Source organism: Rhodococcus sp. IEGM 1330 (genome assembly GCF_033142445.1).
Classification (GTDB): Bacteria; Actinomycetota; Actinomycetes; order Mycobacteriales; family Mycobacteriaceae; genus Rhodococcoides.
In genome coordinates this window covers 115,344-307,350 of the sequence record NZ_JAWLSB010000007.1, presented here as the reverse complement: position 1 = coordinate 307,350, position 192,007 = coordinate 115,344, and the positions used below count along the sequence as shown (strand labels likewise).

General features: G+C 62.6%; 187 protein-coding genes and 2 pseudogenes (1 of these 189 running past the window's edge). 93 read left to right on the top strand and 96 right to left on the bottom strand.

Annotation, left to right across the window (positions count from 1 at the left end; genetic code table 11):
• Positions 1 to 103: 103 nt before the first annotated feature.
• Positions 104 to 1,075 (bottom strand): bile acid:sodium symporter family protein, encoded by a 972-nt coding sequence (locus R4P57_RS18335; protein ID WP_317804237.1) that lies wholly within the window; start codon positions 1,073 to 1,075, stop codon positions 104 to 106.
• A gap of 218 nt (positions 1,076 to 1,293) precedes the next feature.
• Between R4P57_RS18335 and R4P57_RS18330 the strand changes: the two genes are divergently transcribed.
• The 3 genes from R4P57_RS18330 (at position 1,294) to R4P57_RS18320 (ending at position 2,978) form a co-directional block, all read left to right on the top strand.
• Positions 1,294 to 1,683 (top strand): hypothetical protein, encoded by a 390-nt coding sequence (locus tag R4P57_RS18330; RefSeq protein ID WP_317804236.1) that lies wholly within the window; start codon positions 1,294 to 1,296, stop codon positions 1,681 to 1,683.
• A gap of 60 nt (positions 1,684 to 1,743) precedes the next feature.
• Complete coding sequence (locus R4P57_RS18325) at positions 1,744 to 1,992, top strand: hypothetical protein (RefSeq protein WP_317804235.1); 249 nt, start codon at positions 1,744 to 1,746, stop codon at positions 1,990 to 1,992.
• A 449-nt stretch (positions 1,993 to 2,441) separates the two neighbouring features.
• Positions 2,442 to 2,978 carry a hypothetical protein gene (locus R4P57_RS18320; protein WP_317804234.1) on the top strand — a complete coding sequence of 179 codons (537 nt, stop codon included), beginning with the start codon at positions 2,442 to 2,444 and terminating at the stop codon, positions 2,976 to 2,978.
• A gap of 330 nt (positions 2,979 to 3,308) precedes the next feature.
• On the opposite strand, the gene R4P57_RS18315 is transcribed toward R4P57_RS18320, so the two are convergent.
• Positions 3,309 to 4,100 (bottom strand): hypothetical protein, encoded by a 792-nt coding sequence (locus R4P57_RS18315; protein WP_317804233.1) that lies wholly within the window; start codon positions 4,098 to 4,100, stop codon positions 3,309 to 3,311.
• Between the two features lie 315 nt (positions 4,101 to 4,415).
• On the opposite strand from R4P57_RS18315, the gene R4P57_RS18310 reads away from it, so the two are divergent.
• Together R4P57_RS18310 and R4P57_RS18305 are read left to right on the top strand one after the other, a co-directional pair.
• Positions 4,416 to 5,375, top strand: coding sequence for a cellulase family glycosylhydrolase (locus R4P57_RS18310; RefSeq protein WP_317804232.1), 960 nt, complete (start codon positions 4,416 to 4,418; stop codon positions 5,373 to 5,375).
• Between the two features lie 178 nt (positions 5,376 to 5,553).
• On the top strand, positions 5,554 to 6,804 hold the full coding sequence (locus tag R4P57_RS18305; protein ID WP_317804231.1) for a hypothetical protein: 1,251 nt from the start codon (positions 5,554 to 5,556) through the stop codon (positions 6,802 to 6,804).
• Here R4P57_RS18305 and R4P57_RS18300 read toward each other — a convergent pair.
• Genes R4P57_RS18300 through R4P57_RS18275 form a run of 6 tightly spaced genes read right to left on the bottom strand, consistent with a single transcriptional unit; the run spans position 6,801 to position 12,796 of the window.
• Positions 6,801 to 8,117, bottom strand: a complete 1,317-nt coding sequence (locus R4P57_RS18300) for a Wzz/FepE/Etk N-terminal domain-containing protein (protein WP_317804230.1) — start codon at positions 8,115 to 8,117, stop codon at positions 6,801 to 6,803. The genes R4P57_RS18305 and R4P57_RS18300 overlap by 4 nt on opposite strands.
• 58 nt (positions 8,118 to 8,175) lie before the next feature.
• The gene (locus R4P57_RS18295; protein ID WP_317804229.1) at positions 8,176 to 9,501 is read right to left on the bottom strand and encodes a Wzz/FepE/Etk N-terminal domain-containing protein; all 1,326 of its coding nucleotides are present in this window, start codon (positions 9,499 to 9,501) and stop codon (positions 8,176 to 8,178) included.
• Positions 9,502 to 9,544: 43 nt separating this feature from the next.
• Positions 9,545 to 10,414 carry an SGNH/GDSL hydrolase family protein gene (locus R4P57_RS18290; RefSeq protein WP_317804228.1) on the bottom strand — a complete coding sequence of 290 codons (870 nt, stop codon included), beginning with the start codon at positions 10,412 to 10,414 and terminating at the stop codon, positions 9,545 to 9,547.
• Positions 10,407 to 11,117 carry an SGNH/GDSL hydrolase family protein gene (locus tag R4P57_RS18285; RefSeq protein WP_317804227.1) on the bottom strand — a complete coding sequence of 237 codons (711 nt, stop codon included), beginning with the start codon at positions 11,115 to 11,117 and terminating at the stop codon, positions 10,407 to 10,409. Before R4P57_RS18285 ends, R4P57_RS18290 begins: the two co-directional genes overlap by 8 nt.
• Complete coding sequence (locus R4P57_RS18280) at positions 11,110 to 12,234, bottom strand: glycosyltransferase (protein ID WP_317804226.1); 1,125 nt, start codon at positions 12,232 to 12,234, stop codon at positions 11,110 to 11,112. The genes R4P57_RS18285 and R4P57_RS18280 overlap by 8 nt, the downstream gene beginning before the upstream one ends.
• Position 12,235: 1 nt before the next feature.
• The gene (locus R4P57_RS18275) at positions 12,236 to 12,796 is read right to left on the bottom strand and encodes a colanic acid biosynthesis acetyltransferase (RefSeq protein WP_317804225.1); all 561 of its coding nucleotides are present in this window, start codon (positions 12,794 to 12,796) and stop codon (positions 12,236 to 12,238) included.
• A gap of 262 nt (positions 12,797 to 13,058) precedes the next feature.
• Here R4P57_RS18275 and R4P57_RS18270 point away from each other — a divergent pair, with 262 nt between their 5' ends.
• From R4P57_RS18270 to R4P57_RS18250, 5 genes are all read left to right on the top strand, one after another.
• Positions 13,059 to 13,817, top strand: coding sequence for a hypothetical protein (locus R4P57_RS18270; protein ID WP_317804223.1), 759 nt, complete (start codon positions 13,059 to 13,061; stop codon positions 13,815 to 13,817).
• A complete protein-coding gene (locus R4P57_RS18265) occupies positions 13,814 to 15,139 on the top strand; it encodes a hypothetical protein (RefSeq protein WP_317804222.1) in 1,326 nt (441 codons plus the stop codon). Before R4P57_RS18270 ends, R4P57_RS18265 begins: the two co-directional genes overlap by 4 nt.
• Positions 15,136 to 16,047: a glycosyltransferase family 2 protein gene (locus R4P57_RS18260; RefSeq protein ID WP_317804221.1), complete on the top strand. Its 912-nt coding sequence runs from the start codon at positions 15,136 to 15,138 to the stop codon at positions 16,045 to 16,047. The genes R4P57_RS18265 and R4P57_RS18260 overlap by 4 nt, the downstream gene beginning before the upstream one ends.
• A 7-nt stretch (positions 16,048 to 16,054) precedes the next feature.
• Positions 16,055 to 16,870, top strand: coding sequence for a glycosyltransferase (locus R4P57_RS18255; RefSeq protein ID WP_317804220.1), 816 nt, complete (start codon positions 16,055 to 16,057; stop codon positions 16,868 to 16,870).
• 172 nt (positions 16,871 to 17,042) lie between these two features.
• The gene (locus R4P57_RS18250) at positions 17,043 to 18,314 is read left to right on the top strand and encodes a hypothetical protein (protein ID WP_317804219.1); all 1,272 of its coding nucleotides are present in this window, start codon (positions 17,043 to 17,045) and stop codon (positions 18,312 to 18,314) included.
• On the opposite strand, the gene R4P57_RS18245 is transcribed toward R4P57_RS18250, so the two are convergent.
• From R4P57_RS18245 to R4P57_RS18235, 3 genes are read right to left on the bottom strand one after another with little or no spacing between them, the layout of a single operon-like run.
• Positions 18,281 to 18,967 carry an acyltransferase gene (locus tag R4P57_RS18245; RefSeq protein WP_317804218.1) on the bottom strand — a complete coding sequence of 229 codons (687 nt, stop codon included), beginning with the start codon at positions 18,965 to 18,967 and terminating at the stop codon, positions 18,281 to 18,283. The two genes, R4P57_RS18250 and R4P57_RS18245, sit on opposite strands and share 34 nt — an antisense overlap.
• Positions 18,964 to 20,244: a glycosyltransferase family 4 protein gene (locus R4P57_RS18240; RefSeq protein WP_317804217.1), complete on the bottom strand. Its 1,281-nt coding sequence runs from the start codon at positions 20,242 to 20,244 to the stop codon at positions 18,964 to 18,966. The genes R4P57_RS18245 and R4P57_RS18240 overlap by 4 nt, the downstream gene beginning before the upstream one ends.
• A 1-nt stretch (position 20,245) precedes the next feature.
• A complete protein-coding gene (locus tag R4P57_RS18235; protein WP_317804216.1) occupies positions 20,246 to 21,799 on the bottom strand; it encodes a sugar transferase in 1,554 nt (517 codons plus the stop codon).
• 178 nt (positions 21,800 to 21,977) lie between these two features.
• Here R4P57_RS18235 and R4P57_RS18230 point away from each other — a divergent pair, with 178 nt between their 5' ends.
• Positions 21,978 to 23,093 (top strand): cellulase family glycosylhydrolase, encoded by a 1,116-nt coding sequence (locus tag R4P57_RS18230; RefSeq protein ID WP_317804215.1) that lies wholly within the window; start codon positions 21,978 to 21,980, stop codon positions 23,091 to 23,093.
• Here R4P57_RS18230 and R4P57_RS18225 read toward each other — a convergent pair.
• Positions 23,072 to 23,695 carry a serine acetyltransferase gene (locus R4P57_RS18225; RefSeq protein ID WP_317804214.1) on the bottom strand — a complete coding sequence of 208 codons (624 nt, stop codon included), beginning with the start codon at positions 23,693 to 23,695 and terminating at the stop codon, positions 23,072 to 23,074. The genes R4P57_RS18230 and R4P57_RS18225 overlap by 22 nt on opposite strands.
• Before the next feature lie 41 nt (positions 23,696 to 23,736).
• Entirely contained in the window at positions 23,737 to 24,939 is a 1,203-nt protein-coding gene (locus R4P57_RS18220; RefSeq protein WP_317804213.1) for a lipase family protein, read from the bottom strand.
• Between the two features lie 93 nt (positions 24,940 to 25,032).
• Here R4P57_RS18220 and gmd (R4P57_RS18215) point away from each other — a divergent pair, with 93 nt between their 5' ends.
• The 12 genes and pseudogenes from gmd (R4P57_RS18215) to R4P57_RS18165 all read left to right on the top strand — a co-directional run bounded on the left by gmd (R4P57_RS18215) (position 25,033) and on the right by R4P57_RS18165 (position 39,304).
• Positions 25,033 to 26,055: a GDP-mannose 4,6-dehydratase gene (gene gmd, locus R4P57_RS18215; protein WP_317804210.1), complete on the top strand. Its 1,023-nt coding sequence runs from the start codon at positions 25,033 to 25,035 to the stop codon at positions 26,053 to 26,055.
• Positions 26,052 to 27,047 (top strand): GDP-L-fucose synthase, encoded by a 996-nt coding sequence (locus R4P57_RS18210; protein WP_317804212.1) that lies wholly within the window; start codon positions 26,052 to 26,054, stop codon positions 27,045 to 27,047. Before gmd (R4P57_RS18215) ends, R4P57_RS18210 begins: the two co-directional genes overlap by 4 nt.
• A gap of 107 nt (positions 27,048 to 27,154) precedes the next feature.
• Positions 27,155 to 28,474: a UDP-glucose/GDP-mannose dehydrogenase family protein gene (locus R4P57_RS18205; protein WP_317804211.1), complete on the top strand. Its 1,320-nt coding sequence runs from the start codon at positions 27,155 to 27,157 to the stop codon at positions 28,472 to 28,474.
• Between the two features lie 540 nt (positions 28,475 to 29,014).
• Positions 29,015 to 30,487 (top strand): sugar transferase, encoded by a 1,473-nt coding sequence (locus R4P57_RS18200; RefSeq protein ID WP_411742391.1) that lies wholly within the window; start codon positions 29,015 to 29,017, stop codon positions 30,485 to 30,487.
• A 61-nt stretch (positions 30,488 to 30,548) separates the two neighbouring features.
• Positions 30,549 to 31,571, top strand: coding sequence for a GDP-mannose 4,6-dehydratase (gmd, locus tag R4P57_RS18195; RefSeq protein WP_317804210.1), 1,023 nt, complete (start codon positions 30,549 to 30,551; stop codon positions 31,569 to 31,571).
• Entirely contained in the window at positions 31,568 to 32,599 is a 1,032-nt protein-coding gene (locus R4P57_RS18190) for a GDP-L-fucose synthase (protein ID WP_317804209.1), read from the top strand. The genes gmd (R4P57_RS18195) and R4P57_RS18190 overlap by 4 nt, the downstream gene beginning before the upstream one ends.
• A gap of 189 nt (positions 32,600 to 32,788) precedes the next feature.
• Entirely contained in the window at positions 32,789 to 34,090 is a 1,302-nt protein-coding gene (locus R4P57_RS18185) for an O-antigen ligase family protein (protein WP_317804208.1), read from the top strand.
• Positions 34,091 to 34,158: 68 nt separating this feature from the next.
• Positions 34,159 to 35,178, top strand: a complete 1,020-nt coding sequence (locus R4P57_RS18180; RefSeq protein ID WP_317804207.1) for a glycosyltransferase — start codon at positions 34,159 to 34,161, stop codon at positions 35,176 to 35,178.
• Between the two features lie 137 nt (positions 35,179 to 35,315).
• Positions 35,316 to 35,618, top strand: a pseudogene (locus R4P57_RS26830) (glycosyltransferase); the annotation flags it as partial.
• A gap of 288 nt (positions 35,619 to 35,906) precedes the next feature.
• On the top strand, positions 35,907 to 36,500 hold the full coding sequence (locus R4P57_RS18175; protein WP_317804206.1) for a glycosyltransferase family 4 protein: 594 nt from the start codon (positions 35,907 to 35,909) through the stop codon (positions 36,498 to 36,500).
• Complete coding sequence (locus R4P57_RS18170; protein WP_317804205.1) at positions 36,493 to 37,950, top strand: lipopolysaccharide biosynthesis protein; 1,458 nt, start codon at positions 36,493 to 36,495, stop codon at positions 37,948 to 37,950. Before R4P57_RS18175 ends, R4P57_RS18170 begins: the two co-directional genes overlap by 8 nt.
• A 340-nt stretch (positions 37,951 to 38,290) precedes the next feature.
• Positions 38,291 to 39,304, top strand: a complete 1,014-nt coding sequence (locus tag R4P57_RS18165; protein WP_317804204.1) for a polysaccharide pyruvyl transferase family protein — start codon at positions 38,291 to 38,293, stop codon at positions 39,302 to 39,304.
• 14 nt (positions 39,305 to 39,318) lie between these two features.
• Here the strand turns inward: R4P57_RS18165 and R4P57_RS18160 are convergent, their stop codons facing one another.
• The 11 genes from R4P57_RS18160 to R4P57_RS18110 form a co-directional block, all read right to left on the bottom strand.
• Positions 39,319 to 40,095 carry a WecB/TagA/CpsF family glycosyltransferase gene (locus R4P57_RS18160; RefSeq protein WP_317804203.1) on the bottom strand — a complete coding sequence of 259 codons (777 nt, stop codon included), beginning with the start codon at positions 40,093 to 40,095 and terminating at the stop codon, positions 39,319 to 39,321.
• 208 nt (positions 40,096 to 40,303) lie between these two features.
• The gene (locus tag R4P57_RS18155; RefSeq protein WP_317804202.1) at positions 40,304 to 41,107 is read right to left on the bottom strand and encodes an SGNH/GDSL hydrolase family protein; all 804 of its coding nucleotides are present in this window, start codon (positions 41,105 to 41,107) and stop codon (positions 40,304 to 40,306) included.
• Positions 41,108 to 41,859: 752 nt separating this feature from the next.
• Entirely contained in the window at positions 41,860 to 42,549 is a 690-nt protein-coding gene (locus R4P57_RS18150; RefSeq protein ID WP_317804201.1) for an SGNH/GDSL hydrolase family protein, read from the bottom strand.
• Positions 42,546 to 43,187 (bottom strand): hypothetical protein, encoded by a 642-nt coding sequence (locus tag R4P57_RS18145; protein ID WP_317804200.1) that lies wholly within the window; start codon positions 43,185 to 43,187, stop codon positions 42,546 to 42,548. The genes R4P57_RS18150 and R4P57_RS18145 overlap by 4 nt, the downstream gene beginning before the upstream one ends.
• Before the next feature lie 134 nt (positions 43,188 to 43,321).
• On the bottom strand, positions 43,322 to 44,416 hold the full coding sequence (locus R4P57_RS18140) for a glycosyltransferase family 1 protein (protein WP_317804199.1): 1,095 nt from the start codon (positions 44,414 to 44,416) through the stop codon (positions 43,322 to 43,324).
• The gene (locus R4P57_RS18135; protein WP_317804198.1) at positions 44,413 to 45,645 is read right to left on the bottom strand and encodes a hypothetical protein; all 1,233 of its coding nucleotides are present in this window, start codon (positions 45,643 to 45,645) and stop codon (positions 44,413 to 44,415) included. The genes R4P57_RS18140 and R4P57_RS18135 overlap by 4 nt, the downstream gene beginning before the upstream one ends.
• The gene (locus tag R4P57_RS18130; RefSeq protein WP_317804197.1) at positions 45,642 to 46,892 is read right to left on the bottom strand and encodes a glycosyltransferase family 4 protein; all 1,251 of its coding nucleotides are present in this window, start codon (positions 46,890 to 46,892) and stop codon (positions 45,642 to 45,644) included. The genes R4P57_RS18135 and R4P57_RS18130 overlap by 4 nt, the downstream gene beginning before the upstream one ends.
• Positions 46,889 to 48,271, bottom strand: coding sequence for an O-antigen ligase family protein (locus tag R4P57_RS18125; protein ID WP_317804196.1), 1,383 nt, complete (start codon positions 48,269 to 48,271; stop codon positions 46,889 to 46,891). Before R4P57_RS18125 ends, R4P57_RS18130 begins: the two co-directional genes overlap by 4 nt.
• 15 nt (positions 48,272 to 48,286) lie before the next feature.
• Positions 48,287 to 49,687 (bottom strand): polysaccharide biosynthesis tyrosine autokinase, encoded by a 1,401-nt coding sequence (locus R4P57_RS18120; protein ID WP_317804195.1) that lies wholly within the window; start codon positions 49,685 to 49,687, stop codon positions 48,287 to 48,289.
• 231 nt (positions 49,688 to 49,918) lie between these two features.
• A complete protein-coding gene (locus tag R4P57_RS18115; protein ID WP_317804194.1) occupies positions 49,919 to 50,782 on the bottom strand; it encodes a TylF/MycF/NovP-related O-methyltransferase in 864 nt (287 codons plus the stop codon).
• Positions 50,783 to 50,834: 52 nt separating this feature from the next.
• Positions 50,835 to 52,976 (bottom strand): acyltransferase family protein, encoded by a 2,142-nt coding sequence (locus R4P57_RS18110; RefSeq protein WP_317804193.1) that lies wholly within the window; start codon positions 52,974 to 52,976, stop codon positions 50,835 to 50,837.
• Between the two features lie 325 nt (positions 52,977 to 53,301).
• Between R4P57_RS18110 and R4P57_RS18105 the strand changes: the two genes are divergently transcribed.
• The gene (locus R4P57_RS18105; RefSeq protein ID WP_317804192.1) at positions 53,302 to 54,006 is read left to right on the top strand and encodes an acyltransferase; all 705 of its coding nucleotides are present in this window, start codon (positions 53,302 to 53,304) and stop codon (positions 54,004 to 54,006) included.
• The gene (locus R4P57_RS18100) at positions 54,003 to 54,944 is read left to right on the top strand and encodes a glycosyltransferase family 2 protein (protein WP_317804191.1); all 942 of its coding nucleotides are present in this window, start codon (positions 54,003 to 54,005) and stop codon (positions 54,942 to 54,944) included. Before R4P57_RS18105 ends, R4P57_RS18100 begins: the two co-directional genes overlap by 4 nt.
• On the opposite strand, the gene R4P57_RS18095 is transcribed toward R4P57_RS18100, so the two are convergent.
• A complete protein-coding gene (locus tag R4P57_RS18095; protein ID WP_317804190.1) occupies positions 54,893 to 56,029 on the bottom strand; it encodes a glycosyltransferase in 1,137 nt (378 codons plus the stop codon). The two genes, R4P57_RS18100 and R4P57_RS18095, sit on opposite strands and share 52 nt — an antisense overlap.
• A gap of 765 nt (positions 56,030 to 56,794) precedes the next feature.
• On the opposite strand from R4P57_RS18095, the gene R4P57_RS18090 reads away from it, so the two are divergent.
• Positions 56,795 to 58,411: a polysaccharide biosynthesis tyrosine autokinase gene (locus R4P57_RS18090; protein ID WP_317804188.1), complete on the top strand. Its 1,617-nt coding sequence runs from the start codon at positions 56,795 to 56,797 to the stop codon at positions 58,409 to 58,411.
• A gap of 284 nt (positions 58,412 to 58,695) precedes the next feature.
• Here the strand turns inward: R4P57_RS18090 and R4P57_RS18085 are convergent, their stop codons facing one another.
• Entirely contained in the window at positions 58,696 to 60,471 is a 1,776-nt protein-coding gene (locus R4P57_RS18085; protein ID WP_411742388.1) for a DUF4012 domain-containing protein, read from the bottom strand.
• 314 nt (positions 60,472 to 60,785) lie between these two features.
• On the opposite strand from R4P57_RS18085, the gene R4P57_RS18080 reads away from it, so the two are divergent.
• From R4P57_RS18080 to R4P57_RS18070, 3 genes are read left to right on the top strand one after another with little or no spacing between them, the layout of a single operon-like run.
• On the top strand, positions 60,786 to 70,607 hold the full coding sequence (locus R4P57_RS18080; protein WP_317804186.1) for a non-ribosomal peptide synthetase: 9,822 nt from the start codon (positions 60,786 to 60,788) through the stop codon (positions 70,605 to 70,607).
• The gene (locus R4P57_RS18075; protein WP_317804185.1) at positions 70,607 to 71,485 is read left to right on the top strand and encodes a cyclopropane mycolic acid synthase family methyltransferase; all 879 of its coding nucleotides are present in this window, start codon (positions 70,607 to 70,609) and stop codon (positions 71,483 to 71,485) included. The genes R4P57_RS18080 and R4P57_RS18075 overlap by 1 nt, the downstream gene beginning before the upstream one ends.
• Before the next feature lie 14 nt (positions 71,486 to 71,499).
• A complete protein-coding gene (locus R4P57_RS18070) occupies positions 71,500 to 72,174 on the top strand; it encodes a hypothetical protein (RefSeq protein WP_317804184.1) in 675 nt (224 codons plus the stop codon).
• A gap of 37 nt (positions 72,175 to 72,211) precedes the next feature.
• Here R4P57_RS18070 and R4P57_RS18065 read toward each other — a convergent pair whose 3' ends face one another.
• The 3 genes from R4P57_RS18065 to R4P57_RS18055 all read right to left on the bottom strand — a co-directional run bounded on the left by R4P57_RS18065 (position 72,212) and on the right by R4P57_RS18055 (position 77,182).
• Complete coding sequence (locus tag R4P57_RS18065) at positions 72,212 to 73,234, bottom strand: hypothetical protein (RefSeq protein WP_317804183.1); 1,023 nt, start codon at positions 73,232 to 73,234, stop codon at positions 72,212 to 72,214.
• 76 nt (positions 73,235 to 73,310) lie between these two features.
• Complete coding sequence (locus tag R4P57_RS18060; protein ID WP_317804182.1) at positions 73,311 to 74,075, bottom strand: polyprenol monophosphomannose synthase; 765 nt, start codon at positions 74,073 to 74,075, stop codon at positions 73,311 to 73,313.
• A complete protein-coding gene (locus tag R4P57_RS18055; protein WP_317804181.1) occupies positions 74,072 to 77,182 on the bottom strand; it encodes a glycosyltransferase family 2 protein in 3,111 nt (1,036 codons plus the stop codon). Before R4P57_RS18055 ends, R4P57_RS18060 begins: the two co-directional genes overlap by 4 nt.
• Positions 77,183 to 77,329: 147 nt before the next feature.
• On the opposite strand from R4P57_RS18055, the gene R4P57_RS18050 reads away from it, so the two are divergent.
• Entirely contained in the window at positions 77,330 to 78,274 is a 945-nt protein-coding gene (locus tag R4P57_RS18050) for a glycoside hydrolase family 26 protein (protein ID WP_317804180.1), read from the top strand.
• Here the strand turns inward: R4P57_RS18050 and R4P57_RS18045 are convergent, their stop codons facing one another.
• The 5 genes from R4P57_RS18045 to R4P57_RS18025 form a co-directional block, all read right to left on the bottom strand.
• Complete coding sequence (locus tag R4P57_RS18045; protein WP_317804179.1) at positions 78,275 to 79,258, bottom strand: glycoside hydrolase family 26 protein; 984 nt, start codon at positions 79,256 to 79,258, stop codon at positions 78,275 to 78,277.
• A 184-nt stretch (positions 79,259 to 79,442) separates the two neighbouring features.
• Positions 79,443 to 79,934 (bottom strand): preprotein translocase, encoded by a 492-nt coding sequence (locus R4P57_RS18040; protein WP_317804178.1) that lies wholly within the window; start codon positions 79,932 to 79,934, stop codon positions 79,443 to 79,445.
• Positions 79,922 to 80,728, bottom strand: a complete 807-nt coding sequence (tatC, locus tag R4P57_RS18035; RefSeq protein WP_317804177.1) for a twin-arginine translocase subunit TatC — start codon at positions 80,726 to 80,728, stop codon at positions 79,922 to 79,924. Before tatC ends, R4P57_RS18040 begins: the two co-directional genes overlap by 13 nt.
• Positions 80,725 to 80,952 carry a twin-arginine translocase TatA/TatE family subunit gene (locus R4P57_RS18030; RefSeq protein WP_317804176.1) on the bottom strand — a complete coding sequence of 76 codons (228 nt, stop codon included), beginning with the start codon at positions 80,950 to 80,952 and terminating at the stop codon, positions 80,725 to 80,727. The genes tatC and R4P57_RS18030 overlap by 4 nt, the downstream gene beginning before the upstream one ends.
• A gap of 33 nt (positions 80,953 to 80,985) precedes the next feature.
• Entirely contained in the window at positions 80,986 to 81,990 is a 1,005-nt protein-coding gene (locus R4P57_RS18025; protein ID WP_317804175.1) for an intradiol ring-cleavage dioxygenase, read from the bottom strand.
• A 179-nt stretch (positions 81,991 to 82,169) separates the two neighbouring features.
• On the opposite strand from R4P57_RS18025, the gene R4P57_RS18020 reads away from it, so the two are divergent.
• Positions 82,170 to 83,201 carry an ABC transporter substrate-binding protein gene (locus R4P57_RS18020; RefSeq protein ID WP_317804174.1) on the top strand — a complete coding sequence of 344 codons (1,032 nt, stop codon included), beginning with the start codon at positions 82,170 to 82,172 and terminating at the stop codon, positions 83,199 to 83,201.
• On the opposite strand, the gene R4P57_RS18015 is transcribed toward R4P57_RS18020, so the two are convergent.
• Positions 83,179 to 83,805 (bottom strand): class I SAM-dependent methyltransferase, encoded by a 627-nt coding sequence (locus R4P57_RS18015; RefSeq protein WP_317804173.1) that lies wholly within the window; start codon positions 83,803 to 83,805, stop codon positions 83,179 to 83,181. The two genes, R4P57_RS18020 and R4P57_RS18015, sit on opposite strands and share 23 nt — an antisense overlap.
• Positions 83,806 to 83,912: 107 nt before the next feature.
• Positions 83,913 to 84,926: a GGDEF domain-containing protein gene (locus R4P57_RS18010; protein ID WP_317804172.1), complete on the bottom strand. Its 1,014-nt coding sequence runs from the start codon at positions 84,924 to 84,926 to the stop codon at positions 83,913 to 83,915.
• Positions 84,927 to 84,986: 60 nt separating this feature from the next.
• Here R4P57_RS18010 and R4P57_RS18005 point away from each other — a divergent pair, with 60 nt between their 5' ends.
• Positions 84,987 to 85,418, top strand: a complete 432-nt coding sequence (locus R4P57_RS18005; protein ID WP_317804171.1) for a hypothetical protein — start codon at positions 84,987 to 84,989, stop codon at positions 85,416 to 85,418.
• 16 nt (positions 85,419 to 85,434) lie between these two features.
• Here the strand turns inward: R4P57_RS18005 and R4P57_RS18000 are convergent, their stop codons facing one another.
• Positions 85,435 to 85,833, bottom strand: a complete 399-nt coding sequence (locus R4P57_RS18000) for a type II toxin-antitoxin system VapC family toxin (protein ID WP_317804170.1) — start codon at positions 85,831 to 85,833, stop codon at positions 85,435 to 85,437.
• Positions 85,830 to 86,063 (bottom strand): type II toxin-antitoxin system Phd/YefM family antitoxin, encoded by a 234-nt coding sequence (locus R4P57_RS17995; RefSeq protein WP_317804169.1) that lies wholly within the window; start codon positions 86,061 to 86,063, stop codon positions 85,830 to 85,832. Before R4P57_RS17995 ends, R4P57_RS18000 begins: the two co-directional genes overlap by 4 nt.
• Positions 86,064 to 86,195: 132 nt before the next feature.
• Here R4P57_RS17995 and R4P57_RS17990 point away from each other — a divergent pair, with 132 nt between their 5' ends.
• The 3 genes from R4P57_RS17990 to R4P57_RS17980 all read left to right on the top strand — a co-directional run bounded on the left by R4P57_RS17990 (position 86,196) and on the right by R4P57_RS17980 (position 88,910).
• A complete protein-coding gene (locus R4P57_RS17990) occupies positions 86,196 to 87,167 on the top strand; it encodes a GGDEF domain-containing protein (protein ID WP_317804168.1) in 972 nt (323 codons plus the stop codon).
• A gap of 214 nt (positions 87,168 to 87,381) precedes the next feature.
• A complete protein-coding gene (locus R4P57_RS17985; RefSeq protein ID WP_317804166.1) occupies positions 87,382 to 87,708 on the top strand; it encodes a hypothetical protein in 327 nt (108 codons plus the stop codon).
• 233 nt (positions 87,709 to 87,941) lie between these two features.
• The gene (locus R4P57_RS17980; RefSeq protein ID WP_317804165.1) at positions 87,942 to 88,910 is read left to right on the top strand and encodes a diiron oxygenase; all 969 of its coding nucleotides are present in this window, start codon (positions 87,942 to 87,944) and stop codon (positions 88,908 to 88,910) included.
• A gap of 5 nt (positions 88,911 to 88,915) precedes the next feature.
• Here the strand turns inward: R4P57_RS17980 and R4P57_RS17975 are convergent, their stop codons facing one another.
• The 5 genes from R4P57_RS17975 to R4P57_RS17955 all read right to left on the bottom strand — a co-directional run bounded on the left by R4P57_RS17975 (position 88,916) and on the right by R4P57_RS17955 (position 93,124).
• Positions 88,916 to 90,106 carry a Fic family protein gene (locus R4P57_RS17975; protein WP_317804164.1) on the bottom strand — a complete coding sequence of 397 codons (1,191 nt, stop codon included), beginning with the start codon at positions 90,104 to 90,106 and terminating at the stop codon, positions 88,916 to 88,918.
• A gap of 107 nt (positions 90,107 to 90,213) precedes the next feature.
• The gene (locus R4P57_RS17970; protein WP_317804163.1) at positions 90,214 to 90,945 is read right to left on the bottom strand and encodes a TetR/AcrR family transcriptional regulator; all 732 of its coding nucleotides are present in this window, start codon (positions 90,943 to 90,945) and stop codon (positions 90,214 to 90,216) included.
• A 35-nt stretch (positions 90,946 to 90,980) separates the two neighbouring features.
• Complete coding sequence (locus tag R4P57_RS17965; RefSeq protein ID WP_317804162.1) at positions 90,981 to 91,520, bottom strand: copper resistance protein CopC; 540 nt, start codon at positions 91,518 to 91,520, stop codon at positions 90,981 to 90,983.
• 27 nt (positions 91,521 to 91,547) lie between these two features.
• Positions 91,548 to 91,904 (bottom strand): metalloregulator ArsR/SmtB family transcription factor, encoded by a 357-nt coding sequence (locus R4P57_RS17960; RefSeq protein ID WP_317804161.1) that lies wholly within the window; start codon positions 91,902 to 91,904, stop codon positions 91,548 to 91,550.
• A 14-nt stretch (positions 91,905 to 91,918) separates the two neighbouring features.
• On the bottom strand, positions 91,919 to 93,124 hold the full coding sequence (locus R4P57_RS17955) for an MFS transporter (RefSeq protein WP_317804160.1): 1,206 nt from the start codon (positions 93,122 to 93,124) through the stop codon (positions 91,919 to 91,921).
• Positions 93,125 to 93,278: 154 nt separating this feature from the next.
• Between R4P57_RS17955 and R4P57_RS17950 the strand changes: the two genes are divergently transcribed.
• Complete coding sequence (locus R4P57_RS17950; RefSeq protein WP_317804159.1) at positions 93,279 to 94,505, top strand: diguanylate cyclase domain-containing protein; 1,227 nt, start codon at positions 93,279 to 93,281, stop codon at positions 94,503 to 94,505.
• A gap of 216 nt (positions 94,506 to 94,721) precedes the next feature.
• On the opposite strand, the gene R4P57_RS17945 is transcribed toward R4P57_RS17950, so the two are convergent.
• The 10 genes from R4P57_RS17945 to R4P57_RS17900 form a co-directional block, all read right to left on the bottom strand.
• The gene (locus R4P57_RS17945) at positions 94,722 to 95,705 is read right to left on the bottom strand and encodes an ornithine cyclodeaminase family protein (protein ID WP_317804158.1); all 984 of its coding nucleotides are present in this window, start codon (positions 95,703 to 95,705) and stop codon (positions 94,722 to 94,724) included.
• Between the two features lie 2 nt (positions 95,706 to 95,707).
• Positions 95,708 to 96,628 carry an ABC transporter substrate-binding protein gene (locus R4P57_RS17940; protein WP_317804157.1) on the bottom strand — a complete coding sequence of 307 codons (921 nt, stop codon included), beginning with the start codon at positions 96,626 to 96,628 and terminating at the stop codon, positions 95,708 to 95,710.
• A gap of 38 nt (positions 96,629 to 96,666) precedes the next feature.
• Positions 96,667 to 98,109: an MFS transporter gene (locus R4P57_RS17935; protein WP_317804156.1), complete on the bottom strand. Its 1,443-nt coding sequence runs from the start codon at positions 98,107 to 98,109 to the stop codon at positions 96,667 to 96,669.
• Between the two features lie 177 nt (positions 98,110 to 98,286).
• A complete protein-coding gene (locus R4P57_RS17930; protein WP_317804155.1) occupies positions 98,287 to 98,892 on the bottom strand; it encodes a GntR family transcriptional regulator in 606 nt (201 codons plus the stop codon).
• A 38-nt stretch (positions 98,893 to 98,930) separates the two neighbouring features.
• A complete protein-coding gene (locus R4P57_RS17925) occupies positions 98,931 to 99,695 on the bottom strand; it encodes a DeoR/GlpR family DNA-binding transcription regulator (RefSeq protein ID WP_317804154.1) in 765 nt (254 codons plus the stop codon).
• 9 nt (positions 99,696 to 99,704) lie between these two features.
• Positions 99,705 to 100,721 (bottom strand): 4-hydroxythreonine-4-phosphate dehydrogenase PdxA, encoded by a 1,017-nt coding sequence (gene pdxA / locus R4P57_RS17920; RefSeq protein ID WP_317804153.1) that lies wholly within the window; start codon positions 100,719 to 100,721, stop codon positions 99,705 to 99,707.
• Complete coding sequence (locus tag R4P57_RS17915) at positions 100,718 to 101,902, bottom strand: four-carbon acid sugar kinase family protein (RefSeq protein ID WP_317804152.1); 1,185 nt, start codon at positions 101,900 to 101,902, stop codon at positions 100,718 to 100,720. Before R4P57_RS17915 ends, pdxA begins: the two co-directional genes overlap by 4 nt.
• A gap of 75 nt (positions 101,903 to 101,977) precedes the next feature.
• On the bottom strand, positions 101,978 to 102,667 hold the full coding sequence (locus R4P57_RS17910; protein WP_317804151.1) for an SDR family oxidoreductase: 690 nt from the start codon (positions 102,665 to 102,667) through the stop codon (positions 101,978 to 101,980).
• Positions 102,664 to 103,875 carry a sialidase family protein gene (locus R4P57_RS17905; protein ID WP_317804150.1) on the bottom strand — a complete coding sequence of 404 codons (1,212 nt, stop codon included), beginning with the start codon at positions 103,873 to 103,875 and terminating at the stop codon, positions 102,664 to 102,666. The genes R4P57_RS17910 and R4P57_RS17905 overlap by 4 nt, the downstream gene beginning before the upstream one ends.
• Positions 103,876 to 103,894: 19 nt before the next feature.
• Positions 103,895 to 105,472 carry an ABC transporter substrate-binding protein gene (locus R4P57_RS17900; RefSeq protein ID WP_317804149.1) on the bottom strand — a complete coding sequence of 526 codons (1,578 nt, stop codon included), beginning with the start codon at positions 105,470 to 105,472 and terminating at the stop codon, positions 103,895 to 103,897.
• A 328-nt stretch (positions 105,473 to 105,800) separates the two neighbouring features.
• Between R4P57_RS17900 and R4P57_RS17895 the strand changes: the two genes are divergently transcribed.
• The 6 genes from R4P57_RS17895 to R4P57_RS17870 are packed head-to-tail and all read left to right on the top strand — an operon-like array spanning position 105,801 to position 111,060.
• Positions 105,801 to 106,733 carry an ABC transporter permease gene (locus R4P57_RS17895; protein WP_317804247.1) on the top strand — a complete coding sequence of 311 codons (933 nt, stop codon included), beginning with the start codon at positions 105,801 to 105,803 and terminating at the stop codon, positions 106,731 to 106,733.
• Complete coding sequence (locus tag R4P57_RS17890) at positions 106,733 to 107,671, top strand: ABC transporter permease (protein WP_317804148.1); 939 nt, start codon at positions 106,733 to 106,735, stop codon at positions 107,669 to 107,671. The genes R4P57_RS17895 and R4P57_RS17890 overlap by 1 nt, the downstream gene beginning before the upstream one ends.
• Positions 107,672 to 107,673: 2 nt before the next feature.
• A complete protein-coding gene (locus tag R4P57_RS17885) occupies positions 107,674 to 108,498 on the top strand; it encodes an ABC transporter ATP-binding protein (RefSeq protein WP_317804147.1) in 825 nt (274 codons plus the stop codon).
• Positions 108,495 to 109,334, top strand: a complete 840-nt coding sequence (locus R4P57_RS17880) for an ATP-binding cassette domain-containing protein (RefSeq protein WP_317804146.1) — start codon at positions 108,495 to 108,497, stop codon at positions 109,332 to 109,334. The genes R4P57_RS17885 and R4P57_RS17880 overlap by 4 nt, the downstream gene beginning before the upstream one ends.
• Positions 109,331 to 110,287 (top strand): aldo/keto reductase, encoded by a 957-nt coding sequence (locus tag R4P57_RS17875; RefSeq protein WP_317804145.1) that lies wholly within the window; start codon positions 109,331 to 109,333, stop codon positions 110,285 to 110,287. Before R4P57_RS17880 ends, R4P57_RS17875 begins: the two co-directional genes overlap by 4 nt.
• A gap of 11 nt (positions 110,288 to 110,298) precedes the next feature.
• Positions 110,299 to 111,060: an HpcH/HpaI aldolase family protein gene (locus tag R4P57_RS17870; protein ID WP_317804144.1), complete on the top strand. Its 762-nt coding sequence runs from the start codon at positions 110,299 to 110,301 to the stop codon at positions 111,058 to 111,060.
• On the opposite strand, the gene R4P57_RS17865 is transcribed toward R4P57_RS17870, so the two are convergent.
• Positions 111,040 to 111,327: a hypothetical protein gene (locus R4P57_RS17865; RefSeq protein ID WP_317804143.1), complete on the bottom strand. Its 288-nt coding sequence runs from the start codon at positions 111,325 to 111,327 to the stop codon at positions 111,040 to 111,042. The two genes, R4P57_RS17870 and R4P57_RS17865, sit on opposite strands and share 21 nt — an antisense overlap.
• 294 nt (positions 111,328 to 111,621) lie before the next feature.
• Here R4P57_RS17865 and R4P57_RS17860 point away from each other — a divergent pair, with 294 nt between their 5' ends.
• Together R4P57_RS17860 and R4P57_RS17855 are read left to right on the top strand one after the other, a co-directional pair.
• On the top strand, positions 111,622 to 112,017 hold the full coding sequence (locus tag R4P57_RS17860; protein ID WP_317804142.1) for a hypothetical protein: 396 nt from the start codon (positions 111,622 to 111,624) through the stop codon (positions 112,015 to 112,017).
• Positions 112,018 to 112,148: 131 nt separating this feature from the next.
• A complete protein-coding gene (locus tag R4P57_RS17855) occupies positions 112,149 to 112,610 on the top strand; it encodes an SRPBCC domain-containing protein (RefSeq protein WP_317804141.1) in 462 nt (153 codons plus the stop codon).
• A 37-nt stretch (positions 112,611 to 112,647) separates the two neighbouring features.
• On the opposite strand, the gene R4P57_RS17850 is transcribed toward R4P57_RS17855, so the two are convergent.
• Positions 112,648 to 113,133: a hypothetical protein gene (locus R4P57_RS17850; protein ID WP_317804140.1), complete on the bottom strand. Its 486-nt coding sequence runs from the start codon at positions 113,131 to 113,133 to the stop codon at positions 112,648 to 112,650.
• A 259-nt stretch (positions 113,134 to 113,392) separates the two neighbouring features.
• On the opposite strand from R4P57_RS17850, the pseudogene R4P57_RS17845 reads away from it, so the two are divergent.
• Positions 113,393 to 114,988 (top strand): annotated as a pseudogene (locus R4P57_RS17845) (ABC-F family ATP-binding cassette domain-containing protein).
• Positions 114,989 to 115,005: 17 nt separating this feature from the next.
• Positions 115,006 to 115,440, top strand: a complete 435-nt coding sequence (locus R4P57_RS17840) for an SgcJ/EcaC family oxidoreductase (RefSeq protein WP_317804138.1) — start codon at positions 115,006 to 115,008, stop codon at positions 115,438 to 115,440.
• A 147-nt stretch (positions 115,441 to 115,587) separates the two neighbouring features.
• Here R4P57_RS17840 and R4P57_RS17835 read toward each other — a convergent pair whose 3' ends face one another.
• From R4P57_RS17835 to R4P57_RS17825, 3 genes are all read right to left on the bottom strand, one after another.
• Complete coding sequence (locus tag R4P57_RS17835) at positions 115,588 to 115,959, bottom strand: PLD nuclease N-terminal domain-containing protein (RefSeq protein ID WP_094613338.1); 372 nt, start codon at positions 115,957 to 115,959, stop codon at positions 115,588 to 115,590.
• 115 nt (positions 115,960 to 116,074) lie between these two features.
• Positions 116,075 to 116,536 (bottom strand): hypothetical protein, encoded by a 462-nt coding sequence (locus tag R4P57_RS17830; protein ID WP_317804137.1) that lies wholly within the window; start codon positions 116,534 to 116,536, stop codon positions 116,075 to 116,077.
• 4 nt (positions 116,537 to 116,540) lie between these two features.
• Positions 116,541 to 117,425: a hypothetical protein gene (locus tag R4P57_RS17825; RefSeq protein WP_317804136.1), complete on the bottom strand. Its 885-nt coding sequence runs from the start codon at positions 117,423 to 117,425 to the stop codon at positions 116,541 to 116,543.
• 471 nt (positions 117,426 to 117,896) lie between these two features.
• On the opposite strand from R4P57_RS17825, the gene R4P57_RS17820 reads away from it, so the two are divergent.
• The gene (locus R4P57_RS17820) at positions 117,897 to 118,466 is read left to right on the top strand and encodes a cysteine hydrolase family protein (RefSeq protein ID WP_317804135.1); all 570 of its coding nucleotides are present in this window, start codon (positions 117,897 to 117,899) and stop codon (positions 118,464 to 118,466) included.
• 319 nt (positions 118,467 to 118,785) lie between these two features.
• Here the strand turns inward: R4P57_RS17820 and soxR are convergent, their stop codons facing one another.
• Positions 118,786 to 119,289, bottom strand: coding sequence for a redox-sensitive transcriptional activator SoxR (gene soxR, locus R4P57_RS17815; RefSeq protein WP_317804134.1), 504 nt, complete (start codon positions 119,287 to 119,289; stop codon positions 118,786 to 118,788).
• 49 nt (positions 119,290 to 119,338) lie between these two features.
• On the opposite strand from soxR, the gene R4P57_RS17810 reads away from it, so the two are divergent.
• The 3 genes from R4P57_RS17810 to R4P57_RS17800 are packed head-to-tail and all read left to right on the top strand — an operon-like array spanning position 119,339 to position 122,306.
• Positions 119,339 to 120,019 (top strand): DsbA family protein, encoded by a 681-nt coding sequence (locus tag R4P57_RS17810; protein WP_317804133.1) that lies wholly within the window; start codon positions 119,339 to 119,341, stop codon positions 120,017 to 120,019.
• Positions 120,016 to 120,948: an NADP-dependent oxidoreductase gene (locus tag R4P57_RS17805; protein WP_317804132.1), complete on the top strand. Its 933-nt coding sequence runs from the start codon at positions 120,016 to 120,018 to the stop codon at positions 120,946 to 120,948. Before R4P57_RS17810 ends, R4P57_RS17805 begins: the two co-directional genes overlap by 4 nt.
• Positions 120,948 to 122,306 carry an MFS transporter gene (locus R4P57_RS17800; RefSeq protein ID WP_317804131.1) on the top strand — a complete coding sequence of 453 codons (1,359 nt, stop codon included), beginning with the start codon at positions 120,948 to 120,950 and terminating at the stop codon, positions 122,304 to 122,306. The genes R4P57_RS17805 and R4P57_RS17800 overlap by 1 nt, the downstream gene beginning before the upstream one ends.
• On the opposite strand, the gene R4P57_RS17795 is transcribed toward R4P57_RS17800, so the two are convergent.
• Complete coding sequence (locus R4P57_RS17795) at positions 122,280 to 122,690, bottom strand: helix-turn-helix domain-containing protein (RefSeq protein ID WP_317804130.1); 411 nt, start codon at positions 122,688 to 122,690, stop codon at positions 122,280 to 122,282. The two genes, R4P57_RS17800 and R4P57_RS17795, sit on opposite strands and share 27 nt — an antisense overlap.
• A gap of 128 nt (positions 122,691 to 122,818) precedes the next feature.
• Between R4P57_RS17795 and R4P57_RS17790 the strand changes: the two genes are divergently transcribed.
• Together R4P57_RS17790 and R4P57_RS17785 are read left to right on the top strand one after the other, a co-directional pair.
• Positions 122,819 to 124,246, top strand: coding sequence for an MFS transporter (locus tag R4P57_RS17790; protein WP_317804129.1), 1,428 nt, complete (start codon positions 122,819 to 122,821; stop codon positions 124,244 to 124,246).
• 95 nt (positions 124,247 to 124,341) lie between these two features.
• Positions 124,342 to 124,824, top strand: coding sequence for a GNAT family N-acetyltransferase (locus tag R4P57_RS17785; RefSeq protein ID WP_317804128.1), 483 nt, complete (start codon positions 124,342 to 124,344; stop codon positions 124,822 to 124,824).
• 24 nt (positions 124,825 to 124,848) lie between these two features.
• Here R4P57_RS17785 and R4P57_RS17780 read toward each other — a convergent pair whose 3' ends face one another.
• Positions 124,849 to 125,994 carry a citrate/2-methylcitrate synthase gene (locus R4P57_RS17780; RefSeq protein WP_317804127.1) on the bottom strand — a complete coding sequence of 382 codons (1,146 nt, stop codon included), beginning with the start codon at positions 125,992 to 125,994 and terminating at the stop codon, positions 124,849 to 124,851.
• Between the two features lie 89 nt (positions 125,995 to 126,083).
• Between R4P57_RS17780 and R4P57_RS17775 the strand changes: the two genes are divergently transcribed.
• Positions 126,084 to 127,292 (top strand): citrate synthase, encoded by a 1,209-nt coding sequence (locus tag R4P57_RS17775; RefSeq protein WP_317804126.1) that lies wholly within the window; start codon positions 126,084 to 126,086, stop codon positions 127,290 to 127,292.
• Here R4P57_RS17775 and R4P57_RS17770 read toward each other — a convergent pair.
• A complete protein-coding gene (locus R4P57_RS17770) occupies positions 127,286 to 127,924 on the bottom strand; it encodes a TetR/AcrR family transcriptional regulator (RefSeq protein ID WP_317804125.1) in 639 nt (212 codons plus the stop codon). The two genes, R4P57_RS17775 and R4P57_RS17770, sit on opposite strands and share 7 nt — an antisense overlap.
• A gap of 246 nt (positions 127,925 to 128,170) precedes the next feature.
• On the opposite strand from R4P57_RS17770, the gene R4P57_RS17765 reads away from it, so the two are divergent.
• Genes R4P57_RS17765 through R4P57_RS17755 form a run of 3 tightly spaced genes read left to right on the top strand, consistent with a single transcriptional unit; the run spans position 128,171 to position 131,612 of the window.
• Complete coding sequence (locus R4P57_RS17765) at positions 128,171 to 129,295, top strand: DUF5938 domain-containing protein (protein WP_317804124.1); 1,125 nt, start codon at positions 128,171 to 128,173, stop codon at positions 129,293 to 129,295.
• An 11-nt stretch (positions 129,296 to 129,306) separates the two neighbouring features.
• Positions 129,307 to 130,860: a long-chain fatty acid--CoA ligase gene (locus R4P57_RS17760; RefSeq protein ID WP_317804123.1), complete on the top strand. Its 1,554-nt coding sequence runs from the start codon at positions 129,307 to 129,309 to the stop codon at positions 130,858 to 130,860.
• Positions 130,857 to 131,612, top strand: coding sequence for an SDR family NAD(P)-dependent oxidoreductase (locus tag R4P57_RS17755; RefSeq protein ID WP_317804122.1), 756 nt, complete (start codon positions 130,857 to 130,859; stop codon positions 131,610 to 131,612). Before R4P57_RS17760 ends, R4P57_RS17755 begins: the two co-directional genes overlap by 4 nt.
• 19 nt (positions 131,613 to 131,631) lie before the next feature.
• On the opposite strand, the gene R4P57_RS17750 is transcribed toward R4P57_RS17755, so the two are convergent.
• Both R4P57_RS17750 and R4P57_RS17745 read right to left on the bottom strand, forming a co-directional pair.
• Positions 131,632 to 132,564, bottom strand: coding sequence for a TIGR01777 family oxidoreductase (locus tag R4P57_RS17750; protein WP_317804121.1), 933 nt, complete (start codon positions 132,562 to 132,564; stop codon positions 131,632 to 131,634).
• Complete coding sequence (locus R4P57_RS17745) at positions 132,561 to 133,232, bottom strand: TetR/AcrR family transcriptional regulator (RefSeq protein WP_317804120.1); 672 nt, start codon at positions 133,230 to 133,232, stop codon at positions 132,561 to 132,563. The genes R4P57_RS17750 and R4P57_RS17745 overlap by 4 nt, the downstream gene beginning before the upstream one ends.
• Positions 133,233 to 133,398: 166 nt before the next feature.
• Between R4P57_RS17745 and R4P57_RS17740 the strand changes: the two genes are divergently transcribed.
• Positions 133,399 to 133,809 (top strand): SRPBCC family protein, encoded by a 411-nt coding sequence (locus R4P57_RS17740; RefSeq protein ID WP_317804119.1) that lies wholly within the window; start codon positions 133,399 to 133,401, stop codon positions 133,807 to 133,809.
• Here R4P57_RS17740 and R4P57_RS17735 read toward each other — a convergent pair.
• The 3 genes from R4P57_RS17735 to R4P57_RS17725 form a co-directional block, all read right to left on the bottom strand.
• On the bottom strand, positions 133,803 to 134,639 hold the full coding sequence (locus R4P57_RS17735) for an aminoglycoside phosphotransferase family protein (RefSeq protein ID WP_317804118.1): 837 nt from the start codon (positions 134,637 to 134,639) through the stop codon (positions 133,803 to 133,805). The genes R4P57_RS17740 and R4P57_RS17735 overlap by 7 nt on opposite strands.
• Before the next feature lie 209 nt (positions 134,640 to 134,848).
• The gene (locus R4P57_RS17730; RefSeq protein ID WP_317804117.1) at positions 134,849 to 135,223 is read right to left on the bottom strand and encodes a DUF1761 domain-containing protein; all 375 of its coding nucleotides are present in this window, start codon (positions 135,221 to 135,223) and stop codon (positions 134,849 to 134,851) included.
• A 17-nt stretch (positions 135,224 to 135,240) separates the two neighbouring features.
• Positions 135,241 to 135,408, bottom strand: a complete 168-nt coding sequence (locus R4P57_RS17725) for a hypothetical protein (RefSeq protein WP_317804116.1) — start codon at positions 135,406 to 135,408, stop codon at positions 135,241 to 135,243.
• A gap of 49 nt (positions 135,409 to 135,457) precedes the next feature.
• Between R4P57_RS17725 and R4P57_RS17720 the strand changes: the two genes are divergently transcribed.
• Positions 135,458 to 136,306, top strand: coding sequence for a helix-turn-helix transcriptional regulator (locus R4P57_RS17720; protein ID WP_317804115.1), 849 nt, complete (start codon positions 135,458 to 135,460; stop codon positions 136,304 to 136,306).
• Between the two features lie 92 nt (positions 136,307 to 136,398).
• Positions 136,399 to 137,085 carry a class I SAM-dependent methyltransferase gene (locus tag R4P57_RS17715; RefSeq protein ID WP_317804114.1) on the top strand — a complete coding sequence of 229 codons (687 nt, stop codon included), beginning with the start codon at positions 136,399 to 136,401 and terminating at the stop codon, positions 137,083 to 137,085.
• 471 nt (positions 137,086 to 137,556) lie between these two features.
• Here R4P57_RS17715 and R4P57_RS17710 read toward each other — a convergent pair whose 3' ends face one another.
• On the bottom strand, positions 137,557 to 138,045 hold the full coding sequence (locus tag R4P57_RS17710) for a hypothetical protein (protein ID WP_317804113.1): 489 nt from the start codon (positions 138,043 to 138,045) through the stop codon (positions 137,557 to 137,559).
• 212 nt (positions 138,046 to 138,257) lie between these two features.
• On the opposite strand from R4P57_RS17710, the gene R4P57_RS17705 reads away from it, so the two are divergent.
• Complete coding sequence (locus R4P57_RS17705) at positions 138,258 to 138,560, top strand: helix-turn-helix transcriptional regulator (protein WP_317804112.1); 303 nt, start codon at positions 138,258 to 138,260, stop codon at positions 138,558 to 138,560.
• Here R4P57_RS17705 and R4P57_RS17700 read toward each other — a convergent pair.
• Positions 138,518 to 139,144, bottom strand: a complete 627-nt coding sequence (locus R4P57_RS17700; RefSeq protein ID WP_317804111.1) for an ATP-dependent Clp protease proteolytic subunit — start codon at positions 139,142 to 139,144, stop codon at positions 138,518 to 138,520. The two genes, R4P57_RS17705 and R4P57_RS17700, sit on opposite strands and share 43 nt — an antisense overlap.
• Complete coding sequence (locus R4P57_RS17695) at positions 139,141 to 139,749, bottom strand: ATP-dependent Clp protease proteolytic subunit (protein WP_317804110.1); 609 nt, start codon at positions 139,747 to 139,749, stop codon at positions 139,141 to 139,143. The genes R4P57_RS17700 and R4P57_RS17695 overlap by 4 nt, the downstream gene beginning before the upstream one ends.
• Before the next feature lie 99 nt (positions 139,750 to 139,848).
• On the opposite strand from R4P57_RS17695, the gene R4P57_RS17690 reads away from it, so the two are divergent.
• From R4P57_RS17690 to R4P57_RS17665, 6 genes are all read left to right on the top strand, one after another.
• Positions 139,849 to 140,319, top strand: a complete 471-nt coding sequence (locus tag R4P57_RS17690; protein WP_317804109.1) for an SRPBCC family protein — start codon at positions 139,849 to 139,851, stop codon at positions 140,317 to 140,319.
• Positions 140,320 to 140,351: 32 nt separating this feature from the next.
• The gene (locus R4P57_RS17685; RefSeq protein WP_317804108.1) at positions 140,352 to 140,801 is read left to right on the top strand and encodes a YdeI/OmpD-associated family protein; all 450 of its coding nucleotides are present in this window, start codon (positions 140,352 to 140,354) and stop codon (positions 140,799 to 140,801) included.
• Between the two features lie 108 nt (positions 140,802 to 140,909).
• The gene (locus tag R4P57_RS17680) at positions 140,910 to 141,398 is read left to right on the top strand and encodes a histidine kinase (protein WP_317804107.1); all 489 of its coding nucleotides are present in this window, start codon (positions 140,910 to 140,912) and stop codon (positions 141,396 to 141,398) included.
• A gap of 78 nt (positions 141,399 to 141,476) precedes the next feature.
• Positions 141,477 to 142,319, top strand: coding sequence for a DUF4097 family beta strand repeat-containing protein (locus tag R4P57_RS17675; RefSeq protein WP_317804106.1), 843 nt, complete (start codon positions 141,477 to 141,479; stop codon positions 142,317 to 142,319).
• A gap of 16 nt (positions 142,320 to 142,335) precedes the next feature.
• Entirely contained in the window at positions 142,336 to 143,274 is a 939-nt protein-coding gene (locus R4P57_RS17670) for an ATP-binding cassette domain-containing protein (RefSeq protein WP_317804105.1), read from the top strand.
• An 8-nt stretch (positions 143,275 to 143,282) separates the two neighbouring features.
• The gene (locus R4P57_RS17665; protein ID WP_317804246.1) at positions 143,283 to 144,071 is read left to right on the top strand and encodes an ABC transporter permease; all 789 of its coding nucleotides are present in this window, start codon (positions 143,283 to 143,285) and stop codon (positions 144,069 to 144,071) included.
• A 70-nt stretch (positions 144,072 to 144,141) separates the two neighbouring features.
• Here the strand turns inward: R4P57_RS17665 and R4P57_RS17660 are convergent, their stop codons facing one another.
• On the bottom strand, positions 144,142 to 145,605 hold the full coding sequence (locus tag R4P57_RS17660; RefSeq protein ID WP_317804104.1) for a PLP-dependent aminotransferase family protein: 1,464 nt from the start codon (positions 145,603 to 145,605) through the stop codon (positions 144,142 to 144,144).
• Between the two features lie 61 nt (positions 145,606 to 145,666).
• On the opposite strand from R4P57_RS17660, the gene R4P57_RS17655 reads away from it, so the two are divergent.
• Positions 145,667 to 145,792, top strand: a complete 126-nt coding sequence (locus R4P57_RS17655) for a hypothetical protein (RefSeq protein WP_317804103.1) — start codon at positions 145,667 to 145,669, stop codon at positions 145,790 to 145,792.
• 268 nt (positions 145,793 to 146,060) lie between these two features.
• Here R4P57_RS17655 and R4P57_RS17650 read toward each other — a convergent pair whose 3' ends face one another.
• The 5 genes from R4P57_RS17650 to R4P57_RS17630 are packed head-to-tail and all read right to left on the bottom strand — an operon-like array spanning position 146,061 to position 149,460.
• Complete coding sequence (locus R4P57_RS17650) at positions 146,061 to 146,681, bottom strand: TetR/AcrR family transcriptional regulator (protein WP_317804102.1); 621 nt, start codon at positions 146,679 to 146,681, stop codon at positions 146,061 to 146,063.
• A gap of 10 nt (positions 146,682 to 146,691) precedes the next feature.
• Positions 146,692 to 147,906 (bottom strand): NAD(P)/FAD-dependent oxidoreductase, encoded by a 1,215-nt coding sequence (locus tag R4P57_RS17645; RefSeq protein ID WP_317804101.1) that lies wholly within the window; start codon positions 147,904 to 147,906, stop codon positions 146,692 to 146,694.
• Complete coding sequence (locus R4P57_RS17640) at positions 147,903 to 148,076, bottom strand: rubredoxin (RefSeq protein WP_027495558.1); 174 nt, start codon at positions 148,074 to 148,076, stop codon at positions 147,903 to 147,905. The genes R4P57_RS17645 and R4P57_RS17640 overlap by 4 nt, the downstream gene beginning before the upstream one ends.
• Positions 148,073 to 148,237: a rubredoxin gene (locus R4P57_RS17635; protein ID WP_037193905.1), complete on the bottom strand. Its 165-nt coding sequence runs from the start codon at positions 148,235 to 148,237 to the stop codon at positions 148,073 to 148,075. Before R4P57_RS17635 ends, R4P57_RS17640 begins: the two co-directional genes overlap by 4 nt.
• Entirely contained in the window at positions 148,237 to 149,460 is a 1,224-nt protein-coding gene (locus tag R4P57_RS17630) for an alkane 1-monooxygenase (RefSeq protein WP_317804100.1), read from the bottom strand. Before R4P57_RS17630 ends, R4P57_RS17635 begins: the two co-directional genes overlap by 1 nt.
• A 454-nt stretch (positions 149,461 to 149,914) precedes the next feature.
• Here R4P57_RS17630 and R4P57_RS17625 point away from each other — a divergent pair, with 454 nt between their 5' ends.
• The 4 genes from R4P57_RS17625 (at position 149,915) to R4P57_RS17610 (ending at position 153,976) form a co-directional block, all read left to right on the top strand.
• A complete protein-coding gene (locus tag R4P57_RS17625; protein ID WP_317804099.1) occupies positions 149,915 to 151,744 on the top strand; it encodes a DUF4012 domain-containing protein in 1,830 nt (609 codons plus the stop codon).
• A 34-nt stretch (positions 151,745 to 151,778) separates the two neighbouring features.
• Positions 151,779 to 152,447 carry an SGNH/GDSL hydrolase family protein gene (locus R4P57_RS17620; protein ID WP_317804098.1) on the top strand — a complete coding sequence of 223 codons (669 nt, stop codon included), beginning with the start codon at positions 151,779 to 151,781 and terminating at the stop codon, positions 152,445 to 152,447.
• Positions 152,448 to 152,545: 98 nt separating this feature from the next.
• Positions 152,546 to 152,962 carry a hypothetical protein gene (locus R4P57_RS17615; RefSeq protein WP_317804097.1) on the top strand — a complete coding sequence of 139 codons (417 nt, stop codon included), beginning with the start codon at positions 152,546 to 152,548 and terminating at the stop codon, positions 152,960 to 152,962.
• 150 nt (positions 152,963 to 153,112) lie between these two features.
• Positions 153,113 to 153,976: a DUF559 domain-containing protein gene (locus R4P57_RS17610; protein WP_317804096.1), complete on the top strand. Its 864-nt coding sequence runs from the start codon at positions 153,113 to 153,115 to the stop codon at positions 153,974 to 153,976.
• A gap of 70 nt (positions 153,977 to 154,046) precedes the next feature.
• On the opposite strand, the gene R4P57_RS17605 is transcribed toward R4P57_RS17610, so the two are convergent.
• Positions 154,047 to 154,181, bottom strand: coding sequence for a hypothetical protein (locus R4P57_RS17605; protein ID WP_317804095.1), 135 nt, complete (start codon positions 154,179 to 154,181; stop codon positions 154,047 to 154,049).
• 183 nt (positions 154,182 to 154,364) lie between these two features.
• On the opposite strand from R4P57_RS17605, the gene R4P57_RS17600 reads away from it, so the two are divergent.
• The 3 genes from R4P57_RS17600 (at position 154,365) to R4P57_RS17590 (ending at position 157,285) form a co-directional block, all read left to right on the top strand.
• Positions 154,365 to 154,583 (top strand): hypothetical protein, encoded by a 219-nt coding sequence (locus R4P57_RS17600; RefSeq protein WP_037194183.1) that lies wholly within the window; start codon positions 154,365 to 154,367, stop codon positions 154,581 to 154,583.
• 95 nt (positions 154,584 to 154,678) lie between these two features.
• A complete protein-coding gene (locus tag R4P57_RS17595) occupies positions 154,679 to 155,788 on the top strand; it encodes a GGDEF domain-containing protein (protein ID WP_317804094.1) in 1,110 nt (369 codons plus the stop codon).
• Positions 155,789 to 156,070: 282 nt separating this feature from the next.
• A complete protein-coding gene (locus R4P57_RS17590; protein ID WP_317804093.1) occupies positions 156,071 to 157,285 on the top strand; it encodes an EAL domain-containing protein in 1,215 nt (404 codons plus the stop codon).
• 146 nt (positions 157,286 to 157,431) lie between these two features.
• On the opposite strand, the gene R4P57_RS17585 is transcribed toward R4P57_RS17590, so the two are convergent.
• On the bottom strand, positions 157,432 to 157,650 hold the full coding sequence (locus R4P57_RS17585) for an ANTAR domain-containing protein (RefSeq protein WP_317804092.1): 219 nt from the start codon (positions 157,648 to 157,650) through the stop codon (positions 157,432 to 157,434).
• A 120-nt stretch (positions 157,651 to 157,770) separates the two neighbouring features.
• Positions 157,771 to 158,079 carry a WhiB family transcriptional regulator gene (locus R4P57_RS17580; RefSeq protein ID WP_300515560.1) on the bottom strand — a complete coding sequence of 103 codons (309 nt, stop codon included), beginning with the start codon at positions 158,077 to 158,079 and terminating at the stop codon, positions 157,771 to 157,773.
• 196 nt (positions 158,080 to 158,275) lie between these two features.
• Here R4P57_RS17580 and R4P57_RS17575 point away from each other — a divergent pair, with 196 nt between their 5' ends.
• Complete coding sequence (locus R4P57_RS17575) at positions 158,276 to 158,644, top strand: DUF5313 family protein (protein WP_317804091.1); 369 nt, start codon at positions 158,276 to 158,278, stop codon at positions 158,642 to 158,644.
• 8 nt (positions 158,645 to 158,652) lie between these two features.
• Here the strand turns inward: R4P57_RS17575 and R4P57_RS17570 are convergent, their stop codons facing one another.
• Positions 158,653 to 159,426: a sulfite exporter TauE/SafE family protein gene (locus R4P57_RS17570; protein ID WP_317804090.1), complete on the bottom strand. Its 774-nt coding sequence runs from the start codon at positions 159,424 to 159,426 to the stop codon at positions 158,653 to 158,655.
• Positions 159,427 to 159,556: 130 nt separating this feature from the next.
• Here R4P57_RS17570 and R4P57_RS17565 point away from each other — a divergent pair, with 130 nt between their 5' ends.
• Entirely contained in the window at positions 159,557 to 160,936 is a 1,380-nt protein-coding gene (locus R4P57_RS17565; protein WP_317804089.1) for a rhodanese-like domain-containing protein, read from the top strand.
• A gap of 268 nt (positions 160,937 to 161,204) precedes the next feature.
• Here R4P57_RS17565 and R4P57_RS17560 read toward each other — a convergent pair whose 3' ends face one another.
• Positions 161,205 to 161,348, bottom strand: a complete 144-nt coding sequence (locus R4P57_RS17560; protein ID WP_317804088.1) for a hypothetical protein — start codon at positions 161,346 to 161,348, stop codon at positions 161,205 to 161,207.
• Between the two features lie 214 nt (positions 161,349 to 161,562).
• Here R4P57_RS17560 and adhP point away from each other — a divergent pair, with 214 nt between their 5' ends.
• The 3 genes from adhP to R4P57_RS17545 all read left to right on the top strand — a co-directional run bounded on the left by adhP (position 161,563) and on the right by R4P57_RS17545 (position 164,178).
• Positions 161,563 to 162,573: an alcohol dehydrogenase AdhP gene (gene adhP / locus R4P57_RS17555; RefSeq protein WP_317804087.1), complete on the top strand. Its 1,011-nt coding sequence runs from the start codon at positions 161,563 to 161,565 to the stop codon at positions 162,571 to 162,573.
• A 137-nt stretch (positions 162,574 to 162,710) separates the two neighbouring features.
• Entirely contained in the window at positions 162,711 to 163,442 is a 732-nt protein-coding gene (locus tag R4P57_RS17550; RefSeq protein ID WP_317804244.1) for a GAF and ANTAR domain-containing protein, read from the top strand.
• A gap of 136 nt (positions 163,443 to 163,578) precedes the next feature.
• Positions 163,579 to 164,178 (top strand): hypothetical protein, encoded by a 600-nt coding sequence (locus tag R4P57_RS17545; RefSeq protein WP_317804086.1) that lies wholly within the window; start codon positions 163,579 to 163,581, stop codon positions 164,176 to 164,178.
• Between the two features lie 100 nt (positions 164,179 to 164,278).
• Here R4P57_RS17545 and R4P57_RS17540 read toward each other — a convergent pair whose 3' ends face one another.
• Together R4P57_RS17540 and R4P57_RS17535 are read right to left on the bottom strand one after the other, a co-directional pair.
• Positions 164,279 to 164,836 carry a flavodoxin domain-containing protein gene (locus tag R4P57_RS17540; RefSeq protein ID WP_317804085.1) on the bottom strand — a complete coding sequence of 186 codons (558 nt, stop codon included), beginning with the start codon at positions 164,834 to 164,836 and terminating at the stop codon, positions 164,279 to 164,281.
• A gap of 130 nt (positions 164,837 to 164,966) precedes the next feature.
• Positions 164,967 to 165,878 carry a universal stress protein gene (locus R4P57_RS17535; protein ID WP_317804084.1) on the bottom strand — a complete coding sequence of 304 codons (912 nt, stop codon included), beginning with the start codon at positions 165,876 to 165,878 and terminating at the stop codon, positions 164,967 to 164,969.
• A gap of 193 nt (positions 165,879 to 166,071) precedes the next feature.
• On the opposite strand from R4P57_RS17535, the gene R4P57_RS17530 reads away from it, so the two are divergent.
• The 4 genes from R4P57_RS17530 (at position 166,072) to R4P57_RS17515 (ending at position 170,264) form a co-directional block, all read left to right on the top strand.
• Positions 166,072 to 166,737: a response regulator gene (locus tag R4P57_RS17530; protein ID WP_094613350.1), complete on the top strand. Its 666-nt coding sequence runs from the start codon at positions 166,072 to 166,074 to the stop codon at positions 166,735 to 166,737.
• Positions 166,730 to 168,433, top strand: coding sequence for a GAF domain-containing protein (locus R4P57_RS17525; protein ID WP_317804083.1), 1,704 nt, complete (start codon positions 166,730 to 166,732; stop codon positions 168,431 to 168,433). The genes R4P57_RS17530 and R4P57_RS17525 overlap by 8 nt, the downstream gene beginning before the upstream one ends.
• A gap of 107 nt (positions 168,434 to 168,540) precedes the next feature.
• Complete coding sequence (locus R4P57_RS17520) at positions 168,541 to 169,383, top strand: universal stress protein (RefSeq protein ID WP_317804082.1); 843 nt, start codon at positions 168,541 to 168,543, stop codon at positions 169,381 to 169,383.
• On the top strand, positions 169,380 to 170,264 hold the full coding sequence (locus R4P57_RS17515; RefSeq protein ID WP_317804081.1) for a universal stress protein: 885 nt from the start codon (positions 169,380 to 169,382) through the stop codon (positions 170,262 to 170,264). The genes R4P57_RS17520 and R4P57_RS17515 overlap by 4 nt, the downstream gene beginning before the upstream one ends.
• 16 nt (positions 170,265 to 170,280) lie before the next feature.
• Here the strand turns inward: R4P57_RS17515 and R4P57_RS17510 are convergent, their stop codons facing one another.
• A complete protein-coding gene (locus R4P57_RS17510; RefSeq protein WP_317804080.1) occupies positions 170,281 to 170,862 on the bottom strand; it encodes a TetR/AcrR family transcriptional regulator in 582 nt (193 codons plus the stop codon).
• Between the two features lie 55 nt (positions 170,863 to 170,917).
• Here R4P57_RS17510 and R4P57_RS17505 point away from each other — a divergent pair, with 55 nt between their 5' ends.
• Positions 170,918 to 171,586, top strand: coding sequence for a GAP family protein (locus R4P57_RS17505; RefSeq protein ID WP_317804079.1), 669 nt, complete (start codon positions 170,918 to 170,920; stop codon positions 171,584 to 171,586).
• A 39-nt stretch (positions 171,587 to 171,625) separates the two neighbouring features.
• On the opposite strand, the gene R4P57_RS17500 is transcribed toward R4P57_RS17505, so the two are convergent.
• Positions 171,626 to 174,016, bottom strand: a complete 2,391-nt coding sequence (locus tag R4P57_RS17500) for a phosphoketolase family protein (protein WP_317804078.1) — start codon at positions 174,014 to 174,016, stop codon at positions 171,626 to 171,628.
• Positions 174,013 to 174,891 (bottom strand): universal stress protein, encoded by an 879-nt coding sequence (locus tag R4P57_RS17495; protein WP_317804077.1) that lies wholly within the window; start codon positions 174,889 to 174,891, stop codon positions 174,013 to 174,015. Before R4P57_RS17495 ends, R4P57_RS17500 begins: the two co-directional genes overlap by 4 nt.
• Positions 174,892 to 175,042: 151 nt before the next feature.
• On the opposite strand from R4P57_RS17495, the gene R4P57_RS17490 reads away from it, so the two are divergent.
• Positions 175,043 to 175,438 (top strand): DUF6153 family protein, encoded by a 396-nt coding sequence (locus R4P57_RS17490; protein ID WP_317804076.1) that lies wholly within the window; start codon positions 175,043 to 175,045, stop codon positions 175,436 to 175,438.
• Positions 175,439 to 175,520: 82 nt separating this feature from the next.
• Entirely contained in the window at positions 175,521 to 176,153 is a 633-nt protein-coding gene (locus R4P57_RS17485; protein WP_317804075.1) for a DUF305 domain-containing protein, read from the top strand.
• An 83-nt stretch (positions 176,154 to 176,236) separates the two neighbouring features.
• On the opposite strand, the gene R4P57_RS17480 is transcribed toward R4P57_RS17485, so the two are convergent.
• Together R4P57_RS17480 and R4P57_RS17475 are read right to left on the bottom strand one after the other, a co-directional pair.
• Entirely contained in the window at positions 176,237 to 178,309 is a 2,073-nt protein-coding gene (locus R4P57_RS17480) for a heavy metal translocating P-type ATPase (protein WP_317804074.1), read from the bottom strand.
• 33 nt (positions 178,310 to 178,342) lie between these two features.
• Complete coding sequence (locus tag R4P57_RS17475) at positions 178,343 to 178,579, bottom strand: heavy metal-associated domain-containing protein (RefSeq protein ID WP_317804073.1); 237 nt, start codon at positions 178,577 to 178,579, stop codon at positions 178,343 to 178,345.
• 166 nt (positions 178,580 to 178,745) lie between these two features.
• On the opposite strand from R4P57_RS17475, the gene R4P57_RS17470 reads away from it, so the two are divergent.
• Positions 178,746 to 180,068, top strand: coding sequence for an NAD(P)/FAD-dependent oxidoreductase (locus R4P57_RS17470; protein ID WP_317804072.1), 1,323 nt, complete (start codon positions 178,746 to 178,748; stop codon positions 180,066 to 180,068).
• A 79-nt stretch (positions 180,069 to 180,147) separates the two neighbouring features.
• Here R4P57_RS17470 and R4P57_RS17465 read toward each other — a convergent pair whose 3' ends face one another.
• Positions 180,148 to 180,543, bottom strand: a complete 396-nt coding sequence (locus R4P57_RS17465; protein ID WP_317804071.1) for a hypothetical protein — start codon at positions 180,541 to 180,543, stop codon at positions 180,148 to 180,150.
• 81 nt (positions 180,544 to 180,624) lie between these two features.
• On the opposite strand from R4P57_RS17465, the gene R4P57_RS17460 reads away from it, so the two are divergent.
• The 3 genes from R4P57_RS17460 (at position 180,625) to R4P57_RS17450 (ending at position 183,453) form a co-directional block, all read left to right on the top strand.
• Positions 180,625 to 181,908: a hypothetical protein gene (locus tag R4P57_RS17460; protein WP_317804070.1), complete on the top strand. Its 1,284-nt coding sequence runs from the start codon at positions 180,625 to 180,627 to the stop codon at positions 181,906 to 181,908.
• 177 nt (positions 181,909 to 182,085) lie between these two features.
• Complete coding sequence (locus tag R4P57_RS17455) at positions 182,086 to 183,051, top strand: alpha/beta hydrolase (protein WP_411742390.1); 966 nt, start codon at positions 182,086 to 182,088, stop codon at positions 183,049 to 183,051.
• Between the two features lie 105 nt (positions 183,052 to 183,156).
• Positions 183,157 to 183,453 carry a hypothetical protein gene (locus tag R4P57_RS17450; RefSeq protein WP_317804068.1) on the top strand — a complete coding sequence of 99 codons (297 nt, stop codon included), beginning with the start codon at positions 183,157 to 183,159 and terminating at the stop codon, positions 183,451 to 183,453.
• Between the two features lie 49 nt (positions 183,454 to 183,502).
• On the opposite strand, the gene R4P57_RS17445 is transcribed toward R4P57_RS17450, so the two are convergent.
• From R4P57_RS17445 to R4P57_RS17435, 3 genes are all read right to left on the bottom strand, one after another.
• On the bottom strand, positions 183,503 to 184,093 hold the full coding sequence (locus R4P57_RS17445; RefSeq protein ID WP_317804067.1) for a CsbD family protein: 591 nt from the start codon (positions 184,091 to 184,093) through the stop codon (positions 183,503 to 183,505).
• A 145-nt stretch (positions 184,094 to 184,238) separates the two neighbouring features.
• The gene (locus R4P57_RS17440) at positions 184,239 to 184,886 is read right to left on the bottom strand and encodes a TetR/AcrR family transcriptional regulator (protein WP_317804066.1); all 648 of its coding nucleotides are present in this window, start codon (positions 184,884 to 184,886) and stop codon (positions 184,239 to 184,241) included.
• Between the two features lie 74 nt (positions 184,887 to 184,960).
• Positions 184,961 to 185,119 (bottom strand): hypothetical protein, encoded by a 159-nt coding sequence (locus R4P57_RS17435; RefSeq protein WP_317804065.1) that lies wholly within the window; start codon positions 185,117 to 185,119, stop codon positions 184,961 to 184,963.
• Between the two features lie 168 nt (positions 185,120 to 185,287).
• Between R4P57_RS17435 and R4P57_RS17430 the strand changes: the two genes are divergently transcribed.
• From R4P57_RS17430 to R4P57_RS17420, 3 genes are read left to right on the top strand one after another with little or no spacing between them, the layout of a single operon-like run.
• A complete protein-coding gene (locus R4P57_RS17430) occupies positions 185,288 to 186,886 on the top strand; it encodes an NAD(P)/FAD-dependent oxidoreductase (protein ID WP_317804064.1) in 1,599 nt (532 codons plus the stop codon).
• Positions 186,883 to 187,704, top strand: coding sequence for an alpha/beta fold hydrolase (locus tag R4P57_RS17425; protein ID WP_317804063.1), 822 nt, complete (start codon positions 186,883 to 186,885; stop codon positions 187,702 to 187,704). Before R4P57_RS17430 ends, R4P57_RS17425 begins: the two co-directional genes overlap by 4 nt.
• On the top strand, positions 187,701 to 188,477 hold the full coding sequence (locus R4P57_RS17420) for a TetR/AcrR family transcriptional regulator (protein WP_317804062.1): 777 nt from the start codon (positions 187,701 to 187,703) through the stop codon (positions 188,475 to 188,477). Before R4P57_RS17425 ends, R4P57_RS17420 begins: the two co-directional genes overlap by 4 nt.
• Here the strand turns inward: R4P57_RS17420 and R4P57_RS17415 are convergent.
• From R4P57_RS17415 to R4P57_RS17400, 4 genes are all read right to left on the bottom strand, one after another.
• The gene (locus R4P57_RS17415; protein WP_317804061.1) at positions 188,414 to 189,532 is read right to left on the bottom strand and encodes an endonuclease/exonuclease/phosphatase family protein; all 1,119 of its coding nucleotides are present in this window, start codon (positions 189,530 to 189,532) and stop codon (positions 188,414 to 188,416) included. The two genes, R4P57_RS17420 and R4P57_RS17415, sit on opposite strands and share 64 nt — an antisense overlap.
• A 196-nt stretch (positions 189,533 to 189,728) precedes the next feature.
• On the bottom strand, positions 189,729 to 191,171 hold the full coding sequence (locus R4P57_RS17410) for an ABC1 kinase family protein (protein WP_317804060.1): 1,443 nt from the start codon (positions 191,169 to 191,171) through the stop codon (positions 189,729 to 189,731).
• Positions 191,140 to 191,718, bottom strand: coding sequence for a hypothetical protein (locus R4P57_RS17405; RefSeq protein ID WP_317804059.1), 579 nt, complete (start codon positions 191,716 to 191,718; stop codon positions 191,140 to 191,142). The genes R4P57_RS17410 and R4P57_RS17405 overlap by 32 nt, the downstream gene beginning before the upstream one ends.
• A 45-nt stretch (positions 191,719 to 191,763) precedes the next feature.
• Positions 191,764 to 192,007: the 3' portion of an MCE family protein gene (locus R4P57_RS17400; protein WP_317804058.1), read on the bottom strand. Its footprint extends 911 nt past the window's final position; 244 of the gene's 1,155 nt are visible here — the last part of the coding sequence; the start codon falls outside the window, past its right edge; it ends in the stop codon at positions 191,764 to 191,766.

The following is a 192,007-nucleotide window of genomic DNA, read 5'->3' as shown; positions in this document are numbered from 1 at the left end:
TGAACCCCACATCGACTGTCATCACGACTCTCCTCCGCTACTTGATCTCGACTCACAAGCAGCCTGGCAAAGAGGGTGAGCGCGGTCAGCTGCACCCGATTCTTTATTTGTTCGTCGTCGACGCCTGCGCGCGTTCGGCCGGCTGCGGTTCGGTCGAACGCCGAGACCAGTAGCTGGCGAGAAGTGAGCCCGAGACGTTGTGCCACACCGAGAAGATGGCCGCGGGCAGGGCTGCCGCGGGGCTGAAATGCACCGAGGCCAGCGCCGCGGCCAATCCGGAATTCTGCATCCCGACCTCGATACTGATCGCGCGTCGGCTGGCGACGTCGAGTCCGCATGCCTTGCCGATGCCGTACCCCACCGCGAGTCCCAGCGAGTTGTGCAGCACGACGGCCAGGACGATGAGGGCTCCGATGGACAGCAAAGTCGGTGCGCTGGCGGCAACCACGAACAGCACCACCGCGGTTATCCCCGCCACCGAGATCAACGGCAGAGCGTCGAGCATGCGGTCGATGGCCGCGGGAAACAGCAGGCGTAGAACAACTCCCAGTACGACGGGAATCAGCACGATCTGCAGGATCGAGACGAACAACCCGCCCGCATCGACCGGCAGGAACTCGCCGGCGAGCCACAGCACGAGCAGTGGCGTGAGAATCGGTGCGAGCAGGGTGGACACCGACGTCATGGCCACCGACAGTGCGGTGTCACCCTTGGCGAGGTAGACCATCACGTTGGACGCAGTGCCGCCCGGAGCCGAACCGACCAACACCATGCCTGCGGTCAGCGCGGCAGAGAGGCCGAGCGCGTTGGCAATTCCCAGACCGAGTAGCGGCATCGCGATGAACTGCGCCGCGACTCCGAGCAACAGTGCCCACGGTCGCCGGGCGACAACCGCGAAGTCGGAGAGCCGCAACGTCATTCCCATGCCGAGCATGATGATCGACAGCAGCCACGGAACGGCCGGTGTGCCGCCGCTGAACGTATCGGGAGTGATCAGGGCCAGCGCTCCCGCCGCCACGACGATCAGGGCAAACCACTTGCCGGTGAACTCGCTGACGGATTTCAGCTTGGGCATGCGGAGTCTCCTGTGCGGTCGGGGCACTCCCCAGGGCGGGCGCGCAACCCACCGAGCGTAGCCGCAGCCTCGACAGGCAGGTCTCCGCGTCACAGGACACTCGAATAGAACGAGACCGAGCGGCCTCATTCTGGCAGTATCAACCTTCACGTGATCCGCTGCCGGCCACAACCGAAGGACGACGAACGCATGACGTCACCGTGAACAAACTCTCGACGGTGGCATTGCTGACTCTGCTGGGTGCAGCCTGGACGTTCAACGGACTGTCGTTGACCTCCGACCCCAGTGGGCGGTCGTTGGGTCTGAACGTCGGAATGCTTCCTTCTTGGCACACCTGGGACTACCGCATCTCCGGGTTGTTCGTGCTGTTCTTTCTCGGACTCGGACCATTGATCTGCGTGGCTGCCGTGCTCGTCGACGCGTCCGAAGCTGCGGTGTATGTGGCGTTGGTGGGGTTGATGACCATCGGGTGGGTGGTGTGGCAGATCGTCGTACTCGACATCGACGCGCCCCGCGCCCAGGTCCCTCTCACCCTCTTGGGGGTTGCGTTGACAGTCCTCGCAATCGGCGAATTCCGTGCGCGTGCTCGTGATCGCAGCCGGCGGTAGAGTCGAGGGCTGATCCAGTGAAACCGTACGAACCGACCAGCCCCGTGGATGATGAGAACCATGGACGAGCCCAGCCCCGACACGATAAGACAGGTGCGTCCGCCCGGAAATGTTCTCGCCGTCATCACTTTCCTGTTGTGTTCGGTGGCATTGTTCGGATCAATGAACTACTGGCCGCTGGCCGGGCGAATCTTCGACATGCTCAATTTCGTTGTCTCCATGGCTGTTGCCCTGGTCCTCCTCGTCGTGGGCATCGTCTGGTGGTTCAAGACTGTGACGTACTTGAGGTCACGGCAGCCTTCTTCGTGAAAAGAGGCCCTGGCACCGGCCATCGTCGCGATCGGACTGGTCTTGGCGCTCACCATTCCCGAACCCTCGTTCGAGCGATCGAAACCGGCGTTCGACGCGTTCGATTACACCAGAGTCAGCGGAGGTCTGGACGAAACCGCGCTCTATTTCGTCGATGCCGATACAGGTTTCTTCAGTTGCATTTCCGGGTGGATCTACTCGCCTGACGGACCACCTCATCCACGAACTCCTAGCGAAGAGCTCGAGTGCACCAGCCTCGGTGGACCCTGGTACAAATTTTCACTCGCCTTCGACTTCTGGTCCGCTAGGTGTGAAGCGCTGTTGCAGTTCATGATCGGAATTCAGGCCGCTATCAGTTCGAGCCAAGCGCGCCAATCAGAGCAGCATTGCTGCTGTAGTTCGAGCCTCTGATCTGGGCCCAGAACGTAGCCATAACCACAGTGCACGCAGTGATGGACGCCGTCGCTATGCACCGCCATACCTTCCCCTTCACCCGCCGTACTCGCCGGGGCGCTTCTACTTCGCAGTGTCTGACCACCGCGGCACCAGCGACGGCCGAACAAGAGGATGTCACCTTCACGGCAAAGTCCGGCGGCAACTCCATCACCGGCACGTTCTCCTTCGCCGGTGGCCGTGCCCCACACGTGCATGTTCCTCGATTTCGACACCTCGACGCGATCACCCAGACGTTTGCGGTGTATGGCCTCGTCTATCCGGATGCCGATTCGACGTCCGTATCCTTGACCGATCTCGACGTGGCAGAAAAGGAGCACACCCTCGACTGGAGCTGTAGCGGTTCGGGTGAACAGTGGGGTACCGAGGTCCACGGCGGCAGTGCAGCGGTTCCGGTTACTGTCGTGGCTCCCGCCGACGAGCCGGATCCGGTGTGCACCGGTTCGGTGTCTACCGACCGGGTCGTACGGCTTCTGATTCCCCACGCCTTCCTGGCGCTCCAACCGGCCGGCGCTTTATGCGTATCGCCGTGACGGCTGCGAGCAATAGCCCTGCCGCAGAGACGAAATCGGACTCCGTCAAGCCTGTCTGGTAGTCGATCGAGTAGAGCACCCGACCCTCGATAGGGTGGTTGAAGAACAGCCACAGAATCGAGGTCGCCGACAATGTGACGGCACTTGGCCAACTCGGTCTTGCGAGACTCCATGCTGCACTGGCAAACACGCTGTTGAGCAGTATCAAGGCATGAAACGGATCGGTAGCGGGCATCGAACCATGATGTCGCACAGTGTGCGATGTACGTAATCGACTCAGAAGTAGAGACGAGACCGTTTGGTATTCGATCGCCTTCCCGACAATTCATTTCAAAGCCCAACCCACACCTCGGTGAATCCTGTAATGGAGTCGGTCAATGCTCGGTCGGTATATGGCTCGAAGAATGCGTGTCGAGATGCCCAGGCCTCGATTCGAGGATCTTGAACGTCTTGCCGGTTTCCGTCGGGTAGATCAATGGTTGCGGTATTTCCTTGGATACAGATTCGTACTTCATGAATTGTATTTCCGTCTTCCGCCAGCGGTGAGTTGAACGTCCCCGCTGCCAGAGTGATCAGCTCGGCTCCGCCGCCGGACGTTCCGGGAGATACCGAGTAATTCCAGCCGTCCCTGGTGACGATGAAGTGGAGTGGCATGAGCGGTGATGCACCGCCCAGTGGATCTGCAAGTCGATCGGTGATCGCCATGGCTGCGACGCCGGGTGTTCCGCCTGGTTGCGCCGTGAAAGTCCACCTCATACCCATCGACGTCACCGGCTTGCCCAGATCGCCGGTCCTGAAGTAGGCGGCCGCCGGTCCGTCTATCGAGGGGGCAAAGGTCAACTTGCCATTGGCGATTCGGAGGTTCATCGATGGATCGGGGACCGGTGCCACCGAGGCGGCCTGGCCGGTGGCGAAGGTGCTCGGAGCCGTGCCGTCGGGCAGAGAGGTGAAATCGCTGTAAACCGCGAAGTTTTCGGCTTCCGCGCTCGTTGACGGAGCAGAAGTCCTTTCTTCGGGTACCAAAATGGAATCCGACGACTCGCTCGCGCACGACGCCGATGCCAGGGCGACGGTCGTGAAAATGGCAATCGCAGCGACTCGTAGATGGTTTGTGCGGTCCATTGTCATGAGTCTCCAGGTTTCATTATTTCTGGTGTTTGTTTATTTCCGAGCCTGGTGTAGATATATGTCAAAGCTCTCCGGCGGCAATCGACACTCAAGCATTTCCCTGCTCTTGCGGGCCTATCCGCAGGAGCTGCACCTGATTTAATCCCGAGTAAGGCATTCTCTGTGAAAATCAGTCTCCGATCCACCTCGCCGAATTCGTCGAAGAGAAGGCCGCACCTTCGCCGTGCTCTGTCGTCCTCGATTGCGCTGGTCGTGGCGGCTGCCATTTCGGTGGTACTGCCGGCACCTGCTACGGCCGCGTCTGGTCCCATGGGTGCACGCACCCTGGGCGTCACCGCCGTTACGTTGGAGACCTCCGATTCTGTGCGGCAGGCCCAGATTCAGGCGATCAAGCAAAGTGGCTTCCCGGCGGTGCGAATCCCCATCCAGTGGCCCCAGGTCGAAGCTGTTCAAGGCGTATTCAATTGGGCCGGTACCGACAAGCTCGTTCTCGACGCGTACAACGCTGGTCTCAATATACTGGCAGTTCCCACCTACACGCCGACCTGGGCGGCGATCCCCGAGGGTAGGACCTTCATACATCCAGGCCCAGCCGATCCGGCCACGTACGCCAATTTCACCCGGCTGGCCGCAGAGCGCTACCGAGGGCTGATTCGAAACTGGGAGATCTGGAACGAGCCCAATGTTATCCACAGCTTCGCGCCGAAGCCGGATGCAGCCAAGTACAGCCAGATGCTCAAGCTGAGTTACGCCGCGATCAAGGCTGTTGATCAGTACTCGGTGGTCATCAGCGGAGGACTGTCGCCGGCAATCGACGACGGCACGAACATCAGCCCGGCACGATTCGTCGAGGCGCTGTATGCGAACAATGCAGGCCCCTCGTTGGACGGAATCGGAAACCACCCGTACAGCGCGCCCGATCTTCTGAGCGCTGGTACGGATTGGTGGACTCCCAAAAATTCGATCGACATGATCTCGTACCTCATGTACATCAACGGAGACAGCTGGAAGAGGATCTGGACGACGGAGTTCGGTGCGTCCACCACCACGGGGCAGCCTCCGTACGGTGTCACCGAAGCGCGACAGACCGAGATTCTCGTGGACGGCATCAACTACTTGAGGTCTTTGCCGAACGGTGGGCCGATCTTCATCTTCGATCACCGCGACATCAACACCGGTAGTCAGAACCTCGAAGAGAACTACGGTCTGATCAGGACGAACAATTCCGCCAAGCCCTCGCTGGCCGCGGTCAAGGCCCTCATCAACTGATTCTGGTCGTCGATCGATCTCGGACGAACGAATGAATTCGCGAGTTCGAATTGCCGGGTGTGCCCGCTTCATGAAATTGTGTGGGCGACGGAACGTCGTGATCGGTTTCTCGAATTGGAGTTCATCCTTGTCCCGTAATTCCGGTAATACCTACAGGGTCACGGGTGCGGACCTGTGCATGATCAACAGCCGCTACATCGGCGTTGCCGGCCCGGCCCGACACCTGACCGAACATGCGGTCAGGTCGACGCTGCAGAGTCTGGCGGATTCCGGGACCCACACTCGAATCGGCTTGGTACCCAAGCAGGGAACTGTCTCGTGGGAAGTGTCGAAATCCCTCGGTGCCGACGTGGTCCGTGTGGTCGAACCGTCCTCGACGTCGGGGCAACTCGAGTCGGCCATTGCGGACGTGCGTCGGCGCGACGGAGAGCGTCTACCGCTTGAGGTCACCATCTGCGGGGAGTACCTGTTCATCGACACCGCACACGGGTTGAGCGATGGAAAGCTGTTCGTCGATCTGGTCGAGGCTCTGCATCTCAACGACATCCACGGCGCGAGTGTGTGGTCCCTCGGTCCCGAGTCGAGTCATGTCATTCCGCGGACGTTGCTGCGATGGTTTGCCATGCATCCACTGAAATTGCGCGACGCGTGGCGTGCGTTGAAGGGCATGCAGGCGCTCAAACAGCAGGCTGTCATACAGGTGGCTCAGCCCGAGGACAGCGAAATGGTTCCGTGGAGCCCGTCGCCTTCGGTGGTGATCAGGCAGTCCACTGCGGCCAACGAAGCCGCCGTTTCTGCCTGGCGGAAGAAGAATGCGCCTTCGGCAGGCGCGGCCACTGTTGCGCTGTGGTTGGTGCGATGCGCGATGGAGCGGGTCGGTCTGCAGTCGACCCCTGTCGTCACGATCGCCATCAATTGCCGCAGATATCTGAACGCGAAGACGACGGTCAACGGCAATTTTGCCGTCGGGCTGGATGTGGCGATTTCCGGCAGCCGGCCCATCGAGCCGCAGGCCCGTGTTCTCGATGCCGTCTACACCTCTGGCCTCCCGCTGGCCGTGCTCGGATTGGTCTCGGCGAGTGTGCGGGTCAAGCCTGCTACCGACCGAACGGCAGTGGATCAGGTGTTGCGCAACCCGAAGGTCAAGCTCATGTATTCGGATCTGGGTCGGCCGCCGTCGTGGGCCCGGGTTCCATGGACAGAGGGGGAGGGCGGCCAGTTCGCAGGCCTACTCGATCCTTCGGCACCCGATGCCATCACCGTGATGGGCGGTGTCGTCGGTAAGGAACGCACCTATTCGGTCTCGTTCCACGACAACGTGTTCGAGCGAGCGAAGATCGAACAGGCAATGGATCTGATCGTGAACGATCCGCTCCTGTTGCTCGAGTCGGTCTCCTCGGGCCTCATCGAGCAACAGGAACGCGTCTAGCGCTTGCGGCTCGTGCTCGCCATTACCGCGGCGATAGGCCGAGCGTCCGAACCCTGCAACTCCCGCACCGCGGCAGAAACATCACGATCACGCGCGAGCTTGGTGTCGACGACCAGCAACGTTCCGTCGCACAGGCCGGCGAGGACAGCCGCCGAGCCGCTCGAGGACAGTGGTGGAGCATCGATGACCAGGTAGGAGTAGGACGTCCTCAACGTCTCCATCAGATCCCGCATCGCGGTGGTGGACAGCATCGGCGTTGCGTCCAGCCCGACACCGACGGGAATCGCGTCGAGGTATCGATCGGTCGTGGGTGAGGCGATGTGATCGGGGTTTTCCGGCCGATCGGCGGTATCTGCCAACACCCCGACCAGCCCTGCGGAAGGCGGCAGGCTCAACTGCTCGGCTACCGCGGGATGCGCAGAATCGGTCTCGATCAGCACCGTCCGGTGATCGGATTCGGCCAACGCCACCGCCAGATCCACCGAGAAGTTGATGGTCGACTCCTTGGCCGAGGAGCTGGTCACGAGAATCACCTTCGGGCCGGTGGGTATCGACTGCAGGTGGACACGGACCTTGCGGAACGCCTCGGCGTCGGCGCTGGTCCACTTGTCGAGCTGTGCACGACGACCTTCCGGACTGCGACCGACCGAGGCGACCGGGCCGAGAACCGGTAGGCCGGTCAGAGACTCCGCGTCGGATCGTTTGGTGACCCGTCGATCGAGAGTCGTTACCAAAATGACCAGCAGGATGCCGAGCAGAATTCCGCCGGTGGCACCGTAGATGAGGTACGTCGCCAGCTTGGGTGTCGTGGGGCTCGTCGCGGCTTCTGCCCCGTTGACGACGGTCACCGTCGCCCGAGCCTGGTCCTGGCCGGTCGGCGTCTCCAACGGCACGATGTAGGCGATGAACTCGTCGGACAGAGTATTGGCAATCTCGGCTGCCCTGTCGGCAGACGAGTCGGTCACGCTCACGTCCAGCAGTACCGTCTGAGGAACGACGGTTGCAGTGACTTTGCCTGCCACGGCACTTCCGCTGAGGTTCAGCCCCAGCGCATCCGCTACCCGCTGACCGAGAATCTCGCTGCTCAAGATCTGGGCGTACGACGTTGCGCGCTGCTGGGAGAACTGATCACCCTGGTAGGACTCGGTGGAGCTGGTACCACCGGTGGTCGAGACGAAGAGCTGCGCATTCGAGGTGTACTGGGGCGGGGTGACCAGCGTCGCGACGATCGCTGCGCCGATGCCGATCACGAGGGTGACCGCGACGATCCACCAGCGCTCGAGGAGGATTACAAACGCCCTTTTGATATCCATTGTTAGCGAAGGTCTCCTTGATTTTCGGGGGCTGGTTCAGGTGCTGGGCGGAGAGCGATCATCGATGGACCGGGGTGGACCGGACGGGAGTGCGGGATCGTCCGATGCTGTCGATATCGGCTGCGGAACAACCGTTGAGGACAACTCCGGCGACCTTCGGGCCCGAGAGTGCGAACTGTTGAGCGGTCGCGCGCAGTGTCTCGAACTTGGTCTTGCCGCTTCGGGATACGATCACCAGTGCGTCGGCGAAGTGCGAAAGCCGTTGCGCATCACTGAACTTACTGGTGGGAGCAGAGTCCAGGATCACCCAGCCGTGCAACTGTGCGGCCCGTTCGATCAGCAGCGTCGCTCGGGGAGAATCGACCACTCGTGCGGCGTTGTCCGACGCGTGTCCCTGGGGAACGACGGTGATGCCGTCGACCTTGTTGCTCAGGGCGTCCTCGGGTGCCACCAGATCTTCGACGACATCGACGACCGAGACGACGGATTCGTCGGACGCGCCGGTGGACTTCGTCCGAACGTCGAAATCGATCAACGCGACACTCTCCCCCGAATCACGAAGGGAGTCGGCGAGCTGCTGGGCAATCGAGGTCGATCCGGTCGAGACATCCGGTGCCGTCACCAGCACGATGTGCTTCTGGTCTGCTGGGAGAGCCGCCTGCAGAGAGTCGCGGAGTTGGCGGCCGGGTTCGATGCCCGTCGTCTTCGACGTCTGAGCGGGAAACGCTGCGAACAGCGGCAAACCGGTGGCCTCGATCGCGTCCTCCGGTCGTCGGATGCGCGTGTCTGCGAGAGCCAACAGGACCGCCAGCGTGGCTCCGGCGATCAGTCCTGCCGCGGTGGCAGCACCGAGTACGAGGGTAGGAGGAAATCCGCCCGGGAGCTCGGAGATGGTCGGTGGTTCGACGACGAGCAATTCGGCTCTGGGGGTCAATGCGCCGGGTATGGCTTCGAGAGAGGCGATTTCGGCAATGAACTCATCGAGATAGGCCTGGTTGATGGTCTGGGCCGAGGATGGTGAACCGGCCGACGTGGCCAGCAGGATCAGTACGGTGCCCGGGACCGGCGTGGCTGTGGTACTGGCAATCATTTCTTCCGGCGTGCTGTCCAACTGCAGATCGGCGATGACCCTTTTTGCGAGGTCTTGGCTCTGGATCAACGCGGCGTAGGAGGGGAGGCGCTCCTTGGCGTACAGGTCACCGCGGTAGTAGGTGTCGGAATCGTCGCGTGGGGTGGTGATGAAGACCGTCGACTGTGACTGGTAGGACTTCGGTTGCAGCAGAAGGTAAGTCGCAGCCAGACCGAGCACGACGAGACACACGACGGCTACCCAACGCCAACGCTCGGTCAGGATGCGGAAGTACTCGGTGAGTGTGCTGTTCATCGGGTCCCGTCGGGTTCGATCAGTGCTGGAGTCCGGCCGGGCATCATTGCAGCTGCCCAAATCCGTCGGCGATCATGGCGGCGGTGAGCTTTTCGGCAATTCGCTTGTGGCCCTCCGGGTTCGGGTGGATTCCGTCATCCGCCAGCAGCGAGCTCACATCCTCGCCTGCGAACCATCCGAGGGAGCCGGGATCGATGAACGTGACCGCGGCATTCTCGGGTACCTCCCGGAGCTTGCCCTCGAGGTACGGCCCTACCCTGACCGGGCCTTGGTCGGAATCGAATTCCACGGCGGGGTCGTCGATGAACCACGGTGCGATGGCGACTATTCGAGCGTTGGGCCAGGTTTCCCGGGCCCGCTCGACCGTGTAGAGGAACATGTTGCTCAAGTAGATCGGGCCGAACTGAAGATCGTTGCGGCCGGCATCGAGCACCACGACATCGGCGTCGAAGTTCTCGCGCAGGCGGGGAAGACGCTCCGAAGCGCTCAGCGACGCAACTTCGAGCGCACCCAGAACGCGCGGCAGCCGGTGGTCGGGGCCGCCGCTGATGTATCCGGTACCGGGCTGGGAACCCAGATTGCAGTTCCACCCCAGATTGGTGGCGGTGAGGCAGGGGTAGCCGAAATCCGGGACGGACGAGGGGCCGACGGTGTAGCTGTCACCGACGAACAGAGCCGACCGGGGCGCTCCACGATCCGCAGTAGGCTCGCTCGCGGTGCTTGCGGTAGAGGCCGTCCCGGGCTCGGATGCCGCTGTGTCATGGCCGAACATCACTGCGGCCACACCGAGCACAACGACGATCGCCAACGCGACCACGCCACCGGTCAGTACACGGCCACGACGGGCGTTGGTCGGCGAGATCCGGCGTGGTTTCGCGCCGGGTGCCACTGAGTGCCGTGATTGCTCAGACAAAGGGAACTCCGGTCTGTTCGAGGGACGCAACGATTTGCTGGGCGAGTACTCGTTGACCGGCCTCGGTGGGGTGGATGCCGTCTTCCTGAATCATTCCTTCAGGCACCAGCCAATCTTCACTCACCACGCTCAGGTACGGCAACCGGAGCATCTCCGCGGCGGTGCGTACCGAATCGTCGATGACGGCGGCCGCTTCGGGTACCGGGATTTCGTGCCAGATCGGTCCCATGACCACCAGCTTGGCTCTGGGTGCACGGCGAGCCAGCTCGCCCAGTGTGTCGATCGCGCGTTGGGTGATCAGTTCCGGCGGCTTGCCGACGTCGTTGATCCCGCCGACGACGAACACGACGTCCGGGTTGTCGGCCACTGCCGCGTCGATCTGGTCCGCGAAGCTTCCGTTGCCGTCTGTTGCGACGTAGCCGGCGCTGAAGATGCTGACGTTGTTCACCGACCACCCGGTCGATTCGGCGGCCAGCGTCGGCCACACGACGGTGTCGGGAAGACCTCTGCTGTACGAGTCGCCCACCACCGAAATTTTCAGTGGCGTGTCGACGGCGGTGACGGTGGGTGCCGGGGCGTCGTCTCGGACGACGGCCGCGACCACCAGGACAGCGGCCGCAACGAGTGCCACGATGACCGCCGCGTTCGCCGCTGGGCGGCCGAGGCGGAAACGGCTGGACCGTGCCGCTCGGCGATCAGGCACGACGACCTCGATCGGCCGTGGCGGCAGAATAGGTGTCGTTCAGTCTGGTGGCGACCGACTGCATACTCAGTTCGCTCTTGGCGGCCGCGCGACCACGATCACCCATCGCCTGGGCGAGGGCGGGGTCGCTCAGCAAAGTCTTCATCGCTTCTGCAATCGGACCTTCGCCAGGAACCGTTACGATTCCGCAGCCTGTGCGGGCCACGAGGGCGGCAAGTCCGCACTCCTCGGTGACCACAACGGGGATGCCGACGGCCATCGCTTCGAGGACCGACATCGGATAAGGCTCGTTGACCGAGGGCAGTACGTATATCGAGGCGCGACGCATACGTTCGGGGCCTGTGCCCCCGGGCAGGGGCCCTTCCCAGGTGATCTCGGGTGTACCGGCGATGGATTCCGTCACCCTGTCGGCCTCACCCTCGTCGGGTCCGACCAAGGTGAAGCGAGCCGAAAGTCCGATGTTCAGAACTTGTTTCGCCGCACCTACGAAATCGAGTGGACGTTTTCGTGGGTGTAGACGGGCCAAATACAGGATTTCGGGCGGTGAATCGGTCGATTCGGCCGCTTCGTACTCGGGAACGCCGTTGTTCATCATGTCGATGCGCACGCCGTCACCGGCTACTTCGGAAATACCTTCCCGCTCTTGATCGGTGAGACAGAACACAGTGTGAGCCTGACGGAGCAGACGTCGGACGAACAGGGCGTCGAGCGCCGGAGCCAGGGGATTGGACTTGGGTGCGAGCATGCCGTGGGATTGGACGACGAACGGAAGGCCGAGCGCGTGGACGGCCGTCGCGAACGGCAACATCACGAGGTCGCGGGCGAGGTGGATGTGCACCACGTCGAACTCGGCTTTGTGCTTTCGCAACCACGTCAGCGATGTCGGCGCGCCGAGACCGGCAAAACCGACACCGGGGACCAGGTTTCGTGCCTTCTTCAACGCGAGTGGAACGCCCTCTTGTTCGGTCGGGATCGGATCGTAACCACGTACTCCCGCAGTGATCGTGACCTCGTGACCCGAGTCCCGAAGTGCCGACGCTTGATTGAGGGCGACGCGAACCGGACCCCCGTACGCGCCGTCGGGGCTGAACAGGGTGACCGCGTGGAGAACCCTCACGTCAGTGGGGACGAATCGGTCGGATGGTGGATGGCGGCGCGAGCGCGAAAGACGATGCAGGGACATCGGTGGCCACCAATGCCGCGGCACCGATGACCGAGTTGGCACCCACCGTGACTCCGCGAAGAATCAGTGCGCGAGCGCCCACCCACACGCCGTTCTCGATCACGATCGGCCCGTTGTCGTACTCGAACACCGGTGAACGATGGTCGTGGCTTCCGGTGCAGAGGAAGGCCTGCTGCGACACACACACGTCCGAACCGATGGTGAGCATCTCGACGTTGTACAGGTCGCAACCCACACCGATCCAGGTGTTGTCCGCGATCTCGAGCTTCCACGGCCACTGGATATGCACGTCGTGTTTGATCAATACGCCCGTACCGATCTTTGCCCCGAAGGCGCGCAGCGCGGCGCAGCGAATGCGGTTGGGGCACCAGACTTTCGTGAACACCAGAGACGAAAAGGCCACCCACAGGGCTTGATGGACAAAACCCCGGCCCTTGTCGTACGAGCGCCCCCGAAGGGCGCCGAGGGATCTGACTGATGCAGTGGAGTCGGTCACGCAGGCTGTCCTTTGCAAATCAGGTCACGAGTAACGGGTGTGGTGGCGAGATGTGCGCCGACCAGTCCGTCCATCTGGATAGAGGCATTTGTAACGGTACCGGAGTGGGGCTGCGATGGAGGGTATGAGGAACCTTCGATGCCGAGACCAGGAGTCATAGCATTGCTACGCTTCAATCGAACCGATCGTCGGTAGTGTATCGGCCGATCCGGGCGTGCGCTCTAACAGACCTCAATCCCGTTTCAAGCGAAAGGCCCTGTCGATGAGCCTGATCCAACTTTTCACCTGGTTGTTGCCGCCGCTCCGACTGAAAAACCGAATTTTGAACGCGCTCGGTCATGACATCGCGATGTCCGCGAAGATCGGGCCCTGTTTGGTCTCTGGAGTTCGGCGCGCGCAACTCGGCGAGAACGTTCTCATCGGACCGTTCAATACGTTCAAGAATTTGTCACTTCTGCACCTCGAGAACGAAGCAGGCATAGGTTCGTGGAATTGGATCTCCGCGCACCCGGCGTATCAAGCACTCGATCCGGAGGCCGGCACCCTGGCATTGGGATACGGGGCGCGGATCGAGAGCCGTTCCTACCTCGACTGCTCGGGAACCATCGAGGTCGGTGCATACAGTGCGGTGGGTGGCCAGCGGTGCACTCTGCAGAGCCACGAGCCCAACATGCGGGACATGATTCAGACTGTGGGACGGATCGAGATCGGACACCACACGTCGGTCGGCAGCAATGTGGTGATTCTCAAGGGTGCGAAGGTTCCCGAATGTTCCGTCCTCGCAGCGCATTCCACGATGACGGGTAAGCCGCTCGCCGATCCCAAGCCCGGTGTGTACGGAGGTACGCCAGCCAAGTTCCTCGCACCTATTTCGGGGCAGTGGTTCGAGCGCACGCAGATTCCCATCACCGATGTCGCGATCGACGGCGTCGTGGGTCTTGATCGGGCTTCGCTGGCGCGCGGCACCGGAGCTTTGCAGCCGGACGCTCTGCACGTGGTCGAGGCCGACGGCACTGCGTGATGGTAGCGACGCTGGATTCGCCGAAGCCAACCACGGCCGGTCGGTCGTTCGAGGCTCGCCGAGCTCTGGGTAAGCGAGTCATCTCGAGCGGTGTGTTGATTCTGTTGGGCATCACCTCGGGCCTGCAGGTGATGGGTTTCACCGTCACCGGGTTCTCGGGACTGTGCCTTCTCGTCGCCCCGGCCCTTTTCCTGACGGCAACATCGCGCGGCGACCGGTTGGTGATCGGCCTGGCGACTATCGCATTTGCTGGTTTCATCGTCTCGTCTCAGCTCAACGATCTGAGCTTCTTCGACGAGCGCGTCATCCAGTGGGCATCGTTCGCTATCTATTTCGTCGGAATCACGGTCATTGCCGGCCGGGACCTCGAACGACTTTTTTCTCTCGCCGCCGGTATCGCACTCGGTTCGTGCATGTATTTCCTCACTGCCGGTCTGCCCTTCGCCAGCCTGTCCTCGTTCGAGGAGCTCTGGAAATACGCGTACGCCCCGTGGATCACGTTGGTCGGTCTGTACGTGCTGGTGCGGATGAAGGTCCCCGTTCATCTTCAGGCGGTCTTCCTGGTGCTGCTGGCCGGCACCAGTTTGGTCCTGAACTTCCGATCTCATGCCTTGGTGTGCCTCGGTAGCGCAGCCTTTCTGCTGGTGACGTGGCTGGCACAGGGGAAAATTTCGCGTTTCACTCAGATTCTGGTGGTTGCAGGGATCGGTGCTGGTCTCGGGACATTGATTCCCGCCATCGCTCGCAGTGGTATTGCCGGAGAGGCAGTCAAAGAGAAGACCGAGCTGCAGGATTCGACCGGTGTGCCCGCGATCCTGGCCGGGCGTACCGAATCGCCTCTGTCGATAGCGGCGATCATCGACAAGCCCATTTTCGGTTGGGGCAGTGCAGACAACCTCACCACCGAGGTGTTCGCTCGCGGTGAGGAAATCGCGATCGGTATCGGCTTCGATCCGAACCTTCCGTTCTACGGCTTCTGGCATCTGGCGAACGGTGCCACCTCGTTGCACTCCGTTCTCTTCAGCTCATGGGCCGAGGGCGGTGTGTTCGCCGCGGTCCTTCCAGTGTTCCTGGTGATCGCAGCGCTCACTGTCATCTGGAACTCGCCGAGGTACGGAATCTGGGCGGCGATGGCGGTGCAGATATCGGTCCAGGCGGGGTGGGATCTGTTGTTCTCTCCGATGTCGTACAACCTTCTCGCGGCGTTCGCACTGCTCGCCGTCGTCTTCGCCAGTCGACACTTGCCCGCGCCCGGTAGCCGCCGGACAGCGGTTTCCCCGGCGGTATCCGAGACCGAGCACGATTCGGTGGTTCTTCGATGAAACCCTCTGTCAGCGTTGTGATCCCCACGATCGGGCGTAGCTCGCTCGAGGCTGCTGTGCGGTCTGCGCTCGCGCAGACCTACGCGGTGTCCGAGGTGATCGTCGTGGTGGATTCCGACGTCGAACCTGTTGTTCCCGAAGATGATCGGGTCACTGTGGTTCGCACGGGTGGCGGAGCAGGAAGCAGCCGAGCGCGCCAGTTGGGAATCGACAAGAGCGTGGGCGACGTCATCGGTCTGCTCGACGACGACGATGTGTGGTTGCCGAACAAGCTCGACGTCCAGTTGTCCTCGGTGCCACAGGATTCGGCGCTGTGGATCGCGTCCTGCCGCTTTCGGACGATCACTGCCGACGGTGGGTCGGAATGGCCGGTTCGGCTGATCGGTCTGCACCAGCCCGTGGATCAATACCTGGTTCGCTTCCACTCACTCAAGTTCGGTGGGGCGAGCGCTCAGACTTCGACGTTGCTGTTTCCCCGTGAGATCGCCGAGACGGTCCCGATGGACCTGCCACTCGGGGCGGTTCACGACGACCCGTCATGGCTGATCGATGTGCGTCGTCGCCTGCCTGCCGTCCCGATCGTTCAGTCGGGTGAGGTGTTGGTCGAGTACGACATGACATCGGCGTCTCTGTCGAGAACCGATACCGACCAGAGTGCGGAATACATTCAGTGGGGCAAGAAGTATCTGGCGTCATCGGATCGACGCACCCGCGGCGACTATTTCCTGACGAGTCCGCTGTCCTCCGCCATCAGTGGTCGGTCGATGCGCGGCGTGATCCGGTCCTTCGTAGCCGGAGTGAGGTACGGGCGGCCGGGAAAATGGGCGTGGGGCTTTGCACTCGCGAGCACCGTTCGCTTGGCGTTGATGAAAGCCGTGGGAATCTTTGCACAGCTGACGAAGAGATGAGATGGGCATGCCGTCGAAGATCCAGAAGGTATCAGTGGTCACGATCAGCTTTCGTGACCTGGACGGGCTGAAGAAGACCGTCGACAGTGTTCGAGCGCAACAGTGTTCGGTGCCCGTCGAGCATGTGGTTCTCGACGGTGGATCCGGTCACGAGGTAGAGCAGTACCTCGAGTCCATCGGCGCTGGCCTGCAGTACTGGCGGTCCGAGCGCGACAACGGACGGTACGACGCGATGAACAGGGGCATCGCGCAATCCACGGGTGACATCGTCTGGCTCATGCACTCCGGTGACTGCTTCTCCGACCCCGGTGCGATCGAGTACGTCGTCGCGAACGTGGAGGACCCGCGGGACCAGTGGGGATATGCGAAGGTTCGGCGCGTCGGCGCCGATGGCATCGACTTGGGTGAGTGGGGCTTCATGCCTTTCGACCTGCACGATTTCACCATCGGCAAAGCGCCCATCCCGCATCAAGGGTCGTTCGTGGGTGCGGACTTCGCGAAACGGCTGGGGCCGTACGACGAACAGTTCGGTTTGGCCGCCGATCAGCTCTACCTGATGACGGCGGCACTGATCAAGCCTCCGGTCACGTTGGATCGGGTCGTGTGCGATTTCGACACGACGGGTGCGGGAACAGTGCGTCCGATCAAGGAGAGCTTCGCGGATCTTCGGCGGGCCTGGGACCGGTTGGACCACTATCCGTACGGCACTCGTCGACGGTCACGCCTGCAGTCGCGGGTGGTCGAATACGTGGTTCGGGTGGCGTTCCACGGTCGCGAGGCTGTCCGCAAGATGTTGGGGAGGGCACCGGCGAATGGCGGGTAGGCATCGCGTCGACCGCGGGCAGAGGGGATTTTCTGCGTCCCGGCCGGCCGCGGTCCAGGACCTGCCACCCAATGAGCTGGTAGACACGGCGGCACCTGCAGGCGGCTTGTCGTCCCAGGAGCAGAAGGCAGTTTTGTGGGGGACGGTTTTCCGTGTTCTCGGGACGCCGATCATGGCGTTGCTGGGCTTGCTCAACACCGCGATCATCGTGCGCGAGACCGGTGAGTCGATCTTCGGTGTCGTGTCGTTGATCGCAACGATGAGTTTGCTCTTCCCGTTCGCGGACCTCGGCATCGGAGCCGTGGTGACCAATGCGAGCTCGAAGGCCGGAAAGCTGTCCGAGGACCCGGTCACTGTCGGAACCATTCAACGCGCCTACCGTGTGCTGGCCATGATTTCCGTCGGTCTGATCGTCGTCTTCGTGTTGATCATGGTCTTCGACAAGTGGGGAGCCGTCATCGGCTTGACCACTGGACCCGACGATCGATGGGTCATCACCCTTGCGGCGAGTCTGTTCGCATTGAGCCTTCCAGCGGGTCTGGGTATCCGAATCCTCATCGGAATCAACAAGAATCAGCTGGCAGTTCTGGTGCTGATGTCGAATACGGTGTTCGGTCTGCTGATCACCGTCGGACTCATGCTCGTAGGCGCTCAGGGCATCTTCTTCGCGATTCCCGGTGTCCTCGGGGCGCTCCTGGGCAATATCGTGGGAACGATTGTCGCCCTGCGCATGTCAGGGTTGGGGAGGACAGTATTCGCTGCGCCGGTTCAGGAGATGGCGCAGGTGAAGCTGCTGGCGGGGTCTCTGTGGATGCTGATTGCCAGTGTGGGGCTTCCCCTCGGCTTGCAGTCCCATCGGGTTATTCTCTCGCACCTGTCGACGCCCGAGGAACTGTCGAGATATGCGTTGATGGCTCAGGTGTACGCGTTGGGATGGTCGGTGTTCTCCACCGCCGGTATGGCCTACTGGCCGGTCTTCGTCAAACGGAGGGGCGATCAGGCGGGCACCATCAAGATGTGGATCAAGATCGTGCTGGTGTTCTTCGGGGTCTCCATCGTTGCCGCCGTGTTCATTTCGCTGCTCGGCCCTTTCGCGACCAACATCCTCTCCAGTGGTGAGGTGATCACCGGAACGTGGCTGGCGGTGGCATTCGCTTGCCTACTGGTGGTGCAGTGCATCCACCTACCCGCAGGAGTGCTGCTGACCACGCCGTCGGAGATGCGCTTTCAGGCGTTCTGCATCATGGGAATGGGACTGATCAGCGTGGTCGGCGGTATCTTCGTGGCTCCGGAATACGGAGCCGTGGGAGTGGTATTCGTCGCTGCTGCAGCAGTATTGGTCACTCAGATCGTGCCGGACTTCGCATTCGTTCCGCGATTGGTCAGGCGACGCGAACCGGTGGCGCTTGATCAGGCCGAGACATCGGGGTCGGTCTCGGTGTAACCGAACGCCGGATCGGTCCAGGCAACACCTCGGCGAACTACTTTCGCGGGCACACCGCCGATCAAACAGTCGGGTTCGTCGAACGTACCGCGCACCACGGCACCCGCGGCCACGATGCACCCGTCGGCGATCCGAGTTCCCGCGAGAACTGTTGCCCTCGAACCGATCCACACGTGGTTGCCGATGTGAATGCCTTTGTCGCCGTGCTTGAACGGAGCGTCCGGAGCCGACCGCGTCGGGTGGAAGTCGTCGTCGATCAGGTGCACGTCCCACCCGATCATTCCTTGGCTTCCGATGGAAATCCCGCTGGTCGCCACCACGACTGACATCGGCGAGACGGTGCACGGCCCGCTCATCGTCATGGTGGCGCCCGGCCCGATGTCCCAACGGTTACCGGAGGTGATGGCAACGGAGCCGTCGACCTCGAAGCGGCCGCGCACCCGTAACAATCCGGCCATTCTGTTGTCTGCGAATCCGTAGTTGTTGATGCCCAGAGCGAGAAAGCCGTTGCGGACGCTGATGTTTCGGGATCCGCGGACGCGGAAGTTACGTCCTACCAGAATCGGCTTGCCGCGCAGAAGCATCGGTACGGTGCGCCGCACGGTCGGACGAAACTCTCCGAACAGGAGGCCGAGCTTCGTTCGCAGTGTCATTGTGTCCCTTCACGATCGCGGCGGGCCAGGTTGCGTGCGAAGTTCCTGAACCCTTCGCGGCCGGCGGATTCACTGTAGCGTGCGTTGCCCAGATCTCTTGCGGCGCGTATCAGGCGATCGACCTCGGCCGGGTCGCTGCCGAGGGTCATCACCGCACGGTTGAGGGCCCCGGGATCACCCGGGGTTGCGAAAAGAGCAGAGGAGTGTTCGTCGAGTACCGAGTGCGAGATTCCACCGGGCTCGGTTGCGGCCACGATAGGGCGAGCGGCCGCGACGTAGGACGTCAATTTGCTCGGCAGCGACATCTCCTTGACGCCCGGGCGTTCGTTGAGCAGCAGCACGTCGGCGGCGGCCAGCACGCTGGGGTACGTCTCCTCGTCGACGGGGTCGACGAATTTCAGTGTCGGGAGTTCGCCTGCAGCAGAGACAAGTTGACGTCTCTGGTTGCCGTCGCCCACCATCACGTAGGTGATCGGCATCGACTGCTCGTGCGCCATCCGAGCCGCCTCGACCACCGATTCGAGTCCTTGCTTCATTCCCATGTTGCCGGTGTGAACCACGACGCGCCGGTCGGTCTCGGCCCATCCGAGCCGCGCGCGAGCCTGGTGCGTCGTCTCGTTCGATCCGGAGATGTGCGTGAAGATGGGGAGGTCGACGATCTTTGCTGCGTCGACACCGTTCTCGGTGAGCACATCTCGGAATCGCGGGGTGATCACACCGATCGAATCTGCACGCCGGGCAAGCCGGTATTCGAAGGATCCGACCATGCGTCCGGCTGTGCCACCGGTGGTCCCGGACTGCGCCGCTGCGTTTCCGCTCAGGTCGTGCACGACGACGCCCAGGGGTCGGCCGCGGTGGCCGAGCGAAGCGGCGAGCAGAGCCCCGAGGAGAGGGGTGACCGCTATGACGACGTCCGCGCGGGAGGCTCGCACCAACGGGGCCGCCAGGGTAGCGAAGCTCAGCTCCATCCGAGCGCGGCCGATCAGATTCGGAGCTGCGGGCACCGCGTGCCGGACGCGTCGTACGCGGACGTTTCCGATTTCTTCTCGCCATGTGATGCCGCGACGGTAGCGGGGATCCTGAATTGCCCACTGGGGGTAGTGCGGAACTCCGGTGATCAGGTCCACGTCCGCTCCTGCGCTACTGAGCGCTTCGACCAGTGCGGTGTTGTACGGTGCGCTTCCGGTTGTCTCGGGTGCGTAGTGGCAGGCCACCACGCAAACGGACAATCCATGAAGCGACAGTGACGTGTCCTGCTCGTCGGGGACTTCTGCCACGTCAGTACGCGCCGTCCGATTTGAGCACCGCAGCAGCTGTTCGCCAGATGATCACGAGGTCCTGCACGACGGACCAGTTGTCGACGTAGTAGTGGTCCAAGCGAATTCGCTCAGACTCGGCTACATCGGACCGACCCGAGACTTGCCACAGCCCGGTGACACCGGGTTTGACGAGACTACGACGCTCGACGAAGTTCGCCACGGCTGCACCCTCGCCGGGCACGAGTGGCCTGGGGCCCACGATGCTCATGTCACCGGACAGTACATTGAACAGTTGAGGAAGTTCGTCGATGCTCAGCTTTCGCAGCAGCCGACCCGTCTTGGTGATCCGGCTGTCGGTGGCTGATTTGTAGAACACCGAGGCTTGCTGATCGGCGTCCTCTCGGGCACTGCCGATCGCCGAGTCTGCGTCGACCACCATCGTGCGGAGCTTCCAGATGCGGAATTTCTCGCCCTGCAGTCCCACGCGCTCCTGGCGGTAGAAGATGGGTCCTCGGTCGCCGACCTTGATCGCGACAGCGGCGATTGCCAGCAGCGGAGACAGAACGAGTAACCCGATTGAGGCGAGAACGAAGTCGAAGATCGTCTTGCTTCTCCTGGTCGCACCGTCGTACTTGGGTCGATCGACGTGCAGCAGTGGCAGATTGTCGATGGGCCGGATCTTGAGCCGGGGCCCGGCGATGTCCGCGACTCCGGGAGCGACGACCAGATCGATCCGGTGCTTGTCGAGCTTCCACGCCAGCTCACGCATCCGCTCGTAACCGAGGTGCTCGACGGCCGCGACGGCAACCGTCGTCGCGGAAGTCTTCCGGAGCGCGTCGTCGATGGCGGTTTCGTCACCGAGGATCTCGATGGTGTGGCCGTCTGCGTCGACAGTGGCCCCTGGGGCACCGATGTACCCGGGGATACACGCACCGATCACTCGATAACCAGCGTCGGCCGCGTTGTCGAAGTTGCCGGAGATTCTCTTGATCGACGTGACGTTGCCGATCACGATGACGTCGCTCAGGAAGTGCCCGGCAGACCGCTTCCTGGCGAGGTTCCGTCGCCAGTATCGGCGGCCGGCCAACAAACCGATGAGGCCGATCGGCAGCGCGATGGCCAGGTAGCCACGGGCGACGCCGGCCTGGACGAGAAGATCCGTCACGGCAACGCCACCGAACAGCCATCCGGTGGCCGAGATGACTCGCCGATACTCGTCGGCACCGTTGCCGATCAGTTGTGGGTCGCGCGACTGGACGAAACCGAGCGCGAGCAACCACACGATGCCGATCGCGGCGGAGAAAGCCGTGAAGAAGATCAGAGCGCTGAGGGTCTCGGGCGAGTCGGTTGCCGGTGTCCCGAAGCGGATCAGCTGGGCGCTGACGAGTGCAGCGACGATGACGCCGGTATCGGTCAGCAGAACCCGGCGCCGGTAGGTGCGCTGCCACTCGATCCGTTTCGCCGGAACGTAAGCTTCTTCAGAGGACGAGATCAGCTTGGGAAGGTCCGCCGAATCCGAGCGCGACTTCACCGGGTTGTAACCTGATCTGAGCTTGTCGAGGGCGACATTCATGTGCGGTCTCCATGTCTGGCAGAGCTACGAGCAGACTGAGTTGTAAAACGAGCTGGCAAGCAATGACCGAACGCGTTCCCCGAACCTTGATCATTCTTCGCAAGAACAAGCAAAAGTGTTACTGGGCACGGTCATTTGTGTCAGGTATCACCGGATAGACGAGTTGGGACGTGACTGGATGCAGGCCGCAAGACGCCGACGGTGCCGAACGTTCGTGGTGTCGATCGTGGTGGCTTCGGTGCTGTTGGCTGCGTGTTCGTCAGCCGAGGACTCCGCTGAAGAGCAGGTGAGCCCGGGTTCGACCACTGCCGCCGCTGAAGGCGGTTGCCAGCCGTCGGTCGGCGAACTCGGCCTGACAGCGGTGACTGCCTCTGATTCGAAAGATCTTCTGACGAAACAGAGTTCGCTGATTCCGCAGTACGGCTTCGGTTCGGTGAGACTGACAATTCACTGGTCTGTCATAGAGCCGTATCCCGGTGTTTACGATTGGGCTTCTACCGACGAGCAAGTCGAGGCGTTCTCTTACGCCGGACTCGACATTCTGGGCGTTGCGACCTGGGCGCCGTGGTGGGACGTCGACCCCGCAAACAGGAATGTCATGCATCCGAAGCCGTCCGATCCCGAAAGATTCTCCGAGTTCGCAAAATTGGTCGCAAACCGTTACAAAGACCGGATTCGCACGTGGGAAATATGGAATGAGCCGAATACCGGCGCAACATTCGGCCCCGCGGCCGATTTGCAGACGTACGTTCCCATGTTGAAGCGGTCGTACGAAAAGATCAAAAGTGTCGACCCGTCGATCGTGGTGATGACTGGAGGTACATCGCCGACTATCGACAACGAAACGGATTTGAGTCCGGCCAGTTTCATCAGAGGCCTCTACGAAGCCGGAGCAGGACCGTTCTTCGACGCCGTCGCGATGCATCCGTACAGTGCGCCGGATCGACTCAGCGACGCATCGGTGCAGTCGTGGAGCTCGAACACCGCGATCGCGAGGATTCGGGAAACGATGGTGGTCAACGGCGATCGTGACAAGCAGATCTGGTTCACCGAGTTCGGGGCCGCCTCCGGGACGGGCCAGGAGAGTGTCACCGAGGACGAGCAGGCCGAACTGTTGGTCGACGGCATCGACTACCTGCGGAGTTTGCCCTACTGCGGCGGCATCTTCCTGTTCGACTTCCGTGACGTCGATAGCGGCAACGCAGTGGACGAACTCAACGCAGGGCTGGTTCGGTCGGACTTCAGTCCCAAGCCCGCGCTCGATGCCGTGATTCAGGCCGGCGGATCCAACTGAGCCTTGCGGGTGGCCTTTGCTTGTTCGAGCGTCATCGCGGGCGGTGACACCATGACGGTTCCCGGTGCCACGTCGTGCAGAATCGTGGCGTTCGCGCCGATGGTCGCGTCGTTGCCGATGGTGATCGGGCCCAGCACTGCGGCACCCGCGCCGACCCGGACGTTGTCGCCGATGACCGGGCGACCCTTGGCCGTGTAGCCGATACTCACGTGCTGGTTGATCCAGCAGTTCCTGCCGATGTGCTCGGCGGTGATGATCGAGCTGAGTCCGTGTTGAATGAACAGGCCCGGACCGATGGATCCGGCCTCGAGCGTCAGGGTCGACAGTCCCGGATACAGCTTCGAGAGCAGCAGGCGCTGGATGGCTCCGATGTGTCTGATGCGGTAGTGCACAAGGGTTCTGAACTCCGGCAGTGCTCCGGCGATGTAGGCGAAGCGGCGGTAGGGATCGAGTGCGCTGATTGCCTCGACTTCGAGACAATCTGCCCATTTGGCCACGTCCGCAGCGATGTCGTCGGCTGCGCCCGCTCGCTGTACTGCCTTCCACAACGGATATGCCCAGACCGCCGCTGCGGAGGTGAGTAGAGATGTCTTGTCGGTCACCCGATCCACTGTAGGGGCAAGAGCGGTTGCCGTCGCATCGATCAGGGGCACTCGTTGGGTGCGTCCGGGCCCGAGAACCGCTCGAGCATCCACTGGTACATCTCGTCGCCGGCGTTGGCGTCGGCGTGGCCTTGACCGGCCATCTCGCGGTGCACGATTCGATCGCCGATGCGGCATCCGGCGTCGACGGCCTTCGAAACCCATGCGGGCAGAATCAGTTCGTCGTCGGATCCGTTGATGACCAGCATCGGTGCCGGTGCCCGTCGCTGGGGGAGCGAGGCCTCGGTCAGCCACTCGGTCAGTCGATCGGTTGCCTCGTCCGATGCCGGCTGTACCTGTGACGCGTCGAGTTGGGTGGAGAGCGCCGCCTTCTGGGTGTCGGGGAGTGCACACGACGTGAGGCCGGTCAGCTCGCCTGCTGCAGCGCCCCGCAGGTATTCGCTCTGGTCGAGGTCCGGGTGAACCACCGACAACCCGTCGATGATCAACGGCATGAAGGCGGTCTGTGCACCGGTCAAGGTCTCGTCTCGCGCGCCCTCGGCGAAGCCGGTGATATCGACGGCGGGGGAAGTGGACACGCTACCGACGAGGTTCAACCCGGATCCGTAGTCTGCGCTGTATTCGTTTGCAGCCCATGCCGCTTGGCCGCCCTGCGACCCGCCCACGGCCATCCACTTGTCGGAGGTGTCCGGGTATTGGTTTCGCACTGCTCGCACAGCGTCGATCATGTTGAACCCCGCGGTGCGTGGTTCGAGATACGGATGTTCCCCGGGCCAGCCCAACCCTTGGAAGTCGGTCATCGTCACTACGAATCCGGCCTCGGTGATAGCGGCAAGGGTCGGCGCGTACCCCCGAAGATCCGGGCTGAGCGACGGCCCGCAGTCCTGACCGAGTCCGGTGGTGGGGTGACCGTACGAGATGACGGGCCAACCGCCTGCAGGCGCTTCGCCGCGCGGCTTGTATACCGTGGAGGCCACTTCGGACGCTTGACCGTCGTAGGCGGACACGGACCGATAGACGACAGTGAGTGCCTCGCCGATCTTGGCGGACACCTCTGGGTCCAGGCCCTCGACGGGAGTGGATTGGACGATGGTTCCGCGCTGATCGAGCACCGAAGTAGCGATATCGGGAAGTGGGGTGTCGAGGACTGCCACCGCGCGCGGTGTCTCCTGGGAGCACCCAGCGAGCGCCAGAATGCCGACTACGGCAAGGGTTCCGACGCGACAAACAGAGGAGGCCAACATGCCATCAGGCTAGCGTGTGCTGCGATCCAGGCCGATCTAGCTTTAAGCTCAGCTAACTGACCCCTCGTCTACCTTCAGGTTGGAGCGAATTCGATGAAGCGCGCGTTGATTACCGGTATCACTGGTCAGGATGGTTCTTATCTTGCGGAACTGTTGTTGAGCAAGGGGTATGAGGTGCACGGCCTGATTCGGCGGTCGTCGTCGTTCAATACCTCTCGCTTGGAGCATTTGTATCAGGATCCGCATGAGGAGAAGGCCAAGCTGTTTCTGCATTACGGCGACTTGAGTGACGGTGCGCGTCTGGTCACCTTGCTCACCGAGATTCAGCCGGACGAGGTCTACAACCTCGGTGCGCAGTCGCACGTCCGCGTGAGTTTCGACGAACCCGAGCACACCGGTAACACCACCGGCGTCGGAGCCATCCGGTTGCTCGAAGCGGTGCGTCTTGCCGGTCTGCAGTGCCGGTTCTATCAGGCCTCGAGTTCGGAGATGTTCGGCGCGACGCCGCCGCCGCAGAACGAGGAGACTCCGTTCTATCCGCGCTCGCCGTACGGCGCAGCGAAGGTCTACGCGTACTGGGTGACCAAGAATTACCGCGAGGCGTACGGCATTTTCGCCGTCAACGGAATCCTGTTCAATCACGAATCTCCGCGCCGCGGCGAAACATTCGTCACCCGCAAGATCACGCGTGCGGTGGCCCGGATCAAGGCCGGGCTCGAGCAGAACGTGTACATGGGCAACCTCGATGCCATCCGCGACTGGGGTTACGCGCCGGAGTACGTCGAGGGCATGTGGCGGATGCTGCAGGCCGACGAGCCGGATGACTTCGTGTTGGCGACCGGCGGCAACTTCTCGGTCAAGGATTTCCTCGTCGTTGCGTTCGAGCGGGCGGGGTTGGATTGGGAGAAGCACGTCAAGTTCGACGAGCGCTACCTGCGTCCCACCGAGGTGGATGCTCTGGTCGGTGATGCCAGCAAGGCCGAAGCCAAGCTCGGGTGGAAAGCCAAGGTGCACACCCCCGAGCTCGCGAAGATCATGGTCGATGCCGATATCGCGGCGCTCGAGCACGAGGGTCGTCCGTGGATCGACCGCCCGTCGCTGCCGGATTGGGCATGAGCACCGTGGGGACAGAAGGATCGGAGGTCTCCGGTTACACGCCCGGTCCGCTCGATCGTGATGCGCCCTTGTATGTGGCCGGGCACCGAGGTCTTGTGGGCTCCGCGATCTGGCGGCAGCTCGAGGACTCGGGTTTCAGCGACCTGATCGGTCGGTCGTCGTCGGAGTTGGATCTCAAGGATCGTGATGCGGTGTTCGCGTTCTTCGAGGAGTCCAAGCCGAGGACGGTGGTGTTGGCGGCGGCCAAAGTAGGTGGAATTTTGGCGAACAGTACGTATCCGGTGGATTTCCTGTCGGACAATCTTCGTATTCAGGTGAACGTGCTCGATGCGGCGTTGGCTCAGAACGTCGAGCGGGTGCTCTTTCTCGGGTCCTCGTGCATCTATCCGAAGTTGGCTCCGCAGCCGATCAAGGAGGAGTACCTGCTCACGGGTCATCTCGAGCCGACGAACGATGCGTATGCCATCGCGAAGATCGCCGGTATCTTGCAGATCCAGTCGGTGCGTAAGCAGTACGGGTTGCCGTGGATTTCGGCGATGCCGACGAATCTCTACGGCCCGGGCGACAATTTCTCCCCGAAAGGCTCACACGTCCTGCCGGCGCTGATCCGTCGCTACGACGAGGCTCGCCGCGACGGTATCGACACGGTGACCAACTGGGGAAGCGGCTCTCCGCGGCGTGAGTTCTTGCATGTCGACGATATGGCAGCTGCATGCATCCACTTGCTCGAGCATTACGACGGTCCGGATCAGGTGAACGTCGGTACCGGTGAGGATGCGACGATCAAGGAGATCGCCGAGATCGTGGCCTCTGCAGTCGGATTCGAAGGTGAGACCGAGTGGGACATCTCCAAACCGGATGGGACACCGCAGAAGCTGCTCGATGTGAACAAGCTGCGGGACGCGGGATGGACGCCGGAAATTGACCTGCAGGCCGGGATCGAATCCACGGTCGAGTGGTACCGGGAACACATCGGGACTCTGCGAACCTGACGTTTCCTTTGCACGTGTGATCGGTGTGCTCGGTACACGGATGTACGAATGGGTGCCTACTATTTCTACCGTCGAGGCCAGTCAACATATCGTCGGGGGATACAAGCGTGCGAATTACAGTTTTCGGTACGGGCTATCTCGGTGCCACTCATGCCGCGTGCATGGCCGAGCTCGGTCATGAGGTGCTCGGTGTCGACGTGGACCCCGCCAAGCTCGCGAAACTCGAAGCCGGTCAGGTCCCGTTCTGGGAGCCCGGCCTCGAGGAGGTGCTGCAACGCAATATCGCGGCTGGCCGTCTTCGCTTCACTGCGTCGTATCAGGAAGCCGCGGACTTCGCGGAGGTTCACTTTCTCGGTGTCGGTACTCCCCAGAAGAAGGGTGAGTTCGCGGCCGACATGAAGTTCGTCGACTCGGTGATCGAGACGCTGGCTCCGCTGCTGACCAAGCCCGCCGTGATCTTCGGAAAGTCGACCGTGCCGGTCGGAACGGCCGAGCGGCTCGGCCGGATGGCTCGCGAACTCGCACCTGCCGGAGACGGCGTGGAGGTCGCGTGGAACCCGGAGTTCCTCCGGGAGGGCTACGCCGTCAAAGACACGCTGCACCCCGATCGCCTGGTGCTCGGCGTCGATCGTGACCGTCCGGGCCGCGCAGAGGGACTCGCCCGCGAGGTCTACGCGCAGCTGCTCGACGAGAAGATCCCGTTCCTGGTCACCGATTTGGCCACGGCGGAGCTGGTCAAGGCCTCCGCCAACGCCTTCTTGGCCACCAAGATCTCCTTCATCAATGCCATCGCGGAAGTGTGCGAGGCTGCGGGTGCCGACGTCACCGTGCTCGCCGACGCTATCGGCCACGACGAGCGCATCGGCCGCAAGTTCCTCAATGCCGGCATCGGCTTCGGTGGTGGCTGCCTGCCCAAGGACATTCGCGCATTCATGGCTCGGGCGGGCGAGCTCGGTGCCGACCAGGCGCTGACGTTCTTGCGCGAGGTCGACAACATCAACATGCGACGCCGCACGCGCATGGTCGAGTTGGCGCGCGAGGCCTGCGGATCGTTGCTCGGTGCCCGGGTTGCCGTTCTGGGTGCCGCATTCAAACCCGACTCGGACGATGTCCGCGACTCACCGGCTCTGAACGTGGCCGGGCAGATCCAACTGCAGGGTGCCGCAGTCAACGTGTACGACCCCAAGGCCATGGAGAACTCGCGAGCACTGTTCCCCACCCTTACCTACAGCAGTACGGCACTGGAGGCCTGCGAGGGTGCGGATGTGGTGTTGGTGCTCACCGAGTGGAAGGAGTTCAAGGCTCTGGAACCGGGGGCGTTGGACTCTGTCGTGCGGAAGAAGACGTTGATCGACGGTCGAAACTGTCTGGACCCGGAGCAGTGGCGAGCGGCGGGGTGGAACTACCGCGGGTTGGGTCGTCCCTAGTATTCGCCATCTTCGGCGGAGACCATTCGACTGAATGATTCTTATTATCCCGTAGATGCCTGTTACCTAAAGTTACTAAATTGATCGCTGCCATCCAGTCTTTCTCGGGCGTCCAACTTGCTATCCGCTCTGGTGCAGGCATTTGTACTGTTTTCACGCCTGGATTATCTGCCGGGATGGTTATATTGCCTCAAATTTGATCATCATGGCTGTGATTGCTCACGTATCGTTCCCGATGTTGTTGCTGCTCAACAAAATTGGGCCATAAGATCGTACCGCTCGTTCGAGTTCCTCATTCGAATCGACCGGCTACCCACCGTGTGGTACACAGCTAAAGCGACGTTATCCACTTGTGATCCACGCCGCTCGCGTGGTGATTCGGCTGGCAGCGTGGAATCATTCGATTCGATACATACCCAATTCGAGACTGGTTGCAGCGTGGATTGGTCTGGATCGAAGAATTTTTCGCTCACCTACGGTGCGCGCTCGAATGCAGAGGAGGGGGAGCACGTGGCATATGTCGGGGCGGCACAGCGCTCTCTGTGGGGTTCTCCGCGTCGAACCGACGCGGTAGCGGTTCGAAGGCTGACGTCGCGCCATGTGTGGGAGGGGCGATACATCAAAAGACTGCGTGTCACCGACGTCGTTGCCGTCGCTGCCTCGGTTGCTCTGGCCCAAATCGTGCGATTCGGGGATGCCGGCTTGGTGTCGACGATGACGTACACGGGCGTATCCGTCGTCATCGCCGGAGTCTGGATCGCGTTTCTCGCCGTCTTCCGAACGAGGTCCCCGCGAGTAATCGGTAACGGGGCTGAGGAGTACCGACGCATCGTGTCGGCCACCTTCCGCCTGTTCGGTGTCATTGCGATTGCTTCCTTGCTGTTTCGAATCGACTTCGCGCGTCTCTACCTCGCTATTGCGTTGCCCGTCGGACTCATGGCTCTGCTGCTGAGCCGGTGGATCTGGCGGAAGGTTGTCGCACAACTCCGTAGCAAGGGCGAGTACAAGACCTCGGTTTTGATCGTGGGCAGTCGCTCGGCGGCAGTCTCGATGGCGCAGTCCTTCGAGAAGTCCCCCTCCGCGGGCTACGCGGTGGTCGGCATCTGTATGCCCGGCTGCGAGGCCCCACGTGACGGAGTTGTCAGTGTCGAAGGATCGGACATCCCGGTTCTCGGCGATGAACACGACGTCCTTTCCGCGATCGAAGAGTGCGGTGCCGACACTGTTGCCGTGACGGCCACGGAACATCTCGGGCACAAAGGAATACGGAAGATGATCTGGGACCTGGAGAAGAAGGATGTCGACCTGGTTGTCGCGCCGGGTGTTGTCGACGTCGCCGGGCCGCGCCTGGTGATGCGTCCCGTCGCGGGCTTCCCGTTGATCCACGTGGAGAAGCCTCAGTACAACGGTGCGACGCGCTTCAGCAAGACGGCGTTCGATCTGGCCTTTGCTGCCTTCGTCCTGGCGTTGATCTCACCGATCCTGCTGGCCGTGGCCATCGCTGTGAAGGCAACGAGCCGCGGCCCCGTGTTCTACACATCCGAGCGGATGGGCATCGACGGCAAGCCGTTCTCGATGATCAAGTTCCGCAGCATGACTGTCGATGCGGACAAGCAGGTTTCGAACCTCCTCGATCGGAACGAGGGTGCCGGCGGGGTTCTGTTCAAGATGCGCGACGATCCGCGGGTGACGCCAGTCGGCAAGGTCCTGCGCCGCCTCAGCCTCGATGAGCTGCCACAGTTCCTGAACGTGCTCAGGCGGGAAATGAGTGTGGTGGGTCCGAGGCCACCGCTGCGCCGCGAGGTCGAGACCTACAACGGTGAGGTTCGTCGGCGACTGCTGGTCAAGCCGGGAGTCACGGGCCTGTGGCAGGTGAGTGGACGATCCGACTTGTCGTGGGAGGAGACTGTGCGACTGGATCTTTCGTATGTCGAGAACTGGTCGATGGTGGGAGACCTGCTGATCATTGCCAAGACCATGAAGGCAGTCGCTGGAAGCGACGGGGCGTACTGAGCTACATGTCCAATTTCATTGAAACGACGGCTCCGTGCCGGGTCTTAGAGGAGTGGACACGATGAAGCGTGCGTTGATAACTGGCATCACTGGTCAGGATGGTTCTTATCTTGCGGAACTGTTGTTGAGCAAGGGGTATGAGGTGCACGGCCTGATTCGGCGGTCGTCGTCGTTCAATACCTCTCGCTTGGAGCATTTGTATCAGGATCCGCATGAGGAGAAGGCCAAGCTGTTTCTGCATTACGGCGACTTGAGTGACGGTGCGCGTCTGGTCACCTTGCTCACCGAGATTCAGCCGGACGAGGTCTACAACCTCGGTGCGCAGTCGCACGTCCGCGTGAGTTTCGACGAACCCGAGCACACCGGTAACACCACCGGCGTCGGAGCCATCCGGTTGCTCGAAGCGGTGCGTCTTGCCGGTCTGCAGTGCCGGTTCTATCAGGCCTCGAGTTCGGAGATGTTCGGCGCGACGCCGCCGCCGCAGAACGAGGAGACTCCGTTCTATCCGCGCTCGCCGTACGGCGCAGCGAAGGTCTACGCGTACTGGGTGACCAAGAATTACCGCGAGGCGTACGGCATTTTCGCCGTCAACGGAATCCTGTTCAATCACGAATCTCCGCGCCGCGGCGAAACATTCGTCACCCGCAAGATCACGCGTGCGGTGGCCCGGATCAAGGCCGGGCTCGAGCAGAACGTGTACATGGGCAACCTCGATGCCATCCGCGACTGGGGTTACGCGCCGGAGTACGTCGAGGGCATGTGGCGGATGCTGCAGGCCGACGAGCCGGATGACTTCGTGTTGGCGACCGGCGGCAACTTCTCGGTCAAGGATTTCCTCGTCGTTGCGTTCGAGCGGGCGGGGTTGGATTGGGAGAAGCACGTCAAGTTCGACGAGCGCTACCTGCGTCCCACCGAGGTGGATGCTCTGGTCGGTGATGCCAGCAAGGCCGAAGCCAAGCTCGGGTGGAAAGCCAAGGTGCACACCCCCGAGCTCGCGAAGATCATGGTCGATGCCGATATCGCGGCGCTCGAGCACGAGGGTCGTCCGTGGATCGACCGCCCGTCGCTGCCGGATTGGGCATGAGCACCGTGGGGACAGAAGGATCGGAGGTCTCCGGTTACACGCCCGGTCCGCTCGATCGTGATGCGCCCTTGTATGTGGCCGGGCACCGAGGTCTTGTGGGCTCCGCGATCTGGCGGCAGCTCGAGGACTCGGGTTTCAGCGACCTGATCGGTCGGTCGTCGTCGGAGTTGGATCTCAAGGATCGTGATGCGGTGTTCGCGTTCTTCGAGGAGTCCAAGCCGAGGACGGTGGTGTTGGCGGCGGCCAAAGTAGGTGGAATTTTGGCGAACAGTACGTATCCGGTGGATTTCCTGTCGGACAATCTTCGTATTCAGGTGAACGTGCTCGATGCGGCGTTGGCTCAGAACGTCGAGCGGGTGCTCTTTCTCGGGTCCTCGTGCATCTATCCGAAGTTGGCTCCGCAGCCGATCAAGGAGGAGTACCTGCTCACGGGTCATCTCGAGCCGACGAACGATGCGTATGCCATCGCGAAGATCGCCGGTATCTTGCAGATCCAGTCGGTGCGTAAGCAGTACGGGTTGCCGTGGATTTCGGCGATGCCGACGAATCTCTACGGCCCGGGCGACAATTTCTCCCCGAAAGGCTCACACGTCCTGCCGGCGCTGATCCGTCGCTACGACGAGGCTCGCCGCGACGGTATCGACACGGTGACCAACTGGGGAAGCGGCTCTCCGCGGCGTGAGTTCTTGCATGTCGACGATATGGCAGCTGCATGCATCCACTTGCTCGAGCATTACGACGGTCCGGATCAGGTGAACGTCGGTACCGGTGAGGATGCGACGATCAAGGAGATCGCCGAGATCGTGGCCTCTGCAGTCGGATTCGAAGGTGAGACCGAGTGGGACATCTCCAAACCGGATGGGACACCGCAGAAGCTGCTCGATGTGAACAAGCTGCGGGACGCGGGATGGACGCCGGAAATTGACCTCGAGGAGGGGGTCGCTTCCACAGTGGATTGGTTCCGAAAGCATGCCGATTCATTGAGGACCAGCCCAAGGCAATCATCACCACCTCGCGAATTGGGCTGAAGAAGGGGCTTCGGGACACACCCACGAGCTCAACCTATGCAGCGACTCCAACGTATCGAATCGAACAGCAAAAGTGAGTCCCGACCGAGGCGGAATAAGTTGATATCGACAACGGCGAAGGCATTAACCAGTGGGACCGTAGCGGAAAGCAGACTGCTCGGAGCCAAGCTTATGATTATTGGCCCCTTGATGGCTGTAGCCCTCGGCCGCTGGGGAAGCTACCTTAAGTTGCCGGGCGGCCCTTTCTACCTGCCTGATATTGCGGTGGGATTGGGTGTGCTGCTTTACGTCATTGGCGGAACGAAATCTATTGACGAAACAAATAAAAGTCACTTCAACCGACTGCCTACGTCAGCGTTCGCACAACACCTCGTAATTTGTGCCTCACTGCTTTCCGTTCTGTGCATCGCCATCGGAGCAGCTATTGGAGGCGGCGCGAACATTCTTGCAATCCGGGACGCGATGCCGTTTGTCTATTTTGCAGCAATACCCTTATTTATCCGCGCGATATGCACACTCGGTTCGAAACTCGTATTTCGATATTTGTGTACTGCCGTGATCCTTCATACGATCTGGATCGTTCCGGCTAAGATCGGACTGTTGACGCCAATCGCAATCCCACTCATTGGCGGGGTGCCCGCGTTCACAACGCGGAATGATTTCGATATGCTCATTTGTGGCTTAGCCATCGCCGTGATCGCTTGCGCGTCGCATCTCAGAAATTCACTTAAAGTGTTGTTAATAGTGGGGAATTTGACAGCCATTACCTTCAGCGGGAGTAGGGCGGGGATGATAGCTGGCATCGTTGCCGTGAGCATAATATTTATCAGCATAAAGCCGTTTGGCGATAGACTGAGGGGCCCAATTCGTTTAGCTTCAGCATGTGCGGTACTTTCGATTGTCATCCCCTTGTTCGTGATCTTCAAAGATAATCCACCGTCTTGGGCGGTAGGGCTGCAAAAACTGCTTCCGAACGACAGTGACACGTACGCCTCTGGTCAGAATACCTGGAATGCCAGACTTTATGCCTGGGAAAGACTAATAAACTACACAAACTCTGACGATGAGCGTCGAGTGTTTGGCTCCGGCTTCGGTGTCAATCCAGTTCGCGACAGTGGTGCGTTGGAATTTTTGTCGGGCGATCCACAAGTTCGTGCTGCTCATAACTTCCTGATTACTTGGTATGCATTTCTTGGCATTGCCGGCGCTGTCGCTGTGGCGGCCATAGTTGTTCTTCTTATAGCCGCCAGCTTTTCATCACCTAGGACACCTGGGCAATTTACCGATATTGGACGTGCGTGCAGCATTGGAGTGCTTCTTACGGCCCTAGGAGGCGTAATTCTCGAGTCGCCGTTTGGTTACATGACCTTCACCTTGAGCGTGGCGATGGCAATTGCACGTCCAAGTGAGGGTGGGCAGATTGGAAGACAGATGATAGTTGAAGGCGCAAAGGATAGCGGCCGGTTATATGAAAAAGGCGGAACGATATGACCAAAAGAATGCTCATAGTGTCACCTCAAATCGATGACAACTCAACCGGTCGAACATACGCTCTCTGGATGCTGGCAAAGAGCAAAGGTTGGGACGTAACAGTCTTGTCGTACTTTGGGAGCGAGGTTTGGGCACCGCTTCGTAACAGTGAGTTCGAGCGCGCGTGCGAAATTCGAGAGCTCAGCTCGTATCGAGCAAGGGTAAAAGATCTGGTGTCAGAGGTCAGAAAATTCGACTTAGTTTTAGCTGTGAAACCACTTCCGAAGTCACTCGGTCTAGTGCTAGCCGCACGAAAGAGGCAGGCTTTTAGCCTTCTTCTGGATATTGACGATCCGGATCTCGACGCGCGACTTGATTTGGATCCTCTGTGGCGGGCATTCCTATGGAGATTAAGGTTCTTCTTCTTCTGGATTCGCACTAGAAATCTCAGATCGAACAAAAACATACAAAGAATAGTGAGTAACCCGACGCTTCAAGAACAATATGGGGGTCTGCTGGTTCCTCATGCGCGACGCGACAACGGACCGGGCAAGGAAAATGTAAGCACTAATCCGACAGTTACTTTTGTCGGAACTCCGCGCAATCACAAAGGCATCGACCTCTTACGCAAGGCGGTCACACAACTCGCAGAGCAGGGATTCCGGCTTAAGGTGACAGCGTCAGCGCCATCTGACGCCAGGCCGTGGGAAGACTGGATAGGAACGTCTTCATTAGAGGAAGGTCTAAAAATCGTCGCTGACGCCGACATTGTCGTAATTCCGTCGCGCCGGACCAAAGATTCTCTTGGTCAGCTTCCAGTCAAGTTAGTGGATGCAATGATGGCGGGCCGTGCAGTCATCGTGAGCAATGTCGAGCCAATGCCTTGGGCTGTGGGGTCAAGGGGCGCAATCTTTCGAGACGGCGACCTAGACGGCCTCATTATTCTACTTAAGGAAATGGCTGATCCAGAAAAGCGAAACCAAAACGGCGATCACATGCGTGCACGTGCCCTGGAGATCTTCGAGTTCCGCAGCCTCGCGAATGCCTTCGATGAAGCTTGCGAACTAGCTCTCAAAGATCCAGAATTGATGCGAAGCAGAGTGCAGTAACTATTTCCGGTACCCGCGACAACTGAAAGAATTGACCCGATGATCGTCCCACTGAACCCGGCACTGCAAAGCAATGACCATATTCGGCTGCAACTGAATCCACTTCTTCGTTCGGTTGGTCGAATTTGAAAATACTAATGATTTTTAACGATTACCTGCAGGCTGGCGGTGAGCGGCAATCGGTTGCGAGTGAAGTTCGGGCGTTAAGATCTGCGGGACATAATGTGAATTTGCTGACTGTGAACAACGAGTCCCTGTCGGACCTGAACTCGTTTGGCAGAATGAAGGCCATTGTCTCGAACAAGACCGTTATGCAGCAGCTCGATCAGGCTATTGTAAAATTTGGGCCCGACATTGTCCATGCCGAGAATCTCTTCCCGCAGCTCGGTGGAGCAGCCATCGACGCTCTTCGTTTGGCGGGTGTGCCTTGGGTTCGCACCATAAGGAACTATCGGAAAGGCTGCTTAGCTGGAACGTTTGCTCGAGACGGACATGGTTGCACTTTATGTTCCGGAACGGAGCTGTCGCTGCCCGGAATTAAGCACGCATGTTACAGAGGTAGCCGTTCAGCGTCCCTTGGAGCTAGTGCTTCACGGTTGATCGACTCGCGTGCAGAAAGTCGCTATCCGCCCGGTTCATATATATCAGTTAGTCGATTCGTTGCGGGTAACATCGAAAGCGATTTGGTCGATGGCGTGCCAAACCATGCTATTCACAATGCGATCTCGGTGCCCGAAGACGTAAAAGCCCGGTCAATACAAGCGAGGACATTTGATTTGTGCTTCGTGGGACGACTTGAGGAGGAAAAGGGCGTCCGTATCGCCCTAGATGTAGCCGAATCTATGAATGTTGCAGCAGTTGTCATCGGTGATGGAAGCCTACGTTCCGAGGTGCAGGAACGGTCTCGCAAGTCAGACGGCCAAATCAGATACATGGGAGCCTTGAGCTACGTCGATACCATGAGAACCTTGGCCGACACCAAGCTAGTACTGGTACCGTCGGCCTGGGACGAACCCTTCGGGCGAGTTGCGGCAGAGGCGCTAGCGGTGGGAGCCCTCCCGCTAGTCTCAAATAGAGGAGGCTTGCCCGAGATCGTTGCAGGCCTAGATTACAGTGCGGTAGTCGACACCTTTTCTACGGACGCATGGATACTCGCCGCCTCGAGTCTACTATCGGTAGGCGATGCGGACATGGAAATCCTCTCGCATTCCGCGATTGGACACTGGAAGGCGTTATTCTCCGAAGAAGCATTGGCTGCAAAACTGGTGGAAGTATATCGAGTAGTGACTGGTAAGTCTTCGGTAGGGAAGACTTATGAATGAGACCAGAGCTTTGGCGCGTGCCGGTGCTCGCGGAGGCGTCGTCACAGTAGTCGCGCAAGTAGTATCCATCTCGATCCGCATTGTCGGTCTCGTAATACTGGCACGTTTGCTGGCACCATCAATCTTTGGCCTGGCTGCCATCGCAGTATCGATAAGTTCATTCGCGTCAGCAATCATATTTCTTGGTCTGCCGATGGCGACCGCACAGGCGAAAAGCCTATCAAACAAAGCGCAGTCATTTCTGTTTTGGATCAATTCCATTCTAGGCATGGTTACTGCCGTTGTCATGCTTGTATTGGCACCTGCGTTAGCGCGTCTTTATGATAACCAAGAGATTTCGGTACTTGTTCAATGGCTCGCTCTCGTTCCTCTGCTTAGCGGAATTCAATCACAGTTTAGGCTAAGATTGGTTCGTAAGCTTAAATTTAATGCGCTCGCGATAAGTGAGGTTGTCGCTCAGGCCACGTCTACAACAGTTGCCATTTGTTTGGCTCTATCGGGGTTTGGAATTGAGGCACTGGTAGCTCAGGGTGTGATTATGTCAGCAGTGCAACTCTTATTTGTGCTAGCAGTTTCGCGCTGGATTCCAGGGCGGCCTGGTGACTGGGCGCGCGAGGTTCGTCCAATTCTTGAAGTTGGTTTGAGGATCTTCGGTTCTAACGTACTTCGGGACGGCTCGAGATCGGCGTTGATTCCGATCATGGGCCTCAGTTTCTCTCCGAACCTACTGGGAAATTACGACCGAGCGCAACAGTTGTCAATTGTTCCGATCACTGCGACCGTTGACAACCTACAGCGCGTCGTAGTGCCTATTCTGTCTCGATTGCGTGATGATAAAGAGCAAGTCGAAGCGTTCTATCGTCGAGGCCAACTGGTGATCTTGTACTCTACAGGCGCACTCTTTTCCTACCTCGCCGCAACCTCGCCTATCTTTGTTGTTACGCTCCTTGGTGACGATTGGCGTGCGGCCGGCACCGTGTTGCAGGTTCTTTGTATAGGAGCAATATTTCGCTCGCTCGGACACGCAAGTCAATGGCTATTCATCGCTTGCGGCGCGACTGGAGCTTCGCTTAGGTTGAGCCTGATTGCGCAGCCTACGATTTTGCTGATATCCCTTTCGGGAATACCATGGGGTATAGTCGGAGTAGCGGTGGCAAACTCGCTCGGATGGCTTTTCTATTGGCCGGTATCTGCTGTTGTGGCGACATCGGCGGCAGGTTTACCGAAGAAGGCAATTTTGTACGACGGGCTCCGCGGGATTCTTTTGTTCTGCGTACCAATCGGCCTGGTCTCTTTAGGGATTACTTTGGTTCCTTGGTCTACATTGTATGTGTTGACTTCATCGTTGCTGGGGTTCATAGTAGTCGCCGTTTTACTGGCTTGGATTATTCCTCAGGTAAGAAGGGATATTCTGTCAATTGTGTCCGCAATGAGGATGGCCTATCGATAGACGCTCGGTCGAGTTGTCGACGAATATCCGCGATCGAGACTGAATCCGAGAGCCTGATCTGTAAGAGAAGAGGATTGACATGTCAAGTAGCGAACGTAGCGTTGGCCTTATAGGTGCCTATGAACGAGACAATTTTGGAGATGTTCTTTTCCTGGAAGTCAGTCGTCGGTATCTTGGTTCTACAAGGTCTGTCGCCCTCTCCCCGTTTTCTAGTTCTGCAACTAGCGGCGGACCGCATCCCACGGACCGGTATGCCGACGTTGCGGGGGAGGGAAGGCTATCGTCGGTTTTGGTGGTTGGAGGGGAGGTAGGGGGTACGTCAGCGGCGTCGGCGCTGCGAATGTCTGCATCGGTTGACAAGCTTGCCGTATGGCAGAAGTTGTCCTTCAAGGAAAAAAAGAAAATGCTTGAAGACGAATTTGGACTACCGATCTCCGCTTCACCCTACTTACCGCGTATGTCTAATACATCCGGTACTTTTGCAGTACCGTACGCCATCAATTCAGCTGGTTTAAGTGGGCTACAGAACCTTATCGGTTCGCGTCGAGTCGAAGCATGGACTTCTGTCCGGGAGGCATGTTTCGTTTCCGTACGTGATCGTGGCTCAAGCCAAACGTTGCGTAAGGCTGGAGTTGAGCACACGCTGGCACCCGATCTTGTTCATACACTTCGAGATGACCCCGATTTTCGGCCTGACGCTCAACCGGATCTTGCTCTGATTCAGGTAAAGGGTGCGGTTCTTCGGCGGATTGGTACTCATCGATTCGCTCAAATTCTTAGTGAATCCAAGTCGTTGAAGCCCTATAGGTTAAGGCTATTCGCCGCGGGATACGCTACTGGACATGATTCGTATGATCTTTATGAAGAGGTCGTGCAGCATTTCGCGTCGATGAATACTTCTCGTGATATTTCTATGCCACTAAACGGGACTGCACTAGAGAAGGCCCAAGAAATTGCTGGTTGTGGACTGTGGATTGGCACTTCGCTTCACGGTTGGATCATTTCTTCCAGCTTTAATCGAGCGAGGGTAGCGGTTGAGCTTGAGAAGATCGTGCGATATTCCAACAGCTGGGAAGATCCCATGCCAGCTGGAGTGCAGGTGGTAGACATTGAGGTTGCCATACAAGATGCAATCGCGAAAGAGCGCAGGGGTGATTCTGCCGAGTTTCGGCGGTCAGAGTCGATCGCAAAGATGGCAGATGCATCGGTCCGTAGTGCCTTGTCTCGGCTTGCTTCCGACGTGCCGAAGGGTGAAGTTGAGAGACGGTCGGAAACTCATCAAAAATTGCTGGCGCGCAGTAAAAATCCGTTGCACGCTGTTCTCGACAGCTTTGATTTCCGACGGTCAAACTAGAGTCTCTGCAGAAGTTATTCGTTTCGTTGACCAGCCTGGGGCTGCTTGGAGTGCTTTGCGGCGGAGTATAGGAATCGAATGTTGCCGAATATGTAGCGGCGCCACAACCGCTTCGGTTCGGTTGTGAGTCTGTAGAGCCACTCAAGGTTGATTCGCTGGATCCACCTTGGAGCTTCTTTTGCGCTGCCTGCGGTGAAGTCGAAAGCTGCCCCAACCGCGATGCAGACGGCACCGGTTCTTCGCGCTAGTTCTTGTGCAACGAAATCTTGTTTGGGAGTTCCCAATGCCACCCAGATAATGTCTTGGTCACGCTTATCAAGCACGGAAAGGCATTTGGCATAAAAATCTTCGTCGATTTGCGCAAATGGTGGGGAGTATGTTCCTGACACGTTTAACGCCGGATATTGTTCTGCTATGACTGTGTATAATTTTTTGAGTGTAGAATCGGTGGAGCCTAGAAAGAAATGCCGCGCCGAGTGGTACTGACCCTTTTCTAGGGCCATCTTGAAGAGCGACGGTCCTCGCACCTGTTCTGCGTGTGGATTTTTGCGGCGCATAAGCCATGCGACGGGCGCTCCGTCGGGGAAATTGAGGCCGGGTCCGTTAAGCAGCGCTTCGTAGTGCGCGTCTTGAGAAGCAAGTGCTACACAGTAGGCATTAGACAGTCGAATTGAAATTGTCTGCTTGGTGTCCACGTAGTAATAGATCTCAGAGACGGCGGAGTGTACTGTTGAGACGCGAAATGGTATCTTGCCAACTTTAACGAGCGGATTGTTATTATTTCGTGTCATGCCGTACCCCTGACTAATGTGCGCGGCCGTTTCCGCCTCTGAACGATCTTAGCAGTCTGTGCCGCTGTCGTGCGGTTTGAAATTCTTCGGCGCGATGATCCAGAACAATCATCATCGTCCTGTGGGAAAACGATGCTGATAATTTTTTCGCATGTTGATGGTCTTCTTTTTTCCTTTTGATTCAGGTGGTGCGGGATACTTAACTGCCTTAAGTCGTCGGGATTCCGATCCGCCTGAGGGCCTCCAACACCTTACCTGCGAGGTATGCGTGACCTTCATTGTTGAGACTGGTTCCATTTCCGTCACCGGAATAGCCTGTGCTGTTTTTGTCCGTAAACCATTTTCCGCCAAGTGGCCTGATGAACGGTATGCGTGCTGCGCCCGCGGCTTGGCCTATGGGCGACGATACGCGTTGCAGGAGCTTTCCTCCCGGCATCGGTTGCGAAGGTCCCATTACAATCACTTGAACTTCAGGCCAAACCTGCTGGGCGGCGGCGATTGTTTCCGCTACTTTATTGAATAGATCTGTTGGTTCGGAGCGATAGTCGTTCTGCCCGCCTTGCAGAAGTAGAACGTTTGGTTTGAGGCCGCCGGAATCGGCATGGCGCTGTATTCTATTGATGTAATCGTTATTCTCATCACCGTTGCTGCCGCCACCCCATGTGAAACCTGTGTTAGCGACCCCATCAATCTCATTTGGCCAACCGAGACTACGCGCTATTCGATAGGCGTAACCGTCGGTTTCAGGCCGGGCATTTGATCCTAGGGTGTATGAGTCGCCCAGGATCAGTAGCCGTGGGTCGCGCGGCAGGACGAACTGGGGTGTCGTCCCACTTGGTTCGTTGGGCGCAAACGTTGAAACATATGAGTCATTTGGCTCGCGGGTAACAGCTGTGACAGTCGCGAACAGTGCGAAAACGATGCCGGCGACGACAACCGCCATTGGCACGGCCAGTCGGCGTCTGCGCAACGGGTCGTGTGGGTCTCGTGTTGCCCTTTTCTTCATCGGCATGTCCAGCATTGTGCCGTACTGTGGGCTCGGTTCGCACAGCAAGCGGTTGTCAGCGAGATGCATGGAGCAGCTGCAGCAGCCCTGGACCGCTCGGGCTGTATGACCCGCCCGGAATGACTCTTTACACCTGGTTTTTTGGACAGTCGTTTTTTGGTATCGAAACCTGGTCCGCCGAGCGGGCTGGGATCACTCTGTGGATCCAATTAATTCGCTTGGCTGGTGTGTGGGGGACGCTGGGCGGACCGGCGCAGTCGTTTCTGCAGTACGTGTGCCGCTCCAGCATGCCCACGTAGCCATCAACGGTAAGCCCGTAGATCGGGTGCTGGTCGGATGTACCGGACGGTCCGTGGTTGAGTCTCGCTGCTGCTGGTGGCTCTCGATCGTTCTGGGAGAGGAGGGCCGTGGAGTGGGGATTTGCCCGGGGCACTAGGATTTACCGAGTTGAGTGTCCCCGTACTCGAGGTATACGCAGTCTTGGAGTCGTGGTTTCTTCAAACCTCGCCGCTAGTGCTTGTCCCTGAGTGGGTGCTCCCCCGGCAGTTAGTGATTCGATCAATGTAGGTCCCTCAAGTGTCTATCGATGGCCGATAAATTGCGAGTGTCCCTATCATCGATCGTTCAAGCCATGGGCGGTGCTCGTGCTTCGGGCGGGCAGGTTCTTGCCGTTCGGTTTGGGCCCGGCGATGTCGAACGCAGTGTTTGAGGCTCCCGGCATGGACTGGTTGGTAGAGCCGTCGAAGTGTCAATTTGGATCACCCCATTGTGTTCGTCGTCTGTTCTGCAATTGCCCGATGTCCCGCGTCATTGGGATGCAGCCCGTCGGGGTCGATCATGTCCGGACGACCAGCGAGTGGCTCCCCGATGTCGAGGTACTGGGCGTCGGCTTGTGCGGCCGCTGACTTCACCCCGTTGATCAGAGTCGCGAAGTCCGCCGGAGGTTCGGTGGAGTCCCAGATCGGGCTGGTGACCATCAACTCCGCATCGGGAGCCGCGGCCTTGATGGCTTCGAACAGCGACAATGCGACTGCCCCGGTGACGGTCGCGGTGCCGGCCTCGTAATCGTTGCGACCACCGGAGACGACAACAATGTCGGGCTGCGCTGCGGCAATCACATCCATCTTGATTCCGTAGTCGGTTTTCTGCCCGAGGTAGGTAGTGGTGTATCCAGAGCCGCCCTCGGCGAGATTGAGCTCCGACCACCCCATCGCCGCCGAGACCAGCGTCGTCCATCGCTTTCCGGTCGTCGACGCACCGATGCCTCTGCTGTACGAGTCACCGAGAAACGCAACAACCGGCACTGAATCCGGGATCGACCGTTCGAGTACCGGTCCTGCCTGCACAGGTTCGGACCGTGAGCCGATCTGCCACCCCACAATCCCGCTGAACGCGACGAACAGCACCGAGACCGCGACGTAGACAAGCACCGTCCGCCGCGCCTTCATCGTGCCGGCACGCTCACGTCGTCGATGAGTGCACCGAGAACGGACACCGACCACAGGCGATACCCCTCGGGCGTGGGATACCGACTCGCGCCGTCGTACGTTCCCTCTGCCCCCTCGACTGACGTCGCCGCGTCGATGATCTGAAAGTTGTTCTTAAGGGCGGAGACCTCCAGATCATGGACATTGGCCCCAACCTGCGTGCTGAGCTCCTCGGGCTCCCCAGGAGCCGGCTGCAATATCGCGACCACTGCCGCATGCGGATACGTATCGGCTAGTGCGCGCAGCAGCGGAACGGACTCGGCGGCGAGGGTGCGCGGGCCCATGTCGAGACCGTTGCTCACCAGTACCACATCGATATCCGACGGGGGACGGATCTGCGGAAGCGCGTTCGTCAGAAATTCGACATTGCGGGAGACCGATGCGTTCCAGAGGGAGATCGGTGTGCCGACGCCGTCGGCGACCGAAATCGGCGGGTCGACGTACCCCGTACCCGCAAGAACATCCCACTCGTGGATCACCGCCGGACGGCCGTACTCCTGTGCGAGGCTCTGCATCGTCAAGAACACCCAGCCGCCGAGCGAGATGCCCGTGCCGTCGCCGATGAGGAGGATGTCGACGGGATCGTCCGTCGTAATCAACCGTGTGGACAGTGGTTGCTGCTCAAGGGCATCGGTCGTCGTGGCCGTCGCTGGCTGATACGTGTCTGTGGTACCGCTGCACCCGGCGACAGCTACCAAAATTACGACCACAACAGCGAGCACGCTCCGCCATCTCACGAGGTCAACCGCCGACTGGACACGCCTTTCGGATCGGCCATGGCGGCACGCATTGTGTGCACCATGTGCTGCCATGACGGAAACTCGAAGTTCGTCGGCATCGGTGGTGGATCGGTGGACAGGCACAGCGCCATGGCCCGCGCGACCGCGTCGGCGTCGGTGGGATCGCAATACCGCACCGACTCACCGAGCAACTCTCGAAAGATGGGGCGCTCGCTCACCAACACCGGTGCCCCGAGGCGCAGTGCCTCGAGGGGCGGGAGGCCGTAGCCCTCGTTGAGCGAGAGATACACGAACAGAGCGGTATTGCGATACAGCCAGGCCAGCTGTTCGGTCTCGACGAAACCGGTGTACCGAATGGCGCCGTCGTCGATCGCTGCGAGCACCCGGCGCTCGAGTTGGTCGGCCTTACCGTTGGCGGGCCCCACCACCACGAACGGGTGGCTCGGCGAGATCGCGCCCGAACGCACTGCGGCGGAGAGTGTCGTTGCCAGATTCTTTCGGGTGTTCAACCGACCGACGGACAACACGAAGCCGCCGGGACGGAGCTCGAGAGCGTGAGGTGCTTGCGGATGGGCGTCGAGCAAAGCGTGGGAGATTCCGAAGCCGGTGACGGCGGTGGGCGTCAGTCGAGGATTGTGATGGACGATGCGGGCTGCCTCGGTGCGGCTACTGACGAACAGCACGCTCGCCGCGCGTGCGGCAAACATGATGGGGAAGAGATAGATCCGCTCGATCGCAGTGAACCATTCGGGGTTGGACTGAAACAGCGCGTCGTGCACGAACACGGCCGATTTGCCCAGCAACGGTGAATAATTCGATCCCCATGCCATGTCGTAGCGCCCGAAGCGCACTCGAAGCGAGAGCTCCACCATGTTCTTCAGCGGCTGCGTCGGCAGGTAGGTACGGATCCATCGGACCCCCAGCCTTTCGAGCTCCGACGCCTCGGCGGGCGAGGGACTGCGGCGCAGTGCCACGGTCAACACGTCGGCCGGAAACTCGCGTCGCCACGCCGAGATCTTCTCGTGTGTGATGACGATGCCTGCGGGTGGACCGTCGAACCAGTAGTACCCGTCGAACAAGACCCTCATGACGTCTCCGTTCTGTCGCGTCGTGGGAGTACGACGAGCATCGCCACCGACACAGCGATGCGCAGCCCGCTCAGCACGATCAGCGTCCACACCAAACCTGCTGCCCCGCCGACGAATACGGCGACACTCTGGCTGCCCACGTCGACGAGCACCGATGCCAACCGCGCCCGATGCGTGGACACGGGGCCGACGAAGAATCGGGTGGCCATCAGCGCCACCTCGAAAGTCTGCGCAGACAGGATTGCCAAGCCCACCGGAACCACGTACGGCAGCGCGGCAGCGGGACCGATATCGGAGAACACCGTGGAGAGTGCGGTGAACCCCACGAGCCCACACATGCCGAGGCCGAGCGCCACCGCGATGTTCCATCGCACCGAGACCAGGAGTACTGCGCGCGTGCCCTGCGCGCTGAGTGTCGCGAACTGCTTGAAGATCAACGGCTGAATACTCTGGATGACGACGAACGCCGGCGCGAACACCAGGGAGTACGCGAATCGGATACCGGCCGTGGCAGTGTCGTCCTGAATGAGATACAGCAGCAGCGTGGCGATCTGGCTCCCGAAACCCAGGTACACGGCCTCCGCTGTGATCCGCCATGCGATGGAGAAGTGGGAATCGGATCTCGAGGTGGAGGTGGCCGTGCCGCAGAAGACGAGCCCGGCCGCGAGCACGATCAACAAGGTACAGAACCAGATCGGCAGCAGCGCAGTGTTGTCGACACCGAGAGCAACTGCTGCCGCAGCGAGTGCTGCGCCGACGGCATAGATCGCCGCCAGTAGGGCGGCCCGGGAGTAGCGGCCTCGGATGATGAGGACTTGACGCGGCAGATCGGAGATCACCATCGTCGCGGCCAGCGCCGCGACTGCGGCGGCATATCCCCACTCGCCGCCCCGGCCGATCCACACGAACGACGCAACGGCGACGACGGTCGCGAAGGCAATGGTGCCCCGCCAGCTCGACCAGCGGTCGATGGACTCCTCGGGGCGGACACCGATCCGAGCTGCGTCGACTATCGGGGCGTAGATCCCCCATGCCCGGGAGATGCCCACGGCGATGAAACCCAGTGCCGCACCGACCGACAGCGATGCGAACTCGCTCACCGTCAGCGACACTCCGGCCGTGACGTTGAAGACGAAGAAGCCGAGCGACCACAAACCTTGATCGAGGGTGCGGATCAGCACGCCGGCTCGGGTGACGGCCGAGCTGTCGACCGAGGGGGTCGTGGTCATCGTGACCGACCCACCCGGCCGGGCATCGCCGTGCCGAACGACAGACCCTCGGCGTAGAGCTGTGCAGCGAGGTCGACGAACCGCTGCTTCGTCCACTGCGTCGTGCTGATGCGCGGCATGGTCGACGCGCGAACGATGGCGTCCGCCAGGACGTCCCGGGTGGTGGCGGGGTCGGCGGGGAGCACCACCCCGGACGTGCCCGAATCCTCGAGCACCGAACTGGCTCCGGTCCGCTCGAAACACACCACCGGCAGACCACACGCCGCCGCCTCGCCCACGACGCCGCTCGCACCCTCGCGCCCCGAGGGATGCATCAAAACATCCGATTGGACCATCATCTCCAATACCGCTGCGCGGTGGAGTGATCCGTGGAAGGTCACTCGATCGTGGACGCCGAGAATCTCGGCTCGTCGATGCAGATATGCGCCGTGGCTCGTACTGTCGAAGCCCACGATGTGGAGGTGTGCGTCCTGCAACATAGTCGACGCCAACGCCTCGATCGCCAGTTCCTGCCGCTTACGCGTGATGAGATGCCCGACGACGAGAATCATGATGCCGTCGTGCCCCGTCCGTGACGGCCGAGCGGCCGGGAGATCGACGACGACGTTGGGAAACCGTCGGCAGCGAGTGCCGGTGTGTGCAACGGTCGCTTCCATCGCACCGTTCTGCGCGAGTACCAGATCACAGCGTCGAGCGATGCGCGTGGCCGGGATCGACGCCACCCGGTCGCGAGCCGTCTGCAGAATCCGCTGTCGCTGTGACGCAGGCGAAGTGGGTGAGATGGCGAAGACCTCGGCGACACCGCCCGCCCCGACCGGGCCCCACACCGTGTAGGTGCTCGGCGACATCCTGGTGATCGGTGTCGACAGAACTTCCGACGCAAAGGTGACGTGGTGCGCGTAGACCACCGAGTATGTTCGCTCGATCTCCCGGATATGGTTGGTGGCCAACCGAACCCACAGTTCGTGCTCGACTCGGGTGAACCGGGGATAGTGCCATCGAAAGAACGGCGGTGCCAGGGGAATCTCGACAGTGACGATCTCGAGGTGTCGCTCGAGCTCGGCCGGTACCCGCCCGGCGCAGGCCTGAGCAGAGCGGCGCATCGTCACCAACACCACCGTTGCATCCACAGTTCGGGCGTGCTCGAGGGTGGCGATCAAGAACTGCCAGCCGATACCCGGCTCGCTGGGCATGTCCGGGTGAACGGTGAACGAGGACAGCACTATTGCGTGCCTGCGGTTGCTCACGAGGTGGCCACCGCTCGGTGCCGCCGGCGTTGCCGCGGATGACCGATCCCGTGGGCATCGTCTGCGGCCGACGCGGAACTCGATCCGGTGCGGGGAGCCGTGACGGTGAGGGCCATGAACACCCAGGGAAAGGCAAACCAGATCACGTTGGTCACCGACGTGCAGATGGCGAGTGCGACGAACAGAGGGAGGGCGTGCTTCTTGTGCCGCACCCCGAGGAACAGGCTCACCATCAGTACGACGAAGAAGGCGAAACCGAAGAAGCCGACGTCGTAGATCAGCGTCAACCACATCGAACTCAGATACGCAGCACCGACATTGGTGGGATCGACCGGGTTGAACTGGGAGAAGGAGTTGAAACCGGTTCCGATCGCCGCACTCCAGTCACGGTCTGCGATCTGCTCGACAGCGGTGTTCCACAACTGCAGTCGATACGCGCCGGTGCCGCTTTCGGTATCGATGACGTGGACGACCCGCCACAGGAACGTATCGGCGTCGCCCACCCGGTAGTAGACGTCGTGGAGATACGCGAAGCCGACGGTGAACGCGACAAGGGAACAGACGATGGCTACCGGGTATCTCGCTGCGCATCGGACCATCACGCAGACGGCGATGACCGCGAGTGCGATCCAAGCCGCCCGGGTGGACGTGAGTATCAGCGCGACGGGGATGGGAGCTGCCAGCATCAGCACCCGTTGGGTCACCACCGCGCGGTCGCCTGCGAAGTAGTACAGGACTCCGATCCATCCGGCACACAGGCACCCCATGATGTTGTACTCGAAGGCCAGGCCGTCGACTCGAGTGCTGGGGTCGAGCAGGAAACTCGCCACACTGAACGTCGAGATCGCAGACAGGATGGCGGTGCCCGAGCGCACCACGAATCGGTGGTCGAGTGCTACCCGCGTCAGGGGGATCACCACGATCAGTGCCGCGATCAGTTGGACGGCCATGCGCAGGCTGGCTGCGGTGTCGGGGGCGAACAGCATGCTGGAGGTGAGTCCCACGGACACCAGCCCGACCGAGCCGATGATCAGGCCCACGGTGAACGGTGACGGCGCTCTGGCACCGGGCTCGCGGCCCGCGTAGGCATGGAGCGCAAGGAGGAACAACGGCGTCGCGATGTATTCGGGACGCACGGTGAAGCCGCCGACGGTGACCTGCACTCCGTTGGCACACAATGCGAAGAAGTAGATGCTCCACGCCCACCGAATGCTTCGGATCGACAGGATCGCTGCGGCGATGGACGCTGCCGCGGTCACCGCGATTATCGCGACCAACGGTGCTGCCAACGCGACGCAGACCGATACGAAAGCGAATACGACGAAGGCGCACAGCTCGGCCGAGGACGCACCGGATGAACCACTGAGATTCCCGCGCACGGCCCAGAAATCCGATCAGTGCCGGTTGGTGCTGATGGTCGTCGAGGGCGCAGGTCGAGCCGGAGTACGGCCGGGCTCGAATTCGTATCCGTAGCGGTACTCGGACTTCTTCGACGTCGGCACCACGGACATGATCACACCGAGCAGTGGAGCGCCGACCGTCTCCAGATTGGCTGCGGCCCTGCGTACCTCGTCGCGTCGAGTGAAACCGTAGCGGGTCACCAGGATCGTGCCGTCGCACTGAGTGGCCAGCGTTGCGGCGTCGGTGACCGGAAGGATCGGCGGGGAATCGACCACCACGAAGTCGAATGCGCGCGTGAGTTCGTTCAAAAGTGAGTGCGCGGCAGCACTTCCCAGCAGTTCGCTCGGGTTGGGCGGGGCCGGCCCGGCTCCCAGGGCCCACAGATTGTTGAACGTGGTCGTCTGGATCACCTCGTCGACCGTGGCCTCGTGCGAGAGGACCGAGCTGACCCCCACCGATCCGACGATGTCGAGGTACTGCGAGATCCGCGGCCTCCGTAGATCGGCATCCACCAGAACCACCCTGTTGCCCACTTCGGCCAGCGACAGCGCGAGATTGACGGCTGTGACGGATTTCCCCTCTCCCGCAATCGAACTGGTGATCAACAGGAGGTGGGGCGGATTGTCGACGGCAAGGAACTTGAGGTTCATTCGCAGTTCCCGGTACGCCTCGGCAACCGGGGCGGTGGACCGACCGAAGTCGATGGGCGCGGTGTCTCGTACCTTCTTGGCGTACGGGATGGTGCCCACCAGCACGCTGTCGGTGAGTTCCTGTAGTTCGCCGGACTTCTTCACCGTGTTGTCGAGTCTGTCCCGCACCAGGGCCCCCGCGATACCGACCAGCAACCCGATCGTCAGGCCCAGGATCACGTTGCGAAGCTTCTTCGGGGTCACCGGTGCAGTCGGGGTCTCGGCGGCTTCGGCCACGGCCACCGACGCGGAGGCAGTGCCTCCGTCCGCCGGGGTCTCCAACTCGCTGACGAGTGCGGGAAACTGCTCGCCGATGGAATTGGCGATGTCGCGGGCACGCAGCGGGGATGTATCGAGCACCGACGCGTCCAGCAGTACCGAGTTGGGTGTGGACGTCGCCTCGATCTGCGCACTGAGTTCGTCCGCACCGATGGGCAGAGACAACTGGTCGACGACGCGTTGGGCCAGGGCGCGTCCGGTGAGAAGTTCGGCGTAGGAGACTACGCGCTGCTGCGAGGCCAGATTGCTCTGATAGACGTCGCTTGCCGTGATCGCCGTGGTCGAGACGAAGAAGCGTGTGGTGGCCTGGTACGCGGGCGTGGAGAGGAGCGAGAACAGCACGGCTGCAGTGGTTCCGACGATCGTCGTGGCCACGATGATCAGCCATCGCGCGCGAAGCGCGGCCGCATACTCGCGAACTATCACGCGGCTACCTCCTGAGCGGTATGAATCTGCGTGGCATCGTCGGTCGCTCGAAATGTCGGCGACCATCGAGGTCATCGTCCATCAATGTACTGGCCGGAGATGGAATTGGCGGACTATCCGATCGACCGACGCGGGGACGTACGTGATAGGCGAAAGATACTGACGCGAAACATTCTTCGTATCGGTTTGTCGAATCGAAACCTGCCGGCGATAGGTGTTGTGGCGTGCGAATCAACTGGGTGATCGACGCCAGAACGCTCCGGAACCGTCGATGTCGACGATGTCCTCGGTGATGGAATGGGCGCGGCGATAGTCGCGGACGGCCTGCCCTGCCTGTGAGGAGTGGCTGCCGTAATCGTCGATGATGCAGAAACCACCGGGAGACAGTGTGGGATACAACGATTCCAATGCCTGAATGGTGGATTCGTACATGTCACCGTCCAATCGCATCAGAGCCAGCGACTCGATCGGGGCGGTAGGAAGCGTGTCCTTGAACCACCCCACGAGGAACTGCACTCTGTCGTCCAGCAGGCCGTAACGCTCGAAGTTGTGTTGCACCGTCCGAGTTCCCACCGCCAGGCCGCCGAGCTCGTGGTTTCGATCTCCGGCGTCCGCCGGAAACCTGGTGGGATCGGGAGGAGGCAGACCCTCGAACGAGTCTGCGACCCAGACGGTTCGCTCCTGATCGCCCCAGGCAACCAGGTTGGCCTTCATGAAGATGGACGCCCCACCCCGCCACACCCCGGTCTCGATGAGATCACCAGGAACGTTCTCCGACACCACCGTGGCGATGCAGTCCTCGATGTTCGTCATGCGCGCCAGGCCGATCATCGACTCGGCCCGCGACGGCCAGTCCAAGCCGAGCACGCGATGATGCTCGTCGTAGGGCTTCTTGATCGCTATCTCGATGTCGAACTTCGCCGCGATCGCGGCGAATCTACTGGCCAGCCGTTTGGTGAGTGAGGGATTGCCCTGCCACCGGACGCCACCCAACACCGAGTCGTTGTCTTCGGCGAGGGCACCGGTCAGTGACCTTTTGACGATGTTCAGATACAACCGTCGAACCTCGTTCGAGTTCGTCTGATCGCTGATCATCGGCACACACTAGCAACGAAATCGACGGTGCGCCTTGCGATGTACGCGGCGGTCATGCCGGCAGCAGAGCTTCTTGGACACGCGGTATCAGGTATTCGCCGTACTGCCGGGTGATATGCCCGGTATCCCAACTGATCACGATGCCCGAGACGAACAACGGGCAGTTGTTGCGGTAGCAAAACCAGGAACTGGTGTCGATGAACGTTGCACCCGTCTGCTGCGCGGCGGCTTCGTCGGCACTACGTTTTTTCAGCCAGTTCTCCGAGATGGTGCTGATGCAGTTGGACGGTTCCGCCAGCCTCCCCGCGCACTCTGTAGCAGCCTTGACGAGCGGATTCGGGGTGATGATGACGACGGCCGCACCGCTGGGCGCAATACGGTCGATGATCTCGGTGCGGGCCGTGGTCCAGGCCTGCTCCGAGCCCTCGTTGTTCACCATCGCTTGAATTCCGTACTCCATATCGATCATCACCACCATGCTGGGCCGGGCCGTGTTGATCTGATCGACCATCGCGTCACGGCTCGAATTGCATCGGTCGGTGGACTCCTGATCCACCCCGATGGTCACGTCGGAGGCGATGAAGGGACAGTTGTTCAGGGCCATTCCGTGGACACGAAAACCTTTGGGTACCAATGCCCCGGCAATTGGCGGTAACCACGAGGCGGAGAATGAATCGCCGACGACGATGGCCGACTGCTGCGCATCCGCCGCTCCGAAATTGCAGGTGTCGAGAGTGAGTTCCGGTGGATCCAAGCAACCGGCTTCCGGTGCCATCTCGACGGGCTTGCCGCTCTCGACATCGTCCAACGGCGGACTCGTCGCAGGAAAGGATCCGGCCGCGAGTGACTCCCTGATCGAAGCTTGCAACGGATCCTGAGTTTGCCCGACGGACGCCGCGGCCAGAACTGGCTTGGGTCCGTCGTCGGGCACCACGACGGACGGCTGATTGAACAGTGCAACGAGAAGAAGGACCATTACGACACCCAGGGCACTGACGAATACCCTCTGACCATCGTTGCTGTCGCTCGCAGCCGGCCTGTGCCCACGCCGTCGGGATCGGGGCGCGAGAAAATTCGAGTCGAGCACGGCCTTCTCCACCAGGTGGTACGACGCGATGGAGAGGGCGATCGTGCCCACGATGACACACACGTAGTACGTGATCCCGACATTCATGACGGTGAGGAGCAGTACGACGAGCGGCCAATGCCACAGATACAGCGAATAGGAGATCGCACCGATGTAGACGATCGGCCGGAGTCGAAGCGGCCACGTCACGGTCAGCCCCGAGGAGCCGATTCCCGCTGCGATCACCAGCACGGTCGCGACCACCGGAACCGCTCCGTAGGGCGCAGGGATCGTGTACGTGACCTCGAAGGTGAACTCGGAGTAGAAGATGCCGATGAGGCCGGCGACCGCCATGACAGACCTCAGCCACACGGGCACGCGATGGAAGAGGGGAGCGGCTGCGGCCAGTAGAGCACCGGCGGCCAACTGCCAGATCCGGCTGAAGGTGGAGAAGTACGCCGCCGTTGGACTGGCCACGCTCTCGTCCATGGCCCAGAGGAACGAGAGCACAATCGCGACGACGGCGAACCCGGCGACGAAAGGCCGCAGCGGTAGGCTCTTTCGCCACCGTGTGGCAAGGAACAGCAGCCCCACCATCAGTAGCGGCCAGACCACGTAGAACTGTTCTTCGACCGCGAGAGACCAGTAATGCTGCAGCGGTGAGTGCGGCAACGCCGTCTGAAAGTAGTCCGTGCCGACCGAGATCAGATGCCAGTTCATCATGAACGCGGCCGACCACCAGGTATCGACGACGATGGACTCGAACCTGCTGGTGAGCACCAGTACATAGGACGCGGTGAGGGTGGCACCCATGACCAACAACGCCAACGGCAGGATCCGGCGGGCGCGTCGTCGGTAGAAGTCCGTGATCGACACGTGCCCGTATCGCAACCCTTCGCGCAGCAGCAGGCTGGTGATGAGGAAGCCCGAGATGACGAAGAACATGTCGACGCCGACGTATCCACCCTCGGGCCATCGGAAGACGTGGTGCGTGATGGCGAACGTCACCGCGATCATTCGTAGACCCTGAATGTCGAGCAGGAATCCGAAGTCGTTGGACTTTCCGGCTGCATCGGGAACCGTCCGGGCGGCCGACGTGGAGTCGGCTCTCCTCTCGAGCATTGTCATCTGCGATCCCCGATGTGATTGCGCGATACCGGAATGATCCGGCCAATACAGCGAATGATAACGCTGATCACGCATCTTGTTCATGACGAGGCGAGCATTCAACTCTGCAATTTTAGTGGTACCCGGGGTAATGCCTTTCGTGAACTCGGTAGAATTCGGTAATAACCATCTCGGTGAATGTTTGGTGACCGGATACCGTCGCGAAGGACCGGTTCATGCTGCGGCACAACATCGTTCGCTCTGCGTAATGTTGTGGATCGGGATGCCGATTGCTGCTCGTGCAGTTACCGTGATCCCACCGGCTTTCGACTCGAGGGAGTGCGCCATGCTGCACGCGTTGATCGACACGATCTACTGGCGGCTACGGCAACGACACATGCCCGACGACATTCCCGCCGGCACGCTGTTGGGGTTCGTCGCCGACCGCGTCGTGCAGGCGCTGCGCGGCCAAATCCTCGGGGTCCGGTATCTGAGGGGACCGGGCGTGCACTTCCGCGGACGGGGTGTGAAGGTGCGCAACGCCGCCAAACTGCATGTCGGCAACGGTGTCGTGTTCGGCGACGGGGTCGCCATCGACGCGCACTCAGCACACGGCATTACCTTGGGAGATCGAACCACGGTCGGCCGGGGATCGTCGATCAACGGGTCAGGGGTGATCTCCGAGCCCGGCGTCGGCGTAGTGATCGGAGAGGGCGTGGCGGTCGGAATGTACAACGTGATCTGGGGACAGGGCGGCATCACCATCGGGGACAACGCGATGATCGGTCCGCACGTGTCGATCTTCAGCGAGGACCACGAATTCGCCGATACCTCCGTACCGATGAACCGTCAGGGCTTCATCCGCAGCCCGACGGTGATCGGAGCGGACACCTGGATCGGGGCCGGGTCCGTCGTCACCCGGGGTGTCACCATCGGAGAAGGAGCAATAGTGGGATCCGGATCGGTGGTCACGAAAGACGTTGCGCCGTACACGATCGTCGGGGGAGTGCCGGCGCGGTTGATCAAGGCGCGCGAGCACACTGCCGGATGAGTCAACCGGACGTCTCGGTTCTGATCGTCACGTACAACAGCTCGCACGTCATCGGTGCATGCCTGTCCGCGTTGGGTTCGGCGTACGAGATCATCGTCTACGACAACGCCTCCTCCGACGAGACGGTCACGCTGATAGGGCAACGCTTTCCGAGCGTTCGAGTGATGGTCGGCGATCGGAACCTCGGCTTCGCCGCGGGCGTGAATCGAGCCGCGGCTGTGGCGACCGGTCGAAACATCATGCTGCTCAACCCCGATGCCGTCATAGCGGCCGAGGACGTGCGGATACTTGCCGAGACCGTACTGTCCACGCACGGCGGAATAGTCGCTCCATTGATTCACACCGACGACGTGCGAGTGGCCGCGGCCGGCCGGATGCCCACCGCGTGGGCCATGGCGACTCACTACTTCGGACTTTCCAGGCTCGCTCGTGGCCGACGCAGGCTGCAGGGGCACTACCTGCTGCCCTCCGACATCGGGGCCGATCCGGTTGCCGTCGACTGGGTCACCGGTGCCTGCCTGATGGTCGACGCCCAGGCGTGGCGACGAATGGGCGGGCTGAGCGAACGCTGGTTCATGTACGCCGAGGACATCGAGTTCTGTTGGCGCATGGGCCGTAGTGGAGGTGCGGTGCTGGTCGAGCCGCGTGCGCGAGCACGGCATCTGGTGGGCAGCAGCAGCAACGAGTCCGTGACCGAGACCGACTCCGCATGGGTGCTCAACCTCTACGATTTCTACCGAACCGACCTGGCCCGGTCAGGGCTGCAGCGTCTGTGGTGGGGAGTGGTGGTGGGCACCGGCCTGGCGTTCCGAGCCCTGGTGTTCCGGGCTCAGGCTCTCCGGAATCCCATCGCAGGGCATGGACGTTCGGCGCGAGAATTCATGCATCACTCCCGCGCGGTCTTCTCTTCGCTGACGGCGTCCGTCGACGGTAGATGACTGCGTAGAGCGCGATCGTAATCGACGCAGACCCGTTCCCACGTGTAGTGATCGTGAGCGCGCTGGGTAGAGATGGCACTGAACCTTTGCTGGAGTTCGCTGTCGTTGAGCAATATCTCGAGGCCGGCGGCGATGCTCTGTGGGGTCGGATCCACGAAGAGTGCCCCTTCGGCGAGCACTTCCCGGTTGTAGACGGTGTCTCGGGCCACGACCGGTGCGCCGCACGCCATTGCTTGCACCAGAGCCGGATTGGTGCCACCGACGCTGTGTCCGTGGAAGTAGGCACCGGCGTTCTCCCACAGCGAGAAGAGTTTGTCGTCGTCGCTCAGGTGTCCGTACCACCGCACGTTGGGCTTCTCCGCCGCGAGGGCGGCCACTCGATGGTCGAATTCGCCGCCGTAGCCGGACGATCCGACGATGACGACCTCCCAACGCTCACTGAGGTTCTCGACGGCATCGAGAAACGGAGTGATGGTGTTCTCGGGCACGAAGCGCGCGACCATCAGCACATACTTTCGCCGACCGAGCCCGTCGGGTGGGTCGTCTCCGGTACGAGGATCACCGCCGTACGGAATGAACACACCGGTCCGGCCCGAGAGGTCCTCCCACCGTGCACCCAGCTCGCGAGAATCGTAGATCAGCGTTGTGGCATGCTTCGCCGTCGCGCGACCACCGATGGCAAAGATCGTCTTGGCGATGCGACCCCATTTCTCGCGTTCCCACTCGATACCGTCCACATTGACCATCGTGGGAATGTTGCGCAGACGAAGAAGCGGCAGCCAGAAGCCGTTTGCAACGTTCATCACCAGTGCCACATCGATTTTCGTCACTGCCGCATGAATCGAGGAGGTGGCACCGTAGGTGAGTGTGCTCGCAGACTTGCTGTCGACGCCGGGTGTGACGACCGATCGAACCCTCGAATCCCTATCCGCCGGATTGGAACTCAATGCAGCGTGTCGGCCGTAGACCACCACGTCCCACCCCTGATCTGCCAGGTAAGGAGCGAGGTGCCGAACCAAGGTCTCGAAGCCGCCGTAGAAACTCGGGTATCCCCGTGTGCCAATGATTGCGACCGTACGAGTCATGAATGGCCCCCACCGGTAATCGATGCCCTGTGCGCTCGTCGACCTCCGTACACGATCGACGAATACGCTGTTGAACGCGATGCTATACAACTGATGCGATCGAGGCGCGATAACTGATCGAAGTGAATAGTTGGGAGCACGAACGTATTTGGGAAATAGTCTCGACTACGGGGAATCTCGACACTATTGAGGATCGAGTCCGAAATGGCCGTGGTGACTCCGGGGTATTCCCCGAATATGCGGCGGTAGCGAATGAGCCGGTTGGTTCCGTTCGACAGTAAGTTCCGCAAAGTACCGATCGGCGGAATTCATGAACGGTGAAAAGGGGGTGCGGGGGTGCGAGGCTTCCGCGAAGATCGTCGCGGCGGGATGGGTCCAGATGTCCGTCTCCACATCGCGTGCAATGGGCGGGCAGTCCCGCGGAGTCGGTCGAGGTGTCGACGCAGGGCTGTAGGCCAATGAGTGTCGAGGATCACTTCGGCTGTCGCGTGTGGTGCGCCCCTGCCTATCGTCCCTGTACGCGGGTGTGACGGCAATTAACCGACAAAGTCGATCAGCGTAGTTCGAGTGCCGGAATCAGGCTCGGATTACTCGGTGACACCTCACAACCGGGTATTGGCTTGGTAACACTCGTATATCGAACGAATGAATTAACTCGCTTTGCGCCCGAGCTCATCCGGTGCACAGAAAGCAACCAGCTATGTAACGATTGAGCCTCGCAGTGGCACGTTGCGAGTTGTACCAAACGGACGAGGGGCGCGAAACATGGAGATACAGGATTACCTGAAAATCCTGAAGGCACGATGGATCATCATTGCCGTCACCGTGGTCGTAGCCATCCTCGGGGCCCTGGGCGCGTCCCTGCTGACGACGCCGCTCTACGAGTCGAGCGCCAGAATGTTCGTCTCCACCTCGGGTGGAACGTCGGTCAGCGAGACCTACCAGGGCAACCTGTTCTCCCAGCAGCGTGTGGCGTCGTATTCGGAGTTGGTCACCAGCGAAGCGTTGGCCGCTCGAGTTCTCGATGTACTTCCGCTCGGCCTGACCCCTTCGCAGTTGGCCGCGAAGGTGCAGGCATCCTCGACTCCCGACACCGTGCTGTTCGACATCACCGTCACCGATGCATCGCCGGCGCGGGCTCGCGACATCGCCAACGCGATGGCAACCGAGCTGACGAACCAGGTGCGGGAGCTCGAGACACCCGAGGACGGCGGTACCCCGTCGGCCGGAGTCAAGACTTTCCAGCAAGCCGACGAATCCGCAGCACCGGTGAGCCCGAACACCAAGCGCAACCTCGCCCTCGGTGCAGCCGTAGGACTGCTGCTCGGTATTGCGTTGGCTGTACTGCGTGACCGTCTGGACAACACGATCAAGGACCGCCGCGAGATCGAGTCGATTTCGGGCAAGGCCCTCGTCGGCACCATCCCGTTCGACAAGGCGCGCACGACGCAGCCGGCCGTCGATTTCCAGGACGTCGCCCAGTCCGCCAGTGCCGAGGCCTTCCGTGAACTACGCACCAATCTGCAGTTCCTCGAAGTCGACCACCCTCCGCGCGTCATCGTCGTCACCAGCGCCATCCCGAGCGAGGGCAAGACGACCACTGCGCTGAATCTGGCGATCTCACTCGCCGAAGCCGGCCACCACGTCGTTCTCGTCGAAGGCGATCTGCGTCGCCCGCGCATCTCGAAATACATGGGCCTCATCGGTTCGGTCGGCGTGAGTACCGTCCTTGCTGGGCAGGCGAAAGTGGACGAGGTGCTGCAGCCGACCAAGTACGAGGGCCTGCAAGCCATGGCGTCGGGTCCGATACCGCCCAACCCGTCCGAGCTGCTGGGATCGGAAGCGTCTCGCGCCATGCTGGTGGAACTGCGTTCCAAGTTCGACTACGTCATCGTCGACGGCGCACCCCTGTTGCCGGTCACCGACTCGGCGGTCCTGACCACCCATTCTGACGGTGCCCTCCTGGTCACCCGCTACGGGCATACCAAGAGCAACGAATTGTCCAGGGCCATCAACAATCTCGACACCATCGGCGCCCACGTCCTCGGTGTCGTGTTGGCCTTGACGCCCTCGAAGAAGGGCGACATGTACAGCTACTCGTACAACTACACCGCCGACACCAACCTGCCCCGCCAGGTGACCCCGCCGGCCCCCGCGTCTGCCCCGCAGGCACCCGTCGCCCCGCCGACGCATGTGCCCCCGCCCGCTCCCGCGGCCGTGCACCCTCCGGCCCCGCGACCGCCCGGCCAGTCTGCTTCGGCGTCGCCTGCCGCCGGTCCGCGGACAGCAGAGACAGTGAAGGATCCCCAGCCCTACAGTCGAACCCGTCGCTCGGAGACTCCGTCCAAGAATGGTTCGGAGAAACCGACACTACGAAAGTAGAGAGCGGGCGGTCGGAGTCGCTGCACCACGACCGGTTGCGACTAGTCGCGCGTCCAGCAGCAGGCGGCGCAGGTGCATTCTCGGATGAGGGCGCAAATGGCGTGGATCATGAACCGCATTCGGACCTGAGCCGTGCTCGGATCGGCGCGAAATCGGACGCCACTCACCCCGCCCAAGTCAACACACTTGGGCGGGGCGGCGGTAGGCGCAGAGGAGATGTCGAGCACCGGTCGACCACGTCACGGAACGGGGTCGACAACGCTCCGAGTCATTTCACGGGACGATCAGCACTGCGGAACGTCGACCGTCACAGTCGGTTGATCCACCAAAGGCTGCACTGGAACGGTCGGCTCGCCCGGTGCAGAGGGCTCCTCGAGCTCCCACGACACCGTCTGAGACTCACCCGGCGGGATGGTGAGGTACGCAGCCTGCACCGGCCGGCCCAACTCGGTGCCGGCCTGGATGGAGAATCCCGTGATCCCGTTGACCTTCATGGACGTGATCTTCGCGCCCTGAGTGCCGTACAGGTAGACGATCGATTCGTTGGTTCCGTACTCCACAGTCGGCTGAAATGTGCTCGCCACGTAGGTCGTCAGGCCCGCGGGATCCGCGTTGTTGGTCAGCGTTGCCGTCACCGTCGATTTGCGGGTACCTGCCGTGCACGATTCCGCCGAATACGTGATGTCGCGGGTGAGGTAGTAATCGAGCTTGTTACCGCCGGCGTTGTTGACCACCACGTCGGCGTACGGGGCAGGGCTGTCGGGCAACACGTGACCCACCTTGGTGCCGGCCAGAATTGCCTGCTCGGCCGGATCTGCGCTCCATACCGCGATGCGGCCCTCGCTGCCGGCGCGGCCCACCGCATCGAGCAGAGACCTGGTGGGTGCAGCGCCCGTGGTCATCTTCTGCACCACTGCCGCGGCGATCTCCTGCAGATATGCCTTACGGGCCAACTGATCGTCACCGAACCTGGAATACGCAGTGCTGAGGGTGATCTCGACGACGTTCTCCGCGGTGATCTGCTCACCGTCGGCCAACGTGACCGGGCCCGTGGCACCGAGGATGTAGCTCAACGCAATCGGGTCGGTAGCAATGGTGCCGTTGAGCACCTCACCCGTCTGCTCCGTCCACATCGACGACCAGATCTGGCCGGCATACGGAAAGTGCGGGCTCGCATTCGAGTTCCGGAAGTCGGTGGTGGTGTTTCGCGGAGCCCATAGCGCGGTGTACTCGGGCCCCAGATCGATGGGCTGTTCCGCGAATTCGAGTTCGTTGTTGGCACCGAGAGTGTCGACGCGCGCCGTGCCGTTCTCGGCCCGAATGATGCCGTAGCCACCGAGCAACCCGCCGGTGCCCCGAGCCTCCGCGTTGGTCTGGAACGCGAGAAAGTAACTGCGCGGGCCGTTGTCGCCGAGCATCGACGGCAACAGTTCGCTGGCGATCCGGGTGTTGGTGAGCAGATTCGCGAGTTCGTGAGTCTGATCGATCAACGACGTGCGAGCCTCGTCCACCACGCCGAGGAAGGCGGGCTCGTCCACCTGCTGCGCACGCTGACTGAGCTCGTCGGCTGCGGCGGAGGTCTGCTCCAGTACTGGCTGCGCGTCCCGCAGTGCTGCGGTATCAACCTTGCCGCCGCCTTCGACGAGGCTGCTCGGATTCAAGCTCGCACCCGCTGCCGACGCGGGGGTAAGCACGTCCACGGCCAATCCCTGCACCACATCGCTGATCTGCGCTACCGATTTCAACGGACTACCGAGATAAGGAACGGCTTTGGCGATGGAAAACGGGATGGACGTCGTCGCCGATTTCGCATCGTTCGCCGACTCGGAGGCGCGCGCCGCTGCCGCCTCGGCACCGGCTGCGTCGCCGTCGAGCAACGCATCCTTGGCCTGTGTGGCCGAGTCGCGAGTGGCGGTCAAACTCGACTGCGCGGAATAGGCTTCGTAACCAAGCCACACCGCAAAAGCTATGACAATGACCAGAAATACCCCCACCGTGATGAGAATCGGCCGCTTTCTGCCCGATTTCCGACCCCGGGTATCGGTGGAACTGGTTGCCATCGTCGGTGGCCTCTCGGTAATAAGGAAGGAGTTCGAGTGCATATCCTAAGGGGGCGCAGCGGATCCGGGGTACCGGTCGTTCGATTGCACGATTGAACGAAGACTGTTGTTCGTAGGCACCATGCAATGTCGCTCCGGGTAGAGCATTCACATCGTGTCGACTACTTTGTAAGGGGCGATGTAGTTCACCGTTGCTGGGCGGCAAGCCAGCCGAATCGATGCCGTCGGGGCATATGCGTTGAGGAGGTCGGTGAGTGTCGCCAGAGGTGGGTGAGCCGTTCGAGGATGGCCGCTTCCCCCTATCTGCTGCGCAAATGAATATCTACCTCGCTCAGCAGCTGGCACCGGATGTGCCGTTCACCATTGCTCAGTACGTCGAGATCCGCGGCGATATCGACCCGTCCGTGTTGATTCGCGCGACGGACATCGCCTGCAGACGGCTCGAATCGCCAGCTGTGCGGATCGGAGTGGACGACGGTCACCCGTACCAGTGGTCGGACCTCCGAGTGCCGTACGCCATGATCTACCGCGACTTCACCGACCGCGACCGTCCCATCGAGGATGCCCAGCGCTACATGGACGAGCAGTACCGGCAACCGGTGGATCTGGTTCGCGACCAACTGATCGCCTCCGAGATCATCCAGGTGGGCCCGTGCCACTACTACTGGTACAGCCGGGCTCACCACATCGTGATGGACGGCCTCGGCGCAATCTCGGTGCAGGAGCGCACCGCTGCGGTGTACACCGCATTGACCTCGGGCACCGAGATCCCGAAGACCCGCGCCATCGGAGTGCGGGAGATCTACGACTACGAGGCCGCGTACCCCAACTCCTCCCGCTACGAGACCGACCGCCAGTACTGGCTCGGTCGACTCGGCGGCCACCTCGAAGCCCCCAGGCTGGCCGGTAGCCCGAGAGAACCGGCCGCTCCCAGCGGAGTGACGGTGAGTGTCGGTGCCGTCTTGGGCGCAGACCTCACCGAAGCCGTTGCCGCAGTGGCACATCGGTACAACTCCTCCGACGTCCCCGTTGTGCTCGCCACGTTCGCCCTCTATCTCGCGCGCATGACCGACACCGAAGACGTCATGCTCAGCTTGCCGGTATCGGGCCGAGCGACCACCAAACTGCGGGAATCGTCCGGCATGATGTCCAATGTCGTGCCGCTGCGCATCGGCGTCGAACCAGGGGTCACCGTCGAGGAACTCCTTCGACGGATTCAGGTGGAACTCACCGGCGCACTTCGCCATCAGCGGTTCCGCGTCGAGGATATGCAGCGGGCGACCGGCGACGGTACCGGCAGTGCCGCCGCAGGACGCGGGGTATTCGGCCCCACCGTCAACATCATGATGTACAACAGCACAATTCGGCTCGGCGACGTCATCGGCGAATACCGCGTGCTCTCCAGCGGCCCCATCGACGACATGATGGTCAACGTCTACCCCGGGGTCGCCGGCACGAGTACCCGCGTCGACTTCCTCGGTAACCCGGCGCTCTACACCACCGATGAGCTCGCAGCTCACCATCGACGCTTCCTGGCGCTCCTCGGCGAGGTGGTTCATGCACCCGAGGGACTCGCCGTGTCCGAGCTCGAGGTGATCGACGCCGAGGAGAAGGCAGCGCTGCTGAGCGTTGGTGCACCGTCCACCGTGACGCCCGCACGGCTGTCCTCGCTGCTGGCAAGCGGCACCGTGGTGCGTGCCACCGGAGTCGATCAGTCCAGCGACGACTTCACCAGGGTCGCGGAACATATTGCTGCGCAACTTGTCTCGATAGGCGCGGCACCCGAGAAGCGCATTGCCGTCGCAATCGAACGCTCCTACGAATCGGTGCTGGCGTCGTGGGCAGTCTCGATCTCGGGTGCATCGTTCGTTCCACTGGACCCGAGCGAGCCCGCCGAGCGGTTGGCTGGAGTACTCGCCGATGCGCACGTCGAATTCGGCATCACGACTCGTGCTGGTGTGCAACACCTTCCGGGCACGATCCAATGGTTCGACATCGAGGACCTACTCGACGCGGACGCGAGGCCGCTCACGCCGCCGACACTGCACGTCGACAACGAGGCCTACGTCATCCACACCTCGGGGTCGACGGGAAAACCCAAGGCCGTCAGCGTCACTCACCGCGGACTCGCGCAACTCGCGGCCAATGTCGTCGACCAGTATGCCGTTACTCCCGACTCGCGCGTGCTGCACGCGGCCTCGCCGGTCTTCGACGCGTCCATTCAGGAAATCCTTGCCGCGTTCGCTGCGGGTGCCACACTCGTGATTGCCCCGGCCGACGTCTACGCCGGTCCCGCCCTCGCCAACGTATTGGACCGCGAGAAGATCACGCATCTGATCACCTCGCCGACGGTGCTGGCCACTCTCGATGCCGACGACCTCAGCTCCATCGACGTCTTCGACGTCGGGGGAGAGGAGTGCCCTCCTGCGTTGCGGGACAGGTTCGTCGCTGCCGACCGAACGATGCGCAACGCGTACGGGCCGACCGAGGCGACGGTGTTGGCCACGTTGTCCGACCCGATGCAGGCCGCCGAACGGGTGACGATCGGCGCGCCGCTGCCGGGTGTCCGCGGACTGGTGCTCGACGCGCACCTGCGGCCCACGCCATGTGGAGGCGTCGGCGAGCTCTATCTCGGTGGGGACGGACTTGCCCGCGGGTACAGCGGTCAGCCGGGTGTGACAGCGACGCGGTTCGTTGCAGACCCCGGGACAGCCGGAGCTCGGTTGTATCGCACGGGAGACATCGTCCGCCGGTCGTTCGACGGTTCCACGATGGAGTACCTTGGCCGCAGTGATCAGCAGATCCAGCTGCACGGGCGTCGACTCGAACTCGGCGAGGTGGAAGCCGCGGCAACGACGTGTGCTGGAGTGACTGCTGCCGTCGCCGTCGTTCGCGACAACAGACTCGTTCTGTACGTCACCGGAGTCTCGGCGGAGCTCGACGGTCATCTCCGGAACCGCCTGCCCGCGTGGATGGTCCCCAGCACCGTCGTTGTTCTGGACGTACTACCCATGACGGCGAGCGGCAAGGTCGACCGTCGTGCGTTGCCGGCCCCCACCACATTCGTAGATACCGAATACGTTGCGCCGCAAACCGATACGGAACGTGCCGTGGCGAAAGCGTTCGCCGACGTCCTCGGTGTCGAGGAGGTGGGGCGCGAGCACTCGTTCTTCGAGCTCGGCGGCGACTCGCTCAGCGCCACCAGGGTTCTCGCACGCCTCGGTTCCGCAATCTCGTTGACCGTATTGTTCGCCGACCCCACAGTCCGCGCAGTCGCGGCTGCCATTGACGCGTCCGCGACGCGCGAGGTGTCGCTCGAGCTACTCGATACCGTTCTGCCGGGACGTATCCCGCTGTCGTATGCGCAGCAGCGGTTGTGGTTCCTCAACCAGTTCGATCCCGCATCGCCCGCGTACAACATGCCCGTGGCGGTCCGAGCCCGAGCCGGTGACGACGCCCCGATGGTTCTGACGGCTCTCCGCGACGTCATCGAGCGACACGAAGCCCTGCGCACGTACTACCCGTCCGATGGCGACGGTCCGCGGCAAGTGGTGCGACCCACTGATACCGTCCTGGTCAAGGTGCCCGAGCGCACTGTCTCCGAGCGGGATCTCGACCCTGCTGTCGCGGCGGCCGCGGCCGAGGGGTTCGATGTGTCGGCCGAAGTACCCATCCGCGCAACGCTTCTGCGCCTGCAGGAATCCGGCGACACCGTCGTCGTGGTGGTGGTGCACCACATCTCGATGGACGGGTGGTCGGTCGACCCACTCGTACGCGACTTCGCATTCGCCCACGCCTCTCGCGCCGCAGGTCACGCGCCCACATGGCCACGCCTGCGCGCGCAGTACGGCCAATACGCGGTGTGGAACCGGGCAACGGTGGATTCGGTTGCCGACGAACAGCTTTCATTTTGGGAGTCAGTTCTGGGTGATATGGACACCGCACCGGCGGAGTTGCCGGCGGACTTCCCTAGGCCCGCGGTGCAATCGATGTGCACGGGCGCAGTTCCGTTCGAGATCGGGTCGCAGCTGCACTCGGGGATTCGTGAGCTGGCCCGATCGACCAACTCGACCACGTTCATGGTCGTCCACGCCGCCGTGGCCGCAGCCCTGAGTCGATTCGGTACCTCGAACCGCGTGGTCGTCGGGTCTCCGACTGCGGGGCGAGGTCACGAAGCACTCGACGAGATGGTGGGCATGTTCGTCGGAACCCTGCCCCTAGCAGTCACCGTGGACCCGTCGGGGAGTTTCGCGTCCTTGCTCGATGCAGTGCGCACCGCAGACCTCGATGCCTTCTCGCATTCCGACGTCCCGTTCGAGCGCATCGTCGACGCCTTGGCGACCGATCGATCCCTCGACCGGCATCCGCTGTTCCAGGTGATGCTGGCATTCGACAATGCGCCGCACCGATCGGTCGAGGACCTGCCCGTCTCGGTGCTGGAGATACCCACCCGCACCTCGGAGTTCGACATCACTCTCGTGCTGTCGGAAGCCACTGCAGAGCAGGGTGATTCGACGGTCCTCACCGGCCAGATCGAGTACGCACTGGACCTGTATCACCCGGCCACCGTCGAACAGTTCGCGTCGGTGATTCTGGCCATCCTCAACGCGGCGGTCGTGAACCCCACAGTTGTCGTCGGCGACCTCGCCCTTGTCGACACGCCGGCATTGCCATCGTCGATGCCCGGCGGAACGCTACTCGACGTGTTGAACGGTGGCGCAGCCAGTTCCGATGATGCGGTCGCTATTGACGGCCTGGATTCGGTGACGTACACCGAGCTCGATCGTCGCTCGAACAGGATCGCGCGGCTGCTCATCGCACATGGCGTCGGACCGGAAACACTTGTCGCTCTGTCCCTCGAACGCTCGGCCGAGTACATCGTTGCGCTGTGGGCCGTAATGAAGGCAGGTGGCGCGTTCGTGCCCGTGGACCCGCGCTACCCGGCTGTTCGCCGGGAACAGATGCTGGGGCACATCGAGATCGGTTTCGGCGGACTCGAGCCGACCGTGCACTGGCTCGACGAGACTCAGGCCCAGCACTTCAGCGACCTGGCCCTGACCGATGCGGATCGCCTGGCAGCGCTGAAACCTGCGCACCCCGCCTACGTGATCCACACGTCGGGTTCGACGGGAACACCCAAGCCGGTGGTGGTGACGCATCAGGGTGTGCACGGGCTCGCGCAGCAGGTCATTCCCCGCTACGGAGTGACGTCGAGTTCACGAGTGCTGCATGGATACTCGGTCAATTTCGACGCCGCTGTACTCGAGCTCGTCCTTGCTTTCGGGGCTGGGGCGACCATGGTGATCGCGCCGCCCGATCTACTCGGCGGGGACGAGATGTCGGCCTTCCTCACTGCGTATCGCGTCACCCACTACCTGTCCACACCTGCGGTGCTCGCCACCGTGCCGCCGACCCCTGGGATCGAGACCGTCGCCGTCGGCGGTGACGTGCTGGGCACCGATGTCGCGGACGACTGGTCGGCAGGGCGGTCGATGCTGAACGCCTACGGTCCCAGTGAGGCGACGGTGGTGGCCACGCTGGCCGAGTCGCTTCGTGCCGGTGAGCCGGTCACCATCGGTCGGCCGTTGGCGCATGTGGGAGCGCTCGTGCTCGACGACCGGTTGCACTCGATGCCACTCGGGGGCATCGGGGAGCTGTACCTTGCAGGCTCGGGCGTTGCCCGCGGCTATCGCGCGGACCCGGCGTCGACCGCCGCGCGCTTCGTCGCGGCACCCGGCGGCACACGGATGTATCGCACCGGCGACCTCGTCCGGCAGCAACTGTCGGGCATGCTCGACTACCGCGGGCGCCGGGACCACCAGGTCCAGATCAACGGTGTGCGCATCGAACTGGGAGAGATAGAAAGTGCACTGACGGCGCACCCCGACGTCAGTGCTGCAGTGGCAACAGTGCGCGAGAACAGAATTCACGCATGGGTTGTCGGCCTCGACGGGCAGGACGCTGCCCAGTGGCTACTGGACAGGCTGCCGTTGTCGATGCAGCCGGCCGTCCTCACCCAGATCGACGGTATTCCGCTGACCGGCAACGGCAAAGTGGATCTCGCCGCCCTGTACTCGAATACGCTTCTCGGCGGCGATCCGGCGGCGGTGCGCACCTTGGCGCAGGAGGTGGTTCTCGGAATCTTTGCCGACCTGCTGGGAATCGCGGATCCTGCCGTCGACGACAATTTCTTCGTCCTCGGCGGGGACTCTCTCGTTGCGACGCGTGCTGCAACTCGCATCAGTGCGGCGCTCGGTACCCATGTTCCGGTGCGGACCATCTTCGAATCGCCCACCGCGGAACAGCTCGCGTCCGCGATCGAGTTGCTGTCCGAGAACTACATTCCACTACCGGCTCTGGTCCACGATCCCGACGCGCGGTCCTGCCCTGGCCTTGCCCCGGCCGAGCGCCGAATCTGGCTGCAGAATCGATACGACCCGGCATCGGCCGCGTACAACATCGCCTTCGAGGTGCCGCTTCCCGCAGACCTCGATCTCGATGTTCTGCGGGCTGCGATAGCGGATGTGCTGGAACGGCATACACCGCTGCGCACGATGTACCCGTCGGCGGCGGATGGTCCCGTCACCGTTGTTCTCGACCCGCAGATCGTGCTGTCGACGTTGGACGATGCTCATGCAGGGCAGGATGCTCTGGCCCTGCACGGCTTCGACCTGACCCTCGAAGCACCGCTACGCCTCGGCCTGCTGGATCGAGGCGGCGAGCGCGTGCTCTCTGTCGTTGCGCACCACATCGCGATCGATGGCCTCTCGCTTCGTCCACTGGCCCGAGACGTCGAGATCGCTCTGCTGGCCCGACTGTCGGGATCTGCATCGGAATTCGACCCTCTCGTCGTCGACTACTCGGACTACCGGGTGTGGCAGCGGGATGTGCTCGACGCCGTGGCGTCGGAGCAGCTCGAGTTCTGGCGACGCACCCTGTCCGGCGTGCCGGAGTTCCTCGACCTGCCGACCGGAACCCCTGATCCCACGGCCGAAGCGACTGCCGTGGAGTTCTCCGTCGGCCCGGAAACCCTCGCACGGCTGCGGTCGCTCGCGCATCGCGTGGGCGCGACGGTGTTCGTCGTGGTCCACGCGGCGTTGGCCGCCGTGCTGGCCGAAGCCAGTGGCACCCAGGACATCGCCATCGGGACCCCGGTGGCGGGCCGATCCGACGCAGCGCTCGACCACCTCGTCGGCATGTTCGTCGGTACCGTCGTCCTCAGGACGGAAGTCGATCCGTCGACGACGTTCGAGGACTTCGTCACCGCGGTCCGCGACCGGGATCTCGATGCCTTCGCGAACTCGGACGTCCCGTTCGAGTGGGTGGTGGACGCCGTGCAACCCACTCGCGCCGTCGATACCCATCCGCTGTTCCAGGTGCTCCTGGCCTTCGGTGATACTGCAACTCCGACGATAGAACTGGGGTCGTCGGCGATCACCCCGCGGCGCCTGGACATCACGGCCACGCAGTTCGACCTCGAGTTTCTGGTCGACGAGTCCGCGGCCGGACTTATCGGCCATCTCGGATACTCATCCGCGCGGTTCTCGCGGTCGGTGATTCTCGGCCTCGCCGAGCGCCTGACCGAGGTGTTGACCATGGTCGGGGCGCAGCCGAACATTCGGCTCGGCAGCGCAGAGTTCGGGCACGCCCCGTCGGCCGTTACCTCTCACCGCGACAGCGCACCCGAGCGATACACGCTGGCGGCAGTGTTCGAGCAGGCAGTGACGACCTGGCCGGACAATGTCGCTGTGATCGACGGCTCGCGATCGTTGACCTACCGCGAGATGGATCGACAGTCGAATGCGCTGGCAGAGAAGCTGATACGTGCAGGTGCTCGGCCAGGCGCTCTGGTGGCGATCGCCTACCCTCGCTCCGTCGACTACCTCATCGCGATCTGGGCCGTGGCCAAGACCGGTGCAGGTTTCCTGTCCATCGACCCGTCTCAACCCGTGGCTCGGGTGCAGGAGATCCTCGATCGCGCAGCCCCGGTCACGGGAATCTCGGCTGCCGACTTCCATTCGGTCGGTGGCGATTGGATGAGCGTCACCGGTGACGAGCTCGACCGCCTCGACGTTCGTGCAGCACCGCTGGACAGCGTGGCCTACGTCGTCTACACCTCGGGTTCGACCGGGGTGCCCAAGGGCGTGCGGGTAACGCACCGCGGCATCGCGAATTTGGTGCAGAGCCAACGAGATCTCTTCGGAGTGGAGCCGGGATCGCGGGTGCTTCAGTTCGCGTCGCCGAGTTTCGATGCGTCGATCTTCGAGACACTGATGGCCGTCGGTTCGGGAGCCGCCGTGGTGATCGTTCCGCCCGAGGTGCACGGAGGGCGCGAACTCGAAGCGCTCATCGAGCAACACCAGGTGACCCATGCGTGCCTCACGCCGACCGTCTTACAGGTGACCGACGCGGAGGCCGTGCCCTCGCTTCGAGTGGTCGTCATGGCAGGAGAGGCCGCCAATTCTGCACTGCTGCAACGATGGTCACGTCGACGTTCTGTGTTCAACGCCTACGGCCCCACCGAGGGGACCGTCATGAGCACCTGCACCACGAACCAGCGAGAGTGGGGCCCGGCGGTGCCGGTGACCATCGGCGGACCGATCCGCGGCTTCGACGCAGTGGTCCTCGATGCCCGTCTACGCCCGGTAGGAAACAACGTCGTCGGAGAGCTCTACCTGAGCGGGGCCGGTCTTGCCGAAGGATATCTGGGGCAGAGCGGAACGACGGCGAGCAGCTTCGTTGCCAATCCGTTCGGTGACGGTCGTCTCTACCGAACAGGCGACCTCGTGCGCTGGGTTGTTCAGAGCAGCGTGGTTCGGGGCAGCGATCGAGAACTCGAATATCTGGGCCGAGTGGACTCGCAGGTGAAGGTTCGCGGCCATCGCGTCGAGCTGTCCGAGGTGGAAGCGGCGCTGCTGCGTCACCGAGATGTGCGCCAGGTCAGCGTGATCGGTCGTGCGCAGTCGCTCGCTGCCTACGTGGTGGGCGGCGTCGAACCGCGGGAGGCTCGCGATTTCCTGGCCAGGAGACTCCCGGCGTACATGGTGCCCGGTACCGTGACCGTCGTCGACGCATTGCCGATGACGTTGTCCGGCAAAGTCGATGTGAGCGCGCTGCCCGAGCCCTCGGTCATGTCGACCGAACGGCGAGCCCCGGTCTCCGCGAACGAAGTGTTGGTGCACGCCGTGTTCTCCGACGTCCTGCAGGTGGCAGGCGAGGACATCGGTGTGGACGACAACTTCTTCGATCTCGGCGGGCACTCCCTCTCCGCGGTGCAGGTGATGGATGCACTGGGGGACCGGCTCGACCGTCCGCTTCCCATCAGCCTGCTGCTGGTACATCCGACGATCTCGGCCCTGGCAACGCAACTCGACGCGGGCGAGAATGGTGTCGACAGTGCCTTCGAGGTGGTGCTTCCGCTGCGAACCGAGGGCGTCGGCGCGCCGCTGTTCTGTGTGCACCCGGCCATCGGGATCGCGTGGAGCTACTTCTCGCTGCTCGGGGAGACCGAACGTCCGCTGTACGGCCTCCAGGTGCCCGGTATCGCCGACGGTGAAGCCGCACCGACCTCGATCGAGGAATTCGCCGAGAGGTATGTGCGCGAGATCCGAGGCGTTCGGCCGCACGGCCCCTACCACCTGCTCGGATGGTCGCTCGGCGGCGTGATCGCGCATGCTGTTGCCACGCAACTGCAGTCGGAAGGTGAGGACGTCGCCCTGCTGGCGCTCGTCGACGCACAGCTCTCGGCACCGGAGGGCGCCGCAGAGTTCGGCATCGACGATCTTGCTCGGCAGCTCGGGGTCGAGGGTGACTCGTTCGAGACTATCGTGGATCGATTGCACGACAGCAGAAGCGAGCTGGCGTTTCTGACCGTGGATCATCTGCGGCGAATGTATCGTCCCGTCGCGACGGCTCCCACCTGGGTGGCGTCGTACACGCTGGCTGTGTTCGCGGGGCCGGTGCACTACTTCGCCGCTCGCGGCTCGCACGGCGCGGAGCACTGGACGGAGTTCGTGGGCGGGCGGATGTCGGTTCACCGGGTCGATGTGGAACACGAAGACATGCTGGGCGAGCTCGGTGCCCGTGCACTAGGCCGAGTGATCGGCACCGATGCTGTGGGGAAAGGTGTGGCGTGATGAGCGAGCAATTGGAGCCGTACGTCGATGACGTGCGTGCACACTACGACCTGTCGGACGAGTTCTTCGCTCTGTTTCTCGACCCGAGTATGACGTACAGCTGCGCCTACTTCGAGCGTGAGGACATGACGCTGGAGGAGGCGCAGACGGCCAAGATCGACCTTGCCCTCGGCAAGCTGGACCTGAAGCCGGGCATGACGCTGCTCGACATCGGCTGCGGTTGGGGAGCTCTCGCCAAACGAGCGGTCGAGAAGTACGACGTCAACGTCATCGGTCTGACGTTGAGCCGAAATCAGTACGAGCACGGCCGCGCTGTCGTTGCCGACCTGTCGAGTGACCGCACCGTCGACATCCGGTTGCAGGGGTGGGAGGAATTCGACGAGCCCGTCGACCGGATCGTCAGTATCGGCGCGTTCGAGCATTTCAGACGTAACCGATACTCGGCATTCTTTGCGAAGTGTCGCTCGGTACTGCCCGCCGACGGACGAATGTTGTTGCACACCATCGTCATCACGCCACCCGATCCGGCCTCAGGTGCGGGCGGTCTCACGCGCGAGGATGCGCACTTCTCACGCTTCATCCTGCGCGACATCTTTCCCGGCGGACAGTTGACGCTCGTCAAGGTGGTCAAGTCCAAGGCGGCCGACGCCGGGTTCGAGTTGCTGCGGGAACACGCTCTGGGGCCGCACTATGCACGGACGCTCGACACCTGGGCCGACAAGCTGATCGCGTCCAAGGACGAGGCCGTTGCCTTGTCTTCCGAGGCGACCTACGACAAGTACGTGCAATACCTCACCGGCTCGTCGGCACGTTTCAAGAATTCACGCATCAACGTCGTGCAATTCACGCTGGCAGCTGCAGACATACCTGTGACGTGACAAGGATGCCCACTATGAAGAAAGCCCGACTCGGTTGTGTCAGTGGACTGTTTGCTGCCGCCGTCCTGGCCGTCAGCGCGATGGCTCCCGGAACCGCTGCTGCAGCGCCCCTTCCGGTCGTCGGACCCGGCAGTGGTTTCGTCACCACCGGAGGTATCGACGACCTCACCGCCTGCTCCATCGCGGCAGTCGGATACGACGACGCCGGCCGACTCGTCGCGCTCACCGCAGGCCACTGCATTCTGCGTACGGGCCTGCCCGTCACCCTCGTCGGATCGCCTGCGGCCCCAGTCGGCACTACGGCCGTCGGGCATTGGGGACCCGATTACGGCGTCATCGTCCTCGATCCCACCAGAGTCACACCGGTGTCGAGTCTGGGCGGAATCACCGTGACGGACATCGGCATCGGGTCGGTGGGTCAGCCGGTCTGCAAGACCGGGCTCGGCAGCGGACTGACGTGCGGCACGATCGTCGAGGACCGAGGCGGCGACCTGATGTCCGATGCCGTCACCGTCTGGGCCGACTCAGGGGCACCGCTGGTGGCCGGCACCACGCTCGTCGGAATCGCCAGCCATGCATCGGGCGCTCCGCTGCTCAGTCCCACCGCGTACGCATCCGCACCGGAGTCGGTGCGCTTGCTGAGCGCATCGGGGGCTCCGGGTGCGGGCTTCCGGCCGGTGGGAAGCTGATAGCGAGAGCTTCCGAGGAAGGCGCGGTAGATCGGAACTACACTCGATCCATACCCGCCTTGTGGGTCGGATCGATCAGGAACAGGCTGCTGCCGTCCAATCCGTCTCTGCGGTGGATGTTTCCGCGCAATCCGGCTTCGACCAGTCGTACTGCTATTTCGTAGATTTCCTCGAGGCGGTCGTCGGTGAGGTCGGGACGAATCGCGAGATGGATTTCGTCACCGATGTGGCGCAGTACCGCCTGAAAGTTCGGGCTCACCGCGCTGTAGAGCTCCTCGCATTGGACCACCAGCGCGTCGGACATCACGAAGTCGTCCTCGGCCCCGAGCAAGGGCATCACACCGAAATCCTCGAGCAGATTGATCAGTTGCACGGCGCTACGGCCGGCAGCCGTCGATCGATCCGCCAGCACACCGGATTCCACTTCTTTCGTCGTGAAGATCAGTGTCGCTTCGGCGCTGGGATCGAGCAGACCCAGATCGGCGCGCATCGCCTTCAGCAGCAGCGAGTGCATTCTGGTGATGTACGCGTGCTCGCTCTGCAGACGTTCGTGTGCCGGAGCGGGGATTCCGGTTTCGGGAGCCAGCGGTGCGAACACCCGACGATCGATGCCCGTCGACAACTCCAGCGCCAACGGATGGACGCGCCTGCGCGCGACCACCAGTGCGGCGGTGAGCGCCAGATTCAGCTGGTCGTAGGCCTTGTTCAATGCCCGCGTCGCAGCTTTGAGGTCACCGACCGGCGTCGAGACCACCGCTGCCGAAATCTCCTCGGCCACAACCCGATCGACGTTGGACAGCGCGAAGAGTAGCTCCTGGTATCGCGCAGTTACCTGGTCGCGATTCCACGAGTCGTTGTCGCTGGACTGACGCACCTGACGATCGACGGAAGTGTGCAACGCCGCCAACTCCCGCGACATCACATCCTCGTTCGCGCCGACCCGGCGAACACTCATCGCCGCCCACGCAGCACCGAGCGCAGCGATGACGACGACGATCAAGGTCCACACCGCAATCGTGGTCACACCGGACTCGGTAGCAGCAAAGACGCTGGTAGTCATGGGCTTCATCATGCACGAATGTGTTACATATCGTTCTTCTTTCGCCGCTCTAACCGCCAGGTATGTGTGCGTACGGTTATCGGCTTTCGGATTCAGCCGTGCGTGCCGTGGGCTGCACCGATCTCTGTCGCCATCCCCAGATCGTCGTTTTCCACAGTGCTTCGACGACGACGGCGCGGCTCATCTTGCTGGTGCCGGATTCTCGTTCGCGGAAAGTGATGGGAACTTCGCTGATCTTCTTTCCGGTATCGGCCACCAGCAATGCCATTTCGATCTGGAAGCTGTACCCGCGCGAGGTGACGGAATCGAGATCCATCACGCGAAGCACATCGGCGGTGAATACTCGATAGCCCGCGGTGGCGTCTCGCACCGTCAACGGTGTGAGCAGGCGTACGTAGGTGTTTCCGGCTTTGGAGAGGATCTTGCGACTCAGCGGCCACCCTTCGGTACGCCCGCCGGGTACGTAGCGGGATCCGATGACGAGGCCGACACCGGGAGCGTAGGAGGCCGCGATCATCGCCGGCAACCGTTCGGGAGGGTGACTGCCGTCGGCATCCATCTCCACCAGTCGAGTGAATCCGTTCTCGAGGCCGTATCGGAACGCATCGAGATATGCGGTGGCCAGACCCGATTTGGCGGGGCGATGCAGAACTCGCACGTCGGGATGCTCCGCCGCCAATGCGTCCGCGATGTCCCCGGTGCCGTCGGGGCTGGAATCGTCGATGACGAGAATCGTGGCACCGGCAACGGAATCCAATGCCCGACGCACCAGCGGAACGAGATTGGCGGATTCGTTGTAGGTCGGGATGCACACCAGGACGTCGGAGTAAGTGGAGTTCATCGTGCCAACACGTTCGGAGTCCAGATCAGGTAGTAACCCGCGAACTCGCCTTGTCGAGTGAAGGGCACCTTGTTCGACAGGCGATACGGCGTGTCCCCGGTTGTCAGATACTCGTTGATCGCTCGTCCGTTGTCGGTGTTCAGACTCAGATAGATCGTGCCGAAATGTGATTGGTCGATCGCTTCGCGGTACGCGTCCATGCCGTTCTTGTTTCCGTAGTTCAGGCTGAACGTGTCCGTCCACAGGATCGGTTCCACCTCACCGCGCAGGGCGTAGCGCTGCGCCGACGGTTCCTCACCGAGGATAGCTTTGTTCGGCGAGACGGCGATCTCCTCACGCAGGGCCTCCACCACCGCGGTGTCGTCGACCCACGAGGTGAGGAATTCGTGCGATTGAGTCCAGCCCAGAAGCAGTTGCATCGACAGCGCGGCAGCCGCGAACGGAACCCCGAACCACTTGGAGCGCGCGATGAACCAGGCAAGTAGGTATCCCGCCAGTGGGGCGGCGAACACCATGCCGAACGCGACGTGCTTGGACAGCGACGTTTCCTCGCCGATGCGAATCTGCTGCGCAGGCCCAATGACGCTGAACGCCAGCAGCGTCAGGACGAGCGGCCAACGTCGCCACTGGAGAGCAGCGCCGCACACCGCCAGGATCAGGATCACGCCGACCCACATCGCGACGTTGGTGAGCAGCAGCGGTGCCGAGGCCGGAGAGATCGGCGTGCGGCTGGTGGTGGTCGAGACGATTCCGGGAACCAGATCCTGGGCCCAGAAGACCAGAACGAAGAACGACACCGCAACGGCCGACAACACCATCAACAATGCCTGCCGGACGGCTCCCCATCGAATCTTGTTCCACGTCAAAAACATTCCGATCACCGCGATACCGGGAAGATAGACCGCCGTGGCGTACTTGGTGAGGAAGGCCAGGGCCAGTACCGCTCCGATGATCGGAGCCCAGAGCAGTGAATCCTGTTGCGCACTGCGCACTGTGAGCCACAGGGCGACGGCGACCAGGCTCATGGCCATCGCATCGAAGGTCGCCATGTGAGACAGGAAGATCACCGAGCCGCACAGCAGGAAGGCCGCGGCACCGAGCAGGCCCGCGAGCCGGCCGAAGAGCTGGCTGCCCACGCCGTATGTCGCGACGATCGCCACCCAGACGAACACCATGCTGACCATGCGTGCCGCCTCGAGGCCGCCGACGGAATCAGCTGCCGCAGCGAGGATCGGGAACAGGCCCGGGGCGCCGGAGAAATAGGCACCCGGATATTCGGTGACGTTGACACCGTCGGTGATGTGCTCGATCATCCGGTGCCCGACGAACACGTACAGGCCCTCGTCCTGGAAGGCGGTGGTGTTGGAACCGGGCCGAAGCGACAGAGCAGAGGACACCGCGCACATCAGCACCAACCACGGCCACGACGCCGTCAGCCAACTGCGGGGCGTCGAGGGTGTGCGCCGCGTGGAGCGATCGGATGGCATCTGGTGCACGAAGGTCGAGATCTCCGAGCGAAACAGCTTTCGACGCAGCGTCATCGGATCGAGAAGAGTGGGGAAATCGGTACGCCAGAACATCAGTGGATAGACCACGACGAGGTTGAAGACGGCGAAACCGATCATCGGTGCGTAATTCGACCAGCCGTACTCGGGAGCCCGCCAGAAGATGCCGACCCACATCGCCACCTGGACGAGCACCAGCCACGTGGTCATCAGACGTTTGACGCGCCGGGCGGTGGTGGAGCGGGTCTTGATTCCCGTGGCCTGCCACGCGTCCGTGCGACCCCGGAGGACGTCGAACACCGCCACGGAGTGGATGTAGGAATAGAACGTCTGCACGCGGTCGAGCCCGATGGCGCTCTCGCGGCCCATGGTGACGACGGGGACGATGGCGATGCGCACCACCATGGCCAGGAACACGAACAGGTAGTTGTTGATGGACACGTCCTCGGGGGCGAGGAAGGCCATCAGAATCGGCGGCAGCGCGATGGCATAGATGTTGATCGCCGTGTCGATGTAGTACATGAAGCCGGACCAGAAGCACAGGCGTTGGCGCAGTGAGAACTTCACCGCATGGAAGTCGCGGGACTTGAGCAGACTCATCGACCCGTTCGCCCAGCGGTACTGCTGGTTGGCGAACTGATCGAGCGTCTCCGGGCACAGGCCGTTCGATACGACCACCGGTACGTAGCGAGTTCGGTACCCGACGCGCATGAGATCGACACCGGTGTAGACGTCCTCGCTGTGTTCGATGGCCGAGAAGCCACCGCCGGCCTCGAGTGCGCTGCGCCGATAGATCGCGCAGGTACCGACGCAGATCGACGCATCGCTTCGATCTCGCGCCGCCTGAATCCAGCGATAGAACAACACTTGCGTCGCCCCTGCCGAGTACTCCATCCACTTCATCCGCAGCGTGGTGTCGAAGTACTGCGGACTCTGCACGATGGCCACGTCTTCTTCGGTGGTGTACGGCATGAGTTGATGCAGATAGTCCGGACGCGGTACGAAATCTGCGTCGAGGATGGTGATGAAGTCTCCGTCGGACTCTTCGAATCCGAATCGCAGGTTGCCTGCCTTCTTCAGGTATCCGCGGTTGGGCCGGACGCGATACTCGTAGCCGAAGGCGTCGGCCAGGTCTCGAACGCTGTCTCGATCGGAGTCGTCGAGCACGTAGACGGTCAGCTCGCCACTCCACTCGAGCTGACTCACATGCCAGAAAGTGTTGTGCAACACAGTGATGTCTTCGCCGGCGCTCGGCAGGAACACATCGACGCTCGGGTAGTGCACGGGCCGGTAGGCGCGCACGCGCTCTCGGTGGCCGGCCAAGGTGTCGCGGCGCGGCTGCACGGAGGTCAGCAGTGAGAGGATCATCGCTGCCGTCGTGATGGCGAGTGGGACCAGCAACGGAATTGCCCACGCCTGCCCCTGCACCAGGTACAGCAGGCTGACCGTGGTGAGGAAGCCACCGAAACTCGACGCCAACGGAATCCAGCGGTGCTCGCTCTGCAGGTACGAGTCGCGCTCGATATCCGTTGGTGGAGAGGGCAGTTCATCCGAATCCGGTGGGGCGAAGCGCACCGTATGGCTCTGGAAGATAGACGTCATGACGACCAATCGGCTCAGGAGCGCGGCAGTGGAGATGGAATGAGGTCGTCATTGACCTGCTGTCCCCCGACCACTGAAACATACCTCGAGTTTGCTTTGGCCGCTGTTTTCGGACTGTCCGTCGTTTGATCTAATCTGGGACTCCTTATGACCCGCTTCCGGACGTCGTTGCTCACGCTCATCACTGTGCTGTCCGTCGCGGTCGGTGGGTGCTCGTCAGCGCCCGACCGCCCTGCGCGCACGTTCGGTTTGTCCTCGGACGGTGAAAATGCAGGAGTGAGCTCGGCATTCGACACCGGCGAAGCGCTGGGGAGAGAGCCCGAGGTGGTCAACTTCTTCGAGGCGTGGGCATGGCAGCGTCCGCTACCGGTGGACACCCTGTACGAGATCCACAACCGAGGCGCGATTCCCGCCGTCACCTGGGAGCCGTGGGATCCGAACGCCGGCGAGTATCAGGACGGCTACTCGCCGTCCCGTATCGCGGCTGGGGAGTTCGATGCCTACATCACCCAATGGGCAGACGCAGCAGCACAATTCGGTCAACCCATGCAGATTCGTTTTGCGCACGAAATGAACGGAACGTGGTACCCGTGGTCGGTCGATGGTTCGCGGAGTACCGCTGATGACTACCTCGACGCCTACCGACGCGTTCACGACATATTCATGCGCAGCGGTGCCAACAAAGTGCAATGGGTGTGGTCCTTCGACGCCAGTAGTGGCCGCGCAGAGGGGTTGCCCACCGCCGAGGCGTCGTACCCCGGCGACATGTACGTCGATGTGATCGGTATCGACGGATACAACGGAGGCGGAGAGGCGACGTCGTGGCAGACGCCGGACGAGGTCTTCGGCGGGGCACTCCAGACGGCGAACGCAGTTGCGCCGGGCAAGCCGGTCTGGATCTACGAAACCGGAACCGGAGACCAGCTGGGTGACAAGCCCGCCTGGATCGCCGACCTGTTCGAGTACCTGGACACGACCTCGGTCAGCGGAGTGCTGTGGTTCGATTTCGACAAAGAGGGCGAGGCGAACTGGCGTCTCGACAGCTCGCCGGCCGCACTCGACGCAGCATCGGCCGCGCTTTCTGCTTGGTAGTCAGCGCCCGGGCCGTGCGGCGAGAGCCGGTGCCATGGCGGCAGCGGAGGCGGGACTGCTGTCGATGCGCCAGTCCACTTCCTTGTTCATGTCGAACCACAGGAACCCGGTGACGTCCGGCTGCGCGGCCAGGTACTCGATCAGCCGGGTGATCCAGGCAGGCTTGGACCCACCGACCTCGGCGGACGCGACCTCACCGACAACGATTCGCTTGCCCGGTGCGAGTGCCCGCACCTGCGCCAAGCCGTCTCCGAACAACTGATCCGGGGTCTGCCATACGCTCCACGACTGGCTGGTTCCCCAGTTGTAGCCGTCGAGTCCCACCGTATCGACGTACTGGCTGCCTGGATAGACCACCGACATGGGAACTGCGTTGGGCACGTTGGGATTCCACACCCACTCGACGTTGGAAGCGCCGGCTGCGGTGAACAGATCGTGAACATGGCGATACGCACGCACGTAGTCACCGTCGGTGTTGCCGTTGACCCGATCTGCCCACGGATACCAATTGCCGTTCATCTCGTGCGCGTACCGAAGCATCACCGGTTTGCCCCAATTGGCCAGCGACCGAGCCCATCCGGTGATGTAGGCGTCGTACCGGCCCGAGGTGATGTCCGAGGACTGGAAATCGGGTTGCACGACGCCCGCGCCCGCAGCCCAGGGTTCCCACGTCAGCAAAGTCGTCGACCCGCGTGCGTCGGCGGCGTCGAGCTCGGCGATCGGAGCGGGCTGCGCGAAGTCCTTGTAGATCACGGCGAGCGACGCACGCTCACCGAGGACGGATTCGATCTGCTCCAACTCCCCCGTGGCGGACGGGCCGTTGGGATTGATGATGCCCAGACGCAGTGGTGCCGAGGAGATCTGTTGGGTTCGCGGTGTCATCGGAGACGACGATGCCACGGCGGTCGAACCGAGAACGAGCGGGATGACGAGTGCGGCAGTTGCGACGCCGATCGTCCGCGCCAGTGACCTCGTGTTCCTCATGCTGCGACGGTAGTACTCCGGCCGTCGCTGCAGGTGGGAACGGAAGCGTCAATTGTGCTTCATAGCAACGTGTTTGGCTGATAGCTCGCTTCATTCGGGCCGTGTCACCGGTTTCGGGGCGTGAACGGTTGCGAGGAATGTTTGGCGCGGCTCGTACCAACCTGGAGAATCGCAATGATTCGCGTCATCTCCGCTCGAACCGGCTGTCACTGTGAGCTGTCGCATCAGGACCGATAGAAGAAGTATCGGTTTCCGGCTGCAGTTGTGCGGCGATGCGACGTGGATCGTCCTGGGGTAGTGACTCGATGAGGACGCGTCGTGGATGCGATGCGGGCCCGGTGATGAGGTACTTCTGGCCGGGCCGCACGCGGGCTGCTTCGGCGAGGACCTGTTCGGACGGAGAGTCGGTGTCACGCAGGGGTTCGGTGTCACGCAGTGCGTCGCTGACGATGCGGCGGGGGTCGTACTGCCGCAGGTTCATCGACTCCCATTCGGAGCGTCGGAGCGGGACGCCCATTTCGTCTTCGGCGGCGTTGCGGGTGGTGTCGACGAAGTGGCGCACGGTGCGCACGGCGCGGGTGAGTTGGTGGGCGTATCCGGGTAGGCGCGAGGGGCCGAGTACGAACCCGGCGATGATCGCGACCAGGAACAGCTTCTCGAAGGTCAGGCCGAACATGATGAGAGCTCCGGTTTCGGTGGTGTCAGGGCGCGTCTGTCGTGTACCTCGGTGATCACGATTGCTGCGCCGAACAGTGTGGCCATGGGAACCGCGACCAGGAACATCGACAGGACGTCGGCGGCGGGCGTGACCAGTGCACTGAACAGCGCGATGGCGACGACGCTGATTCGCCAGCTGCTGCGCAGCCTGCGTGCGGAGAGGATGCCGAGGCAGTTCAGCATCACCAGCAGGGCCGGAAGGACGAAGGCGATGCCGGTGGCCAACACGATCTTCATGACGAAGTCGACGTAGTACGAGGCGTTGAGGATGGTGCTGTCCTGGTCGGAGGAGAACCCGGCGAGGACGCTGACCATGCGGGGGAAGATGGCGAACCCGAACACGCAGCCGGCGACGAACAATGGAGCGGCGGCCGCGGAGAATCCGTAGACGTATTTCTTTTCCCGACGCGTCATGCCGGGGGTGAGGTAGGCGAACAGCTCACGCAGCCACACCGGAGACGAGACGATGACGCCGGTGAACAGGGCGATCTTGAGTTCGAGATCGAAAGCGCCGGTGACGGTTTCGAAGTTGAGGCTGGCCTGGCGGGTGAGGGCGAGTTCTTCGATGGGTGCGCGCAGGATGTCGAGAATCTGATCGGAGAGCGCGAATCCGATCACTATGCCGACGAGCAGCGACACCGCCGCGCGTATCGCGCGGCGACGTGCCTCGCGCACATGCCCCGCAAGAGGCATGGTGCCCCGCGGAGTGGCAGGCCGTGTGGCCGTGCCTCGCGCGGCGGTGGCTGTGCTCACGACGTGTGTCGGTACGGAACCGGCGTGGACGCAGCGTCGGCGAACACCGGTGCCGTCGTATCGTCACGTTTCGCGGTCTTCTTCTCCTCGCGCACTTCGTCTTTCAGGATGCGCAATGACTGGCCGACGCCCTTGGCGAGTGAGGGGAGCTTGGTCGAGCCGAAGACGAGCAGCAGGATGGCGAGGACGATGAGAGCGTGCCATCCGGTGAGGTTGTGCAACATGATGATTCCTTAGGTGGTGTGAGGTGGGGGTGATCAGTTGGTGGGTGCAGAGCCGGCGGGCGGGCCACCGGCCGGGGGAGTGCCGCCGCCCATCGGAGGTTGTCCGCCGGTGGCTCCGCCGCCGGATGGGGCTGCGCCGGCGGTGGGTTCGGTGGTCGTGTCGATGGCGACGGCCAGCGATCCGACATAGCCGCCGGTGGGGTCGCCCGAGAACGATCCCATCTGCAGGTCGTAGCCGTCGCCGAACACGTTGTCGTTGTCGAGGCTGCCGAGCTGGGCAAGGTTCTGCGCCGATCCCGGGTAGGTGTCGAGCTGGTAGATCGCGTCGAGCATGTCCTGAGGGAATGCGATCTGCGAGGTGGCGATGGCATTGTCTGCGGTGGTCGCCGAGGCCGCGTCGGGATAGACCTCGAAGTGGATGTGGGTCCAGCGGCCGCTGTAGCAACCGGGGACGATGGTGTCGAAGGTGACGGTGCCATTGGCGTCGGCGGCCTGAATGCCGCGCAGGTACGTCTCGTCCTCGACCCCCTCGGAATACATCGAATACAGGCCTGCCGCATCGCATTGCCACAGGTACACGGCGGCATTCTCGAAGGGGCGATTGTCGTTCGCCATGTCGGTGAGAGTGAGACCGAGCGATAGCGGCACTCCGCTGACCGTGGTGCCGGCGTCGAGACTGGAGGTGATGTCGCGGCGGACGATGCCCGATTCTTCGAGCACGTTGACGCCGTTCGAGCCGTCGGCCGGGTAGGGGCCGTTGGTCTCGTCGGGGATCTCGCTCGTTGCCGCGGTCGCGGTACTCGACGCGGTTGCCGTTGTGGCGGTGGAACTTCCAGAGCTCGATGTGCTCGAGCAGGCAGCCAACGCCAATGCGCCGGCTCCAGCGCCGACGATGCTCAGTACGCGGCGACGGGTGACGAGGGTGGTGATATCGAACCCTGCACCCTGGTCGACGACCTCCTCGGTGGGGCGATCGAGCAGTCGGCCCTCGTATGCGGGTCCTTGGGGCGTATCGGTGGGCTCTGGGATACGGGTCATCGTCGTACGTCTCCTTCGATGTGGCACTCAATGATTCGGTAGGGCCAATACTCTGGGACGTTCCGGTGAATACCCTGAACCTCCGCTGCGAGGTTCCTGTGAGCGGTGTAGCCGGATTTGGGCATGGAAATAGCTAAGGCTAACCTCAGTATCCACTGCCCTCGACTTACAGGACTTCGATGACTCACCCTGCAACCACTCGCTTCGCTGCAGTGCTCACCGCCGTGGCGGCCGCGTCCATCGCATTGGCCGGCTGCAGCTCCAACGATTCGACCGACAGCCCGACCGACTCGCCGTCCACCGGTTCGTTTCCGCTGACCGTGCGCCACATGTACGGAGACACCACCCTGGACGCCGTCCCGGAACGGGTCGCGACGTGGGGATTCGGTACCACCGATGCGGTGCTCGCCCTGGGTGTCGTCCCGGTGGCGATGCCGTCGGCCGAATACGGCGGAGGTGACGATCTGATCTATCCGTGGGTGTCCGACGCGATCGAGTCGCTCGGCGGTCCTGCCCCGGTTCTGCTGGACAATGTCACGGATTCCTTGTCCGTCGAGAAGCTTCTCGCCACCGACCCCGACGTCGTGTTGGCTCCGCACTCCGGAATGACCCGGGCCGAGTACGACGCGGTGACCGCTGCCGGAGTTCCCGTCATCGCCCCGCCCGAGGAACTGTGGTCGACGCCGTGGCGCGATGTCATCACCACGACCGGTGATGTTCTCGGCGTTCCCGAGCGCGCAGGCGATCTCGTTGCCGATCTGGACCGCCAGGTGCAGGACGCAGGCGCTGAGCATCCCGAATTCAGCAGCCGCACAATCGCATACGTGTCCGAGGCTGCTGACGTGTACTACCTGCTGTTGCCGTCGGACCCGCGAGTGGAGCTGCTCGAGAATCTCGGCTTCGTCTCACCTGCATCGGTGACCGACCTCGCGACCGACGATGCCACCTACTCGACGACCGTCTCGGCGGAGAACATCTCGAAGATCGACGCCGATGTGGTGTTCACTCAGGTCGACACCGAGGACGCCCTGCAGCAGTTCCTCGATTCGCCTGTCTCGCGGCAGATTCCGGCCGTTGCAGCAGGTGCGGTCGCTGGATTCGTCGGGCAGGAAGCCGGAGCTGCAGTGGGCCCGACGGCACTGTCGATTCCGTACTTCCTGCCGACACTCGTCGACGGACTCGCTGGGGCTATCGCGGTGTCCGCGAACTGACCCGAACCACCGCATCGCGCAACGTCTTCGAGTGCACTCCTGTACCGCCGACGGTTCTTGAACGCTCGATTGCGGTGTCGATGCGCCACGAGGAGGCGTCGAACAGGGCAGTGACGTCTTTCGCGGTGACGGTGGCCTCGTGCGGCGGCTGCTCATCGTTCCCGTGTGAATGATGGTGCGTCCCATCGTGGAGGTGTCCGACGATGAGCAGTGAACCGCCCGGCGCAACCCACTGCGCGATGTGTCGATAGAACTCCAACTGAGGAATCGACGGATGCGCGTAGTTCGTCATCACCAGATCCCATCGCTCGGTCGGGTTCCAGGTCGTCAGGTCGGCTTCGATCCAGGTGACGTCGACCCCCGCTGTCTGCGCTTGCTGCGCGGCGGCGTGGAGAGCAGCGGCGGAGATGTCGGCACCGGTGACCCGCCAGCCCTGCTCGGCGAGCCAAATCGCTTCCGCTCCGGCACCACAGCCTGCGTCCAACACGGTGCCGGGAGTCAGTCCGGCTGTTTCCTCCACGAGATACGGATTCGCTGCGACGGTATGAGATGTTCTGTCATCCCAATGGTGCTCCCAATAGTCCTTGTCGAATGCGTGAGTCATCGATCGTCCTCTCCCGGTGGTGTGCCGGTATCAGAGTGACAGCCCGTGCATCGATATAGCAAGAATTTTTGCTGGATCGGCAATTTGGCGACAGTGCTCGTACTGTTTCAGCGAGGTGCGTCGGTGATCATTCGATTGCGGCCTGCGCGCTTCGCCTGAAACATCAGTGCGTCAGCTCTGTCGAGTGTGTTGCGAAGACCTTCGTTCGGTCGCTGGAGCGTGTACCCGGCCGAGAACGTCACCCCCGAAGACGTGGTGGCGGCTGCAAGTGCCTCGAGTGATCGAAGAGCACCACGACGATCGCAATTGCGCAGAGTGATCACGAATTCCTCTCCGCCCCATCGTGCTAGGAGCCCATCGACGCCGATGCAGTTACGGGCAGTCGACGCGAAGTCGCGGAGCAACGCATCGCCGGCAGCGTGGCCGAAATTATCGTTGAACTGTTTGAAATGGTCCAGATCGAGAACCGCGACGACGGTGTCGACCGAATCGCCGTCGACGACGGACACCGCGTAGTCCGACCAGCCGCGACGGTTGAGTGCCCCGGTCAGTGGATCTGTTCGGGACGCACGCAGGATGCCGTCCTCGACTTCCTTTCGTTCGGTGATATCGAGAGCGGCGGCGAGCGTCCACTCGACATCGGACGGACCGGTGAAAGGAACCAGAGTCAGCAGAACCCAGCGAATCTCGTCGTTCGGTCGAACGAACCTCACCTCGACCTTCACGGATTTTCCAGCGGCCGTCCCGGCGGCCATCAGATCCTCGACGCTGCCGTGGAGTGCGAGGTCGTCCGGGTGAGTGTGCACCGTCGCGGATCGACCTATCAGTTCCGAGGAGGACAGGCCGACGAGTTCGCAGTAGGCGACATTGACGTCGACGAACAATCCGTCGGCGTCGGAGAGCGCCTGCGCCACGGGGCTGGAGGCGAACATGCGCCGGTACCAGTGATCCTCCACGACGCAACGACCCGCTCTCTCCCCTTCCCGCACCGAGAGTTTAGTCCAGGTCCGGTCGAGCCCAACGGCACGTGCGTCTGCCGGGAGCTCGGTCTGGCCGACACTTGAGGGAACTGTCGCCGGTAGGCAGCAAACTGGCACGAATGTACGACTTTCGGGAACCATCCGTCGTCGCCGAGCGTCGAAGGGGTTGGGTGGTCGGTCGACGATGGGGGACGTTGGAACATGACGATGTGGCGAGAAGTGACGAGCATGGAGTGCCAACAGGATTTCGACGACCTGCTCGACGTCTGTATCGACATCGCAGCGGAGCGGATCAGTGAGAACTGGGGACTCCACCCGATGGCAGTCGTCAACGCCATCTCCGGCGGGCAGCGGGTGCTCGCGCCGCTGCGGTCGGAGGGAGGCGGGGCATCGAACACCGTGCTGCACGAGCAACTCGTCCACGATCTGCGTGCAGTCGCCGGGGATCTGCGGTCGTACGCCATCGTCTCCGACGTGACCGGCGAGGAGGCGTCGGGCACCTATCTCGAGGTGCTCCTCGAACACCGCGAGTACGCGATGCGGATACTCGTCCCGTACCTGATGCCCGACGCCACGACCTTCGATCTGGGTCCGACGAAAGCTTCGGTGGGGCAACGGCTTCTGTGGGGCTGATCGGCCGTGAACGCGGTCAAGCGCGGGTGTCGAGTATCGAAGTGAGTGCCCCGTCGAGAACGATTCGGTCGTTGGTTGCAATGGTGAGGTTTCGACGTAGGGCTTGGGCCACGATCATCCGGTCGAACGGATCGTTGTGGGCCCAGTCGAGCTGGCCGGCCACTGAAGCGTCCGTAGAGTCGATGGGGAGTTCGGTCGCGTTCATCCCGGTCAACGTTTCGGTCCACGTCGACAACAGAATTTTGCCGTCGAAGCGCCCGATTCGAGTCTTGATTGCGATCTCCCATGCCGAGGCCGCGGAGACCACCAGTTCGTTGCTCTGATCGGCGAGTGTGCTCCGCGCGTCGTCGGACATCCTGTCGGAATCGGTGACGAGCCACAGCAGCGCGTTGGTATCGAGAAGGAACGATGTCACGCCGGCGTTTCCCAACCGGACAGTTCCGTCGGAGGCAACGGTTCGTCGAACGATTCAGGTACGACGAGACCGCGCAGCTGGCCGAAGACGCGGGGCTTGGGCCGAGTCGGTGTCAGTACCGCGACGGGCCGACCGTGATTGGTGATCGTGATCGACACGCCGGTTCGCTCCACCTCGGCCAAAATCGCATTCAGCCGCGTCTTGGCTTCTGTGCTGGTGATCGTCCTCATGTCGCAAGTTTAGACCAGTGCGACTGGTCCGAATGGTTTTACTCTCGCACTCGATTTCTCCGCGAGTGCGAAATGTGTCACTCGATGTACCTCGACGGGTAACGCGGACGGTGCGACAGCGATGGACGGTCTGTGATCCCCCGGCGAGAGCGGCAAGCGATGCCGAGTGCGGTCTCGTTGGTGCTCGATGGACGCCGCCGCGTGCTCGCATCCCTGCTCGCCGTCTGCATGGTGCTGTATCTCGTGGCGGTCGGCGCGTCGAGGTTCGATACGAACGGGGCGGGTGCAGTAGGGGAGATGTGGGCTGCGGCAGTGGCTGCAATCGGCCTACTGGCGCTGGCAGCTCGGCGACCCAACCCAGTACGGCAGGGAGTTGCCATCGCGTGTGCAGCGGCGGCACCGGCCCTGACAATGGTGTTCCACGAGTACGTCGAAGGCCAAGTGTGGGCGCTGATACCGGCGATGTTCCTCGCGCTCTACCTCCGGGCGACATACCGCGTAGCACTGGCGCGCGTGCTGTGCATCGCGCTCGCCACGCTCTCGACCACAGCGCTGCTGGTCTCTCCTGCCCCGGTTCCGACTCTGTGGGCAATCCTCTACGTGGTGTGCATCCTCGGAGCTGCCGAGGTGTTCGGTGCCCTCGGTGCCGACCTCATCGCCGGCGCTTTGCGAGATCCGCTGACTGCCACATGGAACCGCGCAGGTTTCACCTACGCGGCGGCGAACCTCGCTGACGGCGCTGCACGTCGATGGGAGAACATCGCCGTCATCGTGTTCGATGTGGACCACTTCAAAGCAGTCAACGACAGACAAGGCCACGCCGCCGGCGACCGCGTGCTCATCGAAGTGGCCGAGCGACTGATGGACAAGGCTCCCGCCGGAAGTGTGGTCGCCAGACTCGGCGGCGACGAATTCGCCGTCCTCGTCGCGGGACACGACGAAGAGCAGGTCGACACTCTCGCCCGGGAATTGATCGAGGGGCACCCCGTGGGAGTCACTTACGGAACGGCACTCGGTGATCCGAACGCCGACGTACTCGATTCCTTGTTGCCCCTCGCCGACGCCGACATGTATCGCCGAAAGGCACTGCGCCGCAGTCGTTGAGGTATTCGGGCCAGATTTCCCGCAAACGCGCGCGCGTTTGCCAGGTGCGCGCGAATCATGCCCGGATCGGGGGCGAATCCGAACGCGTCTGACAAGTGCGCGCGCGTGTGCGAAACCGGGGGTTCGCCTGCCGGTCAGCGCCGTACAGGGGATTGGCTCTCTCCACCGTCGAGTGCCAAAATGGAGGCACATACTCACTCGAAAGGAGTCCGCAGTGACCGTCACCTCTACCCACTTCGATACACGTGATTCGGACGACGACATGCCACCGAAGTGGTGGAATCGGCGCATTCGTACTCGCGCTCAGGTCACCGAGATTGCCGTCATGTTCGGCGCGATGTCGATCGTCTCGTTCTGGGCTGCCGGGCTCGGCATCGCTGCAGGACTGATCGCCGTCGCATCCGCGTTGTGGGCCGATCGCAGCCCCGATCTCTCCGGCCCGCCCGCCGATCGCAGCGACAGGGCGCTTGCCGTCGGGACCGGCTTCGTCGGAATCATCGTCGGCATCGGGTTCGTTGTGATGGTGTTGCCGTACTGGTGATAGAGCGACTTCGTCGCATGTGACTGGAACTTCGTAGCCTGCTACGAATTTCCGCTCACGACGACAGCGCCGAACGGACCCTCCCCGAGGCCGGTCGACCGCGTTGCGGTCGACCGGTTTCGTCGTTTCGAAGAGAATTTCTCATGTATCTGCGACGGTCCGTTGCACTAACGCATTTTATATGTGACGCTGTGTTGCGTACACATTGTTCGGACGCAGGCGGAAGGACCACCATGACTGCAGTCGACGACGCACGAACGCTCTACCGAGACAACCTGCACGCGCTGTCGACGGCATCGGTGCATCAGCACTTCGACGCCTTCCTCGACATCCCGTGGGATGAGCCCGAGTACGCGGTCATTCCCGATGACCCCCGGTGGGTACTCCCGGACGAGGATCCGCTCGGTCACACCGACTGGTACAAGTCGCTTCCCCTGGACGAGCAGATCCACGTCGGAATGTATCGCCAGGCCAGCATGGTCAAGGTGGGCCTGCAGTTCGAGCAGATCCTCATCAGCGGACTCATGCACTACGCCCTCACGCTGCCGAACGATTCACCCGAATTCCGGTACTCGACGCACGAGGCGACCGAAGAGTGCCACCACACCCAGATGTTCCAGGAACTGGTCAACCGCATCGGCATCGACGTGCCGGGCGGGCCTGCGTGGTTCCGCAAGATCGTGCCGGTGGCGGCGCTGTTCGCCAGCCGATCTGCACCGTTCGGATTCTTCGTCGGCGTCCTCGCAGGAGAGGAGCCGATCGACCATATGCAGAAGGGAATCCTGCGCAGCGGTGCGGTGGGGCACCCCTTGGTGATGCGCGTGATGCAGATTCACATCGCCGAAGAGGCCCGGCACATCGGCTTCGCGCACCAGTACCTCAAGCACAAGGCACCGCGGCTCGGACGCTTCCAGAAGGCGTCGATCTCGGTGCTCATGCCCGTCATCATGCGAATACTGTGCGACATGATCATGAAGCCCAGCAAACAGATGCGACGCGACCTCGCCATCCCCGACGCCGTAGTCGACGCCGTCTGGTGGAACAGTGAACCGTCACGAAAGGCATTGCGCGACACATTCGGTGACGTACGGATGCTGGCCGACGAACTCGGAATGATGAACCGCGTGTCCCGACGCGTATGGCGCGCACTCGGTATCGACGGACGGCCCTCGCGCTACCGCAGTGAGCCGTCGTTCGGCTGAGTGGCCTACTCGCTGCTGGTCGAGCGTTTGCCGATGGTGATGCTGAGCGCATCGAGCTCGGCCAATACAGCCGTGGCAGCCCAGATCTGGTTGCGCTTGCTGGCTGTCAGTACCTCGAGCACGCCGGCCTCGGTCAGCCGAGCGAGGGCGCGATAGGTGCTCGCATCGGTGGTGCCGGTGATCTGACTCGCTGTGTCCGCGTTCAAGATCGGGGTATCGAGCAAGGCGTCGATGATCTTCGCGTCCGCCGAATTGGCACGGGGTCGGGCAGTTGCGCGCCAGTGTTCGGGAAGCTCGGCCAAGGCCTGGGCGGAGTCCTGGGCGGCGTAGCTGGACACGGTTGCCGCGTGCGCGACGTACTCCACGAATCCATCTGAGTCACCGGCGCGGTAGTCGGTCAGTCTGTCGAAGTAGCGGCCTGTGTCCGCAAGCATCACCGATGCCAATGGGACTGTCACCCGTCTGGTCAATCCGCGTCGCCGCAGGATCGCGCTGATCAGCGCCCGGCCGATACGGCCGTTGCCGTCGGTGAACGGGTGGATGGACTCGAAATGCGCGTGCGCGATTGCAGCCTGAGCAAGTATGGGCAGATCTGTTCGATTGGCGAAGGCGAGCAGATCCGTCATCGATTCGTGAACGAGCTCCGGCGGAGGTGGGACGTACAGGGCGTCGATCGGGGTGTAATCGCTGCCCCCGATCCAGTTCTGCACGTCGCGAACGATGCCCGAATCGCGTGCGGTGTAGAAATCCGGTGCCATCAACAGTCTGTGCGCGGTCGTTAGGTTGTCACCGGTGATCGGACCTTTGCCTGCGGCGTCGACCATCGCCGCCAGAGCATGCACGGCCGCGAGTTGAGATTTCGCCTCGGCGTTGGATTTACCTCCGGCGAACGCCTTGCCGAAGGCTCGCCAGCCGGCGTCGATGTGCTCTATTTTCGAGGATGCGACCGACTCGCTTCGGAGCAGAAAGTCGGACAGAGGTGCCAGGTGCTCGCCGAAACCCGCCTCCAGCCGTACGACAGCAATGATCGCCTCTTCGTGAGCCCGAGCAACTGAGCCGGACATATCGCAGTGCGCTTCGCCGATCATGGGTGGGATGGACACTTCGATGTGTTGCAGCGTGCGATCGGCCCGCGAACCTTGACGCCGACTCGGCTTCCAGGCCCGCGACTCGACGCGGTGTGGCGACCAGATCATTGCTGCCCCCGATCGTCAGAAAACGCGACTATCCCGGCCATAAATATACTTTGATACTACGAAAGTACTCTATGTGCCCAATGGTCGCGTATTCCGACGCGTTCGGGCTACCGCAGTGAGCCGTCGTTCGGCTGAGTCTCCTCGATGACGCTTTCGAGGGGCACCTGCGGGATCGCGATGCCGCGGGATGCACCGAGGCCCTTGACCTGCAGCCAGATGGTGTCGGCCAGGAACGTGGCGAAATGATCGAGGCCGGTGCGTGTTTCGGTCTGCCCGCTCCAACTGCGCACCGCACCCATGCAGCCGGAGACGAGGCCCGCCACCCACGGCCGCACCAGCGACCAGTCGTCTGTGGTCAGGTCTGCGTGGACGAGGGCGAGGAAAGCGGCGACGCTCACTTCCAGCTGCTCGGCCAGCATTGCGTTGGTCTCCTCGAGGGGACTGGGCGATTCGGCACTGACGTCCTGCTCGACGAAACGCGTCCACGCGGGATGCTCGGCAACCCACCGCACATAGGTGCTCACCACTCGATGCACCACGTCGCGAGGAGTTCCGGTCAACGCGAACGACGTGACCAACGTGGCCGTCAACTCCGAGCAGATGGCCCGCTGAATGGCCGTGTCCAAGTCGGTGCGATCACGAAAATGCCGGTACAGCCCGGTGCGATGCACGCCGGCCTCGGCGGAAATCTGAGCGGTGGTGAGCCGCTCACCAGGAGCGATATCGCGGGCCAGAACCGTCATGGCGGCGTCGATGATATGGCGTCGACGATCGGTGTTGTGCTGTTCCCAACGCCGCTTACGGCCATCGGACTTCGGGCGTTGGCCACCGTCACTCATGCTGCATGATCTCACGTCCGCACTGGTCGAGGCTGTCAGTGGGTGCGTTTACGCAGCGCGAACAGGACACCCGACGCACCGACCGCGACGACGACCACCGCAATGATCCAGATCGGGAAGCCGCCGGTGTCCTCGGTGTCCTGGCTGGCCTGCGGTTCTGCTCTGTTGGTGAAGTCCAGGTTCGTGGCCGGAGGTGTAGCCGCAGCCGGGGACGCTTGGGTGAGTTGGAACGGAATGCTGCCGGTGATCGGATGCCCGTCGGCGGAGACCACTCGGTAGCCGATGTTGTACTCACCCGCTGCACCGAGCCCGTCCAGATCTACGGTCACCGTGCTGCCGTCGACGACGGGATCCGATGCCGCCCATTGGGTTCCATCGGATCCGACGACGGTGACGGTGGCGAAGTTCGACTGCACGGACTGATTGAACGTCAGGGTCACCTCGTCCGGCGCGGCGTCGAGCACGGAGTTCTCGGCAGGGTTGCTGGACTGCAGAGACGCATGCGCAGCTGCCGGGGCGATCGACAGTGCCGTCGCGGTGAGTATGGCGGCTGCGATCACGGCCAGGCGTTTCATCGGGTGCTTTCTTGTTGTGGTGCAGGGTTATTCGTGCGGGGGCTCGCCGGTGACCTTGTGGTCGGCGAAGTTGAGGCCCTCACGCACGAGACGGGCGAGGTGACCGTCGGCCAGGCGGTAGATGACGTTGCGGCCGTCGCGTCGGGTCTCGACGAGTCCGGTGAATCGGAGTTTGGCCAGATGCTGGCTGACGGCGGTGCGGGAGGTTCCGGTGGCCGTGGTCAATGCGCTGACGTCGGCTGGGCCTCGGTCGAGTAGCCAGAGGATGTGCAGTCGGGTGGGGTCGGAGAGCATCCGAAAGGTGTCGCTGGCCGTGGCCAGGCGTGCGGAGTCCGGTTCGACGGCATGGTCGAGACTGATGCGCGGTTGCTTCTTCGGTGGCATCGAACGTCGTCTCCCTACGCGGAGGCGAGCACCGACATTCGGGAGCGACTCCACAGGCGTGCTGCGGACAGTGCCGCAAGTGTAGCCAAGCCCGTGAGTACCATCGCCGCGGCGAACAGTCCGAACTGGGCCCCGACCCATCCAGCAATCGGATAGGTCAGCAGAAACGCGGCGTGCGACAGCGAGAACTGCGCCGTGAAGATGGACGTTCGGGTGCTTTCGTCGGATTCACGACGCAGAATCCTCGCCGACGGCGTATTGATCATCGACGTCCCGACGCCCAGCAGCACCCATGTCGTGGCCAGCGCAACCCAGGCGGCCGACCCTCCGTGCAGGGTTGCCACCAGTGTTGCTGCGGCAGTTCCCGTTACGGCTACTGCGGCCCCGGTGAGCATGAGGGTGTGATCGCTGATGGATCTGAGCGCTCGCGGGATGAACAGTGCTGCCACCATCGAACCGGCACCGTAGACGCCGAGAGCGATGGCCAGCTGGCTGCTCGATCCTCCGAACAGATCGCGGACGTAGACCACGGAGTTGACCACCACGAGAGCCGTCGCTGCAGCGACCACCGTGTTCAACGCGAGCAGTCCCTGTAGTTCGGGATTTCTGACGAACGTCGCGATGCCTGTTGTCGGTTTTTGGATCTTGGTTGCGACGTGTCTCGGTAATGCGGTGTTGAGCACCATCACTGCGGAGACGACGAACCCCAGAGCTGTCCCGACGAACAGCGTGTGGAAGCCGATGAGCGTCAACAGGGCTGCGGCGATCAGTGGGCTGACCAGTGACTCGAGGTCGTAGGCGAGTCGCGAGAGCGTCAACGCGCGGGTGTACTGCTGCGCGTCGGGCACCACGGACGGAATGACGGCCTGGAAGGTGGGAGTGAAGGTGGCCGACGCCGCCTGAAGAACGAAGATCAGCACGTAGACCTGCCACACCTGATCGACGAAGGGCAATGCCAGCGCGGTGAGCGCCCTGACGACGTCGGCGGCGACGAGTACGAGCCTGTGGGGGAGCATGCTGGTCAGTGACGAAACAACAGGAGCGACAAAGACATACGCGATCATCTTGATCGCGAGAGCGGTGCCGAGCACAGCGCCGGCGGCACTGCCTGCGATGTCGTAGGCGAGCAGCCCCAGCGCCACCGTCAACAGTCCGGTGCCCAGCAACGCGACGACCTGCGCGGTGAAGAGGCGTCGAAAAGCGATGTTTGCGCGAAGCATGGCTTCAACGTACACATATGTGCGCAAGTGCGCACTCAACGGGCTTCTTTGGGTTCGCCGCGGCAGGTCCGATCGTGCGATGAACTACACGCATACCCGCCACCTTGGGTAACGTTGAGCTTGACGTTCACGTCGATGATCTCGGGGGTGATTCATGGCCGATTCGTTCAGTCCCTCCTCGGGGCGCATCGCTCGCGCCATCGATCAGCTGCCGTCGATGATCGGCTACTGGGACAGCTCGCTTCGAAATGTCTTCGCCAACAGGGTCTATGCCGACTACTTCGGAATAGAACCCGCCCGAATGGTCGGGATTCACATCCGCGAGCTACTCGGTGAGGCGCTGTACGAGCTGAATCTGCCCTACATCTCCGGCGCTCTCGCCGGAGACGGCCAGCAGTTCGAGCGCACGCTCATCGACATGAACGGCGTCGTGCGCGTCACCCAGGCCACCTATGTGCCCGACACCGTCGACGGCACCGTCGTCGGATTCACGGCAATGGTCGTCGACGTCAGCGCCCGCGCCGAAGCCGAGCGGCAGCGTGATAGAGCGATCCGGCTCTTTCAGGTCGCGATGGAGAACGCCCCGATCGGCAAGGCCATCCTCACGGTGGACGGCCGCTGGATACAGGTGAACAAGGCGCTGTGCGATTTGCTGGGATACACCGCGGAAGAGTTGCAGCAGAAAAGCTTTCGCGATCTCAACCACCCCGACGACATGGCCGAGGCGGTGGCGCATTTCGAGGGATTGGTAGACGGGTCGCTCACCAACGTCGCGTGCGAGAAGCGCTACATCCGCAAGGACGGCGCTACGATCTGGGTGCAACGCAACGCAATATTGGTACGCGACTCCGAAACCGGCGACGTGATCATCGCCCAGATCCAGGACATCACCGCACGCAAGAACGTCGAAGCAGCGCTCGAACGCCAAGTGCTGGTCGACGACCTGACGGCACTGGGTAATCGACGACGATTGATGGCCGAGTTGGATGCGCTGAAGGAATCGGCCGACGACCGCCCTGTCGGAATGCTCTTCGTGGACATCGACGCCTTCAAATCGATCAACGATCGGTTCGGGCATGCAGTGGGCGATCGTGTACTCGCCGCCATCGGACGCCGCGTCCTCGCGAACACTCGAGCCGAGGACACCGCCTGCCGAATCGGCGGAGACGAATTCGTCGCCCTGCTGCACAGTGCCCGATCGGCCGAAGGAGTCGAACGCCTCGCCGACCGAGTTCGCAGCCTCCTGGCCGGCCCCTACGACATCGACGGCACCCACATCCCGGTATCGGTGAGCGTCGGATGGAGTTGGGAGCCGACCACCGACCCGGACCAGCTGCTACATATCGCAGACGAGCGAATGTATTCGTCCAAGCGCGCCTGAGATCCGGATCAATGTGGGTTTCAGTCGGTCAGAGTGCAACAAAGTCGCATTCATTCACTGGCGGGGCCGGGTTTGGGGCAGGCGGGGTGCGGTGTTGGCGGGGTGGGGTCGGTTTTCTCGCAAACGCGTGCGCACTTGTCAGACGCGAGGGGATTCTCCCCGAATCGGACGCGATCTTGCGCGCGTTCAGCAAACGCGCGCGCGTTTCGGACGTGGTCACGACGTCAGATCGATCTCGGTCCCCACTCCGGCGGCACGGGCGAGCTGGACGACCAACTCGGCAACAGCGAGATCCTCGAGTCCGATGCCGGTGGAGTCGAAGAGCGTGATCTCCGCATCGGTCGATCTTCCGGTCTTCCGGCCGGTGATGACGTCGCCGAGTTCGGTATCGAAGTGACTCTTGTCGACGGCACCCTCGGCGATCGCCAGCAGTGCGTCGCCCGACTTCGACAGAGCTGTCGCGGTGCTGTCGACCACCACCCTCGACCGCGCCATGGCAACACCGTCGACCTCGCGTTCGCCCGGGCGCGGCGCGGCTCCGACGACATTGAGATGGGTTCCAGCGTTCAACCACTGCCCGAACAGAATCGGTTCGACGGAGGGAGTGAGCGTGCAGACGATGTCGGACTGTCGCACAACGTCTTCGACCCATACGGCGTGTTCGATCTTCAGGTCCAAGTCCGCAACGCTGTCGCGAAACCGCTCCACCGTGTCCCCCGATCGCGACCAGACGACGACGCTCTCGAGCTCGCGGATGCTGTGCAGCGCACGGACGTGTTCGACGGCTAAGTTACCTGCTCCGATCACGCCCACGACGGAGCTGTCTGCACGTGCGAGGTGCGCAGTGGCCACGGCACTGGCGGCGGCCGTGCGAATCGCCGTGATCGCCCGGCCGTCGAGTACCGCGACGCACTCGCCGGTGCGAGTCGACGTCACCAACATGGTCGAGCGCTGCCGGGGAAGTCCGCGTCCGCGGTTCCCCGGCAGGTCCGACAACACCTTCACTACTGCGAGCTCGGCGGTACCGGACTGTGCCACCATCGGGATGATTCGACCGTCTTCGGTGCCGTCCATCGACGGCGGAGCCGGATTCTGAGCGGTGCCCGTGGACAGGTCGCTCAGGGCGCGCTCGACCGCACCGAATACTGCCCTGCGGTCGAGTAGCGACGAGATCTCCGAGTGACGCAGTACCAGTGTCATGTTCAGCCGACCGTCGCCAGCTCGGCTGCGTCGACGACGCGAGAGGTGACCAGGTCCGCGAACGCGGGCGCAGAGCGGACCATGCCTTCCTCCTGCAGGATTCGCATCCAGCGGTCGCTGGCATCACCGTCGATACGAACGGTGTCCCAGGTCTGCGACTGCTGGATTCTGCTGCATGCAGCAGAGAGCGTCGGCATCGCAATGGTTGGCCAGTGCTCGGCCAGCAGCGGTTGCAATTCGCTCACCGGGGTGGCCTTGACCGTCGCCATCGCGGCGTCGAGACCCGTCGCGAACTTCACGAGGCGCTCTTCGAGCTCGTCGAAACGATCTGTGCGGCAGTAGTACACGCTGTTCGGTCCGAGTCCACCGACCTCGGCGTACTCGACGACGATGTGACCGGTACCGCGATCGGACATGATCTGGGCTGTGGTGATGTCGAGAATGATCGCATCGCCCAGACCGTCTTCGAACAGCTCGACGAACATCGGTGTCGACAGATCGCGCAAGAATGTGGTGCGGGACGACTCGACTCCACTCTCGCGCATCATTCCTGCCGTGATCGCGTACGGTGCACTACCTCCGATGCCCGGAGCCAGCACTGTCTTCCCGATCAGCATCGACCAATCGAATCCATGCGACGTCGGTTCCCGCATGACGAGGGCCTTGGGGAATTGGTGGTTCAACTGAGCGAAAACGGTGAGTTGTCGAGATGTGCCCCAGTACATTCCGGGGACCCACAGACCACCGAGTGCGATATCGGCTGCGCCGCTGGCGAGGTCGTCGAGCACGCCGGTCCACGGATCGCAGGCCTTCGCGTGAACGGACAGTCCGTTGTCCGCGAAGAGTCCGGCGTGATCTGCGTAGTACTCGGGAAGGTAGTTCAATCCGTGTGCGGTAGCGGAGATGGACAAGGAGTCGGTCATGGGGTTCTCTACTTTCTTCGGTGTGTTGGGGAGTCGAATTACGCTGCGACGAGTTCCTTTTCGTTCACCGCCTCCAACGATCGGCCGAAGGTCTCCGGGCCGAACTTCGCAGCTACGACGAGTAGGACGTACATACCGGCGATCATGAGGAACACCCCGGCCACACCGGCGATGTCGAAGAAGAACAATGCGGCGAACGGCATGACAGCTCCGGCGACATTGCCGATTCCGTTGACCACCGAGGTGCCCATGCCTCGGATGGACGTCGGGAACAGCTCCGGAGTCCATACCGAGAGCATCGTGTTGAGCATCATCGTGAAGAACTGGAAGATAGCACCGAGGATGAGGATGGAGGCGACGCTGTTCGCCAGGGTTGCGAATGCGACGGCGGAGATGCAACCGAGAATCGCAGCGGTCATGACTGTCGGACGGCGGCGGGCGCGTCCGGCCAAATAGCATGCGGCGCAGGCTCCGAACAGGCTGCCGATGTTCATGATCATCGTGAACAGCAATGAATCGGTGAGCGAGTAGCCGCGTGATACCAGCAGAATGGGCATCAGGAACAACAGCGTGACCTGAGCGCCGAAAGACATCCATGATGCGGCTCCCACCGCAGCCGTGCGGCGCAGATTCTGGCCCTTGAACACCTCGGCGTAGGACGTCTTCTCCGTGGAGGGCAACACATCGGCCGCGGTGACGAACTGCTTTGTGGGACCGGGGTTTCGGAGTCCGGAGATGGATCCGCTGGCCAGCCTGGTGAGGCTCCGGTTGGCGTCGTCGATCCTGCCCTTGGACATCAGGAATCTTGGGGACTCGGGCAGATACCGGCGGAAGAAGACCACCAGTACGGCCGGCACCGCGAGGATGACGTAGGTCCAGCGCCAGGAGGTATCGTCGCCGCCCAGCACCCCACCGAGCGGGCCGAGTACCAGCATGAAGAAGCCGAACGAGGCGATGTTGCCGATGCCACCCGACGAGATATTGAGCGTCGCCAGCAGTGATCCGCGATGCCGAGTTGCAACGAGTTCGGCGAGAATAGCCAAGCCGACCGTGAATTCGCCGCCGAGGCCGATGCCGACGATGAATCGGCTGGCGAGCAACATCTCGTAGCTCACCGCTGCGGCGCTGATCAGGCCGCCGAGAGTGTAGACGAGCAGGTTGAGACTCAACGCAGTTCGACGCCCCCAGCGGTCGGCGATATAGCCGCCGATCAGGCGTCCGACGAGGCCGCCGATCACGGTGGCGGTGTTGATGAGTGTCAATTGAGCATTGCCGATTCCGAGTGATTCTTTGATGAGTGGTCCCATGGCACCGGTCGAGTTCTGCTCCAGGCTGTCGAAGAACAGCCCGGCCATCAGCAGGAAGACCACGGCACCTTGGACACGGGTGAAACCGATGCGATCGAGGGCATTGGTCAATCCCGTTGTGAGGGCAGGCGGGGTGGGAGTAGGTGGAACGGATTCCGAGGTAGAGGCAGACATGGTGTGCTCCAGCGGGCTGGCAGGCACCGGCAACGGATGTTTTCCGGTGAGTCGCCTCTCGTAACTCTCCGAAACGACTGCCTAATTTGTATACAAAATGTGTGTCATTCCGGTTATCCCTCGCTACGAACGTGTTAAAGCCCCGATATATCTCTTAGATCGTATACGAAACGACACTCAGGCCTGGCCGTGGGTATCAGCTTCGTCGCGCTTGAGGTGCTCGTCCATCAGGAAACCGGCCTGCACCGGGGAACCGTTGAGGATTGCCGCCGCCAAGGCCGCGTGATCGTGGACGGACGCACCCGGATCGTGACCGAGCCCCCAGGCCACCCGACGATTGACCCCGGCCAGCATCTCCCTCAGTTGATCGTTGCCTGCCGCGATCGCGACCAGGTCGTGAAACGGCCGGGTTGCATCCGGGGTGGGAGCCTGTGTCTTGGCCCTCTCGACCACTGCAGCGAGCTCGTCCGCCACCGAACCGCCCCTGTTCTTGGCGGCAAGCTGAGCGGCCATCACTTCGAGCCCATGACGAACTTCGAGGAGCTCTTTGTTCTCCTTGTGCAGCGTGGACGAAACCGTCGCGCCTCGATAGCGAACGATGGTAACGAAACCTTCGGCCTGGAGCTGAGCGAGTGCTTCACGGACCGGGACCCGAGAAACGCCGAAGGCCTTGGCAATCGACTCCTCGACCAGCCGCTCACCGCCGACGCGACGGCCGGATAGAATCTCGTCGCGCAAGGTTTGGGCAATCGTGCCGCCGGGAGATTCGCCGTCTGGATCCACGAGAGGGAGTCTAGATCGCGTAGTCGTAGGCCGACCGACTACGCGATGACGACCTCGACGCCTCTGCTCTCGAACGCATCGATCTGCCCCTGGGCAGCGTCCGAATCGGTGATCAACGTGGTGCCCGTCGGAATGGGAGCCCAGGCATGAAAAGGCTTCTGACCGAGCTTCGCCGAGTGGGCCAAGATATAGGTCTTGGTTGCGCGCTCCATCATCAGTTCCTTCAGCTGTGTCTGCTCGTAGCCCGCTTCGTTGATTCCGAAGTCGGCAGTGACAGCATCTGCGCCGAGAAAAGCCCGGTCGAACGAGACTCGCCGAAGGGACGCCTCGGCGAGAGGTCCGACGAATCCTTGACTCAGGTGACGCAAGGTGCCGCCGATGCACTCGACGTGCACCTCGTCGGCGTCGACCAGTGCCTCCAGCGCGGTCAGACCGGCGGCGATGACCGTGAGATCCACGGCATCGCGCAGAAACTCCGCCATCGCACCCACGGTGGTTCCCGCATCGAGCAGGACAGTCTCCCCGGGGCAGATGTACTCGGCCGCTTTGGCTGCGATGAGTCGCTTGGCGTCGTACCCCTCGAGGGACCGTTGCTTCACCGATGCCTCGTGGCGACCGCCGATGGCAATGGCACCGCCGTAGGTGCGAGCCAACAAACCCTGCTTGGTCAGGTGGTCGAGATCGCGTCGAATGGTCGAGGCCGTCACCTTGAACAATGCCGACAGTTCCTCGACGCTGGTGAGGCCGCCGGACTTGGCCAGCCGCACTATCTCACCGCGCCTGGCTTCCGATACCCGCACCATAGACCTCCGTCAGCTCAGTAGCGCTGGGCTGGTTGCCAATTCGGCAGCCTGACGCAGAGCTTCGATCATGCTACCGGCCTCGGCGATGCCCTTACCTGCAATATCGAAAGCCGTGCCGTGATCGACGGACGTGCGAATCACCGGCAAGCCAACAGTGATGTTCACTCCCGCCTCGATCCCGAGAACCTTCACCGGTCCGTGTCCCTGATCGTGGTACATGGCCACGATCAGGTCGTAGTCTCCCCGTCCGGCCAGGAAGAAAGCGGTGTCGGCAGGCAACGGGCCGACCGCATCGATGCCGTCGGCCTTCAGCTTCTCGACTGCGGGAACAATCTTGAGATCTTCCTCGCCGTAGCCGAACAAGCCGTTCTCGCCGGCATGCGGATTGATCCCGCACACACCGATCTTCGGATTGGGATTGCCGGACCGGACCAATGCGTCGTGCCCGCGTCGAATGGTGCGCTCGACCAGACCGGGCTCGATCTTTGCCACGGCGTCCAGCAATCCGATGTGGGTGGTGACGTGAATGACCTTGAGCTTGGGGGTCGAGAGCATCATCGACACCTCCTCGGTGCCGGTGAGGTGCGCCAGCAATTCGGTGTGGCCAGGGAAGATGTGCCCAGCGGCGTGGAGTGCCTCCTTGTTCAGCGGTGCTGTGCAGATCGCCTGGACTTCGCCTCGCACAGCCAGTTCGCTCGCCACGCGTATGTAGTGGAACGCTGCGTCACCCGCGTCAGCGGACAACTCGCCCCACGCCAGATCCGAGGGCAGGAGACCGAGATCGATCACATTGATCCGCCCCGGAGTGAACTCTGCCGAGTCGACGCTCTCGATCGCGACGATCTCGACGTCGGTTCCGAGCACCTGAGCGGCAAGACGCAGCCTGGATGCATCGCCGATCACGACCGGCCTGCACCGCTCCAGCGTCGCCGGGTCGATCATGGCGGGCACGATCACCTCGGGACCGATACCGGCGCCGTCGCCCATGGTCACCGCGATGTAGGGCCGAAGTGTTGTTGTGGTCATGCCAAAGCCTCACTGTGAGAAAGAGATTGTGTGTTGTCGAGACCGCGCAGGTACGCGGTCATCGCGACGAGACTGTCCGGTCCACCGAAACTGCCCGGTCGAGTGGCGACGTATGCCCCTGCGGCCGTGCGTGAGACGACGGCCCCGTGATGAACTTCCGCTATCGGATGCAGCGTGGTCACGCTCAGGGCGTCGAGCACTCTGCGTGCGGTTTCGCCGCCCGTCAGGACGAGGCCGACGGTTCGACCCTCGACGGCCTCGGCGACCAGGTCGGCGAGCGCGCCCGAGATCGCGCTCGACCGATCGGGATCCACCGGCCCGGTCACTGTCAGAATCGCAGCTCCGGTGTCCACTGCGGTGCGCACCGCGGCGGGGTCGGCCTCGGTCGCCAGCAGATCGTCGATGTGGATCCTCACATGCGTCGCGCCGTAGCGCTCCAACTCCAGGACCTGCTGTGCTGCAACAGGTTCGGCAGTACCGACGACGATCAGTGTGGGTGCAGGCTCGACCGCAACTGCGCTGACGGTCCGCGGCTGCAGCGTCCGGGCGAGCGCGGCGGCCAGTGCCGAGGTGCCGACGAGTCGAACGCCGGGGATGGGTGCCGACATCGCCACGATGGCATCGAGATCGGCGTCCGATCGCACGTCGAACACGGCGACCGCGCCGGTGTTCATCGCCGCTGTGAGCTCACGGGTGTCGGCCTCTAGGCCGACGGCAACCGTGGGGATGTGGCCGAACAGATCGGCGATGGATGTCGGTGGCTGCGACTTCTCGAGCGCCCAACGGCCGCTGAGATGCAGGGGAAGGCCACCGATGTGCGGGACGCCGTTCTCGACGGTTCGTCCGAGGGCGGGCAACCCGGCCGCGAAGACGACGGGCCCCCCTTCGAGCAGAGTCTCGACCTCGGCGGCAACGTTGCCCCGTAACATCGAATCGACTTTCTTGACCACCCTGATGTGCGATGGGAGATCGCGCACGGTCTGCTGCACCCGGGCGGCGGCGTCGGCACCGGACAGGACGCGGGTGCCGAGATCGAGGACTCGAACATCGCTGTCGGACTGCAGAACACCGATGTCGATACCGAGGGAGACGTCACGATCGAGGAACAGGGCAGCAGACTCGGCCGCACCCGACAGATCATCGGCGAGAATCACGATGTGGGGGCGTTGCTCGACGGTCATGCTTCGATCACCCCTTCCGTGGATGCGCTATGCGCGCATTAAATGTAGCATTAGTGCGTGTTGTGCGCAGTATTTTCACAGGGATGTTCCGCCGCATTGGACAATGGTCTGGCCGGTGATACTGCGTCCGTGCGGTGACAACAGGAAAGCCACCGTCTCGGCAATCTCGTTCGGATCGATGAGGTGCCCGAGCGGAGGGGCGATCGGTGGAGTGGCCGCGCGGCCGGGGTCGCTGAGCATCGGAGTGTCGGTGGGGCCGGGTGCAACGACGTTGACAGTGATTCCGCGGCGCACCAGTTCCATCGCCCACGATCTGGCCATACCCACCAGCGCGGACTTGGTGGCGACATACTGACTCTTGCCCGCAACCCCTGTCATCGTCCTACTCCCAATCAACACCACTCGACCACCGTCGTTCATTCGCGGTGCCAACCCGTCGACCAACACCTCGGCAGCAGCGACGTGCACTCGCCACATCTGCTCGCTGTGTGCGGGGTCCAGGGTCCCGAGCCGGCCCGACCGCTGCACTCCTGCGGCATGCACGATCGAATGCGGATCGGGTAGCTCACCGACCAGATCGGCCACCGCACGGGTGTCGGCCAGGTCCACGCCGATCCAGCGATGTGGCCCGTCGTCGAAACCGTGCGTCGGACGGGTCCGGCTCAGACCCGTCACCTGCCAGCCGCGGCCTGACAACAGCCGCGCGATCGACGCGCCGATGCCGCTGCTCACCCCGGTCACGACGGCATGCCGAGGGGGACTCATGCTTCGTTCACCCACGCCGGAACGAGCTCGACGTACTTGATCGCCTGACGAAAATACGTGTACGCGATGTGGATTCGACCCTGCGCATCCTCGATGATCGACGGGTACGAGAATTCGCGATTGGAACCGTCGCGGGAGTTGTTGGTCAAGCAATACCCGTCGCCCACGTCGAGATCTCGTTTCACCGGCCATGTAGATCCACCGTCGGACGAGATGGCCAGCGTCATCGGCGCTCGCGGCGCTCCCCAGAACGCAGCCCGCGCATCACCGTCGTCCAAGGGAGCTTCTGCCGAGCCCTCGGTGCCGTCGGCAAGACCGTCGTCGTCGATCTCGTCGTACAGGGACACTCGACGAGCGGTCGCGTCGAGCGCGGACGCGTCGTTGTAGACCAGCGCCAGTGTGCCGTCTGCGCGTCCGATCACCTGGATGGACGAGTTGTTGTTCGGCAGTTCTGTGGGTGTAGGCGCGGTCCAGGTCTCGCCGTCGTCGGTCGAGACGGTCCGGTACACGAAGTCGGCCCACCTGCTCCGAAAGAGCGCTACCAACGAACCGTTTTGCTGAGCAACGATATTCATGTGAACGCACCCGATGCTGTTCGGAACGACCACCTCACGCCACGTGCCGCCGTCGTCGTCCGAGATCATGACCCCGCTGTAGTCGCGGTCGCCGACCCACTTGCGGCCCTCGATCTTGACGCAGTGGAACACCGGCAACAGTAGGCGTCCGGACCGGAGCGCAGTGACGGGCTGACGCACGAACACCCCGCCTGCCTCGGTCTCGGGAATCAACACGTGCGACTCTCCCCAGGTGGCGCCCCCGTCGGGAGAGATGCGGCGCAGTACTCGCGCTGTGTCCTGGTTACCCGCATGCTGTGAGGTCCACAGCAGCCACACCTCGCCCGAATCACGAACGAAGAGAACAGGATTCTGCTCCGAGCGGGTCGGATCATCGGACAGTTGGACAGGTCGGCTCCACTGCCGGCTCCCGGCCAGCAGGCGCGAGAACCAGACACTGATGTCGGGCACACCCTCCTGCGTTCCGGCGAACCAGACGCACGCCACCGCGCCGTCGGGCAGTATCGCCAGGTTGGCGGCGTGATTTTGCACCTGGGGGGCGTGCAGGAATGCGTCGGACCGGCCCGGTTCGGCGTCGCGCACGACACCGTCGGCGAGAAGATCGCCCGGAGTGAGGAAGCTCGTGTTACTCATGTTCTTCTTTCTCGGTGGCTCAGGAATTGAGCGAGACAGCAGCCATGTCGTAGGAGTTCGTGGGACGCAACCCGATTCCCTCGATCCGAGTCCGTCGCGCGATGACCGTCTTGGGTACGAACGACCACAGGCAGGGACAGGTCTCCCAGATCTGACGCTGGGCCTGCGCGAGAGTCTCGTTTCGCGTTGTCTCGTCGGCGTCCTCGGATGCCGTCGCGATGAGTGCAGCGATCTCGGGAAAAATGTAGCCGTGGTAGGTGTCTCGTGTTTCTTCCTTCGCTGCCGTGCCCGCGTACATGCCCTGCATGATCGTCACCGCCAGACCGGTCGGGCTGGGGTAGCCGTTGCCGAGAATGTCCCAGTCGCCGGCCTTGCCTTGACGCCACGTGGCGATGTCGCCGCCCGGCTCGAATTGCTGCAGCGTGGTCCGCACTCCCACCGCCGACAGCATCTGCACCACCGACTCCATGATGTCGGTGTCGGCCGCGAATTCACCCGTCTCCCAGATGATCGTGACCTCGAGATCGCGAACTCCGAGAGCATCGAGTTCTTGCCGAGCACGCTGGGGATCGTAGACGTACTCACCGGTCTCGATGGCACCGTCGAGAATGCCCGGTACCACGCCTCTCGACGGGCTCGCTGCGCCCTGCATGACCTGATCGATGAGCGCGTTTCCATTGATGGCGTAGGTCAATGCCTTTCGCACGCGAGGATCTGCGAGAGGGTGCCCTGCGGGTTTGCGGAAGTTGTAGAAGAGCTGGTTGAGCCGAACACCGTCGGTGCGTTCGACGGCGACCCCGGCCAGCCCGGAGAGCTGATCGGCTGCATCCGGGGTGATCGCGTCGATCACATCGACCTCGCCGCTGCGAAGGGAGACGACGCGGTTGGATTCGTCCGGCACGAATCGAACACTGACGGAGTCGGCCGATGCTGCTGTGCCCCAATAGCGATCGTTTCGCGCCAAGGAGTAGTTGCCGGTGCCACGATCGGCCTGGGTCACGACGAACGGGCCGGTGCCGACGCCGCCCTGAATGTCCTCGGGAACATTGTCCTCGGCGGGAGTGATCAGGATGTTCGACATGAGGTAGTCGAGCACGGGGATCGGTCGTACGGTGTCGAGCGTGAACGTGGAGTCGTCGATCTTGCCGACTGTGGGCCATTCGGGGAAGAACGTTCCGACGAACGATCCGGTGACCTGGCTGTACATGCGCAGAGCGACGTCGACGTCCTCGACTCGAACGGGCCTGCCGTCGGAGTAGACGATGCCGGGGCGCAGGTGCACCAGCCACTGGGTCGGGCCGACGAGCTCGAAGCTGTCGGCGAGCACCAACTGAACCTTCAACGAGGTATCGATGGTGGTCAGCGCTTCTCGGACGGCTCGCTGCACGGTCAAGGCCGCATCGAACTGAAGGAGTTTGTTGTCCAGGGTCACCATGGACCGGTTCATGGCCAGGCTGACGGTGGTGGGACCGGGTCGGCCGGTCGGCGTCGCGCAGGCCGTCATCGCGCCGCCGAGTGTGAGGCCTGCACCGAGTACGAGACTCGATCGGAACAGAGCTCGGCGTGAGAAGCGCTGGTGAACAAAGCTTTCGGTCATGATTGACCTCTCGTGACTGGCACATCGAGATGTGGATATCGACGCGGACCGTAGGAGAGCGCGACGGTGAAAGTGATCGTGGACACAATGGAACTGTACTACGACTTGCTTGTAATGCGCAGAAAAATATTGCTACTTGCGCAAAGCGCGCAGCAATGGAATTGTGAGCTGAGTTACAACGAGGCAGTGTTATCGAAAGGTCGACGATGACCCAGGCAAGACAAGAACCGCAGGTGGGGAGATGACCCAGCTGACCGCAAGTCCTCCGAGCGTGTCCGTGGCGAAGGCCGGCAGCAATTCCTCGCTGCCCGCGTTTCTCACCGCGCCGATGGCTCGCTATGTCGTACGACGGCTCGGCCAGAGCCTGCTCACCATTTTCCTCACCCTCACCACGGTCTTCGTACTCATTCGCATGGCACCGGGTGATCCCGCGTACTCGATGGCAGGCCCGCTGGCCAGCACCGAGGATCTGGCGCAGATTCGTACGAACCTGGGCTTGGATCAGTCGATCTTCACCCAGTACGCGCTGTACCTGAAGGGCTTGTTCACCCTGGACCTCGGAACGTCGTACTCGTTCCAGGCACCCGCACTCGACGTCGTGCTGCAGCGAATTCCGTACACGATCACCCTGGCCTTCGCGGCAATCGTGCTCACGACCGTGGTGTCGATCCCCCTGGGCATATGGATGGCCCGTCGCGCCGACACCCGTCGCGAACTGGGCGCGAACGTCGTGACCATCGCAGGCCAGTCGATGCCGGACTTCTGGACCGGCCTGATGCTGTTGACGTTCTTCGCCGTTCTGGTTCCCGTGCTCCCCGCCGCAGGGTTCACCAGCTGGTCTTCGCTGATACTGCCCGCGATCACGGTGGCCATCCTGCAGATCGCGTTGATCTCGCGGATGGTTCGACGCGAGATGGTCGGCGCGTACGCCTCGCCCTACGTCACGGTCGCCCGATCCAGAGGCGTTTCCGAGCGCGAAATCACCTGGCGCTACGCCCTGCGCAACTCGTCGATCCCGGTGGTCACTGCCCTCGGTACCCGGTTCGCGTCGATGCTCAACGGCGTCGTGGTGGTCGAAGTGGTCTTCGCATGGCCCGGCGTCGGATCGCTGGTGGTGCGTGCCCTCGAAACCCGTGACTACCCGCTGATTCAGGCAACCGTGTTGGTCACCGCGGTGCTCGCGGTACTCGTGCAACTCGCCGTCGACCTGTGCTATCCACTCCTCGATCCCCGCGTTCGTCTCGGGAAGGCAGCCAACTGATGACCGTCCTCGACAAACCCTCGGACGCAACCCGTCCCAGTGCCGTCACCGCCAAGGATTTCGCCTCGGCCGGCGCCACCCGCAGGCGGCGCGACAGCCGCGTCAAGATCTGGATCGGCACCATCTGCGCGCTGACGGTCATCCTGCCGGTCGTCTTCGCACGGGTGCTGCCGCTCGGATCACCCGACGCCACCGATCTGGCGCAGCGCCGGCTCCCCCCGCTCACCGACGGCCATCTCTTCGGAACCGATCAGCTGGGCCGAGACCTCCTCGCCCGCGTTCTCTACGGCGGCCAGGTCTCGCTGACGGTCGGCATCCTCGCCGTCATCGTCTCCGGCCTCATCGGCCTCACCCTGGGATCGCTCGCCGGCTTCCTCGGCGGATGGGTGGACTCGGTCGTCTCGCGCCTGCTCGAAGCTCAGCTCTCACTTCCGCTGCTGATGATGCTGCTTCTCGTCGTCGCCCTCTTCGGACCCTCCATCCCGGTCATCACCTTTGTCATCGCCATCGCGCAGTGGCCCGAAATCGCGCGGTTGACAAGGTCACTCGTACTCGTCGAACGTGAAAAGCCGTACATAGCCGCAGCCCGGGTGCTCGGCCTGGGTCAGTTCGCGATTCTGCTGCGCCACGTGGTGCCCAACATCATCAAGGCCGCCTCGCTCGTCGTGCTGCTGTTGCTCGCCCAGGCCGTGCTGCTCGAAAGCGCGCTGAGCTACCTCGGTGCTGGGCCGCAACGGCCGTTCGCAACATGGGGACGCATCATCTCCGACGGCCAGGACTACATCACCACCTCGTGGTGGCTCGTGACCTTGCCGGGCCTGGTCATCGTGCTCCTCGTCGTCGGAGTCAATCTGCTCGGAGACGGACTGCGCGACCGCCCCGCCGGATCGGGCCTCCTGCGAATGTTCGCTCGCTCCAACAAGAAAGGGCGTGCCTGACCATGGGAAACCTACTCGAGGTCGACGGGCTGCAGATCGAGCTGGTGACCGACAAAGGCCTCATCAGGGCAGTCGACGGTGTCTCCTTCTGTATCGAGGCAGGCGAGACCGTCACCATCATCGGAGAATCCGGCTCGGGTAAGTCCACGACAGCCATGGGCATTCTCGGTCTGTTGCCCGCCGATCTCGCTGTACTCTCCGGATCCGTGACCTTCAAGGACACGGAAATTCTCGGAAAGCACAAGGAACTGTGCCGCATTCGGGGCAAGCACATCGCGCTGATCCCACAGGACCCGATGACAGCCCTCAGCCCGGTCCATACCGTCGGCAGCCAGTTGCGCGAGGCCGTGCGGCACAGCGGAGTTGCCGGCCGGGCAAAACAGATCGAGCGATGCGTCGAACTGCTCGAACAGGTCCGAATTCCCGATCCCACAACCCAACTCGGCAAGTACCCGCACCAACTGTCCGGGGGAATGTTGCAACGTGTCCTGATCGCAGGCGCGCTGGCATCGGATCCGGAGCTCATCGTCGCCGACGAACCGACCAGTGCCCTCGACGTGACCGTGCAGGCCAGCATTCTCGATCTGCTCTTGGAGTTGCAGGAGCGAACCGGAATCGGAATGCTCGTCATCACCCACGATCTCGGTGTCGCTCGGCTGATGTCCGACCGCATCTACGTCATGAAGAGCGGTGCATTCGTCGAGGACGGTGACGCCGAAGGGCTCGTCAACGCACCTCGACACCCGTACACCAGGAAACTCCTGGACGCGATTCCGCAACTGGGGCCGTGGAACGAAGCAATAGAGAAGGTCGAGGCCCCGGTATGAACGGACCACTGCTGTCGGTGGAAGAACTCGTCGTCGAATACCCCGTCGCAGGCGGCGTTTTCCGCGCAGTCGACTCGGTGAGCTTCTCGGTCGAGCGAGGCAAGACGATTGCCGTGGTCGGTGAATCGGGTTGCGGCAAGTCGACCATCGCCAAGTCCATCGTTCGACTGCTCACCCCGACATCCGGGCGCATCCGGGTCGACGGCACCGACATCGCGCAGATGTCCGAGAAAACGTTGCGGCCCTTCCGATCCCGGATTCAGATGGTTTTCCAGGATCCGTACGGTTCACTGGACCCGCATCTGACTGCCGTGGACATCGTCGGGGAACCTCTGCGGCTCAGAGGTATTCGCAGCAAGGCGGAACGGGCAAGGAAAGCCGCCGAACTCATCGACCGGGTCGGCCTGCCCAGCACTGCACTGACGCGTCGCCCGGTGGAATTCTCCGGCGGCCAACGTCAACGCATCGGCATAGCCCGCGCACTCGCGTCCGGTCCCGAGATTCTGGTGTGCGACGAGGCGACCAGCGCACTCGACGTGTCGGTCCAGGCGCAGGTGCTCGAACTGCTTCGAGAGATTCAGCAGCAGACCGATCTGACCTACGTGTTCATTTCACACAACCTCGGTGTCGTGCGCGAGATCAGCGAGACGGTCGTGGTGATGTCCAAGGGCCGTATCGTCGAGCGCGGCGATACCGAGGAAGTGCTCGCGCGACCCAAGCAGCCGTACACCAGGGCGCTTCGCGCAGCTGCCCTCGATCCCGTTGCAATGACCGGAATCAAACCGCGACATATAGTCTCGCGGCTCACCAAAACCTCGGTAGGAGTTCCCGCATGACCTCGCTCGACATTTCACCCCTCGTCCTGGGAACAATGACGTTCGGCGATACCGTCGACGAATCCGGTGCCGCGAAAATGCTCGACGCCGCGTTGGACGCGGGAGTCACACATATCGACACCGCAAACGGCTACGCAGGCGGGGAATCCGAACGGATCCTCGCCATTCTGCTCGCTACCCGACGCGATCGCGTGACCCTGGCAACCAAGGCAGGCATGCCCAACCCCGACTCCGGCGACGACAGTCCGTTGTCTCCACGAGGGCTTCGCCTCAGCGTCGAAGCGAGCCTGTCGCGGTTGGGCACCGATCACGTCGATCTGTTTTACCTGCATCAACCGGATCGCGCGACGTCGCTCACCGAGACTCTGACGACGGTCGCCGAGCTAGTGGCAGAGGGGAAGATCGGCGCACTCGGCGTGTCGAACTTCGCGGCGTGGCAGATCGGGGAAGTCAACCGGGTGGCAGACGAGGTCGGCGCTCCCCGGCCGGTCGTCGCGCAGCAGCTCTACAACCTGCTCGCCCGCAGAATCGAAGAGGAGTACGTAGAGTTCGCAGCGGCCACCGGGTTGACGACCATGGTCTACAACCCACTCGGCGGTGGACTGCTCACCGGCAAACACGTCGCCGGAGTCGAACCTACGGATGGCAGATTCGGTGACTCCCGTCTGGCCGCGATGTATCGCGAACGGTACTGGAATACAGCGATATTCGACGCGATCGCGCAGTTGAGTGCGGTTGCCGACGGGGCCGGGATGCCGCTGACCGAGCTCGCCCTGCGATGGTTGATCTCCAAGCCCGCAACCGGACCCGTGCTGTTGGGCGGGTCCAAGGTGGAGCACCTCGAATCGAACATCGCCGCCCTCGGTCGCGGGCCGCTCGAAGACGACATTGTCGTTGCATGCGACGAGGTCGGTGCCGCGCTCCGTGGCCCGATGCCGAACTACAACCGCTGAAAGGTCTTTCAATGCCTGCACAGGAATTCGCAGCTCGAGTTCGAAACCGCGAGCGCATCCTCGGCTACTGGTCGGTCATCGACAGTCCTGTCTCCACCGAATGGCTCGCTCACGTGGGGTGGGACTACATTGCCCTCGACCTGCAACACGGCCTGATCGGATACTCCGGCATGCTGACCGGAATCACCGCAATCGACGCCGCGAACGGCCCCGCCGCGCTCGTTCGAGTGGAGGCGAACAACGCCACCGCAATCGGCCGCGCACTCGACGCAGGTGCATGGGGAGTCATCGTCCCGCTCGTGGACACAGCCGCCGACGCCGCGGCCGCAGTATCGGCTGCCACATATCCACCGGCGGGCATCCGCTCCTACGGCCCGATGCGTTCGCAGCTACGAATCGGACCCGATCCGGCCGTCGCCAACCGCGATACCGTCGTACTCGCCATGATCGAGACACCACAGGGTCTCGCCAACGTCGAGGAGATCTGTGCTGTACCCGGCCTCGACGGCGTCTATGTAGGGCCATCGGATCTGCGATTGGCCGTCGGCGGATCCTCGCCCAGCGACCCCTCCGTCGATGCGGAATTCGAGGCGGCCCTCGAGAGGGTGCAGAAGGCTGCGGCCGCGGCGGGTATCACCGCGGGAATTCACACCGCGTCAGGAAGTGTTGCTGCCCAGCGACTGTCCGAGGGATACACGCTGGCAACCGTCGCATCGGACCTGACGCATCTCAAAGCCGTGTCGGCCGAGCACCTAGCGGCGGCGCGGGGGTAGGCCCGCTCTTCTTGCCGCATCGACCCGATACGCGAGATAGAGATACAGGACGCCGGTGACGGCACCGCCCAGGCATCCTGCTGCAATGTCCACGGCGATGGATCCTGAATTTGTCGACGAGTGCAGTAGCAAGAAGCCGACCGCGACCGCGGGGACAAGCACCAGTGCGTTGATGTAGTCGGCGCGGGTTGCGCCGCACCTCTTGCTCAGCGCGCCGGTCATGATCCACTCGCGAAATGGCTTCTGCATCTCGAGCTCCAACCTCATGTGGTCCACTTTGCCCGTTTTTTCCACGGTACCGGATTGTTCGCGGCGCTGAGGATGTCGTGGGAGGGTTCTGGTGTTTCTCGCGATTGAGTGGTCGTTGTTCGGAGACGGCCCGGGCCAGTGATCGGCGCTGCTGCAGGGAATCGCGATCGGCGCGTCGATGGGTCGTACGGCCTGCATTGGTTCTCTCGGCACTGACATCGAGCGCCAGCGCGGCTGGCTGCACCGGATTCAGTCGATGTCGAGCTGTGTGTTTGAGTCATCCGCATGGAATGGGTCGCCAAGGAGCTATGCGTGGCAGCGGCCAGTGGTGCGTGCACGGCTGCGGTGCTCATCTGGCCGATTGTCGGCGGTCGGTGGTGGGATCTGACCCTCCCCGCTGTGATCGGCGGAGTGGTCGGACTGATCGTTGGCCTGGTCGCGGTCGCAGGTGGGCATTACGCAGCGCGGACTGCGGCGTTCTGGCCACCGCGGACTCGCAACCGGTGGAGACAGCGATTCGCGCTGTGTTCGGCGGCGGCCGTGTTGCTGGTGGTTGGCGGATTGCTCGCATGGACCGAGGCGGCCTCGGGAACTCCTTCTCTACACCCGGAGTCGTTGATAGTGCTCGCAACAGTGACATCGGTGAGCTACGCATTCGCGTACGTCCTCGCGCCTGTGAATCCAGCGCAGCTGGGGCTCACCGCTTGAATGTCAGTCGCTTGTGGTCGGTCGGACGTATGGTCATGCCTTGGTAGGCGTGCGGTCGTCGTGTGGGTCCTACACAACAACGGCGGATACGGATGGAAATTTCAAAGGAACTCGAGGATGCGGAGTAGCGAGTGAACCCGGAGTTCGATCTCGAGCCGGATTTATCACGCGTCGAAGTGGGCAATTTCTACGCCCAGCAACCGGAAGCTGTTTGGACCGCGATCACCGATCCGGCAGCGCTCGAGCGGTGGTTGATGCCGTCGACCGGGTACATGGGTGCCATGGTCGGGACTCATTTCCTACTGTCCGTTCCGTCGAGTGCGTCGGCCGAAATTGCGTGTGAAGTGTTGGCGGCCACCCCCAACAGAGCCATGACCTGGAGTTGGATGGACCTGCGCTCGGCTCGCCCCGTGCGGTGGCTCTTGAGCTGGGAGGTCCATTCACACGGGCGTGGAACTCGGCTGCTGTTGACGCACAGTGGTTTCGATGTCGACGACAAGCGGCAGATCATGGCACGCAACGCATTTGCGCGAGGGTGGAATCAAGTCCTATCGACGAAGTTACCCGACGTCCTGGCTCCACCTCAGCGATAGCCCACCGTTCAGCCGGTCCGCGAAATCCACCCTCGGCTCACGCACATGCGTCGGGTCCATCGAACGCGCGGACCATTCCGCAGGCGAAGACGCGGGAGACCCTCCACTCGCTGTCGAACCGCACGAAGGGGATGGGACCGACCGAATAGGGTTCGAGGCCGCGGAACGATCCCATTCCGCTCGCATCGACGGTGTCCGGGCCGGTGACTTCGACTGTCGTGAAATCGATGTGTTGTGGATCCGGCTGCGCACCCCAGGCGCGCGCAAGCGACACGTTGCCTTCGCTGGGACCGCCGAACAGTCGCGCCCGATCCTCCTCCCGTACCGAGTAGTTCAGGCTGGCTGCGAGCAAGGCAGTCAACTGCTCGGCGCTGGGAACGGCATCGGTGACAGGCGACGGGGGTGCGGCAAACTGCGTCGATCGAACCGATGCAGTCGGAAGCCGGGGTTCGTCGACTTCGACGGGTGCGCAGGCGCAACTGAAGACAACCAGGGTGATTGCTCCGAATCCGGCTCTTCTCACCGGAACAGTATGGACCGATGCTTGTCGAGGCCGCCACTGTTTCGGAACGTGGCGTTCGAGCTGACGAAAACCGGTGGCGGATTCCCGAATCGGCTTGCTACCGTGCCGGCATGCATTTGATCTTCGAGTGACGGTCTTCTTCGGCTGAGTCGAACGTGGGGAACTACCCGCGTTCGACCGTGCCGTCGATTCCGGACCTACCCGGTCCGCCCGTCATTCACGCGCAGTTATGTTGCTGCGCTTCTTCTTCGGAGATCTCATGCCACATTCTGCAACTATCCCTGCGCGCGCCAACGCGCAACTCATCGCTTCCGACATCGCAGTCGCTTTCGGCGGCTCACCGGTATTGACCGGTGTCGACATCGCTGTGACACCCGCATCTCGGTAGGCAATAGTGGGCGAGAACGGGCGCGGAAAGTCCACCCTCCTTCACATCCTGGCCGGACGATTGACGCCCGACTCGGGAACCGTGTCACGCGTCGGGACCCTCGGTGTTGCCGATCAAGAAATGGTCACCACAGACGAACGCACTGTCGGAGAGGTCCTCCACGAATCCATCGCCGAGTCGATATCGGCATTGGCGAGCCTGGACTCGGCATCGAACGAATTGACCTCCGGCAGAGCGGAAGCCGAACAGATATACACATCAGCGTTGGAGCGCGTCGAAGCTCTCGACGCCTGGGACGCCGAGCGGCGACTGGACATTGCGCTCGACGGACTCGGAGCAGTGACCGACAGATGCCGAGTTCTTTCCACACTGTCTGTTGGGCAGCGTTACCGAGTGCGACTCGCCTGTTTGCTCGGCGGAGATCACGACTTTCTGCTCCTCGACGAACCGACCAATCACCTCGACCGAGCCGGCCTGGACTATCTGACCGGACGGCTTCGAGATCGGGCCGGTGGCGTCGTAGTGGTCAGTAACGACCGAGCTCTTGTGTCCGATGTAGCGCAACAGATCCTGGATCTCGATCCGACTCCGGACGGTCGCCCACGCGTCTATGGTGACGGCTATGCCAGCTACCGGGCCGGTCGCGGTGCCGAGCGAATCAAGTGGGAGCAGGAGTACGAACAGCAGTTGGCGATGACCGTCAAGCTCCGCGAGGATCTGAGCAAAGCTCAGAACAGGCTGGTCAGCAGTTGGAGGCCGAGCAAAGGCACGAACAAGCATCAACGATCCACGCGTGCAGGCGGTCTCGTGCGAAACGTGCACCGCAGGCAGGAGGACCTGGAATCTCAGCTTCTCCCTGTTCCGGAACCACCTCAGAGGCTTCGGTTTCCGAGAATGGGTGCAAGGCAGGGAACGTTGTTGGTTGCCGAACATGTGACGGTGGCGGGGCGACTGGGTGTGCCTGTATCGCTGACCCTGTCGGCAGGAGCCAAGCAGGTGGTGACGGGCCCCAACGGATCCGGGAAGTCCACATTCCTGTCCGTGCTCGCGGGACACGAGGACCCGACGACCGGCCAGGTGCGTGCAGCGCACGATGCGCGGGTTGTTCTGCTGCGTCAGGAGTCGGCACTACCACCGAAATACCAAGCGGGAGAGTATTTTCGATCTTGCTTCGACGGGACGGTCTCGTTGTCTTCGCTCGGCCTGCTGCGGTCACGAGAGATGAACAAGCGGATCGGTGAACTGTCGATGGGCCAACAACGCCGCCTCGACCTCGCACTGGCTCTCGCCCGCCGGCCGAGCGTTCTGCTGCTCGACGAGCCGACGAATCACCTGTCCATCGCGCTGGTGGACGAATTGACCCAGGCACTCGACGCGACCGACGCAGCAGTGGTGGTCTCCACACACGATCGACAGATGCTGCGAGACACCAGTTCATGGGAAACTCTTGACCTCGAGTGCACTTGATGTTGTGGAGTGTCGACATGACGATATCGATCGCACCTCCGCACTCGTCGGACGACGATGTGGCCGAACTCGTAGCCCGTGTCGCTGAGCTGGAGCGAACCCAACGGACCGAAGACGTGGAGGGATTTCTTGCGTTGTTCGACGCGGATGCTGTGTGGGTGAGCGCCGCAGGCGTCCGCCTGATCGGTCGGCGACAGATCGAAGAATTCACCAGCAGGGTGCTTCCGGGAGCATTCGCAGACGGATCCGTTCGGTACGACGTCGAACACATCCGATTCATCACCGGCGACGTTGTGCTGACAGGGGTCAACCAGGACTATCTTGATGCTGTCGGGCGACCCATGTCGCCCCCGGTCAAGGGACGCCCGAGTTACATCTGGCGCAGGCAGGATGGTGAGTGGTACATCGCCAGTGGTCAAAACACGCTTGTCCCGACCGAACGAATCGACTGACTTTCGTCAGTTATGGGCAAACTCAGGACAAGGACGCAGCCGACTCACCGTCCCGGGGCCGGCAGGCACCGACTATGCACGAACTGGGCGGCACGGTCCCCGTCGCGATGGGGCACCATCGAGTCGCCGTCAATTCAACAATATTGATCAGAATCCGAGGTCTCGCTTGCGGCGTTCGCGCTCGAGTCGACGTTGCTCCTCCGCGCGCTCTCGGCACTGCCGAAGAAATTCTGCGTCGGCATCCGGGTTTTGCGCCGCCTGACGACCAGGGCGCGTCTCGTACTCCGGAAACGCAGAATTGCTCGCTCGCCGGTTGCCGCCGCCGGAACCTCCCCAGATTCCGCCACCGATCGGACGTCCCGCGAACAACCATGCCAACGAGCCGGCAAGCGGGAGAAACACCACCAACAGCAGCCACACGATCTTCGGGAGGAATCGCACTCCACCGTCGTCGGCCGTGATCACGTCGATCAGACAGAACACCCACAGCAACATCACCAGCAGACCGAGATACGGCATGTGATCCTCCATGTTCAAGACCGTTCGGTCTGATGTACCGAGCATCGTAGCGGGATTGTCGAGAATTCAACAGGTGGCACAGAACGGACAGGGCGATTCCCTGGCAGGAGAACAGTCAGTGACCTTGGGAGTAGATGAACAGCGACGACTGGCGTGCGTTCCTGGTGAGCAGGACGGTCACGGGGTCTGCAGTCCCCTGAGTAGGACGCGAGGTCGACCGCATCTCGGGTTCGCAGGTCAAGCCCAGTGCAGTCCAGTTGCTCGTCGATGCAGCGGCGCACGTGACCGGCTGCAGCGGCGGATAGGAAGGGTTTGCCGCCGATAGCGCCACGTCGTCGCCCCACTCGCTCGACGAGTCGAATCGCGCACTCCACGCGGGCTGGCCGACGAACTCCGAGTGGGTGAAGGCCTGAACGAACTCGAAGCCACTCGGCACGTCGAAAGCTATGTCTTGCAGACCGTTCGACACTTCTTCTCGGTCCGTGGACCTGCGCTCGCCAGGCTCGAACGAAGTGCACGACGCGGTGAAAATGGCGAGGAACACCAGCGTGGGAAGTGCCCTCCACGAAGTCTTCATGTTGTCATCGATCCCGAGTGAGAACAGAGTAAGCCTCGGGCGGTAGTTCTTGGAATGATCCCATTCCCGCGATGCGTCGACAACCGTCCAATTCGACTGTGATGCGGGCACTTCCGGAACCATCCGGGCGGCTCAAGTCGGCGTAGGCAAACCGCGTCGCCGGAGTCGAGCACGGCTGTGCGATGGGAGCGGCGGTGAGTTCGCCGACCAGTTCGATGCTGCTCGGCCGGTCGAGGGTGGCTGAACTTCCGGGAACCGTCCCGATCTCGACCGGTAGAGCGGACACGCTGTCGATGACCGGATACGTACAGATCTGGAGAAATCCGACGTCGTCCGAAGGCAGAATCAAGGTCGGAGGAAGCGAAGCGTTTCCACTGGTCTCAGCCTCGATTGCTTGGTCGACGTATTCGGCTGTGGTGTCGAAGAACTCGCCTGCAGCTGGTCCCGTGCACGTGGTGGCGTAGTCGTAGTCGTACCCCATGGGGTGCACGGTTCGGGAGAATTCTTCGAGTTCGCTCAGTACGCGCAGTGGTTCGTCCTGAAGTCGTCCGCAGAGAGCAACAGGCCAAGCCGGTCGAAACGCGCGACCAGACTCGTCGACGAACCACAGTCCGACGGGTGCTTCGCCCGGGTACGCGCAGCTGACCGTCACGTGCCCCGTATAGCGTTCCGAGGGAACTACGAACGCCTCCATTGCGGCGCGGACGTCCCCGCGGAGCCGTACCGAATCCAGTGTCAACACATTGTCGTCACTGAGTGCTCTTTCGCACCGCAGTACTTCCACTGGGTTGAAATACCGCGGGGGATATCCCGGTGTCGGAGCGTCTGCGGTGATTTCAGGGTCCGACGGCCCGTATCCGGTCAGCGCGCTGTAAATGTTCTCGGCCATGCAGTTCGGAGTGTGCGTCGTGCTCGCTGTGGGTGGTCGATACGACTCTGTCTCCAACCCTGAGAAAGGCAAGACGTAACTGCACGCCGTCAACAGTCCACACGAGCCAACAACCAGGGTTGCCCGAACGGATCTGCGCATGCCTCAGGCTACCCACTGTCTGTTCGATGATCGCTGGTTCATGCGGCACCGAAATCAGGTGCAGCTGACCGCGCTCAGCGCGGTCGCCTGCACCCGATTCGATCGCAGATTCGATCCGGCACGTATGCGGCCAACCGTCACCGCGTGTCTGCCGGCATGAACTGTCCGGCTGTCGAGCCGATGAGTGCGACGCCGAAACCATGCAGCGCTACCCACACACGTGGCAAACGAGGAACACTGACTCCTGGCGAACGAAGCCAACTCGCTGCCTTGCTGAAGCGAATGATGCTCGATATCCAGCAGTAGGAACCTCGCCGTATCCTTGGCCGCATGGGCGAATCACAGATCGACCTCCGAAGGCCCGCTCTGATTGTCGTCGATGTACAGGCGGGATTCGACGATGCCGAGTTCTGGGGTCCGCGGGACAACCCGTCGTGCGAAGGCAATATCGCTGCCCTCATTCGCTTGTGGCGGTCCAACTCATGGCCGGTGGTGTTCGTTCGACACGACTCCGACAACCCTCTGTCTCCGTTGTCGCCGAGTAGTTCCGGGCACGCGTTCAAAGATGTCATCGAAGGAAGCCCAGATCTGCTGATCAGCAAACGGGTCAATTCGAGCTTCTACGGCACGCCGGATCTCGATGCCTGGCTACGCGCCGAGGGCATCGACCAGGTCGTCATCTGCGGGATCACGACAAATCACTGCTGCGAGACGACAGCTCGCATGGCCGGAAACCTCGGATACGACACGTACTTCGTCATCGACGCCACACATACCTTCGATCGCGTCGGGCCCGATGGAACGACTGTGCCCGCCGCGACGTTGTCGGCAATGACTGCGACCAACCTGCACGGGGAATTCGCGACTGTCGTCACAACAGAAGACCTGCTCTCGAAGTGAAGAAGGCGCGCAATGGAAGTCACAGGCCGAATGTCTCCCGACGAGTTCTGGCGTGACATCGACCGGAGTGATGATCGAGTACGCCTCGGCGCGCAGGGAGTTCGGCTGTTCGGACTGAGGAAGTGGGACGGCGCGATCATGATCGGGGATTGGAAGTGGGTGGACGATCGACTGTCGTCCGCTGGTCTCGTGCACTCGATGAGGTGTCGCGCTCGAGAACGACGGACCTTTCGTTGCACACTCGACTCGATTCCTCATCGAGGCCAAGAGAATCGACTGAGCTGTTCGAGAAGTTCGTGGCACCTCGATCGTTCCACGATCACGAAAACAGCGAGGTTTCGGTTCTTGTGCGCGTCGTCGATTGCGTCGTCCGGGCTGTGAGCCGTCGTGCTCCGGTACCTTGTTGTCCGAGAATGTCATTGGGGTTCGAGTAGGGGCATGATGTCAGCGACAGGCATCCGCATCCGATGCAGTCGGAAAAGTTGTCTCGCAGCGCAGTCAGTTCTTCGATGCGTGCAGTGAGTTCGTCGCGCCACTGTCGAGATATTCGCGCCCAATCGCGCTTTCCCGGTATCGCCTGTTCCGGCAGTTGGTCGAGCGCATCCTTGATCTTCTCCAGGGACACCCCGAGACGTTGAGCTGTTCTGATGAAGGCGATAACCCGCAGCACGTCGCGCCGGTACTCCCGACGGTTTCCGCTTGTGCGTCGACTGGAAATCAATCCAACCTGTTCGTAGTAGTGCAGGGCGGATACAGCGACCCCGGCACGTTCTGCGACCTGGCCGGGCTTGAGCCATACCGCATCCGTATCCAGTTGTGTCATGACCTGGCCCTCCGGGTTCGCTCGTACGCCTTGACGTCAAGTGCACTTGATGAAGTGCACTGTACATCGCAGTCTTCGGCGAGGTCAGGAGAGACAATTGACGACAACGATCACGAATTGGGCGGACATACGGTGCCCATGGTGCTGGATTGGGCACCGACAATTGGTGCGGGCGCTCGGCCGTCTCGAAGCCGGCACGCGGGTCGAGTACAGGAGCTTTCTACTCGAACCCGCCGGTCCAACTCGCTCCGGCATGACCGTTCGGGAAGCGGCGCTGTCCTCGTGGGGCTTCGACGAGGCGCGATGGGCAGCTCACAGTAGAAAGATCGTGGCGGGCGGTACATCCGAATCGCTCATCATCAACATCGACACCGCGTTGGTAGTCGACTCGCGCAATGCGCACCGACTGCTGAAGCTGGTCGCGGATCGGCAGTTGAACACATTCGAGGCGTGGGATGCGTTGTATTCCAGGCACTTCGAATTCAACGACAACATCGCGGATTGGATTGTGCTCCGCTCGGTCGGTGAACAGGTGGGCCTGGCGGGCGGCGACATCACGACGCTCGTAGAGACCGACGAGTACTCGGCCGCTGTCGACGACGATATTCGCGACGCGGCCGCGCTCGGCATCAGCTCGATTCCGACTGTTCTTGCCGATTCGGTAAGAACAGCTGGTGACCCGAGTACCGGTGTCGATCGGATCGTAGATATCCCGGCGGTCGGTCGATGATCGACACGATGCGCGCCGTTGCGATCGACGAACACGGATCCGCATCGGTGCTGAAGACCAGAACGCTGGCCCGGCCGACTCCGAATCCTGGAGAGGTGCTGGTCAGGATTCGAGTAGCCGGTGTGCAACTGACCGACGCGGCAATTCGGGGAGGGTGGGTACCGCCGGGCGCGACCATCGAGTTTCCGCAGATTCTCGGCAACGAATTTTCGGGAATCGTCGAGGCGCTCGGTGCGGATGTCCACCAGTTCGCGGTCGGTGACGACGTTCTGGGATATCGAGTTCTCGGCTGTTACGCGGAGTACGTGAGTGTTCCGGCCAATCAGATCGTAGCCAAGCCCCCTAGCGTTTCCTGGCGCACGGCGGGGGCGCTGTCCGCATCGGGTCAGACGGCCCACACCGCCCTGGAACGGTTGGGTGCGCGGGCAGGTGAAACATTGCTGGTCCATGGGGCGGCGGGTGGGGTGGGTTCGATGGCTGTCCAGTTGGCGCTTCATCAAGGCCTGCGGGTGATTGGCACGGCAAGTCGAGACAACCACCCGTACCTAGAGCAGATGGGCGCTGTCGCAGTGACTTACGGTAGTGGTCAGGCCGAACGAATCATGGCAGCGGCTCCGGAAGGAGTCGATGTGGTGTTCGACGCGGCCGGACATGAGAACCTGCGCACCGCAGTCGCTCTGACGTACGACCGTTCCCGCATCGGAACGATCGTCGACATTGCACTGGCAAGAGAGCTGAATTGCCAGTGGATTTCGAGCGATCGATCGGCCGAGCGTCTGCGCGACCTCGTCGATCTGTGCGCTACCGGACAGTTGCGCGTCACAGTCAGGGCCGCGTACGTACTCGACGAGACCGGCGAGGCGCATCGTGACGTCGAGACCGGACACGGGCGCGGCAAGGTCGTGTTACTCGTCGATGAAGGAAGCTGATGACCGACAGGGTGGACCGTCCATCGAACCTGCTGTCGGGAGAACATCGGCCGCTGATTATCGGCCTGCTGGGAACGATGACGTTCATTGCTTTCGAGTCGTTCGCAATCACCACTGCTCTCCCCGTGATCGTCGATGACTTCGGTGCCGATCGCTGGTATTCGCTTGCGTATGCCTCGACACTGACCGCAGCTCTGGTGGGGATGACCATTGGGGGAAATTGGGCCGACCGACGCGGTGTCAGGGTCCCGATGGCAGTGGGCGGTACTGCCTTTCTCATCGGGATTGCGCTCTGTGCGGTGGCACCCACGATCGAGCTGTTCGTGGCAGGTCGACTACTGCAGGGATTCGGCGGCGGAATCAACTCTGTCGTCCTGTACGTCGTGATTGCACAGTGCATTCCAGCCGATCTGCATTCTCGAACCTTCGGGTTGCTGACGGCTGCGTGGCTCCTACCCGGAATTTCGGGACCGCTGGTCGCCGGTGTGCTCGTCGAATTCGTCGGTTGGCGAACGGTGTTCGCGCTGGCTTTGGTCGGATCCGGGGTGTCCTTGATAACGCTGCTTATCGCGGTCCGTGGTTCGGTCCAATTGCATAACGGCACAGCAGTATTCGGACGTCGGGGAATATGGACCATGGTTGCGGCAGCGGGCGTGCTCGGGCTGCACCTCGCCGGCCAGCAAGGAATTCCCATTCTTGTCCTGGGTAGTGTGTGCGCCGTTTCGCTGATCGGGCTGTCGGCAACACGCCTTCTCCCCCAGGGCACGTTCAGGATTCGACCGGGAATCCCTCGCTCGACCGCGCTGCGTGGATTGCTGGGTGCGACCGTTGCGGCAACGGACATCTATCTGCCTCTCTACCTCCAGCGCCAGCTCGGCTACAGTCCCAGTTCGTCCGGCCTGATCGTTGCCCTCGGAGCGATCGGATGGATTGCCGGAGCCTGGCTGCAGGGTAGAAGCTCCGGCGGCGGCGGTGGTTCCGCTCTGGTACCGAGAGCGGTAGTGCTGGTGTTCATCGGTCCAGTCGGCGCGTGGCTGTTCATCGCCGGAGCGATACCGGTACCTGTTCTGGTGGTCGCCCTCATTGTCATGGGAATCGGTATGGGGCTGGCGTACCCGCGAATCACCGCCACAGTTCTGGCGGAGTCGACGGAGGCCGAATACGGTGCCAACAGCTCCGGTTTGCAGATCTCGGAGTCGATGAACCAATCGATATTGATCGCGGTGTCAGGAGCCGTGTTGTCGCTCGCGGTCGCGGACGGGTTCCTGATCGCGTACACACTGATTGCCGGTGTCGGCGGTGCCGCCGTTCTCCTTGCGCGTCGACCCGACTCACACCTGAGACGGAGTCACTGCTGATGCGTCGTCGAATACTGCCCGAGCATGGGCAATTCGTTGCTGATTGTGTTCGGTCCATTCGACGAGAGCTTGGATGGTTCCCAGCAACGTTCGGCCCAGGTCCGAGAGTCGGTACTCGACGCGCGGAGGAATTTCGGGGTACATACGCCGATCGATCAACCCGTCGCGCTCGAGGTTGCGCAGAGTCACGGTCAACATGCGAGTGCTGATCCCGTCGATCTCTCGTCGGAGTTCGCCGAATCGAAATGTTTGCTCCTCCAACAATGCGATCACCAGAAGGGACCACTTATCGGCGACACGATCGAGAATCTGCCTGACGCCACAGTCCTCGCGGGCATCCCACTGGTACGCGTCACGGCCATCACGGCAACATCCGTCGGCCACCTGGTCACTTCCCTGCGGGGAACCGACTGACTCCAAAGTGCCTTCTTGTGTCATGCACTCATGATGACCCAGGCTGCAGTCGGTTACAAGAAGTAACCCACTGACGTTTTGTTACCGAGGAGAGTGTTGTGACCGAATCCGAATCAGCAATCGAAGGCGATGTGTCGCGGCTGCCGGGCCGTGCCTGGGTCGTTCTGAGCGTAGTGACCGGCGCATTGTTCCTCGAAGGGATCGACATCGCGATGCTGAACGTGGCAGTGCCCAGCATTGCTGCCGACATCGGCCTCGGCACCGGTTCGGCCCATTGGGTGATCAGCGCCTATGTGCTCGCCTACGCGGGATTCATGATTCTCGGTGGTCGCGCCGCCGACGTTCTCGGACGACGACGGGTGTTCTTGACGGCTCTCGCTGTGTTCGTGGCTTTCTCTGCCATCGGTGGGTTGGCACAAGAATCATGGGTGCTACTCCTGGTCCGGTTCATCACCGGCGCAACTGCCGGTTTCATGACACCCGCTGGATTCAGTCTCCTCACCACGACATTTCCGGAAGGAGCGCTGCGCAACAAGGCCCTTGCCATCTACGGAGCTATCGGGGCCTCCGGATTTCTCCTCGGAGTGTTCGGCGGAGGCTTGCTCACGTCACTGGACTGGAGGTTGGTCTTCTTCGCCCCGGCATTCCTGGGTCTCGGATTCCTCATCGCAGGAGGGCTTTTCATCGTGCGCGACGCAGAAGTCACCGAGGCTCGAGTTCGCGGCTCATTCGATTTTGCTGGAGGCGCGACGCTCACTGCAGCGATGGTCAGCCTGGTGTACGGGATTGTCTCCCTCGGAGAGAACTTGTCCAACGTACTGGGGCTGAGTGCGCTCGGCATAGCCGCTCTCCTCGGCTGCGCCTTCGTAGCCATCGAGAGGCGGGCGGACGATCCGTTGATCCCGGCAGGAGTGCTGACAACCGGACTGCTGCCGTGGGTAACGTCGGTGGGCTTGCTGTTCATCGGTGCCTTCTTTGCATGGCAATTCGTCCTGACGCTGTATCTCCAAGAATTGTTGGGTTGGACTCCGCTGCAGACAGGTACTGCATTTTCGGCGATGGGTATCGAGTTGGTCGTTGCACCGTTCCTGACGCCGAAGTTGGTCGCACGATTCGGCAACGTTGCAGTGATGCTTGCCGGACTCGGGGCGGTGGCACTCGGGTTCGTTCTGACCCTCCGGTTGGATGAGGGCTCGGGATTCCGCGACCTGCTGCCATCGCTGCTCCTGCTGGGCTTGGCATTCGCCTTCATCTACGGCCCGATGACCGCTGCTGCAGTGGAAGGTGTCAGCGACGACAAGCATGGATTGGCAGGTGGAATCGTGTACACCGGCTTCCAATTCGGTGCTGCCCTGGGGGTCTCGATTGTGACGGTTGTCCTCGTCGGCGGAAGTCTCGGCGTGCCGTCGGTCGAGGACTACCAGCGTGCATTGATCGTCCCTGCCGTGGCAGCAGGACTCGCCCTGGGCATCGGAATTCTGCTGTTCGTTCGTCAGCGGACCGATCATGTGCCATCCGCTCGATGACGTGAGGGCCCCGATGGGTGTCTAGTGCGCTGTGTCCCTTGTCGATGGCGAGCAGAATGGGAACGGCAACAGTGGGCAAGGAAAGCAGGACGAATGTGAACGAGGTGACAGTTCGACGGGCACGCATCGGAGACGTGGATGATCTCGTCGAGTTGCGGGCCGAGATGTTTCGATCGATGGGCAGTGTCGGCGAGGACGAACTGTGGCGCGCACATGCATTCGACTGGTTCGTCGACCGATTGAACAACGTCGCCTACGGCATTTTCGTCGTCGATCAGAGCGGTCGAGTGGCGGCATGTGCCATGGGTGCCGTTCGCGACGCGGCCCCCTCGCCTCTGTCACCGGACGGGCGGGATGTTCTGATCAGCAACGTGTGCACGGCACCCGACCTCCGAGGGAAGGGATTCGGTGGCAAAGCATTCGATGCGGTGATGGACTGGGCTCGTCAGACCGGGATTGCGCGGGTGGAGTTGATGGCGACGCCCTCCGGGCGTGGAATTTATGAGCGGAGCGGATTCACTGCCAACGCCTTTCCTGCCATGAGAGCGAGATTGTCGGCTGGCGGGCCCTCCGCATGATGCGGCTCCGCCGCAGTGGTGTGATTAGGTGCCCTGGGCGGCACTTTTCCGCACCACTGCCGAAGGCACTGGGCCGTCGTAGCGGGCGATCGGCCTGATGATCTTGCTGTCGTGCGACTGCTCGACGATGTTGGCGCACCACCCGACCATCCGACTGCACGCGAAAGTGGGCGTGAACATCGACCGAGGAATTCCGCAGAGCTCCATCACGACACCGGCGTAGTACTCCACATTCGCGTACAGCTTGCGGTCCGGCTTGAGATCGGCGAGCGCAGCGGTGATGACCTTCTCGACCTGCACAGCCTTGTCGATCAGGTCGCCGCCCAACTCCTGCGCAGTCTCGCGCAGCATCACCGATCGGGGATCATCGGTTCGGTACACTGGATGCCCGAATCCCATGATGCGATCTCCTGCAGCAATTTTCGCTCGCGCCCACGTATCCGCGGAATCGACGTCGGCAATTTGGTCCAGCCCGTCGAGGGCGCGATCCGGGGCACCTCCGTGCAGAGGTCCGGCGAAGGCACCGATCGCAGCGCACACTGCGGATGCGATGTCCGACCCCGTCGACGCCACGACTCGAGCAGTGAAGGTCGACGCGTTGAACCCGTGATCGATCGTGGCGGTGAGGTATCGGTCGATCGCTCGGGCATGGTCGGCGTCGGGCACCTGCCCGGTGATCATGAACAACCAGTTCTGAGCCGTAGTCAGATCATCGCGTGGATCGATGGGTTCCTTGCCGGCCCGAATCCTGTGTACGGCAGCCAGAATGGTCGGCGTCATCGCGCACAGACGCAGGGCGGTCGCACGCTTGTCCGATTCCGAAGACTCGTACAGCGGCACAGCACCTGCCATTCCCGACAACACCGTCCGCAACGCGAAGAGTGGTTGCTCGGGACCCGACAATGCCACTGTCTTCACGGCGGCTGCGACGTCATTCGGCAGCACCCGCAGCGGTGCCACCGTACGCAGGAACTCGGCGCGCTCGGAGTCGCTCGGCAACCGGCCCTCGACCATGAGGAACCACGCATCCTCGAAGGTCAGGTGTAGCGCGATGTCGATCGCCGAGTACTGACGGTAGTGATAGAAACCCTCGTCGCCTCGTACATCTCCGATCGATGTGGTGGTGACGACGACGTTGTGGAGCCCCCGTGGGGCGTCGAGAACGGTCATGGCTGCACTCCTTTGCGCTGGTCAGCCCCTACGATCCGCGCTAATGTTGATTCTTGTCAATGTTGATTGAATCAATGTGGAAGGCGGACATGACGCACGCCGACGGTCGGAACATGCTCACCACCGCCCAGGCCGCCGCACGGCTGGGTGTCAAGCCGGAAACGGTGTACGCCTACGTCAGCCGTGGTCTGTTGACCAGTACTCGACTACCTGGAGTGCGGGGGAGCGTGTTCGACGTAGACGAGGTGGAATCTCTCGCCGGACGCGATACCGCTCGACGCACGGATAATGGCGCGGTGGAACGAATTCGGACTCGGATCACGCTGATCGACGACGGGCATCTCTACTATCGGGGACGTGACGCGGTCGAGCTCAGCTCACGCAGTTTCGAGTCGGTCGCACATTTCGTGTGGACGGGTGAGCTGGTGGACGCAACGCATTTCGTCGCCGATCCCGTTGTGGTACAACGATGCCGAGATGCACTGGGGCTGATGGCGTCGAACTGCCGGTCCATCGATCGGATCCGTATCGCCGTCGACATCGCCTCCACCTACCGGCCGATGAGATTCGACACCGGGCCCACATCGGTCGTCCGCGAGGCAGGGCAGTTGCTGGTGACGGTCGCAGCAGCCCTCGGTGTCGGTTCCTCGGAGCTCCCGGTCGCCGAATCGGTCTGGGAGGCAATCAAGTCCGATGCGTCCGATCCGAACGGGCTGGTGGTGCTGCAGGCCGCGCTCGTCCTGATGGCCGATCACGGTCTGGCTGCCTCGACGCTCGGAGTTCGGGTTGCTGCGAGCACCCGAGCAAATCTGTACTCGATAGTCTCGGCGGGACTCGGCTGCATCGACGGCCCACTGCACGGCTCTGCCGCCGATCCCGTGCACCGGTTCCTGACAACGGCGATCGACGATCCGATAGATGCTCTCGCAACACATTTGAGGTCAGGAGAGCGGGTGCCCGGCTTCGGACACGTCGTCTACACCGACCGAGACCCGCGTGCCGAGGAACTACTGAGATTGCTTCGGGACCCCGCTCACGGTGCCGACCCTGTAGTGGTCGCTGCGGCGGACACAATAATCGAGGAAGTGAGTAGCAGATTCGATACCTTTCCGAACTCGGATTTCGCTCTCGCGACATTCACCCTCGCCTACGGGCTCAGGGCAGACACGCCGGAGATGCTGTTCGCCCTCGCACGCATCGTGGGTTGGACCGCGCACGCCCTCGAGGAATACGACGAAGCGCCCCTGCGCTTTCGGGTTTCCGGCATCTACACGGGAACTCGGCCGAGAACCTACTGAGGCGTCGGGCAATCCAGTAATGCGAACGCAGCATGAAGCTGTACATGCGCGGCGGTGATCTCGGCTGTGTTCCCGGCCAGGTGATGCAGTAAGGCGCGCTGAAAGATGCCGTCGAGAAGGATGTAGGCGGAGGCCTTGTCGAGTGCAGGCGTGGTGTCGCGAAGCTCGCAGTACCGGGCCACCACTCGCCAGATCATGTCCTCGCGACGCTCCTCGATCTCGAGCACATCGTTGCGGAACGAACCGTCGAACAGGGCCTGATTGCGCAGGTCGTACCAGAGCCGGTGAATTCCGGCGTCCGCCGCCAGAGTAGCGAAATACTTTGCCTCGAAGTCCGCGTACAAGCCGGTGGCGTCCACCGCGTTGGCCACCACCTCGTCGTAACGAGTGACGCAGATGGCCTCGTACTGGCGAACGGCGTGCGTGATCAGGTCGAGTTTGTCGGTGAAGTAGTAGTGCAGAACGCCGTGAGAGTACTCGGAATTCTGTGCGATCTCCCGCAGTGACGTGCGCGCATAACCCAATTCGGCCAGCGTGTGCAGTGTCGCCTCGGCCAGCTCGGTCCGCTTGGACTCGAACTTGTTGCGGGCTCGCTGTTCGATACGCGCGCGCGGATCAGCGGTCTGGGTCATGGTCCGAGTCCTTTCCGCGCGTGATCGTCACCTCAGTGTATGCCCGACGGCCGATCGAGGAACTTCGGCGTCCGGTAAATCCTGGGCAGTTGTCAAGAAAAAGCTTGACGTCTGTACAAATTCTACCTTAGTGTGATGCGCAGCACACGTCAGAAGGGCGGATGTTCCCCACGTCCCCTCCGGTGCCCGAAGTCTCAACCCATCTCGGTCCGCCGTGCGGACGGGCCGATCACGAGAGGACCTTCCATGCCAACCGACAAGCGCGTCGTCGTATACGGTGCGTCGGGATACACAGGCCGACTGATCTGTGAATACCTGCGCGAGTACAACATCCCGTTCCTGGCCGCCGGTCGCGACGAAGGCCGGGTCAAGGGCATTCTCGACGTGGTTCCCGGAATCGAGACCGTCGAGTACGACGTCGTCGAGGTCGACCACACCGCAGAGGCCCTCGCCGAAGCATTCCGGGGTGCCGAGATCGTCCTCAACACGGTCGGACCGTTCTCGCGATACGGCCACGAAGTTGCGCAGGCCTGCATCGAGATCGGCGCGCACTACACCGACACCACGGGTGAGCAGGACTGGATGATCGACGCCGAGGCCAAGTACGGCGCCGAGTTCGCATCCCGAAACCTCGTACTCACACCAGGTTTGGCACAGATGTACAGCATTGGTGAGATCGCTGCGAACATCTGCCTCGAGACGCCGGGGCTGGACACACTCGACATCGAGGTCTTCTGGAAGGGACACCCGACGGTCGCGTCGACGAACACGATCCTCACCAATGCCGCGTTCTCCAAGGCCTACTACCTGGAGCAGAACGAGTACGTCGAATGGCCGGACGACGGCGTCATGCAGGTCGTCGTGCCCGGCCAGCACGACCTGGGCCTGGCTCTTCCCTGGGGTGGGACATCCCATCCGGTGTGGTTCAAGAACGATCCGCGAGTAGCGAACGCTCGGGCACTCGGCGGCGTGATCAACAAGCCGCTGATGCTGGCAGTTCCCCAAATCATCTCTGCCGCAATGGCTCAGATGGAGGGCAAGTCGGATGCGGAGAAGTACCAGATCATCGACACGGTGTCGTCGTCGGTGCGCAGCGAGACGCCTCCACGGGAGAACCCGCGCATCAACACCTCACTCGACTCGGTCTACGCGTCGGGACCACTCGGTCGCGTGCACACCGTGATCCACGGCAACTGCAACTACAAGCAGACCGCACTGCTCAACGCCTATGCAGCGGCGCATCTGCTGCAGGGACCGCCGAAGAAGGTCGGATTCGCCTCGAGCTGCCAGGCATTCGGACATCGAGAACTGCTCGGCGTGCTTCGCGCGTTCGGGCTGGTGCTCGAACCCATCGTCACTGCACACAGCTGAGGACAGGGCCGATGCGGCTGTCCGACTACCTCGACAAGGGTGTGTCACTGGGCCGAGACGCACCCTGTCTCACCATCGGTGACACCACCCGAAACTACGGCCAGGTGTACGACGACACGGTGACGATCGCCGCAGCGTTGCAGCACAGCGGGATCGAGGCAGGTGACCGGGTTGCCGTGCTCTCCGCCAACGACCCGCTCGCGCTGACCTGCGTATTCGCGATCTCGCGGGCAGGGGCGGTGTGGTGCCCCATCAATCCTCGCAACGAAGCAGACGAGAACCGTCAACTGTTCGAGCTGTTCGGCTGCCGATTCCTGTTCTTCCAGAAAGCCTTCGCCGATCTCGTCGGTCGCATTCGCGATCAGCTGCCTCGGCTGGAATGGCTCGTCTGTCTGGACGGAGACGTACCGGGAGCGCTCTCGTACGACAGCTGGCTCGTCGAACACGGCTCCGATTCTGTTGCCGAGAGACGGCCGGCGGACGGGTTGTGCATGATCGCCGGCACCGGCGGTACGACCGGAAAACCCAAGGGGGTGAGGCTGACCGAGGAGAACATGATGACCTCCACGGCATCAGCACTCATGAGCTATCCCTTCGGCGATCGGCCTCGGTACCTGGCTCTTGCACCGCTGACCCACTCCGCGGGCGTGCTGACGTTTCCCATTCTCAGTCTCGGCGGACACGTCGTTGTCATGGGTGCTCCCGACGTCGGAAAGTTTCTGTCCCTCATAGAGAAACATGGGATCACCCACGCGTTTCTGCCGCCGACGGTGATCTACGGCGTGCTCGATCATCCGGATCTCGACGTCACGGATCTCTCGTCGCTGCGGTGCCTCTGGTACGGGGCCGCGCCGATGTCGCCGACTCGACTGGAAGAGGCACTGACCCGCATCGGGCCTGTTCTCGGACAGCTCTTCGGGCAGACCGAGGCACCGAACATGATCGCCACACTCGCTCCGGCCGATCACTTCCGCAGCGACGGATCGATCGCCACCGAGCGACTGAGTTCGGCGGGCAAGCCGACTCCCCTGACAACGGTGGCGATCATGAACGAAGACGGTGGACCGGTCGAGCGCGGCGAGCGTGGTGAGATCGTCGTTCGCGGTCCACTCGTGATGCAGGGCTATCACGAGAATCCCGACGCCACAGCCGAAGTCGGTGCACACGGGTGGCACCACACCGGTGACATCGGGTACCTCGACGACGACGGCTACCTGTACGTCGTCGACCGCGCCAAGGACATGATCATCACCGGCGGGTTCAACGTCTACTCGGCCGAGGTGGAACAGGCCCTGCTGTCGCATCCGTCGGTGAAGGAATGCGCCGTCGTCGGGCTGCCCGACGACAAGTGGGGCGAACAAGTCACCGCGGCAGTCCTGTTGCGACCAGGCCGTGACGCGTCCGACGAGGAACTGATCACCCACGTGAAAGCACGTATCGGAAGCATAAAGGCACCCAAACAGATTCAGATCTGGACCGACCTTCCCCGCTCGAAAGTGGGAAAGATCCTCAAGACCGAAGTACGCAGCACCATGTCTCACTCATCGAAGGGAAGCACACCATGACCGAGTTCGAGGGCAAGCGAGTATTCGTGACCGGATCAGGAGCCGGCATCGGAAAAGCCATCTCCCAGATGTTCATCGAGCGCGGTGCTCGTGTCGTCGTCAGCGACATCGACGAAGGTGCAGCAGCCAAGGTGGCCGAGGAGATCGGTGCCGCCGGTATCGCGAACTGCGATGTGTCCGACGAGAGTCAGGTGCAGAGTGCGGTGGCACAGGCTGTGGAGATTCTCGGTGGACTCGACATCGTCGTCAACAACGCGGGAATCGAAGTGTCGTCGCCGCTGCTCCAACAGTCGACGGAGAGCTTCGACAAGATCTACTCCGTCAACGTCAAGGGCACGTTCCTGGTGATGAAGGCCGCGATCGGTGCACTGGTGGAGTCGAAGGGAAACATCGTCAACATCGCATCGCTCGCCGGGGTGGGCGGCACCGCATTGCTCGGGTCCTACTGTGCCACAAAGGCTGCGGTCATCCAGCTCACCCGCGTCGCTGCCATCGAGATGCGCGCATCGGGGGTGCGGGTGAACGCCGTCTGCCCCGGATTTGCCGATACTGCAATGGTCGATCGATTGGTCCCGGACTTCGAGGCCGCGACCCAGATCCCGTTCGGTGACCTCGTCGCCGCCAAGCAGGGACGGCTCGGAACGCCGGAAGATATCGCGGAGGTGACGTTGTTCCTCGCCTCCGACCGGGCGTCGTGGATCACCGGAAGCCACTACATCCTGGACGGAGGACTGTCGGCGTCGCTCGTCTAGGTTCGAGAGTTCCCCGTCGTCATCCCAGGGTGACGGGGAGCAACCCTCGAGGCGTCTCGGAAGCGATGTCGGCCAGGGCGCTGCTCAGCTTCGGGTATCGGAACTCGAAACCACTGCCTGTCAACCTTTGTGGATCCACCCAGCGACTCTTCAAGACCAGTTCGGCCTCCGTGCGAATCACCCGTGCACCGAACTGAAGCAGCCATGCCGGTGTCGGTAGACCGTGACTGCGACCCAGAGCATTCCTGACCTGCTGCATCAGCTCCTCGTTGGTCACCGGGAACGGAGTAGCAACGTTGACCGGGCCGGAGATGCCAGTGTTGTCGTAGAGGTGATCGAGGACGCGTCCGACATCGGCGACATGCACCCAACTGAACATCTGGGCACCGTCGCCCATCTTGCCGCCGAGCCCCACTCGGGCCAGGTCGATGATCGGGTTGATCGCCCCGCCGCCTGCGCCCAACACGATCGACATACGAAGCGCCACTCTGCGAATGGCCACATCAGCGTCGAACAGCTCACGCTCCCAGGCACGGGCGACCTCGACAGAGAATCCCGACCCCAGGTCGCCGGATCGTTCGTCCATCGGCCTGTCGCGCGAATCGCGATAGATGGTGCCGGTGCTGGCGTTGACCCACAAATCTGGTGGGTTTCGCACGTCTGCCAGGGCGCGGCCGAGCTGGGCCGTCGTCTGGATGCGCGATGACATGATCTCGTCCGCGTTCGTCTTGTTGTAACGACAGCTCACCGAGCGGCCTGCGAGATTGACGACCAGATCGGAACCGTCGAGCGCATCGACGAGGCTGCGATGATCGGACCACGGTGCATCACTGGATGTTCCGCGGCCGACGGTCCTGACGCGAATGCCGCGATCTTCGTAGGAGCGACGCAGGTACCGGCCGATGTAGCCGGAGGCACCGCACAGGACGACGGTCGATGGTGAATCACTCATTGTTCGAGCCCTTCTGGGGACGTCATTCGTTTCAACAGGCCGGCCACGTCGGTGACCAACCCCCGCGCCACCGGGAGTCGAGCGAGGCGTACGGCTTTGGCCACCACTGGAACGAGCCCGTCGACCAATGTGCGGGTGCGTGTCTGGTTGTCCGAAGAGTCGGTGACCCAATGGAGGGTGACACCCATGTAGATCATCCAGAGCAGCTGTGGAAGAACATCTTTGAGAGGTGCCGGAACCTTCTGTTTCGACGTCTCCAAGGTGGTTCGCATGAGGTCGATGGCCATGGACCTGGCGTCGGACGATTCCTCCGAGAACGGACTGGAACTGGACCGGGTGGGTAGCGCCAACTGCAAGAAGGATCCACCGAAGGCGTGATACGGCTCCATCACGTCCAAGCCGGAATGCAGGACGGCAGCAAGGTTTTCGGACAGTGATCCGCCGTCGACGAGGACTTGGAGTGCACGCTCGCGATGATCGCGCTGAATCACCATGTACAACTCGTTGACCAGCTCGTCCTTGCCGGCGAAGTAGTAGTACGCATTCCCGAGAGAGACGCCCGCTTCGTCGGCGATGCGACGCATCGTGGTTGCTTGAAACCCTTCGTCGCGAAAGAGGCGTAAAGCAACCTCGACCACCTTGTCGCGAGTCTCGGATGTGCGAGCCATCGATTCACCTCAATTCTGAACGTGTTCAAAATCGACCGTAGACCTGTCTTTGAACATGTTCAAGTCGCAGTATGCGCGGACCGTGTCTGCGGCTTCAGTTGGTGTCCGGTAGCTGCATCGGAGGTTCGTCGACGAGGTCGGCTACGCCAGTCGTAGGGTCGCCGTTATGGATCGTGAACCCGTCGTGGCAAGTCAGCACGTCAGCCAGGTCATTGGGTGTACACCGGATCGGGTGTACGAGTTCGCAGCGAATCCTGCGAACTTACCGAGATGGGCGGCAGGACTGGCAAACAGTCCAGTGACCATCGACGGAGATCGACTTCTCGCTGAATCGCCGATGGGTCAGGTCGAAGTCCGCTTCGTGCCACACAACGACCTCGGCGTCCTCGATCATGACGTCACGCTGCCGTCAGGGACCGTAGTGAACAATCCCGTACGGGTGCTGAATCATCCGAATGGCGCGGAGATTCTGTTCACGGTGCGTCAAATCGAACTCAGCGACGAAGAATTCGAGCGCGACCTCGGTTTGGTGGCCGAAGACCTGCAGAGACTCAAGGAGATACTGGAAACTCATTGACCATGCGCGTTCATCAACAGCGAGATGTACGCCTCCAATCGATCCTCCACAAGGCATGGAGTCAAGTCGATGCGGCCCGCTTCGCGCCACGGGGCAGCCCACAACTGCACCTCCTCTGAGCAGGCCAGCGCGTCGCGCACGCGCCAGTACTGCCGTGCTCGAGAGCTCTCGGCAAGGATGCCTCCGGCCTCTTCGTAGGTGGAGGCAAAACGCGATCCCCACTGCGGCCCATGCAGTAGAGCGAGATTGGTCGAGCAGTGCGCTACGTCGACGTCCGTTGGACCCCACGAGGCCCCCGCCCAGTCGACAACTCCGGTGATCCGGTGCGCGCCGTTCTGCGATACGTCGAACAGAACGTTGCCGGGTTGGAAGTCGCGATGCAGAACTCGCCCGTCGTATGTCGTTACGGGCCTGCGAAGTACGTCGATCGCGGCGGCCCACACAGTCGCGTCGGCTTGTGCGGGCACCTTGACGGTATCGGCAGTAGTCAATACCTGATACTCACGGGGCCGAATGTGGGCGGGCGCTGCATGAATCTCGACGAGTTGCAGAGCAAGGAGGGGGACGCGCTCGTCGACGCCCTCGTCGGTGAGAACCGTCCAACCCGGCAGATGAGTCATGAGGAGCGAGGGATACTCGCAATGAGCAGCAGTCGGGTCGACTGCCACCAGTTCTGGAGTCGGCACGCCGGAGCCCGAGAGCATTGTCAGGGCAGTGCTTTCCCGGCTCAGCCAATCCTCGGCGTGCAGCAAGCCGGCTGGATTTGTGTAGGTACGCAACACCAGGTTCCGGCTGAATCCATCTGTGGTCCAGACGGTCAGCTTGCGCATCTCAGCGGAGATACCGCCGGATAGTGTCTCGGATTCGATAATTCGTTCATTGGCGTTCAGATGTCGACTCACCCATGCACGAGTGAACGGACGCACTGTTGAGAATGGCTCGGGTCCGCTCATGACGTCACTGCATCAGACGATCTGAGCATGTGCAAGGTTGTTTGCCTGACGGAAAAGCGACGATTCGATACGGCACCGACTGAACGTCACGGAACGACTCCGAGGACCACGCCCGCTACTGTCGCTCCCGTGAGGTGGTAGCTCGCGGTGACAGCTCCGAAGACGAATGGTTGCGGAGTATGGGGCGTCAGCGCGTTGGTCAATGATGCTGCAGCGGAGGCCAATCCAACACCCAGTCCGACGAGCGCACCCGATACCACGGCGTCCGCGTCGATGACGTCGAGAACGAGAGCGATCACGATCGTTGTCGCCGCCGAGCAGCAGAGCGGAACCGCGTAGTAGGACAACGGGAATCGGCCTCCCGTCTGCGCCCGATCATGCCCGATCGAACGATCCCACGCGCGCCCGAACAGGGGGCCGAACCACAGCGCGCCGAGGGCAAAATAAGCAACCGCCGCCACGGTTACTCCCAACCAGTTCACAACACTCCCCTTCTGCCCGGTTGCGTCCTCAGTGCGTGGACGACGTCCGAATGTCTACGCCGCCGCTCTGCCTGTTCGCCGACCATCGTGGGCGGCACCGTTCCGATCAGGACGGGGGATACCGGGGTCGCTCGGCCGACAACGGTCCAAGAATTGGTGGTCATTACGTGATCGTCTCGAGACTGGAGGCTGGGTGTATTGCAGAATTGCGACATGGAAGAAAGGCAGGTCGCGTGCAAGCCCATCGACGTTCATGAACGATCCGGCGTCATGGCTCCCGCGCTTCTTCGTCGCTTCGACGCAACCTGGCACGAACCGGCTGCAGAGGTTCGAGATGTAGTCGACGCGTACTGGAGTGTGCGATGGGAATTGTCTGCGGACGAAATTATCGAACAGCGAGTCCTCGAGTTTCCGGCAGTCACGGTCAGTGTGGAGACCGGTGCAGTGCCTGCGCCGTTCATGATCACAAATGTTCAGCGCAGGGCCTGGTCCCGGACAATAGAAGGTCGAGGCTTCGTGTTCGCCGTCCGACTGCGTCCTGCTGGACTGGCTGTCGTGTCCAACCTCGATCCCACGAGACTTCAGGCGGCGCAACCGATCACCGAGGAGACCGACCAACTTCTCTTCCGCATGCTCGGTAGCGTCTCCGGGCAGGATTCGGCTGCCGACCATGCTCTACGGGCAGATGCGGTGATCGCCGAGATGCTGGCGAAACGACCACCCAGTCCCGAACACCGTCTCGCGAACGCCGCGGTAGACGCACTGGCAGAGGGCGCATACAGGAAACCGGGACAATCCGTCGCAGAACTGCTCGGGGTCAGCGAACGTGCCGTCCAGAGGGCGCTGCGATCGACACTCGGGATGGGTCCCAAAGCAGTCGCCCGACGGGTTCGACTACAGGAAGCGTTGCGACGCTTGTCGCTCCCCGATGCCGACGCTGCCCACATTGCTGCAGACCTCGGCTATGTCGATCAAGCTCATCTGATCAACGACTTCCGAGGCGTCGCAGGAATTACGCCGGGCGCCTACCTTCGTGAACTCGCTGCACTCGTCCGCGCCTGAAGGAGGTTGTGCGACGTGCCGAGCAGCCCTCGATCGTGACGCTCGTTGCTTCGTCGAGCCGTCGTCGATACCCCCGATGGATACTGGGCATCATGGTGTTGAGACGGATCGGAGAATCCCGGCTGGGAAGTAATGGCGCTGAGTGGCTTCGCGAGTTGAACGAGCGACATGCATGGAGTCACAACGACTACTTTCACAGCTGGATTCTGGCGAACTTGCCGGACCGGCGTGGTCGTGCAGTCGATATGGGTTGCGGGCGAGGTGGCCTGGTGCGAGCCTTGGCTCCTCATTTCGAGCACGTCTTGGGGGCCGACGCTGATCTGGAGATGCGCCGAATCGCAGAGGCGACTTCTGCCGCGGTGGACAACGTGTCCATCACCGAACGCCAACTCGATTCCTGGGCAGACGATTCGATCGATCTCGTGACCATGGTGGCAGTGCTGCATCACCTCGAGATAGACGACGCACTACGCCACGTCGAACGGATTCTCGCGCCGGGCGGCCGCGTGCTCGTCGTCGGGCTCGCGCCACCGCGAACCATACGAGATCTTCTGTGGGATTCGGTCTCCATCGTGACCAATCCCCTGATCGGATTCATGCACCGCCCGTGGCCGAGTCCGGTGACAGCACCGCCGCCACCGTTCCCGGTCAAGGATCCGGTGTTGAGCTTCGACGAGATCGGTCACATGGTCGAAAAGTGGCTACCGGGTGCGATGATGCGACACCGCATAGGTTTTCGACACACAATCGAGTGGACGAAGCCGAGTTCCTCTTCATAGCCACGGCACGCGGCGTTCCCACCACGGCATCGTGGTGGACCTCGATATTTCGACCGTCGCGTCTCGGTACCGCTCATCCAATTCGGCTACTGCGACGCGTAATCGGTGGGCATGCCGTCCATCGCGACGCATCAGACGTTCGAGTCGATCCCGCGGACCGTCGCCGTAGAAGTGACCGTCGCATGCCGGACAGCCGGTGAATCCTGTCGACAGCGGGACCCGGTTGTCGCGTGCAGACCGACTTCTTCCGCTGACTTGTTTCTCGACGGACTCCACTCGCTGACGCCACTGTGTCAAGTATTGGAGTGCCCAACCATCAGTTCGCGCGGTACGCCGCCTGTGGGCGTTCATCGGACAAACGGGGGCATTGCCCTCTCGTGAAGAAGTCTCATTGTGTGCGCCATGTCGGAGGCGGGCCGGTGAGTGTTTCGGGTTGCTGGACCTGACGATACCGCACTATCGATAGTTCGATCAGGACCCGAACCCTTGCCACTCCGTGAGGTGGCCCATGGGCGTAGCTCGGCCGGTTCGGTCGATCCACACCGCGACACCATCGACGAGATGGGGGCCCATGAAGCCACCCTCGTCACCCCACGGCCAGGCTGTGTGGGCTTTGGCCACTTGCAGTTGAACCAGGTCTGCCATCGATACCAGCACACTCTCGACGTCGTCGTCGATGTGCGCGCCGGTTCCATTGCCGCTGAGCCCACCCGGGTTTCGCCCCTCGACGGTGACGGCACTTTCGAGCCACACCGCGCCGCCGTCCGGGTCGTACATGGCCGCCCAATCGATATGTTCGACGCGAGAGCCGTATTGACGCACATGCAGGTCATGGCCGAGTCGATCGAGCGCAGTCGACCACGGCGCGGGCAACGTGGACGACGCGACCTCGACTCCGTGCTCTGGCGTCCAACTACCGGTCAAAACGCACTCACGGTGCTCGAACAACAGGCGGTGCATCGTCCGAGTATGCCAGCACGTTCCCCCGCTGAATCGTTGATTCTGCGAGGGCGTTGAACAGTAATGGAGCGGGGAGCGGACCCTGAGGAAAGGACGCGCCGAATGAGGGACTTATACGGTCCGGGCGTGCTGCAGTTTGGATTCGCGAGCCATACTCTCTGCTCTGAGCAGAATCTGCGACCCACCACGGAAAGGAGGCTTAGGCTCCGATCATGGGCGAGGTCATACGAATCGATGAGCGTCGAGCAGCGCGCGCAGTGGAACCGCTGTGGCGTGAGGTGGTCGGGAGACGGTTGCGCGAGCGCAGACATGCCCGCGGCGACACCCTTGCCGATACGGCAGCGCGTGCCGGCATTGCACCTCAATACCTTTCGGAGGTCGAACGCGGCCGCAAGGATCCGTCGAGCGAAATCCTCGCGGCCGTCGTCGGCGCATTGGGCACGTCGATGGCGGAGATCTCACGCCTCGCGCATCACGACCTGACTCGTGGTGACGCGACGCTACTGGCCGCTTGACGGCCCTCGAGAACCTGGTCGACGATGCCGTACTCGCGGGCAGCGGAGGCCGTCAACACCAGATCTCGGTCGGTGTCGTGTCGAAGCTTCGCCGCGTCACGTCCGGTGTGCTTTGCAAGGATCGACTCCATCTCGGCCCGTACTCGAACCACCTCGTCGGCGGCGAGAATCAGATCAGGGATGGTGCCGCGGCCCTGCGCCGCAGGCTGATGCAACACCACCCGGCTGTGCGTGAGCGCCGAGCGACGCCCCGGTGCTCCCGCCGCGAGTAGCACGGCTCCTGCTGCAACGGCTTGCCCCACACACGTTGTGGCGATGGGTGATCCGATGAACTGCATTGTGTCGTAGACGGCGAGCATGGCAGCGGTATCGCCACCCTCGCAGTTGATGTACATCGAGATTTCCTGGTCGGGGGAGTCGGCCTCCAGGTGCAGCAGCTGCGCGATCATCGCGTTGGCGACTCCTGCGTCGATACCCGTACCGAGGTAGACGATGCGCTCACTGAGCAAGTGCGAATAGACATCGACGACGCGTTCGCCGCGCGAATCTCGGGTGATGACATTGGGAATCGCATACGTGCTCATCGCGCCATCTCCATTCCGAACGACACCCGTCGCGCGGGCATGACCTGATCGAACGAATCGACGATCGCGTCGACGAACCCGTACTCGCGGGCGGCCTCCGCGGTGAACCAACGGTCGTGCAGAGAGTCGTCGAAGATCTGCTCGCGTGATTGCCCGGTGTCGTCGGCGATGAGACCGAGCACTGTATCTCGGGTATGACGCAGATCGTTGGCCTGCACCTCCACTTCGACGGCCGACCCACCGATGCCGGCGGACCCCTGATGCATCAGTATTCGCGAATGCGGCAGGGCATAACGCTTTCCGCGCGTGCCTGACGACAGTAGGAATTGACCAGCGCTGCATGCCAATCCGAGGGCGAGGGTCGAGACGTCGCACGGGACGAGTCGCATGACGTCACGGATGGCCAGCATGGCGGGCACCGATCCGCCCGGTGAGTGAATCCACAGGGCGATGTCGGCCGACGAGTTCTCGGCCGCCAACGTCAACAGATGCGTGGTGAGGACGGTGCCGTTGTCGTCGTCCAGGGGGCCGTCGAGCACCAGGACTCTGTGCCGCAGTAGTTGGTTGCGAAGTTCGGGCGGGAACATTCGGGGTGATTCGCTCATGATTCGAGTGTGAGACCGACTTCTGTTGCACGCCAATTGTTCTGCTGTGGGCAGCGAGTCTGCTCACAGCTTCGCGGTCCCCAGAGGGACAATGGTCAGATGACTGCACTTGAGTTCTCTGAATCCGTCGTCGTCGTCGCTGCGGCGGTCGACGACGTATACGCCGTTGTCTCCGACATCACCCGAACGGGCGAATGGAGCCCGATCTGCCAGGAGTGCTGGTGGAACGAAGCCGACGGCGGTGGCGTCGGATCGACGTTCACCGGGCGGAACGTCACCGCCGACCGAACGTGGGAGACCGTATCGACAGTTGCTGCAGCCGAACCTGGTCGCGAATTCGCGTGGGTGGTGGGCGACAACTTCGTTCGCTGGGGCTACACCCTCGACGCGACGGACGGTGGAGCCCGGCTCACCGAGTCATGGAATTTCCTGCCCGGCGGTATCGACTTCTTCCACAGCAAGTTCGGGGACGATGCGCAGACGGAGATCGACATTCGCAGCCGAGCAGCACTCGACGGCATCCCTCGCACCCTGGCGGCAATCAAGGGAATCGTGGAATCCGAAGCCTGATTGCTGTCACCGGTGACGGATAGTCTGTCCGCATGGCAGCAACGGTTCTGCGGGTGTCCACGGTTCTCGAATCACGAGGCCCGGCAGCAGCGATCGTGCTCACTGACGAGCAGGTTGCGTCCCTCGGTTCCATCAAGACACCGCCGGTTCGGTTCACGATCGGTGGTCAGACGGTGCGCGGTCGCATCGGCCGGATGGGCGGCGAAAATCTGCTCGGGCTCAACAAGAGCGTTCGAGCCACACTCGGCGTCGAGGCCGGCGACACCGTCGACGTGACGATCGAATTGGACGACCAGCCGCAGGTGATCGAGGTACCGCCGGCGCTGGCGACAGCCCTGGACGCGGATCCCGCCGTCCGAGCGGCGTTCGATGCGCTGGCGCCGTCGACGCGTAAGGAGCATGCCCGCTCGGTGGCCGACGCCAAGCGTGACGACACCCGCGAGCGGCGTGTCACGGCCATCGTGCAGGCTCTTCGGCCCTGAGTGCCGCGGGACGTACGACGTGGCTCCTGACTGCAACAATGAGCGCCGCCTGCGACAGTGACACCATCAGGGCTTGACGTGACACCACGGTGGTGTCATGGTTGATCCATGGAACTTGGGCAGTTCGTCAACGATCTCCAACGTCGGTTGGTCGAATCGGCAGCGACCGGAGACGAGAACACTCGTGTCGCCGCTGAACGACTCGTCGACGGGATGGATGCGGCGACGCGTCTGGTGATGCTCGACGTGCTGTCGGCCGCGGTCGGCGAGATCAACCGCGACCTAGCCCCTGGTTCAGTGGACATCAGGCTCCGTGGACGTGAGATCGAATTCGTCGTGGCGGCACCTGTGGCGGAACCAGAAGATGACGGACACGCATCTCCGACCATCGAACTCGACGATACGAGCACATCCCGCACCACTCTTCGACTGCCGGATGCGCTCAAGTCGCGGGTGGACGAGGCCGCGGCGTCGGACGGCATGTCCGTGAACACCTGGTTGGTGCGAGCCGTTGCTGCTGCTCTTCAACCCAAGCAACGCCGCGCTGCGCAACGAACGGTGCGTACCAGCGACAACTTCGCCGGCTGGGCGCGCTGAGCCTCCGAACCACCACAGCTTTTCAGTAACTCTGCACCGAGCAGGGTTTCACAACCATGCCCATAGGGAGGCATCGCCATGCCCGAATTCGCTACCCCGACGCCGATAGACCTGGCCATCGATCTGCAGGTCGGCAGCATCGAAGTCGTTGCGGCAGAACGCGTCGACACCATCGTCACCGTGCGGCCCACCAACCCGTCCAAAGCCGTGGACCGCAGAGGGGCCGAGAACACCAAGGTCGAGTTCGACGGTGAACGGCTCACCGTGATCGGCCCCAAGGCGCGCATCAGCTTCTTCGGGCCGACCGAGTCCATAGAGGTGAAAGTCGAACTGCCGCAGGGATCTCGATTCACCGCGGAGCTCGCGGCCGGAAGTCTGCGGACCATGGGCGATCTCGGTGCCGTGCGCATCAAGAGTTCGATGGGCCCGGTCGAATTGGATTCGGCAGAGGATCTGTGGGTGCGTGCCGGGCACGGTAACGCGACAGTCACTACGGCGCTGGGCAACATCGACATCACTGCCGACCATGGACAGATTCGAGTCGGAACGGTCGTCGGCGATGCGACGCTCAAGGCGTCGCACGGCTCGATCATGGTGCGGGAATCCGGCACCGACCTCGACGCCAAGCTCTCCTACGGCGATCTCGATATCGAGAAGTCACTCGGCGCAGTGAGTGCGAAGACCGCGTACGGCAGCATCACGCTCCACGAAGTATGCAGTGGTGCGGTCCAAGTCGAGAGCGGATACGGCCAGATCACCGTCGGTGTGCAGCGAGGCGTGCCGGCATGGCTCGACCTGTCGTCGAAGGACGGGCACGTTCGCAACGAACTCACTCCCGAAGGCGCACCCGACGAGACGGAAGAAAGTGTCACGATCCGCGCTCGAACACGATACGGCGACATTGCTATCCGGCACAGCTGAGAAGAACGGGCATCCCATGACTACATCTGCCATTCACGTCCGCGGACTGCGAAAGTCTTTCGGCGACAAACGTGTACTCGATGGCGTCGACCTCACTGTCGGCACCGGCACAGTCACCGCCCTGCTCGGCTCGAACGGGGCAGGCAAGACCACGATTGTCCACATTCTGTCCACTCTCGTTCGGCCGGAGAGTGGTTCGGCAACAGTCGCTGGCTGCGACGTCGTCCGTGATCCCGACGGCGTTCGTGCAGCAATCGGTCTCACCGGTCAGTTCTCTGCGGTAGACAACCTCCTGACCGGCGAGGAGAACCTGATGTTGATGGCCAGACTGCGTCATCTCGGGTCGCGATCCAAGCCGCGAGTGGCGGAGTTGCTCGAACAGTTCGATCTCGTCGAGGCCGGCCGAAAGCCGTTGTCCACGTACTCGGGTGGTATGCGGCGCCGGCTCGATCTTGCGATGAGTCTCGTCGCTCCGCCACGCGTGATCTTTCTCGACGAGCCGACCACCGGTCTCGACCCACGAAGCCGACGCACCATGTGGGACATCGTCCGGTCTCTGGTGGCCGACGGCACCACGGTGCTGCTCACCACCCAATATCTCGACGAGGCAGACGAACTCGCCGACCGAATAGCCGTGCTGAACGACGGCCAGATCGTCGCCGACGGCACCCCGGACGAGCTGAAACGCCGCATGCCCGGCGGTCACATCCGTCTTCGATTCGCCGATGTCGCATCGCTCGACGACGCAACCAGAGCCTTCGACGGCGCGGTCGTCGACACTGACGGCCTGGCGCTGTCGGTACCGACCGACGGAAGCGTCGACACTCTGCAGACCGTGTTGGGCCGGCTCGATACGGCGGGCGTCGCGGCTGAGGACCTGAGCATTCACACCCCTGATCTAGACGACGTGTTCATGGCACTGACAGGCCGGACCGACAACAAGGAGGCATCGTGACCACAACGATGACGTATACGGTGGGCGACTCGATCACGATGCTCCGCCGAAATCTTCTGCACATCGTGCGGTATCCGGGTCTGACGATATTTGTCATCGGAGCACCGGTGGTGTTCCTGATGTTGTTCGTCTTCGTGTTCGGGGGGACGCTCGGCGCAGGGCTTCCTGGTGTGGACCCGGAAGGTGGACGTGCTGCGTATCTGCTGTACGTGATGCCGGGCATCCTCGCAATGACAATCGCAGGAACCGCCGGTGGGACGGCGACCACCGTGGCGATGGACATGACCGAAGGCATCACCGCACGGTTCCGAACGATGGCGATCTCGCGGGCTGCGGTTCTGGCCGGCCACGTCCTCGGCAATACCGTGCAGGCCGTTCTCGGAGTGGTGGTCGTACTGGCAGTGGGACTCGCTGTGGGCTTTCGGCCGAATGCGACATTGTTGCAATGGATCTCGGCTGCTGTGATGGTGGTGCTCATTGCGTTCGCCATCAGTTGGCTCGCGGTGGCGATGGGAATGGCGTCGAAATCAGTGGAAACCGCAAGCAACCTGCCGATGTTGTTGTTGCTGTTACCTTTTCTGGGCAGCGGGTTCGTTCCGACCGACACGATGCCGTCGGGACTTCGATGGTTCGCCGACTATCAACCCTTCACCCCGTTCGTCGAGACCTTGCGAGGACTGTTGACCGGGGAGCCGCTGGGCTCGAATCTGCCACTCGCACTAAGCTGGTGCGCAGTGATCACGGTGGCGGGGTATGTCTGGTCGATGGCGATCTACGAAAGGAAGTCGGTTCGCTGACTCGTCGGAGGTCCGAGGTTGGGGGGGTCGGCGTGGCAAACGCGCGCGCGTTTGCGATGGCCGTCGGGGCTCACACCACCGCAGCAGGCGTGCTCGACGCGACGGCCGGCGTCGGGGTGTTCTCTGACGACAGACGAGTGAGGATCTTGACCGCCGAGGTGATGTCTGCAAGTGACCGCGTGAACGGTAAGCGCTGACGATTGTCGAAGGCGTATCCCGTTCCGAATCTCAATCCGGGTGCCAGCAGCAGTCCCTGCGATTGGGCGTCGGCGACGAGATCACTGGATCGAATGCCGTCGGGCAGGGAACACCACAGGGCCAGACCGCCGTCCGGAACTCGAAAGATCCAGTCCGGCAATTGATCACGAATCAGTGCGACCGTGTGATCACGGGCTGTTCTCGACGCCTCCGCGCGGACTCGCCGCACCTCGTCGTATCGACCCAACAACTCGATTGCCGCCAGTTGATCGAGAATGGAGACCGAAAGTTGGCGTCGCGCATAGGTTGCAGCGACCCGCGCGAGCAGGGTCTCCTCGGCTCTGACCCAGCCGACCCGCAACCCTCCCCACACCGTCTTGCTCGTCGACCCGATAGTCACCGTCGCCACGTCCGGAGTGGCGGCCCCGAACGGTTCGATATCAGGTGAGCCGTCGAGGGACAGATCCGCTGCCACCTCGTCGACGATGGTCAGCACCGCGTGGCGGTGCATGCTCGCGGACAGCTGTCTGCGAGTACCGAGGGGGAGTCGCGCACCGGATGGATTGGAGAAGTCGGGCATGAAATACGCCAGCGTGGGTGCACTCTGCCGCGCGGCCCTGTCTGCGGCAGCCACGAACTCGTCGGTGTTGTCGGGATCGATGGGCACCGGGATGCAACGACCGCCGAGAGAGTGGACGAGTTCGACGACACCCGGATACGTCGGGTGCTCCACCAATACGCGGGCCCCGGGCTCGGTGAACGTGGCCAACACCGCGTGGATGGCGTCGGTGGCGCCGGAGGTGACGAGGATGTTGTCGGCGGTGGTCGGTACTCCGCGCCCTCGGTAGTACGCGGCAATGGACTCTCGGAGCTCGAACAGGCCGGACGGAGCGTAGCCGCCCAAGGTGAAACGGTCTCGAATCTTCTCTGCCGCAACACCGTACGCGTCGGACAACAGGGGCGATGCCGAAGGGGAAGCGTTGACGAATTCCAGATTCGCAGTTTCCCGGTCGCCGGCCAGCGAACCCCAGGACGGCATCGAACCCGTCGGGGAAACATAGGTACCCGAGCCTCGCTGGGCGCTGATCCACCCACCCTCGCGCAGATGCCGGTACGCGGATGCGACCGTCACCCGACTGACGTCCAAGCTGATCGACAATGCGCGCTCGGCAGGCAGACGCGTCTGGGCCGACACCTCACCGTTCTCGATCAACCGACGCAACTCGTCGGCGATCTCGAGGTAGAGCGGACCACCGGATCGGTTCCGCAACGTCGATGGGTCGATCCGTGCGGCCAGATCCGGGGCCGAGATAGCGGAGGCATCGAACGAGTCCATGCATGCCACTCTTGCACACTGGACTGCACAATTTCGGCCGAAAGCAGTCCATTGTTGGTCCATGATCGCAATTGGAGCTGTATTGGTCCTGTCCATGGTGGGTGCAGGGTGGACTGTGGCCGCACTGCGCGAGGGCGGAAGAAGCGCGCACGGTGGGCCTCCGCGCAGCCGAATCGATGTCGACTGATGCGGCCGTGCTTCGGCAAACGCGCGCGCATTCGTCAGACGCGTTCGGGTTCGCTACCGATCCGGGCCTATTCCACGCGCACCTGACAAACGCGCGCGCGTTTGCGAGATCGGGGGGCGCGCAGGAGCAGGGGCGGGGGCGTACGGGGGCCGGCGAAGACAAGGCAGAGGCGCGCATGGCCCGGCGCTCACGCGGACTGATGTGGGTGTCCACTATTCGGTGTGAACGACGGAGAAGGGTCGCGCAAGACGAATTGTGGACGCTGAGGTCAGTTGTCTGCGGTGATGGAATCGACGAACGGCGTCAGCAGCAGCGCCAGATCGTCGGCGGCTGCATCGATGTCGTCGGGCGGCTCGGGGATGTAGCTCAAGGCCAATCGCACGATGGCCTTGCTGACGACGTCGGCCTGTCGTGGGCTTGCGCCCACCCACCCGCGCTGGAATGTCTCGGCCAGGCGCTCGCCCGCACGCTCGATGAGCACCTCGCTCTCGGTGGTGATCAGTCGCAGCAGATCTTCGGGTGCGTCGCCGCTGTGCAGGGATCGGACGAGAGGGTCCAGACCGCTCAGCTCGAAGAACGACGAGAAGCCCTGGCGCAGAGCGGCCGACGCGTCGTTCTCGTGCTGATACAGCGCCGTTTCGCACATGGCGACGAAGATGTCCGTCAATCTGATGGCGTACCCCTGCGCTACGCCGCGCCGTGAACCGAACTCGTTGTACAGGCTCTGCCTGCTGAGCCCTGCCGCCTTCGCGATGTGGCTCATCGTGACGTTGCGCCAATTGCGCTCGTTCAACAACTCCCGCAACGCATCGAGCGCGGTGTCGCGCGCAAGCGTGGACGCGGCTTCACGGTATCGACCGGGGGTCGACGTCTGTTCGGCTGCGGGCATGAATAAGACTCTATCGAACGACCGCATGTGGCTGGTCCAGCCAATCTTCTCCGAGGAGATCCCGATCGATGGGGTCTCCGCTCGCGATGAGGGATCTGATCTGCCTGATGTCTTTCGGGAATCCCACGCCGATCGCCCCGAGGAGCGTGTCGCCGCGCAGCGCACATGCGGTGAAGCGGCGGTCGGCGGTGGTGCCGCGAACCACGACGTACTCGTCGTCGACACCGGTCCACCCCGCGAACTGCAGGTTGACACCGTGCTGAGTGGACCAACCCCACGGGACATCGAGACTGCCGACATCGAGACCGAGAATGGACCGTGCCGCCCGGGTCGCCTGATCGACGGCACCGTTCCAGTGCTCACTCCGATAGGTGCCGCCGAGGATCGTGTTGGGGACCTCGGCGACGTCGCCCGCGGCGTAGATGCCGGCTGCGGATGTCCGCATCGCGGCATCGACCAGAACTCCGGAACGAATGTCGAGGCCGTGTTCGGCTGCCAGCTCGACGTTGGGTACCGAACCTGCCGACACCAGGACGGTGCCCGCCGACCAACTGCGTCCGTCCTGAGCGGCGGCACGGATGGTGCCGTCGTCTTGCTTGTCGAGACTCGTCACGGTGACGTCGGTGTGCATCGTTATACCGTTGTCTGCGTGTAGGTCTCGGTACATCTGCGAGATCTCCGCCGGCGCGATCCGGCTCAGCGGAGCCGATGCTGCCTCCAGCACCGTCACCTCGGCACCGAGCGACCGCGCAGCCGCGGCCGCCTCGCATCCGATCAATCCGCCGCCGATCACCAACAGCGATCCGGTGCGGAGGATGTCGGCGTGCAATGGTGCGACATCGGCGGCAGTGCGCAGGGTAAACACGTGAGCCGAACCCGGCAGGTCGAGTTGCCGAGCCCGAGAACCCGTAGCCAACAGCAAGGCGTCGTACGGGACCGGGTCGCCGTCGTCGAGCAGCACGGCCGAATCGGTGACGGCGACAGCTGTGACGCCTGTCCGGACGTCAACGCCCTCGATGGCTGCACCCAACCGGACCTCATCGACCGATTTGGTGCCCATCAGCAGCTCCTTGGAGACCGCCGGACGACGGTAGGTGGCCTCCTTCTCGCTCCCGATCTGCGTGATGGAACCCGTGAAGCCCTCGGCCCGTAGCACTTTGGCTGCGGTGTACCCGGTGGCTCCGGTGCCGACGATCACGACGTCAGCGGGTTGCCGAGTAGTCACCCGCGCTCGACCTCGACCATCTCGAAATCGGCCTTGGCGGCGCCACAATCGGGGCACGACCAGTCGTCGGGAATATCGTCCCAGCGAGTGCCTGGCTCGATCCCGTCCTCGGGCCAGCCCAGTTCCTCGTCGTACTCGAATCCACATTGAACGCAGCGGTAGAGCTTCATGCTTTACTCCTGAAGTCGATTTTCTCGCGGACACCGCAGTCGGGGCACGGCCAGTCGTCGGGTACCTCGGACCATGCGGTGCCGGCCGGAAAGCCCTCGCGCGGAGCGCCGTTGGTCTCGTCGTAGACGAACTCGCACACCGGGCACTCGAAGGCGGCCATCACTTGGCTCCGTGCTGGGCGAGGATCTTCTCCCGCTTGGACGGCTGAATGTTGACCTTCGTGATGTCACCGTCGTAGTGGTCGAGAACGCGGTGGTCCATCACCTTGCGCCACACCGGCGGGAAGTACGCCAGCGAAATCATGCTCGCGTATCCACTCGGCAGATTGGGTGCCCCGTCCATGCTGCGCAGCGTCTGGTAGCGGCGGGTGGGGTTGGCATGGTGATCGCTGTGTCGCTGAAGGTGATACAGGAAGATGTTGGTCACGATGTGATCGGAGTTCCAGCTGTGTTCGGGGGTGCACCGCTCGTAGCGGCCGTTCTCCTTCTTCTGACGTTGCAGGCCGTAATGCTCGAGGTAGTTGACCGTCTCGAGCAGTGAGAATCCGTAGATGGCCTGAATCACCAGGAACGGCAGCACGATCGGACCGAACACCGCGACGAGTACCGCATAGAGAACGACGGACATCAGCCACGCGTTGAGTACGTCGTTCTGAATGCTCCACGTGCTCTTGCCCAATCGCTCCATCCGAGTCTTCTCGAGCTCCCACGACGACTTCAGGCTGCCCCAGACGCTGCGAGGGAGGAAGGCCCAGAAGCTCTCGCCGAACTTCGAGCTCGCCGGATCCTCGGGAGTGGCGACGCGAACATGGTGGCCGCGATTGTGCTCGATGTAGAAGTGGCCGTAGAACGTCTGTGCCAGAGTGATTTTCGACAGCCAACGCTCCAGCTCGACTTTTTTGTGTCCGAGCTCATGCGCGGTGTTGATGCCGATACCGCCGACGACGCCGATGCTGATGGCCAGGCCGATCTTCGAGATCAGCCCGAGCCCTCCGTCGATTCCGAGCCACGACAGGTTGTCGGCCGACCAGAGATAGCAGGCCAGCACCAGGCTCGCCAGCTGGAAGGGGATGTAGGCGTAGGTGCAGTAGCGGTAGTACTTGTCTTCCTCGAGCGCCTTCATCACCTCGTCGGGTGGGTTGTCGCCGTCGGGTCCGAAGAATCGGTCGAGGACCGGAAGGAGTCCGTAGACGAGCAACGGGCCGATCCACCACCAGACCGGAGCCACTGCGTTCCAGCCGAGCTGATTGAACGCCCACACGAGGCCGGTCGCCAGGAACACTGCAGTCGGCGGGATCAGGCCCATGAGCCAGAGGTATCGCTTGCGGTCGTGCCACTCGGCGACCGGGGCTTGTGCCTGATCGTCGACATTCGATGCGGTCATCGTCACTCCTCATGTAAGGCCGATCACTATGGATTGGACAATACACAAGATTTGTCATTTCGTTGGACAAATTTAGAAATTTGTACAAACAGAACCTGGGGCTGTGGCCGCGCCCACAGCGCCACCGTTCGGACCGATCAAGCTGCTACCTTCCGACTCGTTGTGGCCGGTCATAAACGGCCGCAGCGCTCGTAGGTCCGTCTGTATCCCGTCGGGGGTACTTCACAACAGGAGCAGCTATGGATTTCATCGCCAAGATCATCGCCGAGGTCATCGTCTCGCTCATCAGCAGCGGAAGTGCCGAGAGCGGTACCACCGCAGTGGCTGCACTCCTCGGGTCCTGACGTCGACGGCTGCGTCGGTGCAACACCGGCGCAGCCTGCCCGAGAGTCGTGTCGCGGTGCGAGGACGTCGTTTGTAGTCTCAGCCGCAACGAAAGGGCACCGATCCAGCCATGAGCTACGACAACGACTCCCCGTTCGGCGACTCACGCAGCTCTCGTAGTCGCAGCAGGCGTCGTCGTTCCCAGAACAGAACCGGTCGACGCATCCTGCTCGGTTTCGGTGTGTTCGTCGTCGTTGCGCTCGGTCTCGGTGCCTGGCTCGCTTACACCGCCAATGCCGCGTACACCTACCTCGATCAGGCTCGCGATTACGCTCAGGCAGCGGAAACCGCACTGCTGGCGGGGGATACGCAGAAGGCCGAGACCTCCGTCGACGCCGCGGTGCTCACCTCGACCCAGGCGAAGGACGCCACCGATTCGCCGATCTGGAAGGCCGCCGCGGCGATTCCGTACGTCGGCCAACCGCTGGACGTCGTCTCGCAGATCGCCGACGTCGTCAACGGGCTGACCGTGGACGTGCTGGCGCCGTCGGTCGAGGTGGGGGCCACGCTCGATCCGAGTCAGCTGCGCGGGCCCGACGGTGCCATCGACATCGCCGCCCTGCGCGACGCGTCGCCCGCGCTGTCTCAGGCCGCCGCCGCGGCGGACGTACTCGATACACGGTCCCAGGCCATCGAAGAACCGGCGTTCATCGCGCAGGTCGGCGACGCTCGAATTCAGTTGCAGGATCAGACGCACGAGCTGACGACTCTGCTGACCAACACCGACATCGCTGCCAAGGTGCTTCCCGCGATGCTCGGTGCCGACGGCCCACGCAACTACTTCATGGCCTTCCAGACACTCTCGGAATCGCGTGGAACCGGCGGATTGATCGGTGGATTCGGCATCGTGCGCGCCGTCGACGGCACGGTCGCGGTCGACTCGCTGGCCAGCAATGCCGAACTCCGAATTCCGTACGATCCCATCGATCTCGGTCCGGACTTCTTCGACTTCTACGAGAGCCGTTTCCAGCCCACTCAGAATTGGCAGAACAGCAACGTCAGCCCGCACTTCCCGTACGCCGGGCAGATCTGGCAGTCGATGTGGGAGCAGGAAACCGGCGAACGTGTCGACGGCGCTCTGGCCACCGATCCCGTTGCCCTCGGCTACATCCTCGACGTCGTCGGCCCCATCACGATGGGTGACGGCGAGGTGATCGACGAATCGAACGTCGTCCAGATCACGCAGTCCGACGCGTACTTCCGCTTCGAGGACGACAACACCGCGCGCAAGGCCTACCTCCAGGACATCGCCGCTCGGGTGGTCGCGAAGATGCAGGGCAACATCGGATCTCCCAGTGCGCTGCTCGAAGCACTCGGCAAAGCGACCAGCGAAGGCCACATCTCCGTGTGGAGCGCGGACCCGGCACTCCAAGCAATCCTCGGTCCGACCAAGATCGGCCACGAAGTTCCCGACAGCCCCGACCCGTACGCCGCGGTGGTGGTGAACAACGGTGCGGGCGGCAAGCTCGACTACTACCTGCAGCGCAAGGTCACCTACTCCGCACAGTCCTGCGACGGCCCCACGCGAACGACCCGCGTCGTCGCCGAGATCACCAACAACGCTCCGCTGCAGGACTACACCACCTACATCGCCGGCAGGCAGAACGACTCCACCCGATACGACGGACCTCCGGGAACCAACCGATCGGTGGTGGCCCTGTACGCAACTCAGGGCGCGACGTTGACGAATGCCACCATCAACGGAACCCCGCTGTTTCTGCTGACTGCTGCCGAACGCGGCCACCCGGTGTTCTACGTGCCGGTCGTCATCGAGCCGGGACAGACCAAGACCATCGAGTACAACCTCGTCGAACCTACCGTCGCGGTCGAGGCGCAGGCACCGGTTCAGCCGCAATCGGTCCCGGCATCGACCGAGGTGGATTTCCCCGACTGCAACTGATTGGCCGCGTCGCACACAGGGCAGAATCCCCGGCGTGCGAAGAACTCGACTGTGGATCGCCGGGGCAGTCGGGTTGGCGCTCGCCGCCGCGCTCGTGGCAGGACCACTGAAGAAGCCGGCGCTGACGGTCCGCAACGCGCACTGCTTCGGGTGGAGTGTCAACGACACCGGTCCACGATTGGTGACGTTGGGAGACTCGATGGCGCAAGGTAATTCACGCGTCGATTGGGGAATTCACGGCAACACGTCGTGGTATTCGTACCTCGTGTGCGGAGCCGATGGTCCCGCAGCCGACGGCGGCAACTTGGGAATCAACGGCGCGACGACGACGCAGATACTCGCCCGAACCGACGAAGCGCTGGCAGCGAAACCGGACATCCTCGTCGTCAACGGCGGCACCAACGACCTCGCCCGATCGGTACCGCTACCCCGGATCATCGATAACCTGCGCACAATTCTGGACCGGGCGCACGACGTCGATACGGTCGTGATCGCCACGGTGCCGTCGTCGCGCAAGGTCAGCGCCGACGACCTGAACGACGAAATTCGAGCGCTGGCCGCCGAGCGCGGTATACCCGTCGCAGAATTCGCGCCACTGCTCGATCGGCCCGGAGCCACCTTCGACGGCGTGCACCCCACCGCAAGTACGGCTGCCGAGATGGCTGCCGAGGTTGCCGGAGTGGTTGGAGTTCCGAAGACGTAACCGTCGTCGTGCCGGATGTCGGATGAGCTGTTAGATTCGCCCGATATGCACCGAATGTCGGGGAGGTATTCGGTGGAACTGTAGAAAGCTGGCAGTGGATGACCACACGTCGTCAAGACGCGTGCATCGATATCTCGTCGACGATGGCCGTTCAGGATCTCGCCCGAACGGTTGTCGACACCGCCGAACGTAGTTTCGGTCGATGGGGCATCGAGTATCTGGGACCGGACGGCACACGCCTCTGGTTCGGAGTGCGCCGTCTCGGATTGGGGAGAAGACGCGAGACGGTGATGCGGTTCATCGTCACCGTCGACGCCGATTTCGATGGCACACAAGCGCGTTCGCAGATCGAGCAGTTCGTTCGCAACCCGGCATCGGGAACAATCGTGCCCATCGGCCCGCGACAACTGCGCGGATACCCGGCCTACCTCGCGTACCTGCGCGCACTGAGGACGGCGGTGCTTGCCGCGGATTCGGGCGCGCGGGTGGCGATGGTGCCCGAAGTGCGAACCTGAGCGTTCGGAAACGAGCGCCGAACGTGGAATGCCGCCGATCGGGGTCGATAGTGAACGCTCAGGTGCGGCAGCCTGTGGATAACTCGGACCTATCCACAGGTTTCGAAAACGGTACTGGCGCAGGTCTCGTCGATCGTTCACCGTATCGGTATGGGGGTACACACAGCGGTCGACCTGATGGCTCAGGGGATGAGTCGCAGCACCATCACGCGTAGAACTGCGTCGGGGCAGCTGATTCGAGTGCTTCCCGGAATCTATGCAACGAACAAGCCCGACTTCTTGGACCTGTGCACTGCGGTGACTCTGTGGAAGCCCGACGCAGTACTCAGCCATCTGACCGCGGCGTGGCTGTGGGGATTGGTCGAGGACGAGCCGCCGCAAGTCGCGGCGACAGTGCCGCCCTCGGCCCGGCAGCAGGCACCGGCGTGGGTGAAGATCCATCGACGACGCGTCCCCGAGTCGGACCGGTGCCGGGATCTTCCGGTGGTGACGTTGGCCCAGGTGTTCGTCGACGTGGCGGCAACCCTGACGGGTGAGGAGTTGGAGCGGTTCTTCGACACGGCAATCGCGCGGCCGGCTCTGCGGCGTCGAATCGCGACGGTGTGCGAACGATCTCGCGGGATGCACGGCATGAAAGCCGTACGGAGACAACTGCGTCTGTGCTGTCTCGGCACTCGATCCGAGGCCGAGCGAGTGGTCGCACGGGCACTGTCCGCTCGACGCTTCTTCCTGGAGATCAATGCGCGGGTAGGGCCGTATTTCGGCGACCTCGTGGACTTTCGGGCACGGGTGATCGTGGAGATCGACGGACGCGAGTTCCACACGTCCGGCCTGGCTTTCGACAGCGATCGTCGACGCCAGAACCGGCTGGTCCTGGAGGGGTGGTTGGTTCTGCGTTACTCGGCCGTGCAGGCGTTGGGGGATACGCGACGCGTGGTGGACGAGATCATCGAGGTGGTCAGGCGTCGTCGACGTTCGATCGATGCAGTCGGCCGGGCATTGCCGCGGACGTGAGCGTTCAGAACCGTGCGCCGAACGCGGAATGCCGCCGAGCGGGGTCGATAGTGAACGCTGAGGTGCGTGATCAGAGGCGGCCCTCGGAGATCGCGAGGATGACGAGGGCGATCACGGCAATCGTGAGAATTGCTAAGAGCGCCAGGTGAATTGGATCGGTCGAACCCGGCGGTCGAACCCCGTTCGGACCCCTTTTCTGGAGCATGTCACAGACTGTAGGTCACATTTCCGGATTGTGCACAGGATAGGTGGTACAAACCGAGAGCCGACCTTCCTGAGATTCGCACATGTGTTCGATCGAGAGTAGAGTCGGGCTCGGCGGAGTTGGGAGGGAAGCCCGGCTTCGCCGCCCAAGTGTGGAAGGCCCAGTGAAGTGGACGGTGATCCGATGGACGACGTGCTGCGCAAAGTCGAGGAACTGAAGGCGTTGGTCGTCGAGCTCGAGGCCCTGGATCGACAACGCGTCGGACTGGGGGATCGGTTGGTGGATCTGGAGCATTTCTTCCGCAGAGCCGGATGCCCCGAACTGTCGCAGCAAGCCCTCGATGCGTTCATGGTGACCTACGCGGGCAGGGTGTTCGAGTTGGCCGACGGTATGCGGGGATAGGCGCACGTTCAAGTTCTCGAGTTCCCGGACCGGGTGGTTTTGTCTATGGTTGACTTGTCAATCCGGGTCGGGATACAGGAAAGCCGCTTCAAATAGTGAACAGTCTTCGCCAGTGGTGGTCGCTCCCGGTCGACTATGGGTGGAACGTCGCGTACGCACGGTCTCAACGAGCGTTGCATATCACCAGAATTCTCATCGGAGTCTTCTGTTGGCTGTACGGCACTGCCGCAGTAATCACCCTGAGTATCCCGGGACTCGGAGACGGTAGTCTCGGGCGCTGGGCGCTGTGGTTCACCGTTGCCACGACAGTGCCGGTGGGGCTGGCCTGGTTGATCGGTGGTTGGCCGAGCCGGCAGATGTCGATTGCATTCGTATTCTATGCCGATGTCGTGCTTGCCGCAGTCCTGCTAACCACCGATGGTCCGTCTGCGGTACTGCCCATGGCCGCCATGTTCACCGTCATGGGCAGCTACGTCGTGGGATTTCACGGCCCCAAGCTGTTCACCTTTCATCACGTCTTCGCTTTCGCTGCCACCGCGGCCCTCTACCTGTCGGCACTGGTGAACGACCCGGAGCGGCGTTTGCAGACCAACCTCTATCTCGTGATGCTGATCCTGGTGATGTTCTCGGCACCGCTGATATGCCATTGCTTCCTGATGTTGCTGCGCCGGGACGCTAGCGGCGCGTTCTACGACCCCTTGACCGGAATGCAGAACCGTCGGGGATTCGACGCAGCGATCGGCAACCTCGAGGTCCGATCCGGGTCGCACGCGGCGGTGGTGGCTGTGGTGATCGACCTCGACAACTTCAAGGCCGTCAACGATCAATACGGCCACGAGCACGGAGACACGGTCATTCGTCTCACCGCGAGCCGCATTCTCGATGCCTTCCCGGCACCGGCTGTGACGGTTCGACTCGGAGGCGAAGAGTTCGCGATCGTCTGCCTCGACGGAGTCGACACGGTGATCGACCGATCCGAGGAATTGCGAATCCGCCTGTGCGACGCGACCGACCGGTCTCCGCTGACGGCATCGATAGGCGTCGCACACACGGTTATCGAGGCGCGGGGCATCGTAAGGGACGTCCATGTGCTGCTAAGCCGGGCCGACCGAGCCATGTACCGGGCCAAGCGGATCGGTGGTAACAGAGTCACGGTGTACGAAGACGAGGAGCCGTCCATCCATCCTGTCGACGAACGGCAATGAACGACGGCGTAGACCGGGTTCCGCAATGAAAACGGTCGACGCCGCCGATCGAGGTGCGAACTGCTACGCCACCTCTGCTGCGATCCCGGACCTGGTGCCGCACACACGCGCCGTCGTTATCATCGCGTTACGCAAAGTTACCGAAACGAGATAGTTGCGCATCCGTCGATGACATCTCCGTCGTCGATCATGAGGAAAGCGAAGAGATAGCCACGCTCCACGGGTTTGGACATGGATATGCCCCCGCGTGACGGGGGTTGTTTTTTCGTGTCAAACTGAGGTGTGACGTTCGCGCTGGCCGAAGCAGGATCTGCAGTCGACACGGACACGGGAGAGCTGGCGGTGCATCCGTATTTCGCCCCGGTCTGTCGGCTGGACAACGGCGCGCTCGCAGCGATCGAAGTTCAAATGAGGGGTCCCGAGAACGGTCCCCTGGCCTCGGCCGACGCGCTCAAGCGCGCAGCCAGAGCGATGGACGCCAAGCGTGAACTCGACGCTCTCGCGTGGGGAGTGGCTCGAATCAACCAGTCGGTGCGTTTGCCGATGCTCGTCTCGATGGACGTCGACTCTCTTGCCGCACTCGATTCCGCAACCGAAGAACAATTGCGCCGCGACATCGTGGTCGTCACCGAAGCCGCACTCGTCGACAGTCCGGCCCGCACCCTCGCTGCGATCGACAAGGCCAGGCGCGACGGCAAAGTGGTGGCCGTCGACGATGTCGGTCGTCGGCCGCAGTCGATGACTCTGCTGCCGCTGATCGAACCCGACGTGATCATCCTCGCCGGATCGATGGTGTCCCGGCGCCCCGGTCTGGCCGCCGCGCGCACCGCCCATGCCGTCTGGGCTCAGGTGGAACGTACCGGCGCGGTGGTGGTGGCCAGCGGAGTGGACACTGCGCTGCATCGCACCCGCGCACTCGGACTCGGAGCGACCTACGGGGTGGGCGAGCTGTACCCGGCGGCGGAAACGACGGAGGAGCTTCCTGCCGACGCTGCCGAGGTGATGCCCCCGTTCCCGACCTGGAGCACACCTGCTGTCGCCGCCGAATCGCCGTACGCCATCGCGTCCGCAGGAAAGACGGCCACGCTCAGCACCAAGCGTCTGCTGGTTGCGATGAGTACGTCTCTCGAGATGCAGGCTGCGGCCGCGGGGCCGGAAACGTTGATACTCGGCACTTTTCAGCGAGCGGAGCACTTCACCTCGACCACCCGTGGGCGGTGGGTCTCGATGGCCGAGCAAATCTCGTACGCCGGCGTGTACGGCGTGGGCATGGGATACGTGCAAGAGGGCGGCATCATGCACGCGCCCCTCGATCCGACGGATCCGCTCGTGGAGGAGTGGAACGTGGTGGTGCTCGGCCCGCATTTCTGCGGAGTGCTGGCAGCGATCGATCTGCACCGCGGCGAGGTCGACGCCGATCGCGAGTTCGATTACGTGATGTCGTACGATCGCGCGACCGTAGTGCGTTGTGCCCGAGCAATTCTGGCGCGTTTCTGAGGCCTCCGCCGAGGGCGAAGAACGGTGATGTTTCGCGCAGCCGCGTCAGGGCATACGGCACTCAAGCGATTGTGTGGTCCGGACTGCTCCATCGCCTAGGCCCCGCACGTTGAAAAAACAGCGTGTGGGGCCAAACTCTTGTTCGGCTACCCGGCCGATGCCCAACGAACGTGGTCGAGTGCCACCTCGCGAAGTTTGCGGTTGGTGCGTTGCGACTGCTCGGCGAGCATGTCGAATGCCGCCTGCGGCCCGATGCGATGCAACGACATCAAGATCCCTTTGGCCTGTTCGATGGGTGCTCGGCTGTCGAGAGCCTTCTGCACATCGTTCCGCTCGCCGGTGCGAAGAGCCTGAACTGCATCCATGCGCACTATTGTCACCCGAGGTGGAACGCCCCAGGTCAGACACTCGAAGACACGCCGCAAACGCGTCGAACAGAGTTGTTGGCGTGACCTGATTCGTAGCGATCCGTTACTGTTCCGTGATCAGGCGGCAGGGTTGGCCAGCGGACGTCCGATGAGAAATTCGAGTGTGCGGTATGCGTCCGTGCGACGGCCGTTGCTCGCATTGTCGTGATAGGCGGCACCGGCGACGACCACGCCGACCGGAATGCGACCCGACTCGATATCGCGAGCGGTCTGCTCGGCGCAGTTACGCAACACCGGGCAGTCGGCGCACAGGCGCCATGCCTTTTCTGCGCGTTTACGACCGTGCCGAGGAAGTTGCTGCGAGTCGTAGGCATCCATGTCTTCGATGCACGCACCCTTGAGGCGCCAGACCTGGTCATCCGTCATCGTCGTGATCCGTTTCGCGTCGTGCCGATCGTTCCACGACCTTTGTTCCCCGTCACGAGGGACTCGAAACACAAGTCCGAGTGACAGCGGTTGCGGTGAGCGGAAGTTCGCGCTCGGGCAAGTAGGGACTTTCGGCGGCATGCCCGCTACCGATGGCCCCTGTGGGCGTCGATCGTCACGCACTAGCGTCGTTCTCATGCTCGCGCCGACAGCACGACAATGGATCTCCTACAACCTGGGTGGAACGCTGCCCGCGGACTTGAATCCGTGGGTGCATCACGACCTGTTGGGACGGGGATCTGCTGTTCGGCATGTCCTGCGATTCACGATCCCACTCGTTCCCCTTCTGTTGCTGTTCCTTCTCTTTCCCGGACCGGTGTGGCTACCGCTGCTGATGATGTCGCTGATTCTGCTTCCGGTGCTCTACTTCGCACTGGGTCTGATGAATGTGTACCGAGGATTTCGCCTGCGGCAACACGGCATGGCGGACGACCCCGCCGAACGGAAGCGCGACGGCACCGAGGAGATGCGCCGCGAGTACGAGACCCGCTTCGGGCGCGACTAGAGGGCCGATCAGCGAAGGACCAGCACGTCGAAGACGACGTAGCCGGCGACCACGAAGACCAGGTAAGCGAAAAGGCGCTGCAGGCGGGCGGTATCGACGCGGGTGCCGAAGTGCCCGGCCAGTAGCGAACCGGCGATCGCCGTGCCCGCGAATGCGGCGGTGACGACCCAGTCGATGCTCGTTCCGCTCAGGTGCGAGAAGAGGCCCGCGGCGGAGTTGGCGACGATGATGACCAACGAGGTGCCGACCGCGACCGACATCTCGATACCCAGCATCAGCACCAGAACCGGAATGATGAGGAAGCCGCCTCCCACGCCGAACAGTCCGGTCACGAAGCCTACGGCCAGCCCTGCCGGGATGGACCGCGGAGCGCATCGCCTCCAGTTGATCCCCGATCCCGATGTCTTACAGGCTGTTCCGATGTCATTTCGTTCGGCGAGCATGCGTGCACCAGCGGCCACCATCACCGCTGCGAAACCGATCAGCAGCGCTGTGTCCGGAAGTAGGCGACCCACTGCGCTCCCGGCGAACGTGGCGGGAATCCCGGTTGCCGCGAACACGCCGGCCAGGCGCCATTCGACTTTCCGTGCCCTCAGCTTCGGTAGCACCCCGACGGCTGAGGCAGCGCCGACGACGATCAGCGAGACGGCGACCGCCTCGGTGGGCGGCATTCCCAGCGCGAACACCAACACCGGAACTGCCAGGATCGAGCCGCCGCCACCGAGAAGTCCGAGCAGGATGCCGATCACCACGCCGAATCCCAGCGCCAGTGTCAACGTCATCGTGGATCCACCCCATCAGCCGTTCTTCGTCAGATACCCTAGGGGGTACTTGACATACCCTAGGGGGTATAACACACTGTGTCTACCACCTCGCGAAACTCGCCCGGAGACTTCTCAGACGGAGGAACCCATGATCCTCGAGCAGTACTACCTCGAATGTCTTTCCCACGCTTCGTATCTGATCGGAGATCAGTGCACGGGGCGCGCGATCGTCGTCGATCCGCGTCGCGACATCACGGAGTATCTCGACGACGCCGCGAAGTACGGACTCGCCATCGAAGGGGTCGTCAACACTCACTTCCACGCCGACTTCGTCTCGGGCCACCTCGAACTGGTCGACGCGACCGGTGCCTGGATCGGCTTCGGCGAGGCCGCCGAGACCGGCTACCCGATCCGGCGACTGCGCGACGGGGAGCGGTTGTCCCTCGGCGACGTCGAACTCGAAATCCTGTCGACGCCCGGTCACACCTGGGAGTCGATCTCGGTGCTGGTACGGGAGCGCCCCGGTGCCACACCCGCCGCGGTCCTGACCGGTGATTCCCTCTTCATCGGGGATGTCGGACGTCCTGACCTGGTCAATCTCGGAGACGGGTCCACCACCGACCTCGCCCGCGCACTGTATTCGACGATCCACGAGAAGCTGCTGACGCTGCCCGACGAGGTCACCGTCATGCCCGCTCACGGCGCCGGCTCGTCCTGTGGAAAGAACCTGTCGACCGAGCTCACCTCCACTATCGGTGAGCAGCGTGCGAGCAACCCGTCGGTGCAGGCGATGAGTGAGGACGCCTTCGTGGTACTGGTCACCGAAGGTCAACCGGCAGCGCCGGCGTACTTCTCGGCCGACGCCGCCATGAACAAGCGTATCCACCCGCTCCTTCCGCAGGGCCGGACCGTTCCTGAGCTGACACTCGAAGCGATGAGGGCCGAACTCGCCTCCGGCACAACGGTGCTCGACGCACGAAGTGTGGACGACTTCGCTGCCGGTCATCTGCGCGGATCGATCAACGTGGGGTTCGACGGTCGCTTCGCCGAGACCGGCGGGATGGTCGCGGAGGTCGGTGGTCGCATTGTGCTCATCGCATATCCGGGCGAAGAGCAGGAGGCAGCACTGCGGTTGGCCCGAATCGGATCCGACAACGTGACCGGATATCTCGGAATCGGCCACGACGGTGTCTTTCCAGCCGAGCTGGCGACTTTGGTCGAGTCGGCACCGCGGACCACGGTCGAGCAACTCGACGTGATGCTCGGCGCGGACGAGGTGACACTCATCGACATTCGCAACCCGGGTGAGCGCGACTTGGGCACGATACCGGGAGCGATCCCGATCCCACTGGCCCAGTTGCGAACTCGCCTCGATCAGGTGCCGACCGGTAAACCGATCGTGATGCACTGCGCCGGAGGATGGCGCTCGAGCGTGGCTGCGTCGCTGCTGCGCGCTCAAGGATTCGACGACGTCTCGGACCTGCTGGGTGGTTACAACGCCTGGGCCGACGCTCACGTTCCGGCCTGACTTTCGACCGACTCGTACCAGGAGGATTCTCATGTGTTACCCCGTCACCTGCAAGAAATGCCACAAGACCGGCTGGGGCGGTTGCGGCAAACATGTCGACTCCGTCATGCGTACGGTTGCCGCAGCCGACCGCTGCACCTGCAGTGAGGATTCGACGCCGCCCACGAAGGAGCGTCGAAGCATGCGGTCGTTGTTCCGTCGCTGAGACCTGATTCAGGTGGTCGAGTCGCAAGTACTTTGTGCTCTAGTGCAATTGATCACCTGCCGGTCAAACTGAAACGATGATATCGACAACGCGGTTGGCTACGGAACGCAACCGATGATGGCCATGGGTCGGCGCAACCTCGCTGCTCAACGAGTCGGCATGCTTCGCCGAGATCAGCAGAATCGCACCCTGAAGTCCTGCGGTCATGAGTGTCAGTGTGTTCCGCGTGAACGGTGCGCACCAGGGGCGAAAGACAACGATGGGCGGGCACTTCGCCCGCGAACCGACAGACCGGGATCCGTCCTCGCTCGTCGGTGACTTCCGGCCCTACATCCGAGGTGCCAGTAGTCGCCATGATCGACATCAGTGCATCGCTCGAGCGTCGAGAACGGCACGGTTTCCACAGTTGGAGGAACTCACCATGAAAGCTGCAGTCGTCACCGAGTTCGGCGGGCCTCTGGTCGTCAAGGACATCCCGATCCCGACACCCGCACCCGAGCAGGTGCTCGTGAAGATGGAGACATGCGGGGTGTGCCACACCGATATCCATGCAGCGCAGGGTGATTGGCCTGCGAAGCCGACGCTTCCGTTCGTTCCGGGGCACGAGGGCGTCGGAGTGATCGAAGCGGTCGGATCCCAGGTATCGGAGGATCGAATCGGTGAGCGGGTCGCCATCGCGTGGCTCGGTTCGGCGTGCGGCGAATGCGATCACTGTGTATCCGGTTGGGAGACACTGTGCGAGAAGCAGCAGAACAGCGGTTACTCCGTCGACGGGGCGTACGCCGAATACGCTGTGGCACATGCGAAGTATGTCGTTCGCGTACCCGACAGCGTCTCCTCGTTCGACGCTGCTCCGTTGACCTGTGCCGGCGTCACCACCTACAAGGCCGTCAAGGTCGGCGGCGTCACACCGGCTCAGCGCGTGGTCATCTTCGGTGTCGGCGGACTGGGGCACATGGCCGTGCAGTACGCCAAGATCGCCGGCGGATTCGTCACCGCAGTCGACATCGAGGACGAGAAGCTCGAACTCGCTCGTGAACTCGGTGCCGATCACACGGTCAACTCGTCGAAGGTCGATCCCGTCGAGGAGATCAAGGCACTCGGCGGAGCCGATGTGGCCATCGTGTTGGCCGTCATCCCGAGCGTGTTCGATCAGGCCTTCCGTTCGCTTCGCCGCGGCGGTCGACTGGTGTGCGTCTCGATGCCCGCTCAGGGTGTGTTCCCGGTCCCGATCTTCGAGACGGTCGTCGGCGGAATCTCCGTCCTCGGTTCGATCGTCGGTACCCGAAAGGACCTGCGTGAAGTGTTCGCACTGCACGAGGCCGGGCGGACCACGGTATCCGCCGTATCGCGCAAGTTGGACGAAGTGAACGAGTGCTTCGAAGACCTCATGGGTGGCCGCGTCACCGCTCGCCAGGTCTTCGAGTTCTGATGTCGACATCGTCGGTGTCCGTGGCCTGATCGCGGTGTCCCTTCGGCCGAACGACTCTCCGTTCGGTGAGGCCGTAAGGTCAGGGTGGGCAGGCGCGTACCCGAAAGGTACGTGTGCCCACAACGGAGTGAGCAGTGATGAACGCAGAGGAACACGAAGACGATCTCCGGTCGAGCCTGGCCGACCTGAGCAGATTGTCGATGACGAATCTGTCTCTGTCCGACACCCTCTCTCACGTGGCGGAGTTCGCTGTACGGGCCATTCCTGGCGCGGACGGTGCCGGATTGACGCTCCTGCATCCTGACCGCCCCGACACGATCGTCGCGAGTGCAGATTTCGTCCGTGTCGTCGACGACATCCAGTACGGGCTCGGCCAAGGACCCTGCATCACGGCAGCTGCCGAGGGCATCACCGTTCGATCCGGTTCACTCGAAACCGATTCTCAGTGGCCGGAATTCGGTCCGAAGGTCGGCCGGTTGGGAGTGCACAGCGTGTTGTCTCTGCCGCTGATCACCGCAGGCGGTGTGCTCGGCGCGATGAATGTCTACGCGCACCGGCACGATGCGTTCGATGCCCGCGCTGCCGAGTTGGGCGAACTGTTCGCGGTACCGGCTGCGATCTCGGTGCAGAACGCGCGCGCCCTGGCCAGCGCGGCCCGCCTCACCGAGCAACTGGAAAGGGCGCTGAACAGCCGGTCCATGATCGACCAGGCGATCGGAGTGCTGATCAGCCGAAGCGGATGCACCGGAGCCGAGGGATACGACAAGCTCCGATCACTGAGCCAGAGCGAGCACAAGAAGGTCGCAGTGGTCGCTGAGGCCATGGTGGGCGAGGCGATGAAGACAGCCCACTCCCGCTCTCGCAGATAAGAGCGTAGCGTTCGAGTTGCAAGCGCATTCCGAGGCATCGAGTCCGACTTTTCCTCGCGCTGGCGTATCCGCCCGGCACGATGCTGCGGGTGTATCGGAAGAATTGATCGGCGATCGGGCCGCACATGGAATCCTGATGAAACTTCAGCCTCGATTGGTGAACGATCTTGCGACGCTGACCGAATCACTGGACAACTCGGCCGTCGATCTCGCGCGTTCGGCCGGGCAGTTGGCAGCCGACATCGATATGGCCGTCTCAGCTGTCGTCTCCATCACCTTGACAGTGATCGTCGACGGTGAACGGTTCGACGTCTCGATAGCTACACACCGCCCGCATCAGGGAGTCGTTGCATCGTCGCTCGAATTCACCCTGGTCGGCACTCCCGATTCACACACAGCCAGGCAACTACTGATCCTCTCCGGTACTGCCGGAGCACTAGTCGACTTCGCAGCGGATGTGGGCCTGGCGCTTGGGCTTTCGGAGAGTTCGGCTGTGCTGGACCGACATCTGTTCCATAGCAACGGGACCGACTTCGGGCCCGCCGAGCTGCGTTCTCTCGCCGACGTGAGCGAGGTGAACCAGGCAATCGGTGTTCTCGTTGCAAGTGGCCGCACGGTTGCCGAAGCGCGTGCAGAATTGCGCAGACTCGCCGAGCGCTCGAACCGATCGACGGTCGAGGAGGCCGGCCGCACCCTGCGTGACGCTCGGGGCTGGTTTCCACCCGATCGGCCGTAAGGCCTGCGCTGGAAAAATCTTCAGCGATGAGCAATGACGCTGCGCGGCAACTGCAATGGGCTGGGATACGCGACCAGTACTCGGTTTCCATCGGGGTCCATCATGAACGCTCACTTGTCCTCGGCGTCCGATTCAGCCGAGCTGCCTCAGCGGCCTGGGGCGCCAAAGGCGTGAGATGAGAGGAAATGACTACCGCCCACGCCAAGACCTCTGCTCGTGATCTGCTGTCACCGTCGGATGCATCGACCAGTCGAACAACCGCACGCTCGAAGCGTGACAACCCTGAGTGGTCCAGTTTGCCTCCGAACACGCGATGCTCGATCGCCCAGTCGGCCTTCGTCTCTTTCGGCTGAGCTTTCGTCGGAGTGCTGCCGTCCACCGGGCCGCTCGAGAAGAGCCACACAGGAATCGCCTCCAGTTCGGCTTGTTCCCTGGTGACCAGCGTGCGTGCATCTCGGAGCCATCGGCCCATGTAGACGCCGCTGCCGATGATCGCGGCGTCGTACTCGGCAATGCTGTCCACGTCGCGAGCATCACGAACATCGACTGTCGTCGTGCTGTCGACGCTCGACAGTTCGCGCAGAATCGTCGAGCCCAGCCACTGTCCGATTTCTCGGGTGGCACCGTGGCGGCTTGCTGTTGCGATCAGGATTCGCATGCGGACGTCCTGTCAGTGTTGGTTCGGGTTCGGTTGAATCGCAATGCAAGACGATCCATGTGTGTGGGGTACAGCAGTCGATCCAGATCACCGCGGGCATATCGCGTGGCGAACAGCTCTTGCATCGTCTTCACAGGTATTCCTTCGTCGTAGTCGTTCTGTTGCGGGCGGCACTGGGCACGACGGTGACCGGACACGATGCGCGTGCCATCACCGAGCGGCTGGTCGAGCCGAGCATCATTCCGGCGAATCCTCCGCGACCGTGACTGCCCAGCACCAGTAGTTGGGCACTCTGTGCGTGGTCCAGCAGTGCGTGGACCGGACGGTCTCTGACCGCCACGTGTCGCACCGCCACCGTCGGATGCCGGCGGGCGCAATCGTCGACGGCCCTTGCCAATACGTCGTCGGCTTCGGGTCGATGGACCGCCCATTCGAGGCCGGGAACCGACATCCCTATCGACAGATCGGAATCGGCCCATGCATGCACTGCGGTGACCGGAGCGCTTCGCACTTCGGCCTCCTCGAACGCCCACTCCACCGCGGCCATGGCGGCCGAGGTTCCATCGACGCCGACCACGACCGCTTCGGACTGCGTGTAGCCACCCGTCGGCCACGCATGTACGACCGTGACCGGGCAGTGCGAATGCGTACTCAGTGCAACGCTGACCGAACCCAACGACATACGTTGTGCGGCACCGATTCCACGCGTCCCGATCACAGCCATCCGAGACGTCTCGGACATCTCGAGCAAGGTGGCAGCGGCGGGCCGGTCCGACAGAACTACGTCGACGGCGATGGTCGACACGGCCGCCCCCCTCGGCTGAGCTATCGACATCGCCTCGTCCAGAATGCGGTTCGTCTCGAACCTCAGATGCGCGGATGTCCGTTCGGGTAGGGCATCGAGGCCCGTGAGAACCGTCGGGACGGACGAGACGATCGTCAGGTCGGAGCCGTGCAGTTCGGCATCGAGCACGGCCCACCGGACAGCGTCCAGAGACGCGGCAGAACCGTCGACTCCGACGACGGTGTGGGATATGCCCATCTGATGTTTCCCTTCATGGTGGTCTCAGAGCTCCATCAGACGCTTCGGCCCGGCATCCGCGCGCCAGGACAACTACACCGACGTCGGGGACTTTCGGCTCCACTTTCGATGACCAAAGATGAAGCTCTCTCGTCTGCGGATCCGTAGTGTTGACGGAGATGCGCCCACCGAGGACGCGGGTGAGGGGTTGGACGTGGTCACAGTGTTTTTGGTCGATGATCACGAGATCGTGCGTCGAGGTCTGATCGATCTCATCGATTCCGATCCCGATCTTTCCGTGATCGGTGAAGCCGGAAGTTGCGCACAGGCACTCGCTCGTATTCCCGCGTTGCGGCCGGACGTCGCCGTTCTCGATGTTCGACTGCCCGACGGCAACGGCATCGAGCTCTGCCGCGAATTGCTCGACCGACTCCCCGATCTCAAATGCATGATGCTGACCTCGTTCACCGAGGATCAAGCCATGCTCGACGCGATCCTGGCCGGCGCGAGCGGATACGTCGTCAAGGACATCACCGGTATGGAGCTGACCCGCGCGATCAAGGATGTCGGCTCGGGTCGGTCACTGTTGGACAATCGCGCAGCGGCAGCGCTGATGGACAAACTTCGGGCGGGCACGGCCGCTCCCGGACCGATCGATCACCTCACCGGGCAGGAACGGACATTGCTCGACCTCCTGGGGGAGGGGCTGACGAATCGGCAGATCGCCGCTCGAATGTTCTTGGCGGAGAAGACAGTGAAAAACTATGTCTCCCGGTTGCTCGCCAAGCTCGGGATGGAGCGCCGCACCCAGGCCGCGGTGTACGCGTCGAGGCTGGCCGAAACGCATCCGCGAACGCAATCCGGGCCGTCGGATGGATGATCACCGCGGATCGGGTCTGCCGCAGCTCCGACTCGGCGAACTGCTGGCCGAGGTACAGGACCGAATCGGGCGCATCGCGGATGCGCGCGTGCAGGCGGACGGTCTGCTCGATGCCATGTTCGTCATCACCTCCGGCCTCGACCTGGAGGTGACGTTGCGGTCGATCGTCGAGTCGGCCGTCAACCTCGTCGGTGCCCGGTACGGTGCGCTCGGCGTTCGCGGCGACGGTCACGAGTTGAAGGCGTTCATCCATCACGGCATGGACGAGCAGGTGCGCGAGGCCATCGGACCACTTCCCACCGGACGAGGTGTGCTGGGTCTGCTGATCGATCAACCCCATGCGTTGAGACTCGACGACCTGTCGTCGCATCCGGAGGCAGTGGGTTTCCCACCCAACCATCCACCGATGAAGTCGTTTCTCGGCGTGCCCATTCGGGTGCGTGACGAGGTGTTCGGAAACCTGTACCTCACCGAGAAGAAGGACGGAGCCCAGTTCACCGAGGACGACGAGGTGGTGACGCGGGCTCTCGCCTCGGCGGCTGGAATCGCGATCGAGAACGCACACCTGTACGAGGAGTCGCGGATCCGTCAATCGTGGATGGAAGCGATGCGGGACATCGGTACCGAACTGCTGGCCGGGAGCGACATCGACGAAGTCCTGCACATGGTGTCGAGACGAGCCTTGCATCTGACCGGGGCCGACACTGCGTTCATCGCTGTTCCCGCCGACGCGGACCAGGACGCCGATGTTGTCTCTCGGTTGAACATCTCGGTCGCCGAGGGGCACGACGCAGACATTTTGGTGGGTTCACTCATCCCGGTCGAGGGATCGAGTTCCGGTGCGGCATATCGTCTTCGGACCGCTACCCGTAAGGAGGAGCTGGACTACCGGCCCAACGAGCACGTGGCGAACACGTTCGGCCCGGCGCTGATCTCGCCGCTACGGGTAGCCGACGGCGTGCGAGGCGTCCTGGTGACGCTGCGCCGCAAGGGCGCACCGGTGTTCAACGACTCTCAACTCGATCTCATTTCCAGCTTCGCCGACCAGGCCGCGCTCGTCATGCAGATGGCCGCCACCACGCGGCGAATGCACGAGCTGGACGTCCTCGCGGACCGTGATCGGATCGCCCGGGACCTTCACGATCACGTCATCCAACGGATCTTCGCGGCGGGATTGTCGTTGCAGAGCACGTTGCAGAAGACCGAGCTCGACGATATTCGTCAGCGTCTGGCTCGCACCATCGACGACCTGCAGGACACCGTCCAGGACATCCGCACGACGATCTTCGACCTGCAGAGCTCGACGCACTCGACCACTCGTCTACGGCAGCGCGTCAACGGAGCCGTCCTCGAACTCACCGAAAGCGTTCCCATTCGCGCCGTGGTTCGTATGTTCGGGCCCCTGTCGGTCATCGACAGTTCCCTCGCCGACCACGCCGTCGCTGTCATTCGTGAAGCGGTGAGCAACGTCGTCCACCATGCTCGGGCCGAGACCGTCAATGTCACCCTGGCGGTCGGGGACGATCTCCGCATCGAGGTCACCGACGACGGAATCGGGTTGAACGAGAACACCACTCGTAGCGGACTGGCGAACCTCGAGGCGCGGGCAGTCGATTGCGGCGGCGCGATGATTCTCAGGCCGTCCGCAGCCGACGCGGGCGGCACCGAGCTGATCTGGTCGGTACCGCTGCCCTGACGGCGGACGACCTTGGTCACTTGTTCCGATGACCTCGGACTGCTGTGTCAGGTGTGCCTGCACTCGTAGCGTTCTCGTGGTAGACGCGCACCATCGAGAGGCATCTGATGAACACTTCACATTCCACCGGATCGGTCGTGGTCGGTATCGACGGATCGGAGACCGCACTCGATGCGGTCCGGTTCGCCGTGCAGGAGGCACGCGGGCGGAACGCGTCACTTCGCTTGGTCCATGTGATCGACAGACACGCGAAGCTCGAAACCGTATACGGAGCACCGGATATCGACGGCGACTACGCCCGTGCGGCGTTGAGTCGCGCAGCGGATGTGGCCGCATCGATCGATCCGTCGGTTGCTGTGGAATCGGTCGTTCTGCAGGGTCGACCCGAATCGGTGATGACGACCGAGGCCGGATCTGCGTCTCTGCTCGTGCTGGGGACCACCACCGGCAGTGCGGTGGCCGCCTGGGTACTCGGATCGATGGTCGGTGCCGTGGTCGAAGCATCGCCCCACCCCGTGGCGATCGTCCGTCACTTCGACGCCGAACGCCGCGGCCCGGTCGTCGCGGCCCTGGGTGACGCCGACGTCTCGCAGGCCGATGTCGTTGTGGCTCAGTCACTTCGCGAGGCATCGATCAGAGCGGCCAGCGTCTTGGCGGTGCATACTCAAGCTGTCTCCTCCATTCTCGCGTCCGCTCTCAGTGGTCCGGGCGACGGGCTACACCCCGAATCGGCAATGGACGTTCGGCTCGAACCCTTCGGCGCGGACTACCCCGACATTCGCGTGGCGTCGGTGTACGCCGAGGCCGACTCGGGATCGGAACTGGTGGCGGTCTCCGAGACGGCCCAGCTGATGGTGGTCGGTCACGAACGAGACCGAGTGCCGGGACGAACGCTGACCGCCATACTGCGAAAAGCCCATTGCCCCGTCCTCGTCGTCCCGCACGCATGAGTACCTCGAGGCCGTCTCCGATCGTCGTCGGTGTCGACGGCTCCGGTTCGTCGCTCGACGCAGTCGGATGGGCCGCGCACGCGGCCGAGTTGCGTGGAGTACCGGTGAAGCTGGTGTCCGCCTACCAAGTCAAGGCCCTGTACACCAGCTTCGTGGCGCTGCCGTCTCACATCGGCTCGGAGGAGCATGCAGCCGCAGAGTCGATCCTGGCCAGGGCGTCGCTGGTCGCTCGACGTTCGGTGAAGAACCCGGACGCGCTCGCCATCATGAGCGAATCGATGGTGGGACCGACGATTCAGGCCATGTTGGAGCAGTCCTCCACTGCGTCGATGGTGGTGGTGGGCTCGCGCGGCAACGGCGAATACTTCGCCGAACTGCTCGGCTCGGTGAGCACCGCAGTGGCCGTTCAAGCACACTGCCCTGTGGTCATCGTCCCGGGAAGCGTGGAGCTGCATTCGTCAGGAGGCCCTGTTGTCCTCGGAATCGACGGGTCGGCGCACAACCAGAAGGCTGTTCGGTTGGCATTCGAAGAAGCCTCCCTCCGGGGAACAGAATTGGTTGCAGTCCACGTGTCGACGGACCAACTGATCTCGTCGCCCGACGCGTCCGCGACCGACAGATCCGACGCGATCGTGTCGAACGGTCGAACCGTGTTGGCAGAGAGCCTGTCCGGCTGGAGCGAACAGTATCCGGACGTCGTGGTTCAGCAAAAAGTGTTGCGCGGCAAAGTGGTCGAGAAAATACTCGAGGTATCGCCGCGCGCGCAGGCTGTCGTCGTCGGTTCGACCGGCCGCAACGGTTTCAGCGACCGACTTCTCGGATCCACAGTCCGTTCGCTGGCCCACCGCGTCGACTGTCCGCTGATCATCGCCCGCGGATAGCCGGACCGCTGGCTCACTACCGCGGTCGTAACACCGTCGCCTCGATCGTCGCTGTCAGATTCCGTTGTGCACCGGCGGGCGTCAGCCGGCCCAGCCGCACGCTGTCGGCACTCCCGACCATCAGCCAGGTCAGCATCGTCAGAAACCACTCCGGGTCGACCTCCACCCTGAATTCGCCGGCTTCCTGCCCTCGACGGATCAGAAGGCGTAGACGCTCTTCAGCACCGGAGATCCGTTCCAACAGCGCTGATTCGACATGCTCGACGAGAGGCTGCAGTCCCAACAGGCCCACCACTGGCGCGAGCTCAGCCAACTCCGACACGACCCGCCTCAGCGCGGCCGTCGGCTCACCCCGTCCCGGGTCGGTCGTGTCGACGACACCGACGAACGCCCGCACCGCGGCTTCGCACAGCTGCACCACCAACGCTTCCCGTGACGGGAATCGGCGGAACAATGTCGCACGAGATACACCGGCCGCCGCGGCCAACTCCTGCATGGATGCGGCGGGAAACAAAGCAAGGTGTCTGGCTGCGGCGGCGGAAACGGCGTCGTCGAACACACCCGCCTCCTTGGGTCGCGTGCCTCGACTACTGGTCATGGATTCATCCTAGACGAATGAGACGCCATCATCTCATCTGAGTTAGTATCGTCTCATGCTGACTGTTGGACTGCTCGTCACCATCGCAGGACTCGCAGCCGTGGACTCACTCAACCCGGCCACTATCGCGGGCGTGACCCTGATCCTCTTGGCACCGATACGTCGCCCCGGTACAACAGCTGGGGCATACGTTGCAGGTGCCTACACAGTCGTCCTCGCCGTCGGCGCCGGGCTGTACGCGGGAAGCGGCGCGCTAGGTGGTGTCGTGGAGTCCGGTGCGGCCTGGATACGCCGGATAGCTCTTCTCCTTGCCGCCGTGATACTGCTGGTCAGCGCGTTCAAGCGACTGCGTCCGCGGATTCGAGCCGCGGTGCGCCTTCCGCCGTGGTTCGGTCCGTGGACAGCGGCGCCGCTGGGGGTCGTCGCGACCGGCGCAGATCTACCGAACGCCTTCCCCTACCTGATCGCCATCGAACGACTCAACGCTGCGGAAGTCCCGGTCGGCAGCGGGATCGCAGTGCTGGCCGTCTACGCACTCGTGTATTGCGTACCGTGCCTGATCCTGCTCGGCGCGGGGCTGCTCTGGCGCGACCGCATCACCGCTCGATTGCAGCGCGTCTACGACCGACTGGGCGGTGAGCGCGCGCAACCACGATCTCTGCCGGTCGCTGCCGCCCTTGCGCTTCTTGCCTCTACCGTCGCAGCCGTGGCATTCGTGATTTGACGGTCCGAGCCGGAGCCATCATCGGACCCGGAAACGCAGTCATGACCACCGCCACTGCCGAATCTCCGGGAGATCCTCGAAATGGTCTCGGATGTAGGCGTCGTGTCGTACGAGTTGGTCCTGGCAGTGCTGCCGCAGTTGCTCGGCACCGGCCGGCGCTGTGCGCGCGCGGTCGAGTGCCGCAAGGCCGAGGTGATAGCGACTGATCTTGTTGAGCACCACCATGTCGAACGGTGTCGTCGTGGTGCCCTGTTCGATGAATCCGCGGACGTGGAACCGCTGTGGATCGGGTCGGCCGTGCACCAGTTGGTGCACCGCACGGGGATAACCGTGGAACGCGAAGACCACATCGACCGAGGCGGTGAACAGATCCACGAACTGCTCGTCGGAGAATCCGTGGGGATGATCGACGACGGGGAGCAGCGCCATCAGATCGATGACGTTGACCACGCGAACCCTGAGTTCGGGAGTCCACGTACGCAACAATTCTGCGGCAGCCAGGGTTTCCTCGGTCGGCACGTCGCCGGCACAGGCCAGAACGATCTCGGGATCTTCCTCGGTATCGGCCTCTTCGGTGCCGGCCCAGTCCCAGCGGGACGCACCCGCCGCTGCATGCGCCCGTGCCTCGGGAAGTGTCAGATACTGCGGGTGACTCTGCTTGTCCACCACCAGAACGTTGACGTGACCTCTACTGCGGAAGCAATGATCGGCAACGGCGAGCAGAGTATTGGAGTCCGGTGGCAGCCACACGCGCACCACGTCCGGTGCCAGAGGAATCACCGCGTCGATCAGTCCGGGACCCTGATGGCTGAATCCGTTGTGGTCGTTGCGCCAACACGTGCTGGTGAGAAGTACATTGAGCGACGCGACGGGTGCCCGCCACGCGAGTGTGGCCGCGTGCTGGAGCCACTTGGTGTGCTGGATCAGCATCGACACGCTGACCATGGCGAAGGCCTCGTAGCTCGCGAACAAACCGTGTCGACCCGACAGTAGGTACGCCTCGAGCCAGCCCTCGCACAGATGCTCACTGAGCACCTCCATCACGCGGCCGTCGGGACCGAGATCGTCGTCGAACTCGGTGGTCGGCAGCTGCCAGCATCTGTCGGTGGCCTCGAACACGGCCTGCAGCCGGTTGCTCGCAGTCTCGTCGGGACAGAACAGACGAAAGTTGCCGCCGCCGTTGGGCTGTGCGTTGTCGAGGTAGATATCGCGCATCATCTCCCCGAGCACGGTGGTCGTCTCGTGCGACGTGCGCCCCGGGGACTCGACGGTGAGCGCATAGTTCTCGAGGTCTCGAATGACCAAAGGCTGCAACAGTAGACCGCCGTTGGCATACGGAGTGGCACCGAGACGTTCTATGCCCGCCGGAGCGAGCTCGCGAATGGACGCCACCGGGGTGCCGTTGTCGTCGAACAACGATCGGGGGTCGTAGGAGAGCAGCCACTTCTCGAGCTGAGCCAGGTGTTCCGGCTTCTCGCGAACACCGGAGAGTGGCACCTGGTGGGCCCAGTGGGTGCCCTCGATGAGCTTGCCGTCCACCTCGTGCGGCCCGGTCCAGCCCTTGGGGGTGCGTAGAACGATGGCGGGCCATTCGATGTCGTGCTGTGGTTCTCCGTTGCGGGCGGCGTGCTGGATTCTCTCGATCGCATCGTGGGCGCGGGTCAGGGCGCTTTCGAGCGCCGGAAAGACTTCTCGTGGGTCGTCGCCTTCGACGAACAGTGGTGCCCACCCCTGGCCGCTCAGGTAATCCGCGATCGATTGATCGGTGCTGCGTCCGAGAACCGTTGGTCCGGAGATCTTTCCGTCGTTCAGGTGCAGGATGGGCAACACGGCCCCGTCGCGTATCGGATTGAGAAAGGCCGGGATCTTCCACGAACCGGACAGGGGACCGGTTTCGGCTTCACCGTCCCCGACGACACAGGCGACGATCAGATCGGGATTGTCGAACGCCGCACCGGCGGCGTGGACGAGGGCGTAGCCCAGTTCGCCGCCCTCGTGGATGCTGCCCGGAGTCTGGACACTGACGTGGCTCGGAATGCCGCCAGGAGTGGAGAATTGACGACACAGACGTTGGACGCCCTCGTCGTCGAGCGAAATCTTCGGGTAGATCTCGCTGTAGGTTCCCTCGAGGTAGGTGTTCGCCACCAAGGCCGGACCGCCGTGGCCCGGACCGGTGACGTACAGCCAGTCCGAATGCGTTCGACGAATCACGCGATTGAGGAGTGTGTAGATCATCGACAGTCCGGGACTCGTGCCCCAATGACCGAGCAGCCTGGGCTTGATGTGCTCCGCTTCCAGAGGCCGACGCAGCAATACGTTGTCCTGCAGATAGATCTGCGCCACCGTGAGATAGTTCGCCGCGGCCCAGTAGCTGAGGTCGGCGTCGAGTTCGTCCGAGCTGTAACTGGTTTCGGTGGTGGGCGGGGTCATCGGTTCGTGGGAACGACGACGACGGGAACATCCACCGAATGCAGCACCGCACGTGAGGTGGAACCGAGAAGCATCGATGCCAAGCCGCCCCGACCGCGGCTTCCCACAACGATCAACTGCGCTGTCTCGGACGCGCGGACCAGTTCACGAACCGGCCTGTCCCGAACCACCACACGGTGGATGGTGACGTCGGGATAGTCCTCCGACCATCCGGCCAGGCTCTCCGCCAACGACGTCTTCTCGGCGAGTTCGGAATCGACCCACGGACCCTCGTCGTCGCGCGTCAACACACTGCCGAGCTCGAGGTCGCTCCAGGCGTGCACCGCAACGAGGTCGACGCCTCGCAGAGACGCTTCCTTCAGGGCGAACCCGATGGCCGGCTGGCTGTTGGAGGTGCAATCCACGCCCACAACGACGGGCCCGTCGCTGATGATGTTCGATTTGATCACCGCCACGGGGCATGTCGCGTGCGAGACCACTGCGGTACTGACCGACCCGATCAATCCGCCGGTGAACTCGCCGAGACCCCTCGACCCGACGACGATCATGGCGGGCGCGACGTCGAAGTGCGTCAGGTTCCGTGCTGCAGAGCCGTGTTCGAGACGTGTGTCGAGAATCAGCGAATTGCCCGCTGTGGCCTTGTGCGCAACATCGACCGCGGCGGTCAGCACACGCTTGGCCTCGACATCCGGGTCCGAGAACGCACCGATCCGAAGACTGATGGCATCCCCGTAGGTTCCCGGTGCGAACAGAGAGGACGTGACCAACTCGAGCGGAGCGTGGCGTCGAACAGCCTCGCGTGTTGCCCAGCGGACCGCGTCGAGCGATGTTGCGGATCCGTCGACTCCGACGACTACCCGGCTCGATGCATTCATGACGAATTCCCGTCCATTGACTTACGTGTGCAGGTACACGCCGAGCATGGCCCGGATCGGGCCGTCGCCGACAGAGGCGGAAGTCCCTCGGTGCGGGGCGGAAGTCCCTGCCGTCTACCCCTAGGGGGTATGTCTTGCTATCGTCGATGACATGCAGTCAGTGATCCGACACAGTCGCCCGGGGTTTGCCTCGGCGACCGGACTGCTGATCGCTCTGACGATCTTCGGGGTGTTGCTGATGCATTCGGTGACACCGGCCACGTCGTTGAGCAGTGAACATGCAGCCATGGCGTCGGCGACCCACCACGAGGATCCGGTACAGGTGGCGTCCGCTGAGCCCGACTGCCCGTCCGCACATCAGATGACGCATCCGTGCGCAGGAACCACGGTGTCGTGGGCTGCGCTGTCGGTCCCAGCGACGAGCGTCGATGTCGGCTACTCGCTGATGTCGGAGGACGGTATCGGTGGGCGCACCGACTCCATCTCGGAGCGTGCGCCGCCGTGGACCCTCTGGGAGCTGGACAGATCGGTGACCTTGCGAGTGTGACAGGGAGCTCGGTGGACGCACGACCACCGGCGGATCGTCATACCCAGATCCCTGTATTTCGTACTTGTTCAAGGAGATTCACATGCGTACAACACTCGTCGCTTCGCTGGCTGCCGCCACCGTGAGCGCATTCCTCGTCGCCGGCTGCAGCAGCGACACCTCCGACATGTCGATGGACGGCCATTCGATGGGCTCGTCGAACTCGTCGTCAGAGTCATCGACCCAGGCCGACGCATCCGCACAGTTCAACGATGCGGACGTGATGTTCGCTCGGATGATGTACCCGCATCATGCGCAGGCGGTCGAGATGGCGGCAATGGTCCAGGGCCGCACCGACAATTCGGACGTCGTGGCGTTGGCGTCGGCGATCGAAGCCGCGCAGCAACCGGAAATGGACCGGATGACCGCCTGGCTCGCCGAATGGGGTCAGCCCGCACCCTCGTCCGACATGGGTGAGATGAGCGGAATGGACCACAGCTCGGGCATGGGCATGGGCATGATGACCCAGCAGGACATGGACGCGTTGAGTGCGGCCACCGGTGCCGAGTTCGACCGCCAGTGGCTGACGATGATGATCGAGCACCACGAAGGCGCGATCGAGATGGCGAACACCGAGATCGCCGACGGCTCGAACCCCGACGCGCAGGAGATGGCTCGCACGATCGTGGCTACGCAGCAGCAGGAAATCGACACCATGCGGGCGTTGCTCGGCTGATCTGCATCGACACCGAAGGCCGCACCCTCTCATCGGGGGTGCGGCCTTCGGCCGTGCCGGGACGATGCAGCGTCGTCGATGGCTCAGTGCACAGGTCTGCCGGTCACCGCGTCGGGGGAGAGGTCGAGTCGACGGAGTAACTGCGCGTTGGCGGCGACGACGATCGTCGACAGTGACATCAGGACGGCACCGATCGACATGGGGAGCACGAAGCCGACCGGTGCCAGCACACCTGCCGCGAGCGGAACCGATATCAGGTTGTATCCCGCTGCCCACCATAGGTTTTGCTTCATCTTGCGGTAGGAGGCGCGGGAGAGTTCGATCACCGACAACACGGATCGGGGATCGTCGCTGGCGAGGATCACTCCTGCTGACGCGATCGCGACGTCGGTACCGGCTCCGATCGCGATGCCGACATCGGCCTGCGCCAGGGCAGGTGCGTCGTTGACCCCGTCGCCGACCATCGCGACGGTGCGCCCCTCCTGTTGCAGGGTCGCGACAGTGTGCGACTTGTCTGCCGGTTTCACTCCGGCGAAGTACCGGTCCACGCCGAGTTCGGTGGCAACGGATTTCGCGACGGCGTCGGCGTCGCCGGTGATCATCACCACCGTGATTTTTCGGGCGTGCAGCGCGTCGATCGCAGTGCGTGATTCGGGTCGAATCTCGTCGGCGAGGGCGAGCGCTCCGATGACGGTGTCGCCGGCGAGGACATGCAGGATGATCGCCCCGCCTTCGCGCCATCGATCGGCGATTCCGAGTTCGGCCGCGTGTGCCTGCTCGAGCAGAGCGGGCCCGCCGACCTGGATGCGGTGCCCGTCGACGTCGGCGGACACCCCGATCGCCGGTGACGATCGAAAGTCCGTGGCCGCCGGGACGGTCAGCTTTCGGTGCCTCGCAGCGGCCACGATGGCGCGCGCCAACGGGTGCTCGGAATCGGCTTCTGCGGCAGCGGCCAGCGCGAGGACTTCGTCGGCGCTGCGGCCGGCGGTCACCTCGATGGCGGTGACAGTGGGTTCGCCCATCGTGAGGGTGCCGGTCTTGTCGAACAGCACTGTGTCCACGACCCGCATGGTTTCGAGTGCGAGCCGGTCCTTGACGAGGACACCGCCGCGGGCGGCTCGTTCGGTTGCGATGGAGACGACCAGCGGTATCGCCAAACCGAGTGCGTGCGGGCAGGCGATGACCAGCACCGTGATCGTGCGGACGATGGCGTCGTCGGGCATCCCGAACAGTGTCCACACGACGGCGGTGATGCCTGCCGATCCGAGCGCGAACCAGAACAACCACCCCGCAGCGGTGTCGGCAATGCGCTGAGCACGCGATGTCGAGTTCTGGGCGTCGGAGACCAACCGGCCGATTCCGGCGAGGGCGGTGTCTTCCCCGACGGCGGTCACCTGGACGCGAAGACCGGAATCGGTGGCCACTGTCCCTGCAACGACCTGATCGCCGTCGCCGCGGCGGACCGTCCGTGATTCACCGGTGATCATCGATTCGTCCATGCTCGCCGATCCGGCGACGACGGTGCCGTCGGCGGGCACCCGCCCTCCGGGGCGGACGACGACGACATCGCCGAGCCGGAGCTGGTCCGGGGGTATCGGCACGACATCGTCGTTTTCGACGCGTTCAGCGGTGTCGGGAAGCAGTGCTGCCAGTGAATCGAGCGCGGATGTGGTCTGCGCGAGCGATCGCATTTCGATCCAGTGTCCGAGCAGCATGATCACGATCAGCAGGGCCAGCTCCCACCAGAAGTCGAGCTGATGATCGAGGATGCCGAGACTTGCCCCCATCGATGCGCCGAACGCGACGGTGATCGCCAGTGCGATGAGGAGCATCATGCCCGGAGCGCGCGAACGGACTTCGCCCATCGCCCCGGTGAGGAACGGAGAACCGCCCCAGAAGAACATCACGGTGCCCAGCACCGGAGAGATCCAGCTGATCCACGGCTCGTCGGGCAATGAGTATCCGAGGAGCATCGCGAACATGTCGGATGCGAGGACGACGGGGACGGCAAGCAGGACCATGATGGTGAACAGGCGTCGGAACATCCCGACGTGATCGCCGTGCCCCGCATGGTTGCTGTGTCCTTGGGGGCCTTCGTGTCCTTGGTGGGCTTCGTGTTCCGAATGTGTCGAGTGTTCTGTGTGCGTGTGGGTCATCGTGCTGGTCCTTCCCGCTGACGAGTTCGGCGGTTACGAATGGTGTGAAATGGAGGGATCCGCAGTGGCCGAATAGCCGGCCTGCCGGACCGCGGCGATGACGTCTGTCTGTTGGAGCGCCGGCGTACCGACCACGGTCAGTGTGCCCTCTGCGGCGGACGCAACCACGGACTCCACCTCGGCGAGCTCGCCGACCTCTTCGGTGATCGACGCCTCGCAGTGGCCGCAGGTCATGCCGGTGACTCGATAGGTGCTGGTGAACAATTCCATTTCTCCGCCTTTGCTTGCATACCCCTAGGGGGTATGTTGACTGTCGGCTCTAACATACCCCCTATGGGTATGCTTGGGAAGGGGTGAGTCGAATCGAATCCTGCTCGAGTAGGCTGAAATATCGGAGAGTCCTTCTCCACGGGTCGGTCCGAGGGAGAACGTTCACATGGCACGTCCACGGGTATTGGTGCTCGGCGGAGGATTCGGCGGGCTGCACGCGGCTCGACGCCTACGTGGTGAGGACGTCGACGTCACCGTGCTCGAACGCGGCACCTCCCACGTCTTCCAGCCACTGCTCTATCAGTGCGCCACCGGTCTTGTGTCCGAGGGCTCGATCGCCAGTCCACTGCGACACCTGCTGCGCAAGCAGAAGAACGTGCATGTGGCACTGGGCGAAGCGACCTCGGTGACCCCTCCTGTCGACGGCTCGGCGGGCGACCGCGGAGTGGTGACGGCGAGTCGGTTCGACGGCTCGACGTTCGAGTTGCCCTACGACTACCTCGTCGTCGCCGTCGGAATGCAGCAGGCCTATCACGGCCACGACGAATACGTGCAGTGGGCACCGGGCATGAAGACCCTCGACGATGCCCTCGCGATCAGGCGAAAGCTGATCTCCGCCTTCGAGATGGCCGAATCCCTCCCCACCGCCGACGAGCGCCGACCCTGGCTCACGTTCGCCGTGGCCGGGGGAGGCCCGACCGGAGTCGAGTTGGCCGGTCAGATAAGGGAACTCGCGACTCGGGCGTTGGCGAAGGAGTTCGATTCGATCGATCCGTCGGAAGCTCGGGTCCTGCTCTTTCACGGCGGAGATCGAGTACTCGAATCGTTCCCCGACTCACTGACGACAAAGGCGCAGCGAACCCTCGACACCGTCGGCGTCGAGACACATCTCGGCGTGCACGTCACCGACGTCACGGCCACCGACGTCGAGGTGACGGCCAAGGCCGAACCCAAGACCGTCACTCGCTACGACACTCACACCGTGCTGTGGACTGCAGGCGTCGAGGCAGTTCCGTTCGTGAAGCAGCTTGCCGACGCTATGGGCGTCGCGCAGGACCGATCGGGACGTATTGCGGTGCAACCGGATCTGTCGATCCCCGGGCACCGCAATGTCTTCGTCGTCGGAGACATCATGTCGCTGAACAAGCTTGCCGGAGTGGCCGAAGTAGCGATGCAGGGCGGCCGGGCAGCGGGCGCAGCCATCGCAGCAGATGTATCCGGTTCTGCGCGAAAGGATTTCAAGTACCGAGACCTCGGCACCGCGGCCTACATCGCCCGCGGTCACGCACTGGTGCAGGCCGGGCCGCTGAAGATGTCGGGATTCCTGGGCTGGGTCTCGTGGGGCGTCATCCATATCGCCTTCCTGGCCGGCAACCGCAATCGCGTCGGGACACTGATCAACTGGGCCGCAACCCTGGCCACCGGCACCCGACGCGAACGGGCCATCACCTACGGCGACCCGGAAACGGCGCGTAAGCCGTACAACTGAGCGCACCCCAGTGTTCAGTACCGTCGCCGATCTGCGGGAATCCGCGATCGGTCGACGGTAGTGAACAGTCAGGTGCGGGTCAGCCGATGCCGGGGATGAAACCGGGGTAGACGAAGTGCCCTGGACCGCCGCCGGGCAACAGCTGGCCCGTCGAACCCGGATAGTTCATGTTCAGCGGAATCAGCTTGTGCGGGTTGCCGTTCGCGTCGGCCTGCCAGCAGGCGCCGAGCACGCCGTGAAATCCGGTGCACACGATGCGGGTGCTGTTGCCGTAGGGCGAGGTCAGTCGATTCTCGCTGACGAAGGGATTCCAGTAGTCCGGGTCCTGAGGCGTGAGGAATCCGGTGACGTCCTGCGGAGGCGACGGAGTCGGATACGGCGGCGGAGTGGGCCACTCGTCGGCGGCGGCCGTTCCCATGCCGAGGGCGGCGGCACCTGCAATGACACAAGCAATGACGGCGGTGCGACGAAACATCTCGATCGACTCCTTCGCGGGGCGGGCACCCAATAGACCACACACACTCGTCTCGTGGGAACACCTCTACATTTGACAACCATGACGGCGTTGGATCGGTACGGGCCCGTTGTGGCAACGGTATGCGGTGGATTCGTTGCCGGATACTCGATTCGGGAATCGCTCGGGTGGGATTCGTTCTTCATCGAGTCCTCGGGTTACTGGTACGGGGCGTTCGTCACCGCGCAATGGGCCGGAACACTCGCCGTCGTGGCCGCGGTGATCGTGCTGACCGTCGTACATTCTCGGCGCTCGTCGGTACTGGCTGCAGTGGCTGCTGCGCTCGGGGCGGTAGTGATCGCACTACCGTCGTTCGTGCCGATTGCGGCCAATCAAGCGGTCACCACGAACGCCCTCGGAGCCGGTGTTCTGGTGGGCGTGTGTGGGCACATTGCGGCCGGTCGCCGAGGTCCGTCGGCCGGACTCGCCGTGGGTCTGCTGGGTTCGATGCTGTTCTACTCAGCGATCTCCGGCTTGCGGGGGCCGCGCGAGGGCCGCTGGATGGTGGTGGTGCCGGGACCGTATCTGGTCGAATCGACAGTCCCTCTGCTCGTTCTCCTCCTGACCGCAGCGCTGCTGGTCGCGATGGCCCTGCGCACGCCTGTGATCGGATTCGAGGCGTCCGATGCTGCAGCCGTAGGCGTACTCGCCTTCGTGTACCTGATCGTCTACACCTACCTCGGCGACACGACGTCGACGATGAGGATGTGGATATTCGCCGTTGCGATCGCCGTCGCACTGACCTACGCCGCCGCGCTGAAGCTCGACGGTCGTGACGGCCGATACCTGATGCTGGGGTTGGCGATCGCGGCGTCCGGGGTCAACTCGCTGAGATCGTCGGATGCGTCGTGGTGGGTATTCGCTGTCGCCGCTGTGCTGTTCGTCGGCGCAGTACGGGTGGGCCTGCACCGAGACCTGTCGACCCCCGCGCTCGTGTTGCTCGCCGTGGTCACGGCCACCGGTCTGATTGCGATCGACGACAGTGCGGTCAATATCGTTGGAACCGTTGCATATTGCACCCTCTATCCGGTCGCCCTCGGCCTGGCCGTCGGATCCATGCAACCGATGCGCGCGGTGGCGTCGAGCATCACGCCCCTGATTCCGTTCGCGCTGACGCTGTTCTGGGTGTCGGCTCCGGTGCCGCCGCGGGAGTTCTTCTGGACGGATGGCACGCCCGACGACAATGTGCGGCCCATCGTCTCGCTGTATTCGCCGCTGCCCGTGGGAGTGGTGACTGCGGTGATCGTCGTCGTGGCCTGTATTTTCGCCACCCGCGGCGAGCGTCGGGACCATCACGATCGAGTCTCGGAATCGTCCGGTCCGTGACGCTTGGCCCGTTTACTCGAGGTAACGTCACCTCATCTTCGGCCGATGTAGAAACTCGACCGGTGTAACTCGACGAAAAGGTGAAACAGCGTGCCACGATCTCGACGACACGGCTTCCGGCGAATCGGTTCGGCTACGGCCGTCGCCCTCGCAGTGGCGATTCTGCCGACCGCGCTGATGACGCCCGTCGCGTCCGCGGACGAACTGCCCGCGTCGACGACACAGTCGAGCAACGGATCGCGGATCGAGTCGGTGAACACCCTCGACAACCGCCAGGTTCAGCTCCAGGTGTTCTCGGCGTCGATGAACCGCACCATTCCCGTGACGGTGCAGCGTCCCGCCGACGAGAGCGTGTCGCGTCCCGTGCTGTACCTGCTCAACGGCGCAGGCGGCGGCGAGGATGCCGCATCGTGGCAGTCGCAGACCGACGCCGAGGCCTTCCTCTCGGACAAGAACGCCTACATCGTGACTCCGCAGAAGGGTAAGTGGTCCTACTACACCGACTGGCTGCAGGACGATCCGAAGCTCGGTAGCAACAAGTGGAGCACCTTCCTCGGTGAAGAACTGCCCCCGCTGATCGACGCTCAGTTCGACACCAACGGCCGCCAGTCGCTCGCAGCGCTGTCCATGACGGGCACCTCGGTGCTCAACATCGCGATCAAGTACCCGGGCAAGTTCACCGGCGTCGCTGCGTACAGTGGCTGCGCTCAGACCTCCGACCCCATCGGTCAGCAGTTCGTCAAGCTTGTCGTCGAGACCTACGGCGGCGGCAACGTCGAGAACATGTGGGGACCGCTCGACGGCCCCGTGTGGCGCGAGAACGACCCACTGCTCAACGCCGAGAAGCTCCGCGGAACGCAGATCTACATGAGCACCGGCAGCGGCCTGCCGGGTGCACCGAACGACACCTACGCCAACCCGCGTCTGAAGAACGACCCGGCGACGCTCGCCAACCAGGTCATCGTCGGCGGCGGCATCGAAGTTGCCACCAACTTCTGCACCTCGAACCTGGCCAAGCGCCTCGACCAGCTCGGAATCCCGGCCACGGTCGACTTCCGTCCGGTCGGAAACCACTCGTGGGGCTACTGGCAGGACGACCTGCACAACTCCTGGCCGTTCCTGGCGGGATCGCTCGGCATCTGATCTTCGTAACACCGAACAACGGCCACTTGCACCTCGCGTGCGGGTGGCCGTTCTTCGTTCTACGGGGCGGTGGATCAGGGCGGTAATCGAACGTATGATCGAACGATGGCACGGCGCGCACAACCTCGACCGGCGTCTGCCGTGCGCCCCTTCACATTGCTTCGACCGCCACTGAAGGTGTGGATCGACCTCAACATCCTCTATCCGCTACCGCCACACCACGCGTCGAAGTTCAACCCCGAAGGATTCGATGTTCGACGCGTGGTGCCGGGCGATCTGGTCGAATGGTCCATTACCGTGGACGGCGACTGGCTTGGCCGAGTCACGTACGAGCTGATGTCACGCGATCGCAGTGAAACAGTCACGCATTGGGTGCCCAGCCGGGCACTCAAGCCGCTGTAGAGACGCGAAAAGCCCCGCCTCGAACGAGGCGGGGCTTTCGTCATCACCTTCAGAAGCTGTGCTTACGGGCCTTCTTGGCGAGCTTGCGGGTGGTGCGCTTCGACGGCACGAAAAGGTGTGCAGCGCTGTGGCGACGGTTGCGTCGACGGATCAGCACGAACGCGACAGCACCGGCAACGGCTGCGATGGCGGCGATGACGGGAGTGCCGACCTTCGCGGCCTCGGCCACATCCTCGCTGTCGATGTTGCGAACCTTGTTCTTCACGTCGTCGGCGACGGCGGAGGCCTTGTCGGCTGCCTTGTCGGCGACCTGGGAGGCCTTCTCCTTCACATCATCGACATCGACGTTCTGAACCTTGTCCTTGACGGTGTTCTTGACATCCTGTGCCACGTCGGCGGCTTTGTCTGCCGCATCGGAGGCTGCGTGCTTGGCTTCCTTGGCGGCATCGGCTGCGGTGTCGGCAACGTTCTCGGCCGCGTCGGAGACCTTGTCGGCGGCCTGATGAGTGTTGGCCTTGGCCTGATCCGTTGCGCCCTCGGCACGAAGGCTGTCGTCACCGGTTGCTTCGCCGACCTTCTCCTTCGCAGTCCCGGCCAGTTCGTCTGCCTTGTGCTGAGCCTTGTCGATGAAGTCGGCCATCGGTGCGTACCTCTTTCGTGTAGGTAATCTCCGGACATCCGGAGCTGGGGGCGTCGCGTACAACGCCGATAGGTATGAGTCGAAATCGACGCTCCGAAACATACGTCCGAACGGGCGTGTTCTGGGTCACTATCAGCAGGTCGGGCTACACGGGCCGGGGCGTCCGCAGCGTGGCGGTGACCAATTCGACGAGGGTGTCGATGTACGTGGTGAAGGCGTCATCGGTCGGCTCGACGCCGGAGCTGCAGCTCAGTGCCCACTCCTGGGCGAAGATATTGGCGGCACCGATCATCGCGAGAATGACCAGGCGATAGTTTCTGTCGGGCAGTTCTCCTCGTGCTGCGGCGGCAGTTGCCAGGGAGCCGAACATCTCGACGATGACGTCTCGCTGGTTCATGCGCCACAGCTCGATATCGGTACTGACTCCGACGACCTCGACGTAGCAGACCCGAGCCGACATCCGGGTTCGACACGTGACGCCGAGGTACGCCCGGATCGCGGCGTCGATCGACGCCACCGCCGATTGCCGACCGTCGTCCGACAGTGCGTCTCGCGCAGCGCGCTCGCCGTCCTGATTGATTGTGGTGACGATCTTCTTGAGCAGCTCCGACCGGCTCCCGATCTCGCGATAGAAGTGACGGGTCGACACGTTCGATTCCGAGCACAACATGCCGATCGTCGTCGCGGCGTATCCGTGCGTGCCGAACAGGCCGATCCCGGTGTCCATCAGACGGGTAATACGTTCGGAGGAACGCTCCTGTGGGGATCTGCCTGCGTACTTCCGATCGGGCATGGGTCCGAGCGTACTGATCGAACTCGCCCACGTCGGGTGATGTCACAGAACGGAACGGACCGCTCCCGAGCTCATCACGTGCGTCGACGCGTCCGCAGTCGCTTCGGCCACGTCGAGCGCACCGGCTTGTACGCGCCGGCCAGGGAGCGTCGGTCGAAATCCATGCCGGATCCCCTCGACGCGAGCAGGACGAGAGCGATGACTCCTGCGGCCCCGACCACCACAGGAGTCATCGGGTACTGGTTCCGGGCGCGACGGGGGTGCAGTGAACGGAGGGGGTGAAGTTCATGAGGGGTTCCTGTCTTCGGTATGCGTTGAAGCCTGCCATTGACACCACCACTCGTCAATGGCACATTAGGTGATGTAAGTCGCGATCCGCTGCTCAGTCGGTCGAAATTGCGATGGTGTTCGGCAAGACAGTGAGGCGTGGCGTGACGAAAAGCCAAGGTCGGTGGCCCGAGGTAGACGATGCTGTCGACAACTTCAAGGACGTTCTCATCATCGGTGCCGGCATATCGGGCGTCGGTGCCGCGTATCGCTTGCAGGAGATGGCTCCGGAGCTGAGCTACTCGATCCTCGAGGGCCGCGAGCGGGCAGGCGGTACCTGGGATCTGTTCCGATACCCCGGAATTCGTTCGGACAGCGACATCTTCACGTTCTCGTTCCCGCACACGCCGTGGCAGGGCGACACTCTGCTCGCTCATGGCGAGGACATCCGCAACTACATCGTCGATACCGCTTACGCCAACGGTATCGATGAGCACACGCATTTCTCGACCATGGTCACTGCGGCGAACTGGGATTCGTCGACGGACCTGTGGACGGTCGACGCCCTGACGAACGGTGTTCCCACGACCTACCGCAGTCGATTCGTGTTCCTGTGCACCGGCTACTTCGACTACTCGGGTGGGTACACCCCCGATCTTCCCGGGCTCGAGGAGTTCAGCGGGCAGGTGGTGCACCCCCAGCAGTGGCCGGAAGGGCTCGACCACACCGGCAAGAGGGTAGTCGTGATCGGAAGTGGCGCAACCGCAATCACATTGGTGCCTTCTCTGGCGGCCGACGCCGCATCGGTGACGATGCTGCAGCGTTCACCCACCTACATCGCGTCACTACCGATGACCGATCCGTTCACCACGATCACCAAGCGCCTCCTGCCGGACTCGCTGGCGCACAGTGCATTGCGGTGGCGCAATGCACTGTTGATGGTCGGCTCGTATCAGTTGTGTCGACGCGCACCGAAGACGGCCCGCAGGGTGTTCCGGGCGATGACGAAGGCGCAGCTGCCACGTGGATACGACGTCGACAAGCACTTCGATCCGACCTACGCCCCGTGGGACCAGCGGTTGTGTGTCGTGCCTGACGGTGATCTCTTCAAGGCCATTCGATCCGGTCGCGCGACCGTGGTGACCGACCGGATCGCCAGGGTGACCGCCGACGGTATTCGCGTGGAATCGGGCGAGGAGATCCCCGCCGACATCATCGTCACCGCAACCGGCCTGAAGCTCCAGGCCTTCGGCGGAATCAAGCTGTCGCTGGACGGAAAGCCGTTCGAGCCGCACGACAAGTTCGTCTACAAGGGCCACATGCTCGAGGATGTGCCCAACGTGGCCTGGTGCATCGGGTACACGAACGCATCGTGGACGCTCAAAGCCGACATGACGGCCCAGGCGGTAGCGAAACTGTTGGTGTACATGCGGTCTCACGGCCACACCCATGCGATCCCGGACCGTCAGGGCAAGGCCGTGGAATCTCGTCCGGTCGTCGATCTCGCCTCCGGTTACGTCACGCGGTCTCTGAACGAACTCCCCAAATCGGGGACCGAGCGTCCGTGGTCGGTGCGCCAGAACTACATTCTCGACAGAATCGACGCGCGCTTCGACGATCTGACGGAATCGATGACGTTCGGCCGGGCGGCACAACCGACGGTGGCCGGATCGGACCCGTCTGGTGTGGAGAACGTGTACCGCACCGAGCCGAGAAAGATTGGTATGCAGTGACTTCGGACATCGATGGGCTGACTCTGGCGCACACGATCCGGGGTGAGGGCCCGACGTTGGTACTCATCCACGGCATCGTGCACCGGCAACATGCGTGGGACAGTGTCGTCGAGACACTGGCGCGGCACCGGCGAGTGGTGACGGTCGACCTGCCCGGCCACGGTGATTCGCCGGAGCTCCCCACCGACGAGTTCGACCTCGGCCCGTGGATCGTCGCCGAACTCGAGCGGTTTCTCGAGCACGTGTCCGCCGACGGCGAGAAGCCACACGTGGCCGGGAATTCGTTGGGCGGATACTTCGCACTCGAACTCGCCGCCCGTGGGTCGGTCGCCTCGGCCACCGCACTCTCGCCGGCCGGCTTCTTCCGCGGCCACTGGGATCAGACGCGGGCTTTGCTCGTGTTTCGTTTGCTGCGAGCACTGTCCCGAGTCATCAGTCCGATCGCACCGGCCATGATGCGTTCGGTCGTGGGTCGCACGATCGCCAACGGCGTCTTCTACGCCAAGCCGTGGCGAGTTCCCGCGGCAACGGCCACCATCGACGCGCTCAGCATCACCACCAACCGTGCGATCGACGCAGCCGGTAACGCCTTGCCGCGCTTCAGCATTCCGGTCGACGAGGATGTTCCCGTCACGGTCGCGTGGGGCCGTCGCGACTGGGTTCTGCCGGTGTATCAGGCCCCTCTGGTGCGTAATACTTTTCCGCATGCGGACGTGACGACGTACCCCGGCCTCGGGCACGTACCGATGTCGGACGATCCGGAACTGGTGGCGTCGATTCTGTTGAGGGGATCACGAACCGTCTCGCAGTCGGCGTGAGCGTTCCGGAGAAGGTCGACGGGCGAAGCCACCGGTGGCGCGATCACCGGATCACCCGGCGGCGGGAACTGCTCGACTGCACTCTGGCCGCGATTCGTCAGCAGGGGCACGACATCGGGATGGATGACATCGCCTCGGCGAACGGCGTCTCGAAAACCGTTCTGTACAAGCACTTCGCCGACAAGAAGGGCCTGGCGGACGCCGCGATGGCTCGATACGTCGAGACGGCGCTGGTGCCTCGTATCCAAGACGCGATGTCCGACGACCTCGACGAGTACCACCTCACCCGCGCAGTGATTTCCGCCTACGTCACGACTGTCGCCACCGATCCCGAGATCTACATCTACGTTCACGCCAACAACGCCGTCTCCGGCAATCAAGACGTCATCACTGCCGCAGAGGGACTGATCGCAGAGTTGCTGACCACTGTCATCGCCGACAGATTTCGAGAGCGACAGTTCTCTACGGCCGGCTCGATCCCCATCGCCTTCGCGATGATCGGTGCCGTTCGATTGGCGTCACACTGGTGGATCTTCGATCGGACGATGTCCGCCGAAGAACTCGTCGACTACCTGACGATGATGGTGTGGGGCGGTATCGCAGGCATAGCCCGCGCCCAAGGCTCTGCCGCACGATTCGCGTCGGAACCTCACCCGTTGGTCGAGGTGGAAGGCGATCGGTCGCTCATGATCTCGATCACGAGTTCCGGTCAACGCCCGCCGGACGACCCGAAAATCGGAGGCAGCCCGATCGGGCTCGAACCCAGCCGATAGCTCGCGATGACTGCCTTGTGATCGGTCGGCCACGGCAGCGGTGAGGAGACGAAATTGTCGGCCGTCGATTCTTCGGCCCGCTGATTGCGGACGATCGACCCGCGCGGGCCCACAATGCCGGCCGATGTCAGCGTCAGTTGCGGTGACGGGCCGGCGAAGATGTAGTCGATTCGATCCCGCTCGTCGGCCTCCGGGGTCCACGTGATCGACGACACCGGGGCATCGGGATTGTCTGCAGGCCAGGTGAATCCGGGATGAGTGACCGGATCGGGGTACAGGTGTCGGTAGGCGTCGACGAAGCCCGCATCTTTCAGTCGCTGGGTGGAACCCCAGGGCAGCGCTACTCCGTTGTGGTCGAACAGATCCTTGGTGGCCGCGGTCCAGTCGAGTGTCGAGGGTTCGTTGAAGTCGCCACCGAGGATGACGGCCCGCCCCTTGGCTTGTTCGAGCGCCGCGTCGGCGATGAACTCGGCGATCTCGCTCGGACGTCCCGACTCGTCGTTGGTCTGGGTGATCGCCGCGACGTCGGTGACCGGGCCGGTCGGAATCTTGTCCCAGCCGTACTCGGAGAATCGGCCGGGTCGGGGCACTCCGGCCCCGTAGCCGCGCGGCAGATAGGTTGCGTACCACTGGTACTGGAGATGCGCGGCGTACACGGCGATGGGAACACCGCCCGGCACGATCACTGCCTTTGTCATGTACTCGAACGACCCGGTTTCCTGGATCGGATACAGCGACAACACGGCGGTGTCTTCACTGGGTGCCGAATAGAATTTCAACCCCAGCCGTTCCAGGATGACTACCAGATCCGCGGCAGCGGTGCGAGCTTCGGAGAGTAGTACCACCGATGCGCCGGTCGATTGGATGATGCCGGCAACCAGCTCGAGACCATTGTCGATCCTGGTCCCGTTGAGCCAGGTGTTGATCGCCAGCACCCGCAACTCCGTCGGTGAAGGTTGCGCGAGTGCCAGGCCTGCACCGGTCGAACCCAGCGTGACCAAGCCCGCCGCCAAGCCGAGGCCTTTCAAAGCGCTGCGTCGTGAAATCGGATCCACGTAAACCCCCAAGAGCATTGTCGAACATCGACGGACGGATCGATTGTCGACGTCGACCAGGGGGCGATGCAACGCCGTAGCCGAGTGTTCAACGAGCGGTCACGCGTTCGGGGATAGAACGGCGCCGAATATTTCGCAAAACTTAGAGTTTCTCGTCCTCGGGTCGGTCTCCGGCCGACCTACCTGTGGAACGAACCTAGTCCGGGAGCGTGATGTTTCGCGCAAGGGCGGCGGCAGCGACTTCGTTGGGCAGTATGTTTCGGAAGAGGAAAAGGTCCTGGCCGAGAATCCAGTCGGGAGCCAGTGTGGCCGAGTACCTTTCGAAGTAGCCCAGTTGTTTGCCGAACAAGACCAACTCTTCCGGCGTCGCGATGCCCCAGCGCCTGCCGGTCTCGACTAGCGACGCGACCAGCCTGCTCAGATCCAGTCGGCCGGCCCCTCGGCCGAGAACCGGCTCGAACAGCTTTCGCAACTGTAGGCCGATCAGTTTGTCGCCCAATGTGGTTCCGTCGGTGATGCCCAGCACGCGGATGCGTCGCGCGGCCTCGGTGTAATTACCGTCGAACAGAGATGCACGGAACATTTCTCGCAGCACGTCGCGCCACTCTTCGGGCAACTCACCGACGATCCCGAAGTCGAGGAACCCGACCCGTCCGTCGTCCAGCTCCCACAGATTGCCCGCGTGCACATCTCCGTGGAACGGACCGTGCAGCACAACGGCTTCCAGCCAGACCTTCACGCCTCGACGAAGCTGTAGCTCGGAGTCGACCGTGGCCAGATCGTCCGACATGATGCGGCCGACCGGAGTGCCGCGAACTCGCTCCATGCAGATCACCCGAGGTCCGCAGTGGCTCCAGAAGATCTCCGGAACCATCACGTGGGAATTGTCCCCGAACACGTACAGATTGTCGCGAAAACGTTCCTGGCGCAGCGCTTCTGCTGCGCTGTTGAGCTCCTGGGCCGTCAGGTCGTTGAGTTCACGCACGATGACCGTCGCATTGGCGATACGGAAGAACTCGAAGAATCTCTCCAACAACGAGGCTCCGGCGAACGCCACCCGAAGATCGACGCGCATGTGCCGTCGGATCTCGGGACGCTGGACTTTGACCACCGCCTCCCGGCCGTCGAGCAATACGCAGGCGTGGACCTGCGCGACCGACGCCGCAGACAACGGTACGTCCTCGAACGAGTCGAACAGATCCTCGATACTGCCGCCCAGATCGCGTTCGATCGCTCGGCGGGCCCTACGAGCCGAAACAGGAGGAACCTTATCGAGCAACCGCAGACACGCGTCGGCCAGAACCGGAGGAAAGACCCCGGGCGACGACGCCATGAGCTGGCCCAACTTGACGAATGTGGGCCCCAGCGCCTCGAATCCTTTGACTATCCCCTCGGCAAGGGACACCGTGAACCGGCGCCGTTTGCGGAGCCAGAAGATCGGCCAGCGGACGATGGCAATGATTGCGGCGGCAACCAGGACGACGGTGATCCAGATGGCCCGGCCCAGCTCTTCGAGTCCGAATCGGGTGATGTCCGGATACTCGATCTCGAGTGCTTCGGGCGGCGGACCGTCCGGATAGGGTCCCGTGGAGAACGCGTATCCGGTATTACTGCGCGGCACTGGGATTGGCGACGTCACTGGTCAACCACCTACCGTCTTCCTGCCTTTCGAGCGTCATGACCACTGCATTCACCGCCTGACGCGGTTCGGTGACCGTGGCGTTCGAGGCCGTCTGATCGATGATCACCAATACTTCCACCCGGTCGACGGCTGTGGACTTCGCAGCGATGTCGAGGACCTCCGCCGTCGATGTGGCACCGGCCTCCACCAGAGTCGCCTGCAGATCGCTGCTGGTCTCGGTAAACGTATCAGCCAATGACCCAGTGGCACCAGATAATACGTCGTCGACGTAGGTGCCGAAGGTATCTGCACTGTAAGTGAACAAGGTGATTGCGAAGGTACGAGCGGTATCGACGGCCTCTGCGCGGGAGGTGTCCAGCGAGCGTCGTTGTTCGAGCTGGTACGCGAAGACGCCCGCACAGGCGATCGCGACGATCAACGCCAGCGCCAGAGCAGACGCCACTGCCGGCGGCCGCCGCTGTGTGCGAGCCTGTACCGCGGGCTCCTCGGGGGTCTCGTCCACCTTTTCGTCGGGTGTCGGGTCGTCGGTTTTCAGGTCGGTCATGTGTACTCCTTCGTTGCGAAGACGGGGGTGGGTTCGGGGGATCGGTCAGCCGCCCGTCCGCTCCTGCCCGGTAGCCCCGGCGGGGGGACCGCCGGTGTCGTCGTCTGGTGGACGAGGAACGTTCTGCGCTCCACGAACCTGCAGCTCCGGATCGGTGCTGTTGCAGTACATGTACTTCAGCGGCGGAGTCATCGCGGCGATGGACGGTGAGACAGTGGGGTTGAGGTAGTCGCAGGTGGGTCTCGGATACGGGTCGGCGACGACATTGAGCTGGTTGTCATGGCCGGCG

What these genes read in the sequence shown, in the direction of transcription:
- R4P57_RS18335 (WP_317804237.1), bottom strand. Translation starts at nt 1,075, where the DNA reads ATGCCCAAGCTGAAATCCGTCAGCGAGTTCACCGGCAAGTGGTTTGCC.
- R4P57_RS18325 (WP_317804235.1), top strand. Translation starts at nt 1,744, where the DNA reads ATGGACGAGCCCAGCCCCGACACGATAAGACAGGTGCGTCCGCCCGGA.
- R4P57_RS18315 (WP_317804233.1), bottom strand. Translation starts at nt 4,100, where the DNA reads ATGGACCGCACAAACCATCTACGAGTCGCTGCGATTGCCATTTTCACG.
- R4P57_RS18310 (WP_317804232.1), top strand. Translation starts at nt 4,416, where the DNA reads ATGGGTGCACGCACCCTGGGCGTCACCGCCGTTACGTTGGAGACCTCC.
- R4P57_RS18305 (WP_317804231.1), top strand. Translation starts at nt 5,554, where the DNA reads ATGATCAACAGCCGCTACATCGGCGTTGCCGGCCCGGCCCGACACCTG.
- R4P57_RS18300 (WP_317804230.1), bottom strand. Translation starts at nt 8,117, where the DNA reads ATGGATATCAAAAGGGCGTTTGTAATCCTCCTCGAGCGCTGGTGGATC.
- R4P57_RS18295 (WP_317804229.1), bottom strand. Translation starts at nt 9,501, where the DNA reads ATGAACAGCACACTCACCGAGTACTTCCGCATCCTGACCGAGCGTTGG.
- R4P57_RS18270 (WP_317804223.1), top strand. Translation starts at nt 13,059, where the DNA reads ATGAGCCTGATCCAACTTTTCACCTGGTTGTTGCCGCCGCTCCGACTG.
- R4P57_RS18260 (WP_317804221.1), top strand. Translation starts at nt 15,136, where the DNA reads ATGAAACCCTCTGTCAGCGTTGTGATCCCCACGATCGGGCGTAGCTCG.
- R4P57_RS18255 (WP_317804220.1), top strand. Translation starts at nt 16,055, where the DNA reads ATGCCGTCGAAGATCCAGAAGGTATCAGTGGTCACGATCAGCTTTCGT.
- R4P57_RS18250 (WP_317804219.1), top strand. Translation starts at nt 17,043, where the DNA reads ATGGCGTTGCTGGGCTTGCTCAACACCGCGATCATCGTGCGCGAGACC.
- R4P57_RS18245 (WP_317804218.1), bottom strand. Translation starts at nt 18,967, where the DNA reads ATGACACTGCGAACGAAGCTCGGCCTCCTGTTCGGAGAGTTTCGTCCG.
- R4P57_RS18235 (WP_317804216.1), bottom strand. Translation starts at nt 21,799, where the DNA reads ATGAATGTCGCCCTCGACAAGCTCAGATCAGGTTACAACCCGGTGAAG.
- R4P57_RS18230 (WP_317804215.1), top strand. Translation starts at nt 21,978, where the DNA reads ATGCAGGCCGCAAGACGCCGACGGTGCCGAACGTTCGTGGTGTCGATC.
- R4P57_RS18220 (WP_317804213.1), bottom strand. Translation starts at nt 24,939, where the DNA reads ATGTTGGCCTCCTCTGTTTGTCGCGTCGGAACCCTTGCCGTAGTCGGC.
- gmd (WP_317804210.1), top strand. Translation starts at nt 25,033, where the DNA reads ATGAAGCGCGCGTTGATTACCGGTATCACTGGTCAGGATGGTTCTTAT.
- R4P57_RS18210 (WP_317804212.1), top strand. Translation starts at nt 26,052, where the DNA reads ATGAGCACCGTGGGGACAGAAGGATCGGAGGTCTCCGGTTACACGCCC.
- gmd (WP_317804210.1), top strand. Translation starts at nt 30,549, where the DNA reads ATGAAGCGTGCGTTGATAACTGGCATCACTGGTCAGGATGGTTCTTAT.
- R4P57_RS18190 (WP_317804209.1), top strand. Translation starts at nt 31,568, where the DNA reads ATGAGCACCGTGGGGACAGAAGGATCGGAGGTCTCCGGTTACACGCCC.
- R4P57_RS18185 (WP_317804208.1), top strand. Translation starts at nt 32,789, where the DNA reads ATGGCTGTAGCCCTCGGCCGCTGGGGAAGCTACCTTAAGTTGCCGGGC.
- R4P57_RS18180 (WP_317804207.1), top strand. Translation starts at nt 34,159, where the DNA reads ATGCTGGCAAAGAGCAAAGGTTGGGACGTAACAGTCTTGTCGTACTTT.
- R4P57_RS18170 (WP_317804205.1), top strand. Translation starts at nt 36,493, where the DNA reads ATGAATGAGACCAGAGCTTTGGCGCGTGCCGGTGCTCGCGGAGGCGTC.
- R4P57_RS18165 (WP_317804204.1), top strand. Translation starts at nt 38,291, where the DNA reads ATGTCTGCATCGGTTGACAAGCTTGCCGTATGGCAGAAGTTGTCCTTC.
- R4P57_RS18160 (WP_317804203.1), bottom strand. Translation starts at nt 40,095, where the DNA reads ATGACACGAAATAATAACAATCCGCTCGTTAAAGTTGGCAAGATACCA.
- R4P57_RS18155 (WP_317804202.1), bottom strand. Translation starts at nt 41,107, where the DNA reads ATGCCGATGAAGAAAAGGGCAACACGAGACCCACACGACCCGTTGCGC.
- R4P57_RS18150 (WP_317804201.1), bottom strand. Translation starts at nt 42,549, where the DNA reads ATGAAGGCGCGGCGGACGGTGCTTGTCTACGTCGCGGTCTCGGTGCTG.
- R4P57_RS18140 (WP_317804199.1), bottom strand. Translation starts at nt 44,416, where the DNA reads ATGAGGGTCTTGTTCGACGGGTACTACTGGTTCGACGGTCCACCCGCA.
- R4P57_RS18135 (WP_317804198.1), bottom strand. Translation starts at nt 45,645, where the DNA reads ATGACCACGACCCCCTCGGTCGACAGCTCGGCCGTCACCCGAGCCGGC.
- R4P57_RS18115 (WP_317804194.1), bottom strand. Translation starts at nt 50,782, where the DNA reads ATGATCAGCGATCAGACGAACTCGAACGAGGTTCGACGGTTGTATCTG.
- R4P57_RS18110 (WP_317804193.1), bottom strand. Translation starts at nt 52,976, where the DNA reads ATGACAATGCTCGAGAGGAGAGCCGACTCCACGTCGGCCGCCCGGACG.
- R4P57_RS18105 (WP_317804192.1), top strand. Translation starts at nt 53,302, where the DNA reads ATGCTGCACGCGTTGATCGACACGATCTACTGGCGGCTACGGCAACGA.
- R4P57_RS18100 (WP_317804191.1), top strand. Translation starts at nt 54,003, where the DNA reads ATGAGTCAACCGGACGTCTCGGTTCTGATCGTCACGTACAACAGCTCG.
- R4P57_RS18095 (WP_317804190.1), bottom strand. Translation starts at nt 56,029, where the DNA reads ATGACTCGTACGGTCGCAATCATTGGCACACGGGGATACCCGAGTTTC.
- R4P57_RS18090 (WP_317804188.1), top strand. Translation starts at nt 56,795, where the DNA reads ATGGAGATACAGGATTACCTGAAAATCCTGAAGGCACGATGGATCATC.
- R4P57_RS18085 (WP_411742388.1), bottom strand. Translation starts at nt 60,471, where the DNA reads ATGGCAACCAGTTCCACCGATACCCGGGGTCGGAAATCGGGCAGAAAG.
- R4P57_RS18080 (WP_317804186.1), top strand. Translation starts at nt 60,786, where the DNA reads ATGAATATCTACCTCGCTCAGCAGCTGGCACCGGATGTGCCGTTCACC.
- R4P57_RS18075 (WP_317804185.1), top strand. Translation starts at nt 70,607, where the DNA reads ATGAGCGAGCAATTGGAGCCGTACGTCGATGACGTGCGTGCACACTAC.
- R4P57_RS18070 (WP_317804184.1), top strand. Translation starts at nt 71,500, where the DNA reads ATGAAGAAAGCCCGACTCGGTTGTGTCAGTGGACTGTTTGCTGCCGCC.
- R4P57_RS18065 (WP_317804183.1), bottom strand. Translation starts at nt 73,234, where the DNA reads ATGACTACCAGCGTCTTTGCTGCTACCGAGTCCGGTGTGACCACGATT.
- R4P57_RS18060 (WP_317804182.1), bottom strand. Translation starts at nt 74,075, where the DNA reads ATGAACTCCACTTACTCCGACGTCCTGGTGTGCATCCCGACCTACAAC.
- R4P57_RS18055 (WP_317804181.1), bottom strand. Translation starts at nt 77,182, where the DNA reads ATGACGTCTATCTTCCAGAGCCATACGGTGCGCTTCGCCCCACCGGAT.
- R4P57_RS18050 (WP_317804180.1), top strand. Translation starts at nt 77,330, where the DNA reads ATGACCCGCTTCCGGACGTCGTTGCTCACGCTCATCACTGTGCTGTCC.
- R4P57_RS18045 (WP_317804179.1), bottom strand. Translation starts at nt 79,258, where the DNA reads ATGAGGAACACGAGGTCACTGGCGCGGACGATCGGCGTCGCAACTGCC.
- R4P57_RS18040 (WP_317804178.1), bottom strand. Translation starts at nt 79,934, where the DNA reads ATGTTCGGCCTGACCTTCGAGAAGCTGTTCCTGGTCGCGATCATCGCC.
- R4P57_RS18030 (WP_317804176.1), bottom strand. Translation starts at nt 80,952, where the DNA reads ATGTTGCACAACCTCACCGGATGGCACGCTCTCATCGTCCTCGCCATC.
- R4P57_RS18025 (WP_317804175.1), bottom strand. Translation starts at nt 81,990, where the DNA reads ATGACCCGTATCCCAGAGCCCACCGATACGCCCCAAGGACCCGCATAC.
- R4P57_RS18020 (WP_317804174.1), top strand. Translation starts at nt 82,170, where the DNA reads ATGACTCACCCTGCAACCACTCGCTTCGCTGCAGTGCTCACCGCCGTG.
- R4P57_RS18015 (WP_317804173.1), bottom strand. Translation starts at nt 83,805, where the DNA reads ATGACTCACGCATTCGACAAGGACTATTGGGAGCACCATTGGGATGAC.
- R4P57_RS18010 (WP_317804172.1), bottom strand. Translation starts at nt 84,926, where the DNA reads ATGGTTCCCGAAAGTCGTACATTCGTGCCAGTTTGCTGCCTACCGGCG.
- R4P57_RS18005 (WP_317804171.1), top strand. Translation starts at nt 84,987, where the DNA reads ATGACGATGTGGCGAGAAGTGACGAGCATGGAGTGCCAACAGGATTTC.
- R4P57_RS17995 (WP_317804169.1), bottom strand. Translation starts at nt 86,063, where the DNA reads ATGAGGACGATCACCAGCACAGAAGCCAAGACGCGGCTGAATGCGATT.
- R4P57_RS17980 (WP_317804165.1), top strand. Translation starts at nt 87,942, where the DNA reads ATGACTGCAGTCGACGACGCACGAACGCTCTACCGAGACAACCTGCAC.
- R4P57_RS17975 (WP_317804164.1), bottom strand. Translation starts at nt 90,106, where the DNA reads ATGATCTGGTCGCCACACCGCGTCGAGTCGCGGGCCTGGAAGCCGAGT.
- R4P57_RS17970 (WP_317804163.1), bottom strand. Translation starts at nt 90,945, where the DNA reads ATGAGTGACGGTGGCCAACGCCCGAAGTCCGATGGCCGTAAGCGGCGT.
- R4P57_RS17965 (WP_317804162.1), bottom strand. Translation starts at nt 91,520, where the DNA reads ATGAAACGCCTGGCCGTGATCGCAGCCGCCATACTCACCGCGACGGCA.
- R4P57_RS17960 (WP_317804161.1), bottom strand. Translation starts at nt 91,904, where the DNA reads ATGCCACCGAAGAAGCAACCGCGCATCAGTCTCGACCATGCCGTCGAA.
- R4P57_RS17955 (WP_317804160.1), bottom strand. Translation starts at nt 93,124, where the DNA reads ATGCTTCGCGCAAACATCGCTTTTCGACGCCTCTTCACCGCGCAGGTC.
- R4P57_RS17950 (WP_317804159.1), top strand. Translation starts at nt 93,279, where the DNA reads ATGGCCGATTCGTTCAGTCCCTCCTCGGGGCGCATCGCTCGCGCCATC.
- R4P57_RS17945 (WP_317804158.1), bottom strand. Translation starts at nt 95,705, where the DNA reads ATGACACTGGTACTGCGTCACTCGGAGATCTCGTCGCTACTCGACCGC.
- R4P57_RS17940 (WP_317804157.1), bottom strand. Translation starts at nt 96,628, where the DNA reads ATGACCGACTCCTTGTCCATCTCCGCTACCGCACACGGATTGAACTAC.
- R4P57_RS17935 (WP_317804156.1), bottom strand. Translation starts at nt 98,109, where the DNA reads ATGTCTGCCTCTACCTCGGAATCCGTTCCACCTACTCCCACCCCGCCT.
- R4P57_RS17925 (WP_317804154.1), bottom strand. Translation starts at nt 99,695, where the DNA reads ATGGTGCGGGTATCGGAAGCCAGGCGCGGTGAGATAGTGCGGCTGGCC.
- pdxA (WP_317804153.1), bottom strand. Translation starts at nt 100,721, where the DNA reads ATGACCACAACAACACTTCGGCCCTACATCGCGGTGACCATGGGCGAC.
- R4P57_RS17915 (WP_317804152.1), bottom strand. Translation starts at nt 101,902, where the DNA reads ATGACCGTCGAGCAACGCCCCCACATCGTGATTCTCGCCGATGATCTG.
- R4P57_RS17910 (WP_317804151.1), bottom strand. Translation starts at nt 102,667, where the DNA reads ATGAGTCCCCCTCGGCATGCCGTCGTGACCGGGGTGAGCAGCGGCATC.
- R4P57_RS17905 (WP_317804150.1), bottom strand. Translation starts at nt 103,875, where the DNA reads ATGAGTAACACGAGCTTCCTCACTCCGGGCGATCTTCTCGCCGACGGT.
- R4P57_RS17900 (WP_317804149.1), bottom strand. Translation starts at nt 105,472, where the DNA reads ATGACCGAAAGCTTTGTTCACCAGCGCTTCTCACGCCGAGCTCTGTTC.
- R4P57_RS17895 (WP_317804247.1), top strand. Translation starts at nt 105,801, where the DNA reads ATGGCTCGCTATGTCGTACGACGGCTCGGCCAGAGCCTGCTCACCATT.
- R4P57_RS17890 (WP_317804148.1), top strand. Translation starts at nt 106,733, where the DNA reads ATGACCGTCCTCGACAAACCCTCGGACGCAACCCGTCCCAGTGCCGTC.
- R4P57_RS17885 (WP_317804147.1), top strand. Translation starts at nt 107,674, where the DNA reads ATGGGAAACCTACTCGAGGTCGACGGGCTGCAGATCGAGCTGGTGACC.
- R4P57_RS17880 (WP_317804146.1), top strand. Translation starts at nt 108,495, where the DNA reads ATGAACGGACCACTGCTGTCGGTGGAAGAACTCGTCGTCGAATACCCC.
- R4P57_RS17875 (WP_317804145.1), top strand. Translation starts at nt 109,331, where the DNA reads ATGACCTCGCTCGACATTTCACCCCTCGTCCTGGGAACAATGACGTTC.
- R4P57_RS17870 (WP_317804144.1), top strand. Translation starts at nt 110,299, where the DNA reads ATGCCTGCACAGGAATTCGCAGCTCGAGTTCGAAACCGCGAGCGCATC.
- R4P57_RS17865 (WP_317804143.1), bottom strand. Translation starts at nt 111,327, where the DNA reads ATGAGGTTGGAGCTCGAGATGCAGAAGCCATTTCGCGAGTGGATCATG.
- R4P57_RS17840 (WP_317804138.1), top strand. Translation starts at nt 115,006, where the DNA reads ATGACGATATCGATCGCACCTCCGCACTCGTCGGACGACGATGTGGCC.
- R4P57_RS17835 (WP_094613338.1), bottom strand. Translation starts at nt 115,959, where the DNA reads ATGCCGTATCTCGGTCTGCTGGTGATGTTGCTGTGGGTGTTCTGTCTG.
- R4P57_RS17830 (WP_317804137.1), bottom strand. Translation starts at nt 116,536, where the DNA reads ATGAAGACTTCGTGGAGGGCACTTCCCACGCTGGTGTTCCTCGCCATT.
- R4P57_RS17825 (WP_317804136.1), bottom strand. Translation starts at nt 117,425, where the DNA reads ATGGCCGAGAACATTTACAGCGCGCTGACCGGATACGGGCCGTCGGAC.
- R4P57_RS17820 (WP_317804135.1), top strand. Translation starts at nt 117,897, where the DNA reads ATGGGCGAATCACAGATCGACCTCCGAAGGCCCGCTCTGATTGTCGTC.
- soxR (WP_317804134.1), bottom strand. Translation starts at nt 119,289, where the DNA reads ATGACACAACTGGATACGGATGCGGTATGGCTCAAGCCCGGCCAGGTC.
- R4P57_RS17810 (WP_317804133.1), top strand. Translation starts at nt 119,339, where the DNA reads ATGAAGTGCACTGTACATCGCAGTCTTCGGCGAGGTCAGGAGAGACAA.
- R4P57_RS17805 (WP_317804132.1), top strand. Translation starts at nt 120,016, where the DNA reads ATGATCGACACGATGCGCGCCGTTGCGATCGACGAACACGGATCCGCA.
- R4P57_RS17800 (WP_317804131.1), top strand. Translation starts at nt 120,948, where the DNA reads ATGACCGACAGGGTGGACCGTCCATCGAACCTGCTGTCGGGAGAACAT.
- R4P57_RS17780 (WP_317804127.1), bottom strand. Translation starts at nt 125,994, where the DNA reads ATGACCGTTCTCGACGCCCCACGGGGGCTCCACAACGTCGTCGTCACC.
- R4P57_RS17775 (WP_317804126.1), top strand. Translation starts at nt 126,084, where the DNA reads ATGACGCACGCCGACGGTCGGAACATGCTCACCACCGCCCAGGCCGCC.
- R4P57_RS17770 (WP_317804125.1), bottom strand. Translation starts at nt 127,924, where the DNA reads ATGACCCAGACCGCTGATCCGCGCGCGCGTATCGAACAGCGAGCCCGC.
- R4P57_RS17765 (WP_317804124.1), top strand. Translation starts at nt 128,171, where the DNA reads ATGCCAACCGACAAGCGCGTCGTCGTATACGGTGCGTCGGGATACACA.
- R4P57_RS17760 (WP_317804123.1), top strand. Translation starts at nt 129,307, where the DNA reads ATGCGGCTGTCCGACTACCTCGACAAGGGTGTGTCACTGGGCCGAGAC.
- R4P57_RS17755 (WP_317804122.1), top strand. Translation starts at nt 130,857, where the DNA reads ATGACCGAGTTCGAGGGCAAGCGAGTATTCGTGACCGGATCAGGAGCC.
- R4P57_RS17750 (WP_317804121.1), bottom strand. Translation starts at nt 132,564, where the DNA reads ATGAGTGATTCACCATCGACCGTCGTCCTGTGCGGTGCCTCCGGCTAC.
- R4P57_RS17745 (WP_317804120.1), bottom strand. Translation starts at nt 133,232, where the DNA reads ATGGCTCGCACATCCGAGACTCGCGACAAGGTGGTCGAGGTTGCTTTA.
- R4P57_RS17740 (WP_317804119.1), top strand. Translation starts at nt 133,399, where the DNA reads ATGGATCGTGAACCCGTCGTGGCAAGTCAGCACGTCAGCCAGGTCATT.
- R4P57_RS17735 (WP_317804118.1), bottom strand. Translation starts at nt 134,639, where the DNA reads ATGCGCAAGCTGACCGTCTGGACCACAGATGGATTCAGCCGGAACCTG.
- R4P57_RS17725 (WP_317804116.1), bottom strand. Translation starts at nt 135,408, where the DNA reads ATGACCACCAATTCTTGGACCGTTGTCGGCCGAGCGACCCCGGTATCC.
- R4P57_RS17720 (WP_317804115.1), top strand. Translation starts at nt 135,458, where the DNA reads ATGGAAGAAAGGCAGGTCGCGTGCAAGCCCATCGACGTTCATGAACGA.
- R4P57_RS17715 (WP_317804114.1), top strand. Translation starts at nt 136,399, where the DNA reads ATGGTGTTGAGACGGATCGGAGAATCCCGGCTGGGAAGTAATGGCGCT.
- R4P57_RS17710 (WP_317804113.1), bottom strand. Translation starts at nt 138,045, where the DNA reads ATGCACCGCCTGTTGTTCGAGCACCGTGAGTGCGTTTTGACCGGTAGT.
- R4P57_RS17705 (WP_317804112.1), top strand. Translation starts at nt 138,258, where the DNA reads ATGGGCGAGGTCATACGAATCGATGAGCGTCGAGCAGCGCGCGCAGTG.
- R4P57_RS17700 (WP_317804111.1), bottom strand. Translation starts at nt 139,144, where the DNA reads ATGAGCACGTATGCGATTCCCAATGTCATCACCCGAGATTCGCGCGGC.
- R4P57_RS17695 (WP_317804110.1), bottom strand. Translation starts at nt 139,749, where the DNA reads ATGAGCGAATCACCCCGAATGTTCCCGCCCGAACTTCGCAACCAACTA.
- R4P57_RS17690 (WP_317804109.1), top strand. Translation starts at nt 139,849, where the DNA reads ATGACTGCACTTGAGTTCTCTGAATCCGTCGTCGTCGTCGCTGCGGCG.
- R4P57_RS17685 (WP_317804108.1), top strand. Translation starts at nt 140,352, where the DNA reads ATGGCAGCAACGGTTCTGCGGGTGTCCACGGTTCTCGAATCACGAGGC.
- R4P57_RS17680 (WP_317804107.1), top strand. Translation starts at nt 140,910, where the DNA reads ATGGAACTTGGGCAGTTCGTCAACGATCTCCAACGTCGGTTGGTCGAA.
- R4P57_RS17675 (WP_317804106.1), top strand. Translation starts at nt 141,477, where the DNA reads ATGCCCGAATTCGCTACCCCGACGCCGATAGACCTGGCCATCGATCTG.
- R4P57_RS17670 (WP_317804105.1), top strand. Translation starts at nt 142,336, where the DNA reads ATGACTACATCTGCCATTCACGTCCGCGGACTGCGAAAGTCTTTCGGC.
- R4P57_RS17665 (WP_317804246.1), top strand. Translation starts at nt 143,283, where the DNA reads ATGACGTATACGGTGGGCGACTCGATCACGATGCTCCGCCGAAATCTT.
- R4P57_RS17660 (WP_317804104.1), bottom strand. Translation starts at nt 145,605, where the DNA reads ATGGACTCGTTCGATGCCTCCGCTATCTCGGCCCCGGATCTGGCCGCA.
- R4P57_RS17655 (WP_317804103.1), top strand. Translation starts at nt 145,667, where the DNA reads ATGATCGCAATTGGAGCTGTATTGGTCCTGTCCATGGTGGGTGCAGGG.
- R4P57_RS17650 (WP_317804102.1), bottom strand. Translation starts at nt 146,681, where the DNA reads ATGCCCGCAGCCGAACAGACGTCGACCCCCGGTCGATACCGTGAAGCC.
- R4P57_RS17640 (WP_027495558.1), bottom strand. Translation starts at nt 148,076, where the DNA reads ATGAAGCTCTACCGCTGCGTTCAATGTGGATTCGAGTACGACGAGGAA.
- R4P57_RS17635 (WP_037193905.1), bottom strand. Translation starts at nt 148,237, where the DNA reads ATGGCCGCCTTCGAGTGCCCGGTGTGCGAGTTCGTCTACGACGAGACC.
- R4P57_RS17630 (WP_317804100.1), bottom strand. Translation starts at nt 149,460, where the DNA reads ATGACCGCATCGAATGTCGACGATCAGGCACAAGCCCCGGTCGCCGAG.
- R4P57_RS17625 (WP_317804099.1), top strand. Translation starts at nt 149,915, where the DNA reads ATGAGCTACGACAACGACTCCCCGTTCGGCGACTCACGCAGCTCTCGT.
- R4P57_RS17615 (WP_317804097.1), top strand. Translation starts at nt 152,546, where the DNA reads ATGACCACACGTCGTCAAGACGCGTGCATCGATATCTCGTCGACGATG.
- R4P57_RS17610 (WP_317804096.1), top strand. Translation starts at nt 153,113, where the DNA reads ATGGGGGTACACACAGCGGTCGACCTGATGGCTCAGGGGATGAGTCGC.
- R4P57_RS17605 (WP_317804095.1), bottom strand. Translation starts at nt 154,181, where the DNA reads ATGCTCCAGAAAAGGGGTCCGAACGGGGTTCGACCGCCGGGTTCGACC.
- R4P57_RS17600 (WP_037194183.1), top strand. Translation starts at nt 154,365, where the DNA reads ATGGACGACGTGCTGCGCAAAGTCGAGGAACTGAAGGCGTTGGTCGTC.
- R4P57_RS17585 (WP_317804092.1), bottom strand. Translation starts at nt 157,650, where the DNA reads ATGGATGCAGTTCAGGCTCTTCGCACCGGCGAGCGGAACGATGTGCAG.
- R4P57_RS17580 (WP_300515560.1), bottom strand. Translation starts at nt 158,079, where the DNA reads ATGACGGATGACCAGGTCTGGCGCCTCAAGGGTGCGTGCATCGAAGAC.
- R4P57_RS17575 (WP_317804091.1), top strand. Translation starts at nt 158,276, where the DNA reads ATGCTCGCGCCGACAGCACGACAATGGATCTCCTACAACCTGGGTGGA.
- R4P57_RS17570 (WP_317804090.1), bottom strand. Translation starts at nt 159,426, where the DNA reads ATGACGTTGACACTGGCGCTGGGATTCGGCGTGGTGATCGGCATCCTG.
- R4P57_RS17565 (WP_317804089.1), top strand. Translation starts at nt 159,557, where the DNA reads ATGATCCTCGAGCAGTACTACCTCGAATGTCTTTCCCACGCTTCGTAT.
- R4P57_RS17560 (WP_317804088.1), bottom strand. Translation starts at nt 161,348, where the DNA reads ATGACCGCAGGACTTCAGGGTGCGATTCTGCTGATCTCGGCGAAGCAT.
- adhP (WP_317804087.1), top strand. Translation starts at nt 161,563, where the DNA reads ATGAAAGCTGCAGTCGTCACCGAGTTCGGCGGGCCTCTGGTCGTCAAG.
- R4P57_RS17550 (WP_317804244.1), top strand. Translation starts at nt 162,711, where the DNA reads ATGAACGCAGAGGAACACGAAGACGATCTCCGGTCGAGCCTGGCCGAC.
- R4P57_RS17545 (WP_317804086.1), top strand. Translation starts at nt 163,579, where the DNA reads ATGAAACTTCAGCCTCGATTGGTGAACGATCTTGCGACGCTGACCGAA.
- R4P57_RS17540 (WP_317804085.1), bottom strand. Translation starts at nt 164,836, where the DNA reads ATGCGAATCCTGATCGCAACAGCAAGCCGCCACGGTGCCACCCGAGAA.
- R4P57_RS17535 (WP_317804084.1), bottom strand. Translation starts at nt 165,878, where the DNA reads ATGGGCATATCCCACACCGTCGTCGGAGTCGACGGTTCTGCCGCGTCT.
- R4P57_RS17525 (WP_317804083.1), top strand. Translation starts at nt 166,730, where the DNA reads ATGGATGATCACCGCGGATCGGGTCTGCCGCAGCTCCGACTCGGCGAA.
- R4P57_RS17520 (WP_317804082.1), top strand. Translation starts at nt 168,541, where the DNA reads ATGAACACTTCACATTCCACCGGATCGGTCGTGGTCGGTATCGACGGA.
- R4P57_RS17515 (WP_317804081.1), top strand. Translation starts at nt 169,380, where the DNA reads ATGAGTACCTCGAGGCCGTCTCCGATCGTCGTCGGTGTCGACGGCTCC.
- R4P57_RS17510 (WP_317804080.1), bottom strand. Translation starts at nt 170,862, where the DNA reads ATGACCAGTAGTCGAGGCACGCGACCCAAGGAGGCGGGTGTGTTCGAC.
- R4P57_RS17505 (WP_317804079.1), top strand. Translation starts at nt 170,918, where the DNA reads ATGCTGACTGTTGGACTGCTCGTCACCATCGCAGGACTCGCAGCCGTG.
- R4P57_RS17500 (WP_317804078.1), bottom strand. Translation starts at nt 174,016, where the DNA reads ATGACCCCGCCCACCACCGAAACCAGTTACAGCTCGGACGAACTCGAC.
- R4P57_RS17495 (WP_317804077.1), bottom strand. Translation starts at nt 174,891, where the DNA reads ATGAATGCATCGAGCCGGGTAGTCGTCGGAGTCGACGGATCCGCAACA.
- R4P57_RS17490 (WP_317804076.1), top strand. Translation starts at nt 175,043, where the DNA reads ATGCAGTCAGTGATCCGACACAGTCGCCCGGGGTTTGCCTCGGCGACC.
- R4P57_RS17485 (WP_317804075.1), top strand. Translation starts at nt 175,521, where the DNA reads ATGCGTACAACACTCGTCGCTTCGCTGGCTGCCGCCACCGTGAGCGCA.
- R4P57_RS17480 (WP_317804074.1), bottom strand. Translation starts at nt 178,309, where the DNA reads ATGACCCACACGCACACAGAACACTCGACACATTCGGAACACGAAGCC.
- R4P57_RS17475 (WP_317804073.1), bottom strand. Translation starts at nt 178,579, where the DNA reads ATGGAATTGTTCACCAGCACCTATCGAGTCACCGGCATGACCTGCGGC.
- R4P57_RS17470 (WP_317804072.1), top strand. Translation starts at nt 178,746, where the DNA reads ATGGCACGTCCACGGGTATTGGTGCTCGGCGGAGGATTCGGCGGGCTG.
- R4P57_RS17465 (WP_317804071.1), bottom strand. Translation starts at nt 180,543, where the DNA reads ATGTTTCGTCGCACCGCCGTCATTGCTTGTGTCATTGCAGGTGCCGCC.
- R4P57_RS17460 (WP_317804070.1), top strand. Translation starts at nt 180,625, where the DNA reads ATGACGGCGTTGGATCGGTACGGGCCCGTTGTGGCAACGGTATGCGGT.
- R4P57_RS17455 (WP_411742390.1), top strand. Translation starts at nt 182,086, where the DNA reads ATGACGCCCGTCGCGTCCGCGGACGAACTGCCCGCGTCGACGACACAG.
- R4P57_RS17450 (WP_317804068.1), top strand. Translation starts at nt 183,157, where the DNA reads ATGGCACGGCGCGCACAACCTCGACCGGCGTCTGCCGTGCGCCCCTTC.
- R4P57_RS17445 (WP_317804067.1), bottom strand. Translation starts at nt 184,093, where the DNA reads ATGGCCGACTTCATCGACAAGGCTCAGCACAAGGCAGACGAACTGGCC.
- R4P57_RS17440 (WP_317804066.1), bottom strand. Translation starts at nt 184,886, where the DNA reads ATGCCCGATCGGAAGTACGCAGGCAGATCCCCACAGGAGCGTTCCTCC.
- R4P57_RS17435 (WP_317804065.1), bottom strand. Translation starts at nt 185,119, where the DNA reads ATGACTCCTGTGGTGGTCGGGGCCGCAGGAGTCATCGCTCTCGTCCTG.
- R4P57_RS17430 (WP_317804064.1), top strand. Translation starts at nt 185,288, where the DNA reads ATGGTGTTCGGCAAGACAGTGAGGCGTGGCGTGACGAAAAGCCAAGGT.
- R4P57_RS17405 (WP_317804059.1), bottom strand. Translation starts at nt 191,718, where the DNA reads ATGACCGACCTGAAAACCGACGACCCGACACCCGACGAAAAGGTGGAC.